This is a genomic window from Streptomyces sp. NPDC051217 (assembly GCF_044455465.1).
Taxonomy (GTDB): domain Bacteria; phylum Actinomycetota; class Actinomycetes; order Streptomycetales; family Streptomycetaceae; genus Streptomyces.
Genome location: NZ_JBITEV010000011.1, coordinates 54,976 through 277,372, shown reverse-complemented (window position 1 = coordinate 277,372; position 222,397 = coordinate 54,976). Strand labels below are relative to the sequence as shown.

General features: G+C 71.0%; 217 protein-coding genes, 1 tRNA gene, 3 pseudogenes and 1 riboswitch (2 of these 222 running past the window's edge). Of the genes and pseudogenes, 104 read left to right on the top strand and 117 right to left on the bottom strand.

What is annotated here, in order from left to right:
- A protein-coding gene (locus tag ACIBBB_RS24905; RefSeq protein ID WP_398985529.1) for an MFS transporter crosses the window boundary here: on the bottom strand, positions 1–126 show its beginning. The gene continues 1,203 nt to the left of window position 1, outside the view; 126 of the gene's 1,329 nt are visible here — the first part of the coding sequence; the start codon lies at positions 124–126; the stop codon falls past the left edge of the window.
- 320 nt (positions 127–446) lie between these two features.
- A complete protein-coding gene (locus ACIBBB_RS24900; RefSeq protein ID WP_398985527.1) occupies positions 447–1,898 on the bottom strand; it encodes an MFS transporter in 1,452 nt (483 codons plus the stop codon).
- 42 nt (positions 1,899–1,940) lie between these two features.
- On the opposite strand from ACIBBB_RS24900, the gene ACIBBB_RS24895 reads away from it, so the two are divergent.
- Positions 1,941–3,074: a GlxA family transcriptional regulator gene (locus ACIBBB_RS24895; RefSeq protein ID WP_398985604.1), complete on the top strand. Its 1,134-nt coding sequence runs from the start codon at positions 1,941–1,943 to the stop codon at positions 3,072–3,074.
- On the opposite strand, the gene ACIBBB_RS24890 is transcribed toward ACIBBB_RS24895, so the two are convergent.
- From ACIBBB_RS24890 to ACIBBB_RS24880, 3 genes are all read right to left on the bottom strand, one after another.
- Positions 3,061–3,618, bottom strand: a complete 558-nt coding sequence (locus ACIBBB_RS24890; protein ID WP_398985525.1) for an ATP-binding protein — start codon at positions 3,616–3,618, stop codon at positions 3,061–3,063. The genes ACIBBB_RS24895 and ACIBBB_RS24890 overlap by 14 nt on opposite strands.
- A 482-nt stretch (positions 3,619–4,100) precedes the next feature.
- Entirely contained in the window at positions 4,101–4,613 is a 513-nt protein-coding gene (locus ACIBBB_RS24885; protein ID WP_398985523.1) for an EF-hand domain-containing protein, read from the bottom strand.
- 123 nt (positions 4,614–4,736) lie between these two features.
- On the bottom strand, positions 4,737–5,111 hold the full coding sequence (locus tag ACIBBB_RS24880) for an STAS domain-containing protein (protein ID WP_398985521.1): 375 nt from the start codon (positions 5,109–5,111) through the stop codon (positions 4,737–4,739).
- Between the two features lie 277 nt (positions 5,112–5,388).
- Here ACIBBB_RS24880 and ACIBBB_RS24875 point away from each other — a divergent pair, with 277 nt between their 5' ends.
- Positions 5,389–5,970, top strand: coding sequence for a sigma-70 family RNA polymerase sigma factor (locus ACIBBB_RS24875; protein ID WP_398985518.1), 582 nt, complete (start codon positions 5,389–5,391; stop codon positions 5,968–5,970).
- Positions 5,967–7,472 carry a maleylpyruvate isomerase N-terminal domain-containing protein gene (locus tag ACIBBB_RS24870; protein ID WP_398985516.1) on the top strand — a complete coding sequence of 502 codons (1,506 nt, stop codon included), beginning with the start codon at positions 5,967–5,969 and terminating at the stop codon, positions 7,470–7,472. Before ACIBBB_RS24875 ends, ACIBBB_RS24870 begins: the two co-directional genes overlap by 4 nt.
- A gap of 110 nt (positions 7,473–7,582) precedes the next feature.
- On the opposite strand, the gene purU is transcribed toward ACIBBB_RS24870, so the two are convergent.
- Positions 7,583–8,482: a formyltetrahydrofolate deformylase gene (gene purU, locus ACIBBB_RS24865; RefSeq protein ID WP_398985513.1), complete on the bottom strand. Its 900-nt coding sequence runs from the start codon at positions 8,480–8,482 to the stop codon at positions 7,583–7,585.
- Between the two features lie 91 nt (positions 8,483–8,573).
- The gene (locus ACIBBB_RS24860) at positions 8,574–9,020 is read right to left on the bottom strand and encodes a hypothetical protein (protein WP_398985511.1); all 447 of its coding nucleotides are present in this window, start codon (positions 9,018–9,020) and stop codon (positions 8,574–8,576) included.
- A 175-nt stretch (positions 9,021–9,195) separates the two neighbouring features.
- Here ACIBBB_RS24860 and ACIBBB_RS24855 point away from each other — a divergent pair, with 175 nt between their 5' ends.
- The gene (locus tag ACIBBB_RS24855; RefSeq protein ID WP_398985509.1) at positions 9,196–10,497 is read left to right on the top strand and encodes an ABC transporter substrate-binding protein; all 1,302 of its coding nucleotides are present in this window, start codon (positions 9,196–9,198) and stop codon (positions 10,495–10,497) included.
- 219 nt (positions 10,498–10,716) lie between these two features.
- Here the strand turns inward: ACIBBB_RS24855 and ACIBBB_RS24850 are convergent, their stop codons facing one another.
- Together ACIBBB_RS24850 and ACIBBB_RS24845 are read right to left on the bottom strand one after the other, a co-directional pair.
- On the bottom strand, positions 10,717–12,471 hold the full coding sequence (locus tag ACIBBB_RS24850) for a hypothetical protein (RefSeq protein ID WP_398985507.1): 1,755 nt from the start codon (positions 12,469–12,471) through the stop codon (positions 10,717–10,719).
- Positions 12,472–12,781: 310 nt separating this feature from the next.
- Entirely contained in the window at positions 12,782–14,164 is a 1,383-nt protein-coding gene (locus tag ACIBBB_RS24845; RefSeq protein ID WP_398985505.1) for a transcriptional regulator, read from the bottom strand.
- A gap of 311 nt (positions 14,165–14,475) precedes the next feature.
- Here ACIBBB_RS24845 and ACIBBB_RS24840 point away from each other — a divergent pair, with 311 nt between their 5' ends.
- The 4 genes from ACIBBB_RS24840 (at position 14,476) to ACIBBB_RS24825 (ending at position 18,349) form a co-directional block, all read left to right on the top strand.
- Positions 14,476–15,171 carry a bifunctional DNA primase/polymerase gene (locus ACIBBB_RS24840; protein WP_398985602.1) on the top strand — a complete coding sequence of 232 codons (696 nt, stop codon included), beginning with the start codon at positions 14,476–14,478 and terminating at the stop codon, positions 15,169–15,171.
- Between the two features lie 72 nt (positions 15,172–15,243).
- A complete protein-coding gene (locus tag ACIBBB_RS24835) occupies positions 15,244–16,158 on the top strand; it encodes an ABC transporter ATP-binding protein (protein ID WP_398985503.1) in 915 nt (304 codons plus the stop codon).
- The gene (locus tag ACIBBB_RS24830; RefSeq protein ID WP_398985501.1) at positions 16,155–17,831 is read left to right on the top strand and encodes a transporter; all 1,677 of its coding nucleotides are present in this window, start codon (positions 16,155–16,157) and stop codon (positions 17,829–17,831) included. The genes ACIBBB_RS24835 and ACIBBB_RS24830 overlap by 4 nt, the downstream gene beginning before the upstream one ends.
- A gap of 107 nt (positions 17,832–17,938) precedes the next feature.
- Positions 17,939–18,349, top strand: a complete 411-nt coding sequence (locus tag ACIBBB_RS24825; RefSeq protein ID WP_398985499.1) for a PPOX class F420-dependent oxidoreductase — start codon at positions 17,939–17,941, stop codon at positions 18,347–18,349.
- Positions 18,350–18,385: 36 nt separating this feature from the next.
- Here ACIBBB_RS24825 and ACIBBB_RS24820 read toward each other — a convergent pair whose 3' ends face one another.
- Both ACIBBB_RS24820 and ACIBBB_RS24815 read right to left on the bottom strand, forming a co-directional pair.
- Positions 18,386–19,249: an alpha/beta fold hydrolase gene (locus ACIBBB_RS24820; protein ID WP_398985497.1), complete on the bottom strand. Its 864-nt coding sequence runs from the start codon at positions 19,247–19,249 to the stop codon at positions 18,386–18,388.
- Positions 19,250–19,917: 668 nt separating this feature from the next.
- Positions 19,918–20,613, bottom strand: a complete 696-nt coding sequence (locus ACIBBB_RS24815; RefSeq protein ID WP_398985495.1) for a metal-dependent transcriptional regulator — start codon at positions 20,611–20,613, stop codon at positions 19,918–19,920.
- 223 nt (positions 20,614–20,836) lie between these two features.
- Between ACIBBB_RS24815 and ACIBBB_RS24810 the strand changes: the two genes are divergently transcribed.
- Complete coding sequence (locus ACIBBB_RS24810) at positions 20,837–21,592, top strand: SIS domain-containing protein (RefSeq protein ID WP_398985493.1); 756 nt, start codon at positions 20,837–20,839, stop codon at positions 21,590–21,592.
- Positions 21,593–21,821: 229 nt separating this feature from the next.
- Here the strand turns inward: ACIBBB_RS24810 and ACIBBB_RS24805 are convergent, their stop codons facing one another.
- Both ACIBBB_RS24805 and pdxH read right to left on the bottom strand, forming a co-directional pair.
- Positions 21,822–23,276 (bottom strand): PAS domain S-box protein, encoded by a 1,455-nt coding sequence (locus ACIBBB_RS24805; protein WP_398985492.1) that lies wholly within the window; start codon positions 23,274–23,276, stop codon positions 21,822–21,824.
- A gap of 366 nt (positions 23,277–23,642) precedes the next feature.
- Positions 23,643–24,317 carry a pyridoxamine 5'-phosphate oxidase gene (gene pdxH, locus ACIBBB_RS24800; protein WP_398985490.1) on the bottom strand — a complete coding sequence of 225 codons (675 nt, stop codon included), beginning with the start codon at positions 24,315–24,317 and terminating at the stop codon, positions 23,643–23,645.
- 221 nt (positions 24,318–24,538) lie between these two features.
- Here pdxH and ACIBBB_RS24795 point away from each other — a divergent pair, with 221 nt between their 5' ends.
- Positions 24,539–25,639: a citrate synthase 2 gene (locus ACIBBB_RS24795; protein ID WP_398985488.1), complete on the top strand. Its 1,101-nt coding sequence runs from the start codon at positions 24,539–24,541 to the stop codon at positions 25,637–25,639.
- Positions 25,640–25,751: 112 nt separating this feature from the next.
- On the opposite strand, the gene ACIBBB_RS24790 is transcribed toward ACIBBB_RS24795, so the two are convergent.
- On the bottom strand, positions 25,752–26,339 hold the full coding sequence (locus tag ACIBBB_RS24790) for a TetR/AcrR family transcriptional regulator (protein WP_398985486.1): 588 nt from the start codon (positions 26,337–26,339) through the stop codon (positions 25,752–25,754).
- Positions 26,327–27,061, bottom strand: a complete 735-nt coding sequence (locus ACIBBB_RS24785; RefSeq protein ID WP_398985484.1) for an enoyl-CoA hydratase family protein — start codon at positions 27,059–27,061, stop codon at positions 26,327–26,329. Before ACIBBB_RS24785 ends, ACIBBB_RS24790 begins: the two co-directional genes overlap by 13 nt.
- 310 nt (positions 27,062–27,371) lie before the next feature.
- Between ACIBBB_RS24785 and ACIBBB_RS24780 the strand changes: the two genes are divergently transcribed.
- Positions 27,372–27,722, top strand: coding sequence for a hypothetical protein (locus ACIBBB_RS24780; RefSeq protein WP_398985482.1), 351 nt, complete (start codon positions 27,372–27,374; stop codon positions 27,720–27,722).
- Positions 27,719–28,120, top strand: coding sequence for a hypothetical protein (locus ACIBBB_RS24775; protein WP_398985480.1), 402 nt, complete (start codon positions 27,719–27,721; stop codon positions 28,118–28,120). Before ACIBBB_RS24780 ends, ACIBBB_RS24775 begins: the two co-directional genes overlap by 4 nt.
- A 4-nt stretch (positions 28,121–28,124) precedes the next feature.
- Here ACIBBB_RS24775 and ACIBBB_RS24770 read toward each other — a convergent pair whose 3' ends face one another.
- A complete protein-coding gene (locus ACIBBB_RS24770) occupies positions 28,125–28,334 on the bottom strand; it encodes a DUF397 domain-containing protein (RefSeq protein ID WP_398985478.1) in 210 nt (69 codons plus the stop codon).
- Positions 28,316–29,158 (bottom strand): helix-turn-helix domain-containing protein, encoded by an 843-nt coding sequence (locus ACIBBB_RS24765; protein WP_398985476.1) that lies wholly within the window; start codon positions 29,156–29,158, stop codon positions 28,316–28,318. The genes ACIBBB_RS24770 and ACIBBB_RS24765 overlap by 19 nt, the downstream gene beginning before the upstream one ends.
- Positions 29,159–29,460: 302 nt before the next feature.
- Here ACIBBB_RS24765 and ACIBBB_RS24760 point away from each other — a divergent pair, with 302 nt between their 5' ends.
- The 11 genes from ACIBBB_RS24760 to ACIBBB_RS24710 all read left to right on the top strand — a co-directional run bounded on the left by ACIBBB_RS24760 (position 29,461) and on the right by ACIBBB_RS24710 (position 37,399).
- The gene (locus ACIBBB_RS24760; RefSeq protein WP_398985474.1) at positions 29,461–30,981 is read left to right on the top strand and encodes a radical SAM protein; all 1,521 of its coding nucleotides are present in this window, start codon (positions 29,461–29,463) and stop codon (positions 30,979–30,981) included.
- A complete protein-coding gene (locus ACIBBB_RS24755; protein ID WP_398985472.1) occupies positions 30,965–31,675 on the top strand; it encodes a hypothetical protein in 711 nt (236 codons plus the stop codon). The genes ACIBBB_RS24760 and ACIBBB_RS24755 overlap by 17 nt, the downstream gene beginning before the upstream one ends.
- Positions 31,672–32,496 (top strand): hypothetical protein, encoded by an 825-nt coding sequence (locus ACIBBB_RS24750; RefSeq protein WP_398985470.1) that lies wholly within the window; start codon positions 31,672–31,674, stop codon positions 32,494–32,496. Before ACIBBB_RS24755 ends, ACIBBB_RS24750 begins: the two co-directional genes overlap by 4 nt.
- Positions 32,497–32,512: 16 nt before the next feature.
- Positions 32,513–33,331: a PfkB family carbohydrate kinase gene (locus ACIBBB_RS24745; protein WP_398985468.1), complete on the top strand. Its 819-nt coding sequence runs from the start codon at positions 32,513–32,515 to the stop codon at positions 33,329–33,331.
- 24 nt (positions 33,332–33,355) lie between these two features.
- Positions 33,356–34,330 carry a nucleoside 2-deoxyribosyltransferase gene (locus ACIBBB_RS24740; protein ID WP_398985466.1) on the top strand — a complete coding sequence of 325 codons (975 nt, stop codon included), beginning with the start codon at positions 33,356–33,358 and terminating at the stop codon, positions 34,328–34,330.
- Complete coding sequence (locus ACIBBB_RS24735) at positions 34,327–34,827, top strand: hypothetical protein (protein WP_398985464.1); 501 nt, start codon at positions 34,327–34,329, stop codon at positions 34,825–34,827. The genes ACIBBB_RS24740 and ACIBBB_RS24735 overlap by 4 nt, the downstream gene beginning before the upstream one ends.
- An 80-nt stretch (positions 34,828–34,907) precedes the next feature.
- Complete coding sequence (locus ACIBBB_RS24730) at positions 34,908–35,213, top strand: MazG nucleotide pyrophosphohydrolase domain-containing protein (RefSeq protein WP_398985462.1); 306 nt, start codon at positions 34,908–34,910, stop codon at positions 35,211–35,213.
- A gap of 262 nt (positions 35,214–35,475) precedes the next feature.
- Positions 35,476–35,748, top strand: coding sequence for a hypothetical protein (locus tag ACIBBB_RS24725; RefSeq protein ID WP_398985600.1), 273 nt, complete (start codon positions 35,476–35,478; stop codon positions 35,746–35,748).
- A gap of 62 nt (positions 35,749–35,810) precedes the next feature.
- Positions 35,811–36,020 carry a hypothetical protein gene (locus ACIBBB_RS24720; RefSeq protein WP_398985460.1) on the top strand — a complete coding sequence of 70 codons (210 nt, stop codon included), beginning with the start codon at positions 35,811–35,813 and terminating at the stop codon, positions 36,018–36,020.
- Between the two features lie 9 nt (positions 36,021–36,029).
- Positions 36,030–36,866, top strand: coding sequence for an AAA family ATPase (locus ACIBBB_RS24715; RefSeq protein ID WP_398985459.1), 837 nt, complete (start codon positions 36,030–36,032; stop codon positions 36,864–36,866).
- Between the two features lie 29 nt (positions 36,867–36,895).
- Positions 36,896–37,399 (top strand): hypothetical protein, encoded by a 504-nt coding sequence (locus ACIBBB_RS24710; protein WP_398985457.1) that lies wholly within the window; start codon positions 36,896–36,898, stop codon positions 37,397–37,399.
- A 32-nt stretch (positions 37,400–37,431) separates the two neighbouring features.
- On the opposite strand, the gene ACIBBB_RS24705 is transcribed toward ACIBBB_RS24710, so the two are convergent.
- The 8 genes from ACIBBB_RS24705 to ACIBBB_RS24670 all read right to left on the bottom strand — a co-directional run bounded on the left by ACIBBB_RS24705 (position 37,432) and on the right by ACIBBB_RS24670 (position 50,677).
- A complete protein-coding gene (locus ACIBBB_RS24705; RefSeq protein WP_398985455.1) occupies positions 37,432–39,030 on the bottom strand; it encodes a 4-coumarate--CoA ligase family protein in 1,599 nt (532 codons plus the stop codon).
- Positions 39,031–39,073: 43 nt separating this feature from the next.
- Complete coding sequence (locus ACIBBB_RS24700; protein WP_398985453.1) at positions 39,074–40,222, bottom strand: acyl-CoA dehydrogenase family protein; 1,149 nt, start codon at positions 40,220–40,222, stop codon at positions 39,074–39,076.
- Positions 40,219–42,309: an acetyl/propionyl/methylcrotonyl-CoA carboxylase subunit alpha gene (locus ACIBBB_RS24695; protein WP_398985451.1), complete on the bottom strand. Its 2,091-nt coding sequence runs from the start codon at positions 42,307–42,309 to the stop codon at positions 40,219–40,221. Before ACIBBB_RS24695 ends, ACIBBB_RS24700 begins: the two co-directional genes overlap by 4 nt.
- A gap of 34 nt (positions 42,310–42,343) precedes the next feature.
- Positions 42,344–43,948, bottom strand: a complete 1,605-nt coding sequence (locus ACIBBB_RS24690; RefSeq protein ID WP_398985449.1) for an acyl-CoA carboxylase subunit beta — start codon at positions 43,946–43,948, stop codon at positions 42,344–42,346.
- Positions 43,945–45,732 (bottom strand): acyclic terpene utilization AtuA family protein, encoded by a 1,788-nt coding sequence (locus tag ACIBBB_RS24685; protein WP_398985447.1) that lies wholly within the window; start codon positions 45,730–45,732, stop codon positions 43,945–43,947. Before ACIBBB_RS24685 ends, ACIBBB_RS24690 begins: the two co-directional genes overlap by 4 nt.
- Positions 45,733–45,734: 2 nt before the next feature.
- On the bottom strand, positions 45,735–46,526 hold the full coding sequence (locus tag ACIBBB_RS24680; RefSeq protein WP_398985445.1) for a TIGR03084 family metal-binding protein: 792 nt from the start codon (positions 46,524–46,526) through the stop codon (positions 45,735–45,737).
- Between the two features lie 90 nt (positions 46,527–46,616).
- Complete coding sequence (locus ACIBBB_RS24675) at positions 46,617–47,657, bottom strand: EamA family transporter (protein ID WP_398985443.1); 1,041 nt, start codon at positions 47,655–47,657, stop codon at positions 46,617–46,619.
- 128 nt (positions 47,658–47,785) lie between these two features.
- Entirely contained in the window at positions 47,786–50,677 is a 2,892-nt protein-coding gene (locus ACIBBB_RS24670) for an FAD-binding and (Fe-S)-binding domain-containing protein (RefSeq protein WP_398985441.1), read from the bottom strand.
- Positions 50,678–50,760: 83 nt separating this feature from the next.
- Between ACIBBB_RS24670 and serC the strand changes: the two genes are divergently transcribed.
- Both serC and ACIBBB_RS24660 read left to right on the top strand, forming a co-directional pair.
- Complete coding sequence (serC, locus tag ACIBBB_RS24665) at positions 50,761–51,879, top strand: phosphoserine transaminase (protein WP_398985439.1); 1,119 nt, start codon at positions 50,761–50,763, stop codon at positions 51,877–51,879.
- Between the two features lie 143 nt (positions 51,880–52,022).
- Positions 52,023–52,640: a Uma2 family endonuclease gene (locus ACIBBB_RS24660; protein ID WP_398985437.1), complete on the top strand. Its 618-nt coding sequence runs from the start codon at positions 52,023–52,025 to the stop codon at positions 52,638–52,640.
- A gap of 12 nt (positions 52,641–52,652) precedes the next feature.
- On the opposite strand, the gene ACIBBB_RS24655 is transcribed toward ACIBBB_RS24660, so the two are convergent.
- Entirely contained in the window at positions 52,653–53,480 is an 828-nt protein-coding gene (locus ACIBBB_RS24655; protein WP_398985435.1) for an ABC transporter permease, read from the bottom strand.
- A complete protein-coding gene (locus ACIBBB_RS24650; RefSeq protein ID WP_398985434.1) occupies positions 53,477–54,457 on the bottom strand; it encodes an ATP-binding cassette domain-containing protein in 981 nt (326 codons plus the stop codon). The genes ACIBBB_RS24655 and ACIBBB_RS24650 overlap by 4 nt, the downstream gene beginning before the upstream one ends.
- An 82-nt stretch (positions 54,458–54,539) precedes the next feature.
- On the opposite strand from ACIBBB_RS24650, the gene ACIBBB_RS24645 reads away from it, so the two are divergent.
- Entirely contained in the window at positions 54,540–55,301 is a 762-nt protein-coding gene (locus ACIBBB_RS24645; RefSeq protein ID WP_398985432.1) for a TetR/AcrR family transcriptional regulator, read from the top strand.
- Between the two features lie 34 nt (positions 55,302–55,335).
- Here the strand turns inward: ACIBBB_RS24645 and ACIBBB_RS24640 are convergent, their stop codons facing one another.
- Positions 55,336–56,361 (bottom strand): WD40 repeat domain-containing protein, encoded by a 1,026-nt coding sequence (locus ACIBBB_RS24640; protein WP_398985430.1) that lies wholly within the window; start codon positions 56,359–56,361, stop codon positions 55,336–55,338.
- Between the two features lie 78 nt (positions 56,362–56,439).
- Between ACIBBB_RS24640 and ACIBBB_RS24635 the strand changes: the two genes are divergently transcribed.
- Both ACIBBB_RS24635 and ACIBBB_RS24630 read left to right on the top strand, forming a co-directional pair.
- Positions 56,440–57,156 (top strand): GDSL-type esterase/lipase family protein, encoded by a 717-nt coding sequence (locus ACIBBB_RS24635; RefSeq protein ID WP_398985428.1) that lies wholly within the window; start codon positions 56,440–56,442, stop codon positions 57,154–57,156.
- 278 nt (positions 57,157–57,434) lie between these two features.
- Positions 57,435–58,418: an aldo/keto reductase gene (locus ACIBBB_RS24630; RefSeq protein ID WP_398985426.1), complete on the top strand. Its 984-nt coding sequence runs from the start codon at positions 57,435–57,437 to the stop codon at positions 58,416–58,418.
- Positions 58,419–58,633: 215 nt separating this feature from the next.
- Here the strand turns inward: ACIBBB_RS24630 and thpR are convergent, their stop codons facing one another.
- The 3 genes from thpR to ACIBBB_RS24615 form a co-directional block, all read right to left on the bottom strand.
- Positions 58,634–59,254, bottom strand: coding sequence for an RNA 2',3'-cyclic phosphodiesterase (thpR, locus tag ACIBBB_RS24625; protein WP_398985424.1), 621 nt, complete (start codon positions 59,252–59,254; stop codon positions 58,634–58,636).
- 67 nt (positions 59,255–59,321) lie between these two features.
- Complete coding sequence (locus ACIBBB_RS24620) at positions 59,322–60,680, bottom strand: MFS transporter (RefSeq protein ID WP_398985422.1); 1,359 nt, start codon at positions 60,678–60,680, stop codon at positions 59,322–59,324.
- A gap of 119 nt (positions 60,681–60,799) precedes the next feature.
- Positions 60,800–61,237, bottom strand: coding sequence for a MarR family winged helix-turn-helix transcriptional regulator (locus ACIBBB_RS24615; protein WP_398985420.1), 438 nt, complete (start codon positions 61,235–61,237; stop codon positions 60,800–60,802).
- Between the two features lie 173 nt (positions 61,238–61,410).
- Here ACIBBB_RS24615 and ACIBBB_RS24610 point away from each other — a divergent pair, with 173 nt between their 5' ends.
- Positions 61,411–61,593, top strand: coding sequence for a ribbon-helix-helix protein, CopG family (locus tag ACIBBB_RS24610; protein ID WP_189110003.1), 183 nt, complete (start codon positions 61,411–61,413; stop codon positions 61,591–61,593).
- Positions 61,594–61,636: 43 nt separating this feature from the next.
- Here ACIBBB_RS24610 and ACIBBB_RS24605 read toward each other — a convergent pair whose 3' ends face one another.
- Positions 61,637–63,055, bottom strand: coding sequence for an NCS2 family permease (locus ACIBBB_RS24605; protein WP_398985418.1), 1,419 nt, complete (start codon positions 63,053–63,055; stop codon positions 61,637–61,639).
- A gap of 166 nt (positions 63,056–63,221) precedes the next feature.
- On the opposite strand from ACIBBB_RS24605, the gene ACIBBB_RS24600 reads away from it, so the two are divergent.
- Together ACIBBB_RS24600 and ACIBBB_RS24595 are read left to right on the top strand one after the other, a co-directional pair.
- A complete protein-coding gene (locus ACIBBB_RS24600) occupies positions 63,222–63,485 on the top strand; it encodes a DUF2530 domain-containing protein (protein ID WP_398985416.1) in 264 nt (87 codons plus the stop codon).
- Positions 63,486–63,583: 98 nt separating this feature from the next.
- On the top strand, positions 63,584–66,034 hold the full coding sequence (locus ACIBBB_RS24595) for an HAD-IC family P-type ATPase (protein ID WP_398985414.1): 2,451 nt from the start codon (positions 63,584–63,586) through the stop codon (positions 66,032–66,034).
- 60 nt (positions 66,035–66,094) lie between these two features.
- On the opposite strand, the gene ACIBBB_RS24590 is transcribed toward ACIBBB_RS24595, so the two are convergent.
- The 3 genes from ACIBBB_RS24590 to ACIBBB_RS24580 all read right to left on the bottom strand — a co-directional run bounded on the left by ACIBBB_RS24590 (position 66,095) and on the right by ACIBBB_RS24580 (position 71,104).
- Positions 66,095–66,955 (bottom strand): calcium-binding protein, encoded by an 861-nt coding sequence (locus tag ACIBBB_RS24590; protein ID WP_398985412.1) that lies wholly within the window; start codon positions 66,953–66,955, stop codon positions 66,095–66,097.
- A gap of 128 nt (positions 66,956–67,083) precedes the next feature.
- The gene (locus ACIBBB_RS24585) at positions 67,084–70,188 is read right to left on the bottom strand and encodes a sacsin N-terminal ATP-binding-like domain-containing protein (protein WP_398985409.1); all 3,105 of its coding nucleotides are present in this window, start codon (positions 70,186–70,188) and stop codon (positions 67,084–67,086) included.
- A gap of 136 nt (positions 70,189–70,324) precedes the next feature.
- Positions 70,325–71,104 carry a GntR family transcriptional regulator gene (locus ACIBBB_RS24580; RefSeq protein ID WP_398985407.1) on the bottom strand — a complete coding sequence of 260 codons (780 nt, stop codon included), beginning with the start codon at positions 71,102–71,104 and terminating at the stop codon, positions 70,325–70,327.
- A 117-nt stretch (positions 71,105–71,221) separates the two neighbouring features.
- Here ACIBBB_RS24580 and ACIBBB_RS24575 point away from each other — a divergent pair, with 117 nt between their 5' ends.
- The gene (locus ACIBBB_RS24575; protein WP_398985405.1) at positions 71,222–71,575 is read left to right on the top strand and encodes a hypothetical protein; all 354 of its coding nucleotides are present in this window, start codon (positions 71,222–71,224) and stop codon (positions 71,573–71,575) included.
- Entirely contained in the window at positions 71,575–72,033 is a 459-nt protein-coding gene (locus ACIBBB_RS24570) for a hypothetical protein (protein WP_398985403.1), read from the top strand. Before ACIBBB_RS24575 ends, ACIBBB_RS24570 begins: the two co-directional genes overlap by 1 nt.
- 79 nt (positions 72,034–72,112) lie before the next feature.
- Here ACIBBB_RS24570 and ACIBBB_RS24565 read toward each other — a convergent pair whose 3' ends face one another.
- On the bottom strand, positions 72,113–73,051 hold the full coding sequence (locus ACIBBB_RS24565; RefSeq protein ID WP_398985401.1) for a DUF3027 domain-containing protein: 939 nt from the start codon (positions 73,049–73,051) through the stop codon (positions 72,113–72,115).
- Between the two features lie 419 nt (positions 73,052–73,470).
- Between ACIBBB_RS24565 and ACIBBB_RS24560 the strand changes: the two genes are divergently transcribed.
- From ACIBBB_RS24560 to ACIBBB_RS24545, 4 genes are read left to right on the top strand one after another with little or no spacing between them, the layout of a single operon-like run.
- The gene (locus ACIBBB_RS24560; protein WP_398985399.1) at positions 73,471–74,820 is read left to right on the top strand and encodes an MFS transporter; all 1,350 of its coding nucleotides are present in this window, start codon (positions 73,471–73,473) and stop codon (positions 74,818–74,820) included.
- 27 nt (positions 74,821–74,847) lie between these two features.
- Positions 74,848–75,339, top strand: a complete 492-nt coding sequence (locus tag ACIBBB_RS24555) for a DUF2771 domain-containing protein (protein ID WP_398985397.1) — start codon at positions 74,848–74,850, stop codon at positions 75,337–75,339.
- A 44-nt stretch (positions 75,340–75,383) separates the two neighbouring features.
- Positions 75,384–76,088, top strand: a complete 705-nt coding sequence (locus ACIBBB_RS24550; protein WP_398985395.1) for a futalosine hydrolase — start codon at positions 75,384–75,386, stop codon at positions 76,086–76,088.
- Positions 76,085–76,942, top strand: a complete 858-nt coding sequence (locus tag ACIBBB_RS24545; RefSeq protein WP_398985393.1) for a 1,4-dihydroxy-6-naphthoate synthase — start codon at positions 76,085–76,087, stop codon at positions 76,940–76,942. The genes ACIBBB_RS24550 and ACIBBB_RS24545 overlap by 4 nt, the downstream gene beginning before the upstream one ends.
- A gap of 77 nt (positions 76,943–77,019) precedes the next feature.
- Here the strand turns inward: ACIBBB_RS24545 and ACIBBB_RS24540 are convergent, their stop codons facing one another.
- Positions 77,020–77,403: a cold-shock protein gene (locus tag ACIBBB_RS24540; protein ID WP_023540819.1), complete on the bottom strand. Its 384-nt coding sequence runs from the start codon at positions 77,401–77,403 to the stop codon at positions 77,020–77,022.
- Between the two features lie 227 nt (positions 77,404–77,630).
- Here ACIBBB_RS24540 and ACIBBB_RS24535 point away from each other — a divergent pair, with 227 nt between their 5' ends.
- Positions 77,631–77,924: a hypothetical protein gene (locus tag ACIBBB_RS24535; protein ID WP_398985390.1), complete on the top strand. Its 294-nt coding sequence runs from the start codon at positions 77,631–77,633 to the stop codon at positions 77,922–77,924.
- On the opposite strand, the gene ACIBBB_RS24530 is transcribed toward ACIBBB_RS24535, so the two are convergent.
- Complete coding sequence (locus ACIBBB_RS24530; protein WP_398985388.1) at positions 77,855–78,550, bottom strand: HAD family hydrolase; 696 nt, start codon at positions 78,548–78,550, stop codon at positions 77,855–77,857. The genes ACIBBB_RS24535 and ACIBBB_RS24530 overlap by 70 nt on opposite strands.
- A 156-nt stretch (positions 78,551–78,706) precedes the next feature.
- Between ACIBBB_RS24530 and ACIBBB_RS24525 the strand changes: the two genes are divergently transcribed.
- From ACIBBB_RS24525 to ACIBBB_RS24515, 3 genes are all read left to right on the top strand, one after another.
- Positions 78,707–79,741, top strand: coding sequence for a FecCD family ABC transporter permease (locus tag ACIBBB_RS24525; protein ID WP_398985386.1), 1,035 nt, complete (start codon positions 78,707–78,709; stop codon positions 79,739–79,741).
- Between the two features lie 62 nt (positions 79,742–79,803).
- Positions 79,804–80,856 (top strand): FecCD family ABC transporter permease, encoded by a 1,053-nt coding sequence (locus tag ACIBBB_RS24520; protein ID WP_398985598.1) that lies wholly within the window; start codon positions 79,804–79,806, stop codon positions 80,854–80,856.
- Positions 80,857–80,864: 8 nt separating this feature from the next.
- Entirely contained in the window at positions 80,865–81,701 is an 837-nt protein-coding gene (locus ACIBBB_RS24515; RefSeq protein ID WP_398985384.1) for an ABC transporter ATP-binding protein, read from the top strand.
- A 463-nt stretch (positions 81,702–82,164) separates the two neighbouring features.
- On the opposite strand, the gene ACIBBB_RS24510 is transcribed toward ACIBBB_RS24515, so the two are convergent.
- Entirely contained in the window at positions 82,165–83,220 is a 1,056-nt protein-coding gene (locus ACIBBB_RS24510) for a hypothetical protein (RefSeq protein ID WP_398985382.1), read from the bottom strand.
- Between the two features lie 79 nt (positions 83,221–83,299).
- Positions 83,300–84,205 (bottom strand): nitroreductase/quinone reductase family protein, encoded by a 906-nt coding sequence (locus ACIBBB_RS24505; protein WP_398985380.1) that lies wholly within the window; start codon positions 84,203–84,205, stop codon positions 83,300–83,302.
- 426 nt (positions 84,206–84,631) lie between these two features.
- Between ACIBBB_RS24505 and ACIBBB_RS24500 the strand changes: the two genes are divergently transcribed.
- Positions 84,632–87,169, top strand: coding sequence for a helicase-associated domain-containing protein (locus ACIBBB_RS24500; RefSeq protein ID WP_398985378.1), 2,538 nt, complete (start codon positions 84,632–84,634; stop codon positions 87,167–87,169).
- Positions 87,170–87,172: 3 nt separating this feature from the next.
- On the opposite strand, the gene ACIBBB_RS24495 is transcribed toward ACIBBB_RS24500, so the two are convergent.
- Positions 87,173–87,895: a VanZ family protein gene (locus tag ACIBBB_RS24495; protein ID WP_398985377.1), complete on the bottom strand. Its 723-nt coding sequence runs from the start codon at positions 87,893–87,895 to the stop codon at positions 87,173–87,175.
- Between the two features lie 267 nt (positions 87,896–88,162).
- Between ACIBBB_RS24495 and ACIBBB_RS24490 the strand changes: the two genes are divergently transcribed.
- On the top strand, positions 88,163–89,806 hold the full coding sequence (locus ACIBBB_RS24490; protein ID WP_398985375.1) for a DNA repair helicase XPB: 1,644 nt from the start codon (positions 88,163–88,165) through the stop codon (positions 89,804–89,806).
- Here the strand turns inward: ACIBBB_RS24490 and ACIBBB_RS24485 are convergent.
- The gene (locus tag ACIBBB_RS24485) at positions 89,764–91,050 is read right to left on the bottom strand and encodes a glycosyltransferase 87 family protein (RefSeq protein WP_398985373.1); all 1,287 of its coding nucleotides are present in this window, start codon (positions 91,048–91,050) and stop codon (positions 89,764–89,766) included. The genes ACIBBB_RS24490 and ACIBBB_RS24485 overlap by 43 nt on opposite strands.
- 66 nt (positions 91,051–91,116) lie before the next feature.
- Positions 91,117–91,326: a hypothetical protein gene (locus tag ACIBBB_RS24480; RefSeq protein ID WP_398985371.1), complete on the bottom strand. Its 210-nt coding sequence runs from the start codon at positions 91,324–91,326 to the stop codon at positions 91,117–91,119.
- A gap of 549 nt (positions 91,327–91,875) precedes the next feature.
- Between ACIBBB_RS24480 and ACIBBB_RS24475 the strand changes: the two genes are divergently transcribed.
- Positions 91,876–93,900: a HelD family protein gene (locus ACIBBB_RS24475; RefSeq protein ID WP_398985596.1), complete on the top strand. Its 2,025-nt coding sequence runs from the start codon at positions 91,876–91,878 to the stop codon at positions 93,898–93,900.
- Positions 93,901–93,914: 14 nt separating this feature from the next.
- Positions 93,915–94,571 (top strand): signal peptidase II, encoded by a 657-nt coding sequence (locus ACIBBB_RS24470; RefSeq protein WP_398985369.1) that lies wholly within the window; start codon positions 93,915–93,917, stop codon positions 94,569–94,571.
- A 226-nt stretch (positions 94,572–94,797) separates the two neighbouring features.
- On the opposite strand, the gene ACIBBB_RS24465 is transcribed toward ACIBBB_RS24470, so the two are convergent.
- Together ACIBBB_RS24465 and ACIBBB_RS24460 are read right to left on the bottom strand one after the other, a co-directional pair.
- Positions 94,798–95,502, bottom strand: a complete 705-nt coding sequence (locus tag ACIBBB_RS24465; protein ID WP_398985367.1) for a copper homeostasis protein CutC — start codon at positions 95,500–95,502, stop codon at positions 94,798–94,800.
- 166 nt (positions 95,503–95,668) lie between these two features.
- A complete protein-coding gene (locus ACIBBB_RS24460) occupies positions 95,669–96,706 on the bottom strand; it encodes a hypothetical protein (RefSeq protein WP_398985365.1) in 1,038 nt (345 codons plus the stop codon).
- 160 nt (positions 96,707–96,866) lie between these two features.
- Here ACIBBB_RS24460 and ACIBBB_RS24455 point away from each other — a divergent pair, with 160 nt between their 5' ends.
- The 5 genes and pseudogenes from ACIBBB_RS24455 (at position 96,867) to ACIBBB_RS24435 (ending at position 103,512) form a co-directional block, all read left to right on the top strand.
- Complete coding sequence (locus tag ACIBBB_RS24455; RefSeq protein ID WP_398985363.1) at positions 96,867–99,188, top strand: heavy metal translocating P-type ATPase; 2,322 nt, start codon at positions 96,867–96,869, stop codon at positions 99,186–99,188.
- A 180-nt stretch (positions 99,189–99,368) separates the two neighbouring features.
- Positions 99,369–100,244 (top strand): annotated as a pseudogene (locus ACIBBB_RS24450) (ThuA domain-containing protein); the annotation flags it as partial.
- Between the two features lie 375 nt (positions 100,245–100,619).
- Positions 100,620–101,333, top strand: a pseudogene (locus ACIBBB_RS24445) (YihY/virulence factor BrkB family protein); the annotation flags it as partial.
- A 177-nt stretch (positions 101,334–101,510) separates the two neighbouring features.
- Positions 101,511–102,182 (top strand): hypothetical protein, encoded by a 672-nt coding sequence (locus ACIBBB_RS24440; RefSeq protein ID WP_398985594.1) that lies wholly within the window; start codon positions 101,511–101,513, stop codon positions 102,180–102,182.
- Between the two features lie 97 nt (positions 102,183–102,279).
- On the top strand, positions 102,280–103,512 hold the full coding sequence (locus ACIBBB_RS24435) for a Cmx/CmrA family chloramphenicol efflux MFS transporter (protein WP_398985592.1): 1,233 nt from the start codon (positions 102,280–102,282) through the stop codon (positions 103,510–103,512).
- 29 nt (positions 103,513–103,541) lie between these two features.
- Here ACIBBB_RS24435 and ACIBBB_RS24430 read toward each other — a convergent pair whose 3' ends face one another.
- Both ACIBBB_RS24430 and ACIBBB_RS24425 read right to left on the bottom strand, forming a co-directional pair.
- Positions 103,542–103,811, bottom strand: a complete 270-nt coding sequence (locus ACIBBB_RS24430) for a DUF4031 domain-containing protein (RefSeq protein WP_398985361.1) — start codon at positions 103,809–103,811, stop codon at positions 103,542–103,544.
- A gap of 1 nt (position 103,812) precedes the next feature.
- The gene (locus tag ACIBBB_RS24425) at positions 103,813–104,211 is read right to left on the bottom strand and encodes a hypothetical protein (protein WP_398985359.1); all 399 of its coding nucleotides are present in this window, start codon (positions 104,209–104,211) and stop codon (positions 103,813–103,815) included.
- Between the two features lie 89 nt (positions 104,212–104,300).
- Between ACIBBB_RS24425 and ACIBBB_RS24420 the strand changes: the two genes are divergently transcribed.
- Together ACIBBB_RS24420 and murQ are read left to right on the top strand one after the other, a co-directional pair.
- Entirely contained in the window at positions 104,301–105,218 is a 918-nt protein-coding gene (locus ACIBBB_RS24420) for a MurR/RpiR family transcriptional regulator (protein ID WP_398985357.1), read from the top strand.
- A gap of 74 nt (positions 105,219–105,292) precedes the next feature.
- On the top strand, positions 105,293–106,288 hold the full coding sequence (gene murQ / locus ACIBBB_RS24415; protein WP_398985590.1) for an N-acetylmuramic acid 6-phosphate etherase: 996 nt from the start codon (positions 105,293–105,295) through the stop codon (positions 106,286–106,288).
- A gap of 325 nt (positions 106,289–106,613) precedes the next feature.
- Here the strand turns inward: murQ and ACIBBB_RS24410 are convergent, their stop codons facing one another.
- Positions 106,614–107,102: a hypothetical protein gene (locus ACIBBB_RS24410; protein ID WP_398985355.1), complete on the bottom strand. Its 489-nt coding sequence runs from the start codon at positions 107,100–107,102 to the stop codon at positions 106,614–106,616.
- Between the two features lie 132 nt (positions 107,103–107,234).
- On the bottom strand, positions 107,235–108,428 hold the full coding sequence (locus tag ACIBBB_RS24405) for an epoxide hydrolase family protein (RefSeq protein WP_398985353.1): 1,194 nt from the start codon (positions 108,426–108,428) through the stop codon (positions 107,235–107,237).
- A gap of 301 nt (positions 108,429–108,729) precedes the next feature.
- Here ACIBBB_RS24405 and ACIBBB_RS24400 point away from each other — a divergent pair, with 301 nt between their 5' ends.
- From ACIBBB_RS24400 to ACIBBB_RS24385, 4 genes are all read left to right on the top strand, one after another.
- A complete protein-coding gene (locus tag ACIBBB_RS24400) occupies positions 108,730–111,015 on the top strand; it encodes a SpoIIE family protein phosphatase (RefSeq protein WP_398985350.1) in 2,286 nt (761 codons plus the stop codon).
- Between the two features lie 174 nt (positions 111,016–111,189).
- Complete coding sequence (locus ACIBBB_RS24395; protein WP_398985348.1) at positions 111,190–111,363, top strand: hypothetical protein; 174 nt, start codon at positions 111,190–111,192, stop codon at positions 111,361–111,363.
- A gap of 14 nt (positions 111,364–111,377) precedes the next feature.
- Complete coding sequence (locus ACIBBB_RS24390) at positions 111,378–111,593, top strand: transposase (protein WP_398985345.1); 216 nt, start codon at positions 111,378–111,380, stop codon at positions 111,591–111,593.
- Between the two features lie 10 nt (positions 111,594–111,603).
- Complete coding sequence (locus ACIBBB_RS24385) at positions 111,604–111,765, top strand: transposase (protein ID WP_398985343.1); 162 nt, start codon at positions 111,604–111,606, stop codon at positions 111,763–111,765.
- Between the two features lie 40 nt (positions 111,766–111,805).
- On the opposite strand, the gene ACIBBB_RS24380 is transcribed toward ACIBBB_RS24385, so the two are convergent.
- A complete protein-coding gene (locus ACIBBB_RS24380) occupies positions 111,806–112,051 on the bottom strand; it encodes a hypothetical protein (protein WP_398985341.1) in 246 nt (81 codons plus the stop codon).
- A gap of 43 nt (positions 112,052–112,094) precedes the next feature.
- Between ACIBBB_RS24380 and ACIBBB_RS24375 the strand changes: the two genes are divergently transcribed.
- Positions 112,095–112,511, top strand: coding sequence for a hypothetical protein (locus tag ACIBBB_RS24375; protein ID WP_398985339.1), 417 nt, complete (start codon positions 112,095–112,097; stop codon positions 112,509–112,511).
- Here ACIBBB_RS24375 and ACIBBB_RS24370 read toward each other — a convergent pair.
- Genes ACIBBB_RS24370 through ACIBBB_RS24360 form a run of 3 tightly spaced genes read right to left on the bottom strand, consistent with a single transcriptional unit; the run spans position 112,508 to position 113,485 of the window.
- Positions 112,508–112,984 carry a hypothetical protein gene (locus ACIBBB_RS24370; protein WP_398985337.1) on the bottom strand — a complete coding sequence of 159 codons (477 nt, stop codon included), beginning with the start codon at positions 112,982–112,984 and terminating at the stop codon, positions 112,508–112,510. The genes ACIBBB_RS24375 and ACIBBB_RS24370 overlap by 4 nt on opposite strands.
- A gap of 58 nt (positions 112,985–113,042) precedes the next feature.
- Complete coding sequence (locus ACIBBB_RS24365) at positions 113,043–113,276, bottom strand: hypothetical protein (RefSeq protein ID WP_229701124.1); 234 nt, start codon at positions 113,274–113,276, stop codon at positions 113,043–113,045.
- Complete coding sequence (locus ACIBBB_RS24360) at positions 113,276–113,485, bottom strand: hypothetical protein (RefSeq protein WP_398985334.1); 210 nt, start codon at positions 113,483–113,485, stop codon at positions 113,276–113,278. Before ACIBBB_RS24360 ends, ACIBBB_RS24365 begins: the two co-directional genes overlap by 1 nt.
- 150 nt (positions 113,486–113,635) lie before the next feature.
- On the opposite strand from ACIBBB_RS24360, the gene ACIBBB_RS24355 reads away from it, so the two are divergent.
- From ACIBBB_RS24355 to ACIBBB_RS24345, 3 genes are read left to right on the top strand one after another with little or no spacing between them, the layout of a single operon-like run.
- A complete protein-coding gene (locus tag ACIBBB_RS24355; RefSeq protein ID WP_398985332.1) occupies positions 113,636–114,478 on the top strand; it encodes a Scr1 family TA system antitoxin-like transcriptional regulator in 843 nt (280 codons plus the stop codon).
- Positions 114,459–114,680: a DUF397 domain-containing protein gene (locus ACIBBB_RS24350; RefSeq protein WP_398985330.1), complete on the top strand. Its 222-nt coding sequence runs from the start codon at positions 114,459–114,461 to the stop codon at positions 114,678–114,680. Before ACIBBB_RS24355 ends, ACIBBB_RS24350 begins: the two co-directional genes overlap by 20 nt.
- Before the next feature lie 20 nt (positions 114,681–114,700).
- Entirely contained in the window at positions 114,701–115,552 is an 852-nt protein-coding gene (locus ACIBBB_RS24345) for a hypothetical protein (protein ID WP_398985328.1), read from the top strand.
- 1 nt (position 115,553) lies between these two features.
- On the opposite strand, the gene ACIBBB_RS24340 is transcribed toward ACIBBB_RS24345, so the two are convergent.
- From ACIBBB_RS24340 to ACIBBB_RS24330, 3 genes are all read right to left on the bottom strand, one after another.
- Positions 115,554–115,775, bottom strand: a complete 222-nt coding sequence (locus ACIBBB_RS24340) for a hypothetical protein (protein ID WP_398985326.1) — start codon at positions 115,773–115,775, stop codon at positions 115,554–115,556.
- Positions 115,759–116,010, bottom strand: a complete 252-nt coding sequence (locus ACIBBB_RS24335; protein ID WP_398985324.1) for a DUF6400 family protein — start codon at positions 116,008–116,010, stop codon at positions 115,759–115,761. The genes ACIBBB_RS24340 and ACIBBB_RS24335 overlap by 17 nt, the downstream gene beginning before the upstream one ends.
- 257 nt (positions 116,011–116,267) lie before the next feature.
- Positions 116,268–116,549 (bottom strand): hypothetical protein, encoded by a 282-nt coding sequence (locus ACIBBB_RS24330; RefSeq protein ID WP_398985322.1) that lies wholly within the window; start codon positions 116,547–116,549, stop codon positions 116,268–116,270.
- A 171-nt stretch (positions 116,550–116,720) separates the two neighbouring features.
- On the opposite strand from ACIBBB_RS24330, the gene ACIBBB_RS24325 reads away from it, so the two are divergent.
- On the top strand, positions 116,721–118,853 hold the full coding sequence (locus ACIBBB_RS24325; protein WP_398985320.1) for a transporter substrate-binding domain-containing protein: 2,133 nt from the start codon (positions 116,721–116,723) through the stop codon (positions 118,851–118,853).
- Between the two features lie 54 nt (positions 118,854–118,907).
- Positions 118,908–120,263, top strand: a complete 1,356-nt coding sequence (locus tag ACIBBB_RS24320) for a tetratricopeptide repeat protein (RefSeq protein ID WP_398985317.1) — start codon at positions 118,908–118,910, stop codon at positions 120,261–120,263.
- Positions 120,264–120,356: 93 nt separating this feature from the next.
- Here the strand turns inward: ACIBBB_RS24320 and ACIBBB_RS24315 are convergent, their stop codons facing one another.
- Entirely contained in the window at positions 120,357–121,361 is a 1,005-nt protein-coding gene (locus tag ACIBBB_RS24315) for a superoxide dismutase (protein WP_398985315.1), read from the bottom strand.
- Between the two features lie 138 nt (positions 121,362–121,499).
- Between ACIBBB_RS24315 and ACIBBB_RS24310 the strand changes: the two genes are divergently transcribed.
- The 4 genes from ACIBBB_RS24310 to ACIBBB_RS24295 all read left to right on the top strand — a co-directional run bounded on the left by ACIBBB_RS24310 (position 121,500) and on the right by ACIBBB_RS24295 (position 125,495).
- Positions 121,500–122,810: an erythromycin esterase family protein gene (locus ACIBBB_RS24310; RefSeq protein ID WP_398985313.1), complete on the top strand. Its 1,311-nt coding sequence runs from the start codon at positions 121,500–121,502 to the stop codon at positions 122,808–122,810.
- Between the two features lie 55 nt (positions 122,811–122,865).
- Positions 122,866–123,429, top strand: coding sequence for a DUF4097 family beta strand repeat-containing protein (locus ACIBBB_RS24305; protein WP_398985311.1), 564 nt, complete (start codon positions 122,866–122,868; stop codon positions 123,427–123,429).
- A 246-nt stretch (positions 123,430–123,675) separates the two neighbouring features.
- The gene (locus ACIBBB_RS24300) at positions 123,676–124,674 is read left to right on the top strand and encodes an ATP-binding cassette domain-containing protein (protein WP_398985309.1); all 999 of its coding nucleotides are present in this window, start codon (positions 123,676–123,678) and stop codon (positions 124,672–124,674) included.
- Complete coding sequence (locus ACIBBB_RS24295; RefSeq protein ID WP_398985307.1) at positions 124,671–125,495, top strand: ABC transporter permease; 825 nt, start codon at positions 124,671–124,673, stop codon at positions 125,493–125,495. The genes ACIBBB_RS24300 and ACIBBB_RS24295 overlap by 4 nt, the downstream gene beginning before the upstream one ends.
- A 110-nt stretch (positions 125,496–125,605) precedes the next feature.
- Here the strand turns inward: ACIBBB_RS24295 and groL are convergent, their stop codons facing one another.
- From groL to thrC, 4 genes are all read right to left on the bottom strand, one after another.
- Positions 125,606–127,231, bottom strand: coding sequence for a chaperonin GroEL (groL, locus tag ACIBBB_RS24290; protein ID WP_189110057.1), 1,626 nt, complete (start codon positions 127,229–127,231; stop codon positions 125,606–125,608).
- Between the two features lie 341 nt (positions 127,232–127,572).
- On the bottom strand, positions 127,573–127,776 hold the full coding sequence (locus ACIBBB_RS24285) for a cold-shock protein (protein WP_005315736.1): 204 nt from the start codon (positions 127,774–127,776) through the stop codon (positions 127,573–127,575).
- Positions 127,777–128,155: 379 nt separating this feature from the next.
- A complete protein-coding gene (locus tag ACIBBB_RS24280) occupies positions 128,156–128,431 on the bottom strand; it encodes a ubiquitin-like small modifier protein 1 (protein WP_398985305.1) in 276 nt (91 codons plus the stop codon).
- A gap of 40 nt (positions 128,432–128,471) precedes the next feature.
- A complete protein-coding gene (thrC, locus tag ACIBBB_RS24275) occupies positions 128,472–129,785 on the bottom strand; it encodes a threonine synthase (protein ID WP_398985303.1) in 1,314 nt (437 codons plus the stop codon).
- Between the two features lie 15 nt (positions 129,786–129,800).
- A riboswitch (SAM riboswitch) is annotated at positions 129,801–129,928 on the bottom strand.
- Between the two features lie 117 nt (positions 129,929–130,045).
- Between thrC and ACIBBB_RS24270 the strand changes: the two genes are divergently transcribed.
- From ACIBBB_RS24270 to ACIBBB_RS24260, 3 genes are read left to right on the top strand one after another with little or no spacing between them, the layout of a single operon-like run.
- The gene (locus ACIBBB_RS24270) at positions 130,046–130,987 is read left to right on the top strand and encodes a glucosyl-3-phosphoglycerate synthase (protein WP_398985301.1); all 942 of its coding nucleotides are present in this window, start codon (positions 130,046–130,048) and stop codon (positions 130,985–130,987) included.
- 48 nt (positions 130,988–131,035) lie between these two features.
- Entirely contained in the window at positions 131,036–131,167 is a 132-nt protein-coding gene (locus tag ACIBBB_RS24265) for a hypothetical protein (protein WP_398985299.1), read from the top strand.
- A 59-nt stretch (positions 131,168–131,226) separates the two neighbouring features.
- Positions 131,227–132,678: a trehalose-6-phosphate synthase gene (locus ACIBBB_RS24260; RefSeq protein WP_398985297.1), complete on the top strand. Its 1,452-nt coding sequence runs from the start codon at positions 131,227–131,229 to the stop codon at positions 132,676–132,678.
- Here the strand turns inward: ACIBBB_RS24260 and ACIBBB_RS24255 are convergent.
- The 4 genes from ACIBBB_RS24255 to ACIBBB_RS24240 all read right to left on the bottom strand — a co-directional run bounded on the left by ACIBBB_RS24255 (position 132,657) and on the right by ACIBBB_RS24240 (position 136,629).
- Entirely contained in the window at positions 132,657–134,060 is a 1,404-nt protein-coding gene (locus ACIBBB_RS24255) for an SDR family NAD(P)-dependent oxidoreductase (protein ID WP_398985588.1), read from the bottom strand. The genes ACIBBB_RS24260 and ACIBBB_RS24255 overlap by 22 nt on opposite strands.
- 120 nt (positions 134,061–134,180) lie before the next feature.
- Positions 134,181–135,023, bottom strand: coding sequence for a trehalose-phosphatase (gene otsB, locus ACIBBB_RS24250; RefSeq protein WP_398985295.1), 843 nt, complete (start codon positions 135,021–135,023; stop codon positions 134,181–134,183).
- Positions 135,024–135,072: 49 nt separating this feature from the next.
- Positions 135,073–135,396 (bottom strand): DUF3263 domain-containing protein, encoded by a 324-nt coding sequence (locus ACIBBB_RS24245; protein WP_398985293.1) that lies wholly within the window; start codon positions 135,394–135,396, stop codon positions 135,073–135,075.
- A gap of 12 nt (positions 135,397–135,408) precedes the next feature.
- On the bottom strand, positions 135,409–136,629 hold the full coding sequence (locus tag ACIBBB_RS24240; RefSeq protein ID WP_398985586.1) for an extracellular solute-binding protein: 1,221 nt from the start codon (positions 136,627–136,629) through the stop codon (positions 135,409–135,411).
- A 333-nt stretch (positions 136,630–136,962) separates the two neighbouring features.
- On the opposite strand from ACIBBB_RS24240, the gene ACIBBB_RS24235 reads away from it, so the two are divergent.
- The 4 genes from ACIBBB_RS24235 to ACIBBB_RS24220 all read left to right on the top strand — a co-directional run bounded on the left by ACIBBB_RS24235 (position 136,963) and on the right by ACIBBB_RS24220 (position 141,039).
- On the top strand, positions 136,963–137,856 hold the full coding sequence (locus tag ACIBBB_RS24235; protein WP_398985584.1) for an ROK family protein: 894 nt from the start codon (positions 136,963–136,965) through the stop codon (positions 137,854–137,856).
- On the top strand, positions 137,856–139,055 hold the full coding sequence (nagA, locus tag ACIBBB_RS24230) for an N-acetylglucosamine-6-phosphate deacetylase (protein ID WP_398985291.1): 1,200 nt from the start codon (positions 137,856–137,858) through the stop codon (positions 139,053–139,055). Before ACIBBB_RS24235 ends, nagA begins: the two co-directional genes overlap by 1 nt.
- Before the next feature lie 159 nt (positions 139,056–139,214).
- Positions 139,215–140,174, top strand: coding sequence for a 1-phosphofructokinase family hexose kinase (locus ACIBBB_RS24225; protein WP_398985289.1), 960 nt, complete (start codon positions 139,215–139,217; stop codon positions 140,172–140,174).
- Complete coding sequence (locus tag ACIBBB_RS24220; RefSeq protein WP_398985287.1) at positions 140,152–141,039, top strand: ketose-bisphosphate aldolase; 888 nt, start codon at positions 140,152–140,154, stop codon at positions 141,037–141,039. The genes ACIBBB_RS24225 and ACIBBB_RS24220 overlap by 23 nt, the downstream gene beginning before the upstream one ends.
- Before the next feature lie 31 nt (positions 141,040–141,070).
- Here the strand turns inward: ACIBBB_RS24220 and ACIBBB_RS24215 are convergent, their stop codons facing one another.
- Positions 141,071–142,090, bottom strand: a complete 1,020-nt coding sequence (locus tag ACIBBB_RS24215) for a carbohydrate-binding protein (protein WP_398985285.1) — start codon at positions 142,088–142,090, stop codon at positions 141,071–141,073.
- 196 nt (positions 142,091–142,286) lie between these two features.
- Positions 142,287–144,203, bottom strand: coding sequence for a diguanylate cyclase CdgB (cdgB, locus tag ACIBBB_RS24210; protein ID WP_398985283.1), 1,917 nt, complete (start codon positions 144,201–144,203; stop codon positions 142,287–142,289).
- A 441-nt stretch (positions 144,204–144,644) separates the two neighbouring features.
- Here cdgB and ACIBBB_RS24205 point away from each other — a divergent pair, with 441 nt between their 5' ends.
- Positions 144,645–145,223, top strand: coding sequence for a flavin reductase family protein (locus tag ACIBBB_RS24205; protein WP_398985582.1), 579 nt, complete (start codon positions 144,645–144,647; stop codon positions 145,221–145,223).
- Between the two features lie 379 nt (positions 145,224–145,602).
- Positions 145,603–147,126 (top strand): flavin monoamine oxidase family protein, encoded by a 1,524-nt coding sequence (locus ACIBBB_RS24200; RefSeq protein ID WP_398985580.1) that lies wholly within the window; start codon positions 145,603–145,605, stop codon positions 147,124–147,126.
- A 19-nt stretch (positions 147,127–147,145) separates the two neighbouring features.
- On the opposite strand, the gene arfB is transcribed toward ACIBBB_RS24200, so the two are convergent.
- On the bottom strand, positions 147,146–147,577 hold the full coding sequence (arfB, locus tag ACIBBB_RS24195; RefSeq protein WP_398985281.1) for an alternative ribosome rescue aminoacyl-tRNA hydrolase ArfB: 432 nt from the start codon (positions 147,575–147,577) through the stop codon (positions 147,146–147,148).
- A gap of 146 nt (positions 147,578–147,723) precedes the next feature.
- Here arfB and ACIBBB_RS24190 point away from each other — a divergent pair, with 146 nt between their 5' ends.
- Positions 147,724–148,299, top strand: coding sequence for a TerD family protein (locus ACIBBB_RS24190; RefSeq protein WP_398985279.1), 576 nt, complete (start codon positions 147,724–147,726; stop codon positions 148,297–148,299).
- A gap of 173 nt (positions 148,300–148,472) precedes the next feature.
- Here the strand turns inward: ACIBBB_RS24190 and ACIBBB_RS24185 are convergent, their stop codons facing one another.
- The gene (locus ACIBBB_RS24185; RefSeq protein ID WP_398985277.1) at positions 148,473–149,951 is read right to left on the bottom strand and encodes a M1 family metallopeptidase; all 1,479 of its coding nucleotides are present in this window, start codon (positions 149,949–149,951) and stop codon (positions 148,473–148,475) included.
- 80 nt (positions 149,952–150,031) lie between these two features.
- On the opposite strand from ACIBBB_RS24185, the gene ACIBBB_RS24180 reads away from it, so the two are divergent.
- Positions 150,032–150,529, top strand: coding sequence for a hypothetical protein (locus ACIBBB_RS24180; protein WP_398985275.1), 498 nt, complete (start codon positions 150,032–150,034; stop codon positions 150,527–150,529).
- Between the two features lie 263 nt (positions 150,530–150,792).
- On the opposite strand, the gene ACIBBB_RS24175 is transcribed toward ACIBBB_RS24180, so the two are convergent.
- Together ACIBBB_RS24175 and ACIBBB_RS24170 are read right to left on the bottom strand one after the other, a co-directional pair.
- Entirely contained in the window at positions 150,793–151,440 is a 648-nt protein-coding gene (locus tag ACIBBB_RS24175; RefSeq protein WP_398985273.1) for a GPP34 family phosphoprotein, read from the bottom strand.
- 177 nt (positions 151,441–151,617) lie between these two features.
- Entirely contained in the window at positions 151,618–152,352 is a 735-nt protein-coding gene (locus tag ACIBBB_RS24170) for a pentapeptide repeat-containing protein (RefSeq protein ID WP_398985271.1), read from the bottom strand.
- 135 nt (positions 152,353–152,487) lie between these two features.
- Between ACIBBB_RS24170 and ACIBBB_RS24165 the strand changes: the two genes are divergently transcribed.
- On the top strand, positions 152,488–153,654 hold the full coding sequence (locus ACIBBB_RS24165; RefSeq protein ID WP_398985578.1) for an NAD(P)-binding protein: 1,167 nt from the start codon (positions 152,488–152,490) through the stop codon (positions 153,652–153,654).
- 147 nt (positions 153,655–153,801) lie between these two features.
- Positions 153,802–154,821: a zinc-binding dehydrogenase gene (locus tag ACIBBB_RS24160; protein ID WP_398985269.1), complete on the top strand. Its 1,020-nt coding sequence runs from the start codon at positions 153,802–153,804 to the stop codon at positions 154,819–154,821.
- Positions 154,822–154,918: 97 nt separating this feature from the next.
- Here the strand turns inward: ACIBBB_RS24160 and ACIBBB_RS24155 are convergent, their stop codons facing one another.
- The 3 genes from ACIBBB_RS24155 to ACIBBB_RS24145 form a co-directional block, all read right to left on the bottom strand.
- The gene (locus tag ACIBBB_RS24155) at positions 154,919–155,413 is read right to left on the bottom strand and encodes a hypothetical protein (protein WP_398985268.1); all 495 of its coding nucleotides are present in this window, start codon (positions 155,411–155,413) and stop codon (positions 154,919–154,921) included.
- 85 nt (positions 155,414–155,498) lie between these two features.
- The gene (locus ACIBBB_RS24150) at positions 155,499–155,987 is read right to left on the bottom strand and encodes a GNAT family N-acetyltransferase (RefSeq protein WP_398985266.1); all 489 of its coding nucleotides are present in this window, start codon (positions 155,985–155,987) and stop codon (positions 155,499–155,501) included.
- 24 nt (positions 155,988–156,011) lie between these two features.
- Positions 156,012–156,905 (bottom strand): aminoglycoside phosphotransferase family protein, encoded by an 894-nt coding sequence (locus tag ACIBBB_RS24145; protein WP_398985576.1) that lies wholly within the window; start codon positions 156,903–156,905, stop codon positions 156,012–156,014.
- A 115-nt stretch (positions 156,906–157,020) separates the two neighbouring features.
- Between ACIBBB_RS24145 and ACIBBB_RS24140 the strand changes: the two genes are divergently transcribed.
- Positions 157,021–158,415, top strand: coding sequence for an NAD(P)/FAD-dependent oxidoreductase (locus tag ACIBBB_RS24140; protein ID WP_398985264.1), 1,395 nt, complete (start codon positions 157,021–157,023; stop codon positions 158,413–158,415).
- A gap of 53 nt (positions 158,416–158,468) precedes the next feature.
- Here ACIBBB_RS24140 and ACIBBB_RS24135 read toward each other — a convergent pair.
- Positions 158,469–158,542: transfer RNA gene (locus ACIBBB_RS24135), tRNA-Thr, on the bottom strand.
- Positions 158,543–158,747: 205 nt separating this feature from the next.
- Between ACIBBB_RS24135 and ACIBBB_RS24130 the strand changes: the two genes are divergently transcribed.
- The 3 genes from ACIBBB_RS24130 (at position 158,748) to ACIBBB_RS24120 (ending at position 161,289) form a co-directional block, all read left to right on the top strand.
- On the top strand, positions 158,748–159,887 hold the full coding sequence (locus ACIBBB_RS24130) for an ABC transporter ATP-binding protein (RefSeq protein ID WP_398985262.1): 1,140 nt from the start codon (positions 158,748–158,750) through the stop codon (positions 159,885–159,887).
- Between the two features lie 224 nt (positions 159,888–160,111).
- Positions 160,112–160,534, top strand: a complete 423-nt coding sequence (locus ACIBBB_RS24125) for a hypothetical protein (protein ID WP_398985260.1) — start codon at positions 160,112–160,114, stop codon at positions 160,532–160,534.
- A 38-nt stretch (positions 160,535–160,572) separates the two neighbouring features.
- Entirely contained in the window at positions 160,573–161,289 is a 717-nt protein-coding gene (locus ACIBBB_RS24120; protein ID WP_398985258.1) for an NDP-sugar synthase, read from the top strand.
- A 218-nt stretch (positions 161,290–161,507) separates the two neighbouring features.
- On the opposite strand, the gene ACIBBB_RS24115 is transcribed toward ACIBBB_RS24120, so the two are convergent.
- The 7 genes from ACIBBB_RS24115 to ACIBBB_RS24085 all read right to left on the bottom strand — a co-directional run bounded on the left by ACIBBB_RS24115 (position 161,508) and on the right by ACIBBB_RS24085 (position 169,012).
- The gene (locus ACIBBB_RS24115; protein WP_398985256.1) at positions 161,508–163,295 is read right to left on the bottom strand and encodes a DoxX family membrane protein; all 1,788 of its coding nucleotides are present in this window, start codon (positions 163,293–163,295) and stop codon (positions 161,508–161,510) included.
- Between the two features lie 220 nt (positions 163,296–163,515).
- Positions 163,516–164,466 carry a 23S rRNA (guanosine(2251)-2'-O)-methyltransferase RlmB gene (gene rlmB, locus ACIBBB_RS24110; protein WP_398985254.1) on the bottom strand — a complete coding sequence of 317 codons (951 nt, stop codon included), beginning with the start codon at positions 164,464–164,466 and terminating at the stop codon, positions 163,516–163,518.
- A gap of 157 nt (positions 164,467–164,623) precedes the next feature.
- Entirely contained in the window at positions 164,624–166,045 is a 1,422-nt protein-coding gene (gene cysS / locus ACIBBB_RS24105) for a cysteine--tRNA ligase (RefSeq protein ID WP_398985252.1), read from the bottom strand.
- 188 nt (positions 166,046–166,233) lie between these two features.
- On the bottom strand, positions 166,234–166,641 hold the full coding sequence (locus ACIBBB_RS24100; RefSeq protein WP_398985251.1) for a PPOX class F420-dependent oxidoreductase: 408 nt from the start codon (positions 166,639–166,641) through the stop codon (positions 166,234–166,236).
- A gap of 141 nt (positions 166,642–166,782) precedes the next feature.
- Positions 166,783–167,316, bottom strand: coding sequence for a 2-C-methyl-D-erythritol 2,4-cyclodiphosphate synthase (gene ispF, locus ACIBBB_RS24095; protein ID WP_398985249.1), 534 nt, complete (start codon positions 167,314–167,316; stop codon positions 166,783–166,785).
- Positions 167,306–168,052, bottom strand: coding sequence for a 2-C-methyl-D-erythritol 4-phosphate cytidylyltransferase (ispD, locus tag ACIBBB_RS24090; RefSeq protein ID WP_398985246.1), 747 nt, complete (start codon positions 168,050–168,052; stop codon positions 167,306–167,308). The genes ispF and ispD overlap by 11 nt, the downstream gene beginning before the upstream one ends.
- 477 nt (positions 168,053–168,529) lie before the next feature.
- Positions 168,530–169,012 carry a CarD family transcriptional regulator gene (locus ACIBBB_RS24085; protein ID WP_003953493.1) on the bottom strand — a complete coding sequence of 161 codons (483 nt, stop codon included), beginning with the start codon at positions 169,010–169,012 and terminating at the stop codon, positions 168,530–168,532.
- A gap of 657 nt (positions 169,013–169,669) precedes the next feature.
- Between ACIBBB_RS24085 and ACIBBB_RS24080 the strand changes: the two genes are divergently transcribed.
- The gene (locus tag ACIBBB_RS24080; protein ID WP_398985244.1) at positions 169,670–170,443 is read left to right on the top strand and encodes a DUF461 domain-containing protein; all 774 of its coding nucleotides are present in this window, start codon (positions 169,670–169,672) and stop codon (positions 170,441–170,443) included.
- A 192-nt stretch (positions 170,444–170,635) separates the two neighbouring features.
- On the opposite strand, the gene ACIBBB_RS24075 is transcribed toward ACIBBB_RS24080, so the two are convergent.
- Positions 170,636–171,316 (bottom strand): response regulator transcription factor, encoded by a 681-nt coding sequence (locus ACIBBB_RS24075; protein ID WP_189110519.1) that lies wholly within the window; start codon positions 171,314–171,316, stop codon positions 170,636–170,638.
- Positions 171,313–172,572, bottom strand: coding sequence for a cell wall metabolism sensor histidine kinase WalK (locus ACIBBB_RS24070; protein WP_189110520.1), 1,260 nt, complete (start codon positions 172,570–172,572; stop codon positions 171,313–171,315). The genes ACIBBB_RS24075 and ACIBBB_RS24070 overlap by 4 nt, the downstream gene beginning before the upstream one ends.
- Positions 172,573–172,853: 281 nt before the next feature.
- On the opposite strand from ACIBBB_RS24070, the gene phoU reads away from it, so the two are divergent.
- Both phoU and ACIBBB_RS24060 read left to right on the top strand, forming a co-directional pair.
- Positions 172,854–173,534: a phosphate signaling complex protein PhoU gene (phoU, locus tag ACIBBB_RS24065; protein ID WP_398985242.1), complete on the top strand. Its 681-nt coding sequence runs from the start codon at positions 172,854–172,856 to the stop codon at positions 173,532–173,534.
- 219 nt (positions 173,535–173,753) lie between these two features.
- Entirely contained in the window at positions 173,754–173,903 is a 150-nt protein-coding gene (locus ACIBBB_RS24060) for a hypothetical protein (protein WP_398985240.1), read from the top strand.
- A gap of 75 nt (positions 173,904–173,978) precedes the next feature.
- On the opposite strand, the gene ACIBBB_RS24055 is transcribed toward ACIBBB_RS24060, so the two are convergent.
- From ACIBBB_RS24055 to ACIBBB_RS24045, 3 genes are all read right to left on the bottom strand, one after another.
- Positions 173,979–174,302 (bottom strand): hypothetical protein, encoded by a 324-nt coding sequence (locus ACIBBB_RS24055; RefSeq protein WP_398985238.1) that lies wholly within the window; start codon positions 174,300–174,302, stop codon positions 173,979–173,981.
- Positions 174,299–174,814: a DUF6232 family protein gene (locus ACIBBB_RS24050; protein WP_398985235.1), complete on the bottom strand. Its 516-nt coding sequence runs from the start codon at positions 174,812–174,814 to the stop codon at positions 174,299–174,301. Before ACIBBB_RS24050 ends, ACIBBB_RS24055 begins: the two co-directional genes overlap by 4 nt.
- A 208-nt stretch (positions 174,815–175,022) precedes the next feature.
- Positions 175,023–175,784: a phosphoglyceromutase gene (locus ACIBBB_RS24045; RefSeq protein ID WP_398985233.1), complete on the bottom strand. Its 762-nt coding sequence runs from the start codon at positions 175,782–175,784 to the stop codon at positions 175,023–175,025.
- 158 nt (positions 175,785–175,942) lie between these two features.
- Here ACIBBB_RS24045 and ACIBBB_RS24040 point away from each other — a divergent pair, with 158 nt between their 5' ends.
- Positions 175,943–177,343: an MDR family MFS transporter gene (locus ACIBBB_RS24040; protein ID WP_398985231.1), complete on the top strand. Its 1,401-nt coding sequence runs from the start codon at positions 175,943–175,945 to the stop codon at positions 177,341–177,343.
- A gap of 4 nt (positions 177,344–177,347) precedes the next feature.
- Here ACIBBB_RS24040 and ACIBBB_RS24035 read toward each other — a convergent pair whose 3' ends face one another.
- The 3 genes from ACIBBB_RS24035 to mshA all read right to left on the bottom strand — a co-directional run bounded on the left by ACIBBB_RS24035 (position 177,348) and on the right by mshA (position 181,091).
- The gene (locus ACIBBB_RS24035; protein WP_398985229.1) at positions 177,348–179,054 is read right to left on the bottom strand and encodes a glycosyl hydrolase family 28-related protein; all 1,707 of its coding nucleotides are present in this window, start codon (positions 179,052–179,054) and stop codon (positions 177,348–177,350) included.
- Positions 179,055–179,155: 101 nt separating this feature from the next.
- Entirely contained in the window at positions 179,156–179,755 is a 600-nt protein-coding gene (locus ACIBBB_RS24030) for a YbjN domain-containing protein (protein ID WP_398985227.1), read from the bottom strand.
- Positions 179,748–181,091: a D-inositol-3-phosphate glycosyltransferase gene (mshA, locus tag ACIBBB_RS24025; protein ID WP_398985225.1), complete on the bottom strand. Its 1,344-nt coding sequence runs from the start codon at positions 181,089–181,091 to the stop codon at positions 179,748–179,750. Before mshA ends, ACIBBB_RS24030 begins: the two co-directional genes overlap by 8 nt.
- Before the next feature lie 192 nt (positions 181,092–181,283).
- On the opposite strand from mshA, the gene ACIBBB_RS24020 reads away from it, so the two are divergent.
- From ACIBBB_RS24020 to ACIBBB_RS24010, 3 genes are all read left to right on the top strand, one after another.
- A complete protein-coding gene (locus tag ACIBBB_RS24020; protein ID WP_398985223.1) occupies positions 181,284–182,201 on the top strand; it encodes a class I SAM-dependent methyltransferase in 918 nt (305 codons plus the stop codon).
- 203 nt (positions 182,202–182,404) lie between these two features.
- The gene (locus ACIBBB_RS24015; RefSeq protein ID WP_398985221.1) at positions 182,405–183,562 is read left to right on the top strand and encodes a C40 family peptidase; all 1,158 of its coding nucleotides are present in this window, start codon (positions 182,405–182,407) and stop codon (positions 183,560–183,562) included.
- 235 nt (positions 183,563–183,797) lie between these two features.
- On the top strand, positions 183,798–185,090 hold the full coding sequence (locus tag ACIBBB_RS24010; protein WP_398985218.1) for a PP2C family protein-serine/threonine phosphatase: 1,293 nt from the start codon (positions 183,798–183,800) through the stop codon (positions 185,088–185,090).
- Between the two features lie 59 nt (positions 185,091–185,149).
- Here ACIBBB_RS24010 and ACIBBB_RS24005 read toward each other — a convergent pair whose 3' ends face one another.
- The 3 genes from ACIBBB_RS24005 to ACIBBB_RS23995 form a co-directional block, all read right to left on the bottom strand.
- On the bottom strand, positions 185,150–185,497 hold the full coding sequence (locus ACIBBB_RS24005) for a DUF2516 family protein (protein ID WP_398985574.1): 348 nt from the start codon (positions 185,495–185,497) through the stop codon (positions 185,150–185,152).
- 118 nt (positions 185,498–185,615) lie between these two features.
- A complete protein-coding gene (locus ACIBBB_RS24000) occupies positions 185,616–186,275 on the bottom strand; it encodes a hypothetical protein (RefSeq protein ID WP_398985216.1) in 660 nt (219 codons plus the stop codon).
- Between the two features lie 17 nt (positions 186,276–186,292).
- Positions 186,293–186,769 (bottom strand): helix-turn-helix domain-containing protein, encoded by a 477-nt coding sequence (locus ACIBBB_RS23995; RefSeq protein WP_398985213.1) that lies wholly within the window; start codon positions 186,767–186,769, stop codon positions 186,293–186,295.
- A 220-nt stretch (positions 186,770–186,989) separates the two neighbouring features.
- Here ACIBBB_RS23995 and ACIBBB_RS23990 point away from each other — a divergent pair, with 220 nt between their 5' ends.
- From ACIBBB_RS23990 to ACIBBB_RS23980, 3 genes are all read left to right on the top strand, one after another.
- On the top strand, positions 186,990–187,604 hold the full coding sequence (locus ACIBBB_RS23990; RefSeq protein WP_398985211.1) for a helix-turn-helix domain-containing protein: 615 nt from the start codon (positions 186,990–186,992) through the stop codon (positions 187,602–187,604).
- 111 nt (positions 187,605–187,715) lie between these two features.
- Entirely contained in the window at positions 187,716–188,576 is an 861-nt protein-coding gene (locus ACIBBB_RS23985; RefSeq protein WP_398985209.1) for a class I SAM-dependent methyltransferase, read from the top strand.
- Positions 188,577–188,636: 60 nt separating this feature from the next.
- A complete protein-coding gene (locus ACIBBB_RS23980) occupies positions 188,637–189,836 on the top strand; it encodes an AAA family ATPase (RefSeq protein ID WP_398985207.1) in 1,200 nt (399 codons plus the stop codon).
- Positions 189,837–190,076: 240 nt separating this feature from the next.
- On the opposite strand, the gene ACIBBB_RS23975 is transcribed toward ACIBBB_RS23980, so the two are convergent.
- Positions 190,077–190,958: a slipin family protein gene (locus tag ACIBBB_RS23975; RefSeq protein ID WP_398985205.1), complete on the bottom strand. Its 882-nt coding sequence runs from the start codon at positions 190,956–190,958 to the stop codon at positions 190,077–190,079.
- A 207-nt stretch (positions 190,959–191,165) separates the two neighbouring features.
- Here ACIBBB_RS23975 and ACIBBB_RS23970 point away from each other — a divergent pair, with 207 nt between their 5' ends.
- Entirely contained in the window at positions 191,166–192,299 is a 1,134-nt protein-coding gene (locus ACIBBB_RS23970; protein ID WP_398985203.1) for a DUF4037 domain-containing protein, read from the top strand.
- Positions 192,300–192,400: 101 nt separating this feature from the next.
- On the opposite strand, the gene ACIBBB_RS23965 is transcribed toward ACIBBB_RS23970, so the two are convergent.
- Both ACIBBB_RS23965 and ACIBBB_RS23960 read right to left on the bottom strand, forming a co-directional pair.
- Positions 192,401–193,144, bottom strand: coding sequence for a formylglycine-generating enzyme family protein (locus ACIBBB_RS23965; RefSeq protein ID WP_398985201.1), 744 nt, complete (start codon positions 193,142–193,144; stop codon positions 192,401–192,403).
- 112 nt (positions 193,145–193,256) lie between these two features.
- A complete protein-coding gene (locus ACIBBB_RS23960; protein WP_398985200.1) occupies positions 193,257–194,459 on the bottom strand; it encodes an epoxide hydrolase family protein in 1,203 nt (400 codons plus the stop codon).
- 290 nt (positions 194,460–194,749) lie between these two features.
- On the opposite strand from ACIBBB_RS23960, the gene ACIBBB_RS23955 reads away from it, so the two are divergent.
- Positions 194,750–195,484, top strand: coding sequence for a GNAT family N-acetyltransferase (locus ACIBBB_RS23955; protein WP_398985198.1), 735 nt, complete (start codon positions 194,750–194,752; stop codon positions 195,482–195,484).
- Here the strand turns inward: ACIBBB_RS23955 and ACIBBB_RS23950 are convergent.
- Complete coding sequence (locus tag ACIBBB_RS23950) at positions 195,463–195,954, bottom strand: GNAT family N-acetyltransferase (protein WP_398985196.1); 492 nt, start codon at positions 195,952–195,954, stop codon at positions 195,463–195,465. The two genes, ACIBBB_RS23955 and ACIBBB_RS23950, sit on opposite strands and share 22 nt — an antisense overlap.
- Before the next feature lie 263 nt (positions 195,955–196,217).
- On the opposite strand from ACIBBB_RS23950, the gene ACIBBB_RS23945 reads away from it, so the two are divergent.
- Positions 196,218–196,655, top strand: a complete 438-nt coding sequence (locus tag ACIBBB_RS23945) for a cytidine deaminase family protein (RefSeq protein ID WP_398985194.1) — start codon at positions 196,218–196,220, stop codon at positions 196,653–196,655.
- Entirely contained in the window at positions 196,655–197,554 is a 900-nt protein-coding gene (locus ACIBBB_RS23940) for an aminoglycoside phosphotransferase family protein (RefSeq protein ID WP_398985572.1), read from the top strand. The genes ACIBBB_RS23945 and ACIBBB_RS23940 overlap by 1 nt, the downstream gene beginning before the upstream one ends.
- A 50-nt stretch (positions 197,555–197,604) precedes the next feature.
- Here ACIBBB_RS23940 and ACIBBB_RS23935 read toward each other — a convergent pair whose 3' ends face one another.
- From ACIBBB_RS23935 to ACIBBB_RS23925, 3 genes are read right to left on the bottom strand one after another with little or no spacing between them, the layout of a single operon-like run.
- Complete coding sequence (locus tag ACIBBB_RS23935; RefSeq protein WP_398985192.1) at positions 197,605–199,737, bottom strand: HelD family protein; 2,133 nt, start codon at positions 199,735–199,737, stop codon at positions 197,605–197,607.
- 43 nt (positions 199,738–199,780) lie between these two features.
- The gene (locus tag ACIBBB_RS23930; RefSeq protein WP_398985190.1) at positions 199,781–200,434 is read right to left on the bottom strand and encodes a TetR/AcrR family transcriptional regulator; all 654 of its coding nucleotides are present in this window, start codon (positions 200,432–200,434) and stop codon (positions 199,781–199,783) included.
- 45 nt (positions 200,435–200,479) lie between these two features.
- Positions 200,480–200,968: a MarR family winged helix-turn-helix transcriptional regulator gene (locus ACIBBB_RS23925; protein WP_398985188.1), complete on the bottom strand. Its 489-nt coding sequence runs from the start codon at positions 200,966–200,968 to the stop codon at positions 200,480–200,482.
- 260 nt (positions 200,969–201,228) lie between these two features.
- Here ACIBBB_RS23925 and ACIBBB_RS23920 point away from each other — a divergent pair, with 260 nt between their 5' ends.
- Entirely contained in the window at positions 201,229–202,650 is a 1,422-nt protein-coding gene (locus ACIBBB_RS23920) for an MFS transporter (protein ID WP_398985570.1), read from the top strand.
- On the opposite strand, the gene ACIBBB_RS23915 is transcribed toward ACIBBB_RS23920, so the two are convergent.
- The 3 genes from ACIBBB_RS23915 to ACIBBB_RS23905 are packed head-to-tail and all read right to left on the bottom strand — an operon-like array spanning position 202,631 to position 205,596.
- Positions 202,631–203,164 carry a GNAT family N-acetyltransferase gene (locus ACIBBB_RS23915; RefSeq protein WP_398985185.1) on the bottom strand — a complete coding sequence of 178 codons (534 nt, stop codon included), beginning with the start codon at positions 203,162–203,164 and terminating at the stop codon, positions 202,631–202,633. The two genes, ACIBBB_RS23920 and ACIBBB_RS23915, sit on opposite strands and share 20 nt — an antisense overlap.
- A 25-nt stretch (positions 203,165–203,189) precedes the next feature.
- A complete protein-coding gene (locus tag ACIBBB_RS23910) occupies positions 203,190–204,761 on the bottom strand; it encodes a carboxylesterase/lipase family protein (RefSeq protein ID WP_398985183.1) in 1,572 nt (523 codons plus the stop codon).
- A gap of 16 nt (positions 204,762–204,777) precedes the next feature.
- Entirely contained in the window at positions 204,778–205,596 is an 819-nt protein-coding gene (locus tag ACIBBB_RS23905) for a TetR/AcrR family transcriptional regulator (protein ID WP_398985181.1), read from the bottom strand.
- 104 nt (positions 205,597–205,700) lie between these two features.
- Between ACIBBB_RS23905 and ACIBBB_RS23900 the strand changes: the two genes are divergently transcribed.
- Together ACIBBB_RS23900 and ACIBBB_RS23895 are read left to right on the top strand one after the other, a co-directional pair.
- A complete protein-coding gene (locus ACIBBB_RS23900) occupies positions 205,701–206,699 on the top strand; it encodes an ATP-binding cassette domain-containing protein (RefSeq protein ID WP_398985179.1) in 999 nt (332 codons plus the stop codon).
- Complete coding sequence (locus ACIBBB_RS23895) at positions 206,692–207,480, top strand: ABC transporter permease (protein WP_398985177.1); 789 nt, start codon at positions 206,692–206,694, stop codon at positions 207,478–207,480. Before ACIBBB_RS23900 ends, ACIBBB_RS23895 begins: the two co-directional genes overlap by 8 nt.
- Before the next feature lie 43 nt (positions 207,481–207,523).
- Here ACIBBB_RS23895 and ACIBBB_RS23890 read toward each other — a convergent pair whose 3' ends face one another.
- The 3 genes from ACIBBB_RS23890 to ACIBBB_RS23880 form a co-directional block, all read right to left on the bottom strand.
- Entirely contained in the window at positions 207,524–209,704 is a 2,181-nt protein-coding gene (locus ACIBBB_RS23890) for a phosphotransferase family protein (RefSeq protein WP_398985175.1), read from the bottom strand.
- Positions 209,705–209,985: 281 nt separating this feature from the next.
- Entirely contained in the window at positions 209,986–210,690 is a 705-nt protein-coding gene (locus ACIBBB_RS23885; RefSeq protein WP_398985173.1) for an HAD family hydrolase, read from the bottom strand.
- A gap of 404 nt (positions 210,691–211,094) precedes the next feature.
- A complete protein-coding gene (locus ACIBBB_RS23880; RefSeq protein ID WP_398985171.1) occupies positions 211,095–211,985 on the bottom strand; it encodes a winged helix-turn-helix domain-containing protein in 891 nt (296 codons plus the stop codon).
- A 245-nt stretch (positions 211,986–212,230) separates the two neighbouring features.
- Here ACIBBB_RS23880 and ACIBBB_RS23875 point away from each other — a divergent pair, with 245 nt between their 5' ends.
- Entirely contained in the window at positions 212,231–212,401 is a 171-nt protein-coding gene (locus ACIBBB_RS23875) for a hypothetical protein (protein ID WP_398985169.1), read from the top strand.
- Between the two features lie 102 nt (positions 212,402–212,503).
- Here ACIBBB_RS23875 and ACIBBB_RS23870 read toward each other — a convergent pair.
- The 3 genes and pseudogenes from ACIBBB_RS23870 to ACIBBB_RS23860 form a co-directional block, all read right to left on the bottom strand.
- Positions 212,504–213,391, bottom strand: a pseudogene (locus tag ACIBBB_RS23870) (GNAT family N-acetyltransferase); the annotation flags it as partial.
- Positions 213,392–213,471: 80 nt separating this feature from the next.
- On the bottom strand, positions 213,472–214,470 hold the full coding sequence (locus tag ACIBBB_RS23865; protein WP_398985167.1) for an asparaginase: 999 nt from the start codon (positions 214,468–214,470) through the stop codon (positions 213,472–213,474).
- Between the two features lie 45 nt (positions 214,471–214,515).
- The gene (locus tag ACIBBB_RS23860; protein ID WP_398985165.1) at positions 214,516–215,109 is read right to left on the bottom strand and encodes an ABC transporter substrate-binding protein; all 594 of its coding nucleotides are present in this window, start codon (positions 215,107–215,109) and stop codon (positions 214,516–214,518) included.
- A 124-nt stretch (positions 215,110–215,233) separates the two neighbouring features.
- On the opposite strand from ACIBBB_RS23860, the gene dtd reads away from it, so the two are divergent.
- Positions 215,234–215,671: a D-aminoacyl-tRNA deacylase gene (dtd, locus tag ACIBBB_RS23855; protein ID WP_398985163.1), complete on the top strand. Its 438-nt coding sequence runs from the start codon at positions 215,234–215,236 to the stop codon at positions 215,669–215,671.
- Positions 215,672–215,758: 87 nt separating this feature from the next.
- Here dtd and ACIBBB_RS23850 read toward each other — a convergent pair whose 3' ends face one another.
- The 3 genes from ACIBBB_RS23850 to ACIBBB_RS23840 all read right to left on the bottom strand — a co-directional run bounded on the left by ACIBBB_RS23850 (position 215,759) and on the right by ACIBBB_RS23840 (position 217,998).
- Positions 215,759–216,739: a YgfZ/GcvT domain-containing protein gene (locus ACIBBB_RS23850; protein WP_398985161.1), complete on the bottom strand. Its 981-nt coding sequence runs from the start codon at positions 216,737–216,739 to the stop codon at positions 215,759–215,761.
- A gap of 205 nt (positions 216,740–216,944) precedes the next feature.
- Positions 216,945–217,382, bottom strand: a complete 438-nt coding sequence (locus ACIBBB_RS23845) for a Fur family transcriptional regulator (protein ID WP_398985159.1) — start codon at positions 217,380–217,382, stop codon at positions 216,945–216,947.
- 43 nt (positions 217,383–217,425) lie between these two features.
- Entirely contained in the window at positions 217,426–217,998 is a 573-nt protein-coding gene (locus ACIBBB_RS23840; RefSeq protein WP_398985157.1) for an FABP family protein, read from the bottom strand.
- Between the two features lie 295 nt (positions 217,999–218,293).
- Here ACIBBB_RS23840 and ACIBBB_RS23835 point away from each other — a divergent pair, with 295 nt between their 5' ends.
- Positions 218,294–218,656: a DsrE family protein gene (locus ACIBBB_RS23835; protein ID WP_398985155.1), complete on the top strand. Its 363-nt coding sequence runs from the start codon at positions 218,294–218,296 to the stop codon at positions 218,654–218,656.
- 71 nt (positions 218,657–218,727) lie between these two features.
- Positions 218,728–219,576 (top strand): maleylpyruvate isomerase family mycothiol-dependent enzyme, encoded by an 849-nt coding sequence (locus ACIBBB_RS23830; protein ID WP_398985153.1) that lies wholly within the window; start codon positions 218,728–218,730, stop codon positions 219,574–219,576.
- A gap of 70 nt (positions 219,577–219,646) precedes the next feature.
- Here the strand turns inward: ACIBBB_RS23830 and ACIBBB_RS23825 are convergent, their stop codons facing one another.
- The 5 genes from ACIBBB_RS23825 to ACIBBB_RS23805 form a co-directional block, all read right to left on the bottom strand.
- Positions 219,647–219,916 (bottom strand): DUF3099 domain-containing protein, encoded by a 270-nt coding sequence (locus ACIBBB_RS23825; RefSeq protein ID WP_398985151.1) that lies wholly within the window; start codon positions 219,914–219,916, stop codon positions 219,647–219,649.
- A gap of 110 nt (positions 219,917–220,026) precedes the next feature.
- On the bottom strand, positions 220,027–220,314 hold the full coding sequence (locus ACIBBB_RS23820) for a DUF1416 domain-containing protein (protein ID WP_018101653.1): 288 nt from the start codon (positions 220,312–220,314) through the stop codon (positions 220,027–220,029).
- Between the two features lie 82 nt (positions 220,315–220,396).
- Entirely contained in the window at positions 220,397–221,236 is an 840-nt protein-coding gene (locus ACIBBB_RS23815; protein ID WP_398985148.1) for a sulfurtransferase, read from the bottom strand.
- A gap of 145 nt (positions 221,237–221,381) precedes the next feature.
- Positions 221,382–221,489, bottom strand: a complete 108-nt coding sequence (locus ACIBBB_RS23810; RefSeq protein ID WP_023540667.1) for a putative leader peptide — start codon at positions 221,487–221,489, stop codon at positions 221,382–221,384.
- Positions 221,490–221,732: 243 nt separating this feature from the next.
- Positions 221,733–222,397 carry the 3' portion of a DUF2993 domain-containing protein gene (locus ACIBBB_RS23805; protein WP_398985145.1) on the bottom strand. 82 nt of this gene lie beyond the right edge of the window, so 665 of the gene's 747 nt are visible here — the last part of the coding sequence; the start codon falls outside the window, past its right edge — the gene reads right to left on this strand; the stop codon is at positions 221,733–221,735.

The window sequence follows — 222,397 nt, the reverse complement described above, 5'->3', positions numbered from 1 at the left end:
GCCGATGATCGTCACGAAGGTGACGGCGGCGACGAACCAGGCCCGGTGGATACGGGGCCGGGGGTTCGGAGTTGGGGTGGGGACCTGGGCTGGGGTCTCGGCTGTCTGTGTCACGTCAAGAAGCATCCGTGGCGCGGGGGCCGCGCACGAGCGGCCCGAAGGACAGCGGTCACTAGGATCGGGCCACACAGAGAAGCGCGCCACCCACGGCACCCCCCGGCGGATCTTCGCGGGCCCGCGACGCCTGGCACGGCACCTCGCCGCGTTGTCTTCACTCGCCCAAGTACGCCCAGTCCATCCACCACGCCGATCCTCCGCCTCGCGATCGCGCGCACCAGCCGCCGTGAGCCCCGCCCCGCGGGCGGACAACGCTACTTTCACCACACGCCCCCAGGCCCTGTCCGGCGGATCTTCGCGGGCGGACGGCGCTACTTCGCGGAGACGCCCTAGCGTCTTTCCTCAAGCCGGTCCGCCGCCTTCGCCGGGGCCTTGCCCTCAGAACTTTCCTCCGCCGGAGGACCCAGGGGCTTGGCCCCCTCCGCCGCCCGCGGGCCGGCCGCCACCCCGCCCGCCCGCTCGACGCGGGTCAGTTCACGGATCGGACGAGCGGCGAACAGCGCCCCGCAGACCAGCGTGTTCACCACCGCGCCGCCCACCAGCACCTCGCGCATCCCGACCGCTTCCGCCACCGGCCCCGCCAGCGCGCGGCCGACGGCCAGCATGATCAAGGAGCCGGCGACGTCGTACGCGTGCAGCCGGTTCAGCGCCTCCGGCGGGATCATCGTCTGGACCGTCGTGGACCACATCACCAGCCAGAACGCCAGGGCGACCCCGCCCACGAAGAACCCGGCGGCGAGCAGCGGCAGCGGAACGTCGTACGCCAGCACCAGCAGGTTCGCGGCGACCGCGAGCAGCGCGGTCGTCCCCGCGAACAGCGGTCTGGCGGGCCGTAGCCGCAGTGCCAGCAGCCCGCCCGCCACGTTGCCCGCGCCGTGCACGGTCATCATCAGGCCGAACATGGTCGAGCTGTACCGCTCGGTGACCACGACCGCCTCCAGCGGGACCATCGGCCCGAGCACCGTGACGCCGTACACCGACCAGACCGCGATCACGCCCCACAGCCAGGACCGGGCCCTGAACTCGCGCCAGCCGCCGATCAGTTCGGTGAGCATCGAGTCGCCGCGCACCGGCTTCATGCTCTCCATCCGGACCAGGAAGAGACAGATGCCGCTGATGCCGAACGTGGCCGCGTTCACCGCGAAGATCGTGCCGGGCCCGCCGAAGCCGGCCAGCGCGCCCGCCGCCGCCGGACCCGCCATCGTCGCCAGGGACTCGGTGACCCGCAGCACCGCGTTGCCGCGCTGCACGTCGGGCGAGAGCACGGGCAGCATGCTGGCCACGCCCGGCTGGAAGAGCGCGGCACCGAGCCCGTTGACGGCGCTCAGCACGTACACGAGCCAGAGCGGCGGTGCTCCCCCGGCGAAGAGGACCGCGAGGGCCGCCGTCCCGAACAGCCGCATCACATCGGCGAGAACCATCATCCGACGCGGGGTGAACCGGTCGGCGAGCACCCCGCCGAAGAGCACGAATCCGGCGAAGCAGACCATCCACGCGCCGAGCGCGAAACTGACGGACGACGCGCCGTGTCCGGCGTCGAGCAGTCCGGCGGCCAGCGCGACGGGGACCATGCCGTCGCCGAACCGCGCCACGGTCCTGGCCAGGAAGAAGAGCCGGAAGTTACGGTTCCAAAGAGGCGTCCCGTCCGGCTCGCCGGTGTATCCGGCGGTGGTTCTCGCGGGTTTCCCGGCCGGGCCGGGAATGGCAGGGTCCGTCGGACGCTTGGCAGTCACAGGGTCGACAGATATCAAGTACTGGTCTGGACCACCAGGGGTTTCCATATGACGGACAGCACAGACCAACGGCACGGGAGGGGCGGGACGATGACGGAGAGCGGTTCGGGGAACAGTTCGGGGAGCGGCGGCGACCGGCCGCGCCACCGCGTCGCGGTCCTGGCGCTCGACGGGGTCCTCCCGTTCGAACTGGGCATCCCCCAGCGGATCTTCGGCCGTGCCAAGAGCCCCGAGGGCGCCCCGCTGTACGACGTGATCACCTGCTCGGTCCGCCCGCCGGGCCCGGTCCGTACGGACGCGGATTTCGACATCGTCGTGGAGAACGGCCCCGAGGCCATCGCCACCGCCGACACGGTGCTGATCCCCTCCTCGTACGAACTCGGCCAGGTCTACGAGTCGGGCAGGCTCACCGACGAACTCACCGCCGCCTTCGCGTACTTGCGCCCCGGCACCCGTCTGGTCGCCATCTGCACCGGCGGCTATGTGCTGGCCGCCGCCGGGTTCCTGGACGGCCGGCCGGCGTCGACCCACTGGTCGTCGGCCGCGCACTTCCAGCGGACCTTCCCCCGGATCAAGGTCGACGCGGATGTCCTCTTCATCGACGACGGCGACGTTCTGACCTCGGCCGGGGTCGCCGCCGGGATCGATCTCTGTCTGCACATCGTGCGCAGCGACCACGGCTCGGCGATCGCCAACGACGTGGCGCGGCATACGGTCGTCCCGCCGCACCGGGACGGCGGCCAGGCCCAGTACATCCAACGCCCCGTCCCGGAAGTCCAGTTGGCGACCACCACCAAGGCGAGGGCATGGGCACTCGCCCGCCTCCAGGAGCCGATCCAGCTGCGGGACATGGCGGAGCAGGAGTCGATGTCCGTGCGTACGTTCACCCGCCGCTTCCGCGAGGAGGCGGGGATCAGCCCCGGACAGTGGCTGGTTCTGCAGCGGGTCGAGAGGGCGCGGTATCTGCTGGAGGCGACGGATCTCTCCGTCGACCAGATCGCCAAGGACGCGGGGTTCGGTACGGCGCAGTCCATGCGCCAGCATCTCCAGGCGGCGCTCGGTGTCGCGCCGACCGTCTACCGCCGGACGTTCCGCGCGGTCCCCGGGCAGCGGACGCCGCCGATCGACGGCGCCCGGAACAGCGACGGCGCCCGGAAGGGCAACGGCGGCCTGACCAGCACGGCTCCCGGAAAGGCGACGGCGGCGGCGCTCAGGCCTGTGTGACGGCCTTCGACGAGCCGTCGGCCGGGCGGTCCACGTCCACGGATCGCCCGGTCGCCACGGGCAGGTCGACCGCGTAACGTCCGATCCCGCCGTTCAGCCCGTGCGCGGCCGTCGGCGGCTCGTACTCCGCGCTCGGGCCCGGTTCACAGCGGTCCACCTCGCACCAGATGCGTTTGCCCGAGCCCTCCGGCTGCCAGCCCCACCGGTCGGCGAGCCCGTCGACCAGTTCCAGGCCGCGCCCGTTGGTGTCCTCGCCCAGCGCGTGGCGCTGACAGGGCGGTCGCGCGCTGGTGTCGGCGACCTCGACCCGTACGGTCCCGGCCTCGGCGGCCCCCGATCCGAACAGCATCCGCAGCACGGCCGGACAGCCGGTGTGCACAACGGCGTTGGTGACGAGCTCGGAGATCAGCAGAATCAGCGTCTCCGCCAGTGGCTCGTCCTCGTTCATTCCGGAACCGATGAGGCGCGAACGCGCCCATCGGCGGGCCCGTCCGACCTCCGCCGGATCGGCCCCGACCTCCAACTGCATCTGAAGTACCTGCACCGCTCACACCATCCGAACCGGCGGGCACATCGCCTCGCGCCTCGACAAGGTCCACGACAAGGTCACAGAACGTGATTCCCTTGTGGGACAGCATGGTTGACGTACAGTCACCGCAACAAGCGCTTCGGGCATATTCCAACGCGAAGGAGTACGCGTGAGGCATACTGTGCGACGCGCTCTGCGGGGAGTCGAACAAGGACGCTCCGAGCGCCTTCGAACGGTGCGATCGGCAGGCATTCGCCGGTCCGGCGTCGCCGTACTGGCCACACCGGATCCGTCTCGTTCCACCGAAACTCGCACCCGAGCGAGCGTACCGGAGCCTGCCGCCGACTCCGGCCCGTGACGGGTCGCTGGAAGGACACAACCCGGTATCGACATGTGCGCGCGCCGTCTCGTCACGCATGGTGACGCTTTCCGGTAGGGCCGCCCCGCGGCTCCGCCCGGCTCGGATTCCGCGGCCCGGTGCCCCCGCCGGTCCCGGTCTAAGGCTCGGGCGTCACGTAGTACTCGGCGAACGCCGTCAGGATCTCCTCCTCGGAGATCCGGCCGTCACCGTCCCCGTCCAGGTCCCGCGCGACCTGCGCCGCCCTGGACTGCTCCGTGCCGAGCACGACCAGCACACGCTCGGCCGCCGCGGGCGTGACACCGCCGCCGTCCTCGTCCGCGATGGCGATCACCGCGTGCAGGAAGGGCCTGGCGATCTCGGCGAAGCGCTTGGGGCTGTCGCGCAGCCTCTTCGCGGCGCCGGTGATGAATTCCTGCCGGGTGACCCGCTGGTCACCGTCGACGTCGGCGATACCCGCCATGCCCTGCCAGAAGGCCTCGGCCCCGTTGTAGAGGGCCTGCCCCTTCTCGGATCGTGCGGTGACGCCGAACTCCGCGAGCAGTGCCGCTGCCGCTCCGCTGAAGTCCTCGCGGTCGATGTAGCCGTTGCCGTCCTGGTCGAAGGCGGCGAATCGGGAGGCGATCTTGCCCTCGTACTCTGCGCTGTCCATGAATGGGAGCGTACGACGCCGGGGGGCCACCGTGTGGTGGCTTCACATCTGTCCGGTGGACACGAGCTGTGGACATCACCGGTGGCCGGCCCGTGCCTGACCTGTGCCTGACCCGTCCCTGCCCTATGCCGACAGGGGCTGCGCCTCCTCGTCGACGGCCTCGGAGACGTCCGAGTAGACCTCGAAGAGACGGCGCACGCCGAGAGCCGCGAGGACGCGGTTGACGTGCGAGCCGTCCTCCGCGCCGTGGGCGGGCAGGATGAGATGGAGCCGACCCTGGCAGGAGCGCATCAACTTGCGGGAGGCGATGAGCACGCCGACGCCGCTGGAGTCGCAGAAGAACACCTCGGACAGGTCGAGCACCAGCTCACGGCGGCCGGCGGCGACCGCGTCGTGGACGTGCTGGCGGACCACGGGCGAGGTCACGAGATCGAGTTCTCCGGTGATGTGCAGCACGGTCCACAGACCGCGCTCGTCCTTGTCCACCTTGAGCGTCACGCCTGGACCTTCCCTCGCACCGTTCCGGGGATCCAATAGCGGACCCTCAGATTCCGGACCTTCACCGGAGATCGTCCTTCTTCTTCGCGGCTGCCCCCCTGACCTCTTATGAAACACAACGGACACCGGGCGGGGAAATTCCTTATCACCTCGGACGGCCTCCGGGGGCGCACTTGACGCAAAGGGGCGCACTTCGATGACACTGGCCAGTACATTCGAAAGGCGGGGTCAGCTCACGGAGTCGGGTAACGGAGCAGTCACAAGGGCTGGGGGTCTCATGGCAAAGGACACACCGCCCCGCTGGGACCGCAGGATGCAGCAGCGGCTCGCGCGGGGTGAGGCCGCCGCGCTCGGTGAGCTGTACGACCGCTTCGCCTCGCTCGTGCACAGCCTCGCCCACCGCGTGCTCGACGACGACGAGGCCGCCGACCGCATCACCCGCGAGGTCTTCGGTTACGTGTGGGAGAACCCGGAAGTCTTCGACCCCAAGCAGGGCTCGATGCGGTCCTGGATCGCCACGCTCACCCGCCACCAGGCCGTGCACCGGCTGCGCCAGCTGGAGACGGCCGCGCACCAGGCCACCGGCGAGGGCACCGCGGAGGAGCTGGAACAGAAGATCCGCGAGGCGTCCGCCGCCGCACGCGCCGACTACATCGTCACCTCCATGCCCGCGCCCCTGCGCGCCGCGCTCGACCTGGCGTACTTCCAGCGCCGCGACTACCGGCAGACCGCCGCCGACCTCGGGGTCACCGAGGACGAGGCGCGACGCCGGCTGCGGCTCGGTCTGCAACTGCTCTCGTCGGCGAACACCCGGCCCCTGGAGGGCTCCTCGCCGCCCGGCAACGGACGGTCGCTGTGACCGGGCCGCTCGACGACGGCCGGGGCAACCCGGACGACCCCGAGGGAGTGCGCGGCATCCCGCGCATACCCGGCCAGCGCGCCGCCGCGGACGACCTGGAGCCGCCCGCGGCGGACGTACTGCGCCGGGCCGTCGAGGGTGCCGCGCGCGCCGCACAGGCGGCGAAGGAGAGCCGCGATCGGGAAGAGCCGGATGAGGCGAACGAGGCAGACGCGAAGGACGACGGCGGCGCGGGCGACGGGCGCGACGCGGCGGCGGGGGCCGGCGGCGTTACGGGCGCGGCCCCCGACAGACCCGTCGAACCGGCCCATCCGCCGGATCCGGGCGGGGAGAGGGGCATGACCGGCGGCCGGTATCCGCAGAGTCCGCCGCCGCCCTGGCCCCCGACCGAGCCGACCGGGCCGCCGCCCTCGCACTCCGTACTCAAATCCCTGCTCGGCGCCTGGGCCCTGGCCGCCTGCTCGCCCGAGGAGACGATCCACGTCGAGAACCACCTCACCGAGTGCGCGCCGTGCGCCGACGAGGCCCTCAAACTCCGTGACGCCGTCGGCCTGTTGCAGACCGACCGCAATCTGGATCTCCCTCCGCTGCTCCGCTCCCGCGTGCTGGAGACCTGCCTCGACCGCCGGGCCGCCCGTATCCCCGTGCCGGTGTGGGCCACCCCGTACGACGCGGAGACCGCCCGGCTCGACGCGCTGCTGCGCGACTTCGGCGACGCCGAGTGGCACGCGCCGCTCCAGCTCAGATGGTTCGAGAAGGAGGAGCCCACCGCACGCCGGGCCACGGTCGCCGGGGTCATCGGGCATCTCATGACCGTGGACGGCCTGGTGGCGTCGGCAGTGGGTCTTGAGGATCCGCTGGGCTCGGCCGCGGCGCGGTCGCCGACCGACCGGACCGAGGCGTTCTGGCGTACGGCGCATCCGCCGCCCACCCGCACGATCCACGAGCCGTGGCGCGACCAGAGTCACGAGCTGATCAGGACGGTGTCCTTCGCGGGGCGCGGGGTGGCCGAACTCTCCGTCTCGTACGGCGAGTTCGCCCTGCCGTTGCGTGACGCGCTGATCGACCGGGCCTTCGAGTGCTGGATCCACGGCTGGGACATCGCCGAGGCGGTGGACTACCCGTATCCGGCGCCGAGCGGTCCGCATCTGCGCGTGATGATCGACCTCGCCGCGCAGCTGATCCCGTCCGCCCTCGCGGCCCGTCGCCGCGCGGGCCTGGCGTCACCGGCCCGGCAGCTGGTCGTGCCCGGTTCACCCGGGCGGTCGCTGCATCTGGAGGTCGAGGGCACGGGCGGCGGGGACTGGTACATCGCACTGGACTCACCGGCCGCGGTCGGCACGGCCGACCGCGCGGTGGCCCAAGTGGCGCTGGACGGCGTGGAGTTCTGCCAGCTGGTCGCGGGCCACATCTCGCCCGAGGAGGCGGCGGCCGGCCAGGACGGCGACCGCGAGGCGATCCGCGACGTCCTGTCCGCGGCGGCCTCGCTGAGCCGGCTGTAGGACCCCTGCCTCAAGCGCCGGACCGACGCTTGAGAGCGGCAACCGACGCTTGAGAGCCGCAACCGCGCTTGAGGGCGGGGACCGCCGGCCCGGCCGACCGACGTACAGAATTACGCGAAGATCACCGTGCGGGTGCCGTTGAGCAGGATGCGGTGTTCGGCGTGCCATTTGACCGCGCGGGCCAGCGCCTGGCACTCCACGTCGCGGCCGACCGCCACCAGCTGCTCCGGGGTGACCTCGTGGCCGACGCGCTCGACCTCCTGCTCGATGATCGGGCCCTCGTCGAGGTCGGCCGTCACATAGTGCGCGGTCGCGCCGATCAGCTTCACACCCCTGGCGTGCGCCTGGTGGTAAGGCTTCGCGCCCTTGAAGCTCGGCAGGAAGGAGTGGTGAATGTTGATGATCCGGCCGTTCAGCTGCTTGCACAGGTCCTCGGAGACGACCTGCATATAGCGGGCGAGGACGACCAGCTCGACGTCCTCGGCGCGTACGAGCTCCAGCAGCTGGGCCTCGGCCGCCGCCTTGGTGTCCTTCGTCACAGGGATGTGGTGGAAGGGGATGTCGTAGGAGGCGACCAGCTCCGCGAAATCGGTGTGGTTGGAGACGACGCCGGCGATGTCCACCGGCAGCGCGCCGGTCCTCGACCGGAAGAGCAGGTCGTTCAGGCAGTGGCCGAACTTGCTGACCATCAGGATGATCCGCATCCGGTCCCCGGCGTGGTGGAGCTCCCAGTCCATCCGGAAGGAGTCGCCCACGGCCGCGAAGCTCGCGCGCAGTTTCTCCACGGTCACGGGCGTATCGGCCGAGAAGTGGACCCGCATGAAGAAGAGACCACTGTCACGGTCGCCGAACTGCTGGCTGTCCTCGATGTTGCATCCGGTCATGAAGAGAAAGCTGGACACGGCATGCACAATGCCCTGTTTGTCCGGGCAGGAGAGCGTCAGAACGTACTGGTCGGACAGGGCGGCGGGCCGGTCGGACACGGCCTCGGGCTGCTGCGGGGCACTCATGAACCCTGAGGATTCCACACGGGGCGGGCACCCGCACGGGGCACTCGAAACCGCCGGGGACCTCATGCGCCCGCGGGCGGACGCGGGCGCCTCAGGCCGACCGCGTCATGATCCGCAGCACGTCCAGCGAGCGCGGCACCGTGTCCGGGTCCTCGCCGTCGTTCACGGCCAGCCTGACGTGCGCCTCACGCGCCGCCCGCACCGCCTCCGGCCAGCCGTGGTGCTCCAGATACACCGCGATCGGGGCGTCCGGCCCCACCTGGTGCATGATCCGCAGCACCCGCAGGACGGCGACGTCGACCAGCGCGGCCTCGCCGGAGTCACGGAAGATCGTCCCGACGTACTTCTCCGCCGACCAGTTGTCCAGCCAGGTGTCCTCGACCAGCCGGTACACGGCGTCGGTGACGTCGCCGTACCCCTCGCGGCCGGCCAGCCAGTACTCCTGGTGGAAGACGGGATCGGAAAGCATGTGCAGCGCCGAGCGCACGTTGCTGCGCCAGCGCCACCAAGGAATGTCATTGAGCGGCATGCCGCCCATGGTGGAGGAGCGACGGGGCCGACGGGAAGAGTTATCCGAACCTTGCTGCACAGCAGCAGATCGTACGGTCAGTCCGGACGTGATGACGTTGGCCCCCTGTAATTCACCTCGTGGTCATGTGCGGTTGAACAAGCCCCACCTGGCAGTTACCCACAGGCCGGAAGTGTGCGGATACATGACCGGTAGGCAGCAGCGCTCGTCCTTCCCTCGCAACTTCCGCCGGAATTCCGCGGTCCGCGCCTTGTGCACGGTGGCGGCCGGGGCGTCGGTGGTCACCGGATGTGGCGTGCTCCCTGGCGACCCGGGGGGCTCCAGGGAGCCCGTCACGGTCATGACATGGGCGCCCGAGGGCACCGGTGCGACGAACATGCCCGGCATGCCGGCCATGGCCAAGGCCTACGCCCGGTGGGTCAACGCGGCGGGCGGTATCGACGGCCACGAGCTGCGCGTGCTGACCTGCAACGAGCGCAACACCTCCGCGGGCGCGGCCGACTGCGCGCGCCTGGCCGCCGACAAGGACGTGACGGCCGTCGTCGGCTCGTACAGCCAGCACGGCAACGCCTTCATGGCGCCCCTGGAGGCGGCCGGCATCCCGTACCTCGGCGGCTACGGCATAGCCGAGCGCGAGTTCACCAGCTTCGTCTCCTACCCGGTCAACGGCGGCCAGGCGGCGCTCCTGGCCGGGAACGGCATGCAGCTGGGCGGGGAGTGCGGCCGGGTCTCCATCGTGCGGCCCGACACGATCACCGGTGACGCGATGCCGGAGCTGCTCAACTCGGGTCTCAGCAAGGAGAAGGGCAAGGGCGACGGGGAGGACGAGAAGGCGACGGACGTCCGCGCGGCGGAGGACGCCACCGACTACACCTCCTCGGCCGAGAAGGCCCGCGAGAACGCGGCGGACGGCTGCGTCACGGCGGTGCTCGGCGACCGTACGGAAACGTTCTTCGACTCCTACCGGCGGCTCCCCGAGGACGGTGGGAACGTCCGCATCTCCTCGGTGCTCGGCAGCGTCGGCCAGCCGCTGGTGGACCGGACGGGCGGCTCGAACGGCCTCTTCGAGGGCGCGTACGTCACGGGCTGGTACCCGCAGGCCTCCGACCCGGCCTGGCAGCCGATGCGCGACGTGCTCCGGAAGCACGCGTTCGGCGACGCCAGCATCGACCCGTCGGACCCGGGCGTCCAGACCACCTGGATCGCCTACACCGCGCTCAAGTCGGTCATCGAGTCGATCGACCGGGACACGATCTCCTCGGCGACGCTCGCGCACGCGCTGGACACGGGCGCGAAGGTCGACACCGGCGGCCTGACGCCCCCGCTGCGCTGGCGCTACGAGGACATGCTCGGCCTGCCCGGCTTCCCGCGCATCGTGAACAGCGAGGTCACGTTCCAGGTGGTGCGCGACGGCCAACTGGTGGCCCTGAAGGACGGCTTCGTGGACGTCCGCGGCACCCTGAGCGACGCGGGCACGAGCGCGTAGCCCCTCCCGGCGGGGCAGGGTGTCCCGACGCCCCGTCCGGCCCTCAGCGGCCGGTGCGCGCGGGCGCGAGACGGGGGATCACCCTCCCGTGCCCGAAGGGCTACGGGGAAGAACGCGCGTGCCGGACGCGGGCACGCCCCGGCCGGTCGGCGGGGGTGTGTCCGACGCCCCGTTCGCACGCAGGGCCCCGGGGCCGAGCGTGCGTCCGGCACGCCGCCGTCACAGCTCCGTCGGGGCGCGTTCCGTGAGGCCGTACTTGGACGCGATGCCGTTCCAGAGGCCCGATGCCTTCTGCTTGGCCGCCGTCGCCTCGCCGCTCGCGCGGTTGCCCTCGGCCGCCGCCTTCGTCGTCCGGGCCCTGCCGTCGCGGCAGCCCTTCTTCGTCTTCGCCTCGGACGCCCACGTCGCGTAGTGGTCGTCCGCCGACGCGGAGGCCTGCCACGCCTTGGTCAGCGAGTCCGAGAGCTGACCGTGCTGCGGCAGCTTGTCGATGGTCACTTCCTTGAGGCGGGAGACCAGGTCGCGGCGCTGGTCGGCCGCGTCCTGGAGATCGGTCACGGCCTGGTCCAAGTTCTTGCAGCTCTTGATGGAGTCGACCGCGCTGATCACCGCCGACCGGCTGTCGTTGCTCTCGGCGAGAAGCTTGTCGAGCTCCTCGGCCTGCGGCTTGGCCGGGTCCTCCTCGGCCGGGTCGCCGCCCGAGCCGGACGGTGATGACTCCGACGAGACCGTCTGGTTCTTGTCCTGCTTCTCGGAGTCGTCGCCGCTCATCAGCCAGCCGGCGCCGAGACCGAGGACGGCGCAGCCGACGACGACGGCGGCGATCAGCGGGACCGGTGAGGACTTGCGGCGCCCGGCGGCCCGGCCCTGCGGGCCCGACGGCTCCTGCTGCGCGTACGGGGGCGGGGTGCCGCCCTGGCCGTAGCCCTGTTGTCCGTAACCCTGTTGCCCGTGGCCCTGCTGGGCTCGGCCCTGCTGTCCGTGGCCCTGCGCGCCGCGCCTGCGGCCCGTACCCGCGACCGGGCCCGCGCCGGGATCGAAATGCGGCAGCTGCTGGGTCTCGTCCGGCACCGCACCGCCCCCGCCGGGGGCCTCCGTACGGAAGAGGCTGTCGAACTCGGCGGGCGGCTGGCGGTCGCCGGGGGCACCGGGCCTGATGCCGTACGGCGCGCCCGGGGGCACGGCCGGGATGTCGTTCGGGTCCGCCGCGGGGACGGGCGCGATGAACTGCGTGGCGTCCGCGTCCGAGGTGCCCTGCGCGGGCGGCCCCGGATGGGCTGCTGTGCCGAGGTACTGGGTCGACTCGGCGGGGCGCTCGGGCGGCAGCCCGCCCGGGGTCTGGCCCTGCGGGTACTGCGGCACCGGCGGTATGTACTGCGTGGCGTCGGCGGGCCCGGCCGCGGCGGGCACCGGCGGTATGAACTGCGTCGCGTCCGCGCTGCCGCCGGGAGGCGCCTCGGCCGGCAGCGGCTGTGCGCCGTACGCGCCGGCCCCCGGCGCCCCGTAGGACTGCTGCGGCTCCTGATGCGGCGGCAACGCCTGCGGCAGGGGCCCCGGGTGGGCGGGCGGCAGGGGCTGCTGGTGCGGTTGGTACGACTGCTGCTGAGGGGGCTGGTACTGCTGCGGAGGCTGGTACCGCTGCTCGGGTTGCTGAGGCTGCTGCGGGTAGCCGTAACCGCCACCCCCGCCTCCGTACGCATCCGCCCCCGGCGCCTCGTACGACCCGTAGGCGCCCGAGCCCCCCTGAGGCGGAAGCTGACCTTCCGGCTCCGGCCGCTGCTGTGGCGCATCCGGGCCCCAGGGCTGCCCCCACGGCTGCCCGCCCGCCGGGGCGGACTGGTCGGCCGGGGCGGACTGGTCGGCCGGGGCGCCTGGGATCAGGGGGGGGCCGCCGTCGGCGGGCAGCACGATGCCTTCGTGCGCGGGCCGAGCGGCAGACGACTGCGGCTCGTCCCTTTGTCCGCTTTGCGTCACCGGGACTCCTCGTGTGGACCTACGGAATCGTCAGTTCACGCTACCGGGTGTTTCAGCGGCCCTGCTACGCGCCTGGAACCAGTCACCAACCGCCTGTTCAAGACAGCCTCCGGCGATGCGCGTCAATCGGACATCCGCGTCCCGCCGGCCCCGCGACCCCTCCCGTCCCCCATCTGTCCCGGTCACGGAGCCGCACTCGGGTCACACCACGCCCCACCGGCCACCGCGCCAACTCCGTGCGGTGGCCGCACGACCACCGCACGGCAGCACTACCACCCCCGCCCCGCGCGGAAGTTGTAGCAAAGCCGTGTCACGCGGCCTGCATCTCCAGCCGGGCACTGAACTCCCGTACCGCGGGCTCCGAGCCGTACGGCTCCAACCGCTGCTGGAGATCGTCCAGATACTCCGCTCCCCTGCTGGAGCGCAGCGTGCCGAGCAGCTCCGCGGCGCGCGTGCCCGTACGGCACGCCTCCTCCACCTCGCGCTGCTGGACCTGCGCCGTGGCCAGCAGGACGAGCCCGATCGCCCGCCGTCTGGACCGGGTCTCGGGGTGTCCCGTCAGCGAGTCGGACGCGTGGCGGGCGGCCGCTTCGGGCTGTCCCAGATCGCGGTAGCAGTGGGCCAACTCGTCGGCCAGATAGGCGTGGTCGAAGTGCGCGATCCACACCGGGTCGTCGTCGTGCTCCGGATCCGCGTGCTCCAGCGCGGTGAGCGCCCGGCCCGCGACGGCGTGGCACTGGCTCGCGTCGCCCATCAGGGCGTGCCCCCGTGCCTCGGCGGCGAGGAACATGGCCTGTGCCCTCGGAGTGACATGTCCACGCGCGCCCTCCTGCGCGGCCCGCGCCAACTGGGCGATCTCGCGCGGGTTTCCGAGCTGGGCCGCGAGATGGCTCATGGACGCGGCCAGCACATAGCCGCCGTATCCCCGGTCCCCGGCGGCCTGCGCGAGCCGCAGCGCCTGGATGTAGTACCGCTGGGCGAGCCCCGGCTGGCCGGTGTCGACCGCCATGTACCCCGCGAGCTCGGTGAGCCGGGCGACATTGGCGAAGAGCCTGCGGCCGACCGCTTCCCGGTACGAACCCGAGAGCAGGCCCGACACCACGCTGTTCAGATAGTGCACGACGACCGGGCGGACATGGCCGCTGCCGAAGCGGTGGTCCAGGTCGACCAGCGCCTCGGTCATGGCGGCGACCGCCGCGACGTCCGAATCCCCCACCCGCGCACCGGTGTTGCGCGCCACCGACGCGTCGGCGCCCGTGATCAGCCAGTCCCTGCTCGGCTCGACGAGCGCCGACGAGGCCACCGCCGATCCGGAGAGGAAGTCACGCCGGCCCACGTCGCTGCGCCACAACTCGCAGACCTGCTCGATCGCGCCGACGACGGTCGGCGAGAACTGGAGGCCGATGCCGGAGGCGAGATTCTTGCCGTTGGCCATCCCCAGCTCGTCGATGGTGACCGTGCGCCCCAGCTTGCGGCCGAGCGCCTCGGCGATGATGCCCGGGGCCCGGCCGCGCGGCTGCTGCCCGCGCAGCCAGCGCGCCACGGAAGTCTTGTCGTAGCGGAGGTCGAGACCACGCTCGGTCCCGACCATGTTGACCCGCCGGGCGAGACCGGCGTTGGAACAGCCGGCTTCCTGGATGAGTGTTTGCAACCGTTCGTTCGGCTGACGGGCGACGAGAGGCCTGGCTGCCAATGGATACCCCCTGTGGCCGCAGTGATCGACAAAGTCATCACTGCCCGGCAGTAATGCCGTGAATGCGTGCGATGGTCGAAATCAGCAATCTTCGGTAACTTTCAGGAAACGCCGCCCACTTGGCGTCGAGGTGTGTGTGACTCGCCTCACGCCTCCCAAATGGCAACCCTCGGTCACCGGATGTGGTTACCCATCTACGCGCCGCAACCTCGTACGCGCCCCCGCCCATGCATCAGTGCGCCCCGCGTGCAGGATCGATGCTCTTCCGCAACGGTCCGGGGCGCCCGTAACCCTCCGTGCGGGCGGGAGTTGTGCTCTTCGTGGACAAGACCATCGGAGTGACGGGCGTCACGGACGCCGCGCAGATCCCCACGCAGCGGGGCGACCTGCTGCTGGACACCGCCGCACGGTACGCGGAGGAACGGCACTGGGACGTGTTCCCCGGCACCTGGCTGGAGGCGGTGGGCGGCACGGAGCGGTGCTCGTGCGACCGCTCCGACTGCCCGGCTCCCGGGGCGCATCCCACGCGGCCGGACTGGGCGGCACAGGCGACGGGAAGCGGCGTCGCCGCGCGCCGGCTGTGGTCGAAACAGCCCCGCGCGTCGATCCTGCTGCCGACGGGCCGCACCTTCGACGCCCTGGACGTGCCGGAATCGGCGGGTTTCCTGGCGCTCGCGCGGATGGAGCGGATGGAGATGACGCTCGGCCCGGTCACCCGCACCCCAAACCGGCGGATGGTCTTCTTCGTCCTGCCGGGCGGCTCGCTGAAGGTGGACGACCTCGTACGGAAGCTGGGCTGGTCGGCGCCGGCGATCGATCTGGTGGCCCTGGGCGAGGCACGCTACGTGGCGGCCCCGCCCACCCGGGTCGGCGGCTTCGGCGCGGTGCAGTGGGCTCGGCGGCCCACTCCGGCCAACCGCTGGCTGCCGGACGTGGAGGAAGTGATCAGCCCGCTGGCGTACGCGTGCGGGCGGGACGCGGCGGCAGCGCGAAGCCTTCGCCCCTGAGGACCGCAGGGGGGCGGTCTTATGGTGGGTCTTCTCGACACCTCGAAGAGGAACACCGAAGGGCAGTGCGGCATGCCGGAACACGTACCGGACCGAACCACGGAGCGGACAGCGCGGGCGGAGCATGCGGCGACGCCGGACGCGGCGGGCGCGGCTGACGCGCCGGGCGGGGCGAGCGCGACGAGCGCGGCTGACGCGCCGGGCGGGGCGCGAACAGCGGCGCCGCCCGCCGTACGCGTGGAGGGGCTGTGGAAGCGCTTCGGCGACCAGGTCGCCGTCGCCGGGATCGATCTCGACCTGCCCGCGGGCCAGTTCGTGGGTCTCGTCGGCCCGAACGGCGCGGGCAAGACGACCACACTCTCCATGGTGACCGGCCTGCTGCGGCCGGACATGGGCCGGGTCCAGGTCGCCGGGCACGACGTCTGGGGCGACCCGGCGGCGGTCAAGGCCAGGATCGGCGTACTGCCCGAGGGGCTGCGGCTCTTCGAGCGGCTCTCCGGGCGCGAACTCCTCGGATACACCGGGCGGCTGCGGGGGCTGCCCGGTGACGAGGTCGACAAGCGCGCCACCCAGCTCCTCGACGTACTGGACCTGGCGGGCTCGCAGCACAAGCTCGTCGTGGACTACTCGACCGGTATGCGGAAGAAGATCGGACTGGCGGCGGCGCTGCTGCACAACCCCGAAGTCCTCTTCCTGGACGAGCCGTTCGAGGGCGTCGACCCGGTGTCGGCGCAGACGATCCGCGGCGTGCTGGAGCGCTACACCGAGTCCGGCGCGACCGTCGTCTTCTCCAGCCATGTGATGGAGCTGGTCGAGTCGCTGTGCGACTGGATCGCGGTGATGGCAGCCGGCCGTATCCGCGCGCAGGGGACCCTCGCGGAGGTACGGGGCGACGCGCCGTCCCTCCAGAGCGCGTTCCTCGAACTGGTCGGCGCGCAGGGGCGGGACACCGGCGCGTCCCTGGACTGGCTGGGCGGCGCCCGATGAGCGCGGGCCTGTCGGGGGCGGTGGGCGCGGCCGATCCGGTCGGTGCGGTCGGTTCCGGTACGACGCCCGTCGTCACCCTGGGGACCCGCGCGCTCGCGCCCGTCTTCGTACGGCTGAAGCTGTCGCTGCTGCGCAACGGGCTGCGCCAGTCCTCGGGCCGTACCGCCGCGTACGTCATCTCCGTCGTCTTCGCTCTCCTCATCGCCGCCGGCCAGCTGCTCGGCCTGATCCTGCTGCGCGGGAACGACGGCGCGGCCACGCTCGTCGTCGTACTGACCGCGCTGGTGGCCCTGGGCTGGGCGATGCTGCCGCTCTTCTTCCCCAGCGGGGACGAGACGCTCGACCCGAGCCGGCTCGTGATGCTGCCGCTGCGGCCCCAGGCACTGATCGGCGCGCTGCTGGCCGCGTCCCTGGTGGGGATCGGGCCGTTGTTCACGCTCTGCCTGGTGCTCGGCTCCGCGATCGCCGTCGCGCACGGCGCCGCCGCGATGGTGGTGTCGGTGTTCGTCGTACCGCTGGCGCTGCTGGTGTGCGTGGCGCTGTCGCGCGCCGTGGCCGCGGCGAACATCCGGCTGCTGACCTCGCGCAAGGGCCGGGACCTGGCCGTGCTGAGCGGTCTGGTGATCGCCGTCGGTATCCAGTTCATCAACTTCGGTGTCCAGCGCCTCAACGAGGCGGGCGGGCTCTCGGCGCTCGACCCGGTGGCAGACGTGCTGCGATGGCTGCCGCCCGCGTCGGCGATCGGCGCGGTGGACTCGGTGAGCGAGGGCGCGTACGGGCGGGCGGTGCCGCAACTGCTGCTGTCGCTGGCCGCGTTGGCCGCGCTCCTGTACTGGTGGCGCCGGTCGCTGGTGAAGCTGATGACCGCTCCGGACGGCTCGACGATCGCCGCGGCAGCCGGGCCGGCCCGTAAGGAGTCGGCGTCCGGGCTCAGCAGGCTGCTGCCCGCGGGGCGTACGGGCACGGTGATGCAGCGCAGTCTGCGATACGTGTGGCGCGACCCGAAGACCAAGGCGGCGTGGGTCACTTCGCTGGCGGTCGGCCTGATCGTGCCGCTGGTGAACGCCCTTCAGGGCAACGGCTCGATCTATCTCGCCTGCTTCGCGGCGGGGATGCTGGGCATCCAGATGTACAACCAGTTCGGGCAGGACACCTCCGCGTTCTGGATGGTGGCCCTGACGATCTCCTCCACGAGTGACGCGTATCTGGAACTGCGGGCGCGGGCCTTCGCCCTGCTGGTGATCACGCTGCCGTACTCGGCGCTGGTGACGATCCTGACGGCCGGGCTGCTCGGCGACTGGCAGGCGCTGCCCGAGGCGCTCGGGCTCTCCTTCGCGCTGCTCGGCGCGATGATGGCGACGGGCGCGGTGGCCTCGGCGCGGTTCCCGTACTCGATCCCGCAGGACAGCGCGTACAAGAACGTCGCTCCGGGGCAGGCGGGGCTGGCGTGGATCTCCATCCTCGGCGGCATGCTCGGCGGCGCGCTGCTGTGCGCGCCGGTGATCGGACTGACGATCGCGCTGCATGTGTCGGGCGCGAACGGCTGGACGTGGCTGGTGCTTCCGGTGGGTACGGCGTACGGCGCGCTGATCGCGTGGGCGGGGGTCCGGCTGGCGGCGCCGCGAACGGCGTCGACGCTGCCGGAGATCCTGACGGCGGTGAGCAAGGGCTGACGGGCGCGGGGTCGGGGGCCGGGGCTGAGGAGGCAGGAGCTGAGGGGGCAGGAGCTGAGGGGGCAGGTGCCAGGAGCGCCGGGGGCCACGGGCTTAAGCTCGCCGGTATGACTGTCACCCTCAGCGCCGCCGCCCGGAAGCTTCTCGACGGCCGCAATCCCGCCGTCCTGTCCACGATCAACCCGGACGGCAGCCCGCAGTCCTCGGTGGTCTGGGTCGGTACCGACGGCGACGATCTGGTCATCTCCTCGCAGGCCGGGCGGCGCAAGGTGACGAACCTGGCCGGTGAACCGCGCGTCAGCCTCAGTGTGTTCGACCTGTCCGACCCGCAGAGTTACGTCGAGGTACGCGGCACGGCCACCGTCACCGAGGACACCGGCAGGCGGACGGCCGTCACGCTCGCCGAGAAGTACGAGGGCCCCGGCGCCGGGCAGGAGTATCTGGACCTGCCGCCCGAGCTCCTGCGCGTCACGATCCGGATCACCCCGCAGCGGCTCACCGGCAGCGCGGCGGTCTGATCCGAAACGATTCAGCCCAGTCGCCCAAGGGACGCGTCACGGGGTCAACGCACCGTCCAGGAACGGCTGTATCGCGGCGCGCCAGGCGTCCGGCTGGTCGTAGTGCACGAGATGCCCGGCGTCGTTCACCTCCGCGTACTGCCCGCGCGGCAGGACCCGCACCATCTCCTGCGCCTCCGCGCGGCCCAGCTCGCCGTCCAGGCCCCGCACGACCAGCGTGGGGCAGCGGACCTGCGCCAGCTCCTCCCAGTGCGCGTCGTACACCCACGTAGCGCGTGAGGTGAGCATCTGGCTGCGGGAGAAGACCGGCCACCAGCCGTCGTCGCGCTCGGTCATCACCTCGGCGAAGAACTCGCCGCGGCCCGGATTCGGCCGCTCCAGCCAGGGGTCGTCCTCGCCGAACCACTTCCGTACGTCGGCGAGCGTCTTGAACGGCAGGGGCCAGGAGCGGAACCAGTCGTCCCACTGGCGCTGCGACGCCGCCCCGAGCGCCGACGCCCGCATGTCGCTGATGACCAGCGCTCCGACCAGGTCGGGCCGCTTCGCCGCGAGTTGCCAGGCGGTGAGCGCGCCCATGGCGTGGCCGACGAGGGTGACGGGCGCGAGGCCGAGCTCTTCGATCACCGCCTCGGCGTCCGACACGTACGCCTCGCGGGTGTACGACGCCTCGGAAGGCTTGGCGCTGAGGCCGTGGCCCCGCTGGTCGAGCGCGACGGCCCGGTGGCGCCCGGACAGCCAGCGCGCGGTGGCCGCCCAGTGCGAGGCGCGGCCCATCAGGCCGTGGAGCAGCAGCACACCCGGGGTGCGCCCGGTCTCGTCCCGCTCCCTGGGCTGGTCGGTGAACTCCCAGGCTGCGAGTGGCAGCCCGTCGAATCCGCTCACATCGATGCGCTGCACCATGTGTCCTGGCACCCCCTTCGGTCCTGAGTGGTCGAGTCCGATGGCACCGGCCCGATTCCGTGCCGTTCGGCGTGCGGCTCCCCAGACTATCGAACTCCCATTCGAAAACTTGGCTGCCGCGCGCAACACCGCTCGTTCGAGTGACCGTGGTCAACGGTTGTCCTGGGCGGCGGTGGGGAGATCTTCAGCGGGAGGCGGACCACTCGGGGATGAGGGTCCGTGGGGACCGACCCTGGGAGCTCGGGGCTCCGGGTCGGAAATGGGGAGGACAGGCCCCGGCGCCGCAGGGCGCCGGGGCTCTTGCCGTACGAGGAGCACGAGGTCCGGGCAGGTCCGGGGCGCGCGGCACGCACGGCGCACGCGGGCGAGTGGTCCGGCGCCCCGGCCCCGGCGGGCACGACAGACACGGCGACAGACACGGCGAAAGGCACAGCGACAAGCGTCAGGCGCACAGCCCCGCTCCCTCCTCGGCCGCGTACCAAGGTCCGCGACCGCTGCCCTCAGGTCATATGCCCCCGAGCCAGCCTGGCACGCGAATCGCCCGCCCGCTGCCATTCCGCCGGGAATTCGTATTCTCCGCTGTCGAAGGAATACTCTCCGCAGCCGCGCCCGGGTGCCAAGACCCCCGTCCCGGGGCCCGGGACCGGAGTCCGGGCCCCCGGGGGGAGTCAGCGCTTGGCGACGAAGACGTGCGAGGCGACCTCGGAGTTCAGCTCGGCGGCCTCTCCGCTGCTGCCCACGAGCACCCCGCCGACCGGTGACTCGGTCACGCTCACCACGGAGCCGGGCTGCACGCCCGCCCGTCGCAGCGTGTACATGAGCTGGGCGTCGGTCTGGATCGGCTCGCCGATCCGCCGCACCACGACCGTCTTGCCCTCGGTGCCCGGGTCCAGATCGGCCAGGCTCACCATGCCCTCGTCGAGGAAGGGGTCGGCCTCGGCGTGCTCGCCCAGCTCCGCCAGGCCCGGGATCGGGTTCCCGTACGGCGACTCCGTGGGGTGCCTCAGCAGCTCGACCACCCGCCGCTCGACGGCCTCGCTCATCACGTGCTCCCAGCGGCAGGCCTCCGCGTGCACCTGCTCCCACTCCAGGCCGATCACGTCGACCAGCAGACACTCGGCGAGACGGTGCTTGCGCATCACGCGCGTCGCCAGCCGGCGCCCCTCCTCCGTCAGCTCCAGATGCCGGTCGCCCGCAACCTGCACCAGTCCGTCCCGCTCCATGCGCGCCACGGTCTGGCTGACCGTCGGCCCGCTCTGATCCAGCCGCTCCGCGATCCGGGCGCGCATGGGGACCACACCTTCCTCTTCCAGTTCGAGGATGGTGCGGAGATACATCTCCGTCGTGTCGATCAGTCCGGACATACGTGCCCCTCGATGCTGTGACATGAAAACAACCGTGCGCAGGCCCCGTGCTCAATTCTGACGCATCGCACCGACAACCGTGCCGTGCGGGAAGCCGCCGAAGGGGAAGCCGTATTGACACGGTAAAGGTCCAGACCGCAACGTGATCCGCGGCACAGGCATTCCCTCCCCTGTCCGTCTTCTTTTCCGCCCTTTTCTCCGCCCCCTACGGAAGGGTCTCTCGATGAGCGAGAGCACGCTGGCCGGTCAGTTCTTCGGCGCCGCGATCGGTCTGCTGGAGCGCGTACGCGACGAGGAGGCCGCGAACATCGAAGCGGCCGGGAAGGCGATCGCCGAGGCCGTGGCCTCCGGTGGCCGTGTCTTCGCCTTCGGCGCCGGGCACTCCTCGCTCGCCGCGCAGGACGTCGTCTACCGGGCGGGCGGTCTCGCCGTCATGAATCTCCTCAACGTGCCGGGCGTGATGGGCGTCGACGTGATGCCCGCGACGCTCGGCTCCGCGCTGGAGCGGGTCGACGGCCTGGCGAGCGCGGTGCTGGACTCCAGCCCGGCGACCTCCGGCGACGTCCTGGTGATCATCTCGCTGTCGGGGCGCAACGCGCTCCCCGTGGAGATGGCGCTGAACGCGCGGGCGCTGGGTCTGAAGGTGATCGGTGTGACGTCGGTGGCGTACGCGACGGAGACGAAGTCCCGTCATGTGTCCGGGACTTACCTCAAGGACCACTGCGACATCGTCCTCGACAGCAAGATCGCGGTGGGCGACGCGGAGCTGTCGGCGGACGGCATCGAGGCACCGTTCGCGCCCGCGTCGACGGTCGTGACGAGCGCGCTGATGCAGGCGATGGTGGCGACGGCGGCGGGCGGCCTGGTCGAACGCGGCGTCGAACCTCCACTGCTGCGCTCGGGGAACGTGGACGGCGGCCACGAGTGGAACGGCCGGGTGATGACGGAGTACGGGGACCGGATCTTCTACCGCCACTGAGCCTGGGGCGACCGCCGAAACAGCCGGTGAAGGCGCCTCGGGCGGTACGCCCGGCGGCCGAGCACCCCGCTCGCGGACGTCACGCGTGCCCGCCGGCCACACGCCCGGCTCGCGGCCAGCAGGCGCTCGCCTCGGGCCGGGCGGGCGTCGGGCGATCCGCACCGCCACCGGCGCGGTACGCCCCCGGGGTCCGCTGCCCGCAGAACGGGCGCGGCCCCGGCTCGCGACGTCAGGCGCCTGGTGGGTTCTCCGGATGGAGCTGGGCCAGGAGGTCCAGGGAGGCCGCCATCCGGGCCGTTACGTCCTCCGCGTACACCGCGTCCTGGCGTTCGAACGACGGACGGGTGGCGCCCCGCAGGAAAGTGACCACGCCCAGCGTCCTGCCCCGGCTCCGCAGCACCGTGCAGAGCGCGTGCACGGAGTCGGGGGGCCACTGGCGGGAGACCGACCAGGTCGGGGTCGTCGACGCACCCGTGGGCGCGCTCGCGCGCACCGAGCCCGTGCGGGCCACCGCCTGGAGGGCCGGGTGCCCCTCCCGGTACCGCACGGGTATCCCGCCGGCCGCGACCGGCAGACAGGGCCCCGCCGAACCGCCAGGCGTCGCCGCCACCCGTACGAGCCGGGTCGGCGGCACGTCGCCGGTCGAGGTGGCGCTGTACGGCGCGACCGGGGCCGGCCCGCCCAGGACCAGATCGATCAGCGCGTGGTCGGCGAAGCCCACGAGCGCGAAGTCCAGGCAGACCCTCGCCGCCTCCATCGGGTCCTCGCACTCGCCCGCGGCCCGCCCCGCGCGGTGCAGCTGGCTGGTGCGGAAGCGCAGCTTGTCCGCCTCCTGCGACGCGAGCCTCGCCTCCGTGACGTCCTGGAAGAGCCAGCCCACCCCCAGCGGCACCGGCTCCTCGGCGAGCGGGGAGGCCAGCCGGACGAAGCCACTGCGCCAGCACCGCCGCCGCTCGCTCCCGTCCTGCGCGCGCAGCGTCACCCACAGCTCCGCGAGCGAGCGCGGCGCGCCCTCCGCCAGTACGTGGTGGAGCGCGCCCTCCAGTTCCTCGACCCCCTGTACGACGGTCTCGCCCAGGGGCCGCCCGAGCAGCGCCGTACGGCCCGAGCCGAGCGCCCGCGCGGCATGCCCGTTCACGACGGTCGGGCGCAGATCCACGTCGACCAGGACCACGCCCCACAGCGCGTCGTCGAACAGCGCCTCGCTGAGCGCGATGGACCGCTCCAGATCGATCTGCGCGTGCACCTCGCTGAAGGCGCAGTACACCCCGGCGGGCCTGCCGTCCGCCCCGCGTACACCGGCCGACTGTGTCCGTACGAGCACCCGGCTGCCGTCCTTGCGCAGCAGCGCGAACTCGTGCACCACCCGTCCCGGCACGCCCATCGCCGACATCAGGCGCCCGTGCACCTCGTCCGCGTCGGCACTGCGCACGGCCCAGCCGGCGAATCCGCGCCGGCCGACGGCCTCGTCGGCGGACCAGCCGAGTATCCGCTCGGCCTCGCGGTTCCAGTGGGTGATGACGCCGTCGGCGTCGAACGCGCAGAGCGCCGCGTCCATCCCGTCGAGCAGCGCGGCGAGCAGATCCGCACCGGGCCCGCCGTCCGCGCCCTCCACCTCGGCCGCGCCGGATTCCGGTCCGTCGGAGCCGGGCGGGCGAGTGGTCTCACTCCGGGAAGCACTCATCCCTGGCACCCCCTGCCGCCTGCTCGGTCATACCTACGATCATTCAACTCCAGGGTGACCCAGCACACACCTTGTTCGCCGAAATCGTTGTGCGGTGGAAATCCAAATAATCACTTGTGGGGCGCGGGACGACTTCCTAGGGTGGTGAGCACACTAGAAGGGAGGTGGTTCGGAAGTGATTTCAATCCGGACAAGTGAGGTGGCTGCGGGCTGACGCCCGTCGTCGCACACGTGCGGTGCCGGTGAACCACCGGCCCAATCCAAGCAGTCACCCGACCCGCGTGCTCGCCGGTAAGTCCGGCCGGCTCCTCCCCGGAGGAACCTGAGCACGCGGGTCGTCTGCGTTCCCGCCCCCGACCGGGACCCTTACGGGCAGAGCCTCTCCACCCGCCAGCCGCCGTCCTCCGCCACGTACCGCAGTCGGTCGTGCAGCCGGTTCTCGTGCCCCTGCCAGAACTCGACCGTCTCCGGGACGACCCGTATGCCGCCCCAGTACGGCGGCACCGGGACCGCCTCGCCCGCCGGGTAGCGGGCGGCCAGGTCCTCGTACCGCTCCAGCAGCTCCGCGCGCGAGCCGACCGGCGAGGACTGTTCGCTCGCCCAGGCACCGAGCTGGGAGCCGTGCGGGCGGGTGCGGAAGTACGCCGCCGTCTCCGCGCGGCCGACACGGGACGCCGTACCGGTCACGACGACCTGGCGGCCCAGCGCGTGCCAGGGGAAGAGGATGCCGACGTGAGCGTTCGCGTCGATCTCCCGGCCCTTGCGGGACCCGTAGTTCGTGAAGAAGACGAAGCCGCGCCCGTCGTAGGCCTTGAGCAGCACGGTGCGGGACGAGGGGCGGCCGTCGGGGGTCGCGGTGGAGACGACCATCGCGTTGGGCTCGTGCAGACCGCAGGCCACCGCGTCCTTGAACCAGCTCGCGAACTGGTCCATCGGTTCGGCGGCGAGGTCGGTCTCCAGGAAGGCGGCCGCGCGGTACTGCTCGCGCATCACGGCGGGGTCGGGGGTCTCGGCGGACGGAGTGTGAGGCACGCGACCCATACTCCCGCAATGCCGGAGCCGTGGCATGGTTGATTCGATGTCCGTGCTGGGCAGGACGGTGATAACGGATGACCGTTCCGGACCGCGAGTCGTACGAGAACGACCGCGGATCCGTATCGGCGCCGACAACTTCTGACATCGGATCCGCGGGCCGTAGGCCGTCAGCCGTCGTCCGGTTCAGCCGACCGCTTCCGCGTCAGTCACACCAGAGGAGCCGCCTGATGTCCGATTTCGTACCCGGGCTTGAGGGAGTCGTCGCTTTCGAGACGGAGATCGCAGAACCGGACAAGGAGGGCGGTGCCCTCCGCTACCGGGGCGTCGACATCGAGGATCTCGTCGGCCGCGTCTCCTACGGGAACGTGTGGGGCCTGCTCGTCGACGGCGCCTTCAACCCCGGGCTGCCGCCCGCCGAGCCCTTCCCCATCCCCGTCCACTCCGGCGACATCCGCGTCGACGTGCAGTCGGCGCTCGCGATGCTCGCCCCCGTCTGGGGCCTCAAACCGCTCCTCGACACCGATGAGCGCACGGCCCGCGACGACCTGGCGCGGGCCGCGGTCATGGCCCTGTCGTACGTGGCGCAGTCGGCGCGCGGGCAGGGCGTGCCGATGGTGCCGCAGAGCGAGATCGACAAGGCGGAGTCCGTCGTCGAGCGCTTCATGATCCGCTGGCGCGGGGAGCCCGACCCCCGGCACGTGAAGGCGGTCGACGCGTACTGGACGTCGGCGGCCGAGCACGGCATGAACGCGTCGACGTTCACCGCCCGAGTCATCGCCTCGACCGGCGCGGACGTCGCCGCGGCCCTCTCGGGAGCCGTCGGCGCCATGTCCGGGCCGCTGCACGGCGGTGCCCCGTCGCGCGTCCTCGGCATGATCGAGGAGATCGAGCGGATGGGCGACGCGACGGCCTATGTGAAGAAGGCGCTCGACAAGGGCGAGCGGCTGATGGGCTTCGGCCACCGCGTGTACCGGGCGGAGGACCCGCGCGCCCGTGTGCTGCGGCGTACGGCGAAGGAGCTGGACGCACCGCGGTTCGAGGTCGCCGAGGCACTGGAGAAGGCGGCGCTGGAGGAGCTGCACACGCGCCGTCCGGACCGGGTGCTGGCGACGAACGTGGAGTTCTGGGCGGCGATCATGCTGGACTTCGCGGAGGTGCCCGCGAACATGTTCACGTCGATGTTCACGTGCGCGCGTACGGCGGGCTGGGCGGCGCACATCCTGGAGCAGAAGCGGACGGGGCGGCTGGTACGGCCGTCGGCGCGGTACGTGGGCCCGGGCCCGCGCGACCCGCGCGAGATCGAGGGCTACGACGACATCGCGTCCTGACGGACACGCTCTTCGGCCGCCGGACGGGTCCCGGACCCGTCCGGCGGCCGGGGACGCCGCACGGACCGGCACGGGCCCCCACGCCGCACGGACCGGCACGGGCCCCTGCCCGTCAGCTGAGCGCCGAGTCCACGATGCTCGCCCACTGCGCCACCACGCGCTTCCGCCGCCGCGTGTCGTCCGTCAGCAGCGTGGCGAGGCCCAGCCCCCGTGCCATGTCCAGCAGCCCCTGGATCGTCTCGCGCACACCCGGCACCGACTCGTCCGCGCCCAGCAGTTCGACGGTCATCCGGTGCGCCTCGCGCCCCACGCGCCCTTCGAGTTCGGTGACGCGGGCCCTCAGCTGCTCCTCGTTGGAAGCGGCGACCCACAGATGCAGCGCGGCCCGGAACAGCGGGCCGGTGTAGAGGGCCACGACCTCCTCGACCACCTCGCGGCGGCGGCCCGGCCCGGTCGGCGCGAGGCCGCGCAGGGCGCTGGTGCGTTCCTCGGCGACGTACTCGACAGCCGCCGTGAACAGGTCCTCGCGGGTGGGGAAGTGATGCTGCGCCGCGCCGCGCGACACCCCGGCGCGCTCGGCGACGACCGAGACGGTCGAGCCGGCCCAGCCGTGTTCGGCGAGGCAGGCCACGGCGGCCTCCAGCAGCCGCCGGCGGGTGACACGGCTGCGGTCCTGCTTGGGCGCGGCTACCGAACCCATGCCGCGTCCCGCTTCTCGATGAACGCCGCCATGCCCTCGCGGGCCTCGGCCGTGGCGAAGAGCGACGCGGAGCGCTGTACGAGATCCTCCGCGTACTGCTCGAAGGTCTCCAGCACCCGCGCGTTGAGCAGCTTCTTCGATTCGGCGAGGCCCTGCGGGGAGCCTCTTCGCAGGGCGTCGAGAAGCGGGACGAGCGCGGTGTCCACGTCGTCGGCGGTCTCGGTGATCAGCCCGTCGGTCAGGGCCTCGGCCGCGCCGAAGGTCTCGCCGGTGAGGTAGTGACGGGCGGCGGCGCGCGGCGCCATGCGGGGCAGCAGGGGCATCGAGATGACGGCGGGCGCGACGCCGATCCGTACCTCCGTGAAGGCGAAGTCCGAGTCGCTGGACGCGACGACGATGTCGCAGGCCCCGAGCAGCCCCAGGCCACCGGCCCGCACATGGCCGGTGACACGGGCGACGACGGGCTTCGGGTGCGCGACTATCTGCCGCATGAGCGCGACAAAGGTGTACGGGTTCGGCGGCTCCTTCAGATCGGCGCCCGCGCAGAAGGTGGTCCCGGTGTGGCTGAGCACCACGGCCCGTACGGACGGGTTCTTGGCGCACGCGTCGAGCCCGTCGGCCAACTCGTCGACGAGCCGCGCCGACAGGGCGTTGCGCTTCGCCGGCGCGTCCATGGTCAAGGTGGTGATACCGCGCTCGTGCGCGGTCGCGACCAGCGTCACGTGGTCTCCGTCTCCCTTTCTCGGTCCGGATGCGAAGGCTCAGAGAGTGACAGCGCGCGCCGTATCAATCAAGCGCGCCCTGGATACTCGCCGTGCTTCAGGACCGCGACGAACGCGCCCCAGGCGCTCTACAGGACCGGGCATCGTTCCCTCAGCTGGGACGGCACATTTACGGCACTTCGGAGGCACGAGTGGACCCAGTCCTGGCCGAACACCGTAACCCCATCGGCGACGACGGCCACCAGCCCAACCGGCCCGTCCCACCGCCACAACCGACACCGCCGCCTCCGGCGGACAAGAAGTAGGCGCGGTGAGCGCGGCAGCGGTGCCGGTTGCCCGCAACGACCAGCTCCTTGCCGAGGTCGCCCAACTTGTCGGGCCGTTGCCGCCCGCTCTCGACCGCGCTGTGCGCGCGGTCCCGCGGCATCTGTTTCTCCCGGCTCTCATCTGGCTGCGCGACGGGGAGGGCGGGTATCGGCCGTGCGACCGGGCCACCACCCCGGACGAATGGTTGAGCGCGGCCTACAGGGACGAGCCGCTGGTCACCCAGTTCACCGACGGACTGCCGACGTCGTCCGCGTCGATGCCCTCCGTGGTACTCCGCATGCTCGCTCTGGCCGAGCTGGACCGGGAATCGGCAGGGCGCCGCCCGGAGACATGACGTCCTCGGCCCTGTCCCCGCGGGCCGTCGCCGGAGGGGATCTGAACGCGGAGTTCCACGTCGGCCTCGCCGTTCCAGGGGCCTACTTCGGCTGGGACACCAGCGGCGATCACGCTCCCACGCGTCTTGACGTGGCCGACGACACCGGACCGTCCTGGGCCACGGTCGACTACGACGGCCACCATGCCGACCGCTTTACCGTCACCCAGGCAGGTCCCCGGCGCCTGTGGGACGAGATCACCGCCGCGCACGCCCGCTGGCAGAGCCTTGGCCGCCCGAGCGTCGACCGGTACGGGCTCACGGCGACTGCCGACGGAGGCCACACGGCGTGGGTGGAGGGGACGGACGGCACCCGCGAACCAGTCTCACCGGCCGGCGGGCCCGCCTCGTACATCTGACGCGTCAGGCGCCCAAGGTCCCGACCTTCACGGCCGAGACAAACGAAGCCCAGCGGGACACGCCGAACGCCAGCACCGGGCCGTGCGGATTCTTGCTGTCACGTACGGGGACGACGGGGGCGAGGTCGTCGGAGACCTCGACGCAGGCGCCGCCGTCCGGGTTGCTGTGACTGCTCTTGCGCCACGTGATAGCGCTCAGGTCCTCGTGCTGCACGACGCTTCCTCCAACATGCGCAGGATGAACTTCCGCGAGTCAGGCGGGGACTTAGCCCGGTCGCGCACCACATCGTAGGCACGCTGCAATCGCTCAACCCTAGGGTTTTCCTCGATGAGTTCGCCCCAGTAGGCGTTCTCCGTGTACGCAACGGCACGCCCCTCCGGCAAGCGCAAGAACCAGACATCGGTACTCACCAAACCGTGCGGTCCCGCACACTGCGGGAGCACTTGCACAGTCACATCCCCCTGCTCCCCCACCTCGCGCAAATGCTCCAACTGCCGCCGCCACTGCCCCACATCCCGCAACGGCGTCCGCAGCACCGCCTCCGACAGGATCGTGCGGAACGGCGGCGCCGTGTCACCCTCCAGCAACTCCCGCCGCCCCATCCGCGCTTCAACCTGCTGGTCCAGCTCCTCCCCCTTGAGGCCACCGGCCGCGAGCAGTTCCCGCGCGTACCCCGGAGTCTGCAAAAGCCCCGGCAGCACACTCACCGCGAAGTGCCACAGGCTCGTCGCCTCCGCCTCCAGCGCCATGTAGCGCCGATAGCCCTCGCGGAACTGCGACTTGTCGCTCACCGCCAGTTCCCACAGCGCGAGCAGCAACCCCGGTGTCCCGTAATACGTGTCGAGCGCCTGGACGACCTCCGGGCCGCCCAGCGTCTCGCCCTTCTCCATCTTGCCGAACAACGACCAGTCCCAGCCCAGCCGTTCACCGAGCTGACGCAGGCTCTCACCCCGCGCGGTGCGCAATGAGCGCAGTTCCTCGGCGAACCGCGCGCGGGGTTCCCTGCTGCGGCCGGTGACCACTCGTCTCGTCGGCATGGCGCTGCCCTCCGTGGAAGGTGTGGAATTTGCGCGGCCCGCACAGGAAGCACCGCACACCGGCGGTTGGACCAGGGGCTTTCGTGGGCTCTTGTTCGTAACAAGCCCTTCACGCACGGTAGTTCACCCCGTGCGGACCAAGTGGTGAAACCGCGCAACAACCGACCAAATGAAGTCCCGTCGCCCTCTCCTCCAGAGCTCCGCCCGGACTGAGACTGGAAGGGCTACGGGCCGACGGCCCTTTCAGGCGGGGAGGCCGCCGGAAACGTCACCAACGCCTTCAGCCCCGGAGGGATAACACCATGCAGCCATTAGTGATCTTGGACTGCTTCACCGTCGAGCCGAGCGGTCTCGGCGTTCCGCCATACCTGTCGACGTACGTCCGGAACGCCTGGTCGGCGCTCCGGCGTGCGCGCCCGGAGGCGGACGTGCGGTATCTGACCGTCGACGACGTCCGCTGGTGCCTGGCAGGCGGCAAGCCCGCCGTCGAGCCGCCCCAGAGCGATCCGTTGACCTACTCGACCACTGCCAATCGCGACAGTGCCATTCAGCTCCTGCGTGATGCCGAGATCGTGATTGTCGTAGCCGGAGACGCAGTCCCGTCCGTCCATCTGCACGCCGTCAACGGATCGTTGAAGGACATCGCTCGCGCGCTCGCCTGTACGCGAGGTCGTCGGTATCTCCTCGGCCCGCTGTCCACCTACGCCCTGGCCACTCCCGCGGAATACGCCGGTCTGTTCGACGCCGTCCACACCCACACAGTGACGTCCGGCGACCTGCTGGTCGGCAGTCGACGCCCGGCCGACTACGCACAGATGCGGCGCGACCGCGACTCGTTCACGGGGCTCGTCGAGCAGATGCCCTGGCGCCCGATCGCCGAGCTGGAGTTGTACCGCGGCTGCACCCGCCGCAAGTTCTGCGACTTCTGCAACGAACCGGCGAAGTCGCCCCTCGTCGCGTTCCGCGACGTCGACGACGTCGTCGCCGAGACCGTCCAGCTCTACGCGGCCGGTGTCCGGAACTTCCGTCTCGGCCAGCAGACCTGCTTCTTCTCGTACCGCGATCGGGACGAGGAAGCGATCCGTGCTCTGCTCGCCGGTATCCGTGAGCGCTGCCCCGAGTTGGAGGTGCTCCACATCGACAACGCAGACCCCCTCTCTGTCGCAGCGCCCGTGGGCTTTCGGATCGCGAAACTGGTCGCGGAGTACTGCACCGAGGGCAACTGCGCGCCGATGGGCATCGAGAGCTTTGATCCGGCGGTCATCAAGCGGAACACGCTCACCTGCACACCTGAGATCCTGATGCGTGCGGTCGAGAACGTGAACGAGGCGGGCACCGAGCGCGGGCCCGGCGGTCTGCCGAAGCTCCTTCCGGGCCTGAACCTGATCTACGGTCTGCCCGGCGAGACCCACGGCACCCACGTGGCGAATCTCCGGGGCCTGGCCGGGATTCTCGATGCCGGCCTGCTGTGCCACCGCACGAACGTACGCCTGGCGAGGGCCTTCCCGGGCACCCCGCTGGCCGCGCTCGGCGAGTTGGATCCGTTGCCATCGGCTGAGCACTTCCCATCGTGGAAGGCAGACATCGACTTCACCTGGGACCGGCCGATGAAAGAGCGGGTCTACCCGACCGGTCTGCGCGTGCCCGGTCTCCACTCCTACTTCATCGGCAGGGGCGGCACCTGGTGGCGGCGGCTTGGCTCGTACTCGATCCAGATCGTCGAACGCGATACGGCAATTCCACTCGGTACCACCGGTGACCTGGTGATCACTGACCATGCGCCGCGCATGATCTACGGAGAACGTGTTGCCGCCGCTGCCTGACGGTGCGCTCGCGAGGCTGGCGGCCCTGGACACGGCGGCGCACCGCACTGTCCGTGTAGGACTTCTGCTGCCCTGGGCAAACGTCGCCGTGGAGACCGAGTTGCCCCGTCTCGGCCTGCGCCACACTGTCTTCCACCATGCGCGGCTCGTACCCGCGTCCAGGACGACGGCGGTCGACCCCTCGTTCTGGCACGGGCTGCGTGGGGCTTCGGCGTCTGCCCTGGACTCGTTGTCGCATGTTTCGCTCGACGCGGTGGTTCTGGCGTGCACATCGGCGGGCTTCATCAACGGCCCGCCGCTGCCGAGCGGCGTGGTAACCGCCTTCGACGCTCTTCTGCGAGCTCTCACCGAGGCAGCCGTGAGGCGCGTCGTGCTGGCCACGCCCTACCCCGGTCCGGTGACCGAGGCGGAAGGCGTGGCACTCGCCGAGTCCGGGTTCGACGTTCTGGCTCATGTGAGCCTGGGTCTGTACGACGGATATCCCAAGGTCACGGCGGACCGGATCCTTGGTCTGGTGGAACAGCTACCGAAGGCGGCGGTCGGGTCCGCCGAGGCGGTAGTTCTGTCGTGCACCGGGTGGCACACCCTGCTGGTGATCACCGAGCTGGAGCAGAGACTCGGGAAGCCGGTGTTCTCGTCCAATGTCGCCATCGCACTTCTGGCTGCCCGCGCCTGTGCTGGAGTTGGCCCATGACGACCCAACGTACGAAGGCGACCGCGCTTGAGGTCCGTCGCGTTCACCGGCTGGTCGCTCACGCCGCCGGCCTGCCGGATGTGAGGGCGGAGGTCGAAGCCAACCACGACGAGAACCGGTGGTGGCCGACAGCGATCAGCGACCCGCGGGTGCGCATGCTCGCCGCCGGCTGGTCAACACGGGTCTCCTATCGGATGGTGGAGACGTATGCGCGAGTGATCGCCTCGGCGAACACCGAGGGCTTCGACAGTCTCGCCACCGCCTCGGACGCCGAACTCGCCGCCCTCGTCAGACCCATCGGCCTGCCCCAGGCACGGATCGACTACCTGCGGTCCCTCGCCGAGCTCCTCCAGAACTGGGACAAAGAGGGCACTGACCCGACCGCCGAGACGGCTGCCTGTGACAGCCTCGTGGCGGACTTCGCAGGACGCGTGCGGGGGGCGTCGTACAAGGTGGCGCAGTGTGCTCTGCTCACCGCGCGCGGGTATCACTGCGGAATCATCCCGGTGGACTCCGGCATGGTCAGCAAGCTGGCGCCGGCGCTGGGCATCGCCCTCCCGTCCGGCGCCGTCGCACACGAGCGCATGCGCCACATCCTTGAGGCCGCCGTGCACGCCCGCTCTGCCGAGTTCCACTCGCTGGCCGCTCAGCACCGGTACCGCGTCACCATTCCCGGCGGGGTGGAACCCACCTGGTGGGCGCACCTCGTCCTGATCTACTTCAAACGGCTCTATCTCAACGGGCCGGCCCCGCAGCTCTGTCGTCGGCGGCCGGTCTGCACCAAGGTCGTCGGCTGCCCGCACCCTTCTCATCGCGCTTGACCCATCGGGGGAAACCGTGAAACGGCTCGACGTGATCGGCAACATCAGCCGGGACGTGACCCACTACCCCGATCACCGGGGTGGGGCACGGCTCGGCGGTGCTGCACTGCTCCTGTCGATGGCGGTGACAAGAGCCGGCTCCCGGGCCGCACCTGTCTGCGTGCTCGGCGGCGATCTCGCCCATCTTCCACAGGCCCCGGGGTTCGACACGATCGACTGGTCCGCCCTCGCCCAGGCCGACGGGGCGTCGACCACCTTCGACCTGCGGTACGACCTGCAGGGCGATCTAGTGGCTGTTCACCCCGACTATGGCGTGGCCGAGGGGCTGACCGCGCACGCGCTCCGGCACACGGATCGGCACCCTCGCGGCCCCTACCACGTGTGCTGCCGCCGCCCGCTTGATGTGGGGGCGGTCCTGGGCCAACTTGTCCGGAACGGGGCCGCCTTCAGCTTGGACTTCTTTCTGCCGAGTGCGGAGGCGATGATCCGCGCCGCCGGGCGCTGGTTGCCGATGGCGAGCACGCTGTTCGTCAACGCGGCTGAGTACTGGCTCCTGGAGCAGATGGTCGACTCCCGCACTCTCCCAGAGGTGGTCGTCACCGACGGTCCGCGGGCCGCCGTGGTGCGGCACTTCGGACAGCGGGCCGCCTCCGTCGTTCCCCCGGCGCACCCACCGCGCGAGGTCTCCGGTGCTGGAGACACCTTGGCCGGGACCTTCCTGGCGCTCCGCTCGCAGGGTGCGACGACCTCCCGGGCGCTTGCAGAAGCGACAGCGGCCGCAACTCGATACGTCGCGGCCCCGGCTCTTCCGATTCCCGTGCCTCGCCGCGCCTGACAACCGATTTGGGGGCCCTGTCCGGTGTCTGTCTACATAGCCCACCGGCTCTTTGCCGCGCACGACCGCGCTCTCGCCGCCGACCTCGCCGAGCGAATCGCGGCGGAGATCGGTCCCGAGCGGGTCTTCCTGCCGTTCTGCGACACCGACGAGGAGGGCCTGATCGCCGAGGTCAAGGGGCGACGGCTGTTCGAGCTGGACCGCGAGCGCCTCGGTCACCTCGACGCCATGGTCGCCCTTCTGCACGGCCCAAGTCTCGACGACGGGGTCTGCATGGAGATCGGCTACGCCGCCGCCTCCGGAATCGCGGTAGTCGTCCTCACCACCGACTTCCAGACCTACTCCCTGACCGAGACCGGCCCCCGCCTCGAATTCCCCGACCCTCTCGTTCAGGCCCTGGCCACCCGCATCGTACGTGTCGCCCGGCTCGGAGCCCCGGTCCGGACGTCAGCTCCTGACCATTCCCGGTTCACGGCGTTCCACTTACGCAACACGGCCCAGACCAGCGCAGCCCTCGATGCCGCCGTCGAGGCGCTGCTCGACCTGCCGGATCGCGGCCCCCAGCTTGCGGGGACGCCTGCGGTCGCGGGGACGCCTGCGGTCATCGGGGCATCGGTCTACGTGGAGGCGTCACCGTACACGGCAAGGGGCGGGGATCACCTGGCCAGGGCCTGTGCTGATGCCGGCCACACAGTGGTGGTGCCGCAACGGTTCACGGCCACGGATGCGGTCGCCGGGGCCCTGGCCGACCTGACCGCTGTGTGCTCGGCCGCGCGGCTTCTGGCAGACGTCTCCGGCCCGGAGACGCCACCGGGAGCCGCTCTGCTGATCGGTGCGGCTGCAGCCAGCGGCATACGAATCGCGGCCTACCAACCGCGACCGTCGTTCTCGCACGCCCACGGCAGGGAGCCCAACTGGCGGAATCTCATGGTTCAGTACGCAGTCGAATCCCACCTCGACAACGGCGAGGCCGTCCTGGCCTGGCTGGCGGCGGCATGAACCTCGACGAGATCGCCGGCGACTACCGGACACTGGTCCTCGAAGGCTGCGACGGCGTCGGAAAGAGCACACTCGCCGAGCGCTTGTCGACGCACCACGATTTCGTTGTGGTGCACTCCCCCAGGACGCCGGACAACCTCGACCTGGCCCGTCGCTACAGATCCATCCTCGCCGGGGACGGACGCATTCTCTTCGACCGGTGCTTCATCAGCGAACTCGTCTACGGTCCGCTTCACCGGGGCCGGTCCCGGATCAACTGGAGCCAGGCCATCGATCTCGCCGAGAGCGTGATCGAGCGCTCCGGCGTACTCATCCATCTGACCGCGCCTCCAGCCGTCATCCGCCGACGTCTTCTTTCACGGGACGGCGAGGCTGTCGATCTGGAGGAGGTGTCCGCGCTGACAACCGGCTACGAGCGGGTTTTCTCCACCCTCGCGGACTACACCCGCGTGCTCACCCTCGACACCACGACCCTCGAACTCCCATCGGCAGGGTGACGACCCGACGAAGCCTGCCCACCGTCACACTGCTCCCGCTAGGCTTCGGTAGCACCTGCCGCACCGCCGCCGGAGGAGTCTTGGAGATCGGATCCGCCCAGAAGCTCGCCTGGGAAAACAAGAACGCCAAGGGGTTCAACACCACAGACGTGGCCTTGGAGTTCGGCCTCCTCACCGCCGAGGTCGGCGAAGCCTTCACCGCCTGGCGCAAGGGTCTGCCCGACCTCGGTGAGGAACTGGCCGACGTCTTCCTCTACCTGACGGCGCTGGCTGAGATGAATGGCGTCGACCTCGGATCCGAGGTCGCCCGGAAGATCGAGAAGAACACTCGACGCACCTACGAGCTCAACGAGCACGGGGCGCAGATCCGGACGAGCGAGGGGTAAGCCCTCTGGTTTGCGGCTCCCGATGTGAGTTGCGGTGTGGGGTGAGGTGGGCCGGGGAAACCGGCCCACAGTCGTTTCGCCCACTTCGTGGAAGGTGTGGAAGGTGCTTCGGCTGCCAGGGAAGCACCACCTGTCCTTGGGCTAGGCCGCTCCCTTGGAGGCGCATTCTCGTAAGGAGCCCCTCACGCATGGTGATTCGACCAAGCGCTCCGGGTGGAGAAATCGCGCGAGAACCAGCCGAAGGAAGCCCCCCATGACGTCCATGACTCCCAAGCCGCCCCTCCCCCGCCGCACCCCGCAGCACGTCGCCCCCGACAAGATTCAAGAGGCGGTCGACGCGCGGGACGCGCTGGCAGCGGCGTTGACGAGCGTCGGCATTCAACTGCCCGCGATGGATGTCCGTACCCCGTGGCCGGTCACCGATGACAGCGACGCCGGACGCGCCACCCGCTACGCCCTCATCCATCTCGGCGTCTGCTCCGCACCCGTCGCCCTCGCGCTCGCCGCCGTGATCGTGGACGGGGCCGTGCGGTGACAGACGGTGTCCGAGTCGGGGACACCGTTCACGACACGGTGGCGGACCGCGTCGGAGTCGTCATGGCCCACGAAGGACCGTACGTCCAGCTCCGCCCGCTCGGCGGCGGCCGGGAGTGGGACGCCGATCCCGCGCACGTACGGCCACCGACCCCGGCCGAACTGCTGAGCGCCCGCGTCGCGGACGCCAACGCGCGCAGCCGCACCTGCCTCGGTCTCAGCGCCCCACCAGGAACGTCGCAAACAGACCGGATCGCGGACAGATCAAAGTAGTCTCTGCGCATGCCCGCACGCCTGCTCCGGCTTGAGGCCGAGAACTTCCGCAGCCTACGAGACGTCAGCATTCCGCTCGGCGACCTCACCGTGCTCGTCGGCCCGAACGGTGTTGGCAAGTCGAACGTCCTCCAGGTCTTCAGCTTCCTCGCGGACATCATCCGCACCGATCTCCAGCCGGCACTCGAATCCCGAGGCGGTTTCAAAGAGGTGGCCTTCTGGGGTGGCGAGAAGCCCCCGAGCACGTTGCGCATCGGGCTGACCGCGACCTGGACCACCCACTCGACGGTCAACGCCCCCGACAACTACGAGCTGACCGTCCAAAGCCGAGCACTGCCCGGTGAGGGTCGGCGCGACGGCCGCCGTATCCTGATGCGGCGCGAGAAATTCGTGTTCAAACGCACTCACGGGCGGGGGCGGAGGATCACCGTCTCCGGCCAGAAGGCGACTGTCACGAACACGCAGGGCGACAAGAAGACCGGTCACAGCGACATCGGCATCAGCAAACTGAGCAGCGGCCTGTCGACCCTGCCCCGGCTCGCCAAGACGGAGGGGGGCGCAGAAGTCACAGCCGTGGCACGACGTCTCTCCTCACTGCGCGTATTCGACGTGGACGTGGCCGCCGCGCGGCGGCCGTCACGGCACCTGATGGGTGACAGCAACGTCCTCGCGTCCGACGCACACAATCTCGCGTACTTCCTGTTCGAACTCAGCGCGGACGAAGAGACGTGGGACCGCCTGCTGGCGGACGCGCGCTCGGTGTTGCCGCAACTGAGCACGATCGGTTTCAGGGTGACCGGAGGCTCCGCCGACGAGATCACGTCCGGGAACTGCGACCCGCTCTGAAGAGCAAGCTCGTCCGTATCTCCGACCCCGTGAGGCTGAAGACGGCCACCGGGGACAACCTCACCAAGCGCATAGCCACGATCGTCAACAAGGCGAAGGGCCGCGCCGTCCGGGACCGCGCCCGCCTGTCGGGAATCATCGTCCACGAAGACCTCGACGCGCCCACCGGACCGGGGTACGCGGCTGTCCGAAGCCGTCTTGCCGACGCGCTGGCGAAGCACAGCCCCTGCGGCACGGTGCTCGCCCTCGCCGCCGAGGAGACGGAAGCCTGGCTGCTCCTCTTTCCGGATGCCTTTCCCACCGTCCACTCCGGTTGGAGCGTCCCCTCACGATTACGGGGGAAGAACACCGGCACGATCAAGAATCCCAAGGAATTACTCCGGAGCAGGCTCGGAACTCCCCTCTACCGGGAGACCGAAGGCCCGGACATCATGGGTGAAGCGCAGCGAGCAGGACTCATCGCCAATCCGGTGGGGGGCAATCGGTCGTACACCGACTTCGTGACGGATCTGGGAAACCTCGCTGCCGACTGACTCTCCACGGCGCCCGACAACCCCGTGGGCCGTCACGCCGTCTCCGTCTGACTCTCGCGCTCCTCGCGTGCCCTCAGTTCCCGCCTGAGGATCTTGCCGGACGCCGCCCGCGGGACGCCCCCGATGAACTCGACGCGGCGGACCTTCTTGTGCGGGGCCACGTGTTCCGCGACGTACGACATGACGTCCGCCTCCGTCAGTCCCGCCGCCCCGGACTGGCGGACGATGTACGCCTTGGGGATCTCGTTCCCGTCCTCGTCCTGGACCCCGATGACCGCCGCGTCGGCTATGGATTCGTGGGCCAGCAGCAGTGCTTCGAGGTCGGCCGGGGCGACCTGGAAGCCCTTGTACTTGATGAGTTCCTTCACCCGGTCGACCACGAACAGCCAGCCGTCGGCGTCGACCCGGCCGATGTCGCCGGTGTGGACCCAGCCGTCGGTGTCGATCATGTGGGCGGTCTCCTCGGGCCGGCCGAGGTAGCCCTTCATGACCTGCGGGCCCCGGATGAGGACTTCGCCGTCGGTGCCGACGGGGGCGTCCTTGCCGGGGTCGTCGAGGGAGACGACGCGCATCTCCGTGCTGGGCAGGAGCTTGCCCACGGCGCCGGCGGGCGGGTTCTCGGCGTCGAGCGGGACCACGTGCGTGCCCGGTGACAGCTCGGTCATGCCGTACGCCTGGCGGACGGGCGGCAGCCGCAGCCGGGCCGAACAGGCCGCGGCGAGGCGGGCGTCGAGGGGCGCGGCGGCGCTGACGATGTAGTCGAGGGAGGAGAGGTCGTAGCGGCCGACGGCCGGGTGCTTGGCGAGCGCGAGGACGATCGGCGGTGCGACGTACAGGCCGTTGATCCGGTGCGTCTCGATCGCGCCGAGGAACTGTTCGAGTTCGAAGCGCGGCAGCACGACGACGGTCGCACCCTTCCGCAGCGGCGCGTTCATCAGGGCGGTGAGGCCGTAGATGTGGAAGAACGGGAGCACCGCGAGGATGCGGTCGCCGGGGCGCATGGGCATGACGGGGTCGAGCTGCGCGAGGTTCGTGGCGATCGAGCGGTGCGTCAGCATGACGCCCTTGGGGGAGGCGGTGGTGCCGGAGGAGTACGGGAGGGCGGCGATGTCCTCGGCGGGGTCGATGGCGACGTCGACCGCCGAGTCTGTCTCGGTGGCGATCATGTCCAGGATCGAACGGTGGCCCGGCGCCCGGTCGCAGACGAAGATCTCCTCGATGCCGCCCACCAACTCGGCCGATCTGCGGGCGACTTCGAGCAGCGGCGAGACCGTGACGATCCACCGGGCCGAGGAGTCCCGGAGCTGCTTCGCGAACTCCTCGGCGGTGGACAGCGGATGGACGGTGGTGACGGAGGCCCCGGCGCGGGTGGCTCCGTAGAACGCGACCGGATACGCGACGGTGTTGGGGCTGTGCAGGGCCAGTACGTCGCCCTCGCGCAGACCGGCCTCCCGCAGCCCGGCGGCGGTACGGCGGTGGAAGAGGTCCAGTTGGGCATAGGTGACAGTGGTGCCGTTCGTACCGTCCACGAGAGCGACGGCCTCACCGAACTCGGCGGCGCGGCCGAGCACCGCGTCGTGGATCGGCAGGTCGACCGTTGCGACATCCGCGTATTCGCTGTGAAAGATCATGACGACGACCCCTTCGACGCGTGGACGGACAGAATGGCCTGTCTCAGTACGACTTGGGGAGACCCAGGGACTGGTGGGATATGTAGTTCAGGATCATTTCGCGGCTGACGGGCGCGATACGGGCCACGCGTGAGGCCGTGATGAGGGACGCCAGACCGTACTCACGGGTCAGGCCGTTGCCGCCGAGGGTGTGTACGGCCTGGTCCACGGCGCGTACGCAGGCCTCCCCCGCCGCGTACTTGGCCATGTTGGCGGCCTCGCCCGCGCCGGCGTCGTCGCCCGCGTCGTAGAGGTGCGCGGCCTTGCGCGTCATCAGGCGGGCGAGTTCGATCTCGATGTGCGACTGGGCGAGCGGGTGCGCGATGGCCTGGTGGGCGCCGATGGGCTGTTTCCAGACCGTGCGGGTCTTGGCGTAGTCGACGGCCTTGTCGATCGCGTGGCGGGCCATGCCGAGGGCGAAGGCGGCGGTCATGACACGTTCGGGGTTGAGGCCGGCGAAGAGCTGGAGGAGCCCGGCATCCTCGTCGCCGACGAGGGCATCGGCGGGCAGGCGTACGTCGTCCAGTACGAGCTCGAACTGCTTCTCCACGGCCTGGAGTTCCATGTCGATCTGCGTGCGGTGGAAGCCGGGGGCGTCGCGCGGGACGATGAAGAGGCAGGGCTTGAGGGAGCCGGTTCGCGCGTCCTCGGTGCGGCCGACGATGAGGGTGGCGTCGGTGATGTCGACGCCGGAGACGAAGACTTTGCGGCCGGTGAGTATCCAGCCGCCGTCCGCCCCGTCCCCGTTGTCCGCCCTGCGCGCCGTGGTGGTGATGCGGTGCGAGTTGGATCCGGCGTCGGGTTCGGTGATGCCGAAGGCCATGGTGCGGGAGCCGTCGGCGAGCCCGGGGAGCCACTCGCGCTTCTGCTCCTCGGTGCCGAAGCGGGCGATGACGGTGCCGCAGATGGCGGGCGACACGACCATGAGGAGCAGGGGGCAGCCTGCTGCGCCCAACTCTTCGAGGACGATGGAGAGTTCGGCGAGGCCGCCGCCTCCGCCGCCGTACTCCTCGGGGAGGTTGACGCCGAGATAGCCGAGCTTGCCGGCCTCGCTCCACAGGGTGTCGCGGTCGAACCCGCGGCCGTGGCGGCGGCCGAGGGCCGCGACGGCGGCGCGGAGGTCCTGGTGTTCCTGCGTTTCGACGATGCTCATGCGGATGTGTCCTCCTGGGCGGTGTCCGGTGCGGTGTCCGGTGCGGAAGCGGGAGTGACCACGGCGAGGAGCGCGCCCACCTCGACCTGGCTGCCGGGGGTCGCGTGGAGCGCGGTGAGCGTGCCGGAGGCGGGAGAGGTGATGCGGTGTTCCATCTTCATCGCTTCCAGCCAGACGAGCGGCTGCCCGGCGGTCACGGCACTGCCCTCGCCGATCCCGTCCGCGATCCGTACGACGGTGCCGGGCATGGGCGCGAGCAGCGAACCGGGCGCGGGGGCGGTGCGGGGGTCGGTGAAGCGGGGGTGCGCGAGGAGGCGGTACGAGACGGTGGGGCCGTCGACATAGACGTGGTCGCCGCCGTGGTCGCCGCCGTACTCGGCGATGTCGAAGTGGCGCAGGACGCCGTCGACTTCGAGCGTGACGCGGTGAGGTGCGACGGCGACCGCGCGTACGGCGTCGTCCTCGACGCGGAACCCGTCGCGGGTGCGGTGGTAGCGGACCTCGTGGTCGCCGTACGACTTGGTCTGCGGCTGGGACGGGAGATTCCGCCAGCCCCCGAGGCGGTGGCCGCGCCGGGCGGCATCGGCGAGGGCGGCGGCGAGGGCGGCGTGCCGGGCATTCCGGTCCTCGGCCTCCGGTGCGGTGAGCGCGCCGAGGTGCCGCTCGTAGAACCCGGTGTCGACGCGCCCGGCGGCGAAGTCCGGGTGCCGCAGCGACCGTACGAGCAACTCCCGGTTGGTGACGGGCCCGTGCACCCGCGCCCGGCGGAGCGCATCGCCCAGCAGCCGGACGGCCTCGGCCCGGGTGGGCGCCCAGGCGACGACCTTGGCGAGCATGGAGTCGTAATGCACCCCGACGCGATCGCCCGGCCCGTACCCGGCGTCGACACGGATGCGGGGTCGGTCGCCGTGACCCGGGTGGTGGTCACCCCCAGCGGCGCCCCCGCCCGGCAGGCCGTCGCCGTCCCCGCCTGGGAACACGTCACCGCCCGCGTGGGCGGACCCCGCGCCGGCCCCGCCACCCGAACCCCCCACCCCCCGCACCATCAGCTCATGAATCCGCCCCGGCTGCGGCGCCCACCCCTGCGCCGGGTCCTCCGCGTAGAGGCGGGCCTCCACCGCGTGGCCCCGCGTCGGCGGGGGGCTCTCGGGGAGCTTCGCCCCCTCGGACAGGGCGAGTTGGAGCGCCACCAGGTCCACGCCGAACACCTCCTCCGTCACCGGGTGTTCGACCTGGAGGCGGGTGTTCATCTCCAGGAAGTACGCGCGGCCCGCCGGCGAGATCAGGAACTCGACCGTGCCCGCGCCCCGGTACTCCACCGCGCGCGCCGCCGCGACCGCCGCGTCCGTGAGGGTCGCGCGCAGCTCGGCGGGCAGGCCGGGGGCCGGAGACTCCTCGATCACCTTCTGGTGCCGCCGTTGCAGCGAGCAGTCGCGCGTGCCCAGCGCCCACACGGTGGCGTGGGCGTCGGCGAGGATCTGGACCTCGACGTGCCGACCCCTTTCCACGTACGGCTCCGCGAAGACCTCGCCGTCTCCGAAAGCCGACCGCGCCTCGGCCGAGGCCGCCGCCAACTCGTCGGCAAAATCCGGCAGTTGACGGACCACGCGCATCCCGCGTCCTCCACCTCCCGCCGCCGCCTTGACCAGCAGGGGCAGGTCCGCCTCCGTCACCGACTCCGCGTCCACCGGCGCGAGGAGGGGGACACCCGCCGCCGCCATCAGCTCCTTCGCCCTCGTCTTGGAGGCCATCGCCTCGATCGCCTCCGGCGGCGGCCCCACCCACACCAGCCCCGCGTCCAGCACGGCCCGCGCGAACTCGGCGTTCTCCGAGAGGAACCCGTAGCCGGGGTGCACCGCGTCCGCGCCCGCCGCGAGCGCCGCCTTCACGATCAGGTCGCCGCGCAGATACGTGTCGGCGGGGGCCGATCCCGGCAGCCGTACCGCTGTGTCCGCCTCCCGTACGTGCAGCGCGTCGGCGTCCGCGTCCGAGAAGACCGCGACCGTGCCGATACCCCGCTCACGGCAGGTCCGGAAGACGCGGCAGGCGATCTCGCCGCGGTTCGCGACCAGAAGATTCGAGATCATCACAGTCCTCATCACCCACATTCGGAGGAATCACTCACATTCGGAAGACGCCGAAGCCGCCCCGTACACCCTCGACCGGCGCCGTGTGGACCGCCGACAGGCACAGGCCGAGCACCGTACGGGTGTCACGCGGGTCGATGACCCCGTCGTCGTAGAGCCGCCCGGACAGGAACACCGGCAGCGACTCCGCCTCGATCTGCGCCTCCACCATCGCGCGGAGCGCCGCGTCGCCGTCCTCGTCGTACGGCCGGCCCTTGGCCGTCGCCGCCGCGCGGGACACGATCGACAGCACACCCGCGAGCTGCTGCGGGCCCATCACCGCCGACTTGGCGCTCGGCCAGGCGAAGAGGAACCGCGGGTCGTAGGCCCGGCCGCACATGCCGTAGTGCCCGGCGCCGTACGACGCGCCCATCAGGACCGACAGATGCGGGACCTTCGAGTTGGCGACCGCGTTGATCATCATCGCGCCGTGCTTGATGATGCCGCCCTGCTCGTACTCCTTGCCGACCATGTAGCCGGTGGTGTTGTGCAGGAAGACCAGCGGGATGTCGCGCTGGTTGGCGAGCTGGATGAACTGCGCGGCCTTCTGCGACTCGGCGCTGAACAGCACCCCCCGCGCGTTGGCCAGCACCCCCACCGGATAGCCGTGCAGCCGCGCCCAGCCGGTCACCAGGCTCGGCCCGTACAGCGGTTTGAACTCGTCGAAGTCCGAGCCGTCGACGATCCGCGCCACCACCTCGCGCGGGTCGAAGGGGATCTTCAGATCGCCGGGGACGATGCCGAGCAGCTCTTCCTCGTCGTACTTCGGCGGCTCTGCGCTCACCGGGTCCGGATCGGCGTACGCCTTGCGGTGGTTGAGGCGCGCGACGATCCGCCGCGCCTGCCGGATCGCGTCGGGCTCGTCCACCGCGAAGTGGTCGGCGAGCCCCGACGTGCGGGCGTGCATCTCCGCGCCGCCGAGCGATTCGTCGTCGCTCTCCTCGCCCGTCGCCATCTTCACGAGCGGCGGTCCGCCGAGGAAGACCTTCGACCGTTCGCTGATCATCACGGTGTGGTCGGACATGCCGGGCACATACGCCCCGCCCGCCGTCGAGTTGCCGAAGACGACCGCGACGGTGGGGATCCCGGCGGCGGACAGCCGCGTCAGGTCGCGGAAGAGCGCGCCGCCGGGGATGAAGATCTCCTTCTGGGAGGGGAGATCGGCGCCGCCGGACTCGACGAGGCTGATGAGCGGCAGCCGGTTCTCCCGCGCGATCTGGTTGGCGCGCAGGGCCTTCTTCAGCGTCCAGGGGTTGGACGCGCCGCCGCGCACGGTCGGGTCGTTGGCGGTGATGACGCACTCGACGCCCTCGACCACGCCGATCCCGGTGACCATGGACGCGCCGACGGGGTATTCGCTGCCCCAGGCGGCGAGCGGGGAGAGTTCCAGGAACGGGGTGTCGGGGTCGACCAGCAGCTCGATCCGCTCGCGGGCGAGGAGCTTTCCGCGTGTACGGTGCCGGGCGACGTACTTCTCGCCGCCGCCGGCCAGCGCCTTGGCGTGCTCGGTGCCGAGTTCGGCGAGCTTGGTGAGCATCTCGGCGCGCTGTGCGGCGTGTTCGGGGGACGCGGGGTCCAACGCCGAGTGGAGCACGGTCACAGCAGAACCTCCGGGATGTCGACGTGCCGGGAGCGCAGCCACTCGCCGAGTGCCTTGGCCTGCGGGTCGAAGCGGGCCTGCGCGGCGACGCCTTCGCCGAGGAGGCCCTGGACGGTGAAGTTGAGCGCGCGCAGGTTCGGCAGAACGTGCCGGGTGACGGGCGAGTCGGCGGTCTCGGGGAGCAGTTGACGGAGACGGTCGGCAGTCAGCTCGTGTGCGAGCCACCGCCAGGCCGCGTCGGTGGTGACCCAGACGCCGACGTTGGCGTCGCCGCCCTTGTCACCGCTGCGGGCGCCGGCCACCAGGCCGAGCGGCGCGCGGCGGGTGGGGCCGACGGGGAGCGGGGGGCCGGGGAGCGGGGGCTCGGGGACCGGCTCAAGTGACCTGGTGCGTACGGGAGTCGGGACCCGTACGCGCGTGCCGTCCGGCAGTACGGCGGTGTGCGGGACTTCGGCCGCCGCCACGTGGGCCGCCTCGAAGACACCGTACGGCGCGCCTTTGCCGGGCGGCGCCGTCACATGGAAGCCGGGGTAACTGCCCAGCGCCAGCTCGACGGCGGCGCCGCTGACCGCCCGGCCGACCGCGTCCGGGTCGCTGTCGCGGACGACGAGCCGCAGCAGCGCGCTCGCGGTCTCCTCGGTGTCGGCGTCCGCCCTGTCGGTGCGGGCCAGTTCCCAACGGACCTCGGCGGGCGGCTTGTTGACGCCCACCGCGCCAGCCGCACCCGGCACACCCGCCGCACCCGCCACGCCTGTCGCCGCGAGCGCGTCGGCGACCTGGTCCCGCACCAGCCGTGCCTTCGCGTCGACGTCGAGGCCGGTCAGGACGAACACGATCTCGTTGCGCCAGCCGCCGATCCGGTTGAGCCCGACCTTGAGCGTGGGGGGTGGCGCCTCGCCGCGTACGCCGGAGATCCTGACCCGGTCGGGGCCTTCCTGGGTGAGCCGTACGGTGTCGAGCCGGGCGGTCACGTCGGGGCCCGCGTACCGGGCTCCGCCGGTCTCGTACAGCAACTGCGCGGTGACGGTGCCGATGTCGACGATCCCGCCGGTGCCGGGGTGCTTGGTGATGACGGCGGAGCCGTCGGCGTGGAGTTCGGCGAGCGGGAAGCCGGGGCGGCGGACGCCGTTCCCGCCGTCGTGCGCGGCGAAGAAGGCGTAGTTGCCGCCGGTGGCCTGGGTGCCGCACTCCAGGACGTGTCCGACGGCGACCGCGCCCGCGAGCGCGTCGAGATCACCGGGCCTGTGGCTGTCCCAGCCGAAGTGGGCGGCGGCGGGGCCGGTGACGAGGGCCGCGTCCGTGACCCGGCCGGTCACCACGACGTCGGCGCCCGCGCGCAGGCACTCGGTGATCCCGGCGCCGCCGAGGTAGGCGTTGGCGGTGAGCACGCCCTCGCCCCAGTCGCGGGCGGTCAGCAGGTCGTCGCCCTCGACGTGCGCGACGCGCACCGGGACGCCGACGCGGTCGGCCAGTTCGCGTACGGCGGCGGCCAGTCCGGCCGGGTTCAGCCCGCCCGCGTTGGCGACGATCTTCACGCCGCGTTCGTGCGCGAGCCCGAGCCCTTCCTCCAACTGCCGCAGGAAGGTCTTGGCGTAGCCGGACGCCGGGTTCTTCAGCCGGTCGCGGCCGAGGATGAGCATGGTCAGCTCGGCGAGGTAGTCGCCGGTGACGACGTCGAGGGGCCCGCCGGTGAGCATCTCGCGCAGCGCGTCGAAGCGGTCGCCGTAGAAGCCGGAGGCGTTGGCGATCCGCAGGACGCCGGGGTCGGGGCGGGTGTCCGGCATCCTCACGCCCCCTTCGCCGGGCGGCCGGGGCCGGCCGGGCCCGCGAAGGCCTGCGCGATGTCCAGCCAGCGGTCGGCCTCCGCGCCCTCGGCCCGTACCGCGAGGTCCGCGCGGTGGGCGCGCTGCGTCACGAGCAGACAGAAGTCGAGGGCGGGCCCGGTGACGCGCCGGCTGGCGTCCTCGGGGCCGTACGTCCACAACTCCCCTCCGGGGCCGGTGAGTTCGACACGGAAGGGGGTGGCGGGCGGCTGCTCGCCGCGTACGAAGTAGGCGTAGTCGCGGGCCCGTACGCCGATCCACGCCACATGCCGCAGCCGCGCTGTCGGCTCGCGCCGTACACCGAGCGCGTCGGCGATGTCCTGGCCGTGCGCCCAGGTCTCCATCAGGCGCGCGGTGGCCATCGACGGCGCGCTCATCGGCGGCCCGTACCAGGGGAAACGCGCACCGGCGGGCAGGGAGCGCAGCGCCTCCTGGAGCCGTTCGCGGCCGTCGCGCCAGCGGGCGAGGAGCCGGCCGGGCGGCAGTACGGCGCCGGCCTCGGCACCCTCGTCCACGAAGGTCTTCGGAGCGCTGAGCGCCTTCGCGGCCTCGTCGGCGAAGGCCTTCTCGTCGGTGACGGCGAGGAGGGTCGCGGTGTCGGTCCAGGCGAGATGGGCGATCTGATGGGCGACGGTCCAGCCCGCCGCAGGGGTCGCGAGCGACCAGTTCGTGTCGTCCAACTCGACGACGAGCCGGTCGAGTTCCTCGCTCTCGCTGCGCAGATCGTCGAGGATGGGCGCGGCAGGGTCGGACACGGGATGCGCTCCGATCGGGCTCTCGGGACACGGCGTCGTACGTGTCCCGGAGCATGGCAGCGCCCGGATAAACAAGCAAGCGTGCTTGGTTTACTTCTTGCCGCTTTCCGGGCCCGTGGGCGCGGCCTCGGGCCGGGCCTTCCGGGCGCTCCTGACGGCGGCCAGTCTCGTCCGCGCCGCCTCGCGCTCGGCCTTCTGCGCCTCGCGCCGACCCGCCTGCGTCCGGACCGCGCCGATGCTCGCCGCGATGACCAGCGTGATCGCCAGCGCGTCGGTGAAGGTCAGGCTCTGGTGCAGGACGAGGAAGCCGGCCATCGCCGCGACGGCCGGTTCGATACTCATCAGGATCGCGAACGTCGGCGCGGGCAGCCGCCGCAGGGCGAGCAGTTCCAGGGTGTACGGCAGGACGGACGACATCAGCGCCACCACGAGCCCGAGCCCGATCGTGGACGGCACCAGCAGCTTCGAGCCGGCCTCCAGGATGCCCAGCGGCAGGGTCAGCACGGCACCGAAGGCCATGGCGAGCGCGAGCCCGTCGGCCTGCGGGAAGCGCTGCCCGACGCGGGCGCTGAAGATGATGTACGTCGCCCACATCACCCCCGCCGCGACGGCGAACGCGGCGCCCACGGGGTCGAGCCGGTCGAACCCGCCACCGCTCAGCAGCAGCACACCACCGAGCGCGAGCCCGGCCCACAGGAGGTTGCCGAGCCTGCGCGAGACGATCACGGAGAGAGCGAGCGGCCCGAGGACCTCCAGGGTCACGGCGGCGCCCAGCGGGATGCGGTCGGCGGCCTGGTAGAAGAGGAGGTTCATCGCCGCCAGCACGGCCCCGAAGACGAGCACGGTTCCCCAGTCGGCACGCGAGTGACCGCGGACCCTGGGCCGGCAGATCACGAGCAGGACGACGGCGGCGAGCACGAGCCGCAGGGTCACCACGCCGACGACCCCGGCCCGCGGCATCAACAGCACGGCGACGGCGGCGCCCCACTGCACGGAGAGCACCCCACTGACGACAAGCACCACGGGCCCGAGCGCCGGCCGCGCCCCCTCCCCGGGCACCCCACCGCCCAGGGCCCCCACGGCCTCCGGGGTCGCTCCGGCACCCGCGACCACGGCACGCGGCTCATCCACCGGGGACCTCCTCCACATCATTCAGGGCAACACAATGGACCATTCGATCTAACATACTGCACTCGGCGGTATGCCCGCCGAACTGGTCGGGCCGGGCTCGACCGGGCAGATCCGGTGGCGGCGCCCCCTCAGTCCAGCGCCTCCGCCAGGACCTCCGCCAGGTGCCTCGCGCCGCCGTCCGCCAGTTGGTCCAGTTGCGTACGGCACGAGTAGCCGTCCGCCAGCAGCTCCGTGCCTTCCGCCGCCGAGCGGACCGCGGGCAGCAACTGGTCCTCCGCGCAGGCCGCCGAGACCTCGTAGTGGCCCTTCTCGAAGCCGAAGTTGCCCGCCAGGCCGCAGCAGCCGCCACTCAACTCGCCTGTCAGGCCCGCCCGTTCGCGTAGGCGGCGTTCCGAGGCGTCGCCGAGGATCGCGTGCTGGTGGCAGTGGGTCTGGCCCGCGACCGGGCGGTTCACGCGGGGTGGCCGCCAGTCGGGGGCGCACTCCTCCAGGGTCTGGGCGAAGGTGCGTACCGACGCGGCGAGGCGGGCCGCGCGGGGGTCGTCCGCGAGGAGTTCCGGCAGGTCGGTCTTGAGCGCGGCGGCGCAGCTCGGTTCCAGGACGAGGACCGGCAGGCCCGTGTCGAGCAGCGGTTCGAGCCGGTCCAGGGTGGTGCGCATCACGGCACGGGCCTGGTCGAGCTGGCCCGTGGAGACGTACGTCAGGCCGCAGCACACCGTGCCCGGCGGCAGGGTGAAACCCACCCCGGCCGCGTCCAGGACCTGTACCGCCGCCCGCCCCACCGACGGCGACAGGTGCTCCGTGAAGGTGTCCGGCCACAGCACCACCGCCGGGTCGCCTCCCCGCTCCCGCCGCTGCCCCCGCAGCCAGCGGGTGAACGTACGCGGCGCCAGACGCGGGATCGAGCGCTCGGGGGCGATGCCGCCCAGGCGCTTGGCCAGCGCGGCGGCTCCCGGCACCCGTACCGCCGCGTTCAGCAGGCGCGCGAAGGGCGCGGCGGCGCGGAGCCAGCGCGGCAGCCGCCCCATCGCGTAGTGCGCGGCGGGCCGACGCCGGCCCGCGTAGTGGTGGTGCAGGAACTCCGCCTTGTACGTGGCCATGTCGACCCCCACCGGGCAGTCGCTGCGGCAGCCCTTGCAGGACAGGCAGAGGTCGAGCGCGTCCTTGACCTCGGTCGAGCGCCAGCCGTCCGTGACGATCTCGCCGGCGAGCATCTCGTGCAGCAGCCGGGCACGTCCGCGCGTGGAGTGCTGTTCGTCGCCGGTCGCGCGGAACGACGGGCACATCACCCCCGCCCCCGAACTCGGCCCCTCCACCCGGCACTTGGCGACTCCCACACAGCGCCGCACGGCCGCCGAGAAGTCACCGCCCACCACGCCGTCCGCCTCGCCGTCGTGCGGGTAGGCGAAGGCGACGTCGACACGCCCGCGCGGCAGGACCTCGAAGCGCAGGTTCTCGTCCAGCCTGGCGGGCCGCGCGATCGAACCGGGGTTCAGGCCCCCAGCCGGGTCCCACACGTCCTTGAACCGCCCGAAGAGACCGGTCAGTTCGACCCCGTACATGGTCGGCAGCAGCTCGGAGCGCGCCAGCCCGTCACCGTGTTCGCCGGAGAGCGAGCCGCCGTGCGCGACGACGAGCCGGGCCACGTCCTCGGAGAAGCGGCGGAAGCGCCGTACGCCGTCGGTGCTCAACAGGTCGAAGTCGATGCGGACATGGATGCAGCCGTCGCCGAAGTGCCCGTACGGTGTGCCCCGCAGCCCGTGCTCGGCGAGCAGCGCGCGGAACTCCCGGAGGTACGCGCCGAGTCGGGCGGGCGGTACGGCGCAGTCCTCCCAGCCCGGCCACGCCTCGCCGCCGTCGGCGCTGCGCGTCGCGGTGCCCGACGCGTCCTCCCGTACCCGCCACAGGGCCCGCACCCCGGTCGGGTCCGTCACGACCGTGCCGTCCAGGGCGTCCGCCGCGCGCATGATCCGCTCGGCGTGCGCGCGGGCCTCGGCGACGGTGGCCCCGCCGGTCTCCACGAAGAGCCAGGCTCCGCCGCGCGGCAGATCGTGCGGGCCGGGGACGAGGTCGTCGGCCATGCCCTCGACGGTCAGCGGGTGGTACGGCAGCAGCCCGGCCGCAGCCTCGGCCGCCGCGCTCTCGTCGGGGTAGCCGAGGACCGCGAGCACCCGCACGGGCGGCGATTCGACCAGCCGTACGACGGCTTCCGTGACGACGCCGAGCGTGCCCTCGCTGCCGCAGAAGGCGCGGGCGAGGTCGGTGCCGTTCTCGGGGAGCAGCGCGTCGATCGCGTAACCGGAGATACGGCGCGGCAGGCCCGTGGGGTAACCGGTGCGCAGGAGCGCGAGGTTGGACTCCACGAGGGGGCGCAGGCCGGTGGGGGCGCCGTCCCAGCCCCGGCCGAGCCGCAGGGCGTCGCCGCCGTACGTCGTGACCGACAGCTCGTGGACGTTGTCGGCGGTCGTCCCCCACGCGACGGAGTGCGACCCGCACGAGTTGTTGCCGATCATGCCCCCGATCGTGCAGCGGCTGTGCGTGGACGGGTCGGGCCCGAAGGTCAGCCCGTGCGGTGCGACGGTGTCGCGCAGCCGGTCGAGAACGACCCCGGGCTGCACGACGGCGGTACGCGCCCCGGCGTCGACCGACACGATCGAGCGAAGATGCCGGGTGAGATCGAGGACGACTCCGATGCCCGTCGCGTTCCCCGCGATCGAGGTCCCGCCGCCGCGTGGCACGACGGGCACGCCGTGCGTGCGGCACACGTCGAGGGCCGCCGCGACGTCCGCCGCGTCACGGGGGGAGACGACGCCGACGGGAACGCGGCGGTAGTTGGACGCGTCCATGGTGACCAGGGCGCGGGCGGCGGAACCGAAGTCCACGTCCCCGCGGACGGCGTCGGACAGGTCTCTGGCGAGGGCGGTCGTCGCCGCCGTGGTCGCCGCGGTGTCCGCCGCTTTCGCAGGTGCCGTACGCATCGCCGTTTCCCGCTTCCCGTGCCGCTCCCGGTGCTCAGCCATTCCCCCAGGATGCCCCGCCGGAGGCATCTCACGACGTGAACCACTCCCCTGACGGCCGGCGGAAAACGTCTAGGCTGCCGCCCGTGGCCGATATTCAGATTCCCGCTGACATCAAGCCCGCCGACGGTCGATTCGGCGCTGGCCCCTCCAAGGTGCGTACGGAGGCGGTCGACGCACTGGCCGCCACCGGTACCTCTCTCCTCGGCACCTCCCACCGCCAGGCCCCGGTGAAGAACCTGGTCGGCGCGGTACGCGACGGTGTACGCGAGCTCTTCCAGCTCCCCGAGGGCTACGAGGTGATCCTGGGCAACGGCGGCTCCACCGCCTTCTGGGACATCGCGACGCACGGTCTGATCGAGAACAAGTCGCAGCACCTGAGCTTCGGCGAGTTCTCTTCGAAGTTCGCGAAGGCGTCGAAGCTCGCGCCCTGGCTGGCCGAGCCGACCGTCATCTCCGCCGATCCGGGCAGCCACCCGGACCCGGCGGCCGAGGCGGGCGTGGACGTCTACGCGCTCACGCACAACGAGACCTCCACCGGTGTCGCCGCGCCCGTCAAGCGCGTCGCGGGCGCCGACGAGGGCGCGCTCGTGCTGGTCGACGCCACCTCGGGCGCGGGCGGCCTGCCGGTCGACATCGCCGAGACCGACGTCTACTACTTCGCCCCGCAGAAGTCCTTCGCCTCCGACGGCGGCCTGTGGATCGGCGTCTTCTCGCCGGCCGCGCTGGAGCGCGCCGCGCGCGTGCACGGCTCGGGCCGGCACGTGCCGGAGTTCTTCTCGCTGCCGACGGCGATCGACAACTCGCTGAAGAACCAGACGTACAACACCCCGGCGCTCGCCACGCTCTTCCTGCTGAACGAGCAGCTGACCTGGCTGAACACCCAGGGCGGCCTCGACTGGTCGACCGCCCGCACGGCCACCTCGGCGCGCACGCTGTACGGCTGGGCCGAGTCGTCCAAGTACGCGACCCCGTTCGTGGTCGACCCGGGGCAGCGCTCGCAGGTCATCGGCACGATCGACTTCGCGGACGAGATCGACGCGGCGGCGGTCGCCAAGGTCCTGCGCGCCAACGGCATCGTGGACACGGAGCCGTACCGCAAGCTGGGCCGGAACCAGCTGCGGGTGGCGATGTTCCCGGCGATCGACCCGGCGGACGTCGAGGCGCTGACGGCGTGCGTCGACTTCGTGATCGACAAGCTCTGATCGGTCCACCCCGACGCCGACCGGCCCCGCCCCCGTCACGGGAGCGGGGCCGTCACTCTTCCGCGTGAGGGATCGCGCTCACGACGTATCGGGCCCTCGCGGCCTACGATGATGGTCTCGACACCAGCCATCTGGAGGCCCGCATGTCTGCCGCAGCAGCTGAGCCCCCCTGGGACGGCCCGCCGGAGTCACTGCTTGAGACCGCCGACAGTCTCACGGAGCAGCACCCCGGCTACCGCGTCGAGATCATCGGAGGCGTCATCACCGTGGCCCCACCCCCGGACGGCGACCACGCATCGATCCTGACCGACCTGGTGATTCCCTTCGCGCTCGCCGGTCTACACGGCCCGGAGTCGAAGGTCCTCCAGAACATCGGACTGTGGCTACCCACCGGTCCGGATGACTTCGTCATCCCTGACCTGGCCGTCGTCGACGCCGACTACAAGGACCACGTCACCAAGTACAAGTGCTACGACCCGGTGATCTTCCGTCTCGTACTCGAAGTCACGTCCAGCAACTATCAGCAGGACTTGCGGAACAAGGTCGCCGCCTACGCCGATGCGCAGATTCCCGTTTACGTGATCGTCGACAGAAAGCACAAGCGTCTGCATGTGCTGACGGACCCATCCTCCGGCGACTACCAAAATCACCGGATCCATGCCCCGGGCGAGCGGGTCGTCCTCCCCGACTCCATCGGCGCCGAGGTGAAACTCGATGTGTCGGCGCTGCTGATGCTCGGGAAGTCGACAGACTCCCACTGAGCGCACCCGGTCTCACCTACTCAGCCGCTGGAATCTCCGTACCGCCAGCGGTGCGAACACCAGCGTGATCGCCGCCGGCCAGGCCACCGACAGCAGCAGCGCGTGTTCCTCCGGCCAACTGCCGCCGTTCGCCACCGGGTTGCCGAACAGTTCGCGGGTCGCCGTCACCGTCGCCGAGACCGGGTTCCAGGCCGCGACCACGCCCAGCCAGTCCGGCATCAGGGACGGGGCCACGAAGACGCTGGAGATCATCGTCAGGGGGAAGGCGACGACGAAGAGGTTGCCGGCCTGTTCCGGGCCCGGGACCAGCAGGCCGAGCCAGACTCCCACCCAGATCAGCGAGAAGCGCAGCAGCAGGAGCAGGCCGAAGGCCGACAGGGCGGCGAGCAGGCCCGCGTCCGCGCGCCAGCCGATCAGCAGGGCCGTGAGCGCGAGGATCGCCAGTTCCGCGCACGCGGTGATCATGTCGCCGACGCCGCGCCCCGTGACCACCGCCGACGGCGCCATCGGCATCGAACGGAAACGGTCGTTGACGCCCTTGCTGGAGTCGGTGACGAAGGCGACCGCCGTGTTGATGAAGCCGAAGGCCATCGTCATCGCGAACATGCCCGGCATCAGGAACTCGCGGTAGTCCCCACCGCCCGGGACCTTCATGGCGCTGCCGAAGACATAGCCGTAGAGCAGTACGGAGACGACCGGGAAGCCCAGCATCCAGAGGATGTAGACGGGTTGGCGCCGGTAGTGGGTCAGACTGCGGCGTACCAGATTCCAGCAGTCGGCCAGCGCCCAGTAGGCGCGGCCGTGGTCGCCCTCCGGGGTGAGACCGATCCGCGCGCTCATGCCGCGACCTCCGTCTTCCGGGGCGCCGTCGCCACTTCCGTACGGTGACCCGTCAGCCGCAGGAACACGTCGTCCAGGCTCGGCCTGCGCAGGCCGATGTCCTCCACCGCGATCCCCCGGTCCCGCAGCTCCCGCGCCACCTCCGTCAGCGCGGCCACCCGGTCGGTGACCGGCGCGTGCACCCGGCGCGCCTCGGGGTCCGTGCCGGGCGGCGCGCTCGCGACGCGGGCCACCACCTCGGCCGCCGCCGGGAGTTCGTGACTCTCGTGAACGACGACCTCGATCAGGTCGCCGCCCACGGTGTTCTTCAGCTCGGCCGGGGTGTCGTCGGCGATCGCCCGGCCCTGGTCGATGACCGTGATGTGTGAGGCGAGCTTGTCGGCCTCGTCCAGATACTGGGTCGTGAGCAGCACCGTCGTACCGTTCGCGACCAGCGCCCGCACCGCGTCCCAGACCTCGCCGCGCCCGCGCGGGTCGAGCCCGGTGGTCGGCTCATCGAGGAACAGGACCCGTGGCGCGAGGATCATCGACGCGGCGAGGTCGAGCCGGCGCCGCATGCCGCCGCTGTACCCGCCCACACCCTTGTCCGCCGCTTCGACCAGGTCGAACCGTTCCAGCAGTTCGCCGGCGCGCAGCGCGGCCCGCCGCCCGCCGAGGTGGAAGAGACGGCCGAACATCTCCAGGTTCTGCCGGCCGGTGAGGATCTCGTCCACCGCCGCGTACTGCCCGGTGAGCCCGATCAGGCTCCGGACCGTGCGCGGGTCGCGGCTCACGTCGACCCCGGCGACCGTGGCGCGCCCGCCGTCGAGCTTGAGCAGCGTGGCGAGTGCGCGGACGGCGGTGGTCTTGCCGGCGCCGTTCGGGCCGAGGAGCCCGTGCACGGTTCCGGTGCGTACGGCGAGGTCGAAGCCGTCGAGGGCGTACGTGTCCCCGTACCGCTTCCGGATCGCTTCGGCACGTACGGCGTATTCGGTCACTGCTCCTCCAAGGAACTGAGTACGGTGTACCCGCAGAGCGTACACAGTACCCAATTAATGGCGAGCCGATTAGGCTGAAGCCATGACGACGACGGACAGCAGCGGCAGCGGAGACGTCTCACGCAGCCTGGAACTCCTCTGGGGCACCGGGGAGCGCGCGACCCGCGGCCCGAAACCGGGGCTCACGCTCGACCGGATCGTCACGGCGGCCGTCGAACTCGCGGACGCCGAGGGGCTCGCGGCGGTCTCGATGCGCAGACTCTCCACGGAACTGGGCGCGGGAACGATGTCGCTCTACCGCCATGTCCCCGGCCGGGCCGAGCTGGTGGACCTGATGCTGGACCGCGTACAGGGCGAGACCGCCCAGCCGTCCGAGCCTGCCGCTTCAGCTCCCGGCTGGCGCAAGACCGTCGAAACGGCCGCCCGCGGGGAACTCGCCCTCTACCAGGCCCACCCCTGGCTCCTCTCCGTCAACCAGACCAGGCCCGTCCTCGGCCCCGGCGCGGTCGGCGGCATGGAGACGATGCTCGCCGGGATCAAGGACATGGGTCTGAGCGACCCGGAGCTGATCTCCGTGATGATCATGGTCAGCGGATACGTCTCGGGGGTCGCCCGTACCCAGGTGCACGCGGTCGAGGCGCGGCGGACGAGCGGCATCAGCGACGACGAGTTCTGGCAGGCGCAGGAGCCGGTCCTGACGGCGGTGATGACCAGCGGGCGCTACCCGCTGATGGCAGGGCTGTCGGCGGAGGCGTTCGGCCCCGACTTCGACCACTTCGAGTTCGGTCTCCAGCGCCTGCTCGACGGCCTGGAGGTGCTGGTCCAGCAGCGCACAAGGCCGTAGGTCATCTCCGCGGAGTCCCGCCCGAGGCGGTACGTCAGTCGCTGCCCCGCCGGCGTCTGAAGCCGAGGAACAGCACGGCGGCGCCGACGAGCACCACCGCGCCGATCGTCAGATTCCCGCCGTCGGCCCCGACGCCGTCCTCACCCGCGCTGCCGTTCCCCGCGCTCCCGCCGCCCCCGGACGAGCCGCCGCCCCCTTCGACGTCGACACGCTCGACCTCGCTGCCCGTGCCCTCCGTGCCGAACATCAGGGCCGAACCGTCCAGGGTGTACGACACCGACTCCGCCTGCCCCTGGACCGGGGCCCGGACGCGGTGGTCGGCGCCGAGGCGGCCGTTCTTCCAGGCGTAACCGCGTGCGCTGAAGTACGAGCGCAGCACCAGCTCCTTGCCGTCCGGCGAGAACGCGCCGTCGGTCACCCACGGCACCTCGCCGACGCGTGTGAAGGTGTTCGTGCCGCCGGGGGTCAGCTTCGCCGGCCCTTCGTAGAGGCCGCCTCCGTCCTCGTTCTTCGAGGCGATGTAGACGCGGCCGGTGGTGGGGTGGACCATCAGCGCCTCGGCGTCGCGCGGGCCGTCCGCGTACTTCACGGTGAACTGCGTCGCGTCGACCGTCGCGTCCGCGAGCCGCTCCGGCTCGGGGAAGCGGTAGATCCAGACGTGCTCCCAGCTGCCGTTGAGGTTGTCGCCGATGTCACCGACGTAGATGTTCCCGTCGGCGCCGACGGAGATCGCCTCCATGTCGCGGGGCTCGCCGACCCCGCGCATGGTGATCGTCGCGACGGTCTCGCCGGTCCGCGAGTCGACGCCGAAGACGCGGGGCTCGTCCTGGTCGTTGTGGGTCCAGTAGACGCCGGGGTGCGCGCGGCTGGCGGCCAGCCCGCTGGACTCGGTGATCCGCGGGTCGGTCGTCCGGAAGCTCCGGTCGGGGTCGGCGGCGGACCCGGCGGGGGCCCCCGGGACTGCCGCGCCCGCGGGCACCGCGGCCCCCGCGGGCACCAGGACGAGCACCGCCGCCACGAGGGCCGACCGGACGGGACCGAGACGCGGAGACGGACGCATGACCTTGACCATGGCCCAAGACTGCCACCTTCCCGGGCCCGGCTCGGTCGGTCCCGGGCGATCGTGGATGATGTCCCGATGCGTTTCATGTTCGTCGGCGACTCGATGACCATCGGCCGCGCAGGCGACTTCACCTGGCGCTACCGGATGTGGCAGCACCTGAACGCGTCGTACGACAGCCCGTATTCGATCGTCGGCCCGCGCACCGGCCTGTACGACACCCACGCCGACGCCCCGGTCTCGCACGCGTACGGCGCCCCCGACTTCCCCTCGCGGGCGTGGGGGCACCTCGCGGGCTGGGGCGAGGGGTGGCAGCACATGGCGCCGGTGATCCGCGAGGCGGTCGCCGCGCACCGCGCGGACGTCCTGCTCGTCTCGCTGGGTCTGATAGACCTCGGCTTCTACACGGACAGCGAGCGAACGGCCCTGTACGCACGGGAGTTCATCGCCGAGGCGCGGGCGGCGAACCCGCGCGTCCGGTTCGTCCTGCTGCCCGTCATACCCAACGTCCGTGCCGGGACGGACCCGGCGTTCGCCGCCGAGGTCGACCGTTTCAACGACCTGCTGGCCAAGGCGGTCGCCGATCTGGACGACCCGGCCTCGCCCCTGCTGCCGGCCACCCGCCCGGCGTCGTACGACGTCGGCCGGGACACCTACGACGGGACGCACCCCGGCCCTTCTGGTGAGCACCTGCTCGCCGGCGCGTTCGCCGACGCGATGCACCAGGCATGGGGGCTGGGCGCGCCATATGCCCTCACATCGGGGCGAGTTGGGGATCGAGCGGCGCTCGGCTGAGCCGCGTCACCCCCGCCCCGGCGGCCTCCCGCACCCACCGCAGACCGCCGGCCCCGGCTCGTCGTTCAGCCGCCCGCACTCCTCGCAGACCAGATCCAGCATGCAGGGCGGCTCACCGCCCTCGTCACGCTCGTCCCCGCCGCCGGCCATCGCCGCACCACCCCCACCACTCGCCGTCGCCCTCACGCTCACCCCAACGTAAGCCCCGTACCCCGCCCCGGGCGCCCCGGAATCGAGGTCTTGCTTCGAGCGCGCTCGAAGGCGTTGGCTGTTGAGCCATGAAGTACACGCAGCTCGGACGCACCGGACTCAAAGTCAGCCGACTCGTCCTCGGCACCATGAACTTCGGACCTCACACCAACGAGGCCGACAGCCACGCCCTCATGGATGACGCCCTCGGCGCCGGTATCAACTTCTTCGACACCGCCAACGTCTACGGCGGGGGCGAGAACAAGGGCCGTACGGAGGAGATCCTCGGCACCTGGTTCGCGCAGGGCGGCGGCCGTCGCGACAAGGTCGTGCTCGCCACCAAGGTGTACGGCAACATGGCGGCCGGGGGCGACGCGTGGCCCAACCACGACAAGCTGTCGGCCCTCAACATCCGCCGCGCGGTGGACGCCAGCCTCAAGCGGCTCCAGACCGACCACATCGATCTCTACCAGTTCCACCACATCGACCGTGCCACCCCGGTCGAGGAGATCTGGCAGGCCATAGACACCCTGATACAGCAGGGCAAGATCCTCTACGCCGGTTCGTCGAACTTCCCCGGCTGGAAGATCGCCCAGACCAACGAGACCGCCCGCCGCCTGGGCTCGTACGGCCTGGTCAGCGAGCAGTGCCTGTACAACCTCGCCGAGCGCCGCGCCGAGATGGAGGTCATCCCGGCCGCGCAGGAGTACGGCCTCGGGGTCATCCCCTGGTCGCCGCTCCACGGCGGGCTCCTCGGTGGCGCGATCCGCAAGGAGCGCGAGGGCGGCACCGGGAAGCGTTCGAGCGACCGGCTCGCCGACACGAAGATCCGTGAGCAGGTGCAGGCGTACGAGGACCTGCTCGCCAAGCACGGCATCGAGCCGGGAGAGGCGGCGCTGGCCTGGCTGCTCACCCGTCCCGGCGTGACGGGCCCGATCGTCGGCCCGCGCACCGCCGAGCAGCTGGAGTCCGCGCTGCGCGGGGTCGAGCTGGAGCTGTCGGACGAGGTGCTGGCGTCCCTGGAGGAGATCTTCCCGGGTACGGGGCCGTCGCCGGAGGCATTCGCCTGGTAGCGGGCGCAGGGCTCGCCGAGTCCTGATCGCCGGACGGGCAGCACCGAGGCCCGTCCGGCACGGGCTCCAGGGCCTGTCCGGCGGATCTTCGCCCCCACGAAGATCCGCCGGACAGGCCCTTAGCCGAACGCCGCCGTCACGGCGACGATCACGAACATCAGCACCAGCGCGGCGGCCATGATCCGGTTACGGGTTTTGGGGTCCACACGTCGAGGTTAACGGCCGTCGGTGCCCGGCTCGGCGGCGGGCTTCGTCCCCGGCCCCACGCCCGCCTTCGCCGTCGGGAAGCGCACCAGCGTCTCGTAGCGCGGCTGGGCGCCCCGTACCCCGTCCACGGGCAGCCTGCTCCGTACGAGCGCCAGCTCACCGACCTCCCAGGGCGTGCCCTCGAAGCCGTCGAGTGCGTTCGCGTACGGGACCAGATCGGTCTCCGTCCGCGTGCGCGCGACGGTCAGATGCGGCCGGTAGGCGCGGTGTTCCTCCATCGGTACGCCCGTGCGGCGCGCCGCGGCGTCCGCGCGCTCCGCCAGGCGCCGCAGCTCCGCGATACCCCCGGCGGCGCCGGCCCACAGGGCGCGCCCGCCGAAGTGCCCGCCGCCGTGGAGGCGCAGCGAGAACGCGTCCGTACGGTTCGCGGCCCGCTCCAGGCGCTCGGTCAGTTCGGGCACCAGCCCGTCGTCCACCTCGCCCATGAAGGCGAGTGTGAAGTGCCACCCCTCCTGGCCGGTCCACCGCAGCCCGTCGGCTCCGGGGAGCCCCCGGAGCCGTTCGTCGAGGGCCACGGCGAGTTCGTCGGCGGCCTGGGCGGGCGGCAGTACGGCGGCGAAGAGACGCATGCGGGAAGTCTGGCATCCCGCCGCGCCCCGGCACCATCGACTTACGTCGACGCACGCCGCCCGGCGCTCACGCCGCCGTCGCCAGCCGCTCCCGCTGGACGAACGTCACGCGCGGGCGCCCCCGCTCCATGTCGATCTTGACGCGCAGGCCGCCCGCCCGCGCGAGCATCACGCCCACGCCCACCGCCGCCAGCGCGGCGACCGCGCCGCCGGCCGCGAAGCCGACCCTGGGACCGTAGGTGTCGGTGACCCAGCCGACGACCGGGGCGCCCAGCGGCGTACCGCCCGTGAAGACCATCATGAACAGGGCCATCACCCGGCCGCGCATGGCCGGGTCGGTGGTCATCTGGATGCTGGAGTTGGCGGTGACGTTGACCGTCAGTCCGAACATGCCGACCGGTACGAGCAGCGCGGCGAAGATCCAGAACGTCGGTACGAAGGCGGTCACGATCTCCAGCACACCGAAGAGGATCGCCGCGGCCACCAGCAGCCGCATCCGGGAGCTGCCCCGGCGCGCGGCGAGCAGGGCGCCGATCAGGGAGCCGACCGCCATCAGGCTGTTGAGCAGCCCGTACGTACCGGCGCCCGCGTGGAAGACGTCGTCCGCGAAGGCGGAGAGCCAGATCGGGAAATTGAAGCCGAACGTGCCGATGAAGCCGACCAGCACGATCGGCCAGATCAGTTCGGGCCGCCCGGCGACGTAACGCAGCCCTTCCCGCAGCTGCCCCTTGCCGCGCGGGGTGCGCTCGACCCGGTGGAGCTCGGAGGTGCGCATCAGCAGCAGGACGGTGAGCGGCGCGATGAAGGAGAGTCCGTTGAGGAGGAAGGCGTAGCCGCTGCCGACGGCGGTGATCAGCACGCCGGCGACGGCCGGGCCCACGAGCCGGGCGGACTGGAAGTTGGCGGAGTTCAGACTGACGGCGTTACGCAGTTGGTCGGGGCCGACCATCTCGTGCACGAACGACTGCCGCGCCGGGTTGTCGACCACCGTGACCAGGCCGAGTACGAAGGCCGTGGCGTACACATGCCAGACCTGGACATGGCCGGTGAGAGTGAGGGCGGCGAGTGCGAGGCCGGTGATTCCCATGGCGGCCTGGGTGCCGAGCAGCAGGGTGCGCTTGTTGCACCGGTCGGCGATGACGCCGCCGTACAGACCGAAGAGCAGCATCGGCAGGAATTGCAGGGCCGTGGTGATACCGACGGCCGTGGAGGAGCCGGTGAGGGTGAGCACCAGCCAGTCCTGGGCGATGCGCTGCATCCAGGTGCCGGTGTTCGAGACGACCTGTCCGGTGGCGAAGAGCCGGTAGTTACGGATCCTCAGCGAGCTGAACATGCTCGTACCGGTCTGTGCGGGCTGTGCGGGCTGTTCAATGGGGTCGGGGGTGGGCGGTGCGGGGGCGGAGTCTGCTCCGGATCCCGTACTCAAAGTCGGTTCGCCTCCTCGGCGCGGACGGCGTTCTTCTGCGGATACGTACGCGTACTTCCTCAGGTGTACGTGCCGGTGGCGGACAGCGCGCCGCCGTTCACCGGCCCGGGTCGGGGCGGTTACAGATGTGCGAGCTTCTCCAGCACCGGCGCGGCGGCGCGGAGCTTGGCCCATTCGTCCTCGTCCAGCCCTTCCGCCATTGCGGTGAGCCAGGCGTTCCGCTTGCGGCGGCTCTCTTCGAGCATGGCCTCGGCCGTCTCGGTCGACGTGACAACTTTCTGTCTGCGGTCGTCGGGGTGCGGGTCGAGCCGGACGAGTCCCTTGGCTTCGAGCAGAGCCACGATGCGCGTCATCGACGGCGGCTGTACGTGCTCCTTGCGGGCCAGCTCGCCGGGTGTGGCGGACCCGCAGCGGGCGAGGGTGCCGAGCACCGACATCTCGGTCGGACTCAGGGTCTCGTCGACACGCTGGTGCTTGAGGCGCCGGCCCAGCCGCATGACGGCCGAGCGGAGTGCGTTCACGGCGTCCGCGTCGTCGCCGTGGGTGAGATCAGCCATGTTCCTTAGCGTAACTCATTACCTATGCTAAGGAAAACCCAGGGCACCCCCTCCCCCACTCCCCCACCAGGACGCACAGATCCCACACATCAGCTCAGGTGGCTCACTCGAACGAGTGAGGAAAGCACGGAAAGTCACTCAACGCCCGGCGCCCGCCCCCGACCCTGGTCTGCATGGGATCGACAGTGCTCAGCCTGCGGATAGACGGTGAGCTGCTGGACCGGCTTCGGCAGCACGCCGCCAGACGCGGAATGAGCGTCCAGGACTACGTGGTCGGGACGCTCACGCGCGACGATTTCGACGAGCGCTTCAGGGCGTCCGTCGACGAGACGGAGAGGTTCTACGGCGCCGCGTAGCACCCACCTCCCGACACGCGGTGCCGGTGCGCGGGCGCGGCCGTCAGGTCAGGCCCAGCGCCGGCATCGCGTAGTAGAAGACGAACACCGCCGACACGACGTACATCACCACCGGCACCTCGCGGCCCCGGCCCGCCACCAGCCGCAGCAGGCTGAAGGTGATGAAGCCGATACCGATGCCGTTGGTGATCGAGTACGTGAACGGCATCGTCACCATCGCCAGGAACGCGGGGACGGCGACGGTGTAGTCGTTCCAGTCGATGTCCCTGATCGACCCGGCGAGAATCAGGAAGCCGACCGCCACCAGCGCGGGCGTCGCCGCCTGGGACGGGACCATCGTCGCGATCGGTGTGAGGAACAGCGCGAGCCCGAAGAGCGCGCCCGTCACGACGGACGCCAGTCCGGTCCTCGCCCCCTCGCCGACACCGGCCGTGGACTCCACGAAGCAGGTGGTGGCGGAGGACGAGGTCGCGCCGCCGGACGCGACGGCGATGCCGTCCACGAACAGCACCCGGTTGATACCGGGCAGCCGCCCCTTCTCGTCCATCAGCTTCGCCTCGTCGCCGACGCCCAGGATCGTGCCCATCGCGTCGAAGAAGGTCGACAGCAGAACGGTGAAGACGAAGAGGATGCCGGTGATGACGCCGACCTTCCCGAAGCCGCCGAAGAGACTGAACTCGCCGACCAGTCCGAAGTCCGGTCCTGCCACGGGGTTGCCCGGCCACTTCGGGGTCGTCAGGCCCCAGCTCGGCACATCGGCGACCGCCTCCACGACGAGCGCGACGGCCGTCATCGTCACGATGGAGATCAGGATCGCACCGGACACCTTGCGGATGATCAGCGCGAGCGTGAGCAGCGTGCCGAGCGCGAAGACCAGCACGGGCCAGCCGCCCAGATGGCCGCCCGAGCCGAGCTGGAGCGGCACGGTGGTGTGGGCGGCGTCCGGGATACGGGTGACGAAGCCGGAGTCGACCAGGCCGATCAGCAGGATGAAGAGACCGATACCGATGGCGATGCCCTTGCGCAGGCTCGCCGGTACGGCGTTCATCACCCGTTCACGCAGCCCGGTCGCGACCAGCAGCATGACAAGGAAGCCGGCCAGGACGACCATGCCCATCGCGTCGGCCCAGCTCATCCTGGGGGCGAGCTGGAGGGCGACGACCGTGTTGATGCCGAGCCCGGCGGCGAGCGCGATCGGTACGTTGCCGACGACGCCCATCAGGAGGGTGGCGAAGGCGGCGGTCAGGACGGTGGCGGTGACCAGCTGGCCGCTGTCGAGCTGGTGGCCGTGGATGTCTTTCGCGCTGCCGAGGATGATCGGGTTCAGCACGATGATGTAGGCCATCGCGAAGAAGGTCGCGAAGCCTCCGCGCACCTCGCGGGCGACGGTGGAACCGCGCTCCGAGATCTTGAAGAAGCGGTCGATGGCGACCGGAGCCGCGGCCGTGTCCGGGGAGGGCATGCGCAACCTCAGTCGTCGTGATCATGGGATGTTCGAACGAACGGAACTGGCCATTCGCAAAACCGTTTCAGTATGAACAGAGTGGCCGATGATCGCTATCTCCGCGCGTAGAGTCCTGCGACGACACCCGATGAGCAGTGCACGGACCGCCGCATAGACTGACGTCATGGCGAAGTGGACCCCGACGCATGAGGCACCCGAGCCCCTGGAGGGGCCGGTCGTCCCGACCATCGTCGGCGGCACCGTCATCTGGTTCGTCCTCTTCCTTGTGCAACTCCCCTTCTACGGCTGGTTCGACGACCACGGCCACACCTGGTGGGTCTGGACCTGTCTCGCCGGTGGCGGGCTCGGCCTGATCGGTGTCTGGTACGTCCGCAGGCGTGACGCCGCCATCAAGCGCGCGGCGGCGGACGGAACCCACGGCGCGTAATGCCATGGGTGGACTTCCGGTCCCACCTCTCGTACCTCGGTCGGATCTTCGGGCCCTCCTGCGGGTGAACGCCCCCTTCCGGCCGTAACGTCGGTCTCATGACTCAGCGGGCGAAGATCGACACCGGCGACGGCGAGCCACGCGACCCCATCGACGCGGGTGCGCTGCTCGGCCGTTCGAAGGAGCCGGCGGGGCGCGCCACCGGTCTGACCGCCGCGGAGGTCGCCGAGCGGGTGGCGCGGGGCGAGGTCAACGACGTTCCCGTACGCAGCAGCCGCTCCACCGTCGAGATCGTCCGCGCCAACGTCTTCACCCGGTTCAACGCGCTCATCGGGGTGCTCTGGGCGATCGTGCTCGTCGTCGCGCCGATCCAGGACAGCCTCTTCGGCTTCGTGATCATCGCGAACACCGGTATCGGCATCATCCAGGAGCTGCGCGCCAAGAAGACGCTCGACGGTCTGGCCGTCATCGGCGAGGCCAAGCCGGTGGTACGGCGGGACGGCGTCGCCGCCGGGATCTCCACCTCCGAGATCGTCCTCGGCGACCTCGTCGAACTCGGCCCCGGCGACAAGGTCGTCGTGGACGGCGAGATCGTCGAGGCCGACAGCCTGGAGGTCGACGAGTCACTGCTCACCGGTGAGGCCGACCCGGTGCTCAAACACCCCGGCGACACGGTGATGTCGGGCAGCTTCGTGGTCTCGGGCGGCGGCGCGTTCCGGGCGACCAAGGTCGGACGGGAGGCGTACGCGGCGCAACTCGCCGAGGAGGCCTCGCGCTTCACTCTCGTCCAGTCCGAACTGCGCACCGGCATCAGCACGATTCTCAAGTACGTGACCTGGATGATGATCCCGACGGCGATCGGGCTGATCATCAGCCTGCTCGTCGCCGAGGACAGAGAATTCAAGGACTCCGTCGCCCGGACCATCGGCGGCATCGTCCCGATGATCCCGGAGGGCCTGGTCCTGCTGACCTCGGTCGCGTTCGCGATCGGTGTCATCCGGCTCGGCCGCAAGCAGTGCCTGGTCCAGGAGCTGCCCGCGATCGAGGGCCTGGCCCGCGTGGACGTCGTCTGCCTCGACAAGACGGGCACGCTCACCGAGGGCGGCATGGACGTCACCGAGCTCCGGCCGCTGAACGGCGGTGACGAGGCGTACGTACGCACGGTGCTCGGCGCCCTCGGCGCGTCCGACCCCCGGCCCAACGCCAGCCTCAAGGCGATCATCGACGCGTATCCGGACGAGTCCGGGTGGCACGCCACGGCGGCGCTGCCGTTCTCATCGGCCCGCAAGTACAGCGGCGCCACGTTCGAGGGCGATCCCGAGGGCGGCGGCGGGCCCGTCAGCTGGCTCCTGGGCGCGCCCGACATCCTGCTGCCCGCCGGCGACCCCACGCTCACCGAGATCGACTCCCTCAACGAGCAGGGCCTGCGCGTACTCCTGCTGGCCCGCCCGGAGGGCGCCGTCGCGCTCGACGCGCCCGACGTGACGGACGGCGCGCGGGCGACGGCGCTCGTGGTGCTGGAGCAGCGGCTGCGCCCCGACGCCGCCGAGACCCTCACCTACTTCGCCGACCAGGACGTCCAGGCGAAGGTGATCTCCGGCGACAACGCGGTCTCGGTCGGCGCCGTCGCCGCGAAGCTCGGGCTGCCGGGCGCGGACCGTACGGTGGACGCGCGCCTGCTGCCCAGCGACCGGGACGAGATGGCGGACGCGCTCGAATCGGCGTCGGTCTTCGGCCGGGTCAGCCCGCAGCAGAAGCGCGAGATGGTGGGCGCGCTCCAGTCGCACGGCCATACGGTCGCGATGACCGGTGACGGCGTGAACGACGTCCTCGCCCTGAAGGACGCCGACATCGGTGTCGCGATGGGCTCGGGGTCGGAGGCGACGCGGGCGGTCGCCCAGATCGTGCTCCTCAACAACAGCTTCGCCACGCTGCCCTCGGTGGTGGCCGAGGGCCGACGTGTGATCGGGAACATCACGCGCGTCGCGACACTGTTCCTGACGAAGACGGTCTACTCCGTGCTGCTGGCCATCCTGGTGGTGTGCACGCAGGTGGAGTATCCGTTCCTGCCCCGGCATCTGACGCTGATCTCCACGCTCACGATCGGCGTCCCCGCCTTCTTCCTGGCCCTCGCGCCCAACAAGGAGCGCGCCCAGCCGAACTTCGTACGCAGGGTGATGCGGTACTCGGTACCCAGCGGCATCATCGCCTCGGCCACCACGTTCGCGACGTATCTGCTGGCCCGCACTCATCACAGCGGGCCCGGCTCGCTGTCCGCCGAGACGAGCGCGGCGACGCTGACGCTGTTCCTGGTCACGATGTGGGTACTGGTGATCATCGCCCGCCCCTACACCTGGTGGCGGATGGGGCTGGTGCTGGCGATGGGGTTCCTCTTCCTGCTCGTGCTGGCGGTGCCGTGGCTCCAGAACTTCTTCGCGCTGAAGCTGGTAGGGACGACGCTGCCGTGGACGGCGGTGGCGATCGCGGGCGTGGGCGCGGTGCTGCTGGAAGTGGCGTGGCGGCTGGTGGACCGGAAGTATCCGGCGTAACGGGCGGGGGACGGCGAAGGGCCCCGCGCACCTCGCGCGGGGCCCGGTCCGGCTGATGCGTCAGCGCACGTCGACGAAGTCGCCGGCCGGGATGATCGCCGGGGTGGTGGACGTACCGGCGAAGTTCCAGCGCCAGTAGCCGTCCACGGTCGCCTTGGACGTGGTCTTCAGCGTGCCCGTGGTGGAGGTCTTGACGCCCTTGACCGAGGTGTAGGCGGTGCTGGTGCTCTTACGGAACTCCAGCTTCACGGACTGGGTGGCGTAGCCCTTGTAGGTGCCCGTCTCCCAGTTGGCACGGGTCAGCTTGCCCGTGATCGTGACCGTGCCGCCCTTCACCACCGGCTCGGGGGCGGCGTTGACGTCCAGCTTCGCCAGCCGCTGGAGGCTCGTCCTGCCGAACTTGTCGCTCTGCGCGCTGAAGGTGTCCTTCGAATTCACCCAGACTCCAACGTTCCAGCCCTTGGAGTCGCTGTTGAGGAGCCACGTGGGATCGATTTCGATGGTCTGCGTGCAGATGGATGTGGTCGTGCTGGTGCCCACAGGCACGCAGGAGGTGGGACCGGTGGACCCGAAGCCGAAGGACTCCGGGACGTCCACACTGACCCCGGTCCAGATGATCGCGTCGGCGTCCGTGATGCCGGACGGGTGCGACGCGGTGATCGAGACCGTGACCTTCTTGACGGCCTTGGCGCCGACGATGATGGGCTTGCCACCGTTCACCACGGCCTTGCTGATCACCGGGGCCTCGCCGGCCTCCCTGGCCCTGCCCTTCGCCGCGGCGGCCGACCCCTGGTGCGTGGCGGAGCCGTAGGACGGCACGCCGGGACGGTCGTCCGCGGGCGCGGCCTGGGTGGCCGGCACGGCGAGAGCCGACAGAGCCAGGGCACCGGTCGCGACGGCAACAGTGGCACGGATTCGCATGCGTTTCCCCATTTGTCAGTGAGCCTGATTGGCTCGCCTGGTCAGACGAGAAGCATGCGCCGATGGTTGTGCGTCACGTGACTTTTTCGTGAAGGTCACACATCTGGGGCCGTGCGTCCGGACCGCCGTCAGTCGAACCAGCGGTCCCGCGCCAACTCCTCGGTACGCGACGCGTCTTCCAGCAGCGCGGCCACCTCGAAGCGGCGCGGCCACTGTCCCGCCGACCACGCCAGACCGGCGGCGACACCCTCCACGGTGGACGCGTGGACCGTGCCGTCCGGCGTCCGCCGCCAGTCCAGCTCGGTGCCGCCCGCGAGCAGCCGCTCGTGCTCGATGTACGTGTCGGGGGTGCCCGCGCCGAGCAGTACGTGGACGGACTCCGGGACCTCGTACTCCTCGCCCCGCGTCGTCACCTCCGCCGTGACGCTCTCGCCGAGCCGCCCGACCTGGAGCAGCTCCGCGAGTTCGGCGGCCCGCGCCGGGGCCACCGGCAGCAGCGGCATCCCCTCGGTCAGCGGCAGCAGATCGGGTACGTCCGCGATCACGGCGTCCGCCGCGTCCACGATCCGCACCTCGCCGTCCACCACGGCCCGCAACTCGTCCGGGAGTGTGACCTGTTCGGGGTCGAGATCGGCGATCGCCGTGTAGAGGGCGTGCAGTTGAGGTGCCGTCACCTCCCGGTCCGGGTCGGCAAGGCGCGAGAGCAGCTCGGCGGCGCCGCCGGGCTCGTCGAGCAGGGCGGCGACCGAGGTCCGTACACCCAGCGCGCGCAGCACCTGGACGTCCTCGAACCCGGAGGCGTCCACAGCGTCGTACAGTCCGGCCAGCAGCGGATCGCCGCCCGCCGCGCGCAGACCCGCCGGGCGCCGTCCGTCGAGCACGGGGTGGTCGCGCAGCCACCAGGCGGTGTAAGAGCGCACGCTCTCGGTCGTGCCGTCGGGCAGCAGCACCCGTACGGGCGCGGTCAGCGCGTCCCGCAGCGGCGGCCGTGCCAGCAGGGCGAGCGCCTGCGGCCAGGCGTCGTCGTCCACCAGGTCCAGGTCGCGTACGGCCACGATCTCGGTGGCGACCGGCGGCACGGGCGTCTCGGGCAGCCGGTCCAGCACGTCCTCGCACCAGACGTCGACGGCGTCGAGCAGCCCGGCGTCGTCGGGCTCGGCGAAGTCGCCGTCGCGCGGCTCCAGTTCGTCCGGGTCCAGGACGACGTCCGTGGCGCGTACGAGGGTGAAGTTGGCCAGCACCCCGCAGGCGGCCAGCGCCTGTTCGCCCCAGCGTTCGGCCAGTTCGGCGTCGCACAGGGCGAGTTCGTCCTCGCGCATGACGGCGGCGAACGGGCTGCCGGGCAGCACGAGTTCACCGGCGGGGGCGAGTTCGCCCTCCTCGTCGGGCAGGGCGAGCGCGGCCAGCCATGGCTCGTCGCCGACGTCCAGATCCGCGTCCCGCACCAGCGCGAGGACCGTCTCGGCCAGCTCGTCGGCGTCGAGCGACTTCTCTTCGTCCCAGACCTCGCCGGCGTCCAGCGAGGCGGCGACCGCCGCCCGTACCTCCGGGGTCGTCAGCACGGCGCGCGGGGTCGCGGGCAGCGCGCCGAGCTTCTCCAGCAGCGGGTGGGCGGCATCCGGGTGCGCCACCTTCAGTCCGAGCCTGGCCAGGTCGGCCGGTGTCTCGGCGAGGGGCAGCAGGACCCGGCGGGGGCCGACCGCCGTGCGGCCGCCGACGAGCGGGACCGGCAGTCCGGACAGCCGGTCCGGGTCGACTCCGGCCAGGGACTCGTAGAGCCGCCGCCACCACTCGGGGGCGCGCTCGGTGCCGCCGATGCGCTCGATGGCCTCGCCGAGGGGCAGTCGGCCCACCGTCAGGGACCGCAGCTCCGTGCGCCGTTCGAGCCCGGCGGGCAGCAACGTGGGCAGTACTTCGGCCAGTACGCGTACGGTGTCGGCGCCCGCGCCCTCCACGACCTCCGCCTCGAAGGGCCGCAGCGCGGTCAACTCCTCGCTGGGGGCGGCCGGTTCGAGGAAGGCGACGCGCGGCAGCCGCTGAAGGATCGCGGCGCGCAGCACGCCGTCCAGCTCGCCCTTGCCGAGCGGCCCCGGCACCAGGTCGATGGTGCCGGTCGACACCGGCAGCCAGTCGCCGAGGAGTTCGGCGTACGCGTCGGCCGCCCGCTCCACCAGGAAGTCGGTGAGCGGTCCGGGCGCGGGGTGCCGCCGGGTGGTGTCCAGCGGCAGCGAGGCGATCAACAGGGCGGGCACGCCCAGGGGTTCGTCGGTCGGCGTCGGGGCGTGCACCACGGGCGCCGTACGGGGCGGGACGGGGGAGCCCTCGGCGTCCACGGGAACGGCCCAGGTGACCGCCCAGTGGGGGCGCAGACGCTCCTCCACGGGCCGGCCTTCGAGAAGTTCCGGCGCGGTGGCGCCGTGGTGGCTGACGACCCGCCAGCGGCTCACCGCCTCGGCGGCGCTGTCCTCGACGTGCACGTACGGGCCGTGCTCGCCGCGCCTCAACACCCGCTCGCCGTCCGGGGTTTCGACCACGATCTCTTCCAGGCCCGGCAGGGTCAGCAGCAGCGCGTCGTCGATCGCGGCGAGCAGCCGCTCCACCAGATCGAGCGCGGTCCCGTCCCGCAGGGGAAGTATGACCACGGTGTCGTAACCGTCGGGGGCGCTGCCCTCGGCGGGCAGCGGCAGCCGCAGCAGCGGCACATGACCGTCCCGGCGCCGCAGCTCGTCGCCGAGCCCCGGGCTCGTCCGCGCGGTCTCCCGGGCCAGCTCGCGCGCCTCGGCGAGCGACCACCGGACACCGCCGTGCCGGCCGACGACGGCGGGTTCGTCGCTGACGGCGATGACGGCGGCGAAGCCGACACCGAAGCGCCCGACGGCGGACTCGTGCCCCTCGCGCTTGGCGGAGGCGCGCAGGGTGCTGAGGGATTCGACGCCCACCGCGTCGAGGGGCGCGCCGGTGTTGGCGGCCACGAGCACGGCGGGGCCTTCGGCGGTGGCCGCCCGCAGGGTGAGCCGGAGCCGGCCGGGAGCTCCGGCGCGGGCGGCGGCGTCGGCGGCGTTCTGCGCCAGCTCGACGATCAGGCGGTCACGGTAGCCGCCGAGCGCGAGGTCCTCCTCGGCGTTGGCGTCCTCCCGGAAGCGGGCGGGGCCCGCGCCCCACGAGGCCAGTACCGCACGCCGCAGCCGAGCCGTTCCGAACGGGTCGGCCCCCTCGGTCGTCGTGACGCTCACCTGTGACTCCGCTCTCTCCGCCTGCCGGTCCCGTATCGGTAAGTGTGCGGCCCGAAGGTACCGCGCGGCGCGCCTCCGGCGGGGTGCGGGTCCATATCAGCGGCGCTAGGCAGGAACGCTTTCGTGCGTCCGGGGTTCAGTCGTCCAGGTCGATGACAAAGTCAACGACTGTGGTGTCCGCTCTACGCACGATCGGATGTGCGACCTCCACGATGCGTCCGGTGTCCGCGATGTGCCGTCGGGTGTACCGCAGCACCGGGACCCCGGCACCGACGCGCAGAGTCGCGGCCTCGACCTCGGTCGGCATCGCCGCCGTGAAACTCTCGGTGATGCGGTTGACGTGGATGCCCAGGCTGCCGAGCTGCGTGCGGGTGCCGCCCGGCCACGGCTCGTTGATCGGATCCGCCACGGGTGTGCCGGCAACATCGGACCAGCGCACGTAGCTGGTGGACATTTGCGTCGGCTGATCGTTGTCGTGGAAGACGAAATGCCGGGCGAGGAGCCGTTCGCCGGGCTCGCATTCGAACAGCGCGGCCAACTCGGCGCTGGCCTGGACCCGTTCGAACCGCTTGTCGAGCCGGTACTCTGACCAGCCGATGCCCTGGTCGCGGGTGTACGGCGTGGCCCTGGCTCCAGGCGCGCCGCGGTACCGGTCGGCGGCCATGCGGTGGACGGGCGGCTGCGGCCTCACTCGCGTCCCGGCCCTTGCCTTGGACTCGATCAGCCCCTCGTTGCGGAGCAGGCTGAGCGCGTTGCGGATCGTCGTCTCCGATACGCGGTACGCCTCGCACAGCTCGGGAAGCGTGGGCAGCCGATCGCCGGGCCCGTACTCGCCGGACGAGATGCGGCGCCGCAGGTCAGCGGCGATCCGCAGGTACTCGGGCTGTGCCACCGCCACACCACCGTCCTCAATCATCGCGTCAATCTGTACACACATACTCTCCCCTCCCACTTGACCAGCACCAACTCCCGCAATCTGAGTACAGAAAGACACTATCCGTACACAGATAGCCACGGAAGCCGAGGGACAGCCATGTCCGAATCGGGACACACCTGGCGCCTGGTCTTCAAGGGCCACCCTGCCGAGGCCGCCCGCGTCCGGCAGTGGACCAGGGGCCGCCTTACACACAGGGACGCCCCCGCCATCGCGAACGAACTGTTCGTCGCGATCCTCGGCAGCTCGCCCGCCCGACGCCCCAATGCCGTCGAGATCACCATCTCGACCGCCGGCCGACGGGCACGCATCAGCGCCAGTGGCGCCCATCCCCTGCCCATGCTCCAGGTCCACGGACCGGGCGTTCTGATCATCGACCGGCTGTCGCAGTCGTACGGCGCCACCGCCGACGGATACGGCGTGTGGGCCCGACTTGTCCAGGAGTTGACCTGATGCCCGACGAGACGCGGACCCGACCGGCGGGACTGGATCCGGCCTACCGGACAGGGGAGCACGCTTGCTGCCGACGCCCCGAGGAGGCCCCTGTCCGAGGCCCGCTGGCGCCCGTCGAGACGCCACCGGAAGTGGGAGCCTCGGTTCTCGACATCGCCGTGGGCAGGTTGGCGGAGTACCGGGGGACGGGCGACGGGCGGTGGCGGCTGCGGTCGTTTCTCGGTACGGACGAGTGGGAGGCGCGCCCCGAGGACGTGCGGCGGACAGAAGAAGTCCACGCGCCAGGCGGCGGCACCGCGACCCCCGAAGCGCACGCGGAGTGCGAGGAGTGCGACGCGTGGTGGTGGGCCGAGCAACTTGCCTTCGATGAAGGCGGGTTGAGCGAGGCCGTCGACTGCCGCCTATACCTCGGACGGCACCAGAACGCGGCGCACGCCACCGCGTCACGCACGACGTGACCTGCGGGCAGCGCCCCGCCGCCGAGCGGGTCAGCAGTCGCCCACGTCCTCCATGGGGCCGTCCGGCCCAGCAGGCACCTCAGGGCTGGTCCGAGGCCCCCCGCGTACCGGCACCGTCGCCGCTCCCCGAGGACCCCAGCGGGAACGCGTCCGCGCCCAGCTCGTCCAGGACGTGCGGCGCCGGACGCGGCGGCGTCGGCATGACCGCGGCCTCGGAGTGGCCGCCGCAGCCGTACGCCAGCGACACCACCCGCCCGTCCGCCGGCGAGAACTCGTTGGCGCAGACGCCGAACGCCTGCCGCAGCGAGCCGGCCAGCGGCAGGAGGAAGCCGCAGGAGACACAGGGCGCGGGTGCCGCCTGTGCCATCGGGGTCTTGGCGCCGAAGGCCTCGTCCCACCGGTCGGCCGCGATGTGGAGCCCGTACCGGGACAGCACTCTGGCCCGGCGCATGCCGAGTTCCTCGGCGACCGCCGCGATCGTGCCGCGCACGCTGAGCGGTGTGCCCTCGTCGGCGGCCGGTACGACGCCGCGGTCCGTCTCCTCCGCGTCCTCCGCCTCGACCAGCTCGGCCAGGGCCTGCGGGGTGACGGCGTCCGGCACCGCCGAGTTCGGCGGGGGTGTGTCCTCGCCGCTGTAGCCGGGCTCCAGGCGCAGATCCTCCGCCTCGGTCGGCAGCAGATCGCCGGGGCCCATGTCGCCGGGGCGCAGCCGGTCGCTCCACGGCACCCATTCGGGGGCCTGGAGGGAGTCGGGGCCGGGCAGCAGCACCGTTTCGTCAAGGGTGACGAGCTTGGAGCGGGACGCGCGGGCGACGGTCACCGCCCAGCGCCAGCCGCGGTAGCCCATCTCCTTGCATTCGAAGAGATGCGTCACCACACGGTCACCCTCGGACACCACCGCCACATGCTCACCTACGACACCGGGCGCGGCAGCCTCCTCGGCCGCCGACCTCGCGAGGTCCACCGCCTCGGCGCACAGGCGGTCGGGGGTTCGGCTTCGAGTCGTCGCAGCACTCACAGGTCTCGCTTCTCTCCTACGCCGTTTCACGGGTGCGCCGGCCGATTCACGATGTACGGGCCGAGGGCGGAGCGGACCAGAGGGCCGCATCGACGTCCACGCCCGACTTCTCCCGGGCACACCTACCGTCAACCATTCTGCGGGATGACGAAGAGGCGCGCGGCCGAGAACAACCGCCGGTGGCGCGCTACGCACGCTACCCCCTCCACCGCCCGCCGCCCACCTGCACGCCCCCTTTCCCCGAGTTCGGGCAGCCCGCAGGCGGTGCGCCGACCCGGGAAAGACTCCGGAACCATCGGTGGACAGGGGCCCCCGAGACGCCGTGAAATCTCGGCAAAGTAATGAGAAGAACAGCTGAAGTCCGCGCGTCAGGGACGTCGCGGGCGTTCCGCCACGCGAAGTGGGGGCACTATGACGGGGTGGCAGCCGTCAGGTCGTCCGAGCGCTCCGGTCCGCTCCGCAGAGCGGGGCGGACGGTCGGGCGTGCCCTGCACCTGCCGTTCACGGGCACCGCGAAGGGCATCCGCAAGGCCACGCACGCCCACGGCGCGGGCGAGTCCGGGCTCGGCAGACTGATCGAGCTGCACGCCGTGAACGGCGCGGGTGACGTCATGATCACCGTCGCCCTGGCGTCGACGGTCTTCTTCTCCGTACCGACCGACGAGGCCCGTGGCCGCGTCGCGCTCTACCTCGCCGTCACCATGGCCCCCTTCGCGCTCCTGGCCCCGGTGATCGGCCCCCTTCTGGACCGCGTCCCGCACGGCCGCCGGGCCGCGATGGCCGGTGCCATGCTGACCAGGGCGCTGCTCGCGCTGACCATGTCGGGCGCGGTCGCGACGGGCGGTCTTGAGCTCTATCCGGCCGCGCTGGGCGTGCTCGTCGCGTCGAAGGCGTACGGAGTCGTACGCAGCGCCGTCGTGCCACGGCTGCTCCCACCGAAGTTCCCCCTGGTCCGGGCCAACTCCCGGGTGACCCTCGCGGGACTTCTCGCGACGGGTGCGGCGGCCCCGATCGGGGTCGGCCTCCAGCAGATCGGGCCCCAGTGGCCGCTGTACGGCGCGTTCGTCATCTTCGCCGCGGGCACCTTCCTGGCGTTCACGATGCCGCCGAAGGTGGACTCCGCGAAGGGCGAGCGCAAGGCGCAGCTGCTGGCGCGCGCGGGCAAGAAGCGGCCGAGTCTGCGGACGGTCGGCCCGTCCGTCTTCAACGGCCTCCAGTCGAACGCGGCGCACCGCGCGCTCTCCGGCTTCCTGATCTTCTTCCTGGCGTTCCTGCTGCGCCAGCATCCGATGGCGGGGCTGAGCGCCGCCGTCTCGCTGACCATCGTGGGTGTCGCCGCCGGTACGGGCAACGCGGTCGGTACGGCGGTGGGCGCCTGGCTCAAGGCCCGCGCGCCCGAGCTGATCATCGTGTCCGTGCTGGGTCTCGCGCTCACGGCGGCGATCTTCGCCGCGGTGTTCTTCGGCGGCGTGATGATCGCGGTGCTCGCCGCCGTGGCCGGTTTCTCGCAGGCGCTGTCGAAGCTGTCGCTGGACGCGTGCATCCAGCGGGACGTGCCGGAGGAGGTCCGTACGTCCGCCTTCGCGCGCGTCGAGACGCTGCTCCAGATGTCCTGGGTGGTGGGCGGCGTGATCGGTATCGCCCTGCCGCTCAACGGTGTGCTCGGCATGTCGGTGGCCGCCGGTCTGCTGGCGACCGGAGCGGCCTTCTCCGTACGGGGACTGCTCGGCGCGGCCCGGCACGGCGCGCCGCACCCGCGCGCTGCCTGAGCCCGGCCGGGCGATAGCCTTCGGCTCATGACCGCCCCGTTTATCTCTGCCAGGGTCCGCCGGACCGGTGTCGCGTTCGGCGCCATGTCCGCGGGCCTGCTCGCTCTTTCGGCCTGCGACAAGCCGACGCCGCTCGCGACGCTGACGGTCGGCACGGACTCCGTGCACTCCGAGGCGGCCTGCTACAACCACGGCGAGTCGGTGGGCACGGAGGCCGCGCTCGACAAGTGCCTCAACGACACCTCCGGCCGCAAGACGGTCGACGTCGCCCCCGACGACGACATCCACTTCGGCGTCGACCCGGAGATCGCGGACAACGGCTGGACCTTCTACCTGGAGGGCCAGCGGGTCGAGCCCGAGCCGAACAAGAACACCTACCGCACCTTCCCCGCCGAGGTGTTCTTCTCCTCGCAGACCGGCGAGCCGATCACCGCCGTGAGTCTGAGCATCGTCGAGACGAGCGAGAAGGAGCGGGCCGTGACCGGGGTCTGGAACTTCCAGCTGAAGAAGAAGTCCTGATTCCTGCCGGTGTCGCCGGACTTCCAGGCGAGGGAGGGGCGTTCGTGCGCGTGCTGGTGGTGACGGCCGTGCGGGCCGAGGCCGACGCGGTCTCCGGCGGGCTCGGTGCCGCCGCGGACGCGGCCACGGAGCGCCGCCTGCCCGGCGGTTACGTCCTGACCTCCCACCCGGGCGCCGATGTGCTCGTGGCCGGGGTCGGCTCCGCGGCGGCCGCTTCCGGTACGGCGACGGCGCTCGCCTGCGCGGAGGTCTCCTCGGCCCCGTACGGCCTGGTGGTCTCCGCCGGTATCGGCGGCGGGTTCCAGCCACTCGCCCCCGTGGGCTCGCTGGTGGTGGCGGACGCCATCGTCGCCGCCGACCTGGGCGCCGAGACGCCCGAGGGTTTCCTCCCGGTGGACGAGCTGGGCTTCGGCCGCACCGTCCACCACCCGCCCCCGGACCTCACCGCCCGCATCGCGGGCCTCCTGGGCGCCGTCCACGCGCCGGTGCTCACCGTCTCCACCGTGACCGGATCGGCGGCCCGTACCGCCGAGCTGGCCGCACGTCACCCGCGCGCCGCCGCCGAGGCCATGGAGGGTTTCGGCGTCGCGGAGGCCGCGGCGGCGTACGGCGTGCCGGTGGCCGAGATCCGCGCGGTCTCCAACGCCGTAGGCCCGCGTGACCGTCCGGCCTGGCGCATCGGCCAGGCGCTGGAGGCGCTGCGGGGGGCCTGCCGGCAACTCAGCCCCGTCTTCGAGGAGTCGCCATGAGGCACGCCGCCGTACCGCCCCTGCGGATCGCGTACTCGCCCTGTCCCAACGACACGTTCGTCTTCGACGCCTGGGCGCACGGGCGGGTGCCCGGCGCGCCCGAGCTGGACGTGACGTTCGCGGACATCGACATCACCAACGGCATGGCCGAGCGCGGCGAGTTGGACGTACTGAAGGTGTCGTACGCCGTGCTGCCGTGGGTCCTCGACGAGTACACGCTGCTGCCGTGCGGCGGCGCGCTCGGCCGGGGCAACGGCCCGCTGGTCCTGACCCGCGGACCGGACACCGACCTGACCGGCGGGACCGTCGCCGTACCGTCCGAACGCTCGACCGCGTACCTGCTGTTCAGGCTCTGGGCGGCCGATGTGCTGCCGGGCGGGGTGGGCCGGATCGTGGTCATGCCCTTCCACGAGATCATGCCGGCGGTGCGCGACGGCAAGGTCGACGCGGGGCTCGTCATCCACGAGGCGCGCTTCACCTACCAGGACTACGGGCTGCACAGCCTCGCCGACATGGGTGAGCACTGGGAGTCCACGACGGGCCTGCCGATCCCGCTGGGCGCGATCATCGCGAAGCGGAATCTGGGCGCGGACACGCTTCAGGCGCTGGCCGAGTCGGCGCGTACGTCGGTCCGGATGGCATGGGACGACCCGGAGACCTCACGCCCGTACGTACGCGCGCACGCGCAGGAGATGGACCCGGCGGTCGCGGAACAGCACATCGCGCTGTACGTCAACGAGTTCACCGCCGATCTGGGCCCGGACGGCTACGCGGCGGTACGCGGCCTCCTCACCCGGGCGGCGGACGAGGGCCTGGTCCCGCCGCTCTCCCCGGACGCGCTGACCTTCGGCTGACGCCTTGAGCGGCCGGGCGCCCCGGTCCCGGGACCGGGGCGCGCGCGCCGCTTCCAGGGCCTGTCGGACGACAGGCCCTAGACGTCGAGTTGGTCCGCCACGGCGCGCAGCAGGCCCGCGATGTTCGCTCCCTGGGCCTTGTCCGGATACCGGCCCCGTTCCAGCGTGGGGGTGATGCTCTCCAGAAGCGTCGTCAGGTCCTGGACGATCGAGGCCAGTTCGTCGGGCTTGCGGCGCTGGGCCGCCGCCACCGAGGGGGCCGGGTCGAGGACGGTGACCGAGAGGGCCTGGTCACCGCGCTGGCCTGCGACGACGCCGAACTCGACACGCTGGCCCGGCTTCAGTGCGTCGACTCCGGCAGGGAGGACCGATGAGTGGACGAAGACGTCGCCGCCGTCGTCACGGGAGAGAAAGCCGAAGCCCTTCTCACGGTTGAACCACTTGACCTGGCCGGTAGGCACGTCTGTCCTCGTCCTCATATGTGTTGGGGGCGCTGGCGCGCACAAAAACGGCTCTGGATAGCACTACAGCGGGTCGGACGACCCGCCGTCCCCAAGGCTAATGGTCCAGGGGCTGGTGACAAGACGTCGCCGGTTGGTTCCTGTCCGCAGGGAACTACCCTGGTGGAGTGACTGCTACTCCTTCATCACCCGCGGCTGAACCAACGGCTGAACCCACAGCTCAGCCCGTGCCGGAGCGACCGGCCCAGCAGGCCGGTCCCGGCGACCGGCTCGTGCGGATCGGCGCGATCGTCTTCATCGCCGGCGCGGTCGCCACTCTGGTCACCGTGGCCCCGCTGTTCCTCGGGACGGACCCGTTCCCCACCGTCGCGTACGCGCTCTGCATGCTGATGGGCGTCGGCTTCGTGATCGCGGGCGCCGGGCTGCTCCGGTCGATCGCCGCGCAGCGCCGTCAGGCCAGGTCCGCCTCGACCGCTGGCCCGGTGGCGGGACCGTCGGCCGGCACGCCGCCTGCCACGTAGGACCGCAGCCACCGCGGGAACGCCAGCAGATCCGGCAGCACCACGTCCGCGCCCGCCGCCCGCAGTTCCTCCTCGTCGCAGGGGCCCGTCGGCACCGCGACCGAGAGCGCCCCCGCCGTGCGGGCGCCCCGTACATCGCCGGTGTGGTCACCGACGTACACGCTCGCACCGTGCTCGCGCAGCGCCTCGCCCTTCGCCTCCGCCCACAGCCAGCCGATCACCTCGTCCGGCTCCACGCCGAGATGCGCGAGATGCAGCTTCGCGTTCGGCTCGTGCTTCGCCGTCACCACGATCGCCCGCCCGCCGAGCGCCTGAACCGCGGCGACGGCCTCGCGGGCACCGAGCATGAGGGGCGTCGGCTTGATCGCGTGTGTGGGATAGATCTCCCTGTACCGGTCACCCATCTCCGCGATGCGCTCGGCGGGGAACCAGTGCGCCAACTCCTCGTCGAGCGGCGGCCCGAGCCTGGTCACGGCGAGGTCGGCGTCGATCGGGACACCGGTCTCGGCGGAAAGTGCCAGGTAGGCGGCGTGGATGCCCGGCCGGGAGTCGATGAGCGTCATGTCGAGGTCGAAACCGACCGTCAGCGGAGGCGGGGTAGGGAGCGAGGCCGGAGGCGAAGTCATACAAGCATTGTGCATGGACCCCTCGGCCGGTCCGTGGCTTGATCCGGTGCATAGACTTAGCCAAGCCTTACCAAGCCTCGCCGCCATGCCCCGTCCCGGATCTCAGCCCGATCAGCCAGATCAGCCCGATCAGCGCCCCGTACCCGATTGGTCCCGATGCCAGCCGCCGCCCCGTCGACCCACCGCACCAGACGCGTTCTGGTCGCCCGCCGCATCGGCTGGACGGCCGCCGCGGCCGCGGCCCTGCTGCTCGCGATCCTGCTCAGCCTCGCGGTCGGGGCGCGCGCCGTCGCGCCGAGCGCCGTCCTCGACGCACTGCTCAACGGGGGTCACAGCGACGACGCCGAGGTCGTGCGGCAGTTGCGGGTCCCCCGTACCGTCATCGGCCTGATGGTCGGCGCCGCGCTCGCGCTGGCCGGTACGGTCCTCCAGGGCATCACCCGTAATCCCATCGCCGACCCCGGCATCCTCGGCATCAGCCAGGGCGCGGCGGTCGGTGTCGTCATGGCCATCGCGTTCGCCGGGGTGCACACGCTCACCGGTTACGTGTGGTTCGCGTTCGCGGGCGCCGCCATCGCCTCGGTGGCGGTGTACGCGATCGCCACGCGGGGCAGAGGGGGCGCGACCCCGGTCAAACTCGCCCTCGGTGGCGCTGCGATCAACGCGCTCCTGGTCTCGGTCACGATGGGCATCCTGACGACACGGGCCGCGGCCCTCGACGAGTTCCGCTTCTGGCAGGTGGGCTCGGTCGCGGGCCGGGACGCCGAACTGGTCGGCCAGGTCTGGCCGTTCCTCGTCGTCGGCACGGTGCTGGTGGTGTCCGTCGCACGCGGACTCGACGCGCTCGCCCTCGGCGAGGACGTCGCGAAGGGGCTCGGCCAGAACGTCGGAGCCGTACGCCTCGTGGGCGGCGTCGGCGCGACCGTACTCGTCGGGGTCGGTGTCGCCGCGGCCGGCCCGATCGCGTTCATCGGCCTCGCCGTCCCGCACATCGCGCGCGCGATCGTCGGCAACGACCACCGCTGGCTGATGCCGATGGCCGCGCTCGTCGGGCCGGTGATGCTGCTCGTCGCGGACGTGGTCGGCCGGATCCTGTTCCCGCCGGGCGAGGTACCCGCGGGCGTGATGACGGCGCTGCTGGGTGTGCCGTTCCTGGTCGCTCTCGTACGCAGGAAGGCGGTACCGGCGTGAGTACGACGAGTACGCCGAGTACGACGGCTGCCGACCGGAAGGCCGTCGGGGCGCACGCCGGGGTGCGGCCCGCCGGATACTCCCTCGTACGCACCCGGCTCGGCGCCCGGCGCGTGTCGTTCCTCCTGCACCGGCGCGCGGCGGCCGTCGCCGTCGTCCTGGTGCTGCTGCTCTGCCTCAGCTGTGTCGCCTACCTCAGCGCCGGGGAGAGCTTCGTCGCCCCCGCCGAGGTCCTGAAGGTGATCCTCGGACAGCCGTCGCCGGACGAACTGGTCGTCGGCACACTTCGGCTGCCGCGCATGGTGGTCGGTCTCCTCGTCGGGGCGGCCTTCGGAGTCTCGGGCGCGCTGATCCAGACCGTCGCCCGCAACCCGCTCGCCAGCCCGGACATCATCGGTGTCACGCAGGGCGCGAGCGTGCTGACGGTCTTCGCGATGACGTACGGCGTCACATCGTTCACCGTGCTGCCGTACCTCTCGGTCATGGGCGGGATGCTGGCCGCCGTGCTCGTGTACGTCTTCGCCTGGCGCGGCGGGCTGCACGCCACTCGCTTCGTCCTCATCGGCATCGGCATCGCGATCGCGCTGCGCTCGCTCACCACCCTGTTCATGACGAAGGGCGATTATCTCGTCGCCCAGCAGGCCCAGGTGTGGATGACCGGTTCGCTCAACGGCCGGGGCTGGGACGAGGCGGCGCCTCTCGGCTGGGTGCTGCTGATCCTGCTGCCCGCGGTGGCATGGGCGGCGTACGCCCAGCGCACGGTCTCGATGGACGACTCCACCGCGACGGCTCTCGGCGTACGCCTCGGGCACGTACGCCTCGGACTCGTCCTGCTCGGCGTGGTGCTGGCCTCCGTGGCGACCGGCACCGCCGGGCCGGTGGACTTCGTGGCGCTGCTCGCGCCGCAGATCGCACGGCGGATGACGCGTACGGCGCAGATTCCGCTGCTCTGTTCCGCGCTGCTCGGCGCGGTGATCGTCGTACTCGCCGACCTCTTCGCGCGCAAGCTGTTCGCGCCCACCGAGCTGCCCGTGGGGGTGCTCACGGCGGCGGTCGGCGCGCCGTATCTGATCTGGCTGATCATCAGCAGCCGTAGCGCGGGAGCGGGGAAATGAGCATGGGCATGAGCGGCATGAGCGGCATTGGCGGTTCGAGCAGGCTCTCGGCGCACGAGCTGACGCTCGCCTACGACGACCGCACGGTCGTCCACGAGCTCGAACTGGCCGTCCCCGACGGGCGGGTGACCGTGATCGTCGGCCCCAACGCCTGCGGCAAGTCGACCACGCTGCGCGCGCTCGGGCGGCTGCTGAAGCCGAAGAGCGGGTCGGTGCTGCTGGACGGCGCGGAGCTGGCGAGCATCCCGACCCGGAAGATCGCGCGGTCGATCGGCCTGCTGCCGCAGTCGCCGTCCGCACCGGAGGCGATCACGGTCGCCGACCTGGTCTCGCGCGGACGCCAGCCGCACCAGCGCTGGTGGCAGCAGTGGTCGGAGGAGGACGAGCGGGCCGTCACGGACGCGATGGCGCGCACGGACGTGACGGACCTGGCCGAGAGGCCGGTCGACGAGCTGTCGGGCGGTCAGCGGCAGCGCGTGTGGATCGCGATGGCGCTGGCACAGGAGACGGACCTGCTCCTGCTGGACGAACCGACGACGTTCCTGGACATAGCCCACCAGGTGGAGGTCCTGGACCTGGTCCGTCGCCTCAACCACGACCAGGGCCGCACGGTGGTGATAGTGCTCCACGACCTCAACCAGGCGGCCCGGTACGCGGACCACCTGGTGGCCATGAAGGAGGGCCGCATCGTCGCGGAGGGCCCACCGTCCGAGGTGGTCACGGCGGACCTGGTCCGCGAGGTCTTCGGCCTCGAATCGGTGGTGGTCCCGGACCCGGTGACGGGCTCCCCCCTGGTGGTCCCGGGCGCCCCGTACCGCCCGCGGGACGGGGCGGACGCGGCGTAGGGCCTGGCGGGCGGCGTCGCCGAGGGCGGGCCGACCGACCTCACGATCCGCGGGACGGGCCGGGTCGGGGAGCGCCCGCCGGGGCGGCGACGGCGACAACGCGGCAAGCAGGCGGGACCGTCGGTCGGCAGCGACGGACGGCACGTTGGTGCGCGCGATCGCGGGGACACCCCGGTGCCCGAAGGGCCCCGGGGAAGTTCGCCACTGCGGATCACGCGGCAAGCGTGCCCACCGGGGCGCACCCGCCCGGCAAGACCCACGAGGCACGCCCCCCGAGCCGCGTCGACGGCTACCGGCGAGTCGCCGAAGGCGGCATGACGCCGGTCATCGCAAGGACACCCGACCCCGGGCCCGAAGAGCCCCGAGTCAGTCGGCCACCGCCGGACCACGCGACAAGCGTGCCCACCGAGCCCGCGCGTGGGCCCGTCCCCTACCGCATCAGCGCGCACCGCGCCCCCTGCCGTCAGACCCGGCGGGAGCGCCACACCAGGAAGAGGGCCGAGCTGATCGCGGCCGCCTGGACCACCGTGGGCCAGGTCGCCGAGATCGCGTCTCCCGTCGCGCCCTCCGGGACCGACTCGCCCCAGCGTTCCGTCATACGGCCCCAGATCCAGACCCCGCCCGCGACCGCCGACGCGATCGGCAGCCCGAAGACCGCCAGTTTCGCCTCCGTGGGGGACAGGCGGCGGGAGGTGTACGCCAGGGCCCAGCCGAGCGCGAGCACCAGCCAGGAGGGGACGACCGCTCCCACGACGAGCAGCGCGGCGGCCAGCAGCAGGAACGGGTTGGTGAGCCGGAATCCGGCGCGGGTCTCGGCGTCGGTCTCGGCGGGGGGCGGCGGCTTCGCGGCGCGGCGCCGGAGCCGTGGCAGCAGGCCGCGGCGTTCGGGCGGCTCCGCCACCTCCTCCGCGTCGGCCTCGGCCGCCGCCTCCTTCTTCTCGGCGAGTTCCTCGGGCGTCGGCGGTGGCTTCAGTATCTCGGGGATCTCGACGCCGCCGACGAACCCGGAGACACCGGTCGCCCCCATCGGGCCCGGGTCGACACGCCACCAGTCCGGTTCGCTGCCGGACGGGCCGAGTTCGTGCGTGGGGGCCAAGTGCGGCGGGGACGCGACCGGTTCGGGGACCTCGGGTACGGACCGCCGCCTCTGCTTCGGCAGCGACGGCCCGTCCCCCCGCTCCTTCCGGGAGCCGCCGAGCCCGAGCCCCAGCCCGCGCCTGCCGCGCTGCTTCGGCAGGCTCGGCGGCTCGGGCCGTGCCTCGGGCGCCGGCGGCCGGGGGCCGAGGTCCGGCTCCCCCGCCGCCGCCCCGACCACCTGGTCCGGCGTGCCGAGCCGCCCCAGGATGCGGCGGACGGCGGCGGGGCTGTCACCGCCGAACCTCCCGCGCTGCTTCTCGATCTCGCCGCGCAGCTCGGAGACCAGTCTCATCCGTTCGCCGGAGGGCAACTGCCGTTGCTGGGCCACGTCTCCGACCCGGCTCAGATAGTCGTAGACGAGCTGGTCGCTCTCGATCCCCACACTGCCCTCCGCACATGCACGCGTACCTGCGGCCGATGGTGTCGCGCTCGTACCCGTACGTCCAGTACGACAAGGGCGGTCAGGGCCGGGCCGGCGGCCACGGCACCTCCGCCACGAGGGGCAGGATCACCTCCTCCTCGTAATCCAGGTGCGCGTTCAGCTCCGTTGTCATCTCCGCCAACTCCGCTCGGAACAGCGGAGGTTCGGCCGACCCGAGATCCGCCAGCAGCGCCACCAGCGCGTCCTGGATCCGCGCGACCGTACGGTGCTCGGCGCTCAGCCGGTCGAAGACGTCCGTCAAGTGCGGGTGGTACTGGGCGATCCCGGGAAACAGGTGCCCGTCCTCGCTGGTGTGGTGGAACTCCAGGGCCTGGCAGAACGCCAGGCAGCGCTGCCTGATCTGGAGCCCGAGACTCGGCGCCGGCGGCTCGCCGGGCCCCTCGTGCGCGGCGAGCGCCACGAAGTGCGCCTGGACGTCCGCCGTCACCAGCCTCAGCTGGGCGCGCAGATGGTCGTGTACCTCCAGGATCTTGTCCGCGAGGGTCCTGACCTCGCGAGGCACCTCCCCGGCCGCCGGCACCGCCGGCTCCAGCACCACGACCGGCAGGGTCCGGTCGGTCGCGGCCTGGTAGTCGCCGTACCCGGGAGCCTCCCGTACGACGTGCGCGAACAGCTCGTCGCGCCTGGCCCCTTCGGCCGGGACGGCGAGTGCCTCGAACGCGCGGGTGCCGATCTCCACGCGCACCGCGGGGTGGGCGAGCAGGTTGCGGTACCAGTCGGGGTGCGCGGGCGCGCCGAGGTTGGACGCGACGACCAGGAGCGAGTCGCCGTGGCGGACATAGCCGAGCGGGGTGGTCCTGTGGGCCCCCGACTTCGCGCCGGTGGTGGTCAGCAGGAGCAGGTCCGCGCCCTCGAAGGGGCCGCCGACCTTCCCCTCGTTGGTACGGAATTCCTCGGTGACGGAATCGTTGAACGACGTGGGCATACGTTTCTGGGTCTCCAGAAGATGAGGGCGGCCCTCGGACACGGGCCACGGCACGCACGAGGGTGCCGCGCACGCCGGAACCGGCTGCGAAGGATGAGAAAGCGTGAGAGTGATGCGGCGGCGTGCGGCGGCGCGAGTGCTTTCGCTCGCTCGCTACGTCACGTCGGTCGGATCAGGTACGGGTCGCGGAGTACGTACTCATGGCGGATCCCTTGAAAGAAGGGTGCTCGCCCGGTCACCGGCCCGCCCACTGCTCTTCGGCCGGCGCCACGCGGCACCGCGTCCATTACAGGCAACCTCCCGGCACCTGTCAACAAACCGGAGCCGCCACCACCGGCCCGCCCGGCGCCCGGCACTCCGGCCATCCGCCCCTCAGGGGCTAACGTGGGGCGGATGAGAATCAGCTAGCCGCCCCTGGAGGCGCACGTGTCCGAACGATCCGGCGGAACGCCCCCGCGTACGCTCGCGGAGGCCCTGCGCACCCGCGACGACGACGCGCTGGCCGCCCTCCTGCGCGCGCGTCCCGACCTGCTGAGCCCCGTACCCAACGACCTCGGCCAGCTCGCCACCCGCGCCGGCACCCGCGCCTCCGTCATGCGGGCGCTGGAGCGGCTCGACCGCTTCACGCTCCAGACCGCCGAGGCGCTGGCGGCCTCGACCGACCCCGCGCCGTACGAGGCAGTCCGCGCGCTCATGACCGGCGACGAGGGCGACCCGCGCGTCGAGGCCGCCCTGCCGCACGCCGTCGCTTCGCTGCGCGAGCAGGCACTGATCTGGGGCGCCGACGACCGGCTGCGGCTGGTCCGCACGGCCCGCGAGATCCTGGCGCCGTCCCCCAACCACCCCTCCCCGACCGGCCTCGGCCCGACCGTCGCCGAAGCCACGGCGGGGATGTCGCCGGGCCGGATCCAGGAGATCATCACCACCGCCGGGCTGCCCTCCACGCACGACCCGGTCTCGGCGGTCACCGCGCTGGCCGCGCTCTTCACCGACCGCACGCGTATGGCGGCGCTGCTCGACACCGCCCCGCCCGACGCGCTGAGCGTCCTCGACCGGCTGGTGTGGGGGCCTCCGTACGGCGAGATCACCTCGAAGCCCGCGCCGCCCGTGCAGTGGCTGCGCGACCACGGGCTGCTGCTCCCGACCTCCACGCGGACCGTCGTGCTGCCGCGCGAGGCCGCGCTGCATCTGCGCGGCGGGCGCGCGCACCGGCACACCGAGCCGGAGCCGCCGGAGATCCTGCCGCACCCCTCGACGTCGACGGCGGCCCCGTCGGCGGTCAGCCGTCCACAGGTTGTGGACAGCGCGGCGGCGGCGCAGGCGTACACCGCGCTCGCGACGGTCGAGGAGCTGGCCAAGGAGTGGAACGAGGGCGGCCCGAACGTCCTGCGCGCGGGCGGCCTCTCCGTACGCGACCTCAAACGCACCGCCGCGGCCCTGGACGTCACCGAGCCCGTGGCCGCCTTCTGGGTCGAACTCGCCTACGCGGCAGGGCTGTTGGCGGCGGACGGCGAGGCGGACGAGCGGTACGCGCCGACGCCCGCGTACGACCAGTGGCCCGACCTGCCCCCGGCCGAACGCTGGGCGCGGCTGGCCACCGCCTGGCTGGGCGCCACCCGAACATCCGGCTTCGTCGGCGGGCAGGACAGCAAGGGCCGTACGCTCGCCGCGCTCGGTCCCGACCTGGACCGGGGCGCCGCGCCGGAGGTACGGCGCCATGTACTGGACCTGCTCGCGAGCCTCCCGGAGGGCATCGCGCCCGACCCGGAGAGCGTGCTCGCCCGGCTGCGCTGGGAGCGCCCGCTGCGCGGCGCGGTGGCGGGCCGGCCGGAGGACCTGCGGGCGCGCATCGCCGCGTGGACGCTGAACGAGGCGGAGCTGCTCGGCGTGACCGGGCGCGGCGCGCTGTCCTCGCACGGGCGGGCGCTGATCGCACCGGACGGTGGGGCGATGGGGTCGTTCCCGAAGCCCGCCTCCCGTACGAGCGCCACCCCCGGGGAGTTGTCGGCCACCGGCCTGCACGCCGCCCGCGTGCTGGCGCCGCACCTCCCCGAACCTCTCGACCACGTACTCCTCCAGGCCGACCTCACGGCCGTCGCCCCCGGGCCGCTGCTGCGTCCGCTCGCCGAGACGCTGTCCGTGCTCGCCGACGTCGAGTCGCGGGGCGGAGCGACCGTCTACCGCTTCACACCCGCGTCCGTACGGCGCGCGCTCGACGCCGGGCAGTCCGCGTCCGACCTGCACGCGTTCCTCGCCGCCCACAGCCGTACGCCGGTGCCGCAGCCGCTCAGCTATCTCATCGACGACATGGCGCGTCGGCACGGGCATCTGCGGATCGGCGCCGCGTCGGCGTACGTGCGCTGCGACGACGAGGCCGTCCTGGACGAGATCCTGGCCGACCGGCGCTCCCACGGCCTGCGGCTGCGACGCCTCGCACCCACCGTCCTCGCGGCCCAGGCCGACCCCACGACGCTGCTGGACGGGCTGCGCACGATGGGCCTGGCTCCGGCGGCCGAGTCCGCCGAGGGCGACGTCCTGATCACCCGCGCCCACGCGCACCGCACGCCGCCGCGTACGCCCCCGGCCCCCGTCCCCGACGGCCCGCCGGTGCCCGCGCCGACACTGCTCGGCGCGGCGGTACGGGCGATCCGGGCCGGCGACCAGGCGTCGACAGCCGTACGCAAGACGCTCCCCGAACCGGCGGCGACGGCCCCGGCCGTCGGCGACCTGCCCCGCACGACCTCGGCCGAGACCCTGGCGACGGTCCAGGCCGCGGCGCTGACGGGCTCGGCGCTCTGGATCGGCTACGTCAACGCGGAGGGCACGGCGAGCCAGCGCGTGATCGCACCGGTACGGGTCGAGGGCGGCTTCGTCACGGCGTACGACCACACGGCGGACGAGGTCCGTACGTACCCGCTGCACCGCATCACGGGAGTCGCGGAACTGGCGGACGACCCGGCGTGACGCCTACTTCCGGGGCCGCCGCCCCGGGAGCGTCGCCTTCGGCCCGACGGCCTTCTTCTTCGGACGGGCCGCCTGCTTGGCGGCGGACTTCTTCGCGGCGGTTTTCCTGGAGGCCGGCTTCTTGGCGGGCGGGTTCTTGGCGGGCGGGTTCTTGGCGACCGCCTTCTTGTCGGGCTTCACCAGGGCCCGCACGCGCTCGGTCCACGGCACGCGCCCCGGGGCCGGGGCGGCCACACCCGCACGCCGGGCCTTCTTCTCCGCCGTCCGCTCGGCCCGCGCCTCCACGGAACGGAACCCAAGGGTGTGGAAGCGGTGACTCAACCGGCGCCCCAGCAGCAGGTACGCGAGGAACGCACCGGTCGTATTCATGATCACGTCGTCCACGTCGAAGGCCCGCCCCTCGACGATCGCGCCCTGCGCCAGCTCGACCACGGTCATCACGACCAGGGTCAGCGCCACGACCCGCAACATCCGGAACCTACGAGGCACCAGCACCGGCAACAACAGCCCGAACGGCGCGCCCATGAGCACGTTCCCGCCGACCTGCTTGCACGCGGCGAGGAACGTGTAGTCCTCGGCGTACTGCCGCAGCGAATGCCCCGGCCGCAGATTGGCCCCGGCGATCTCCGACGAGGCGGGCGACGGTGTGAGCGTCAACTCCGCGAGTACGGCGGCGAACCCGACGAGCAGCACGAGCGCGACGACAAGCACCACCACCCGCAACACGGCCCCACCCCACGACGTACGCCAGGTCGATCCATCCCCCGGGCGGGCACTCGCCCGCTGCCCGGTCCGTTCACTCTCAGCGGCCATAGCCCCCACTTGCCCCCACCGTGCGCACCTACGCACCGAGGTCCGCCCGGTGATCCGGCGGGCCTCGGCGGGGCGAGCAGGGGCCGGCCCGTCCGGGTGCGTGCCGAAAGCCGCGGCGATGCGCGACACTGGACGTTTGGTCGCGTGTCGTGGCCGTACGAAGGACGAAAGGGCGCAGTTGTGAATGGACCTCTCATCGTCCAGAGCGACAAGACGTTGCTGCTGGAGGTGGACCACGACCAGGCCGATGCCTGCCGTCGTGCCATCGCGCCCTTCGCCGAGCTGGAGCGTGCGCCCGAGCACATCCATACGTACCGGCTGACCCCGCTCGGGCTGTGGAACGCCCGTGCCGCCGGGCACGACGCCGAGCAGGTCATCGACGCGCTGGTGGCGTACTCGCGCTACCCCGTGCCGCACGCGCTGCTCGTGGACGTCGCCGAGACCATGGCCAGGTACGGGCGGCTCACGCTCTCCAAGCACCCCACCCACGGGCTCGTGCTGACCAGCACCGACCGTCCGGTGCTGGAGGAGATCCTGCGGTCGAAGAAGGTCCAGCCGCTGGTCGGGACGCGGATCGATCCGGACACCGTCGTCGTGCACCCCTCCGAGCGCGGGCAGATCAAGCAGACGCTGCTGAAGCTGGGCTGGCCGGCCGAGGACCTGGCCGGATACGTGGACGGCGAGGCCCACGCCATCGAGCTGGACGAGCGGGAGTGGTCGCTGCGCCCGTATCAGAAGCAGGCCGTCGAGGGCTTCTGGCACGGCGGGTCCGGGGTCGTCGTGCTGCCGTGCGGCGCGGGCAAGACGCTCGTCGGCGCGGGTGCGATGGCGCAGGCGCAGGCGACGACGCTGATCCTCGTCACGAACACCGTCTCCGCCCGGCAGTGGAAGCACGAGCTGATCAGGCGGACGTCGCTGACCGAGGAGGAGATCGGCGAGTACAGCGGTACGCGCAAGGAGATCCGCCCGGTCACGATCGCGACGTACCAGGTGCTCACGGTCCGCCGTAAGGGCGTCTACCCGCACCTGGAGCTGTTCGACTCGCGCGACTGGGGCCTGATCATCTACGACGAGGTGCATCTGCTGCCCGCGCCGGTCTTCAAGTTCACGGCCGACCTCCAGGCGCGGCGCCGGCTGGGGCTGACGGCGACGCTCGTACGGGAGGACGGCCGCGAGTCGGACGTCTTCTCGCTCATCGGGCCGAAGCGCTTCGACGCGCCGTGGAAGGAGATCGAGGCGCAGGGCTACATCGCGCCCGCCGACTGCGTCGAGGTACGCGTCAACCTCACCGACAGCGAGCGCCTGGCGTACGCGACGGCCGAGCAGGAGGAGAAGTACCGCTTCTGCGCGACGACGGCGACGAAGCGCAAGGTGACCGAGGCGCTGGTCCGCAAGCACAAGGGCGAGCAGACGCTGGTCATCGGCCAGTACATCGACCAGCTGGACGAGCTGGGCGAGCATCTGGATGCCCCGGTGATCAAGGGCGAGACGAGCAACTCGCAGCGGGAGAAGCTGTTCGAGGCGTTCCGGCAGGGCGAGCTCTCGGTGCTCGTCGTGTCGAAGGTCGCGAACTTCTCCATCGATCTGCCGGAGGCGACGGTCGCGATCCAGGTGTCGGGCACGTTCGGCTCACGTCAGGAGGAGGCCCAGCGGCTGGGCCGGGTGCTCCGTCCGAAGGCGGACGGCCACGAGGCGCGGTTCTACTCGGTGGTCGCCCGCGACACGATCGACCAGGACTTCGCGGCGCACCGCCAGCGCTTCCTCGCGGAGCAGGGGTACGCCTACCGCATCGTGGACGCCGACGAGTTGCTGGCCGGCAGCTGAGTCGCCGCGGGCCGGAGGGAGCCGGCGGGCCGGAGCCGCGGCACGCTCCCGGGCGGCGGCCCCTGGCCGGCCGCACGGCGGCAGCGCCACCCCGCGTACGCGAGGAGCGCGAGCGCCAGCAGCGCGTACGGCGACGCCAACACCTGCTGCCACCAGGCCAGTTGAAGCTCCGCCCCGCCCTCGTGCGGTACGAGCCGGAAGGTCCGCGCCGCGAAGACCAGCGCGACCGCCGACGCCGTACGCAGGCGGCCTTCCGCGAGCAGGACCGCCAGCAGCGGGACGCACCACACCCAGTGGTGGGACCAGCTGACGGGCGAGACGAGCAGCGCCGTCAGCGCGGTGACGAGCACGCCCCACGTGTCGAGCCCCGCCCGTCCGACGGCTCTGCGCGCCAGCCACAGACCGGCGAACGTGGTGACGACGCAGGCGACCGCCCAGCCGACGCCCGGCTCGGTGGTGTGCAGGGCGCGGGCGAACAGCCCTTGCAGCGACTGGTTGTCCGCCGCCCATCCCTCGCCCAGGCGGCCGGTCTCGAACACCCGCAGCGTCCAGAAGTCGAGGCTGGCCCCTGGGAGTACGAGCGCGCCGAGCAGCATCGTGCCGATGAGCGACGCGAGGGCGGTCAGCCCCGCGCGTACGGACTCGGCCCGGCCCGTGAGCAGCAGATAGGCGATGAAGAGAGCCGGGGTCAGCTCGACGCCCGCCGCGATCCCGAGGACGAAGCCCTTGCCGAGGGCATGATCGGGCCTGGTCAGGTCCCAGAGGACGAGGCAGGTCAGCGCGAGGCTGATCTCTCCGAAGAGGAGGGTCCGCAGGACGGGTTCGAGCCACAGCCCGAGGGCGACGAGCACGGGGATGCCCAGCAGGACGGGAGCCAGTGCGACCGCGGGAACGGGCGAGGGGACGGGGGTGACAGGGGCCGAGGCGTGGTGGAGCCGCCCGGCGAACCGCCAGGACAGCCGGACGAGGAAAGCGAGAAGCAGCACGTTGGCCACGACGACAACGGCGTTGAGCGTGGCGGCAGGCAGCCAGGTGACCGGGACGAACAGGATGGAGGCGAACGGCGGAGAGGTGGCGGGCGGGCGCCACTCGGTGACCACGAAGCGGTCGACGACAGGGATGGGCTCGGCGAACCGGTCGAACTGGGCCGGGCAGAACACGGCAAGTGAAGCAAGCGCGGTCAGCGACACGGCGAGTGCGCCAACTGCGAGAAGTGACCGGACAGTCACGGTCGGGTACGTCACGGCCGCGACACTAGCCGATCAGCCCCCGGAAAGACGTTGACGGCGGTATCGAAGAACAGGGGCCCGTCAGCGCAATATGCCCGCCTCCTCCCCGTACTCACCGAGCACGGCCACGCTGAACGCGGCTGTCACGAACACCTTGACCGCACGCAGCGCGTTGCCGACCGGGTGCGGGGCGTGCGAGCCGGAGTGAGGGGCGGAACCGAGCGCCGTCGCCCCGCTGTGCGGGGGGCCGACGTGCACGGGCTGGATGTGGTTGAAGGTCGCTGTACTCATACGTCAATGGTGCTTCTCCGCCGACCGAAACACATCGCTCTGCGGAGGGAAACGAAAACGCCCCTCCGTACGCCTCCAGAGATACGGCATCCCCTACGGGGACTACACCCCCCACCCCCTGACGTCCACCAGGGAAGTACGGCGACGGCCGCCGGGCCGACGGCCGCGCGTCAAAACCCGTTCGCCCCGCCGTCGCCCGATGACTAGACTCTCCCTCTTCTCCCGCCTCCCTCCGAGGAGCGCCGCTGTCCGGTCGGAAACCGGACGGCTGCCCTGACGTGATCCACCGCCGACGCTCACCGCCACCCCGCCCCACCGGGTCGCGGCCCGTCGGCCTGCGTACATTCCGGAGGCACCACCGTGTCCGCGCACGACCCCGCACCGACCCAGTCAATCCCCGGCACAGACATCGCCACAGACTCCGGCACCGGCACCGGCACCGCCACCGGCACAGACCGCAGCACCGAAACCGGCACGGACACCACGGCCGATCCCCTCCTCGCCCGCGAACGCGCCCACCTCGGCGCCTCCCGCGCCGCCCTCCGCTCCATGCGCGAGGACGTCCAGGCCCTCGACATCCGCGACGTGACGGCGAACTGGGTCAACGCCGCCGTCCTCGAATCGCAGATCGAGGACCGCATCAAGGCGCTCGCCGACCTCTCCCACACCCCGCTCTTCTTCGGCCGCCTCGACTATCTGCAGGCGGTCGGCGCCGACGAGGCCGAGGGCGCCGAGGGCGAGCGCTTCTACATCGGCCGGCGGCACGTCCACGACGCCGACGGCGACCCGATGGTCATCGACTGGCGGGCGCCCGTCTCGCAGCCCTTCTACCAGGCCTCCAAGAAGAACCCGCTGGACGTCGGCCTGCGCCGCCGCTTCGGTTACACGGCCGGCGAGCTGACCGCGTACGAGGACGAACACCTCTCCGACCCGACCGAGACGGCCCGGTCCAGCAAACTGCTCCAGGCCGAGATCGAGCGCCCGCGCGTCGGCCCCATGCGGGACATCGTCGCGACGATCCAGCCCGAGCAGGACGAGATCGTCCGGTCCGGGCTCGGCGGCTCCGTCTGTGTGCAGGGTGGCCCCGGCACTGGAAAGACGGCCGTCGGCCTGCACCGCGTGGCGTATCTGCTGTACGCGCACCGCGACCGGCTGGCCCGTACGGGCACGCTCGTCATCGGACCGAACGCCTCCTTCCTCCACTACATCGAGCAAGTACTGCCCGCGCTGGGCGAGTTGGAGGTCAAGCAGGCGACCGTCGACGAGCTGGTCGCGTCGGCGCCCGGCCAGGTGCGGGTACGGGGCGTCGACAGCGCGGCCACGGCCGTCGTCAAGGGCGACGCCCGCATGGCGCAGGTGCTGCGCCGGGCGGTCCGCTCGCACGTCACGCTGCCGACCGAGCCGGTCATGGTGGTGCGCGGCTCCCGGCGCTGGCGGGTTCCGGCGTACGAACTCGAAGAGCTGGTACGGGAGTTGCTGGACCGCGACATCCGATACGGCGCCGCGCACGACGCCCTCCCCCAGCGCATCGCGCACGCCGTGCTCGTCCAGATGGAGAGATCCGGCGAGGCGCCCGACGACCGCGTGCAGGACGCGGTCGCCCGTAACCCCGCCGTGAAGGCCGCCGTCAAGGCGGTGTGGCCCGCCGTCGACCCGGCGAAGCTGGTGCTGCGGCTGCTCTCGGACGCGGGCTTCCTCGCCGAGCACGCGGAGGGGCTGTTGACCGCCGAGGAGCAGAAGGCGCTGTTGTGGGAGAAGCCGCCGCGCAGCCTGAAGACGGCGAAGTGGTCGTCGGCGGACGCGGTGCTGATCGACGAGACGAACGACCTGGTGTCCCGTACGCACTCGCTCGGCCATGTCGTACTGGACGAGGCGCAGGACCTGTCACCGATGCAGTACCGGGCGGTGGGCCGGCGCTGCTCGACCGGTTCGGCGACGGTGCTCGGGGACCTCGCGCAGGGCACCACGCCCTGGGCGACGGCGAGTTGGGCGGAGGCGCTGACGCATCTGGGCAAGCCGGACGCGGTGGTCGAGGAGCTGACGGCCGGTTTCCGCGTACCGCGCGAGGTGATCGCCTACGCGTCACGCCTGCTGCCCGCGATCTCGCCGGGGCTGACGGAGGTGGCGTCGGTCCGTGAGTCGCCGGGCTCGCTGGAGGTACGAGCGGTGGAGGCAAGCGCCCTGAACACGGACGCGTTGAACGCGGCGGTCGTCGCGGCCTGCGTGGAGTCGTTGCGCCACGAGGGCTCGATCGGGCTGATCGCGGCGGACGCCCGTATCCCGGCGCTGGCCGCCGCGCTGTCGGCGGCGGACCTGCCGTATCTGGCCCCGGGCGAGGAGACGACGGCGGCCTCCCGCCTCACTCTGGTCCCGGCGTCGCTGGCGAAGGGGCTTGAGTACGACTACGTGGTCCTGGACGAGCCATCGGCGGTGGTCGCGGGCGAGCCCGACGACCGCACGGGCCTGCGCCGTCTGTACGTGGCGCTGACACGAGCGGTGTCGGGCCTGATCGTGGTCCACGGCTCCCCGTTGCCGGACGAGTTGGACACACCCTGGGCGGGGTCGGCCGGGTAAGCGACACTGTGCGGGTGAACTCGAACGATGAGCCCGAGGCGGAGACGGTGGCTGCGACGGATACGCCGGGAGCGGCGGGTACGGGGGACACCCCCGTACCGGCTGCCGACACGGACGATACGGACGGCGGCACGGGCGACACGGCACCGCCCACCCGGCGGCTGTTCTGGTCGGCCCTCGCCGTCGCCCTCGCGCTCCTGCTCGTCGACCAGGGCACCAAGTGGTGGGCGGTCAGCGCGTTGGGGGACTCGGAGACGATCCCCGTCATCGGCGACGCCCTCCGCTTCCTTCTCGTCTACAACCCGGGCGCCGCCTTCTCCATGGGCACCGGCGTGACCTGGATCTTCACGGTGTTCGCCGGTGTCGCCATGGTGGCCATCGGCTGGTACGCGTGGCGCGTGCGCTCCACCCCGTGGACATACGCGCTCGGGCTGCTCCTCGGCGGCGCCACGTCCCACTTCGGCGACCGCCTCCTCCGCGACCCCGGCTTCGGGCGGGGGCACGTGGTGGACTTCATCGACTATTCGGGCTTCTTCGTCGGCAACGTCGCCGACATCGGGATCTTCGCGGGCGCGGTGACGATCGTGGTGCTCTCGTTCAAGGGGATAGAGGCGGTCGATCCCGCGCGGCCGGCCGAACCGGCCACCGCCACCGCCGAACCGGCGGAATGACCGACCGAGGGACCGGACCACACCCACCGGGCACCACGAGGCGACGCCGCCCGGCACCGCCACGCCGCCACCGGCGGCCAGCGCTTCGCGACGCGCTGGGAAGGGCCACGCCGCCGGGCCTCGTCCGGCGATCGACGCACCGGTTCGCCCCGGCGGTCGAGGCCCAGCCGCCACGGGCCCGATACCCTCGCCCCGCCGCCCCGGGCCCGGCGCCCCGCGCACGCGACTACGCGTCGATCGCCTCGCGCCACTCCCGTACCGTCGCCTCGTTCACCGGCGCGCCCCAGCCGTTCGGCCGCGCGGCGCCCCCGATGTGGAACGCGTTCAGGCCGCCCGCGCGGAGCTCCGGCAGGTGGTCGAGCCGGAGGCCGCCGCCGACGAGGAGTTCGGGGCCGTAGCCCGGTTCGCCTTCGACAGCCGACGCCGCCTCCGCCAGCAGGACCGCGATGCCGGCGTCGACCCCGGTGGGCGAACCGGCCGTCAGATACGTGTCCAGGCCGGGCAGGTCCGCGAGCTGCTTGCGCAGCGCGTCGCGGTCGGACGCGCGGTCGATCGCGCGGTGGAAGGTCCAGCGGCAGGGGTCCAGCTCCGCGACCAGCCGCTCCACGGTCACGAGGTCCGCGTTGCCCGCGATGTCGAGGAAGCCGAGTACGAACTCGTCCGCGCCCTCGATCCGCAGCGCGCCCACCGCGTCCACCAGCGCGTCCACCTCTTCCGGCGAGCCCGCCGAGAACCCGTCCTGGAGTCTGAGCATCACGCGCAGCGGGATGTCGACGGAGGCACGGATCTTGGCAAAGGTCTCCACCGCCGGGGTGAGGCCGTCCGCCGCCATGTCGGTGACCAGCTCAAGGCGGTCCGCCCCGCCGGCTTGGGCCGCGACTGCGTCCTCGGCGTCGAGAGCGATCACCTCCAGGACTGCGCGCTTGCTCATGGGAACCCATTCCGTTCGGGAGGCTGGTCGTGGGGGTGGCAAGCCGGACCGGACGTGGGGCGACCGGTCGGCACTCGACCCGCTACAGGTGCTACAGGTCTAGTCCAATAGCCAGCCTACGGTGCCGCACACCGCGTGCGCATCACCAAACCCCCAGCACACCACATCAGTGACTCCCGGTCCGTACCGTGAACGCCGCGGTCCGGACTTTCCCCTCGTGCCGGAAGTCGAAGAACAGCCGGTACGCGCCGTCGCTCGGCGCGGTCGCCCCGAAGGACACCTTCGCGCCCGACCGGCCGTCCGGATGGACGTGCAGATAGGCGAGGTCTCCGGCGCGCAGGGCGACGAGATGGCCGTACGCGCCCAGGTAGGGCTGGAGGTTGGTGACGGGCTCGCCGTTCTTGCTGACCGTCAGCTCGACGTCGCTCGCCTTGCCGGGGGTCAGCGCGCCGTCGAGCGCGACCTGATAGCCGTCGACCTCGGCGGTGGCGCGGACCGGCGGGAGATCCGACGGCTTGTACGGCCCCGATACGGCGAGGTCCGCGCCGAGTGTGAGGTTCGTCGCGGCAGCCGCGTGCCCACCGTCGCCGTGAGCCTCGCCCTTCCCTTCAGCCCCACCAGCACCGCCCGCCCCGCCGGGCGTGAAGTCGGCGAAGACCCGGTAGTCGCCCGCCTTGGGCAGCTCGACGGGGATGGACCAGACGCCGTCGGCCGCGCGTGCCGGGTGCAGATGACGGAAGACGGTCAGATCGCGCGAGGCGACGATGAAGTGCAGCTCCTTCTCGTGCTCGCGCTTGTACGAGGTGAGATTGCGGTCGTGCCCGTCCTTGATCGAGAACGTCAGTTCCGTACGGGCCCCGGCCGCGATCGCGGTTTTTCCGAGGGCGAGGCGGTAACCGCCGTCCGAGATCTGGAGCCCGCCGGCGGCGGGCTTCGCCGCGCCCCCGCCCTCCGTACCGGTCTCCTCGCTACCGGTCTCCCCGTGAGCGTCCCCATGACCCTCACCCCCACCCTTGGCGTCAGCCTCCTTGCCCGTCTCCGAGCCCGCCCCCGCCGCGTGTTCCCTCTCGTGCTTCGCGGGCGGCGGCTTCTCGGCGACAACGGGGTCGGTCCCCGTCCCCACCGCGTACGCGACGCCGAACGTCGCGGCGAGCGCGGTGGCGTACGCGGTGATCCTGACTCCGGTGTTCGCGTTGATGTTCATGGTTCGAAGATACCCCTAGGGGGTATAAAGTCAAGCGAGGAACTACCCTTGCTTCCGATAGGGGCGAGGGGTATACCCGGATCAGGGAACAGGTACCCCCTAGGGGTATAAGTCCGGGTATCCGGACGCGATACGCCCGACACAGAGGAGAAGGCGAGTCATGAGCACCACACCGGCAACCGACACACCCGCCGGCGCCCCCGGCGCCCCGGCCCCCGCCAAGGTCGACGTCGAGCTCGCCATCGGTGGCATGACCTGCGCCTCGTGCGCAGCCCGTATCGAGAAGAAGCTGAACCGCATGGACGGCGTCGAGGCGACCGTCAACTACGCGACGGAGAAGGCGAAGGTCAGCTACGCGGAGGGCGATCTCTCCGTACGCGACCTGATCGCCACCGTCGAGGCGACCGGGTACACCGCGGCGGAGCCACCCCCGCCCCAACCGCCGCGGGGCGCCCCGGACTCCCAGGGCGCCCAGGAGCGGGACCGCGCGCGGCAGGACGACGAACTGCGGCCCCTGCGCGAGCGGTTGATCACGGCCGTCGTCCTCTCCGTCCCCGTCGTCGCGATGGCGATGGTCCCGGCCTTCCAGTTCGAGTTCTGGCAGTGGCTGTCGCTGACACTGGCCGCCCCGGTCGTGACCTACGCGGCCTGGCCGTTCCACCGGGCCGCGTGGACCAATGCCAAGCACGGCGCGGCGACGATGGACACGCTGATCTCGGTCGGCACGTCCGCCGCCTTCCTCTGGTCGCTGTGGGCGCTGTTCTTCGGTACGGCGGGCACGCCCGGAATGACTCACCCCTTCGAGCTGACGATCGAGCGCGGTGACGGCGCGGGGAACATCTATCTCGAAGCGGCGGCGGGCGTCACCGCGTTCATCCTGGCCGGCCGGTACTTCGAGGCCCGCGCCAAGCGCAAGGCGGGCGCCGCGCTCAAGGCCCTGATGGAGCTGGGCGCGAAGGAGGTCACCGTCCTGCGCGACGGCCGTGAGGTGACCGTGCCCACCGGGGAGCTGGCGGTCGGGGACCGGTTCGTCGTACGGCCCGGGGAGAAGATCGCCACCGACGGCACCGTCACCGAGGGCACCTCCGCCGTCGACGCGTCCATGCTCACCGGCGAATCCGTTCCGGTCGAGGTCGGTCCCGGCGACGCCGTCACCGGCGCCACCCTCAACGCCGGGGGCCGTCTCGTCGTGACCGCCACCCGTATCGGCGCCGACACCCAACTCGCCCGTATGGCACGGATGGTCGAGGACGCGCAGAACGGCAAAGCCGCCGCCCAGCGCCTCGCGGACCGTATCTCCGCCGTCTTCGTCCCGGTGGTCATCGCGCTCGCGCTCGGCACGCTCGGCTTCTGGCTGGGCAACGGAGCGGGACTGACGGCCGCGTTCACGGCCGCCGTCGCCGTACTGATCATCGCCTGCCCCTGCGCCCTCGGGCTCGCGACCCCGACAGCCCTCATGGTGGGTACGGGACGTGGCGCCCAGCTCGGCATCCTCATCAAAGGCCCCGAAGTCCTCGAATCCACCCGTACGGTCGACACGATCGTCCTCGACAAGACCGGCACCGTCACCACCGGCCGGATGACCCTCCTCGCCGGCCACCCCGCCCCCGGCACGGACGAGACCGAACTCCTGCGCCTGGCGGGCGCCCTGGAGCACGCCTCCGAGCACCCCATCGCCCGCGCGATCGCGACCGGAGCCACCGACCGGACCGGTCCCCTCCCCACCCCCGAGGACTTCGCCAACGTCCCCGGTCTGGGAGTCCAGGGCATCGTGGAGGGCCACGCCGTTCTCGTCGGCCGGGAAAAACTCCTCGCCGAGTGGGAGATCCACCTCCCCGAAGAGCTGACGGCCAGGAAGCGGGCCGCCGAGGCCGCGGGCCGTACCGTCGTCGCGGTCGCCTGGGACGGGGAGGCACGCGGCATCCTCGAAGTCGCGGACGCCGTCAAGGAAACCAGCGCCGAAGCGATCCGCCGACTGCGCGCCCTCGGCCTGACCCCCGTCCTGCTCACCGGCGACAACACCACCGTCGCCGAGGCGGTGGCCAAGGAGGTCGGGATCGACGCGGACCAGGTCATCGCGGAGGTCATGCCCGAGGACAAGGTCGACGTCGTCAAGCGCCTCCAGGCGGAGGGCAAATCGGTCGCGATGGTCGGTGACGGCGTCAACGACGCCGCCGCACTCGCCCAGGCCGACCTCGGTCTCGCCATGGGCACCGGCACCGACGCCGCCATCGAAGCCGGCGACCTCACGCTCGTCACCGGCGATCTGCGTGCCGCCGCCGACGCCATCCGTCTCTCCCGCCGGACCCTCGGCACCATCAAGGGCAACCTCTTCTGGGCCTTCGGCTACAACGTCGCCGCGATCCCCCTCGCGGCGGCCGGGCTCCTCAATCCGATGATCGCTGGCGCGGCCATGGCGTTCTCGTCGGTGTTCGTCGTCGGCAACTCGCTGCGGCTGCGGGGCTTCAAGGCAACCGTCTGAGCGGTACGAACGGCACGAACGGCCGGCACGTCTGGTCCAGACCAAAGTCTTGACAGGGTGGCGCTTCACTTCTTAGATCGAAGAGGTGAAGCGCTTTCTGTCGTCTCCGGCTCAGCTCTTCTCCTGCTTCTCCCCCGCTCCTCCCGCCTCCCCGCTCCTCCCGATCCACCTGTCTGTCATATGCATGACAGCCCCCACTCAGGAAGGGATCGTCACGTGCCCACCAAGACACGTCTCGCCCAAGGCCCGCTCCGCCTGTTCCTGCTGCTCGCCGTCCTCCTCGGCCTCGCCGCCGTACCCGCCACCGGCCCCGCGGCCTCAGCGGCTCCGGCAGCCAAGAAGGCCGCGGACTTCAAGGTCCTCGGCTTCTACAGCGGCACCTGGGACGCCGCGCACATCAACTTCGTTCAAGAGGCGAACAGGTGGTTCCCGCAGACCGCCGCGGCGAACAACTTCACGTACGAGTCGACCAACAACTGGAACCGGTTGACCGGCACCGGCCTCCAGGGCGTGGACGTCGTCCTGTTCCTCGACGACCTGCCGAAGAGCCCGGCCCAGCGGTCGGGCTTCGAGCAGTACATGCGTAACGGCGGGGGCTGGATGGGCTTCCACGTCGCGGCCTTCACCACGGGCGCCCAGTCGTGGCCCTGGTACCACAACACCTTCCTCGGCAGCGGCAACTTCAAGTCCAACACCTGGGGCCCGACCACCGCCAAGCTGAAGACCGAGAACGCCTCGCACCCGGCGCTCGCGGGCATCCCGTCGACCTTCACCTCGTCGGTCAGCGAGTGGTACAGCTGGTCCAACAACCTCCGGTCGAACCCGAACATCAAGGTGCTCGCCTCGGTCGACCAGTCGAGCTTCCCGCTCGGTACGGACCCCAACCAGTCCTGGTACAGCGGTGACTACCCGATCCTCTGGACCAACAACAACTACAAGATGCTGTACGCGAACTTCGGCCACAACGCCATGGACTACAACACCAACACGGGCCTGTCGTCCACGTTCGACAGCGCGACGCAGAACCGCTTCGTGATCAACGGTCTGAAGTGGCTGGCCGCGCAGTAGCGACCCGCTGACCGGTTCCGTCCGGTCCGCCCGATCGGCCGAGGCCGGTGACACGACGCGACACGCGTCGAGTCACCGACCTCCGCCGCGTCTCCTCCTCCCCCCGCCGCCCCTCCCCCCGCGCGACACCACACGTGCGCCGCGCCGCTGAGCCGCGTCGGAAGCCGGTCTCAGGGCACCCTGAAGGGCAGGCAGCACGACAGGACGGCTGCTCGGCCGGACCGCCGACCACCCAACGGGGAGACCAGAGTGCCCAAGTCCCATCAGGCACAACACTGGTGGCCCCCGCATCCCCGGCGCGCCCACCGCTCCCGCCGCCCCCGCGACGGCCACCGCTACGGGGGCGCGCTCAAACGCATCCCGATGTCCCTGTGGCGTGAGGACGCCACCGACTGGGCCGCCGCCCTCACGTACTACACCGTCCTCGCGATCATCCCGGCCCTCCTGGTGACCGTGGCCGCCATCGGCCTCGCCGGCCCGCAGGCGACCAACGAACTCTCCGAGCAGATCACCGCGCTCGTCCCGGCCCAGTCCCGGCACCTGGTCCGCGAGGCGCTGGGCGAGATGGCGCACCAGCGCACGGCGGCCCGGCTGCTGCTGATCTTCGGGGCGATCGGCGCGCTCTGGTCCTCCTCCAGTTATCTCGGCGTCTTCCGCCGCGCGCTGCACCGGATCAACGGCGCCACCGACCACCGCCCGCCGTGGCGCAAGGCCCCGCGCATCGTGATCACGGCGATCGTGCTGCTCGCGCTGCTCGTCACGAGCGCGTTCACGCTGGTGCTGACGGGCGACGTGGTCCGCGAGATCGGTCCGGTGCTGGGCATCGGAAGTACGGCAACCGTGCTGTGGACGGTGGTGAAGTGGCCGCTGCTGCTGGCGCTCGCGGCGGTACTGGTCCTCATCGTCTTCCGTACGGGGCCGCCCGAGACCCGCCATCTGCGGCACGCGCTGCCCGGCGGGGTGCTCGCCGTACTGCTGTGGCTGGGGGTGTCGGCGCTGTTCGCGCTGTACGCGTCCCACTCGGGGACGTACAGCCGGGTCTACGGCTCGCTCGCGGGCAGCGTCGTCTTTCTCATCTGGGTGTGGCTGTCGAACCTGTCGCTGGTGGCGGGCGCCCAGTTCAACGCGGAGCTGGCAGCGGGGCCGGCCGGCACGGCGAGCCGATCGGCGGCCCGATCGGCGGCCGGGTCGGGGTCCGGGCTGGGGTCCGGGGCCGCCGGGGCGGACGCCGAGCAGGACCTAGGCTCTCCCTCTATGGCAGCAGTCCACGACGTCCCCGACGACGACCGCACCCGCAGCCTGCGCGACCGCTGGCTGCACACCCTCACCGCGGTGCGGGGCGAGGTCACCACCCCCGACGCCCTCCCCTACGCCGACAACCTCCTCGCCCGTTGGGCCGAGCCCCAGCGCCGGTACCACACCACCGATCACCTCATCGCGGTCCTGGACCACATCGACACCCTCGCGGCCCACGCCGAGAACCCGGAGGCCGTACGCCTCGCCGCCTGGTTCCACGACGCCGTCTACCACCCCGAGCGCTCCGAGAACGAGGAGCGCAGCGCCGCCGTCGCCGTGCGCGCGCTGACCGAGGCGGGCGTACCGGCCGACGTCACGGACGAGGTCGCCCGCCTCGTCCGACTCACCGTCACCCACGACCCGGCGCCCGGCGACGCCAACGGCGAGGTGCTGTGTGACGCGGATCTCGCGATCCTGGCGAGCGAACCGGAGGCGTACGAGGCGTACACACGCGCCGTGCGGGAGGAGTACGGCTTCGTCCCGGACGACGCCTTCCGGGTGGGCCGGGCGACCGTACTGCGCCAACTCCTCGACCTGGAAAGGCTGTTCCGCACGCCGCACGGTGTGGCCCGCTGGGAGGAGCGGGCCCGCGCGAACCTCAACGGCGAGCTGATAGATCTCAGCCACTGACCGGCGTCGACCCGCACCGACCGGAATGGCGGAGCCGGGCGCGGTGGTTGTACCTGCCATGCCCGACTCCGCTCCCGTCGCCCTCACCCGTGCCCGTATGCCGCTCGCCGTCTACATCCTCGGGCTGTCCGTCTTCGCCCTGGGGACCAGCGAGTTCATGCTGTCCGGGCTGCTGCCACCGATCGCCGACGACATGGATGTCACCATCCCGCAGGCCGGTCTGCTGATATCCGCCTTCGCGGTCGGCATGGTGGTCGGCGCCCCGCTGCTCGCGGTGGCGACGCTGCGGCTCCCGCGCCGTACGACGCTCATCGCGCTGATCTCCGTCTTCGGCCTCGGCCAGGTCGCGGGCGCGCTCGCGCCCACCTACGAGGTGCTGTTCGTGTCGCGCGTCGTCAGCGCGTTCGCGTGCGCGGGATTCTGGGCGGTCGGCGCGGCCGTCGCCATCGCGATGGTGCCGCGGACGGCCCGCGCCCGCGCGATGGCCGTGATGATCGGCGGACTGTCGATCGCGAACGTGCTCGGCGTACCGGCGGGGGCGTTCCTCGGTACGCATCTGGGCTGGCGTTCCGCGTTCTGGGCGGTCGGCGCGGCCTCCGCGGTGGCGCTGGTCGGTGTCGCGACGCTCATCCCGCGCATCCCGGTGCCGGAGCGGAAGCCGGAGCTGCGGCGCGAGCTGCTGATCTACCGCGACCGCCAGGTCTGGCTCGCGATCGCGATCACGGCGCTCGCGGCGGGCGGCGTCTTCTGCGCGTTCTCCTACCTCGCCCCGCTGCTCACGGACGTGGCCGGTCTCGACGAGGGCTGGGTCCCGACGGTGCTCGCGCTGTTCGGCGTGGGCGCGCTGACCGGCACGGTGATCGGCGGCCGGGTCGCGGACGCGCACCTCTTCGAGGTGCTGCTGAGCGGCGTGGTGGCGTCGACGGTGTTCCTGGCCGCGCTGGCGCTGCTCGCGTCGAGCGCGGTGGCGGTGGTGGTGCTCTCCCTGCTACTGGGCTTCTCGGCGTTCTTCACGGCACCGGCGCTGAACGCCCGGATGTTCAACGTGGCGGCGGCGGCCCCGATCCTGGCGGGCGCGACGGCGACATCGGCGTTCAACCTGGGCAACACGGGCGGCCCCTGGCTCGGCGGCACGGTGATCGACGCGGGCCTCGGCTTCGCTTCGACGGCCTGGGCGGGGGCGGCGATGACGGTCCTCGCGGTGGGCCTGGTGATGCTGGCGATGCGGCACCAGCGCACGGGCCGTACGCGGCTGGTCGCGAAGGGCTCGACGGCGTCGGTGGTTTCGGCGGTGTCGGCGGTTCCCGGGGAACCCGCTCGGCGCGCCTGAGGGCAGCCGGCCGGAAGGCCGACCGGCAGCTACCCGCCGCCCCACCGCTTCCGCTGCCGCAGCCCCGCTCCCGTCAGCCTCCGCACCAGCTCCCGCGACCCCACCTCCACCGCGCCCGCCCGCACCGCGTCCCCGTACCGGTGCGCCGGTACGTCGTAGTGGTCCCGTTCGAACGCGCGCGCCGGGCAGCCGATGCCCGCCGCGAAGGTGTGCAGTTCCTCGTACGACTCGTCGCTCACCAGGTGCGACCACATCCGCCCATGCCCCGGCCAGGTCGGCGGATCGATGTAGACGGTCACGTCACCCGGCCCCCAGTACCGCGCCGAGCGACCCCACCGGAGCCACCACGACCGCCGCCTTCCCGCACACCCAGTGCGGATCCGGGCCCAGCTCCGGCTCGATCTCCAGCGCGTGCGGCCCGCCCTCCGCCGCCAGCTCGGTCCGGGACTCGCCGCAGACGGGGCAGAGCGGCCACCGCCCGTGTGTCTCCAGGAGGGCGTCCTGTACGTCCTGGGCGACCAGCCCGGCGACGTACTCGATCCCCTCCGGCCACTGCTCCACCCACCAGCGTCGATGCGACACGGCGTCCTCCACCAGTGAGACGATCTCGGCCCGCGCGACGTCACCCGCCGCGAGGTCGGCGAGGACCAGGGCGCGTGCGGTGTGCAGCGCCTGTTCCAGGGGGTTCATGTCTTCCATGCCCCCATTGTCGTACGCCGCCACCGCGCCCCACGGCAGCGACCGCGACAACCCTTGACGCCCCCGCGTCCTGAAATTATCTTTCACTTGTGACCAGTGACGTGAAGGAAATTTACAGCGGCGGCGCCCCGCCGGCCCCCGCCGCCCTCGCGGCGAAGGTGCGCACCCTCGCGCCCTCCATGACCCGCTCCATGCAGCGCGTCGCCGAAGCCGTGGCCGCCGACCCCGCGGGCACGGCCGCCCTCACCGTCACCGGTCTCGCCGAACTCACCGGCACGAGTGAGGCCACCGTCGTCAGGACCGCCCGCCTCCTCGGCTACCCCGGCTACCGCGATCTGCGTCTCGCCCTCGCCGGCCTCGCCGCCCACCAGGAGTCCGGCGCCGCCCCGGCTGTCACCGCCGACATCGCGGTCGACGACCCGATCGCCGACGTCGTCGCCAAGCTGGCCTACGACGAGCAGCAGACCCTCGCCGACACGGCGGCCGGGCTCGACACCGTCCAGCTCGGCGCCGTCATCACCGCGGCGGCCTCCGCGCGCCGTATCGACATCTACGGCATAGGCGCGAGCGGTCTCGTCGGCATGGACCTCGCCCAGAAGCTCCTGCGCATCGGCCTGATAGCCCACGCGCACAGCGATCCGCACCTCGCCGTCACCAACGCCGTGCAGCTCAGGGCGGGCGACGTGGCCATCGCGATCACGCACTCCGGCTCGACGGGGGACGTCATAGAGCCGCTGCGCGTGGCCTTCGACCGGGGGGCGACGACGGTCGCGATCACCGGCCGCCCGGACGGCGCGGTGTCGCAGTACGCGGACCACGTCCTCACCACGTCCACGGCCCGCGAGAGCGAGCTGCGGCCGGCGGCGATGTCCAGCCGTACGAGCCAACTCCTCGTCGTGGACTGCCTGTTCGTGGGCGTCGCACAGCGGACGTACGAGACGGCCGCACCCGCGCTCGCCGCGTCCTACGAGGCGCTGGCGCACCGCCACTCGCCGCGCACGCGCTGAACCGCGCGACACATAACGGGGCTTCCTCAGGTTTCTGCCAGCTCGCCAGAAAGAGCCGCTTCTCCATGACCTCCATGCCCATCGACGCCTCTTCGACGTCCGGCGCCGGTAGTTCCGCCTCCTCCTCCCCCTCGTACGGCGAACTCCGCGCCGAACTCGCGACCCTCACCACCGAGGCGTTCCGCCCCGAACTCGCCGAGATCGACCGCCGGTCCACCGAGGACATCGCCCGCGTCATGAACGGCGAGGACCAGACCGTCCCCGCCGCCGTCGCCGCGCAGCTCCCCCGTATCGCCGACGCCATCGACGCCACCGCGGAGCGGATGGCCCGTGGCGGCAGGCTGATCTACGCGGGAGCGGGCACGGCCGGCCGCCTCGGCATCCTGGACGCGAGCGAGTGCCCTCCCACCTTCAACACCGACCCGTCGGAGGTCGTCGGCCTGATCGCGGGCGGTCCGGGCGCGATGGTCAAGTCCGTCGAGGGCGCCGAGGACTCCAAGGAGCTGGCGGCCTCGGACCTGGACGAGCTGAAGGTGGACGTGAACGACACGGTCGTCGGCATCTCGGCCTCCGGCCGCACGCCGTACGCGATCGGCGCGGTCGAGCACGCCCGCGCACTGGGCGCGCTCACCATCGGCCTCTCCTGCAACGCGGACAGCGCGCTCGCGACCGCCGCCGAGCACGGCCTGGAAATCGTCGTGGGCCCCGAACTGCTCACGGGATCAACGCGGTTGAAGGCCGGTACGGCGCAGAAGCTCGTCCTCAACATGATCTCGACGATCACCATGATCCGCCTCGGCAAGACGTACGGAAACCTGATGGTCGATGTCCGCGCCTCCAACGAGAAGCTGCGGGCCCGCTCCCGCCGTATCGTCGCGCTCGCGACGGGCGCGTCGGACGAGGAGATCGAGGCGGCGCTGGCGGCGACCGACGGCGAGGTGAAGAACGCGATCCTGACGATTCTCGGCGCGGTCGACGGCCCCACGGCGGCCGAGCTGCTGGCAGAATCACACGGCCATCTGCGGGTGGCGCTCCAGGCGTCGAAGAACAGCGACACCACGTCGAAGTAAGAGGAACACGGCCCATGACCACCGCTCCCGCCGCAGGCCCCCGCCCGGCCATATCCCGCGCCGAGTTGCGCGGCCGGGCGACCGTGTCGGTCAGTTGCGGTACGCAGGCCAGTGCGAGTGCGCTGCGGAGCTCGGGGAGATGAAAGCCGGTGAGCCGGGCCGCTCCCGAGCGCTCAACGCTCCCGTCCTGGGCGCTGCCTGACGGGCAGTGGACCGAACGAGCTGTCGGGCCGACCACGATGTGCGCGAGGTGCTGTGTGCCAGGATGCTTCTTCGGTCGGTTGCGACAGCCCCAGATCGGCCGGTTTCAACGGTCCGAGACCCTCTACTCGCCGACGGGGCTCGTCGCGTACATCCGCTCGAGTACCGCGGTCGTCACCAGGGCGTAGGCCAGGTGGGGGACGATGTCGGAGACCCAGTCTGCCGCTGACCAGGTCCGCGGATCGCTCACGCCCAGGACTGTTAGCGGCCCATTCGTGCAGATCAGCGCGCCGACCGTGGCCGCGGCGTATTCGGGGCCCTTGGACGGGTGCCAGCCGGCGGCCCGGGTCAGGGACAGCACCGTTCCCATTGCGAGACCGACGGCGAATCCGGTCAGCGACGCCAGGCCGACGACCCGGTTGTCCAGGGCCGGTCCCTCGCCGGGGATTCTCAGATGCAGCTTCTCCGCGAGTCTGCGCACGGTGATCTCGGGTGTCGTGCTCGCGGGCCTGCCGCGCAGCGTTATGTCGGCGTAGCCGACGACGTTGAGCGCGGTGGTACCGGCGGCCCCGGATGCGGCTCCGTAGAGAAGCGGACGTGTCACACGGTTCATGACCTTTCCTCCAGCCCAGAGGATCATCGAGTGACGGCGGCGGCCGACCGGGCGGCTGAGGACCTCCGAGCTGAGACACTCAGCCGCCTCGGCGATCAGGTCAGGGGCGGACGCCGCGTCCGGTGTGATGATCTAACGGAGGGAGCGGAATCCTGTGCGCAGCTCGTCCACGAGCAGTTCGGGCTGCTCCCAGGCGGCGAAGTGGCCGCCCTTGGGCAGTTGGTTGTAGTGGATGAGGTTGGGGTAGGCATCCTCGGCCCAGCTGCGGGGGGCCTGGTGCAGTTCGTCGGGGAACACGCTGACCGCGACGGGTATCGTGATGCCCTTGGCTGAGAAGAACGGTGAGGTGTTCTCACCGTACAGGCGCGCGGCGGACACCGCGGTGTTGGTCAGCCAGAACAGGGTGACGTTGTCCAGGACGTCGTCTCGGCTCAGGCCCTCGTCCACGCCGTTGAAGACACGCGAGATCAATTCCAGGCTCTTCGCGTCGTGGTCGAGCATGAACGCCGCGAGGCCCACGGGCGAGTCCGCCAGGCTTGTGAGGCTCTGCGGCCGGGTTGCCATCTCCAGCGCGTAGTACACGTGTGCGTAGAAGAACTGCAGTTGCTCGATCGCCCGTTGCTCCTCCTCGGAGTAGTCGGCTTCCGGGAGGGGGTTGCCCATGATGATCGCCGCTTCAATCTCCGGCGGGACCTCTGCGGGCATGTTGACGTGGATGCCGGCCAGTCCCGGGGGCTGCTGAAGCGCCATCGTCTCGGTGATGAGTGCACCCCAGTCGCCGCCCTGCGCCACGAACCGCGTGTATCCCAGGCGCTTCATCAGCTCCGTCCACGCCCGCGCGATCCGGTCAGGACCCCAACCCTTCTCCGTGGGCTTGCCCGAGAACCCGTAGCCGGGGATCGACGGGACCACCACGTCGAAGGCATCCGATGCGCTACCACCGTGGGCGGTGGGGTTGGTGAGCGGGTCGATGATCTTCAGCTGCTCGACTATCGAGCCGGGCCATCCGTGCGTGACGATCAGCGGCAGGGCGTTCTCGTGCTGAGAGCGGACGTGGACGAAGTGAATGTCCAGTCCATCTATCTCTGTGATGAAGTGCGGCAGCGCCTTCAGCTTCGCCTCGACCTTGCGCCAGTCGTATTCCGACGCCCAGTAGTGCGCCAAGGCCTGAACTGTTGCGAGTTGCACGCCCTGTGACTGGTCGGTGACAGTCTCCTTTTCGGGCCAACGCGTCGCCTCGATGCGCTGTTTGAGGTCCTGGAGATCAGCTTCCGGAAACTCGAAGGAGAACGGTCGGATCGCTGTGGCTTCTGATGTGACAGTCATGCGGTCTCCCTGGTCGCTTGGCCGAATCAAGCCGCGACACAGTTCCCACCATCTACGTACGGCGGGGCGCTACTTCCTTTCCCGCGACAACCATCGCGACCAAGATCATCACCGAAAGCAGCCTGCGCATGTCTTTTATGGTAGTAGGCCATGCGGACGGCGCATCTCAGAGCAGCTGGCTGAAGCCGGGTCTGCTGCCGATAGACGGCCGGCGCTCCCGAGCTCGCTGCCGCAGGTGTCGGAGAAGCGGACCTGCTGTCTGCCGGATGAGCAGGGATGATGAAGAGGGAGGTGCATTGGCATGCCCAATGGTGACGTGCTCGTCCTCGTCGACGGGGACGGCCGGGTGGTCGAGTGGACACATCCGGCGGAGGAGTTGTTCGGCTGGTCGGCGCAAGAGGCAATCGGCCAGTCCATTACCGCTCTCTTGTCTGGGATTGCCACTGACGGCAAACGGTGGCAGGAACGGTTCTCCGATACGGCCGCCGTACTGGTCAAGCCGACATTGACAGGAAATTCCGTTCTGTGGCAGGTCACTTCGACAGGAGAGGCCATTCCGGGGCGTGACATTGCGATCTTGCACGCGCTCTTCTCTCAGCGACCCGTGGGACTGCGCGTCTTTGATGACAACCTGCGCCTACTCCGCCCGGACGCCGCCCCCCGCGGGCGGCACGACCTGCCGGCGCGACGCCTCACCGAGGTGTTCGGCTGCGAGGACCCCGAGGAAGAGACCGCCATGGCGCGCGGGGTTCTGGAGAGCGGGGAGCCGGTGGTGGACCGGCTGGTCCGGTGCCACGGGGCATTGGAACACGGGCGCCGTACCCATTCGGTCTCCTACGTCCGGTTGGAGGACTCGAACGGCGGCGTGCTCGGACTGGTGGCGTTCGACGTCGACGTCACCGAGCGCGAGAACGCACAGAACCGCCTGGCGCTCCTGGATACCGTCCACACACGAGTTGGGCACCGGACGAACGTGGGCGCTGTCTGCCGCCAACTGGTGGAGGCGGTAGTACCCGCCTTCGCGGGCATCGCCGTCGTCGAGGTGGTTGACGACGTCATCCGCGGAGAGGAGCCTCCGCCGGTGCCCGCCCAACCGGACGTCCTCCTGCGCCAGGCGGCCTTTCAGGGCCCGATCTCGGTAGACCCGGCCGGAGAAGTGCGCCCGCTACCGGCCGGAACGCCCTTCTCGCGCGTCCTGTCCGAGCTTCGGCCGTGTCTTGTCTCCGTCGGGAGGGACTGCTCCTGGCTGGCCGCCGACCCGGCACGGGCCGACATCATCAGCCGATCCGGCGCCCACTCCCTGATCGTGGCACCGGTGGTACTCAACGGCCGGGCGCTGGGCGTGGTCACCTTCTACCGCCGGGGACGAGAAGACTCCTTTGAAGAGGAGGACATCGCGGTGGCGTCCGCGGTGGGGGCACACGCCGCGCTCTGCATCGACAATGCCAGCCGGTACATGCGCGAGTGGATAACCGCGTTGACCATCCAGCGCAGGCTCCTCCCTCACCGACCGGTGACCGACACCACCATCGAGACCTCCGCGATGCACCTGCCGCGCCCGGAGGGCGGCGGAGCGTGGTTCGACGCCATCGCGCTGCCCGGCGCGCGGACCGCGCTGATCGTGGGCGAGGTCGCAGGTCATGGCATCACCGCAGCCATCACCACGGGACTGCTGCGAACGGCCATCCACACACTCGCCGCCCTGAACCTGCAGCCCGACGAGCTGCTCGCCCGCCTCAACGACACCGCAGCCCGGCTCGCAGAAACGTACGCCGAAATGCCCGACGGAATACTGGGCCGAGAACCCCTCGCTGCCAGTTGCGCTATCGCGGTCTACGACCCAGTCGAACTCATCTGCACTATTGCCCGCGCCGGCCTCGCAGACCCGGTCATTGTCTCTCCCCAAGGTGCATCGCCCAGCCTGGCCGTCCCCCCCGGCCCCCCGCTGGCCGGAACCGACGACGCCCCGTTCCCCGCGGTAACCGTGGATCTCCCCGAAGGGAGCATCCTGGCGATGGGCACAGCCAGTGCCGTGGACCAGGTGCTGGCGCCGGCCGGGCCCCTGCGTCCGCTCCTGGACTGCGCAGGAGCACAGCCCCTGGCAGACGTGAGCGACACCATCAGGTCCGCGCTCGCTGGCAGGGACCCGACCGGCGAACCCCTGATGCTGCTCGCCCGCACGAGGGCACTGCCGCGCGATCGGGTATTGACCTCCGCTCTACCCGAAGGCCCCGAGGCCGCACCGATCGCCCGCGTGGCGGCCCGCAACCAGCTGAGCATTTGGGGAGTGGACGAGGAGACGGCGTTCACCACCGAGCTGATCGTCAGCGAGCTCGTCGGCAACGCAGTCCGCTACGGCGCTCCACCCCTGCGGCTGCGCCTGATTCTCGGTCGGATGCTCACCTGCGAAGTCAGTGACGCCGCCACCAGCGCTCCGCATGTCCAGCATGCCCGCACCATCGACGAGACCGGCCGGGGACTGTTCATCCTCGCGAACCTCGCGGAACAGTGGGGCACCCGCTACCAGAGGCGCGGAAAGATTGTCTGGGCAGAGCAGCCGGCAGGAACGCCGGCAACTCCTCCGTGACTCTGACCGCTGAGCTTGTCCTACCTTCCAAGCGTGGGTCTGAGACGCTCACTCGTAAGATCGTCGGACCCGGGGGTTCCGGGTATGGCTGTGAGCTAGTCGCCGTTGGACGGCTCAAATGACTTGGCCGCCCGGAGCCCCGCGACGACTCGACCGCTCATTGGGATACGCGATGTGATCGCTGTGCAGGACAACGCCGGCGAGGTCGTCTGCTGGGCTGCTTTTGGACGACGAGCCGGCGGAGGTGACGTGCCCGAGATCTGGGCCGGAGTGGACATCGGCAAGGAACATCACCACTGCGTGGTGATCGACGCGCAGGGCGAACGCCTGTTGTCGCGGCGGTCCTGAACAACGAGTCCGCGTTGCTGGAGCTGATCGGCGACGTACTACCCGCTCTTTCCGAGGACGCGTTGTGGGCGGTGGATGTCAACCACGGCGGGGCCGCCCTACTCATCGGCCTGCTGCTTGGTCACGACCAGCCGATGGTCTATCTCACCGGCCTCGCTGTTCACCGGGCATCGGCGGCCCACCGGGGCCAGGGCAAGACGGATACCAAGGACGCCTTCGTCCATCGCTGACCAGGCCCGCATGCGCGAGGACCTCGGCGTGCTCCGGCCGGGCGATGAAATAGCTGTCGACCTCAAGATCCTGCTCAGGCGCCGCACCGACCTGGTCAACGACCGCACCCGTCAGATCAACCGGCTCCGGAGCAACTCCCGGAGATCTGCCCGGCGTTGGAGCGCTCGCTGAACCTGACGAACAAGGGCCCGGTCCTGCTGCTGACCGGGTATCAAACGCCAGCAGCGATCCGCCGCAGCGGCGTCAGGCGCATCGAGACCTGGCTGAAGAACCGCAACGCAAGGTCAAAGGTGCCGTCACACTCGCTCAGGCTGTCGTCGAGGCGGCCCGGGCCCAGCACACCGCGCTGCCCGGCGAGAAGCCGGCCGCCTCGATGGTGGCTCGCCTGGCGAAGGGGGTGATCGGCCTCGAAGAGGAGATCGCCGAGTTCGACACCCTCGTCGAGTCCCGGTTTCACGAGCACCCGTCTGCCGAGGTGATCCGCAGCCTGCCCGGTATGGGTGCCATGCTCGGGGCCACGTTCATCGCTGCCACCGGCGGTGACATGGATGCCTTCGGCACTGCCGACCGGCTGGCCGCGTCGCCGGCCTGTCCCCCGGTGCCATGCGACTCCGGCCGCGTCAGCGGCAACATGCGCCGGCCCCGCCGCTACCACCGCGGGCTCCTCGATCAGAGGCGAACAACCGTCCAGGAGAGGAAACAAGCAGCTCAAACGGGCTTTCTTCCTCTCCTCGTTCGCCGCCCTCGGCGACCCCGCATCGCGGGCCTACTACGACAAGAAGATCGCGCAGGGCAAGCACCACACCCAGGCCCTGCTCTGCCCCGCCCGGCGCAGAGCCGACGTCCTCTTCGCGATGCTCCGCGACGGAACCTTCTACGAACCACAGCCTGTTCCGGCGGTCGCTCCGCAGACCTAGACCATGGTCAGGAGGTGATCCGTGGGGCTGTAGTCGATCTTCCAGTCGGCATAGACCCCCACGGCACCGTCCTTCTGGCACCGCAGCCCAACGGTCACCCAGCGGACCGACCCGTCGCCGGCGAGCGAGAACGCGACTGCCGTCTCGAACTCCTCGCTCCCGCACGGACAGCCGGCCTCGCCAGGATCCGCGTCCTCCCAGAACTCCTCGCTATCCGCGATGAACGCGCGGTCGCCGCAACCAGCGCACACCCGCTCGGCTCCGCCCTCGACATCGTCAACGAGCACGAAGAACACGCGCTCGCCACACCCGCCGCACACCGAAGGAACGACCTTCACCGGACGGCCGTCGTCAACGTTCCGCAGAAACACCGCGAGCTCCACAGAAACACCCCCACCAACCTGATCATCAGCATGCACAGACACATCGATCCGGACACCCGAACCAGCACCCCCCACCTTGACCAAAGACATAGGGGCACCCCCCCGGGCGGCCGACCCGCCCGGGGAGGCGCGGCCCCCTATCCGGTCCTCACGGCAGGCGGCGGGCGCGGTTCATTTCCGTCACCTTCGCGCGCAGCGTCTCGTTCGGCGGGGCCGGGTGGATCCAGCCCGGTGGGCAGTCCCACTCCACACCACCGCCCGGCGGCCGTAGCTGTACGCAGTCGTGCTCCAGGCCCATCACCTGACCCACGCGCCCGTCCCGTGAATCGACCGCGTACGTCCCGACCTCGGGCACGAACCCGCCGTCGGCGCAGCCGCTCATTACGGCGTTCCTTCCAGTACGGCGACGAGGCGCCGGGCGGTCACCAGGTTGCAACGCCCCAGCTCCACCAGCGGATTGGCCGGCTCGTCGCCCGAGCACGAGACGGGGTCGATCCGCAGCGACGGCAGCGTGATCCCGGCCGCCGCGAGCCCGGACCGCAACCTCTCGACGGCCTCCTCGGCCGCCCTTACCTGATCGGCAGCCGCCATGCGCCGCTCTTTCGCAGTCTTGTCCACTGAACGCCAACTCCACTCTGAGTGCTCGCTTTCACCACACAGAGTGGTCGTCACTGGTTAGCCTGAACAGAGACATCCGGCCAACAAGGCCACGTGATTAACGTGCCGCCGATGGGAGTTGCCATGCCCGGCCCCAAGAAGCTCGACCCGTCGTCCTCACCGCGCGCGCTGCTGGGAGCAGAGCTGCGGTACGCCCGCGAGAGGGCGGGGACGACCCAGGAGGCACTGGGCGCGCCCCTGTTCGTGAGTGGGGCGTTCATCGGCCAACTTGAGGCGGGTACGCGGCGGATGCAACGGGAGTACGCGGTGAAGCTGGACGAGATCCTGGGCACGGCGGGTTTCTTCGAGCGGAACTGCGACGCGGCGACGAAGTCGAAGTACCCGGACCACTTCGCGGCGGCTGCGGAGGCGGAAGCCATCGCGACGGCGATCAAGGAGTACGCGCCGCTGCTGATTCCGGGGCTGTTGCAGACGGAGGCGTACGCGCGAGCCGTGTTCCGTGCATACCAACCCACCGCGCCGGAGGCAGTGATCGACGAACTGGTCGAGGCGAGGCTGGAGCGGGCCAAGCTGCTGTCCGATCCAACGACTCCGCTGTTTTGGGGAATCCTGGACGAGGCGACGCTGCGGCGGCAGGTAGACGGCCCCGCCGCAATGGCGGAGGCACTGCATCACGTGGCAAATCTGGCACGCCGCCACCGAATCATCGTGCAGGTGCTGCCATTCAGCGCGGGCGCGCACATGGCTCTCGAAGGCGCTCTGAAGCTGATGTCCTTCTCCGACGCCCCTCCGCTCACCTATCTCCAGAGCATGGGCTCAGGCCAACTGCTGGACGATCCGGCCTCGGTGGCGCGATACGAGCTGACTTACGATTTGGTCGGGGCCAGCGCGCTGTCACCGCGCGAATCCCTGGCCCTCATCGAACAGTTGGCGGAGGATTACGACCATGAAGCGCAACAGCCTTGAGTACGACCTGAGTGCAGCGATCTGGCACAAGTCCACGTACAGCGGCGGCAGCGGCGGAGACTGCCTCGAAGTCGCCGACGGGCTCGCCGACATCGTCCCCGTCCGCGACTCCAAGTCCCCCGAGCTCCCCGGCGTCGTGTTCCCGGCCCCGGCCTGGTCCGCGTTCGTCGCGAGCCTCAAGAGCGGATCGCCGCTCTGCTAGAGGGACGTCTCATACGCCGCATGATGGTCGGGTTCATCGCCTTCGGCACGGTGCTGATGGCCGCCGGGGTATGGGTGGGGACCCAGTTCGAGTGGGCCGGCGGGGCGGCGCTGATCGCCGGGGGTGCGGCCATGGCCGCCCTCGGCCGTAGGGGCTACAGACAGCGCCTTGCCCTCGAAGCGCAGGCGCGGGCCTACCGGCCCCTGGACAACCCTCTCGGCGGGCCGCCGCCCGCGCCCGTCTACGAGGACGCCGACGAGCCCGAGACCGACGCCGAACAGCCCCCCAGCTTGGCGGAGTTGTACGGCGGCGACCGGCCGGACCCGGGCCCGCTGGAGCGCTCGTTCCCGCCGCGCTCGCGGCCGTACCTGGTGCACACGGACGGACTCGTACTCGTCACCCACGAGGGGAGGCTCGTGATCCCCTGGGACGCGGTACGCGTCATATGGCACCGCAAGGAGCTCACCCACCCCGGGCCTGCCCTCTGCGAGCTGGCCCTGGACGGTACACGTGAGCATGTGCCACTCCTCGGGTCGCGGCGGCAGGAGGAACTGTCGGCCGTGATCGTGGACCGCACCCGGGAGGGGATCATCCGGCGGATCCGCGAGGTCTACGACCGCGAGGGCAAGGTACGGCTGGGTGAGCTGACGCTGACGCGCGAGGGGATCTACGACGCGGACGGCGGGCACCTGCCCTGGAGCGGCGACTGGCGCATCGATGGCGTGCCTTTCCCGAGAGCCGAGGCCGAGGGCCCCTGGTACAACACGGTGTACGTCCACAGCACCGACGGACGGACGCTGGCCGCGATGGTGCCGGAGCTGAGCACGGCGACGGGTCTGCTCAGGGAACTCTCCGGTACCGCCTCCTCTTAGCTCAGCGCGCCGTACCCGGCCGGGTGTTGAGGGACCAGGCGTGGGTGCAGCGGGGGCACTGGAGGTGGAGTACCGGGCCGCTGTTGGAGATCAGGTAGCGCCAGTGCTCGCCGCAGTTGCGGCGGGACGCGCACGTCTCGCAGTGGCGGGCGTCGTCACAGACCGGGCAGGGGAGCCAGGCGCGGCGGGAGGGGTCCGCCTGGGGGTCAATGGGTAGCCGCACGGCCCGGCTCGTCCCCTGGCAGGACACCGGCCGCCACCAGCCGGTCGTAGATGCGCTGCTGCTCGGCGTCCAGGCCCGAGTAGAGGAGGGCGTACGCCTCGTCCTCGCCCCGGAGGGCTTCCACCGGGTCCCAGTCGGGGCCCAGCGCGGCGAGGACCTCGGCCCGTCGCCGGGCCTCCTCCAGGGTCAGGTCGATCGTGAAGGGGGTGAGGTCGTCGGTGTTTTCCTGGTTCATGGCAAGACTTCCGATGTGCCGATGGAACACTTCCATCTTTACCAGGCGCCCCCGCCAGAGGGAAGGGGACCCTAAGCAGCCCCCTGTGACCTGGGGTGACGAGCCGTACCCGGATCGGACGACAGGGGTGGGCCGTTGCTGCCGACCCCTGTGCCGAACGGCTCACCCCACGGTGACGGACTTCACACCGCCCCGTCCGCGACAGCCGCCCCGCCGGGCGGCGCGGCTTCGCGGATCGCTCTCCCGGTGCACCGGCATCAGCCGGGCCGGCCGGGGTCGCGAGGTGATCGCCGGTTCGCGAAGGGGTTCTTCCTGCGGAGCCGGCGGAGGGGACGCCGGCCCGGCCGCGGAGTGCGGCCGGACCGGTCGGTGCCGACCGGCCTCAACGACGCGGCGGCGAGGGCGAGGGCGGCCAGGTCGATCCAGTCGGAGGAGAGCCCCAGGGTGATGAGCACCGCTCCGACGGCCAGAACACCGACTGCCGTGGCACGCCTGTGGCTGCTGAGGAACCTGCCACGGCCCTTCGTTCGCTTTCCCATTGCGGTTGCCTTCCAGATTCGCGGAACGGGTGGATGACCAGAGTGCGATGGTGATCTGATGTCCATTCATGTCCGCTCCCGTCCGCGCATGTCCGCGCACGTCACGGCGCTGAGTCCGGCCAAATCCCGAGGACACCCCGGACGGATACGAACCGAGAGGGGACGGAAATCATGCGCGACGAGGAACGCCCCACCCATCCGCTGAGGGCCCCGCGGCACGGCCCGGTGGAAGCGGAGACGCCTGAGGGCGCCGAACTCGCCACGTGGTTACGCGCCCGGGTGGGCGGCCGGACCCTGCGACAACTGGAAGGGATCTTCCCTCACCCCCGGCGTACGCAGTGGAGCGAATTCCTCAAGGGCCGCAAGCTGATTCCCTTATGGCTGCTGAATGACGTCGTCACCAAATTGGTCGCCCCGCAGGACCAGCAACTGCACCGCGGGCTCGGGCAGCAACTGCTGGCGGCCGCCGAAGAGGCCGGGAGGACGCGACGGGAGGCGGAATCCCCGACGACCGCCTCGCGGGGGACGACCGCGCACGAGCACCAGGTCCGTCTGAACGACGCCCTTGAAGGCCAGATCAAGGCGCAGGAGACCGTACAGAGCCTCACCCACCTCATCTACGCCTTCATCACCGCGATGGCCGACCTGAACCAGCGCTGCCGGAACCTGGAGATCCAACGGGACGAAGCGCGCCTGCGGCTGAGCCGCCAGGAGATGGAGACAACGACCAACCAGCAGCGCGCGGAGGAGAACAAGAGACGTGCCGCCGACGACGCACGGCGCGTGGCCGAGGCGGAACAGCGGCTGGCGGAGACCGAGCGGCGGCTGATCGAGTTCGAGGAGAGGCTGGCCCGCGCCCGCTGGGAGAAGCACAACGCCGAGGACCTGCGTATCGAGGCGTTCCAACAAGCCGAACAGCGCCGCCGTGCCATAGAGCCGTCCCCCGGGGAAGGCACTCCCCCCGGCTCGTTCGAGGAGGGCAGCCGCTCGGTACCTGTTCCGCGGCCCTGGGAGTACGACCATTTCCTCGAAACCGCCGACGCGCAACTCGACTACCACGAAGCCGGCATGGTGGCCATCCGCGAGCAGATCGGCAGCGCCGCCCCGGCCCCCGCCCCGGACTTCGACCCCGCCTCGCCCGACCGGGCGCGCACCATCCCCGGCCAGGTTGTCCCGGGCCCCTCCACGGACAGCCCGGACGGGCCCGACACCGGTACGAACACTGTCCGCGGCGTGTCCACGGACGGCGCGGACAGCCCGGACAACCCCCAACCCCGGCCGGAGCGGGGGCCGGGGCGGGGGCCGGAGCCGGAGCCGGGGCCGGTCCGCAACGGCCCGAAACGCCGTGCGGTGCTGGCGGGCGGGATCTGTCTGGCCGTCCTCGCCGGCGGCGGCTGGCTCGCCTGGAACCAGTACCACCCGACCCGGGAGTACGCGCTCACGGACTCCCCCGCGATCAAGGACGCGCAGACCGACGGCGGGGTGCTCAGAATCGGAGTCAAGGCCAACCAGCCGGGACTGAGCGAGGAGATCGGAGGGGAATGGGTCGGATTCGACATCGAATTCGCCAAGAACATCGCGAAGGAACTCGGGTTCGAAGGCGAGAGCATGATCGACTTCATCCCCGTGACCACCAAAACCAGAGACGACCAGCTGAACAACGGCCAGATCCATCTCATGGTCGGCAGCTACAGCGTCACCGACGAACGCAAGAAGGAAGTGGATTTCGCCGGCCCCTACTTCATCACCGATCAAGGAATGATGGTGTACACGGGCAATTCGGGCGACGAAGCCTGGGTGGAGCAGAACGGGAAGCAGGCACGGAAAAAGATCAACGAGCCCGACGACTTCCCCGACGGCACGGTTGTGTGCACGGTGGGCAAATCAATCTCGAAAACGATTCTTGACAAACTGCCGGCCTCCAAATTCAAGATAAAAGAGGAATCCGACTACCAGACCTGCGTCGACAATCTCAACAGTTCCACCGACGGCACCACCGGCTCCACGGAGCCCCCCGTCCGAGCCGTGGTCACCGACCGGCCCATCCTCGCCGGCTTTCTGGCCGCCAACCCGAATCTGTCCATGGTCCCCAACCCGCTGGAGGCCAGCACGACGGGATGGGGCGTCGGCATAGCGAAGGGAGACGCCGCCCTGCGCCACTTCGTGTGCGAATCCATCGCGGATCAGATCGACGACGGCACCTGGCGTGAGGTCTACCGAGAGGAACTGGAAGATCACCTCCAGGAGCAGAACATAAAGGCCACACCTCCGAGAGAGGAACTCCGGACCGAGTGCCCCGGCTGAGATGAGCGGGTCCGGGGCACCGGCTCCTCGGAGCGGCGGTTAGGGTGCGCTGCCATGGACGCCGCTGATCTTGACTACCGGGTCCGGACTCAGTCCGGCTGCATTCCTCCGCCCCTCGTTACCCTGCTTCTGGATCTCGGCCATGCGGAAGAGGTGGAGTTCCAGGCAGGCCGTGGGGAATGGTTCTGCGCCCGTGAGTGGGCGCGGCTCCTCGGTGACAGGAAACAGCAGACGGAGGCGTTGGACGTGCTCGCTCCATACGTCGCCACCGGCTGGTGGCCCGCCGCCCGCGCCAAGGCGGAATTGCTGGAGTCCTGGGGGCGTGCGGACGAGGCGATCGCGCTGGCCCGGCCGTACGCGGCGGCCGGCGGGACGGCGCTGGACTTCTTCGCGCGTCTGCTGGCCCGGCACGGACAGGAGGACGAGGCGGTCACGTTGCTGAGCGCCGGAATCGAGGACTGGTTCCTTGCCACCGCCCTGGTCGACATCGCCGAGGGAACGGGCCATGACGAGGACGTCGCCGCACTGCTGGCCGCCCGGATCCCGGCCGGGCACCGGTGCGACGGCCCGTGGTGCTGCCGTGGCCTCGGACCCCACATGGCGATCGGGCTGCTTGCCGCGATCCATGAGCGCCAGGGCCGCGTAGACGAGGCGATAGCCCTGCTGCACACGCGGCAGGAGATCACCTCCATCAACAACCACGACCAGCTGGCGGATCTGCTCGCGAGGCAGGACCGGATCGGGGAACTGCGGGCGTACGCGGCGACCGAGCCCCTCGGGCAGGCCGCGCGGCGGCTCGCCGAGGTGCTGGAGGAGCGCGGCGATGTGGAGGGCGCGATCGCCGTGTACCGGGAGGAGTACGACTCGCCGATCGGCCGGCATCACCGGGCGGTGGAACTGGCCCAGCTCCTGGCCCGGCACGGCCGGGGCGACGAGGCGACAGAGGTGATGGGCGAGCTCGTGGACTCACCCGGCGGCGCGGAGGACTGGCTCGTCGACACGCTGTGCACCCTGTACTCCGACCATGGCCGGGCCCGGGACGGCCTGGCCCACCTCGACGCTCTCAAAGCACGCCGTGACGGCAAGGAGGAATGGGAGCTTTTCAGGCCCCGGCTGAGGCTCATGGCCGACTGCGGCCTGCTCGACGAGGCGGTCGAGCTGGCGCGGGGGCACTCCGAGGGCGACGCCTCGTACGCGGCGGAGACCATCTCCGACCTGCTCGCCGAGGCCGGCCGGACCGAGGAGGCTGTCGCCGTTCTGGAACCGTACGCACCCACCCACTCACGTCCTCTGGCCGACCATCTCATCAGCCTCGGCCGGGTCAAGGACGCGGTGGTGCTCCTTCAGCACCGCGAACCAGAGCCGTTCATACCCGTCTGGTCGGGCATTTTCACCGAGCCCCCTTTCTGACGCCGGACTTCGAAGCCGGACCGCCGGGGCGGAAGGGTGCACCGGGCTCGGGGCGGAGCCCGGCGCACGTCTCCTCGGAGCGGCCAAGTTCGCCTAACGGAGCGGGACGGCGATCGCGTTGTACGTCGTCTCCGGCGTCGGCGGTGTCGAGAAGCGGGCGTTGACCAGGTAGAGGCGGTTGCCGAAGCGCGCCGCCGTCGTCGGGACGTCGAAGCGCGGGTCGGTGATCGAGCGGCGCAGCGTCGCCGTACGGGCGCGGGCGTCCAGCTCGAACACCGTCACCAGGTTGAGGCGGTTCTGCACCACGTACAGCAGGTCGCCGACCCGGACCAGACCGTCGCCGTTGATGACGTCGGTCGCGCCCTTGAGGACGATGTTCGTGGCGTGACCGGTCTTCGGGTCCACCCGGAACAGCTTGCCGAGCGGGCTGTTGACGACGATCAGCGCGCGGCCGTCGGGCGTCGTCTCGATGCCGTTGGCGCTGATGCCCGTGGGCGCCTGCTCCCACTCGCCCCCGAGCGGGACACTCCGCAGGTCGTCCTTGCCCCGGCGCTTGCCGCCGCGCGGGACGGAGTAGAGGACGGGCGCGTGCGAGTTGGTGAACCAGGCCCGGTCGCCGTACAGGACCACGTCGTTGACGAAGCCGGCCGTCGTCGGCTGGTACGTGGCGGTGAGCCGGTTCGTACGGGTGTCGAGCACCCGGATCGAAGCGCTCACGCCGCCCGAGATGTAGAGGAGCCCGTCGCGGTCGAGCTTCAGACCGGTGGCGGCGGCGCCGGTCGCGCCCGCCAGGATTGTCCGGCCCTCGCCGGTGCGCAGGTCGGCGCGGCGGACCGAGCCGTCCGCGAGGGAACCCATATAGGCGTACGGGCCGCCGCCGATCGCGATGCCCTCGGGGCGGAAGCCGTTGGGCAGCGGGAAGTCGGTGGGCCAGGAGGGGCGGCCTGGGCGGCCCGGCCGGTCGTGGCGGGACCGCGCTGTGGCCGTACCCGCACCGGACGCCGTGGCGGCGAGCGCGAACGTGGCGGCCGCGCCGCCGAGCAGGGCCCGGCGCGAGGGGCTGGAGGGGCGGGAAGAATCGGGTGGTGTCTGAGACATGGCGTCGAGCCTCCGGGGGCTTCGGGGTGCCTGGGGACAGGGACAACTCCGGTGCGCTATGCGCACACCTAACGCCCCGCACCCGCCGCCGAGTTCCCCGTGCGGATCCGGCCCCCGCCCGGCTGTAGCCTCGGCGGTATGTCAGCGAATGATCGGGAGACCATGTCCGGCGAGGTGACGGGCTGGCTCTCGGAGAACGCCCTGCCCCTGAGCGGTGGTCTGACCGCCGGCGCGCCCACCACCGACCTCCGGCCGCTGAAGGAGGTGCTCGACGGCGTACGGATCGTGGGTCTGGGCGAATCCACCCACGGCACGCGCGAGTTCTTCCAGCTCAAACACCGGCTGCTGGAGTATCTGGTGACCGAGCTGGGCTTCACCACGCTGGCCATGGAGGCGAGCGCCTCCGCCGGTCCGGCCGTCGACGCCTATGTACGAGGCGGTGTCGGCGACGCCGCGCAGGTGCTGACCGGGCTGGGCTTCTGGACGTGGCGGACCGAAGAGGTCCTGGACACGATCGAGTGGATGCGGACGTACAACGACGGCCGCCCGGACGGCGAGAAGGTCCGCTTCGCCGGCATCGACCCGCAGCGGGCGGGGGATTCGCTGGCGGTGCTGGAGGCGTTCCTGACCAGCGTGGCGCCGGACCGGCTGCCCGCCCTGCACTCCGCGCTCGGCGTGCTCGCCACCGCGTATCCGGGATCGCGCCCGGACCCGGAGCAGAAGCTGATGCGCGAGGCGGTGAACCTGCTGGAGTACGTGCGCGACCACGAGTCCACTCCGGCCGGGGCGGTGGCGGTGCGGCACGCCCGGATCCTGGTCCGCGCCGCCGATCTGGTGACGCGCAACGGACAGCACCCGGACCCGGAGCGCACGGTTTCCGCCGCGCGCGACCAGTACATGGCCGAGGCGGTCGGGGAGATCCTGGACGACCCGGCGGCCAGGGTGGTGCTCTGGGGCCACAACAGCCATGTGGCGAAGGGCCGTACGGCCGACGACGCGGCGTCACCGCCGCTCGGTCGGCACCTGCGCGAGCGGTACGGCGACGCGTACTACGCCTTCGGGCTCCTCTTCGGCGAGGGCTCCTTTCGTGCCCACCGCCTCTGGCCGGGGCCCTGGAGCGGCGTCGGCGGCCTGACGGGCCGCATCGCCGAGGGCAATCCGATCGGCCCCGCCCCGAAGACCTCGGTGGAGGCCCAACTCGCCGCCGCCACACCGGCGGACCATCTGCTGGACCTGCGCCCCGCCGAGGCGGGCGACGCGCCTCGGGCCGTACGGGAGTGGGTCGACGCCACACACGAGACGCGGACGTTCGGCGCGCTGGTGACGCGCTGGTTCTACCGGCGCGAGGTCACTCCGGTGCGTCTGTCGAACGAGTACGACGGCCTGGCGTACGTCGCGGTCTCGACGGACTCGCGCCCGATCCCGCCGTACCGCCCCGTGAGGCCCTGAGGCCCTGAGGCCGTAGCACCACAGGAAGGACTCCTGGCGCCACCCCGACGCCTTAATGGCGCATGGTGGTCGGCGACCTCATCGGCGAGGGCCGGTTCGGCAACTGCCGTCTGGCATCGGGCCACCGGGGGCATCCACCTGGAAGGCCACGACCGTACGGCTGAAGACCGGGCACGGTGACATCACGGTGGACCACGCGACGGGCCGGACCGAGATCCACGGGTCGGGCCGGGGGCGGGTCGGCCGGGTCGACGCGGACGCGACCGTCAAGAACCACAACGGCGAGACCACGATCGGCGAGGTCACCGGCGAGCTGGACGTGAACTCGGCCAACGGGCCCATCGGCGTCGTACGCGCGGAGTCCTCCGTCACCGCCAAGACGTCGAGCGGTCCCATCCGTATCGACCAGGTGATACGCGGGCGGATCACGGTGGAGTCCGCCGCGGGCGGTCTGGAGATCGGCATCGCCGAGGGCTCCGCGGCCTGGCTCGACCTGGAGTCCAAGGCAGGCCGTGTCCGCAACGAGCTGGCGATGGCGAAGGCCCCGGAGCGGTCCGAGGAGAAGGTCGAGGTCCGCGGCCGCACGGGGGTCGGCGACATCGTGATCCGCCGCGCCTGATCCCCCCGCGCCTCCGCTCCGGGCCGGCTGACCGGCCGGCCCGGAGCGGGCCCGGCGCGGCGCCACCCAGAAACCTCGATGGCGCCACAATGACTCGCTGTGGCGCCATTTTTATGCCATGATGGTGACGCAAGCGCAGCGCGGCGCCAAAGTCTGGCGCCATATGCACCACCGCGCACCACCCCGCGCCACGACCCGTCGGCAGTCCCGGAACCCGAAACCCCTCAAAGAGAAGGGCCCGCTCCCATGAACACCGCGACCACAGCGGCCACCTCCACCCGCGCAGCCGCGATCTCCGCGCTCGGCCTGCGCAAGTCGTACGGCGACAAGGTGGTGCTCGACGGCATCGACCTGCGGATCCCCGAGGGCACGGTCTTCGCCCTCCTCGGCCCCAACGGGGCGGGCAAGACCACCACCGTGGAGATCCTCTCCACGCTGATCAACGCCGACTCGGGCGAGGCGCGGGTCGGGGGCCATGACGTGGCCGCCGACGCCGACTCCGTACGCGGCCAGATCGGCGTCACCGGACAGTTCGCCGCCGTCGACGGCCTGCTGACCGCCGAGGAGAATCTGCTCCTCATGGCCGACCTGCACCACCTGAGCCGTAGCGAGGGCCGCCGTCGCGCCGCCGAACTCCTGGAGCGGTTCGAGCTGACCGAGGCGGCCCGCAGGAACGTCGCGACCTTCTCCGGCGGTATGCGCCGCAAGCTGGACCTCGCGATGACCCTGGTCGGCCGGCCGCGGATCATCTTCCTCGACGAGCCGACCACCGGCCTCGACCCGCGCAGCCGCCGCGTCATGTGGGAGCTCATCCGGAACCTGGTCGCGGACCAGGGCGTGACCATCTTCCTCACCACGCAGTATCTGGAGGAGGCCGATCAACTCGCCGACCGCATCGCGGTGCTGGACCACGGCAAGCTCGTCGCCGAGGGCACCGCGGAGGAACTGAAGCGGCTGATCCCCGGCGGCCACATCCGCCTCCAGTTCGCCGACGAGGCCGGCCTCGCCACCGCCGCCTCGGTCTTCGGCGTCGCCACCCGCGACGACGAGTCGCTCTCCCTCCAGGTCCCGAGCAACGGCTCCATCGCCAATCTCCGTGCCCTCCTCGACATCCTCGACAGCACCGGGGTACGGGCCGAGTCACTCAGCATGCACACCCCCGACCTCGACGACGTCTTCCTCACCCTGACCGGCCGGCAGAACGCCGGCACCGTCCCCGCCGCCCGCAAGGAGTCGAACCGATGAGCACCGCCACCCTCACCCCGGCCAAGTCCGCCAAGTCCGCCCGCTCGTACGTGCTGCGCGACTCCATGACGATGCTGCGCCGCAACATAAAGCACATGCGGCGCTACCCCTCGATGACCATCTCGATCCTCGTGATGCCGCTGCTGATGCTGCTGCTGTTCGTGTACGTCTTCGGCGGCGCGCTCGGCGCCGGCATCGGCGGGGGCGGCGACCGCGGCGACTACATCAACTACCTGGTGCCCGGCATCATCCTGATGTCCGCGACCTCCGGGGCCGTCGCCACGGCCGTGTCCGTCTGCACCGACATGACCGAAGGCATCGTCAAACGCTTCCGTACGATGTCGATCTCCCGGGGCGCCATCCTCACCGGCCATGTCTTCGGCAGCGTCCTCCAGGTCGCCGCGGTCCTCTTCCTGATCACCGGCGTCTCCCTCGCGATCGGCTTCCGGCCCGACGCCTCGCCGGTCGAGTGGGTGGCCGCCATGGGCCTGCTCCTCTTCCTGGCCTTCGGCATGGCCTGGCTGTCCGCCGCGATGGGCATGGGCGCCAAGACCGTCGAGTCCGCGAGCAACGCCCCGCTGCCGCTGACCTTCCTGCCCTTCCTCGGCAGCGCGGTCGTCCCCCCGGACTCCATGCCGACCGCCCTGCGCTGGTTCGCCGAGTACCAGCCCTTCACCCCGATCAACGAGACCCTGCGCGGCCTCTTCCTCGGAACCGAGATCGGCAACGACGGCTGGATCGCGCTCGCCTGGTGCACGGGCCTCGCCCTGCTCGGCTACTTCTGGTCCCGCGCGGTCTTCAACCGCGAGCTCCAGCGCTGAGCCCGCGAAGCCCGCTGAACGCCCCGAGGGCGGCACCCCCTGCTGGGGAGTGCCGCCCTCGGTCGTACAAGCGCGTACGTGCTACGCCATGAACCGCCGATCCGTCAGGATCAGAAGTCCATGTCACCGCCCGGCATGCCGCCCGGCGCGCCGCCGGCGGCGGCCTTCTCCGGCTTGTCGGCGATGACGGCCTCGGTGGTGAGGAACAGCGCCGCGATGGACGCCGCGTTCTGCAGGGCGGAACGCGTGACCTTCGCGGGGTCGATGATGCCTTCGGCGATCATGTCGACGTACTCGCCGGTCGCGGCGTTCAGGCCGTGACCGATCTTGAGGTTGCGGACCTTCTCGACGATGACGCCACCCTCAAGACCCGCGTTGACCGCGATCTGCTTGAGCGGGGCCTCCAGCGCGAGCTTGACGGCAGCGGCGCCCGTCGCCTCGTCGCCTTCGAGCTCCAGCTTCTCGAACACCGAGGAAGCCTGGAGCAGAGCCACGCCACCACCGGCGACGATGCCCTCCTCGACGGCGGCCTTGGCGTTGCGCACCGCGTCCTCGATGCGGTGCTTGCGCTCCTTGAGCTCGACCTCGGTCGCGGCGCCGGCCTTGATGACGGCCACGCCGCCGGCCAGCTTCGCGAGGCGCTCCTGGAGCTTCTCACGGTCGTAGTCCGAGTCCGAGTTCTCGATCTCGGCACGGATCTGGTTCACGCGACCGGCGACCTGCTCGCTGTCACCGGCACCGTCGACGATGGTGGTCTCGTCCTTGGTGATGACGACCTTGCGGGCGCGGCCCAGCAGGTCGAGACCGGCGTTCTCCAGCTTGAGGCCGACCTCCTCGGAGATGACCGTGCCGCCCGTGAGGATGGCGATGTCGTTCAGCATCGCCTTGCGGCGGTCACCGAAGCCCGGGGCCTTGACGGCGACGGACTTGAAGGTGCCCTTGATCTTGTTGACGACGAGCGTGGACAGCGCCTCGCCCTCGACGTCCTCGGCGATGATCAGCAGCGGCTTGCCCGACTGGATGACCTTCTCCAGGAGCGGCAGGACGTCCTTGACGTTGCCGATCTTGGAGTTGACGATCAGGATGTACGGGTCGTCGAGCGACGCCTCCATACGCTCCATGTCGGTGGCGAAGTACGCCGAGATGTAGCCCTTGTCGAAGCGCATGCCCTCGGTGAGCTCAAGCTCCAGACCGAAGGTCTGCGACTCCTCGACGGTGATGACGCCTTCCTTGCCGACCTTGTCCATCGCCTCGGCGATGAGCTCGCCGATCTGGGTGTCGGCGGCGGAGATGGAGGCCGTCGAAGCGATCTGCTCCTTGGTCTCCACGTCCTTGGCCTGCTCCAGCAGCGCACCGGAGACGGCCTCGATGGCCTTCTCGATGCCGCGCTTGAGGGCCATCGGGTTGGCGCCGGCGGCCACGTTGCGCAGGCCCTCGCGGACCAGGGCCTGGGCCAGGACGGTCGCGGTGGTCGTACCGTCACCGGCGACGTCGTCCGTCTTCTTGGCGACTTCCTTGACCAGCTCGGCGCCGATCTTCTCGTACGGGTCCTCGAGCTCGATCTCCTTGGCGATGGAAACACCATCGTTGGTGATCGTGGGGGCGCCCCACTTCTTCTCGAGGACGACGTTTCGGCCCTTGGGGCCAAGGGTTACCTTGACGGCGTCGGCGAGCTGGTTCATCCCGCGCTCGAGACCGCGCCGTGCCTCCTCGTCGAACGCGATGATCTTGGCCATGTGAAGTGGTCCTCCCGGACTGGGGTGGATTGCTCCGGACCGTGTCCGCGCCCGCGACGGACGGCCGGAGAGCCGTGCGGTTCCTTGCCCCACAGGCTCTCGGGCCTCGCTGACCCGGTCCATAAGTTGTCACTCTCACCTGCAGAGTGCTAACGCCAATGATTAGCACTCGACCCCCGAGAGTGCAAGCGACTCCCGAGCAACCCCGGCAACGGAGGAGCGCGCGCACGCGGGACGCGGACACGCGGGCACGCGGCGCGCGCACGCACGAGGGGCCCGCATCCCCTGCCGGGATGCGAGCCCCTCGTGTGTGAGTGCGTCGTTGGCCGATCGCGCCGGAATCAGACGGCGAGCTTGACCATGTCCGCCTGCGGACCCTTCTGGCCCTGCGAGATCTCGAACTCAACTCGCTGACCTTCTTCAAGGGTGCGGTAGCCGTCCATCTGGATCGCGCTGTAGTGGACGAAAACATCCGCACCACCGTCGACCGCGATGAAGCCGTAGCCCTTCTCCGCGTTGAACCACTTGACGGTGCCCTGAGCCATGCCTAACTCCCCTATTACTGGCCCCTGCGCGGGACCGCACTTCGCGCCGGAACGCGTCGACCGCGGCTGAATGTATCTGCCCAACTGCCCTCTGCAACAGGTCAATCGGACGAGAATTATGGGCACGACGGAACACGCAAAGAGGTGAATTGCCGGGCTACCAGGGCAAGTCGGGCCGGGCAAAGCGCAAGGAACCGCGCAAACAGCGTCCACACTTCGACCGCATCTTGTCGCGAACTCATACGCTCGGGGCACGGGCGCGACGGGGGCGGCGGCGGGGCTACCCCAACTGTACCGCGTTCAACCTCATGGAATTGCCCCCTCCGCTTCTCTCGCGGAGGGGGCAACCCCGTTCACTGTGCGTGCTGTTCGGCCGTGTTCAGCCTCCGGCGACCGCCGGGATGATCGAGACGCCGGCGCCCTCGGGGGTGGCGGTCTCCAGGCCCTGCTCGAAGCGGACGTCGTCGTCGTTCACGTACACGTTGACGAAGCGCCGGAGCTTGCCCTGGTCGTCCAGGACGCGGGCGGCGATGCCCGGGTGGTTCGACTCCAGGGACGCGATGACCTGGGAAAGGGTCGTGCCCTCGGCCGGAACCTCGGCCTTTCCGCCGGTGTACGTACGGAGGATCGTGGGGATGCGGACGTTCACGCTCATCGGTTTCTGCCTTCCGGGGAGTAGCGGGTTCTTGAGGGGCTCAACGCGCCAGACCGGCGGCGCGGAACGCGTCGAGGCTCGGCGGAATCGTCGCGGTCGGCCCCGTCGTCGGCGCGACGGCGTCCAGCGTCTTGAGCCCGTCGCCCGTGTTCAGCACGACCGTCGTGAGTGCCGGGTCGAGCAGACCCGCCTCGATGAGCTTGCGCGTCACCCCCACGGTCACCCCGCCCGCCGTCTCGGCGAAGATCCCCTCGGTCCGCGCGAGCAGCTTGATCGCGTCGACGACCTGCTCGTCGTTCACGTCCTCGACGGCGCCGCCCGTGCGGCGGGCGATGTCCAGGACGTACGGGCCGTCGGCCGGGTTGCCGATCGCCAGTGACTTGGCGATCGTGTTCGGCTTCTGCGGCCGTACGACATCGTGTCCGGCCTTGAAGGCGACCGACACCGGCGAGCAGCCCTCGGCCTGCGCGCCGAAGATCTTGTACGGCTTCTCCTCGACCAGGCCGAGCGCGATCAGCTCCTTCAGCCCCTTGTCGATCTTCGTCAGCTGCGAGCCCGACGCGACCGGGATGACGAGCTGGTCGGGCAGCTCCCAGCCGAGCTGCTCGCAGATCTCGTACGCGAGGGTCTTGGAGCCCTCGCCGTAGTACGGGCGGAGGTTGACGTTGACGAAGCCCCAGCCCTCGCCGAGCGGGTCCCCGATGAGCTCGGAGCAGAAGCGGTTGACGTCGTCGTAGTTGCCCTCGATACCGACGAGTTCGCCGCCGTAGATCGCGGCCATGACGACCTTCCCCTGCTCCAGGTCGTGCGGGATGAAGACGCAGGAGCGGAAGCCGGCGCGGGCGGCGGCGGCGCCGACGGCGCCCGCGAGGTTGCCGGTGGAGGAGCAGGAGAGCGTGGTGAAGCCGAAGGCGCGGGCCGCCTCGACGGCGATGGCGACGACACGGTCCTTGAAGGAGTGCGTCGGGTTGCCGGAGTCGTCCTTCACGTACAGGCCGCCGGTGACGCCCAGCTCACGGGCGAGGTTGTCGGCCTTGACGAGCTTGGTGAAGCCGGGGTTGATGTTCGGCTTCGACGCGACGTCGGCGGGGACGGGGAGCAGCGGCGCGTAGCGCCAGATGTTGTCGGGACCCGCGGCGATTCGCTTCTTCAGGCCCTCGGGGTCGCCCGTCGGCAGGTCGTAGGCCACTTCGAGCGGGCCGAAACAGCTCTGACAGGCGAAGATCGGGCCGAGTTCGAAGCGCTCCCCGCATTCGCGGCACGAGAGGGCGGCGGCGGGTCCGAGATCCACGGTGCCGGCATGAGATGCGGCGGCGTCGGCGTTGGAACTGGTGTGAACGGTCTGCACAGCCATGAAGGCGAGGCCCTTTCCTCATCTTCCTCGCGACGCATCTCGCCGCGAGACGGAATTGGCACCTTCCCCACCGTGACCTCGCGGTCGGCGGGAGGGTTGCCGGGGCTTCAACGGGCCGTTCCCTCTGCCCCTCTGGATGAGCGGTATTCGATTGTCAGCGTCATGACCCCCGACATGCGACGGTCATTCGCGTTGTTCAAGACTGTAACCGAACCCCTGGACGGTTGAGGCCTTCGTCCGATCCGCGAGATGGAGATCACGTGCTGCGAGAAGTGGAGCGCTGGCTGGCCCGGCGGTCCTGGCCGGCGGCGGACCGGCCGGTCGACCGGCTGGTCGCCGCCAAGCAGGGTGCGCAGGTCAGCGTCGTGCTCCCGGCCCTGAACGAGGAGGCGACGGTCGGTCCGATCGTGTCGGTGATCCGGCGCGAACTGATGGCGGGCCCGGCGCCGCTCGTCGACGAGCTGGTCGTGATCGACTCGGGCTCGACCGACCGTACGGGGGAGTTCGCGGCGGCGGCCGGGGCGCGCGTGGTGCACCGGGACGACATTCTGCCGAGGCTGCCGACCGTGCCCGGCAAGGGCGAGGTGCTGTGGCGCTCGCTGCTGGTGACGAGCGGCGACATCGTCTGTTTCGTGGACGCGGATCTCAGGGACTTCTCGGCGCAATTCGTGTCGGGGACGGTGGGGCCGCTGCTGACCGAACCGGACGTGCAGTTCGTGAAGGCGATGTACGACCGCCCGCTCGGCGACGAGCCGGGGCAGGGCGGCCGGGTGACGGAGCTGGTGGCGCGTCCGCTGCTGAATCTGCACTGGCCGCTGCTGGCGGGCTTCGTGCAGCCCCTGGGCGGTGAGTACGCGGTGCGGCGCTCGCTGCTGGAGCGGCTGCCGTTCCCCGTCGGGTACGGGGTGGAGCTGGGGCTGCTGGTGGACGCGCTGCACACGGTGGGGCTGGACGCGCTGGGCCAGGTCGACGTCGGGGTGCGCAGGCACCGGCACCAGGACGGGCAGGCTCTGGGGCGGATGGCGGCGGCGATCTACCGGACGGCGCAGCTGCGGCTGTCGCGGGGGCATCTGGTGCGGCCGGAGCTGACGCAGTTCGATCGGGGCGAGAGGGGCTTCGAGCCGCGTACGTACGCGGTGGACACCGAGGAGCGGCCACCGATGCGGGAGATCTCGGAGTACGCGGCGCGGCGCGCGGCCTAGCCATTGAGTTCGTATGATTTAAGTATCGATTTGCCTATATTGCCTGGTATGTCGATGACTGCGATGGCCGTGGCGGCCTTGACCTCGGAACAGTTCTGGTTGTTGGGCGGCATGGCTCTCGCCCTCGTCGGCGCGGGGGTGGTGGCGCTGGCGGCGGCCCGCGGAAGGGGCCGTGGCTGATCCACGCCGACCTGAAACCGTACGTTTGAGCGTTTCCGCGAAGGGCTAGGTTTCGCCACATGGTCTCCGAGATGGTCCCCGAGCAAGCCGCCCAGGTCCTTGTCGCTTCCAATCGCGGCCCCGTCTCGTACAAACTCGGCGAGGACGGCGCCCTGACCGCCGGGCGCGGCGGCGGAGGTCTCGTCTCCGGCCTCTCGGCCATCGGGCCCGACACGAACGCCGTGTGGGTCTGCGCGGCCCTCGGTGACGGCGACCGCGAGGCGGTGCGGCGCACCGGCGGGCGGCTGGACACCGGCGACACGGGCGGGCAGCGGGTCAGGATGCTGGGCATCCCGCCGGAGGTCTACGCGGACGCGTACAACGGCGTCGCGAACTCCACGCTCTGGTTCGTCCACCACCTGCTCTACCAGACACCGCTGGAGCCGGCCTTCGGCACCGAGTTCCGTGCGCAGTGGGCGTCGTACGAGGCGTACAACCGCGCGTTCGCGGAGGCCCTGGCCGACGAGGCGGGCGACGGCGCGGCCGTACTGATCCAGGACTACCACCTGGCCCTGGTGCCCGGCATGCTCCGGGCGCTCCGCCCCGATCTGCGGATCGGGCACTTCTCGCACACACCGTGGGCCCCGGTCGACTACTTCCGGCTGCTGCCCGACGACATCGCGCGCCAGCTGCTGCGCGGCATCCTCGGCGCGGACCGCGCCGCGTTCCTCACCCGCCGCTGGGCCGACGCGTTCACCGCGTGCTGTACGGAGCTGCTGGGCGGCACCGGGAAGACACAGCTCGGCGTGCACGGTCTGGGCGCCGACGCGGACTTCCTGCGCGAACGCGCGAACCGGCCCGACGTGGACGAGCGCCTCACCGAACTGCGCGAGCAGATCGGCGGCACCGCCGAGGCGCCCCGCAGGACGATCGTGCGGGTGGACCGCACGGAGCTGTCGAAGAACATCGTGCGCGGCCTGTACGCGTACCGGCAGCTTCTGACGGAGCGGCCCGAGTGGCGCGAGCGGGTCACGCACGTGGCGTTCGCCTATCCGTCCCGGCAGGACCTGGCGGTCTACCGCGACTACACGGCGCGGGTCCAGGAGGTGGCCGACGAGATCAACTCCGCGTTCGGCACGCCCGGTTGGACACCCGTGGTGCTGCACGTCAAGGACGACTTCGCGCGCTCGCTCGCCGCGTACCGCCTGGCGGACGTGGCGCTGGTCAACCCGATCCGCGACGGCATGAACCTGGTCGCGAAGGAGATCCCGATCGTCTCCGAGAACGGCTGCGCGCTGGTGCTGTCGCGGGAGGCGGGTGCGTACGAGGAGCTGGGCGAGGACGCGCTGGTGGTGAACCCGTACGACGTGACGGCCACGGCCGCGGCGCTGCACGAGGCCCTGACGATGGACGACGACGACCGCACGGCCCGCACGAAGCGCCTGGCCGCCGCGGCGACGGCGCTGCCGCCGCAACGGTGGTTCCTGGACCAGCTGGACGCGCTGCGCGGCTACCAGGCGACGGGGCGGTAGTCCTTGAGCAGTACGCCGTGGACCGGGCTGCCCGCCTGGCCCTGGACGATCGGGTGGTAGACGCGCGCCGCGCCGTCCACGATGTCCAGCGGCGGGCGCCAGCCGATGGCGGCGTGCCGCTCCCTGGCGGGCAGGGGCTTCTCGTCGGTGACCCAGCCGGTGTCGACGCTGCACACGTGGATGCCGCGCTTCGCCAGGTCGGCGGCGCTGGTGCGGGTGAGCATGTTCAGGGCGGCCTTGGCCATGTTGGTGTGCGGGTGGTCGCCGGTCTTCTTGCGGACGGTGAACCGGCCCTCCACGGCGGACACGTTGAGCAGATACCGCCGTGGGTGCGGTGACGCCGCGAGCAGGGGCAGGAGCCGGTCGGCCAGCAGGAACGGGGCCACCGCGTTGACGAGTTGGACCTCCAGCATCTCGGCCGGGTCGATGCCGCCGAGCTGGGCGGTCCAGGAGTTCTCGGCGGCCGTCTCGACGAGCAGCCCGGCCTCGTCGACGCTCGTCAGTACGGCGGTGTCTGCCGCGCGCGGTACGAGCCCGGCGGCCCACGACGGGATCGCCAACTCACCCTTCCCGGTGCCGGGGACGGTGAAGTCGGGAGCCGTCCAGACGGCGGGCGTGTCGGCGGCCGGCAGCGCCTTGCGCGCGGGTGCGGCCTCGGCGGCGGCCAGGGCCGAGTAGGCGCGCGGCGAACGGCGCAGCGTCTGGGCGGCGTTGTTGATCAGGATGTCCAACGGCCGCGCCTCGGAAAGCAGATGGTCGGTGAAGGCCAGCACCTGCCGGGGGTCGCGCAGATCGAGCGCGGCGACACGCAGCCGGTCCCACCAGTCGGCGGAGTCGGGGGCCGCCGCGAAGCGCCGTACGGCGTCCTGGGGGAAGCGGGTGGTCACCGTGAGGTCGGCGCCGTCACGCAGCAGCATCAGCGCCAGCTGGTACCCGATCTTGACGCGCCCGCCGGTCAGCAGCGCGCGACGCCCGGTCAGGTCGGTGCGGGCACCGCGCCGGGTGAGGTTGTCGCGGGCGCAGTCGGGGCAGAGCCGGTGGTAGAAGTAGTGGATCCGCCGGTAGGGCTCCTTGCACACGTAGCACCGCTGGGGACGGCCCAACTCGCCTGCCGTCCCGTCGCCTTGAGCGTTCGGCAGTGGAGATTCGACAGATAGTGGGGCGTCCATCGTGCGGTCGGTGGCTCCCATGACCGTGCCGGCCTGGATCCTGGCGTCCACCGCGGCGCGGGCCCCGCGGGTGGCGGCGCGGCGTTTGCGCCGCCCGTCCCGGAAGAGCCCGCTCGCCGCCCGCTCCAGCCGCTCGCGGCGGGGATCCTCGATCGACAGGTCCCGTGCCTCGTTCAGCGACTCCAGCGTCGCCTGTATCCGCTCGTCGTCCATCCGGTCGTCGTCCATCGACCCCTCGCCCCCGCTCACACCGAACGACCATGATGCGCGAGGCGTCCGCCCGGTGTCTTCCGCGTTTCGGGCCGTCGACGCGTCCCGGTCCCACGTGGTCCTTCAGAGGCGGGCGGCCACCGACGCGAGAAAGCCGATCAGCGCAGCCGGGCCCGGCAGCACCAGGTCGGCCTTTTCGGCGAGTTCGGGGACCTCCCCCGTACCGCTGCACAGCAGCAGGCCCGGATGGCCCTTCGTACGGAGGCTGTCGACCGCCGCGAAGGCCGGGAGGTCGCCCAGGTCGTCGCCGCCGTACACCACCGTCTCGGCGCCGACCTCGCGGACGTACTCCTTCAGGGCCACGCCCTTGTCCATCCCCGGCGGGCGCAACTCCAGGACCATGCGGCCCGGTTCGAGCACCAGGCCGTGCCGGGCCGCCAGGTCGGCGAGGGGTCCGCACAGGGCGTCGAAGGCCCCCTGGGGGTCGGCGGCGCGGCGGGTGTGGACGGCGACCGCCCGGCCCTTCTCCTCGATCCACGTACCGCTGAAGGACTCGAACTGTGCGAGCAGTCGCGGGAGTTCGTCACGGGCGGCGGCGACCCCGGGGTGCGGGGGCGGGCTGGTCACGGTGCCGCTGACCGCGTCCCAGCGCTCGGCGCCGTAGTGGCCGAGCACCACGAGGTGTTCCAGGCCGGGTACGCCGGCGAAGCCGCCGTACCGCACCGCGACATCGGCCGGGCGGCCGGTGATCACCGCGACGGAGGCGACGTGCGGAGCGAGCGCGACGAGCGCGGGGACCGCGCCGGGGTGGGCGCGGGCTCTTTCGGGGTCGGGGACGATCTCGGCGAGCGTGCCGTCGAAATCGAGCGCGACGACGGCTTTCCCGGGCCGGGCGAGAAGCGCGGCCAGGCCTTCGGCGCCGGCGGAGGTGACGGGGGTCGGCAGGGGGTGCGAGTGGCTGCCCATGCTCCGACCCTATCCGCGTGAGGCCGCCGGGGGCGGCGAAAGACGCCGCTCAGCGGCGGGCGCGGCGGGCGTCCCTGATCCGGCGCAGACGGTTGACGGTCACCGGGTCGTGGGCCAGGGCCAGCGGATCGTCGATGAGCACGCCGAGCAGCTGGTAGTAGCGGGTCGGCGAGATGCCCAGCCGCTCCCGGATGACGCGCTCCTTGGCACCGGGGCCCGGCCAGGAGCGCGTCTCCAGGGCGAGGACGGCGCGGTCCCGCTCGGTCAGTTCCGACCGTCCGGCGGGACCGCGCCCCTCGTGCGACACGGGCTCGGGCTCGGGTCCCGACGTGGACCCGGGCTCGGGCCGGGACTCAGGGGTGGGTGCGGTCATAGGGCTGACACGCTACTCGGCGTTCTCCGCCGTGGTCGCGTCCCGGCCGATCCTCGCCAGGATCTCGGAGGGCACCGCGCCGGGCTGCACCGCCTTGCCGATGTTCTTCTTGACGTCCTCGCTGACACCCGCCCACGACGTCTTGCCGAACGGATACAGCTCCGCGGTGGGCAGCGCCTCCAGGAACTTCCGGAGGTCCTTGTGCTCGTCGTCCGCCACCATCGTCTCGGACGCGCTGTAGGTGACCGGCAGGAGGTCGTACTGCCCGACGAAGTCCATCACGTTCTTGTCCTCGAAGGTGAAGTCGAGGAATTTACCGCTCTCTTCGCGGTGCCCGGCCTGCTTGAAAGCCATGATCCAGTCGGCGACACCCATCGTCGCCTTGGACTTGCCCGTGGCGCCCGGCAGCGGCACCATCCCGACCTCGACGCCGGCCTTCTCGGCCTCCTGCATCATCGTCGGGTGCCCGTTGAGCATGCCCACCTTGCCGCTGGTGAACGCCTTGAAGGCGTCGGCACGGTCCAGTTCGCCGGGCGGTACGGGACCGGTGAGGCCCTTGCCGACCAGCTCCGTCTGGAGCCATTCGAAGGTGCTGATGTTCGCCTCGGAGTCGACCGCGTACGAGTCGTCGACCGTGTCCGTGTAGCCGCCGCCACCGCTGAGCATCCACATCATGGTCTCGGCCTGCGCCTCCTCGGCGCCGAGCGGGAGGGCGAACGGGGTCGGCACGCCCTTCTCCTTGAGCGCCTCGGCGTCCGACTTGATGTCGTCCCAGTTCTGCGGCGCCGAGAGACCGGCCTGCTCGAAGAGGCCCTTGTTGTAGAAGAGCAGCCGGGTGCTGGCCACGAACGGCAGGCCGTACTGGGTCTGTTCGACCTTTCCGGCGTCGGCGAAGCGGGAGAGGAAGTTCGCCTGGGTGGGGATGGAGAGCAGCTGGTCCGCGCTGTACAGCTCCTCCTTCTTCACGTAGTCGGCGTAGGCGCCGATCTGCGCGATGTCGGGGGCGTTGCCCTCCCTGACCATCTTCGCCACGTCGGCGTCGACGGTCTTCCAGGACCGGACGTCGACGTCGACCTTGATGCCCGGGTTCTTGGACTCGAACTCCTTGGCCAGGCTGTTCCAGTACTTCTCCGAGCTGTTGGCGGCACTGTTGCCGTAGTCCGCCGCGACGACTTTCAGGGTGACGTCACCCGACCCGCTGGAGCTGCCGCAGCCGCTCAGCGCCATCGTCATGCCCAGTGCGGCTATCGCCGCGGAAGCCCTAAGGAAGCGCTGCTGCACAGCTCTTTTCCCACCCTTGTTTTCGCTCGGCCGTCTATACGGCGTTTCCGTCCCAGTCGGTCCCCCGTGACGTCCTGCGTTGACGAGCTGCGATTTTCCACGATGCGCTGTCGGAGGTCTACACCAGCCTCATATCGCTTCGGCAACTTCTTTGCCGGGGGGGTTTGGCGAAGGCTTTGTATGGGCGGGCAACAATCCCGCACAGTGGACTAGACCTTTCTTGGGTTTTCGCGCGAGAATGCGCTTGTGAGACACGTCATCGCCCTGGATGTGGGCGGCACCGGTATGAAGGCCGCCCTGGTCGGGACGGACGGCGCGCTGCTGTACGAGGCGCGCCGGGCCACCGGCAGGGAGCGCGGCCCCGACGCGATCGTCGAGACCATCCTCGGCTTCGCGGCGGATCTGCGCACCCACGGCATCGAGCACTTCGGCGAGAGCGCGGTCGCCGCCGGGGTCGCGGTACCGGGCATCGTCGACGCCGAGCGCGGGATCGCGCTGTACGCGGCGAACCTCGGCTGGCGTGACGTACCACTGCGGGATCTGCTCGGCGCGCGCCTCGGCGGCGTACCGGTCGCCCTCGGACACGACGTACGCACCGGCGGGCTCGCCGAGGGGCGGATCGGCGCGGGCAGGGGCTCGGACCGGTTCTTCTTCGTACCGCTCGGCACCGGCATCGCGGGCGCCATCGGCATCGACGGCACCATCGAGGCCGGCGCGCACGGCTACGCGGGTGAGATCGGGCATGTCGTGGTCCGGCCCGACGGGCCCGTGTGCGGCTGCGGGCAGACCGGCTGCATGGAGACGCTCGCGTCGGCCGCGGCCGTGACCCGCGCGTGGGCCGCGGCCAGCGGCGATCCCGAGGCGGACGCGGCCGACTGCGCCAAGGCCGTGGCCTCCGGCGACCCGAGGGCCGTGGCTGTCTGGGCGGACGCGGTCGACGCGCTCGCCGCCGGACTGGTCACCGCGCTCACCCTGCTCGACCCCCGAAGGCTGATCATCGGTGGCGGTCTCGCCGAGGCCGGGGAAACGTTGTTCACACCCCTGAGGGCCGCGGTCGAGGAGCGGGTCACGTTCCAGAAGCTGCCCGAGATCGTCCCGGCGGCCCTCGGGGACACCGCCGGATGCCTGGGCGCGGGCCTGCTCGCCTGGGATCTTCTCTCCACGGAGGTATCCGCCTGATGGCCGCACGCGCCGAAAGCACTGTTCTCGCCGGCGCCCGGGTGGTGCTGCCCACCGGGGTCGTGGAGAACGGACGGGTGAGAGTCGAAGGCGGACGGATCACCGAGGCGGGGCCGACGGCCTCTGCGACCGGGGCGGCCTCTGTGGAAGGAGACGCCGGTGCGCTCGATCTGACCGGCCACTGGGTGGTGCCCGGCTTCGTCGACATGCACAACCACGGCGGCGGCGGCGCGTCCTTCACCTCGGGCGACGCGGACGCCGTGCTCAAGGGCGTCCGTACGCACCAGGAGCACGGCACCACCACGCTCGTCGCCTCCACCGTCACCGGCGAGATGGACTTCCTCGCCCAGCGCGCCGGGTTCCTCTCCGAACTGGTCGAGCAGGGCGACCTGGCCGGTATCCACTTCGAGGGCCCCTTCATCTCGCCGTGCCGCAAGGGCGCGCACAGCGAGGCGCTGCTGCGCGACCCGGACCCGGCCGAGGTGCGCAAGCTCCTCGACGCGGCCCGTGGCACGGCCAGGATGGTGACCCTCGCCACCGAACTGCCGGGCGGCATCGACTCCGTACGGCTGCTGGCCGAGCACGGCGTGATCGCCGCGATCGGGCACACGGACGCGACGTACGACCAGACCGTCGAGGCCATCGAGGCGGGCGCGACCGTCGCGACGCACCTGTTCAACGCGATGCCGCCGCTCGGCCACCGCGCGCCCGGACCGATCGCCGCGCTGATGGAGGACGAGCGGATCACCGTCGAACTGATCAACGACGGCACGCACCTGCATCCGGCGGCGCTGGAGCTGGCGTTCCACCGCGCGGGCGCGGACCGGGTCGCCTTCATCACGGACGCGATGGACGCGGCCGGTTTCGGCGACGGGGTCTACCAACTCGGACCGCTGGAGGTCGAGGTCAAGGACGGTGTCGCGCGGCTCGCCGTGGGCGGGTCGATCGCGGGCTCCACGCTCACCCTGGACACGGCGTTCAGACGCGCCGTCACGATCGACCGGCTGCCGGTCGCCGCCATCGTGCGGGCGATCTCCGCCAACCCGGCGAAGCTGCTGGGCGTGTACGACCGGGTGGGCTCGCTGGAACCGGGCAAGGACGCCGACCTGGTGATCCTGAACGCGGACTTCGCGGTCGCCGGGGTGCTGCGCCGGGGCGAATGGGTGGTCAAGCCCCAACTGGGCCAGGGTGTGTTGTGAAAGTCCCTTCCGGGCTCACGACGCCTGGCGCGCGGGCTCGCGGCGGGCGTTCGTGGACGGCCCCTCCACCGGACGCTTCGCGTTTGGCATGATCAGGTCCGGAACGGAGCGGGCAGGCGGGCCCGCTCCCCGACGTATCCCGGAGGGAGGGCACCGCACATGATCCTCACCGTCACCCTCAACACCGCCCTCGACATCACCTACCGGACCGCCGCACTGACCCCGCACACCACCAATCGCGTCGCCGAGGTCTCCGAGCGGCCCGGCGGCAAGGGCGTCAACGTCGCTCGCGTGCTGTCGGCGCTCGGCCACGAGGCCGTCGTGACCGGCTTCGCCGGCGGCCGGACGGGGGACGCGCTGCGCGAACTGCTCGCCGCCGAGGGCCCGTCCGACGCGCTCGTGGCCATCGGGGGCACCACGCGCCGCACCATCGCCGTCGTGGACGAGGCGACCGGCGACACGACGCAGCTGAACGAGCCCGGCCCGACCGTCACGCCCGCCGAATGGGCTACGTTCCTCACCTCCTACGAAGGGCTCGTCGCCCGCGCGGACGCCGTAGCGCTGTGCGGCAGCCTGCCGCCCGGCATCCACGTCGGCGCGTACGCCGAACTGGTACGCGCCGCGCGAGCGGTCGGCCTGCCCGTCCTGCTGGACACCAGTGGCGAACCGCTGCGCCGGGGCATCGCCGCCCGCCCCGACCTCGTGAAGCCCAACGCCGACGAACTCGCCCAGCTCACCGGTTCGCGCGAGCCGGTCCGCGCGACCCGTGACGCGCGCAGGCGCGGCGGCCGGGCCGTGATCGCCTCGCTCGGCGCCGCCGGGATGTTCGCCGCGACGCCGGACGGCGCGTGGCGGGCGACACCGCCGAGGACCGTGCGCGGCAATCCGACGGGCGCGGGCGACTCGGCTGTGGCCGGGCTGCTGTCGGGGCTGGTGGAGCGGCTGCCGTGGCCGGAGAGGCTCGCGAGGGCGGTCGCGCTGTCCACGGCGACGGTCCTGGCGCCGGCGGCGGGCGAGTTCGACCGGGAGGCGTACGCGGACCTGCTGCGACAGGTCGACGTAACAGAACAGTCGGAGCAGTCGGAACAGGGGCCACATGCCACTCGTCAGCACCGGTGAACTCGTCTCGGCCGCTGCGGCCGGTGCGGCTTCCGCGGCCCGGACGGACCAACGCCCGTACGGCATCGCCGCGTTCAACGTCATCACGCTGGAGCACGCCGAGGCGATCGCCGCCGGCGCCGAACGCGCGGGCCGCCCCGCGATCCTCCAGATCTCCGAGAACGCGGTGAAGTTCCACGGCGGCCGGCTGACGGCCGTCGCCGCCGCCACCGCCGCCGTCGCGCGCGCCTCGGACGCCCCGCTCTCGCTCCACCTCGACCACGTCGAATCGCCCGACCTGCTGCGCGCCGCCGACGGCGAGGGCTTCAGCTCGGTGATGTTCGACGCGTCGAGACTGACTTACGAGGCGAACGTCGCCGCCACGGCCGAGGCGGTCGCCTGGGCCCACGCGCGCGGCATCTGGATCGAGGCGGAGCTGGGCAAGGTCGGCGGCAAGGACGGCGAACCCCCGCTGGGCGCCCACGCGCCCGGCGTCCGTACCGACCCGGCCGAGGCCGTCGCGTACGTACGCGCCACGGGCGTCGACGCGCTCGCGGTGGCGGTCGGCTCCTCGCACGCGATGACCGACCGCACGGCGGCCCTGGACCACGACCTGATCGGCGCCCTGCGCCGGGCCGTCCCCGTACCGCTGGTGCTGCACGGCTCGTCGGGCGTCCCCGACACGGAGATCCGGCAGGCGGTCGCGGCGGGCATGGTCAAGATCAACGTCGGTACGGCGCTGAACACGGCCTTCACCGGCGCGGTCCGCGGCTGCCTGGAGGCCGACCCGGGGGTGGTCGACCCCCGCAAATACCTCGTCCCGGCTCGCGAGGCGATGACCGGGACGGTGGCGGCGTTCCTGAAGGTGATAGCCGGGGAGCCCTGAGGTACCGGGCCCACGGCCGTCGAGCGCGGGCTCAGCCCTTGGTCTGGCCCTGCTCCAGCGAGACCTGGTCGAGGATGGCCTCGCACTGGTCGCCCGCCTCGCACGAGAGCTTCAGCGTGTTGCTGCCCTTGTCGAGGTTGACGTAGGCGTAGGTGGTGGTCCAGCCCTTCTCCCAGTCACCCTCTTTCGCCTTGGCGAAATTGGACATGTTCACCGAGCGCGGCTTCTCGTCGTTGATCGTGAGCGAGGTCTTGGCGTCCTTGCCCGGCACGCCGTAGGTGATGAAGAGCGTGTACGGACCGGCCTCGGGCAGGTCGACCGTCCAACTCGCCGACCCGCCGGGCCCGTTGAACGTCACATACGCGCCGTCCGCGCCCTTCGCACCGGGGATGTCCCTCGCCAGCACCGCCGGCGCCCCGAGCTTGAGCGTCGCCGCGTCCTGCTTCGGAAGCTCGACCGGCTTGTCGCCCGGCTCCTGCTTGCCGGGATCCTCGCTCGGAGCCGCCGACTCACCCGTGGTCGGGGCCTCCGTCGGGCCGCCGTCGGCGTTCTTGCTGTCGTCACCGTTGCTGAGCAGCGCGGCCGTGATCCCGATCACGACGACCGCCACCACGGCGACCGCGCCGATGAGCAGGCCCTTCGTGTTGGGCCCGCCGCCGCTGCCGCGACCGCGCTGGGCCGGAACCGTACGGGTCTGGGCACCGCCGGTCTCGGGCGCCGCGTAGTGCGCGTCGGGGGACTGGCCGTAGGGCGACTGACCGTACGGGGCCTGGCCGTTCGGCGCCTGCTGGCCGTACTGCTGCTGGCCTCCGTACTGAGGCTGCTGCCCGTAGGGGCCCTGCTGCGGGACCTGGCCGTACTGGCGCTCGCCCACGGTCCTGACCTGGTTGTACGACGTTCTCGGCACACCGGGCTGGGAGGCGGGACCGGGGTAGCCGTAGCCGCCGCGCCGGGCCTGCGCACCGTTCGCAGCCGTCTGTCCGTCCTCGTACAGATAGCCGAACGGATCGTCGTCCTCGGGCGTACTCGCGCCGTTGTTCCCGGCCGTCATCCCTGGGTCACTCCTTACCATCTCGCCAGCGTCGCCGACCGGCCGAGCCTACCTCGATTGGGCAAGCATACGGACGGGCCTTGACGGGAGTGGGCGGTTGCCCGTTCCCACGATGAACTTCCGGGGACATCGGTGGACAGCGGTGAACCGCCGTACAGAGAGATAGGACACGGCGGACCCCGGCACACCGCCGACGTTATCCCGCCCGGCGCTGGACCTTGCTCCGCGAGCGCTTCTCGATGTACATCCGCTGGTCCGCGGATTTGAGCACTTCCTCGACCGTCATGCCGCAACTCGCCCAGCCGATACCGAAACTGGCGCCCACGCGGACCGCCCTGCCGTCCACCCTGATCGGCGGGATGATCGCGTTCCGCAGCCGAACCGCCAGGTCAGCGGCGTCGGTCGCACCGAGGCCGTCGGCGAGAACGACGAATTCGTCACCGCCGAGACGCGCGACGGTGTCGCCGTCCCGCACGCCCGTGTTCAGCCTGCGGGCGACTTCGATGAGGACCGCGTCGCCGGTGTTATGGCCGAAACGGTCATTGATCGACTTGAAACCGTCCAGGTCGCAGAAGAGGACGGCGAGGCCCTTGCTGCCGTCGTCGGGGTCGGCGCCCGGCGCGACGGTGTGCACATGGTGGTCGAGCGGCGCGACTCCGGTGGACGGGTCGTAGCCGTCTCCGTGGAAGGGGCGCTCGCCGGAGGGCTCTGTTCCGTACGGCTCGTACGGCTCGTACGGTTCGTAGGGCTCGTACGGCTCATGGCCTTCGTAACCCTCGACCGCGCCCCCGTAGCCCGCGCCGCCGGGAGGCTGGCCGTAGCCGGCGGCGGGCACGGGCGCGTAGGAGGCGCCGCTGGTCCCGTTGTAGGCCCCGTGTCCGGAGCCGTACGGGACGACGCCTCCGTAGGAGCCCTCGTCGTAGCCGCCGGTGCCGGTGCCGGCTCGGGCGTTGGGGTCGTACTCGGCCTCGTACCCGCCGAACGCCTTGTCCACGGCCTGCACCGCCGTCTCCCGTACCGCGACCGCGTTGGGCCGCTCGCAGAGACGGGCGCTGAGGCGGGCGCGCAGCTCGGCGCTGTTGGGCAGGCCGGTCAGGGAGTCGTGCGAGGCGCGGTGCGCGAGCTGGAGCTCGTTGCGCTTGCGCTCCTCTATGTCCTCGACGTGGGTGAGGAGGAAGCGGGGGCCGTCGGTGGTGTCGGCCACGACGGAGTTGCGCAGCGACACCCACACATAGCTGTTGTCCCGCCGCGCCAGCCGCAGTTCGGCGCGGCCGCCCTCGGCGGAGGTACGGAGCAGGGTGCCGATGTCCTCGGGATGGACGAGGTCGGAGAAGGAGTAGCGGCGGATCGCGGAGGCGGAGCGGCCGAGCAGCCGGCACAGCGCGTCGTTCGTCCGCAGCAGCCTGCCGTGCTGGTCCCCGCCCATCTCGGCGATGGCCATACCGCTGGGCGCGTACTCGAACGCCTGCCGGAAGGACTCCTCGCTGGCACGCAGCGCCTGCTGCTCACGCTCCAGCCGGACCAGCGCGCGCTGCATGTTTGCTCTGAGGCGGGCGTTGCTTATCGCAATGGCGGCCTGGGAGGCGTACATCTGGAGCGCTTCGCGGCCCCAGGGGCCCGGACGGCGCCCACCGCGCGGCCGGTCGACGGATATGACCCCGAGGAGCTCGCGTCCGCCCCCAGAGGCGTACATGGGGGCGTAGAGGCGGTCCTGGGGGTGCCACTCGTCCTCGAAGCGCGGATCGGGGCCCTCGGTGTACCACTGGGGGACGTCGTCCTCCAGCAGGATCCAGCCCTCGGTGTGGGGTATGTACCGCAGCTCGCCCCAGCTCTCGCCCATGCTGAGCCTGCGTTCCCAGGAGGCGCGCGCGCCGACGCGGCCGGTTATCAGCGCTTCGGCGGAGGCGTTGCCGGAGAAGGCCGCGACGACCAGGTCACCGTCGGGCTGTACGAGATTGACGCAGGCCAGCTCGTAGCCCAGACCCTTGACTATGCCGTCGGCAACCGTCTGCAAAGTGTCGGCCAGGCTGCGCGCGGTGTTGAGCTCGCCGACAACGTCGTGCAGCTGCCGCAGGGTCGCAAGGCGGACGTACGGCTCCGACTCGGTCTCCATCGTTCGCTCTCCCCGAGACCTCGACAGCAACTCCAGAATTCTCATCGGCTCGCTTGATGCGGTATCCCGGCCACTGAATCACAGCGAGCTGTGCACTCGGTACACAGGGTCAACAATTCCTGGGCCCTGTGAGCCAAGTCACATGAGGGGAGGGAGGGTCGGGTGGGGGCGTGGGAGCGCTCCAGAGCTTTCATGAACGCAAATATCGAGGTGGGAGTCATGGTCGGAGTCGTACGGCGGGGTCCCGGACGGGGGCGCGCGAGGGAGCGGGCCGGGGGCGCGCTGGGGGGCGCATCGAGGGCGCACACGACGGCTCACGGGGCCGCGACGCCCGCCGACGCACTGCCGACGCACGGGTGGACCGAGGACACGACCTAGGTCTCGGCTGGTCCTGTGGGCCGATGCGGGTATGCCACCGCCGGGGCTAGCGTGGACGACGTGCTGCAGAAGACAACCGCCCCCCATACCGAGGCCGTCCCCCCCGAGGCCGTCCCGCATCCTGAGGGAGTGAGTAACGACGAGTTCCGTGCCGCGCTCTCCCGGCTGGCCGCCGGGGTGGTGCTGGTCACCGCCTACGACCCGGACGACGGCCCGAACGGCGCGGACGCGGGGATGACGGCCACGGCCTTCATGTCCGTGTCCCTGGACCCACCTCTGGTGGTGGTGAGCCTGCGCACCGGCTCCCGGATGGACGACCTGCTGGACGAGCAGCCGATGTGGGCGGCGTCGATGCTCTCCGAGAAGCAGGTGCAGATCGCCGGCCGCTTCTCCATGAAGGGCCGGATCAGCGACCGGCTGCTCTTCGAGGACGTCTCCTACCGGCGTGGCGAGGTGAGCGGGGCGCCGCTGATCGACGGGGCGCTGACGGTGCTGGAGTGCCGTACGGAACAGCGGATCGTGACCGGCGACCACACGCTGGTCGTGGGCCGGGTGCTGACGGCGTCGGTGCCGGGCGGCACCGGGGACGCCGGCCCCCTGACGTACTTCCGGGGAAAATACCGGCAGTTGGGGAAGAGCTGAGCCGGGCCCACGGCTGCGGACACCCCATCGCCTGCCTGCCGCTCCTCCCGCTATAGGTCCAATGCCGGTGATTTCAGGTCTTCACGCGGGGACAGGTCCGGTGGCGGCGTGGGGGAGCGGGGCTTCCGCATGTCCGGGGGTGGCCGGCTCAGGGGGTGGGCCCAGAGCCCGGAGGACGGTGGTGAGGGGAGAGCAACGTGCGGGATACAAGAACATCCGGCGGGCCGTAACAAGCCGTTGCCAAGATCCCGGCACACCTGACCGGAAGGGGTACCGGGCCATGCGTCCTTCGCCGAACACCACCACGGGCACCAGCACTTCGGGCACCAGCCGCCGTAATTTCCTGCGCCAGGTCGGCGTCACCGGAGGTGCGGGGGCCATGCTCGCCACCATGGGAGCGCTGGGTCTCGCCCCCACAGCCGAGGCCGCGAGCCGCGAACCGGCCTTCCGCGCGCCCAGAACGGGCGACTTCACCCTCAAAGGCAGGGCGGCGGCCAAGGTTGTCATCGTCGGCGGCGGTATCGCCGGTCTCACCACGGCGTACGAACTGGGCAAGGCGGGCTACGACTGTACGGTCCTGGAGGCCAGGGACCGTACCGGCGGCCGCAACTTCACCGTACGCGGCGGGGATTCGACCACCGACCTCCTCGGCAACCGCCAGACGGCGCGGTTCACGGACGGCCAGTACATGAACGCCGGTCCCGCCAGGATCCCGCAGTGGATGATCACCATGGACTACTGCCGTGAACTGGGCGTCCCCGTCGAGGTCTTCACCAACAGCAACGCCAGCGCCTACATCTACAACGAGAAGGCCGGCATGACGTCCCCGGTGCGCTACCGCACCGCCAAGGCCGATACGTACGGCTACGTCTCCGAGTTGCTCGCCAAGGCCACCGGCAGGGGCGCCCTGGACGCGGAGCTGACCGCCGACGACCAGCAGCGGCTGCTCGAATTCCTCCAGAGCTTCGGGGACATCGGCAGCAAGCTCACCTACACCGGCACCGAACACCGCGGCTACAGCGTGGACCCGGCCGCCGCGGGCACCCCGGGGGTGGAGCTCGGCGACGTGCCCACCGTGTCCGAGGTGCTCTCCAGCGGGGTGGGCCGCTACTTCTCCTTCGAGTTCGGCTACGACCAGGCGATGCTGATGTTCCAGCCGGTCGGCGGCATGGACCGGATACCTCAGGCGCTCACCCGGGCCGTCGGCCAGGGAAGGATCCGTACCGGCGCCGTCGTCCGGAAGATCACCGACAAGGCGCACGGCGTGAGTGTCACCTATGAGCAGCACGGCCGTACGCGCGTGATCGACGCGGACTACTGCGTCGCCGCCCTACCGCCCCACATCCTCGCCAAGACCGCCCACAACCTGGGCGGCGCGGTGCAGACCGCGCTGGAGGCGGTGAAGCCGTCGTCGGCGGGCAAGATAGCCCTGGAGTACCGCAGCCGCTGGTGGGAGAGTGATCACCGGATCTACGGCGGCATCACCGAGACGGACATGGATCTCAGCCATATCTGGTACCCGTCGTACGGCTTCCACGGCCGGCGCGGCACGCTCATCGGCTACTACAACACCGGCACCAACGCGGACACCTACGGGAACATGACCCCCGCCGACCGTGAGAAGCGGGCCGTCGCCCAGGGCGAGAAGATCCACGGCGCGAAGTACCGCACCGAACTGGCCTCCTCCTTCTCCCACCACTGGCGGCAGACCCCGCACCTGGAAGGTGCCTGGCACAGCATGGCCGGCGGTCCCGACGCGCCGGTCTTCGCGCCGCTCAACCGGGCGGCGGGACGGGTCTACTTCGCCGGCGACCATCTTTCGTACGCCGACGCCTGGCAGCACGGCGCCTTCACCTCCGCCCGGAAAGTGGTGACCGCCCTTCACGAGCGCGTTCTCGCCTAGGGCCTGTCCGCCGGACGTCCTAGGACCAATCCCGGCCGGTGCGCCCCCGCTTCGTCTCCGCGCGCTGCTTCTTCTGGCGCAGCCTGCGCTCGTTGATGCCACGCGGGATCTTCGTGGCCCGGCGAGGACGGGGCGGCGGGGCCGTCGCCTCCGCCAGGAGCGCGGTCATCCGGACCAGAGCCGTCTCGCGGTTGCGCCATTGGGAACGGTGTTCGGACGCGCGTACGGTCACGACGCCGCCCACCAGCCGGCTCCCGAGCCGCTCCAGCGCCCGCTCCTTCCACACCGGGGGCAGCGCCTCCGTCTTGCCGAGGTCGAAGCGCAGCTCCACCTGCGAGTCGCTGGTGTTGACGTGCTGCCCGCCCGGTCCCGACGAGCGCGAGAAACGCCACATGAGCTCGGCCTCCGGAAGGGAGACGGAGCCGCGGATGACGTGCGGGGAACCGGACATGTGTCCATGGTCCCGTGTCCGCACAGACAAATCAAAGGCGTTAAGGAACCTCTGAGTCCTCTGCCTGCGTTATGCGGGGTGACGGTAGCTTCGGAGCCGATAGAAGCCCGCACCAGAGCTCGTATACAACGAAAGGGACCATCCCCATGGCTGTAAGCCTGTCCAAGGGCGGCAACGTCTCGCTCACCAAGGAGGCACCGGGCCTGACAGCCGTCACGGTCGGCCTCGGCTGGGACGTCCGCTCCACCACCGGTACGGACTTCGACCTCGACGCCTCGGCGATCGCGGTCAACCCCACCGGAAAGGTCGTATCCGACGGTCACTTCGTCTTCTTCAACAACAAGTCGACGCCGGACCAGACCATCGTCCACACCGGTGACAACCGCACCGGCGAGGGCGCGGGCGACGACGAGGCGATCAACGTCAACCTGGCGGGTCTGCCCGCCGACGTCGACAAGATCGTCTTCCCCGTCTCGATCTACGACGCGGAGACCCGCAGCCAGAACTTCGGCCAGGTCCGCAACGCGTACATCCGCATCGTCAACCAGGCCGGTGGCGCCGAGATCGCGCGCTACGACCTGAGCGAGGACGCCGCCACCGAGACCGCGATGGTCTTCGGTGAGCTGTACCGCAACGGCGCCGAGTGGAAGTTCCGCGCGGTCGGCCAGGGTTACGCCTCCGGCCTCACGGGCATCGCCACGGACTTCGGCGTCAACCTCTGAGTCACCGACGTCCCGGTCGCCGGCTTCCCGGTCCCTGACCGGGCGAGTGCGCCGACCGAGTGAGTGCGAAGGGCCTCCGGCCGCGGCCGGGGGCCTTTGGCGTGCGCGGCCCTGCGGCGCCGTGCGCGACCGTGCGCGACCCTGCACGACCGTGCGCGGCGACCTGCGGTGCCTCAGCCGGTCGGCCGCGGCGGTTTCCCGGAGCCGTACAGCCAGGTGTCCCAGAGAGCCGTCAGATCGCGGTCCGTCCGCTTCTGCGCGAAGGCGGTGAAGTCGGCGGTGGACGCGTTGCCGTGCCGGTACGCCCGCGCCCAGCCGCGTACGAGCGCGAAGAACTCCTCGTCGCCGACCGCACGCCGGAGCTGATGCAGCACCATGGCGCCGCGCCCGTAGACCGGCCGCCCCAGGAGCTGGGCGGCGTTCGGCGGCCTGGCGGGCGGGAAGCCCCAGTTCGCCGGGTCGTCGTACGCCCTGTCGAAGCTACTCTTCGCCGGGACGCCGTTCATGTCCTCGGCCCAGAGCCACTCCGCGTACTCGGCGAAGCCCTCGTTGAGCCACATGTCCCGCCAGGACTTGGGGGTCACCGAGTTGCCGAACCACTGGTGGGCCAGCTCGTGGACGAGGATCTCGACGCCGCCCGGTCCGGGCAGGAAGGGCCTGTTCTGGGTCTCCAGGTTGTAGTCGGCGTCGCCGGGCCGTCCGATGATCACGCCGGTGGAGGAGAACGGATACGGGCCGAAGGTCTTCTCGCCCCACTTCATGACCGCCGGGATCCGCTTGAGCAGAACGTCGCCGGCGGCGGCCACGTCCGGATCGACGGCGGTGTGGACCTGGATCCCGGCCGGGCTCGACGTCCGCGACCGGGAGGTCTTGGTCCGGTACGGGCCGACCGCGACCGTCGCGAGATAGCTCGCCATCGGTTCGGCGCAGTGCCAGCTGAAGGTGGTACGGCCGCCGGCCGTCCGCTCCCTGGTCAACTCACCGTTGGAGATGGCCTGTTGGCCCTTCGGCACGGTGACCTTGATGTCGTAGGCCGCCTTGTCGCTCGGATGGTGGTTGCCGGGGAACCAAGCCATCGAACCCCTCGGCTCGCCCAGCGCGACGGAACGCTTCCCCGCCCGGAGCCAGCCCTCCCGTACCCGATCGCTGTCGAGCATGGTCCGGGGGGCACCGGAGTAGCGGACGACCGTACGGAAGGTGGCACCGCGCCCGATGGCCGCGTGCGGCACCAGCGTCAGCTCGGCGTCGGCGCGCCGGACCCGGGCCGGCTCGCCGTCGACGGTCACCCGGCCGACGGTCAGACCGGCGAGGTCGAGGTTGAACGAGCTGAGCCGCTGCTCGGCACGGGCGGTGATCCGGGCCGTGGCGTCGAGGCGGCCGGTGGCGGGGGCGTAGTCGAGAGTCAGGCCGTAGTGCGTGACGTCGTACCCGCCGTTGCCGAGCTCGGGGAAGTACGGGTCACCGAGTCCGGCGGCGCCCGCGGCGGCGGGAGCGGGCGGGGCGGCCGGTTCGCTCTGTCCCTCGCAGGCCGTGAGGCCGCCGAGGACCGGGACGAGAACCAGAAGGGCGGCGGCGAGGGGCGCGGAAGCGGTACGGCACGGGCGACGCCCGGGTGGGCGCTGCTGCCGGCGCGGGCTCTGGTCCTGGTGCACGCGGTGATCGTAGGCCGCGCCCGCCCCGCTCCCCGGCGGGCGGAAACTCGTCCGCGCGGCGCCGTGACACCATCGGGCGCGTGCTTGACATCGGCTACTCCCTCTCCCGTCGCTTTCCCGATCCTCCGCAGACCGACTACCGCGGCGCCGACGTCCGGTCCCTGCGGCACGATCTCTTCTGCGGGGACGTGTACCTGGCCGACACCAAGGCCGACCGCGAGGTGTCCACCGGCTGGGGATGGGTGCCGGTGCTCGACTTCGCGTGGGCGCTGTGCGACATCGTGGAGCAGCTGGACCGCGACCCGCGCGGCAACCGCTCGGCCCACCGGCAGTACGCCGAGCTGGACTTCACCGAGTCGACGGACCGTCTGCTCTTCGAGCGGCGGTTCGGCTGGGTGGACGTGACCGCCGACTGGATGCCTGCCGACGAGGCCCCGCTCACCTTCGGCCACCGGCTGCTGCGCCGCGAGGCGCGCGACTTCCTGAACGATCTGCTGGCCGACCTCGGCGACATGCACGAGGGACTGATGGACAACCCGATGATCTGGGACGTCCAGGCCCGCTTCCCCCGCGTCTGACCGCCCCTTCACATTCCGACCTGCTACGACGTGGTCCGACATCGCCTTATGTGGGGGGAGATGGGCGGATCCTCGCGCCCCTGTCGGACGTTTTCGGATTGGCAGGAGTACAACCGACGAAGCCGGGCAGACGCACTTCTGCCGGGACGCCACCAGGAACCGACGCCAGGTTCACCCCCCACACGGCTGAGCCCCCGGAGCACATTGAAGACCCCGGCCCACCCCCACGGTCGGGGTCTTCCGCCCGCTGCGCCGAGGTGGCGTCATTCGCCTCGCCAGATGTTGTCGAAGGCCGCCTGCTCGATGGAGCGCCGCTGCCGTTCGGCCTCCAAGTCCCTCAGCGCGTTGTGGACGCCGACCAGGACCGCCGCCGCCGGCTCGTCGGCCGCGACGAGGGGGTCGGGAAGATCTTCGAGCTGCCTGCCGCCGATCCCGACGGCCGTGGCGAGCGAGGCGAGGACCGGCTCGTCCGATGTCCGGCGGTCGAGTGCCGCTCGGCGGGCGGGGTTGTCGGTCACCACAAGGCGGCTGGTCCCGAAGGGGATCCAACGTGAGCGGCGTTGCTGGGTGATCTGCCCCTCCGACCTGAGTGCGGTGAGATAGACGGCCGCCAGGCCGCGGCCTCTGCGCCACAGCCAGTCCTCGACCGTCTCGTACGGTTCCTGCCGGGTGAACGAGGACGATGCCTCGTTCAACAGACGCTCGCTTGCCGCCCCGTCCCAGCCCGGGAGAGTCTCGCCCGGCACATTCCCGCCCGGCACGATGCGATCGTCCTCCAGCGTCGCGGCCCGCGCGTTCAGGAGGTCGATCAGCTCCGCTCCCGCGAGCGCGAGCGACAGATCGCCTTCCCCCGGAGGGCGACTGGACGACAGCTCCAGGGTGGTGATCAACAGGTCCCGTGGTGTGGTCATCAACGGCTCCACGTCGGGTGCGCGGTCGCTGTCTGTGACCAGGCGACCGGGTGGCTGGTCAGCGCCCCGTCGGCACGCACGCGCACCACCACCTTCCACCGTACGGATCAAGGGCGACACGTGCATCCCGCGTCGACGCCCGGCACGGTCCTCCGGCCCCCGCTCCCGTCGGCGCGCTCAGCCGCCCGGCGCGTCCTCGACCCGCACGCCGACCTGCGCCGCGAACGCCGGTGCCAGATCGAGCAGCTGCGACGTACTGATCACGGCGCCCGCCAGCCGGTCGATCCCGCGCGCGATGCCCAGCTCGGCGACGGTCCGCAGGTCGACGTTCTTCATCCGTACGCCGCTGAGGTCCGCGTCCTTCAGGACACAGTCACGGAACTCGACGCGCTCCAACTCCGCTCCCCCGAAGTCCGGTTCGGCGAGGACACAGCCCTCGAACACCACGTCCTTCAGCCTCGCCTTCCGCAGATTCAGATAGTCGATCTTGCCGCCCCTGATCAGCACCCGCTCGAACACCGAGCCGTGCAGCTGCACCCCGCCCAGCCGCGCGTCCACCACCTCGACATCGCGCAGCGACGCTCCCCCGAGATCCGTCCCCACCCCCCGGACGCCCTCCAGGACGCAGTCGATGAACCGGGCCCGGCCCAGATCCGTCCGGTCGAGCCCGCATTCGCGCAGCGCGCAGTCGATGAACCGCGCCCCCGGGCCCTCCTGGTCGGCCAGATCCAGTCCGCCGAACTCCTGCCCGTCGTACTCCCCGTCGGGCTCCAGCTCTCCTTCGTACGGCACCAGTGGCGGCAGCCGGACCTCCGGCCGCCGCGCCGGCAACACACCCCCGCCGGCCGATCCCGTCTTCCCCCTCACTGTCTTGCCTGCCGCCGTCTTTCCCGCCGCTGTCCTCCGAGCCATGTCCCCATCGTGACGCACGCCACTGACAACGCCCCCGGATACGGCCTCCGCGGTGTCACAAACGCGCCCGCTGTTCCGTCAATGACACGGAGACCTCCGCACATGGAGACCGTGAACGAGCGAAGGGCAACAGCCATGGACCACATCACCGTCGTCGGCGGCGGCTTCGCCGGACTGACCGCGGCCATCTCGGCGGCCGAGTCGGGGGCCAGAGTGACCGTCTTCGAGGCGCACCACACCTTCGGCGGGCGGGCCCGCACCTCGGAGGGGCCCTACCGCGCCAACGAAGGCCCACACGTCTTCTACCATCGCGGCCCCCACTGGTCCTGGTTCCGGCAGCGCGATCTCCTCGGCCCGATGGCGCGCGTACCGGCCCTCGAAGGCGCCCGTTTCCGCTTCCACCGCGACGGCGCCCTCCGCAAGGCACCGCCCTTCGGGCTGCTCAAGGCGAGCCGCAGCAGGGCCGAACGGGCGCCCGTGGACCTCGACTTCCACACCTGGGCCACCGAGCGGCACGGCCACGACGCGGCCGTGGCCGCCGCCCGTTACGCCGCCGTCGCGCTCTTCCACCACGACCCGGGCTCGCTCTCCGCCGCCTTCGTCCAGGAGCGGCTCCGGCGCGCCGCCACGGTCCCGCCGGAGGCGCACGTCGCGGTCGGCGGCTGGAGCCAGGTCATCGACCGGATGCTCGCGCGGGCCTGGAATCTGGGCGTACGCATCGAGACCGTCGCCCGCGTCGACACCCTCCCCGAGGACGGACCGGTGATCGTCGCGACGTCGCTCGACTCCGCCCGGCGGCTGCTCGACGACGAGAGCCTGCGGTGGGAGAGCGGGCGCACCGCCCTGCTGGACCTCGCGCTGACCACGCGCAAGGGCGACCCGTTCGTCATCTGCGATCTCGACGCGCCGGGCTGGCTGGAGCGGTTCACCGCCGCGGACCCCTCACTCGCACCGGCCGGTGAGCAACTGCTCCAGGGACAGTTCCCGGTCGGTCCCGGCGAGTCCTCCGCCGTGGGCATCGCGCGCGCCGAGGGCCTGCTCGACCTCGGCTTCCCCGACTGGCGCGAACGGGCCGTGTGGCGGCGCCAGTCGCTCGCCGGGGGCCGTACGGGAGCGGTCGACCGGCCCGGCACCACCTGGCGCGACCGGCCGCGCATCGACCGGGGCGACAGTGTGTTTCTCGTCGGCGACCAGGTCGCCGCACCGGGCGTGCTGTCCGAGGTGTCGTTCACCAGCGCGATCGAGGCCGCCTCGCTCGCGATGCGCAGGATCGGCTCCGTACGGCTCCGGCACTCCGCTTGACCTCAAGTCCTCTTGAGGTCGGAGGCTGGCTCCCGTACACAGCACCGGGACACGCGCACCGGACACGCGGCGTAACGCGACGTAGACGACCTACGCGAGACGCCAACGCCGGAGCGCGCGCACCCGGACACCACGAGGGAGCCAGCCATGCACGCCATCCGCCTCCACGCCTTCGGGCCCGCCGAGAACCTTCTCCACGAGCGGACGGACGACCCCGTCCCCGGCCCCGGCCAGGTGCGGATCGCCGTCGCCGCGGCCGGGGTCCATCTCCTCGACACCGCGCTGCGCGAGGGCATGCGGGGGCCGTACCCCACGCCCCTCGAACTGCCCACCATCCCCGGCCGCGAGGTGGCGGGCACGGTCGACGGGCTCGGGGAGGGCACCGACCCGGGCTGGCTCGGCAAGCGGGTCGTCACCCATCTGGGCATGGTCCCCGGCGGTTACGCGGAACTCGCCGTCGCCGACGCCGCCAAGCTCCACGAGATCCCCGGCACCCTCGACGCCGCCGAGGCCGTCGCCATGATCGGCACCGGCCGCACCACCATGGGCATCCTCCAGTTCACCGCCCTCGGCCCCGAGGACGTCGCGATCGTCCCCGCCGCCGCGGGAGGCATCGGCACGCTCCTCGTCCAGTACGCGAAGAACGCGGGCGCCACCGTCATCGGCCTCGCCGGCGGTCCCGCCAAGGTCGCGCGCGTCAGCGAGAACGGCGCGGACCTCGCCGCCGACTACACGCTGCCCGACTGGCCCGAGACGGTCCGCACCCACCTCGCCGGGCGCCACGCCACCGTCGTTTTCGACTCCGTCGGCGGCGACACCGCACGCGCCGCCGTCGACCTCCTCGGCAAGGGCGGGAAGCACATCGTCTTCGGCTGGTCCGGCGAGGGCCTGCACGACGGTGAGCCGCTGAGCTACTCGGAGGAGGAGCAGGCGGCGCGCGGCATCACCTCCGAGGGCGTCCTCGGCCCGGTGATGATCCAGAGGGCGGGCGGCGATGTACGCGCACTGGAGATCCGCGCACTGGCCGAGGCCGCGGCGGGCCGCCTCCGCCCCGCCGTACAGCGCTTCCCGCTCGCGGACGCGGCCGCGGCTCACCGCGCGCTGGAGACGCGCGGCACGATGGGCAAGGTGGTCCTGGAGCCGCCGCGCGACCGGTCCGGCGCCTGAGGCCGAACGGGCCGACGACGGGCGGGAACCGGGAGCGATCAGGGCGCGGGCACGATCAGGCCGCAGGCACGCGGTCGGGCCGCACCCGGTCCGGACCTCAGCCCGACGCCGGGCCGGGCGCCGCCAGCCGCTCGGCCAGCCGGTCGAGACCCCCCTTGATCAGCTGCCCGTATCCGTCGTCGCCCAGCGTCCCCACCGCGTCCAGCCCCCGCGCCAGATGCTCCCGGGCGAGATCCGGCTCACCCAGCCGCCGGTACACATCGCCCAGGTTCAGATGCAGCGACGGGTAGAACGCGGCCACCGGGCTCGCCACCCCCGCACGCCGCGCCCGCTCGTCCGAGACCAGGTCCGCCGCCTCCAACGCCCGTAGATCCCAGACCAGTTCCTCCCGCGGATCGTCCTGGACATCGGCCATGGAATGGGCGAGCGCACATATGTGGAACGGGTCGCCGTCCGCCCCCAACCGGTCCCACACCCCGGCGAACACCCCCCGGGCGGCGTCCCGTTCCCCCCGCTGCCCCAACTCCATACCGCGCCCGATCTCGGCCATCACGGGATCGGGCTGCTGAACGGTCTCGATCGACTCGGACACGGGTCCCCCAGGAATATCGGCGCCATCCGCACTCGTCACCGAGAGTAAAGGCACCCACTGACAATCCCGTTCGACGATCCCCGCCTCACGCGTCGGGCGCGACCGCCCCGCCCAGCTTCGCCAACTCCCCGTCCGTCAGCCGGAACACCGTCCACCCGTCCTGCGGCCGAGCCCCCAGCGCCCGGTAGAAGGCGATCGACGGCTCGTTCCAGTCCAGCACCGACCACTCCAGCCGCTCGTACCCGCGCTCCACGCAGATCCGCGCCAGCTCGGTCAGCAGCGCCTTCCCGTGCCCGCCGCCGCGCAGCTCCGGACGGACGTACAGGTCCTCCAGATAGATGCCGTGCACCCCGCGCCACGTCGAGAAGTTCAGGAACCACAGCGCGAACCCCGCCACCGCGCCCTCGTCCGTCTCCGCGATGTGCGCGTACGCGGCGGGCCGCTCCCCGAACAGCGCCTCACGCAACTGCGCCTCGGTCGCCCGCGCCTCGTCCGGGGCCTTCTCGTATGCCGCCAGTTCACGGATCATCGTGTGGATCACCGGAACGTCAGCGGCCTTCGCCGTACGAATCATGACCGCAGCCTGCCCTTTCTGCGGCTACCGCGCCAGCAGGTTCCGGCCCAGGGCCGCCCACATCGGCACCAGCGCCCGCTCTCCCCGGCGGATGTCCCACAGACAGTTCTGGAGCACCCGCCCCAGCGACCACGCCCGTGCGCGCTCCCGGTCCAGCCCCATGACCTCCGTCATCAGGTCGAACCTCCAAAGGATGTCGCCCTCGTCGAAACGGTTGGCGATCGCCGGCAGCAGCTCGAACCCCGGATCCCCGCGCAGCGGCTTCGGATCGATCGCCAGCCACGGCTCCCGGACCCCACCCCCGGGCCCCGGCGACGGCGCCAGCACGTTCTCGAAGTGCAGATCCCAGTGCAGCAGCCGGTCCCCCGGCTCGCCCGCCACCTCACGTACGGCCGCCGCGCAGTCCTGGAGCAGCCGCCGCTCCCCGCCGTCGGCGAGCAGGCGCACGGTCGCCGGCGCCTCGTCGAGCATCGCCCCCGCGATCTCCCCCAGCCCGCGCAGCCCCGCCGGCGCGGGCCGCGCGGTCAACCGGGCCAGCAGCTCCGCGATCACCCGAACCCCCTCCCGTACGCCGACGGCGCTCAAGTCCCGTGCCGCGTCCAGCCGCTCCAGCAGCAGCGTGCCCGACTCCTCGTCGTACTCCAGCAGCCGCACCGCGCCGTCGCCGTCCCACGCCCGCAGCGCGAGCGGCTCACCGGCCGTCTCCTCGTCGAGGCTCTGGAGCTTCAGCACCGCCGGCGTGCCATCCGCCCGCTGCACCGGCAGCACGAGCGCGCACATGCCGTGCATCGCCGGGCCCGTACGCCGAAGCTCCCACCTCTTAAGGAAGTCCTCCGCACGCGCCGGGAGGGCGGCGATGAACGCACGCCCCCGCGCACCGAGAAGCCTCGACTGCGTCCGCACCAATTCCGCCGGGATCTCCACCGCACCGAGCCTACGAGCGCACCCCCCGAAACCTCGACCACGTTTCCGCGCCGCTCCCCCAGGCACCCGACCTGGACACAGGCACGGAGCGAGGTGTACGAACACCCCCATGAGCAGCACCACCAACGGCGGTATCTCCTTCTGGTACGCCCAGGACGGCATACCGGCGCCCCGCGAACCCCTCCCCGGCGACGCCACGGCCGACGTGTGCGTCGTCGGTGGCGGCTTCACCGGCCTGTGGACGGCCTACTACCTGAAGAAGGCCGTGCCCTTCCTCAACATCACCGTCCTTGAAGGCAGGTTCTGCGGATACGGCGCCTCCGGCCGCAACGGAGGCTGGCTCTACAACGGCATCGCCGGCCGCGACACCTACGCCCGCACCCACGGCCACGACGCCGCCGTCCGCCTCCAGCAGGCCATGAACGCCACCGTGGACGAAGTCGTACGCGTCGCCGCCGAAGAGACCATCGACGCCGACCTCCACCAGGGCGGCGTCCTCGAAGTCGCGAACACCCCGGCCCAGCTCGCCCGGCTCAAGGACTTCCACACCGCCGAGATCGCCTTCGGCGAGACCGACCGCGTCCTGCGCGGCGCACGCGAGACCGCGGAGCGCGTACGGGTCACCGGAGCCGTCGGCTCCACCTGGACCCCGCACGGCGCCCGGCTCCACCCCGTCAAACTCCTCAAGGGCCTCGCCGACGCCGTCGAAGCGCTCGGCGTCACCATCCACGAGTCGACGCCGGTCACCGGGATCAAGCCCAAGCACGCGATCACCCCGTACGGCACGGTCCGCGCGCCCTACATCCTGCGCTGCACGGAGGGCTTCACCGCCAACCTCAAGGGCCAGCGCCGCTCCTGGCTCCCCATGAACTCCTCGATGATCGCCACCGAACCGCTGTCCCCCGAGATCTGGGACACCATCGGCTGGGCAGGCCGCGAAACGCTCGGCGACATGGCGCACGCCTATATGTACGCCCAGCGCACCGCCGACGACCGCATCGCCATCGGCGGCCGGGGCGTCCCCTACCGCTACGGCTCCCGCACCGACAACGACGGCCGCACCCAGCCCGCCACCATCACGGCCCTGCGCGACATCCTGGTCCGCTTCTTCCCCACCACCGCGGGCGTCCGCATCGACCACGCGTGGTCCGGCGTCCTCGGCGTCCCCCGCGACTGGTGCGCCACGGTCACCCTCGACCGCGCCACGGGCCTGGGCTGGGCGGGCGGCTACGTCGGCTCGGGCGTCGCCACGACCAACCTCGCGGCCCGCACCCTGCGCGACCTGATCCAGCAGGACTCCGGCCAGGGCGGCCCCACGGACCTCACGACCCTGCCCTGGGTCAACCACAAGGTCCGCAAATGGGAACCGGAACCCCTGCGCTGGCTAGGCGTCCACACCCTCTACGCGGCCTACCGCACGGCGGACCGCCAGGAGTCCACATCCCACACCCCCACGACCCCCCGCCTGGCCCGCGCGGCCAACCGCGTCTCGGGCCGCCACTGACACCCAAGAACAGCGAGAAGCCCAGGTCACGACAGATGACCTGGGCTTCGTTGAGCCCCCTGTCGGATTCGAACCGACGACCTACGCATTACAAGTGCGTTGCTCTGGCCAACTGAGCTAAGGAGGCGCGCGTGAAAACTATAACCGGCATCGATCACAGGTCGGACGGGAATTTCATGGGCGCCCAGCTACTGACAGATCTTGAAACGGGGGGTACCGTCACCTCAAGTTCATCCAGGTGGACTAGACCCATCCTCCGTCCCACGGCGGGGGAGCCATTCCTTTACTCGGATCGTCCGGCACGTTCCTGCCGGTGAAGGGACCACATCACCATGGCCACTGTCTCGTTCGACAAGGCGACCCGTGTGTACCCGGGTTCCACCAAGCCCGCCGTCGACCAGCTTGAGCTCGACGTCGCGGACGGCGAGTTCCTCGTACTGGTCGGGCCTTCCGGCTGCGGCAAGTCGACCTCCCTGCGCATGCTCGCGGGTCTTGAGGACGTCAACGGCGGATCCATCCGCATCGGTGACCGCGACGTCACACACCTGCCGCCGAAGGACCGGGACATCGCGATGGTGTTCCAGAACTACGCGCTCTACCCGCACATGTCGGTCGCCGACAACATGGGCTTCGCGCTGAAGATCGCCGGCGTCAACAAGGCCGACATCCGTAAGAAGGTCGAAGAGGCCGCGAAGATCCTCGACCTCTCCGAGTACCTGGACCGCAAGCCGAAGGCGCTCTCCGGTGGTCAGCGCCAGCGTGTGGCGATGGGTCGCGCGATCGTGCGTGAGCCGCAGGTGTTCCTCATGGACGAGCCGCTGTCGAACCTCGACGCCAAGCTCCGTGTCTCGACCCGTACGCAGATCGCCTCGCTCCAGAGGCGCCTGGGCATCACGACGGTGTACGTCACGCACGACCAGGTCGAGGCCATGACCATGGGCGACCGGGTCGCCGTCCTCAAGGACGGTCTGCTCCAGCAGGTGGACTCGCCGCGCAACATGTACGACCGCCCCGCCAACCTCTTCGTCGCCGGCTTCATCGGCTCCCCGGCCATGAACCTGGTCGAGGTCCCGATCACCGACGGCGGTGTGAAGTTCGGCAACAGCGTCGTCCCGATCTCCCGCGAGGCGCTCTCCGCCGCGGCCGACCGCGGTGACAGCACCGTCACCGTCGGTGTCCGCCCGGAGCACTTCGACATCGTGGAGCAGGGCGGTGGCGACGCCGCGACGTCGCTGTCGAAGGAAGCCGACGACGCGCCGGCCGGTCTGGCCGTCACCGTCAACGTCGTGGAGGAGCTGGGCGCCGACGGTTACGTCTACGGCGACGCGCAGGTCGGCGGCGAGCACAAGGACCTGGTGGTCCGTGTCGACGGCCGTGCCGTTCCCGAGAAGGGCGCCAAACTGCACGTCGTGCCGCGTCCGGGCGAGACGCACGTGTTCGCGTCGTCCACGGGCGAGCGCCTCAGCGACTGACCGCGCACCGCGGCTCACCGCGACCGACCTGAAGAACGTACTAACGGCCCCGCACTTCGGTGCGGGGCCGTTTGCCTTTGGTCGCTCCGGCGTTCAAATACCCCGGCACACCGGCCATTTCGAATCGTGTGCGTCAACACCCGATTCGAAAAGACCAGTCGAACCATCCCTCGGCCGAGTGACTAAATGTCGCCAAATCATCACTGACCGCTACGCTCGCCTGCGTGACCCACACAGCCCGCCGAATCGGCCGAACTCTCGCCCTCGTACTGCCCGTCGTCCTCGTACTCTCCGGAACCCTGGCGGTCGCGACCGTCCCGTGGGCGGCGAAGACCTCCGAGGCACAGATTCTCACCGCTTCCTCGGACAAGGCATCCGTACGCGCCAAGTCCCGTGCCCCGCAGGACGTTCTCCGCGACAAGCTGCTCGTGGAGCTTCAGGAGAAGGACCCGGGCATCGCCCTGACCCACCTCCAGCGCCAGATCGAGGAGCGCCCCTCGCTCGCCAAGCACTGCATGTCCCTGGCCCGCGCGCTCGGCCGGGCCGCTGTCGCGCACTACGGACCCACCCGCGCGCAGTCGTTCTCCCGCCCCGTCTGCGACACCTCGTTCGCCTACGGGGTCTCCCAGCAGACCGCGGGGCACTGAGCGCCGGCTCCCCGACCGCCCCGCCTATCGTTCACGGCATGATGACGTTTCCGACGCAGGCCGTGGTCCTCGCGGGCGGCCAGGGGTCGCGCCTGCGCCCGTACACCGACGACCGTCCCAAGCCGATGGTCGAGATCCCCGGGACGGGGACCCCGATCATCGGCCACCAGCTCGCCTGGCTGGCCGCCGAGGGCGTCACGGACGCCGTGATCTCGTGCGGCCATCTCGCCGAGGTGCTCCAGGAGTGGCTGGACTCGTCGGAACTCCCGCTGCGTGTCACGACCGTGGTGGAGAACGAGCCTCTGGGGCGCGGCGGTGGCCTCAAATACGCCGCCGCCCGGCTGCCCGACCCCGCTCTTCCCTGGTACGCCACCAACGGCGACATCTGGACACGTTTCTCGCTGCGCGAGATGGCCGCGTTCCACGCCGAGCGCGATGCCATCGCGACGCTGGCCCTCGCCCGGCCGCGGATCCCCTGGGGGGCCGTGGAGACCGACGAGTTCGGCCATGTGCTGGACTTCATCGAGTCGCCGCCGTCGCCGTATCTGATCAACGCCGGTGTGTACGTGTTCTCTTCGGCGTTCGCGAGTCTGCTGCCCGAGCGCGGCGACCACGAGCGGACGACCTTTCCCCGGCTGGCACGCGAGCGGAGGCTGGCGGGCTTTCCGCTGCCGCAGGGCGCGTACTGGCGTGCCATCGACACCGCCAAGGACCTCACCGAGGCCGCCAAGGAGCTGGCCGGCGCCGCGCGTTGACACCGCCGCGCTGACACCGCCGCGCGTCGACACCGGCATCGGCGTGGCGTCCGCGTCGGCGTGACGTCGGCTCTGAGCGCTTGTGACGGGACTCGCGCGCTTCGCGCCGTACCGGACCGCCCCAACCCCGCAGACGGGCGCACAGCACGCGTACGAGGGCGGCCACCCGGTCCCGCCGGGTGGCCGCCCTCGTACATGCTCCGGTTTTCTCCGCCGCGTCAGCCGAGCAGACCGCCGATCGGGTTCCTGGCGCCACCACCACCGCCGCCGGTGGACGAGCCGCCCCCGCCGCCCGTGGTGCCGCCCCCGTCGCCGCCGCCGGTCGTGCCGCCGCCCGAGCCACCGCCGCCCGTCGAGCCGCCACCGCTCGTGGCGGGACCCTGGCTGCTGGACGGCGGGGGTGCCTGCTGCGATGTCTGCGGGGGCGCCTGGCCGGTGCCCTGCGACTGGCTGGGCTGCCCGCCCGTGCTGGTCCGGCCTGGCTGTCCGGCCGGTTCCTCGCCGGGCGCCGACCGCTCGGCCGCGGGGCCGCTGGTCTGGCCGGCCGTCGGGGTGGCGCCGCCGCCCTTCTCCCGGGCCTCGCCGGTGGGCGTGCCGGACGCGCTGCTCCGGCCGGACTTCTGCGGCAGCGGCGATCCGGGCAGCTGGTTGACCGGGTTGTTCGGTCCGGGCACGGTCACCATGTCCGTGGACCGTACGGCTCCGCCGAGGATGGAACCGATGAGCAGCGTCAGGCCGATCACGACGGTCGCGACGACCGCGCCGCGGCGCAGGACGCGGCGCCGCAGGTCCCTGAGGTGGGAGCGCGGGCCGAGCTTGCGCCAGGCCTCGCCCGCGAGGCGTCCGTCCATCGAGTAGACGGGGGCGCCCGCGATGATCAGCGGGGACCAGGCGGCCAGGTAGATGATGTCGGGCGCGTCGTACGCGGGGACGGTGCGCCAGCTGACGGTGAGGATCAGCGCGGCCGAGAGCAGCGCCCCGAAGCAGGCGGCGAGCCGCTGCCAGAGGCCGAGGACAGTGAGGACACCGGCGACGACCTGGAGGAACGCGACGCTGAGTCCGGCGCCGACGGGGTGCGAGAGGGCGAAGTCGCGCAGCGGTTCGGCGAGGGCCCAGGGCTGGAGCGAGGTGAGCCACGTGACCATGGAGCCGCGCTTGCCGCCGTCGAAGTAGACGGGGTCGCAAAGCTTGCCCATGCCCGCGTAGATGGAGATGAGGCCGAGGAAGACGCGGAGCGGCAGGAGCACCACTCCGAGGTTCATGCGCCGGCCCGGGTAGTAGGCGTGCCGAACGGCGGCGTCGGCGGCCTGTGCGCCGGAGATGTCGTGGCGCTGTCCGCGCGGGTCGTCGTAGTCGTCGTAGCCACGCCCGTCGCGCCCGTCGCGGCCGTCGCGGCCGAAGTCGCGCTCGTACTCGCGGTCGTCACGGTCGTCGTGCTCGCCGCGGTGGCGTGCGCCGCCCGCGCCGTACAGATCGACCGTGTCGCCGTAGCTGTCGTGCTCCGGGGTGTCGTACGCGCCCACGGCCCGCCGCATGGGAGGCAGCAGGGGCGTGCCGGACCCCTGGCCGCCACCGTGGTGCGGTACGCGGGGGGTCGGCATGGTGTCGTCGCCCAGGTCGATCCGTGGGATGACCTGGGTGGAGCCGGTGACCCCCTGGTCGTAGGAGCCGCCCGCCGTCTCGGCGAGGCTCCCGCCGGCCGCCGGGACCGAGGAGTTCCGTACGGCCTGGAGGAGCCCGGTGGCTCCGAGGTCGCCCGGTTCCGACCTGCCGCTCCAGACGACGGGGGCCCGGCGGCGTGCCGCGCCGCCGCGGCCGCTCATCGCGGGGATCCGCGCGGTGTCCGCCGTGGCGCGTGCGGGGCTGGGGCGCTGGCTCGGCGGGAGCTTCACCCGAAAGCTGGCGTGGTTCACGATGACCTGCGCGGGATCGCAGTCCACCTTGATCATGCTCAGCGGGGGCTGTTCGTCGAACCCGGGCCGGGGCTTTCTGGTGTCCACACTCATCTAACCGAGTGACTTGTGTTTAGGACACTGCTTTGACGGCCGGTAAATGTCCGAGACCCGTCAAGAGTGGCGGGATGAGGACATTCGTACGAAGACCGGGCCATCCGGCCCACACCCGGCCGCCCGGCCCGACCGCCCCGCGCCGGGCGCACGCCCGGCCCGATCCCGGCGCCCGACCAGCACCCCGACCACCACCCAGACCACCGGGACTGCCGCCGACTCAGGCGCGGCGGCGAGCCGCCTCGTACAGCACCACTCCGGTCGCGACGCCCGCGTTCAGCGATTCGGCGCCGCCCGGCATCGGGATCCGCACCCGGAAGTCGCAGGTCTCGCCGACCAGCCGGGACAGACCCTTGCCCTCGCTGCCTACCACGATCACGACCGGTCCGCCGAGCGCCGGGAGGTCGCCGACCTCGGTCTCGCCGTCGGCGGCGAGACCGACGATCGTCAGGCCCGCCTTCCGGTAACTCTCCAGCGCGCGGGTCAAGTTGGTGGCGCGGGCGACCGGCGTACGGGCCGCGGTGCCGGCCGAGGTCTTCCACGCGCCGGCGGTCATCCCGGCGGCGCGCCGCTCGGGCACGACGACGCCGTGACCGCCGAAGGCGGCGACGGAGCGGACGACGGCGCCGAGGTTGCGCGGGTCGGTGATGCCGTCGAGCGCGACGATCAGCGGGTCCTCGCCCTCGTCGAAGGCGGCGGCGGCCAGGTCGTCCGGGTGCGCGTACTCGTACGGCGGGACCTGGAGCACCATGCCCTGGTGGTTGAGGCCGTTGGTCATACGGTCGAGCTCGGGCCTGGGGGCTTCCATCAGGTGGATGCCACCGCGGTCGGCGGCGAGCTGAAGGGCCTCGCGCACGCGCTCGTCGTTCTCGATGTACTGCTGTACGTAGAGCATCGTCGCCGGTACGCCGTCGCGCAGCGCCTCGAAGACCGGGTTGCGGCCGACGACCATCTCGCTGGTGCCCTTGCCGCCGCGGCGGGCGACCTGGCGGCGGGCGGTCAGCTTGGCCTTGGAGTTGGCGACACGGTTCTGCACGTGGCCCTTGCGGGCGGACGCGGGCGGTGTGGGGCCCTTGCCCTCCAGGCTGCGGCGTCGCTTGCCACCGCTGCCGACCTGCGCGCCCTTCTTGTTGGACGTGCGGCGGTTCCTGCGTTGGCTGTTCCCGGCCATGACCTACCTGTTTCGTTGCTTTCGTCGGTTCGTGGACACGTCACTTCGTTCACGCGAGTGTGCCGTCCGGCGGCCGGACAGCACAATCGGGGCCCCGTCAGGGCCCGTGGGCTCACCGCGGCTCCGCCTCTTCAGGAGGTCGCGGCGTCGGCCCCGCTCAGCGCGGGCCCAGTGTCCACCGCGGGCCCGTCGGGCTGTCCTCGATGACGAGTCCGGACTGCTGGAGCTGGTCGCGGATGGCGTCGGCGGTGGCCCAGTCCTTGCGGCCACGCGCGGCCTCGCGCTGGTCGAGCACCAGCCGTACGAGGTTGTCGACGACCCCGTTCAGGGTGGTGACCTGCCCGTCGAGGCCGTCCTCGCCCGCGCCCGCTCCCGTCCAGTGTGCGTCCAGCGGGTCCAGACCGAGAACACCGAGCATCGCGCGGACCTCGGCGAGGCGGGCGACCGCGGCTTCCTTGTCGTCGGCGCCGAGCGCCGAATTCCCCTGCCGGACCGTGGTGTGGATGATCGCGAGGGCCCCCGGGACACCCAGGTCGTCGTCCATCGCCTCGGCGAAGGCGGGCGGCACCTCGTCGGCCGGCTCGACGGTGTGGCCGGCCAGCTCGGTGGCGCGATGGACGAAGCCCTCGATCCGCCCGAAGGCGGACTCGGCCTCGCGCAGCGCTTCCTCGCTGTACTCGATCATCGACCGGTAGTGCGGGGTGCCGAGGTAGTAGCGCAGGACGATGGGCCGCCAGTGCTTGACCATCTCGCTCACGAGCACCGAGTTGCCGAGCGACTTGGACATCTTCTCGCCGCTCATGGTGACCCAGGCGTTGTGCACCCAGTACTGGGCGAAGTCGTCGCCGTACGCCTTGGCCTGCGCGATCTCGTTCTCGTGGTGCGGGAAGACCAGGTCGAGGCCGCCGCCGTGGATGTCGAAGGCGCTGCCGAGGTACTTGTGCGCCATCGCGGAGCACTCCAGGTGCCAGCCGGGCCTGCCGGGGCCCCAGGGGGTCTCCCAGTAGGGCTCGCCGGGCCTGGCGGCCTTCCACATGGCGAAGTCGCGCAGGTCGCGCTTGCCGGTCTCGCCCTCGGCGGAGGGCTGGCGCAGATCGTCGATGTCCTGGTTGGAGAGCTGGAGGTACTCGGGGAAGGACCGCACGTCGAAGTAGACGTTGCCCTCGCTCGCGTAGGCGTGGCCGCGCTCGATGAGGCCGCGCATCATCTCGATCATCTCGGGGATGTGGCCGGTGGCGCGCGGCTCGTAGGTGGGCGGGAGGCAGCCGAGGACGTCGTAACCGCTGTTGAAGGCGCGCTCGTTCTCGTACCCGATCGCCCACCAGGGGCGGCCCTGCGCGGCCGACTTGGCGATGATCTTGTCGTCGATGTCCGTGACGTTCCGTACGAAGGTCACGTCGTAGCCGCGGTAGGCGAACCAGCGCCGCAGGATGTCGAAGTTGAGCCCCGACCTGATGTGCCCGATGTGCGGGGCGGCCTGCACGGTGGCGCCACAGAGGTAGATCGAGACACAGCCCGCGACGAGCGGGGAGAAGTCACGGATCTGCCGGGCGCCGGTGTCGTACAGCCGAATGGTCACGCAACAAGGGTAGTGCTCCGGAGACAGTGCCCCGGGCCCCTTGGGGCCACGGGACACCGAAGCGTGACGTTGGGCGCGCCGGGCGGCCCTCGTCAGAGGTGGTCGGAGCGCCGGCGGGCGTTCTGCCGGGCGCTGTCCGTCATCGGACAGCGGCGTGGCGCCGGACGCAGGGCCGGAGCGCGGTGGCGTCAGATGCGGCCGACGACCTTGCGGGGTGTGATCCGGACGATGACGCGCCGGCCCTCTCCCGCCCCTTCGGGGTTGAACTCGGCGTAGACCTTGCCGGTGTACTTCAACGACAGCTCGTCGATGAGCTCCTGTCCGCCCTCTGTACTGAGGGTGGCCGAGCCGCGGATCTCCGCGTACGCGTACGGGGCGTCGAAGGGCTGGAGCATGACGGTCACCCTCGGGTCGCGGCGCAGGTTCTCCGCCTTGCGGCGGCCGGCGGCGGTCGAGACGAGGATGTCCTCGCCGTCCCGCTTCACCCATACCGGGGAGACCTGGGGGCTGCCGTCGGGCTGGATGGTGGCGATGGCGACGAAGACGGGGCCGTCGAGAAGCTTCTTCAGCTCGTCGGAGAGAAGGGAGGGTGCCATGGGTGATGCCTTCCTACGGAGGGGGCCACTGAGGTACGCGGACCCGACGATGATTCGTCAACCGGCTCCGGACCCAAGGTATTTCGGACCGCGCGGTCCTGTCGGCCCGCGGGCGGGTCGGCGCGTCTGTCCGCGCGGGCGTCAGTCCGCGCGCACCAGCAGTGCCGTGGCGATCGCCGCCAGGCCCTCGCCGCGCCCGGTCAGCCCGAGCCCGTCGGTGGTCGTGCCCGACACGGAGACGGGCGCGCCGACGGCCAACGACAGTGCCTTCATCGCTTCGGCGCGCCGCTTGCCGATCTTCGGCCGTACGCCGATGACCTGGACGGCGACGTTGCCGATGACGAAGCCCTCCGCGCGGACGATCCTGGCCGCCTCCTTGAGGAGGGTGACGCCGGAGGCGCCGGACCACTCGGGCCGTGAGGTCCCGAAGTGGGCGCCGAGGTCGCCCGCACCGGCCGCGGAGAACAGCGCGTCGCAGGCGGCGTGGGCGGCGACGTCGCCGTCGGAGTGTCCGGCGAGGCCGTAGCCGTCGTTCTCGGGGCCGTCCCACAGCAGGCCGGCGCACCACAGCTCACGCCCGGCCTCGAAGGCGTGCACGTCCGTACCGATGCCGATCAGCGGCAGACCGGCGAGTGGCGTGGTGCCTCCGGGCACGGCGGCGGACTCAGAATCCATCGTTGGCCCTCCTGCGGGCGAGTACGGCCTCGGCGAGCAGCAGGTCCAGCGGCCGGGTCACCTTGAAGGCCTCCTCGTGGCCGGGCACGACCACGACGGGCTCACCGAGCTGCTCGACGAGCCCCGCGTCGTCCGTCGCGCCCTGGCCGGCCAGGGGCACGGTCAGATGCGCGCGTACGAGCGTCTCCCGGTCGAAGCCCTGCGGAGTCTGTACGGCGCGCAGCCGAGCGCGCTCAGGGGTGGCCACGACAGGCTCGGGCTGGTCCCTCTCGCCGGGCTCCACCTCTTTGACGGTGTCCGTGAGCGGCAGGGCGGGTACGACGGCGGGCGCGCCGGCCCGTACGGCGTCGACCACCGCGTCCACGGTGTCGACCGGCACGAGCGGCCTGGCGGCGTCGTGGACGAGAACGGTCGTGATGTCGTCCGGCAGGGCCTCCACGCCGAGCCGTACGGATTCCTGGCGGGTCCCGCCGCCGGGCACGACGAGGTAATCCGTGCGTGTGGGCAGCGAGTGCTCGTCGAGGAGCAGCCTCACCGCCGCGGTGTCCTCGGGCGGGGCCACCAGGACCACGAGGGAGACGGCGCGGGAGGCCGCCATGGCCCGTACCGCGTGGACCAGCATCGGGGTGCCCCCGAGGCCGCGCAGCGCCTTGGGGGCGCCGGGGCCCAGCCGTATGCCACGGCCCGCCGCGGGGATCACGGCGGCGGTGCGGTGTCGGCTCGATTCGTCTGACATCGGTTGCACTCCGGCAGGTTTGTTTCCTCGGCCGACATGGGTATGGCCTCAAACGTGCCGGGCGCGGCACCTTGACCGGACCCTTCCGTGACACTGGTTGAGACCAGCTGCGCCAGCTGCCCCGGGCCCGGCACACCAGGAACCGGCACAGGCGTGTGTGCCGGATGCAGTGCGGACACGGGGACTGCGGGAAATTCGGTTGGTGTGACGGGGTGTCACAGCCGAGAGTAGATCTTAGGGCCAGACGAGACCGTTGAATGTGGGCCCTGAAGAGATTCCACCCGTGAGATTTCCCAGGCGCGGAGCAATGGGCATGCCGCAGTGCCCGGCGACGCAACATGGAAATCACTGCTGGTCAGCGGGCACCGCGGCATTCATGCGTGGTCCTGTTCACGCCCGGCTGCTGATCGGGGCAGGTCTGCGCTGACGCACACACCGTCCGTGTGGAGCAGCCGGGACATCCGGGTCAGGCCCCGGTCAGGACGCGAGAACCTCGTCGAGCAGGGCCTCGGCCTTGTCCTCGTTCGTGTTCTCCGCGAGAGCCAGCTCGCTCACCAGGATCTGGCGCGCCTTGGCGAGCATGCGCTTCTCACCTGCGGAGAGTCCACGCTCTCGTTCCCGACGCCAGAGGTCACGGACCACTTCGGCGACCTTGATGACATCGCCGGAGGCGAGCTTCTCAAGATTTGCCTTGTAGCGCCGGGACCAGTTCGTCGGCTCTTCTGCGTACGGCGCCCTCAGCACCTCGAAGACCCGGTCCAGCCCATCCTGACCGACTACATCGCGTACTCCGACGAACTCCGCATTGTCCGCGGGGACACGAACCGTCAGGTCGCCCTGGGCGACCTTGAGCACCAAGTAGGTCTTGTCCACGCCTTTGATCTGACGAGTTTCGATAGCCTCGATCAGCGCGGCCCCGTGATGGGGATAGACCACGGTGTCGCCAACCTTGAACGTCATGTGACAGGTACCCCTTCCGTGGCTATCCAGGGTAACACGGGAACGGCTTCTTCTGAATGGCGTTTTCGCAGGTCAGGACGGTTCTCGGGGCTTGACAACAGCAATAGGAACGTGCTGCGAGCGGCTTCCGGAAGCGGGTATTCGCAGGTGGGAGCGGCTACGAAGCCGCACGGAAACACACGTGTTCCACCACCCGGAACCCTGTCCCGAGGGGGTGAACGTCCCCATTTGTCTGGTTCCAAGGGCGGAACTTCCCCTACTCCGTTCGGATGTCGGTCGCACGTACGGGCGGAAGTGTGAACCCAATCGGAATTTGATCACCGGGGCCCTCGCCGGAGACGTATCGGGCCGGGTATGAAGTGGCGTAACGCACCGCGTATGGCATGGGTTTCAGAAGCGGTCGGGCGCTATTCGTAAGGAATGTGTGTCGGGTCGGGGAATTGATCACCGGACTTATGTGAACGGCGTACTAAACGTGTCCTCGCCACTCACTTGCGTTCTCCGCAGAGAAGGACGGGCGGCGGGGACCGCCGTGTGCCGGGCGCCGTTGAGGGCGGGTCGGGTGCGAAGGCGCGAGGGGGGCTCGGTAACCTGGGCCCGCTGAACCATCGTTGACCGTCATTAGCCTGTCCGTACGTCCAAGGAGTTGCCGCCGCCGTGAGCCGCAGCCTTCGACGCGGCACCCTCGCCGCGTCTGCCATCGCGTTCTCGATCGCCTCGCTCGCCGCGTGCGGTGCCGGCATCGATGCGCAGACACTCGGCGTCCGACCTGACAACGCCGCGACCTCGATCGGCGACATCACCGTCCAGAACGCCACGGTCGTCACCCAGCCGAAGGCCACCGACGACGGCCCCGCCATCGTCACGGCGAAGGTCTTCAACAACGGCCGCACCCAGCAGACGCTCGACGCGATCACGCTGCCGGACAGCGGTGCCACGGTGAAGATCACCCCGGCGAAGGGCAAGGGCCCGCTCACCGTGCCCGCCAACGGCTCGGTCCTGATCGGCGGCGAGGGCAACGCCTCGGCCGTGATCGAGAGCGGCGACGAGGGGGCGCGCAACGGCGACGTCCAGCGGGTCGTCTTCCAGTTCAGCGACACCGGCGATGTCGCGCTCGATGCCTTCGTGGTGCCGGCGACCGGCCCCTTCACCGACTTCGGGCCGAGCGCGCTGCCCACGCCGCAGGGCGAGGAGTCGGCGCAGCCCGGATCCCCCTCGGAGACGCCGTCCGGTGGCGCCGGCGACGGCGCGTCCGGCTCGCCCTCGGACGGGGAGACGGACGGGCCCGCGGACGGCGAGACGGACGAGGAGACCGGTGCTCCCGGCGGCAACGCCGAGGAGGGCACCGTCGAGGGCGCGGACGAGGGCACCGACCAGGAAGACACCCCGGCGACGGACGCCGCGTCCGCGTCGACGAACACCGAGCACTGACGCGGGACCGGCGGTCGCGGACCCGCAGCCGTACGCGTAAGGGCGCCGCACCGGGCATCCCGGTGCGGCGCCCTCATACGCGTAACGCCGTACATGTGCCGCTTCACGCGCGCGCGACACGTAGACCCGCGCTCACGCCCGCGACGGACGCGGATCGAAGCAGGGGCCCGGGACTGGAGGGTTGGGGGCGGTTTACGGCTCGAACTTGTAGCCGAGACCGCGCACCGTCACCAGATACCGGGGCGCCCCCGGGTCCGGCTCGATCTTGGCGCGCAGCCGCTTGACGTGGACGTCGAGGGTCTTGGTGTCCCCCACGTAGTCCGCGCCCCACACCCGGTCGATGAGCTGCATACGGGTCAACACCCGGCCCGCGTTGCGCAGCAGCATCTCCAGGAGGTCGAACTCCTTCAGCGGCAGGTCGACCTTGCCGCCGGAGACCGTCACGACGTGACGGTCCACGTCCATCCGGACCGGCCCCGCCTCCAGTGCGGCCGGCGCGACCTCCTCCGGCTCGCCCCTGCGGCGCAGGACGGCGCGGATGCGCGCCACCAGCTCCCGCGAGGAGAAAGGCTTGGTCACATAGTCGTCGGCTCCTATTTCCAGGCCGACGACCTTGTCGATCTCGCTGTCCTTGGCGGTCACCATGATCACCGGGACATTGGACTTGCCGCGCAGCTGGCGGCACACCTCGGTGCCGGGCAGACCCGGCAGCATCAGGTCGAGGAGGACGAGATCGGCGCCGTTGCGTTCGAACTCGTCGAGCCCCGCGGGCCCGGTGGTCGCGATGGCGACCTCGAAGCCTTCCTTGCGGAGCATGTAGGAAAGGGCGTCGCTGAAGGATTCCTCATCCTCGACGACGAGCACTCGGGTCACGGAAGGACCTCCGGGGCAGGGATCTCAGTCGATTGGTCAAGATCGTTGACGTCGTGAAAGCGGCGCTGGGCGACTTCGTCCGGGCCGGTGGGTGTGCGGTCCCGTCCGGCGCCCGCCTCGGGGAGCCTCAGGGTGAAGGTGGAGCCCTGGCCTTCGGAGCTCCACATCGTGACCTCCCCGCCGTGCGAGGCGGCCACGTGTTTGACGATGGCCAGGCCGAGGCCCGTACCACCGGTGGCTCGGGAGCGGGCCGGATCGACGCGGTAGAACCGCTCGAAGACCCGCTCACGGTCTTTCTCGGAGATGCCGATCCCCTGGTCGGTGACGGCTATCTCGATCAGATCCCCGCCGGGCGCGGCCACATGCCGGGCCGCGACGCCCACACGTGTGCGGGCCGGGGAGTAGTTGACGGCGTTCTCGACGAGATTGCCGAGGGCGGCGGCCAGCTGGCCGCGGTTACCCCAGACTCGCAGATCGGCGGCGCCGCCGGCAGCCATCGTGATCTGCTTCGTGGACGCGGCGTGCCGGGACCTGTCGATGGCCTCGGCGACCAGTTCGTCCACACGTACCGGTTCGGCGTCCTCCAGCGGGTCGTCGTTCTGCACCCGCGAGAGGTCGATGAGTTCCTGTACGAGATTGGTGAGCCGGGTCGCCTCGATCTGCATACGGCCGGCGAAGCGGGTGACCGCCTCGGGGTCGTCCGAAGCGTCCATGACAGCTTCGGAGAGCAGGGAGAGCGCCCCGGTGGGGGTCTTGAGCTCATGGCTGACATTCGCCACGAAGTCACGCCGGACCGCTTCGATCCTGCGCGCCTCCGTGAGGTCCTCGACCAGGAGCAGGACGAGACGGGAGCCGAGCGGTGCCACCCGGGCCGAGACGGCCAGGGCCTCGCCGCGGCCGGTGCCACGCCTGGGCAGATCCAGCTCCACCTGACGTATCTCACCGTCGCGACGGGTGTCACGCGCCATGTGCAGCATCGGGTCGACGGCCAGTTTGCCGCCCCTGACCAGGCCCAGCGCGTACGCGGCGGAGCTGGCCTTGACCACCGAGTCGCTTTCGTCGAGCACGACGGCGGAGGAACGGAGAACGGAGAGGACGGTGTCGACGCCGGGCGGAAGACCAGCCTCCGTATGCAGTGAGCTACGGGTGGGCCTGGCCTGGTCGCGCTCGCTCCAGCGGAACGCCAGCATGGCGATCACGCCGGTACATGCCCCGGCGATCGCTGCCAATGCGGCGACTGCCGCGTTCACGTCCATGCATCCAGGTTATGCGGGGTGGGCAACACTCTCCCAGCCGTACCGGTGTCTCCTGGAACACTCGTCGCCCAGAGTTCACTGTGGGGAAAGTGCCGGTTCACTTGGGAGGGAGCATCCGGACTCCTGGCGGGCCGAACGTGGCACCGTAGGGGGCTCGGAAGCTTCCTGCCCCCTGGCGGTCCGTCGGCGGTCCGTGTGACAAGGACGACGTCGTTCGGGGGCCATGACACCTACTCGGACACCCCGGACCACCAGCACGAAAATCCAGAGAGGGACATCCCATGCGGGACGCGTACCACGAGGAACTTGACTCGATCGGCGAGGACCTGGTCGAGATGGCCCGTCTGGTCGGGTCGGCGATCGGGCGCGCCACCACGTCCATGCTGGACGCGGATCTGAAGCTCGCCGAGAGCGTGATCGCCGCCGACCAGAAGGTCGACGACCTCCAGCACGACCTGGAGGCCAGGGCCATCGCACTGCTGGCACGGCAGCAGCCGGTCGCCACCGATCTGCGGATCGTGGTCACGTCGCTGCGGATGAGCGCGGACCTGGAGCGCTCGGGCGACCTGGCACAGCACGTCGCCAAGCTGGCGCGGCTCCGCTTCCCGGCCCACGCCGTGCCGCACGACCTGCACGCGACCATCCTGGAGATGGGGCAGCTCGCGCAGCGGCTGATGGCGAAGGCGGCCGAGGTCATCATCACCAAGGACGTCGACCTGGCGCTCCAGCTGGAGCAGGACGACGACGAGATGGACCTGCTGCACCGCACGCTGTTCCAGCATCTGATGGACGACCGGTGGAAGCACGGCATCGAGACGGCGGTGGACGTGACGCTGCTCGGCCGGTACTACGAGCGGTTCGCCGACCACGCGGTGTCGGTGGCCAAGCGCGTGGTGTACCTGGTGACGGGTGAGCACGCGGACGAGATCCAGCAGGCGGAGGCGCCGGTCGAAGGGGCCTGACGGCCGGGTTCGAACCTCCCGGGCGTCAAGGGTTTCGGGCGGTTTCGGGGCTCCGGGGCTTCGGGGCTTCGAGGGCCGTGGCCGGGGGCGCAGGGGGCGTATCGGGGTGGTACTGGAGAGCGCCTGCGCGCATGCGCCGTTGATGCGCCCGCCACCGGGGGGATGCAATGGGCGAAGACCCCACCCCGTACTCCCATGCACGCCTTCGAGGAGGAACCCATGGCCGAGTCCCCCATGACCGAAACCCAGCAGGAAGCGCCTCTCGAACGGGCGCGGCTGCCGATCCTCGGCGCCTGCGGCTGTGGCTCGGGCTGCGGCTGCGGCTGCCAGTCGGGCGGGCCGTGCGCCTGCGGGGGCGGCTGCGGCTGACCAGGACAAGGGCCCGGTCCGGTGGTGGACCTCCACCCGGACCGGGCCCTGCAACGTACGAACGGCTCCCGCGTCCTACTGCGTGAGGGACGCCGCGACCCGCTGGACCGCCTCGACCACCGGGACACCCACCCCGCCGACCACCGTCGCCACTCCGGCGATCGCGGCCAGCGCGCGGCGGAATCGGCTCTCGTCCCCCGCGCCCGCGGTGAGTTCGTTCAGGGAATCGTCAATGACCGTGCGGTCCGCGGGACTTACCTGGCCCCGGAGAACCTGCACCGCCGCGATCATTTCGCGGAAAGCCACTTGAGGGTCGGCGTGCGCCGAATTCTTGATCATGCCGATGTTGCCGTCGCCGTGCTGCTCGACCGAGTCGCCGTAGTAGTTACTCGTGTTCACGTCGTTGCCTTCTTCCCCACGTTGTTGTTCCCGATCTGCTTGATCACATCACCGTGGTAGTGCTTCACGTTGTAGGTGAATGCCGCCTCGGCATTGTCGATGGCGTCCATGATGTCGTGGACGATTCGGATGACCAGATCCCTGTCGTCACTGGTCAGCGCGTGATTGGGTGATCCGGCCGTCTCGATCACCAACGAGTAGAGCGTGGGCGTCGACAGGACGCGGATGAGAAGGAACGCCTTGTAGGCGAGGATCGCCAGGACGATGGCGACGACCCAGGTCACGTACCCCGAGGTCTCGTCACCGCCGGCGCTGAGCGCAGCCGAAACGACGACACCCAGAATTCCCCATGTCAGAAAGGCTTTGACGAAGCTCCATATCGCTGCCCCGCGATTGATGACCGTCTCCAGGGTCGACGCGCGTGCGATGTTCTGCAACGGATAGGCCTGGCTGCCCACCCACAACACACGTCGGCTGACCTGAACTTGGATGAGCTCGCTCTTGTACGACATCGTGCGTACCCCCCTGCGGTGGAGGTTCAGGATCCCCCTCCGAGGCCCCCCGCCGCCAGGAAATAGGCTTACTCGACGGAGCGTATTTTCACTGGTCGCGGCCGTGCGCGGCCTTTGGGGCAGGAGTTCTCACAAGTGACTGCCGGGAAATGAAAAAGGCCCTCCGCCCGAGCGAAAACAGCTCGAACGAAGGGCCTTTATTCGAAAACTACTTCTTCTTGCCCTGATTCTTCACGGCCTCGATCGCCGCCGCAGCGGCGTCCGGGTCCAGGTAGGTGCCGCCCGTCTTCAGGGGGCGGAACTCCGCGTCCAGGTCGTAGGCGAGCGGGATGCCCGTGGGGATGTTGAGACCGGCGATGTCCCCGTCCGAGATGCCGTCCAGGTGCTTCACCAGCGCGCGCAGGCTGTTGCCGTGCGCGGCGACCAGGACCGTACGGCCCGTCAGCAGGTCCGGGACGATGCCGTCGTACCAGTACGGCAGCATGCGGACCACGACGTCCTTCAGGCACTCGGTGCGCGGGCGCAGCTCCGGCGGGATCGTCGCGTAACGCGGGTCGTCGCTCTGCGAGTACTCGGCGCCGTCCTCCAGCTCCGGCGGCGGGGTGTCGTACGAGCGGCGCCAGAGCATGAACTGCTCCTCGCCGAACTCCGCGAGCGTCTGCGCCTTGTCCTTGCCCTGGAGCGCGCCGTAGTGCCGCTCGTTCAGGCGCCAGGAGCGGCGGACGGGGATCCAGGAGCGGTCGGCGGACTCCAGCGCCAGCGTGGCGGTGCGGATCGCGCGCTTCTGCAGCGAGGTGTGCAGGACGTCGGGCAGCAGACCGGCGTCCTTCAGCAGCTCACCGCCGCGCACGGCCTCCTTCTCGCCCTTTTCCGTGAGGTTCACGTCCACCCAGCCGGTGAACAGGTTTTTCGCGTTCCATTCGCTCTCGCCGTGGCGGAGGAGGATCAACTTGTACGGTGCGTCGGCCATGGGTCCGAGCCTAATCGAACGTTCCCGACTGACGCCTGCCGTCAATTGACTGGCGGCTCGGCGACGCGCGTACGTAAGTTGCATTTGGCTACTCGGCCACTTACACCGCCAGTGCCGGTCCCCACGGGCCGGCCCGCCGGCCCTCGGGGGGAACGACGATGTCCATCGCCGGACTGGGACGCGCCACGGGCGAGAGCGTCAGAAGGAGCGTCTCGGGGCTGCCCCGTGAGTTCTGGTGGCTGTGGACGAGCACCCTGGTCAACCGGCTCGGCGCCTTCGTCGCCACCTTCATGGTGCTGTACCTCACCATGGAGCGCGGCTACTCGGCGTCGTACGCCGGTCTCGTCGCCTCGCTCCACGGCCTCGGCGGGGTCATCTCCTCCGTCGGCGCGGGCGTGCTGACCGACCGGCTCGGGCGGCGGCCCACGCTGCTGATCGCGCAGTCGTCGACGGCCGCTTCGGTGGCGCTGCTCGGTTTCATGCAGGATCCCGCGGCCATCGCCGCCGTCGCGTTCCTCGTCGGCATGACCTCCAACGCCTCGCGCCCCGCCGTCCAGGCGATGATGGCGGACATCGTGAAGCCCGAGGACCGGGTGCGCGCCTTCTCGCTCAACTACTGGGCGATCAACATGGGGTTCGCGATCTCGTCGGTCGCGGCGGGCTTCATCGCCGAGTTCAGCTATCTCGCCGGATTCCTGGGTGAGGCGGCGATGACGCTGGCCTGCGCCGTGGTGATCTTCCTCAAGCTGCCCGAGTCCCGGCCCGAACGCGTCCTCGTGGACGGCAGGAGCCAGCCGGAGACCGGGATGCGGACGGTGCTGCGGGACGGCCGCTTCATGAGTGTGGTGGTGCTGTCGTTCATCGTGGCGCTGATCTTCCAGCAGGGGTTCGTGGGGCTGCCGGTAGCGATGGGCACGGACGGGTTCAGCAGCTCCGACTTCGGGATGATCATCGCGTTCAACGGTGTGCTGATCGTGGCGCTCCAGATCCCGGTCACCCGGTACATCGAGCACCGGGACACCCGCGGGCTGCTGATCCTCTCCTCGGCGCTCGCGGGGTACGGCTTCGGGCTGACGGCCTTCGCGGGGTCGCTGGCGGTCTACGCGCTGGCGGTGTGCGTGTGGAGCATGGCGGAGATCATCAACGCGCCCACGCAGACCAGCCTCGTGGTGCGGCTGTCGCCGGTCCACGGGCGGGGCCGCTACCAGGGCATGTACACGATGTCGTGGGCGGTGGCCGGGCTCGTCGCGCCGCTGATGTCCGGCTTCGTGATCGACCACTACGGCGCGGACTGGCTGTGGGCCGCGTGTGCGGTGCTGGGGACAGTGGCGGCGGGTGGTTACTGGCTGCTGATGAGGGGGTTGGGGGAGGGCGAGCCTGTCGGCTCTGTCGCATCCGTCGACGTGGGCGACGTGGGCGGTTCGGGTGTGGCGGGTGTGGCGGGCGCCGACCGCGCGCCGTCGGCGCGGCCGGAACCCGTACTGCCCGTACCGCCCGTTGAGCCCGTACTGCCTGTGGAAATGGCGAAGTCCGTCAAGCCGGTGGAGCCCGCTCCGTAGGCGCTCAGCGAACGTCGAGCTCGCGCTGCGCCTCGTACAGATTGCCCGGCCGCATGTCCTGGGGCCTGCCGTACGACTCCAGCCGCGTGTTCAACTCGCCCTGGAAGTCCGGCACATCGATCTGCCCGAACTCGCGCACCTCGCTGATGCCGGCCGTCGCGCTGTACGGCGCGATCCCGTCGATCTTGACCAGCCCGGCGCGCTCGTTGAGCACCGTGATGTTCCAGTGGGTGAACCGGGCCCCGTAGAGCGGTCCGGCGGAGGCGTCGCCGCCATGCGTCCCGTTGTTGTCGACGGTGATCTCCGTACGGAGGTTGGCGAACGGCAGCCCCCGGTGGGTGTCGAAGGTGCCCATCTCCATCACGCCGCGCGACCAGACGTTGTAGCTGGAGAGCCCCTCGACGTTGATGCCGTGCAGTTGGGTGCCCGCGGGGGCCGGGACGGTCCGCGCGCCGATGAAGAAGTCCTCGATGAGGTTGTCGTGCGAGGCCTCGCGGCAGAAGTACGGATGGTGCGAGCCGCGCCCCTCCACACGCGTACGGCGCAGCGTGCAGGCGGAGGCGGCGACGAGACCGAAGCTGTTGTCGGCGTGCCGGACGGTGACATCGTCCGCCCAGCAGTCGTACGCGCACTGGAAGGTGACGCCGTTGTGGCCCTTGTCCAGGAGATGCGCCGACTGCGGCGTCTCGACCGCTTCGAGCGTCAGCCCTTCCACACCGGACCCGGTGAGCGGCGTGACGAGTGTGGTGATCATGGTGTTCCACTCGGGGCGGATGTCCACCGGGAGCGGGCGTTCCAGGGTGAGTTCGCGTCCTCTTACAGAGGTGACGCGTACGGGCCACTCGTACGGCACGTAACTCAGCAGCTTCGACTTGTCCGACCAGTCGTACGCCTCCGTCGCCGGACCGCCGCCCGACATGTGCTCCAGGAGCGTGTGGTCGGGGTCGTCCGCGACGCGGAAGAGGACGATCTCGCCGCTCTCGATCCGCGCCGCGTCCTCGACAGTCACCGTGCGGTCGCCGCGGCGGGCGGGTGCGACGGCGGTGAGGGGCTCGAACTCGGTGCGTTGGTTGCCTGTCCAGCCCTCCAAGGGCCAGTGCTTGGCCCTGATGGCCTCGATGAGGGAGTTGAGCCGTGCTTCCGGCGCGAGCCAGATGAGGCCGCCCGCCCAGGACCAGCTCGACTTGTCGCCGCCGAATCGGCTGCCGTACGGGCCGATCAGCTCGGTGAGGTTCTTCGTGGCGTACAGCTTGGTGCGCTTGCTGCCGGCGCCGCGCAGCACCACGTTGCTGTGCGAGATACGGATGATGTCGTCGATGCGGTAGGTACCCGCGGGTACGAGGACCGTGCCACCGCCGCGCCTGCCCGCTTCGGCGATGGCACGGTTGATGGCCGGGGCGGCGTCGGCGGAGCCGTCGTTCCTGGCGCCGTACGCGCGGACGTCGGCGACCACGCGGGGGCGCGGGAAGCGGTCGGAGCCGGCGCGCTGGCCGGCCCGGCCGACGTAGGGGATCTGAGGGTGGGTGAAGGGCGACTTGGCGAACTCACGCCAGAGCGCGGAGGTGCGTGGAGCGCCCGCCGGGCGCGGGGTCGCCGCGGACGCCGAGCCGACACCGAAACCCGTTCCGGTGGCCGCGACCCCGGCCGCCGCGACGGCGATGGCACCGGCGAGCAGACCTCGTCTGCTGATGGTCCGTCGAACGTTCCCCACGATCTCAACCTCCACATATGTGAACCAAGTTCAGGTCTGCGGTCATCGTGAGCATGCCACGGTGCGACTGAGGTAGGGAAGAGTCGTGCAGGGGGTCGCGGTCAGCTCGATGAGGGCTGGGTCAGACGCGTGAACGCGTCGAGGTTCCTCGTGGACTCACCACGGGAGACCCGCCACGCGTACTCCTTGCGGATCGCGCTCGCGAACCCCAGCTCCAGAAGGGTGTTGAAGGAGCCGTCGGCCTCTTCGAGCACGGACCCGAGCAGCCGGTCCACCTCGTCCTCGGTGACGGCGGGCAGCGGCAGCCTGCCGGAGAGGTAGATGTCGCCGAGCCGGTCGACCGCGTACGCGACCCCGTACAGCTTGAGGTTGCGCTCCAGCAGCCAGCGGTGGACGCCCTGCTCGTTCTCGTCCGGGTGCCGGACGACGAAGGCGTTGACGGAGAGGGCGTGCCGGCCGACGCGCAGGGAGCAGATCGTGGAGAGCTTGCGGGTGCCGGGGAGCGTGACGACGAAGGAGCCGGGCCCGGGGCTCTCCCACTCCAGGCCGGAATCGAGCGCGGCGGACTTCAGGGCGCGCTCGACGAGGTGGGTGGCGCGGGCGGTCTCGTCGGCGGGGGGCGCGGCGTCGGTGCTCGCGTCGGTACTCCCGCTGCTCGCGTCGATGCTGCCGCTCGCTTCGGCTCGCGCTTCGTCAGCCATGGTCCGAGCGTACGCGACCGTGGTGATCATGCACGGCGGCCGTGTAGACGTCCGCCGTCGCCGACGCCGCCGTGTCCCAGCCGAAGGACTGGGCGTGCCGCGAGGCCGCCTCCCCCATCCGCTCCAGGAGCTCGGGCCGGTCGATGTAGCGGGCGAGCGCCTGGGCGTAGGCCTCCGGCTCGTGCCCGGGGATCAGGAAGCCGGTCTTCCCGTTGCGTACCGCGACCGGAAGGCCGCCCACAGCGGCGGCGACCACCGGGGTCCCCGTCGCCTGCGCCTCGATGGCGACGAGGCCGAAGGACTCGCTGTACGACGGCATGACCAGCACGGACGCCGCGCGGAACCAGTCGGCGAGCGCCTCCTGGCCGACCGGCGGACAGAACCGTACGACATCGGCGATACCGAGCCTGGCCGCGAGCTTGTGCAGCCCCTCCGGCCGTGCCAGACCGCTGCCGCTCGGGCCGCCCACGACCGGAACGACCAGCCTCTTACGGAGGGTGGGATCGCGGTCCAGAAGGACGGACACGGCGCGCAGCAGGACATCGGGAGCCTTGAGCGGCTGGATACGGCCGGCGAAGAGCGGGACGAACGCGTCCTGCGGCAGCCCGAGGCGGGCGCGCGCCGCCGCGCGGCCGTCGGACGGGCGGAAGAGATCCAGGTTCACGCCGGGGTGGACGACCGCGACCTTGCCGGGCTCGGCGTCGTAGAAGCGGACGAGTTCGTCGGCCTCCTCGGAGGTGTTCGCGATCAGCCGGTCGGCGGCGCGCACGATCTGCGTCTCGCCGATGACGCGGGCCGCGGGCTCGGGTGTGTCGCCTTCGGCGAGCGCGGCGTTCTTGACCTTGGCCATGGTGTGCATGGCGTGGACGAGCGGCGTGCGCCAGCGCTCGGCGGCGAGCCAGCCGACATGGCCGGAGAGCCAGTAGTGGGAGTGGACCAGGTCGTAGTAGCCGGGGCGCTGGCCCGCCCAGGCCTGCATCACGCCGTGCGTGAAGGCGCACAGCTGGGCCGGCAGCTCCTCCTTGGCCAGCCCTTCGTACGGACCGGCGTCCACGTGCCGTACGAGCACGCCCGGCGCCAGCTCGACGCTCGGGGGAAGCCCGCCGATGGTCGAGCGCGTGAAGATCTCGACCTCGATGTTGATGGCCGCCAGGCGCTTGGCCAGCTCGACGATGTAGACGTTCATGCCGCCCGCGTCGCCCGTCCCCGGCTGGTGCAGCGGGGAGGTGTGGACACTGAGCATGGCGACGCGCCGCGGTTTGCGGGGATGGCCGGTAATCCGGAGCCGGGGTGGTGACACCAGGGTGCCGGCAAGCCTGGACACGTACTGGCTCACGTCGACGGCCTCTCGCTCGGAGCATGACTAGGAGAGGGTGTGGGGGACCCTCTATGGCCGCGTAACACCGGAGTGGGCCCAGTTCATTTCCGGCTTTGCCGAATCGTTAAGGTCGGTCGCTCAACCATCGGCGGAGGTCGCGCGTACCGCGTGTGGAGTCGGGCGTCTCGTCAGGTGGCTAGGCTCACGCGCATGCCCGCGCGCCAGCCCCCCTCTCCCCGCCGACCCGTGGGCACGGTCACGCGCGGCACGACCAATCCGAACCGGCTGCGCCGCATGGACCGCTGGATCGCCGCCGTGCACGGGCCCGTGCTGCGCCGCTCGGCCGACCCCGTAGCCGTCGACCTCGGATACGGCGCCGCGCCGTGGACCGCCGTCGAGCTGCTGCGGCGGCTGCGGGCGACCGAGCCGCGTACCGAGGTGGTGGGCGTCGAGATCGATCCCGCGCGGGTCGCGGCGGCGCTTCCTTATGAGGAGGACGGGCTCAGCTTCGTGCACGGCGGCTTCGAGATCCCGCTGCCGGACGTCGCACAGGCGGGTGGCGCACAGCCGGGTGCGGCACAGCCGGGCGCCGCACAGCCCGGTGGCGCTGTCCGCGGTCCGCTGCTGATCCGGGCGGCGAACGTCCTTCGGCAGTACGAGGAGAGCGAGGTCGCGGAGGTCTGGACCCGGCTCCGCGCGCGGCTCGCGCCCGGCGGACTGCTGGTGGAGGGAACGTGCGACGAGATCGGGCGGCGCCATGTCTGGGTCGCCCTCGGTAAGGAGGGTCCGCGCACGGTCACCTTCGCGACCCGGCTCGGCTCGCTGGACCGTCCTTCGGACCTGGCGGAGCGACTGCCGAAGGCGCTGATCCACCGCAATGTGCCGGGGGAACCGGTGCACGCGTTCCTGCGGGACTTCGACCGGGCGTGGGCGGCGGCGGCCCCGTACGCCTCGCTCGGCGCGCGGCAGAGATGGATCAGGGCCGTGGAGGATCTGTCGGCGGACTGGCCGCTGGCCGGCCCGGCGGCGGGGGGCGGGCGGAGCAGATGGCGGCAGGGTGAAGTAACGGTGGAATGGGCGGCGCTGAAGCCGAACTCTGGCGAAACGGATGCGTTCAAGGGAACGTGAGCGGCGGGTTGTTCGTCCCTGACGGGTAGATGCGACCGTCGACCGGCAGTGCCCTCTGTCGTTCCGGGGATCGGCATGGCACGATCACGTCGGCGGAGAACAGCTACTGACAGTAAGTCAGATGTAAGTATCAGACGTATGAGTCAGCTGTACCCGGCCGTACAGGTTCCAGGAGTTGTCGACAGTTGTCCGGAGGGGAGCTCGTGAACCGACGCCGCTGTGTCACAGCCGCGATCACCGTCGTCTGCGCTCTGTCGGTGCTCACGTCACCGGCGTTGCTGAACCAGGCGTACGCGGCACCGGCGTCCCCGGCATCACCCGCTGTCCCCGCTGTCCCCGTCTCGCCGAGTGATCCGCCGGTCGCACCCCGGCCGTTCGACCGGTCCCTGCCGCCGGGAGCGGACGACGAGGTGACCGGCGCGGACGACTCGAAGCTCGAGGAGACGCGCAGGAAGATCGAGGGGCTGTACGGCAAGGCAGCCTCGGCCACCGACGCGTACAACCTCGCCGAGGCGCGCGCCGACAACCAGTCGGCCGAACTGGTCAGGCTGGCCTCCCAGATGGTCAACGGCCAGGTCCGGATCGACAAGCTCAAGCGCCAGGCGGGCGCGGCGGCCCGCGCCCAGTACCGCGCGGGCGGACTGCCGCCCGAGGCCCAGCTGTTGCTCACCGACGACCCGCAGCTCTTCCTGGACGGGGCCGGCCGGGTCCAGCGGGGCCAGAAGGCGACGAAGGACCTCCTCGGTCAAATGACCAAGGCGCAGGACGACTTGACGGCGTATACGAAAAGGGCCGGCGTCGAGTGGACCAAGCTCGAAGCGAACCGGGTCAGGCAGGCGAAGGCGAAGAAGGAGATCAGCCGGCAGATAAAGGCCGCCAAGAAGATCGAGGCGGGGCTGGAGAAGGAGGAGCGCGACCGTCTGCTGATGCTGGAGCAGCAGGAAGCTGCCAAGGCTCAGACGGCCTGGCTGGGTTCGGGCGAGCTCAAGGACATCAACGGCAAGGCGAGCGCCCAGGGCAAGGCGGCGATCGCGTACGCGACGGCGCAGATCGGCAAGCCGTACGTGTGGGGCGCCGAGGGCCCGTCGTCGTTCGACTGCTCGGGGCTGACCTCCGAGGCGTGGAAGGCGGCCGGCAAGATCATCCCGCGCACCTCGCAGGAGCAGTGGCGGCTGCTCCCCCGCGTCCCGATCGCGGACATGCGGCCGGGCGATCTGATCATCTACCACGGGGACGCGAGCCATGTGGGCATGTACGTGGGCGACGGCTCGATCGTCCACGCGCCGCGGCCGGGCCGGCAGGTGACGCTGACGGGAGCGGGCTCGATGCTGATTCTCGGGGTCGTGAGGCCGGACAAGTAGGAAGCTCCTCCCGCCTCGCCTCCCACGTGATGTTTGTCATGGACGTTTCGGGCCCTCCGAGCGGGCCGATCGTGCCGGATGCGTGGTGGGAAGCGGCTTATGGCGCGGGATCTTCTCCGTACGGCGTTCCGTACGCCATTCCTTTCGGACGCCGGCTACCGCTAGGGTCCCGGTCGGTGGGGCGTCGATCGTCGCTCCAGCGTGCCCTCGGGGGGAGGGAAGGACTCACAGACCGATGGCCGTACCTGTACCGGTGCCGCGACAGCGCACCGGCTCGACAGTCGAGAGTGCGCCCGCCCCGGAGACCTCCGGCGGAGGGGGCGACCTCACGCTCCTCGTGATCGAGGACGATCCCGCGGGCACCTTCAGCGCACCGGAACTTCCCGACGCGGCCGGCACCCGGGTCCGTATCCGCACCGCGCGCAACCTCACCGAGGCCGAGCGGCTGCTCACCGACGACATCCAGTGCATCCTCGTCGATCTCGCCCTGCCGGGCCGGGGCGACGACGACCTGGACGACCTCGCGCCGCTCAAGCATGTGCTGCGGCTCGCGCCCCGCCACGCCGTTCTCGCGCTGGCCGCGGAGGGTGACAGCGAGCGCGCCGCGGCGGCGGTGCGTGTGGGCGCGCAGGACTATCTCTTCCGGGACGAGCTCGACAGTCGGCTGCTCAGCCGCGCCATCCGCTACGCCGTCGAACGCAAGCGCGCGGACGTCGCTCAGCGCCAGCTCACCGAGTCCCGGCTGCGGGCACAGGAGAACGCCCGGCTGGAGCGCGGTCTGCTGCCCACGCCGCTCCTCCAGGGCTCGAATCTGCGGTTCGCCTCCAGATACCGCCCCGGCCGCTCCCGTGCGCTGCTCGGCGGCGACTTCTACGACACGGTCCGTACACCCGACGGCACGGTCCACGTGATGATCGGCGACGTCTGCGGCCACGGCCCGGACGAGGCCGCGCTGGGCGTGGAGCTCCGGATCGCCTGGCGGGCGCTGACCTTCGCGGGGCTCAGCGGGGACGTACTGCTCACCACGCTCCAGAAGGTCCTGGAGCACGAGCGGGAGAGCGAGGAGATCTTCGCGACGCTCTGCACAGTCGACATCGCGCCGGACGGACGGCGGGCGGGGCTCTGCCTGGCGGGCCATCCGTCACCGCTGGTGGTCCGCGACGGGCGGGCGCCGGAGCTGCTGCCGTACGACGAGGGCGGCCCCGCGCTCGGCCTGCTCCCGCGCGCCCACTGGCAGCGCCGCGAGGTCGAACTGGGCGAGGCGTGGAGCCTGATGATGTACACCGACGGGCTGATAGAGGGCCGTGTCGGGGCGGGTACGAAGCAGCGGCTCGGGCAGGACGGCATGGTCGAGATGATCACCGCCCAGCTGGCGCGGGGCCTGAGCGGCGAAGAACTGCTGGAGGCCGCGGTGGCTCAGGTGCGGGAGCTGAACGGCGGCGAGCTGACCGATGACGTGGCCGTACTGCTGCTGGACCGCGAGCGTGCGGCCGAGCAGGTGCCGGGCACGGCGGCGGTCACGGTCTGAGCGGGACGGTCGCGCCGTCCCGTCGGACGGGCTGCCCGCCGGCTGCCCGGCCCCCTGACTCAGCGACCGCCGTTGTACGGCCCGTACGGCCCGTCGCTGCTGGAGCCGCCACGCCGGCCGCCGCCCCCGCCGCCGCCGCCAACCTGCTTGATCGCGGGGCGCACATCGACGAAGTACACGATGACCGCGATCAGCCCGATGATCGGCAGGAAGCTGAGGATCGGGAAGATCAGGCTCACCACGAGGGCGATCGAGAGAATGATCAGCCAGAACGGCTTTGTCTGCTTGTCCGCGGCGCGGAAGGCGTCCTCACGCCGGATGAACGCGTCGACCAGCGCGAAGCAGCCGAACACGGTCAGCGGGATACTCAACAGCGCCACGAGCCCGTCGAAGCCGGCCATCAACACGTCGCCCACCGCCCCTTTCTGTTCCCCATCATGTGCCGCCAAGGTACCCGTACAACGGACCGGACACCCCTGTGGTGCCCGGTCCGTCCATATCGCTGTCCGCTTGGCGAGTGTTCGCCTACTTGCCCGCGGGAGGTGTGGCCTTCTTCGCGGGGGCGGCCGGCTTGCGGGCGGCGCCGGTGGTCTTCCGCGCGGCGGGCTTCGTACCGGTGGCCTTGGCCTCCGGCTTGGCCTTGGTCTCGCTCTTGACCGCGGGCTTGGCGGGCGCGGGCTTCGCCGGAGCGGGCTTGGCGGGCGCGGGCCGGGTCCCCTGCTTCGACGCGGACTGGGGCTCGACGGCGACGGCGATCTCCGCCACACCGTCCGCGGCCTCGCCGCGCCAGGTCCGTACGGACTGCTCGCCACGCTCGGCGACCTTCTCGTACGTCTCACGGGCCTTGACCGCGTACTCCGCGGCCACCCCGACGCTCCGCAGCGCCAGGTCCTGAGCGGTCTCGCCGAGCTTCTTCAGGTCGGTGTCCAGTGACCCGAGCACCTCGGTGACCTTGGACTGGACGGTCGTCTGCGCTTCCTTCGCCTGCGACGCGACCTTGTCCTGGACGCGCTTGGGGTCGGCGTTGCGCACCGCGTCGATACGGCCCGGGGCCTCGGCTCGCAGCTGATCGATCAGCCCGGGAACCTTCTTGGCCTGCTCGACGGCGAGATCCGCCGTACCGGCCGCGAAGTAGAGGGGGGTCGGGTCGCTGAACGTCTTGCGCAGGTCATCGGCGATCGCCATGACTGTGGTCCTCCGGATCAGTGTGAGGGTGGGGTTCCAGCACCGCCGCCGGCGGTACCGGGCGTGTCCCCGTCGGCGTCCCCGATGCCGGTACCGGCGCCCTTACCGGCCGGTCCCGCGGTCGCCTTCGCTTCCGTGTTCTCGGTACCGAGCCCGTTCTCCTTACGGAAGGACTCGTAGATCTGCAGGAGCACCTGCTTCTGCCGCTCGTCTATGGACGGATCGGCGAGGATGACGGCACGCGTCTCCAACTCCTCGCGCTCCCGCTCATCGAGCATCCCGGCCTGCACGTACAGCGTCTCGGCGGAGATCCGCAGCGCCTTGGCGAGCTGCTGCAGGATGTCCGCGCTGGGCTTGCGCAGACCGCGTTCGATCTGACTGAGATACGGATTGGACACCCCGGCGGCCTCGGAGAGCTGCCGCAACGACAGCTGCGCGTTGCGCCGCTGCTCGCGGAGGTACTCACCGAGATTTCCGACGTTGAGTGATGCCATGAGTTCAGGATGCCACACTTGCTAACTTTTGCAAGCACTCGCTTGCAAAAGTGTTCCACGCAACACGGGGGGATGGCTGCGACTGAGCAAGACAGTTGTTGTTCGGCCTCCCTGATGTCCAGGCAGTCGTTCGAGGCATCGATCATGCCGTGGAGACTGGCAGACGTCTTGGGAGAACGGCCCCGCCGACGACCGGCGCATGAGGCATAGAGTGTTGCCTATGACGCAAGACGATGGCGGTCTCGACAGCCTGGTACGCAAACGGATCCGCGCTCTGCGCGTGGCGCAGGGCTGGTCCCTCGACGAGTTGGCCGGGCGCGCCCGGCTCAGCCCCTCCACGCTGAGCCGGATCGAGAACGGTCAGCGCCGCCTCGCCCTCGATCAGCTCGTCACCCTCGCCCGCGCTCTGGACACCACGCTCGACCAACTCGTCGAGACGGCCGCGGACGACGTCATCTCCAGCCCGACGATCGACGCGGCGCATCAGCAGATGCGCTGGCCGGTCCGGGCGGACCCGGGCATGACCGTCGTACGGCAGCGCCTGACGAACCCGCCGCCCGAGGGCCCCTCCCGCATGCGCGCCCACCCGGGCCGCGAATGGTTCGTCGTCCTCTCCGGCACGGCCGTCCTGCTCCTGGGCAACCGGCGCTTCCGCGTGGAGACGAACCAGGCCGCCGAGTTCCCCACGATGCTCCCGCACGCCCTCGGCGCCGAGGGCGGACCGTGCGACATCCTCGGCATCTTCGACCGCGACGCGCGCCGTGGCCATCAACGCGGCGACGACGGCAACGGGACCGGCGGCGGGACCGGCGGCGAAAAGAGCCCGTCGCGTTGAGCCCAGGCCCGTACACCGGTTTCTTGCGCGGCGAGCAGGCCAGGCACCACCCTCTTGCTCTTCCGGAGAGCGACCGGGCCGCACGCTCATGATCCCCATAGCGTGGGCGCCATGACAGACACCTCCTCACACGCGGCCCACGAGCCGGCCCACGGAGCGGACCACAACCCCGACGACCAGTCGGAGATCCTCGACCTGGACGCCGAGGTACTCGCCGAACACATCGCCTCCATCACCGCCTGGCTCCCCGTCGAGGCGAACCCCCGGCACATCGTGGATCTGGGCTGCGGAACCGGCGCCGGCACCCTCGCACTGCTCCGGCGCTTCCCGAAGGCCGACGTCACCGCCGTCGACTCCTCGGCCGGCCACCTCCAGCGCCTGCGGCACAAGGCCGACGCGGCCGGTCTCGCCGATCGGGTACGCACCGTTCAGGCCGACCTCGACGGTGCCTGGCCCGAGCTGCGCACACCCGAACTGGTCTGGGCGTCGGCCTCCATGCACCACATGGCCGACCCCGACCGCACCCTGCGCCAGGTCCACGACACGCTCGCGCCCGACGGGCTGTTCGCCGTCGTCGAGCTGGCCGGCTTCCCGCGCTTCCTGCCCGAGGACGCCCCGGCGGACCGTCCCGGTCTCGAAGAACGCTGTCACGCCGCGGTCGACCGCCACCACGCCGAGCACCTGCCCCACCGCGGCGCCGACTGGGGGTCCAAGCTGACCGCCGCCGACTTCACCGTCGAGGGCGAACGCACCGTCACCGTCAACCTGGGCCCGCCCCACACCGAGGCCGTCGGCCGTTACGCGCTCACCAGCCTGACCCGTATGCGCGGCGGCGTCGGTGAGGAGCTGGCAGCGGAAGACCTCGCCGCGCTCGACCTGCTGCTCGACACCGGCAGCCCCCACAGCATCCTGCGCCGCGAGGACCTGACGGTCCGCACCGAGCGCACGGTGTGGGCCGCACGCCGCACCTGAAAAGCGACCTTCAGCTACTTTGTCACTTCGTCGTCGGCGTCATGGGCAAGGGAGTCGAGGGTGGCCGGAGAGGACGCACAGGACACCGCCAAGAGACTGCGGGTGATCTGCGACGAGCTGTCGGACCGTTTCCACGAGCGGACCGACGTGGTACGGACGCTGGTGACGACGCTGCTGGCCGGGCAGCACTCGTTGGTGCTGGGCCCGCCCGGAACGGCGAAGTCCGAGATGGCCCGGGACCTCACGGGCCGGATCGAGGGGGCGGCCTACTGGGAGATCCTCCTGTCGAAGTTCACCGCACCGACAAGGATGTTCGGGCCGATCGACGTCGCCGCGCTGGCCCGGGGCGAGTACCGCCAGGTGTACGAGGGCCGCGCCACGACCGCTCATGTCGCGTTCATCGACGAGATATTCAAGTGCTCGACGGCGGCGCTGAACGAGACGCTGGGCTACCTCAACGAGCGGATCTACCACCCCGAGAGCGGCGGCGAGCCGATCCGCTGCCCGCTCATCGGGGCGATCACGGCGAGCAACGAACTGCCCGACGGAGACGGTACGGCCGCGATCTACGACCGCCTGCTCGTACGGATCGAGGTCGGGTACCTCGCGGACCCCTCGAACTTCGCCGCGCTCGTCCGTTCCGCCGTCGGCCGGGCGGAGGCACCGACCCGGACCACGGTCGAACTGGGCGCGTTGCGGCAGGCCGTGGCCGAAGCCGTCCCGGCCGTGGACGTCCCCGACGTGATCGTGGACGCGGTGTGTACGTTGCGGGCCGCCCTGCGCCGCAAGGAACTCGTCGCCTCCGACCGCCGCTGGCGGCAGGCGGTGGGCCTGCTCCAGGCGTCCGCGTATCTCGACGGCCGCCCGGCGGTCGCCGAGAGCGACCTCTCCGTCCTGACCCATGTGCTGTGGAACTCTCCCGCCGAACGCCCCACTGTCGAACGCGAAGTGCTCCAACTGGTCAACCCCGACGCCAAAGAAGCGCTCGATCTGGCCGACGCCATCGAGGAGTTGGAGGCCCAACTCGACGCCATGGCCGGGCAGTCGCGCGAGGCGCTGAGCGACTGGGTCATCAAGAAGGCCCACAACCAACTCGCCACGGCGGGGAAGCGGCTGGAGAAACTGCGCGAGGAGGCGGCGGGCGCCGGGCGCTCCACCGCCGCCATCGACCGGGTCACCGGCCGTCAGCGTGCCGTCCGCGCCCGCGTTCTCACCGAGGCGCTGGACCTGGACGCGAGCATGGTTCAGGCCCAGCTCTGAACGCCGGTACGGCCGGGGGCCGGTGGCGAGCGCGCCCGCAAGGTGGAGAACGCCACCGGTGAACTCGTCGGCGTCACACTCGGCGACGACCTCTTCCGGGTGATCTGACCCGTCATCCCACCGCGGACGCCCCGCCTCCGGCGCGGCTCACGGCTGCCGCAGACGCGTGTCCGTTCCAGATGACCGCCACGGCCGCTCCTGCGTCCGCCGTTCCTGCTTCTCGTCCTCCGTGCGCTCCTCCTACTTCGTGCGCTCCTCGTCCTCCGTGCTCTCCTCGCCCTCCCTCTTGTCTTCCTTCGCTCCGGGAGTCGGCGCCCTCTCCACGGCGCCCGACACCGCCCGTACAGCCTGCTCCTTCTCGGCGGGTGTGGCGCGCTCCAGGAAGCGGAGCAGTTCGACCGGGAAGGGCAGAACGAGCGTGGAGTTCTTCTCGGCGGCGACAGCCACCACCGTCTGCAGCAGCCGCAGTTGAAGGGCGGCAGGCTGCCCGGCCATCTCCTGGGCCGCCTCCGAGAGCTTCTTCGACGCCTGGAGCTCCGCGTCCGCGTTGATCACCCGGGCGCGGCGCTCACGGTCCGCCTCGGCCTGGCGTGCCATCGACCGCTTCATGGTCTCCGGCAACGACACGTCCTTGATCTCGACCCGGTCGATCTGCACGCCCCAGCCCACCGACGGGCTGTCGATCATCAGCTCCAGGCCCTGGTTGAGCTTCTCGCGGTTCGAGAGCAGATCGTCCAGGTCGCTCTTGCCGATGATCGACCGCAGCGACGTCTGCGCCATCTGTGAGACCGCGAACCGGTAGTCCTCGACCCGGATCAGCGCGTCCGCCGCGTCGACCACCTTGAAGTAGATGACCGCGTCCACACGCACGGTCACGTTGTCGCGTGTGATGCCGTCCTGCGCGGGGACGGGCATCGTCACGATCTGCATGTTGATCTTGTGCAGCCTGTCCACGAACGGAACGATCAGCGTGAATCCGGGCTTTCGGATGCCCTCTCGCAGTCGGCCGAGGCGGAAGACCACGCCGCGCTCGTACTGCTTGACGACCCGGGCCGCCGCCATCACGCAGATCCCGCACACGCAAATGATCGCTATGACCGCTATGACCAGTCCCTCGACCATGGTGACCTCCCGACGGCGGAACCGAGGTCTCACTCACTACGATATGCCCGTAATGACCCCCCGGTCACCCTCTCCGGCCCCCCGGCGCCATCACCAGCCCCGGCGAGCCGTTCACCAGGGCGGGCGGACGGGGGCGGGCCCGGGGACAGCCTTCGGCCGCGGCATATATACGTGGCCACGTCCTCCCTCCTCCGGCACATTGAGCCCGTGAACAGCCACCGCCCCCACCCCGTCCCCGGCTTCATCCCCGGTCTCGACCTGTCCCGGATCCTGTACGAGGAAGCGGTCCGGCCCGTCCTCGACCGCGCGTACCCGGGGCTGCCGTACGCCGCCGCGCGGGTCGGCTCCGGGTCCGAGGTGCTCGGGTTCGACACCCCCCGGTCCGCCGACCACGAGTGGGGGCCGCGGCTGAACCTCTTCCTCGCGCCGGACGAGGCCGCCGAGCACGGGGCGGAGCTGCGCCGGCTGCTCGCGGAACGGCTGCCGAAGCACGTACGCGGCTGGCCCACGCACTTCAGGCACCACGACCCCGAAGCCCCCGTCGGGCAGATGGAGTTGACGGACGGTGCGGTCGACCACCGGGTCTCGGTCGACGACGTCGGCGGCTGGTTGCGGACGCAGCTCGGCGTGGCCACGGAGCCCACGGTCCGCGACTGGCTCGCGATGCCCCAGCAGCGGCTGGCGGAGGTCACCGGCGGCGCGGTGTTCCACGACGGACTCGGCACGCTCGACGCGGCGCGGGCCCGGCTGGTGTGGTACCCCGACCAGGTGTGGCGCTACCTGCTGGCCTGCCAGTGGCAGCGGATCTCCCAGGAGGAGGCGTTCGTCGGACGTTGCGCGGAGGTGGGGGACACGCTCGGGTCGGCGGTCGTGGCGGGGCGGCTGGTGCGCGATCTGATGCGGCTGTGCCTGCTGCTGGGGCGGACGTACGCCCCGTACGGCAAGTGGCTCGGCACCGCCTTCGGGCGGCTCGCGATCGCCGACGAGCTGACGCCGTCGCTGGCGGGCGCGCCGGCCGCGACGGAGTACGCGGAGCGGGAGCGGCATCTCTGTGACGCGTACGAGTGCGTGGCCGCGCTCCAGAACGCGTCGGGGCTCGCGGAGCCGGTGGACCCGACGTGCCGGCCGTACCACGACAGGCCCTTCCAGGTGCTGTACGCCGAACGCTTCGCCAAGGCCCTCGCGGCGACCGTCACCGATCGCGAGCTGCGGGGGCTGCCCCTGACGGGCGGGGTGGATCAGTGGGCCGACAGCACGGACTTCCTCGGGCTGAACGGGCCGAGGCGCGCCACGGTCGACGCGCTCGCACGCGCCACCGAGCCGGCCGACCCGGCGACGTAGCCGGGCCCGACCTCACGCGATCTCCTTGACGACGGCGTTCCCGGCTCCGGGCGCGCCGGCGTAGAAGCCGCGCACGACCCGGCTCCCCGGCGGGGTCGGCGTCAGTCGGCCGTCGCCGGGGCCGCCAGGCGGAAGCCGACGCCGATCGCCGCCAGGTCCTTTTCGTAGGCGCCGTGCCGGCGGGCGCAGCGGGCCAGGTCCCGGTCGTGCCGGAACGCGCCGCCCCGGGTGATGTGCGGGTCGAAGGCCCAGTCCTCGGTACGGGGCACGTCGTCGGGTGCGCCCGGGTAGGGGGCGTAGAGGGTGGACGTCCACTCGTCGGCGTTCCCGGCCATGTCCCACAGGCCGAAGGGGCTCGCGCCTTCCGGGAACGAGCCGACCGGCGTCGTGGTGCCGACACCGAGGTCCACCAGATTGGCCAGACCGGTGCGGTACTTCTCACCCCACGGGAACTCCCGCCCGTCGTCACCGCGCGCCGCACGCTCCCATTCGTCCTCGGTGGGCAGCCGCACCTCAACCCTCCCGAGCCGCTCACCGAGCCACCGGCAGTAGGCCACCGCCTCGTCCCAGGTGACACCGATGACCGGATGGTTCACCGGCGCCCGCGGTGAAGTCCTGCCGGTGGCCCGCGCGAAGAGCGACCACTGTCCGACGGTGACGTGGGTGCGGGCGATCCGGAAGGCCGGGACGTGGATCTCCGTACGCGGGGCTTCCTTCGCGTACCACTCCACCGGCACCCCGGTGTCGGCGTAGCGGCGCGCCACCTCCGCCACCTCGTCGACGGGTGTCCCCCGCAGCAGCACCCCGGCCGGGATCTCGACCCAGTCCACCTGTTCCACCGGCATCGCCGCCTCCACCACCCGCTCGACGTGCTCCCATGATCACCCCAATGCCCGCACCACTCATCGGGCGTTGGACCTACGACGACAAGGACCTTGGGACCAGACGGCGGGCAGCTCAGTCCCGGAGCGTGCCGAAGAAGGCCCGTACGTCGGCCACCAGCAGGTCCGGGACCTCCAGGGCCGGGAAGTGGCCGCCCCTGTCGTACGAGGTCCAGCGCGTGATGTTGTTCGTGCGGTCCGCGATGTGGCGCAGGGGGATGAAGTTGTCGTGCGGGAAGTCGGCCAGCGCGGTTGGGACCGGGGACGGCTCGGGCGGTGAAGTCCAGTAGTCCGCGTGGGCCCGCTCGTAGTAGATGCGGGCGGACGAGCCGGCCGTGCCGGTCAGCCAGTACAGCATCACGTTCGTGAGCAGCCGGTCGCGGTCGACGGCGCCGTAGGGGCGGCCGTCCGTCGTATCGGTCCACTCGTGGAACTTCTCGGCGATCCAGGCCAGTTGGCCGACGGGCGAGTCGTTCAGACCGTACGCCAGCGTCTGCGGGCGCGTCGCCTGGATGTCGGCGTACCCCTGGCGATCGCGGGCGAACTCCCGCCCCCGCTCCCAGGATTCCCGCGTACGCCGGCGCTCCTGCGGGCTCAGCGCCGCCAGTTCGGTCTCGGTCGGCTCATGCGTCGCGCCGCCGCCCGGCAGCAGATTGAGGTGTACGCCGACGACCCGGCCGGGCCGGATACGGCCCAGCTCGCGGGAGATGGCCGCTCCCCAGTCACCGCCCTGGGTGCCGTACCGCTCGTAGCCCAGCCGCTCCATCAGTACGGCGAACGCGGCGGCCACCCGCCGGTACTCCCAGCCCTTCTCCCGCGTGGGGCCCGAGAGACCGAAGCCGGGGATGCCCGGCAGTACCAGGTGGAAGGCGTCGGCCGGGTCGCCGCCGTGCGCGCGGGGGTCGGTGAGCGGGCCGGCCACGTCGGTGAACTCGACGATCGAGCCCGGCCAGCCATGCGTCATGATCAGCGGCGTCGCGTCCGGCTCCGGGGACCGGATGTGCGCGAAGTGGATGCGCGCGCCGTCGACGGTGGTGGTGAACTGCGGCCACCGGTTCAGCTCGGCCTCGGCCGCCCGCCAGTCGTACGTGTGCCGCCAGTGGTGCGCCAGCGCGCGGAGATGGTCGCCCGGGATGCCGTAATCCCAGCCCGCGCCCGGCAGTTCGTCGGGCCAGCGGGTGCGGTCGAGCCGGTCGTGAAGATCGTCCAGGTCGCCCTGAGGGATGTCGACGCGGTACGGGTGGACAGGGGACGGGCCGGCGGGTTGGTCGGTGCTCATAGCCGCGCATGCTAGGGCCGTTCCGGTGGATCTTCGTGGATCAGCCCGGGGCGGCTGGTGCGGTGCATCGCAAGGCGGAGGATCGTCCTTGTGGATGGACCGGCCGTACTTGAACGACTGAAGACAACGAAGCGAGGTGCCGTGCCAGCGTCCCGGGCCCACGAAGATCCGCCGGACAGGCCCTGGTTCCGGCGCCGCTGAGCGCGTCGCGAATATTCAGCACGACGTGCGGCGGTGAACCTGGGCAAAGTCGGTCGCGGCACGCGCGCGTTCCGTCCTACCGTCGCCGCATGGACCACCACGAGCCCGCCCCCGCCACATCGACCGTGACCCGCGCACGCGCGCTCTGGACCGAACTCGCCGGTTTCCAAGTCGAGTTCGCCTCCCCCGCCGGTGTCGTGGTCGCGCCCGGCTCGCTCCTCTGTCCGCCGGGGTGGGCCGGGGTCGTACGGATCGGCGACACCGCCGTCGTCACCGCGCCCGACGCGCGGGGCGCCGAGGCGATGCGCGACGCGGCGGGGAAGCTGTCGTGCGAGGAACTGGTCGACCCGGCCCGGCTCCGCGAGACGCTGAGCGGTACGGCCCCGGTGGTCGACGTGCTGGGGCCCGCCGCGCTCTGCTACCTGGAGCGGGGCCGGGACGCGTTCGTGCCCGCGCCTCATGAGCGGGTGGCGAACGACGACTCGGCACCGGCCGCGCTGCTGGCCACCGTCGGGGCGGCCGACGCGGACGAGAGCGGGCTGGCGGAGATCACCTCACCCGCGTTCCTGCTGCGCGACGGCGGGGACGTGGTGGCGGCGGCCGGTTATGTGGCCTGGCCGCGGTCGGTCGCCCATATGTGCGTCCTCGTAGCCCCGCACCGGCGCCGCCGGGGGCTGGCCCGGCTCGTGGCGTCGGCCGCGGTGTCGCACGCGCTCGACGCCGGTCTGCTGCCGCAGTGGCGGGCCCGGCCGTACGCCTCGCGGCGGGTGGCGGCGGGCCTCGGCTTCCGGGAGCTGGGCGCTCAGCTCAGTGTGCGGATGTAGCTCGTTCCCGGGCTGCCGCTGATGTCGATGTCGCCGGTGGGCACGAATCCCGTACGTGTCAGTACGGCGCGCGAGGCGGGGTTGTCGAGGGTCGTCCTGGCGCGCAGCGCGGTCAGCCCGTACGTCTCGGCCGCCAGCACGCAGATCCGCCGCACCGCGTCCGTCGCCAGTCCCTTGCCCGCCGCCTTCTCCGCGATCCGGTATCCGAGCTCGGCGGAGCCGTCCTTCACGTCGACGAGGTTGACGCGCCCGACTATCTCCTTCTTCGGGCCGGCGTCGCTCACCAGCACATGGAAGAAGAGCAGGCCGGCGGCCTGCTCGGTGAGCAGATCGCCGTGCCGCTCGGCGAAGGCGGAGAAGTACGAGTCACCCCGGTCGGGAATCGACGCGGCGAAGTAGGCCCGGTTCTCCTGCTCGAACGCGAGCAGTGCGGGAGCGTGGTCGAGACGGAGCAGCTGCATGTCGGCCATGTTCGGCACGCTACCCGGACAGGACCCGGTCATGGCCAGGAATTTCTCCCGGTATATGCCACGTCAAGGGGGGTGTGCCGGTCGGCCGGCGCCAGCGTACCGCCGGTGTACACCGTTCGTACGACGTGAGTTCGTCCCACGTACGACACGGGTTCGGCGCGGGGTCGGGGCGGGGTCGGGGCGGGATCGACGCGGGATCGACGCGGATTCGGACGCCGTATTTCGGAGGGCCGCCCGGTCGGCCACGAGTACCGTTCCGTCGCGTGACAGCAGACCTCGATCATGACCTGGTCGACCAAGAACTCGTCGACGCGGCGACCCGGCTCGTCGTGGCCCGTGCCAAGGGCGACGACCACACCGTGGCCTGCGCCGCCCGTGACCGTGACGGCCGGATCGTCACCGGTCTGAACGTGTACCACTTCACCGGTGGCCCCTGCGCCGAGCTGGTCACCATCGGCGCGGCGGCGGCCGTCGGCGCGTACGACCTGGTCACCGTCGTGGCCGTCGGGAGCGACGGGCGGGGCGTGCTGCCGCCCTGCGGGCGCTGCCGACAGGTGCTGCTGGACTACTTTCCGCGGGTCGAGGTGGTCGTGCCGACGGAGGACGGTCCCCGGACCGTGCCGGTACGGGAACTGCTGCCGTACGCGTACGAGGTCGCCGAGAACAACTCTCCGAGCTCCGAGACAGAGGATCCCGCATGATGCACGCCGACGAGGTGCCGACCGACGTGGACCTCGTGCGCCGGCTGCTCGCCGCACAGTTCCCGCACTGGGCAGGGCTCTCCGTCGAGCACTTCCCCTCCGGCGGCACCGTCAACGCCGTGTACCGGCTCGGCGACGAGATGGCCGTACGGCTCCCCCGTATCGAGGGCGGCGTGGCCGACATCGCGAAGGAGCACCAGTGGCTGCCGTGGCTCGCCCCGCACTTGCCGGTGCCCATCCCCACCGTCCTCGGCCTGGGCACCCCCGCCGAGGGCTACCCCTGGCCCTGGTCGGTCAACCGCTGGCTCGACGGGCCGCACCCGGAGACCGGCCGGCTCGCCGCACCCGGGCCGCTGGCGACGGACCTGGCCGGCTTCGTCACCGCACTGCGCCGGCTCGACATCACGGACGCGCCGCGCGCCTATCGGAGCGGGCCGCTGTCCGAGGACGACGACCCGACCCGCGCCGCCCTCTCCGAGCTGCGCGAACTGGGCGGGATCGTCGACACCGACACGGCGACGGCGGCGTGGGACGCCGACCTGCGCGCACCCGACTGGGACGGCCCGCCCGTCTGGGTCCACTCCGACCTGATGCCGGGCAATCTGCTGGTCGACGCCGGACGGCTCAGCGGCGTCATCGACTTCGGCACGACGGGGGTGGGCGACCCCGCCTCCGACCTGATCCCCGCCTGGAACCTTCTCCCGGCCGGTGTACGGGACGGCTTCCGCACCGCCCTGGACGCCGACGACGCGACGTGGGCGCGGGGTCGCGGCCGGGCCCTGTCGATGGCGCTGATCCAGCTCCCGTACTACCTGCACACGAACCCGTCGATGGCGGCCAACGCACGCCATGTGATCCGTGAGGTGCTGGCCGACCACCGCGACCGCCGCCGGGAGTAGGGCGGTCGGGGCCGGGGAGGGAGGCCCGCCGGGGCCCTGGGGGGAGGCGCTCAGAACGGCAGTTCGGCGCTGTGCAGGACATGCAGCCGGGACACGGCCCTCGTCAGCACCACGTACAGCCGGTGCGCGCCGCGTCGTTCCGATGCCGCGATCGTGGCCGGTTCGACGGCCACGACGTGGTCGTATTCGAGGCCCTTGGCGAGCGATGCGGGCAACAGCGTGACGCGGGCGCCCAGTTCGCCGGGGAGCCCGGGTGCCAGCCCCGCCCCGGTCAGCGCCTCGCGCAGGCGCGCCGTGTCGGTGTCGGCGGCGATGACGGCGACCGACCCCTCGTACGGCAGCGCCGCACGGACCGCGCCGACCACGGCCGCGCCCATCCCCGCCGGATCCCGCACCTTCTCGATCCGCAGGTCGCCGTCCGCGCGCAGGGACGTGGCGGGCTGGACGTCGACCCCCAGGGTGCCGAGCAGCCGGTTCGTCAGCGCCACGATCGCGCCCGGGACGCGGAATCCGACGGTCAGTTGAGCCACCGGGGCATCGGGCGCGCCCAGCTGCGCGAGGTGCTCCCGCCAGCCGCGGGCGGCCCACGGGGTGGTGCCCTGCGCCAGATCGCCGAGTACGGTCAGCGAGCCGAATCCGGCACGGCGGGCGATGGCGCGGCACTGCATCGGGGAGAGGTCCTGGGCCTCGTCCACCACGATGTGGCCGTAGCTCTCCCGGCGTTCGAGAAGCCCGGCCACCTCGTCCAGGAGGAGCAGATCGGCCGCCGACCACGGGGCCGTACGCGCGGAACGGCGCCGGGCCCACGCCAGCGCGCGCCGCTCGTCCGCGTCGAGGATGCCGTCGGCCGGACCGGCCGGATCGGACAGAAGCTCCGCGACGACCTCCTCCGGGCTCACCTTCGGCCAGACCTCGTCCACGAAGGCGGACACCGGCCGGGCGCGGGAGATCTTCTGGAACCAGGCGTTGTTCGTCACCCCCGAGCGCCGTTCGGCCTGCCGCTGGATCAGCTGTACGGCGCGGGTGCGGACGCGCTCACGGCCGATCGCGTACGGCGGAGCCTCCTCCCGTACGTCCGCGACGATCCGCGCCAGCTCCGCCGCCGGCACCCGCCATCGGTACGAACCGTCGGGCACCTCAAGGGAGTTGACGGGAGTACGCACCCGCCCGTACAGCGCGCGGCGCAGCACGGCCGCCATCCGCACGTCGTGTTTGACGAGGGCGGTGGCGGCGTCGTCCTCGGCCCGGACCGGGTGGCGGGCGACCTCGTCCTCGATCGTGGACTGGCGGACACCCGTCTCGCCGAGGGAGGGCAGCACCTCGGCGATGTAGGAGAGGAAGGTGCGGTTCGGCCCGAGGATGAGCAGTCCGCCGCGCTTGATCCGGTCGGGGTGGGTGTAGAGGAGGTACGCGGCGCGGTGGAGGCCGACAGCGGTCTTGCCGGTGCCGGGGGCGCCCTGGACGCAGACGGACACGGCGACCTCGTCGCGTACGAGATCGTCCTGCTCGGGCTGGATGGTGGCGACGATGTCGCGCATCGGGCCGACGCGGGGGCGCTCGATCTCACCGGCGAGGATCGCGCCGGGGGCCGCGTTTCCGCGTACGGTGCCGGGCCCCGCCTGCCGGAGGACTTCGTCCTCCAGGCCCGTCAGGTCCTCCGACAGCCCTTTGCTCCACGGCGCCCAGCCGAACCGGCGCCGGACGGCGACGCCCTGCGGGTCGGCGGCGCGGGCCTGGTAGAACGCCCGCGAGACGGGGGCGCGCCAGTCGATCACGAGGGGCGGGGACGCGGGGTGTTCGCTGACGCGGATACGGCCGATGTGGTAGCTCTGCCCGGCGTGATCGCCGGCGCCGTGGCCCCCGCCGCCACCGTGAGCGCCGCCATGACCGCCACCGTGAGCGCCACCGTGAGCGCCGCCATGAGCGCCGCCGCCATCCTCCGTCCCGAAGTCCAGCCGCCCGAAGAACAGCGGGCCTTCCGGTAGTTCGGCCAACTCCTTGGCGTGGCTGCGGAACTGGTGGCCGAGAACTTCCGCGTCCGCCCCTGAGGCGGAGACGTCCGCGCCGGTGGCGACCCGTTCGCCGGCTCCGTCGATCATGCTCTTCAGGGCCGTACGGCAGATGTCGTGGTAGGTCCGCTCTTCGCCGAGCGCATGGCTCAGCCCATGGTCGAGTGACGTCATTCCATCGAGAATAACGCAACCGAGTAAAGTTTGATACCGAGAATCAGTTGCTGGGCACGAGTCCGTCCCGCAGCTGACCGAACCCCAGCTCCGCCGCCACCACCGCGTCCGCGTACACCTGGCCGGCGCTCTCGCCGGCCGCGATCCGCCGCCAGTTCTGCTCGGCGAGCACCCGCTGCACGGCGACGATCTGCCCGGCCGCGAGCCGCGCGGCCACCCCCGCCAACGCGCCATCCAGCGCACCGGCCAACGCACCGGCCAGCGCGGCCTCCGACCGGCCCTGGTACGCGTACGCCCGCGCGACCAGCGACGGAGTCCCGTACAGCAGACCATGGAAGGCCAGCACACTCGGATCGTCGTTGAGCCCGGTCACCGGGTCCCGGCGGGCCAGCCCGTCGGCGAAGTGCGCGTGCAGCGCGTCCAGCGCGGAGCCCGCCCCGCGTACACCGGTCACCACGCGCGCCGCCTCGTCCTCGTGGTCGGCGAAGCGGTGCAGGACCAGGTCCTCCTTGGTGGGGAAGTAGCGGAAGAGCGTCGGCTTCGAGACCTCGGCGGCGGCGGCGACCTCGGCCACCGACACCTTCTCGAAACCCCTCGCCATGAAGAGCCCGATCGCCGTTTCGGACAGGCGCTCGTACGTCTGCCGCTTCTTGCGCTCGCGCAGACCGTCCGCGCCGCCCTCCGTCGTCTCGCTCATGGGGATGAAGAGTACGCAGCGGGCCGGAGCGCCGGCTCCCGTCGGCTACTTCTCGCGCTGGCGCGCCCGCCGCGCCGCCGCCGGGGTCTCGGCCGGGACCGCCAGCTCTCCTTCGGCCAGGCCGTTCATGAACCGCAGGAAGGTCTCGCGGTCGGCGTCGGAGAACCCCTCCAGCGCCTGCCGGTGCACGTCGTCGACGATCTCCTGGCTCCGTACGGCGAGCCGGGCGCCCCCGTCCGTGACCGCGATGATCCGCGCGCGCCGGTCCGTGCTCGACGGCTTGCGCTCGGCGAGCCCGGCCTTCTCCAGGGCGTCCACCGTGACGACCATCGTGGTCTTGTCCATGTCGCCGATCTCGGCGAGCTGGATCTGGGTGCGCTCCTCCTCCAGGGCGTGCACGAGGACGCAGTGCATACGCGCGGTGAGCCCGATCTCGGCGAGCGCGGCCGACATGCGGGTGCGCAGGACGTGGCTGGTGTGGTCGAGGAGGTAGGAGAGGTCCGGTTCCGTGCGGGTGGGCGTCATGGCGGTCATGCTCACCAGCGTAACAATTCGGTCTGTGACGGATTATCCGGAAGACTCCAATCAGAATCCGAGAGAGATAGTCTGCAACGGGACTATCCGCTAAGGTCTTTCCTGTCGCCATCGAGGCGATCCATCGACAGGAGAGACCCATGTCCGAGTCAGCCACCGCCGCGGAAACAGGCACAGGCATCCGCATCGGCACGCCGCCCCCTCCCCCGCCCCTCTCCTCCCGCGCCCGCGCGCTCGCCCTCGGCGTCCTCGCGTCCGGCATGCTGATGATCGTTCTCGACGGCTCCATCGTCACCGTCGCGATGCCCGCCATCCAGGACGACCTCGGCTTCACCCCCGCCGGACTGAGCTGGGTCGTGAACGCGTACTTGATCGCGTTCGGCAGCCTGCTGCTCCTCGCCGGGCGGCTCGGCGACCTGCTGGGGCGCAAGCGCGTGTTCCTCGCGGGTACGGGTGTGTTCACCGCCGCCTCGCTCCTGGCGGGTCTCGCGACCTCCCCCGCCGTACTGATCGGGGCGCGCTTCCTGCAAGGCGTCGGCAGCGCGATGGCGGCGGCGGTCAGCCTCGGCATCCTCATCACGCTCTTCACCGAGCCGGTGGAACGGGCCAAGGCCATCGCCGTCTTCAGTTTCACCGGCGCGGCCGGGGCGTCCATCGGCCAAGTGGCGGGCGGGCTTCTCACCGACGCGATGAGCTGGCACTGGATCTTCTTCATCAACCTGCCGATCGGGCTCGCCGCCCTCGCGCTCGCCGCCCGCGTCCTGCCCGGCGACAGACGCACCGACGTCGGCACCGGCATCGGCACGAGCACCGGCAAGCGCACCGGAACGGGCAAGGGCACGAGCACGGTCACACGCGGCCTCGCCGCCGGCGCCGACGTCATCGGCGCGCTGCTCATCACGGCCGGTCTGATGCTGGGCATCTACACCGTCGTCAAGGTCGAGCAGTACGGCTGGGTTTCGGCGCACACCCTGGGTCTCGGAGCCCTCGCGGTCGCCCTGACCGGCGCGTTCGTCGCCCGCCAGGCGACCGCCGCGAGCCCGCTCATGCCCCTGCGGATCTTCCGTTCGCGCGCAGTCGTCGGAGCCAACGCCGTCCAGATGCTGATGGTCGCCGCGCTGTTCTCGTTCCAGATCATCCTGGCGCTGCACCTCCAGCGGGTGCTCGGCTACAGCGCAGGCGAGACGGGCCTCGCGATGCTGCCCGCCGCGATCGTCATCGGCGCCGTGTCACTGGGCGTCTCCGCCCGGCTGAACGCCCGCTTCGGCGAGCGCAACGTCCTGCTGACCGGCCTCCTGCCGCTGATCACGCTTCTCGTACTGCTCACCCGGATACCCGCCGACGCGGACTACGCGACCGACGTACTGCCCCTGATGCTTCTCGCCGCCGGGTTCGGGCTGGCCCTTCCGGCGCTGACGTCGCTCGGTATGTCCGACGCGGGGGAAGAGGACGCGGGGCTCGCCTCCGGGCTCTTCAACACGACGCAGCAGATCGGGATGGCGGTGGGCGTCGCCGTCCTGTCGACGCTGGCCGCCTCGCGGAGCGAGCGCCTGCTGACGGACGGCGCGAGCGAGGCCGAGGCGCTGACCGCCGGCTACCACCTGGCCTTCGGCGTCGGGGCCGGACTGCTCGTGACCGCGTTCGTGGTGGCGTACGCGGTGGTCAGGCCTCGTACTCGGTGAGGTCGATGCTGTGGATGTTCAGCGCGAAGCCGTACCGCGGGTGCTTCGTCTCCCGGTCGAGGACCATGTCCAGCTTGCGGAGCACGTTCTCGGACTCGTCGTTGCCCATCCGGTTCACGGCGACGACCCGCTCCAGGCCCCGGTCCTGGAGGGCGAACTCCAGCACCGCCTGGGCGGCCTCGGAGGCGTAACCCTGGCCCCAGAACTGCGCGCCGAGCCGCCAGCCGATCTCCACGTCGGGCAGCACCTCCGGCAGATACCCGGGTACGGAGAGGCCCACGACGCCGATCAGTTCGCCCGAGGCGAGCAGTTCGACGGCGAAGAGCCCGAAGCCCTCCTCGTCCCACTCCTCCTCCCAGCGCTCGATGTCCTCGGCCGTCTCGTCCAGGTCTCGGACCGAGCCGTCGCCGATCCAGCGCATGACCTGCGGGTCCGAGTTGATCTCCGCCATGGCGGCGAGGTCGTCGTCGGTCCAGCGGCGGAGGAGGAGGCGGGGCGTGCGGATCTCGGTCATGCGCCCATCCTCTCAGGGGTGGTGGTCAGGGGTGCACGACGGCGTAGTCGACGGCACGCCAGGCGGCGCGGTAGGCGTCGTGCGTACCGCCGTCGTGCGTACCGCCGTCGTGCGTACCGCCGTCACGGGGGCCTCCGCCGCGGGGGCCTCCGCCGCCCGTGGCTCCCGTCGTCCAGATCCGTACGGTCTCGGCCCGCGCGGTCTCCGCCTCGCCGGCCGAGTCCAGCGGCTGCCAGCCCGGATCCCCCGTCGCGGCGAAGTCCGCCCACGCCCGGATCATGCGACGCGACAGTTCGTGGTCCTCGGCCGACGGCGGGCCGCCGATGAGGAAGGCGAGTTCGGGGACGTCGAGGGTGCCGAAGACGAAGGGGACGTCGGCGCAGTGCCAGGCGTGTACGACTCCGCTCTCGGTGACGCGCCGCCTGGCGAAGCGGGAGAGATACGTCCCGCGGCCCGCGCGGGCGTGCCGCTCGGCGAGGCGGCTGCTGTACTCGGCGAAGGACATGTCGCCGTGGATCGCGAGAAACACGTCGAGCACCGGGGCGTCGGGCATCAGCGCCCGATAGGCCGGTACGAGATCGTCGGGCAGCCCGAAGTCCCTTGCGAACGCGTCGAGTTGATCGTCCGTCGTGATCTTCTTGCTGCTGCCGACCGCGTCCATCAGCCAGTACTCCTCCGTCGTGTGGCAGACGAGGAGGCAGACGTCGGCGCGGGCCGCCGCGTCGACGGCGAGGGGGTCGGCGGGCAGCACGTCGCCGTCGGCGACCGGGCCGTACAGCACCGGGTCGTAGTGGCGGGCCCCCGCCACCGGGTCCTCGCGCAGCCGGGCGACGACCTGGTCGGAGGCGTGGACCAGGTCGTACGGGGAGGCCGCCGTCAACCCCCGCGCCGTGGCCGGGACTCCGGCGGCGTCCGCCACCAGGCGCGTGGTGTCGGCGGCGAGTCGAGGGGAGAAGACCGGGCCGACCACGCTGTGGGCGATGGCGCGGTGGAACAGTCCGCGCGCCCGCTCCATCACCGTGAGGCACGCGGCGGACGCGGCTCCCGCCGACTGCCCGGCGACGGTGACGTTGGCGGGGTCGCCCCCGAAGGCCGCGATGTTGTCGCGCACCCACTCCAGGGCGGCGATCTGGTCGAGCAGACCACGGTTGTCGGGGCAGGCGGGATCCGGGACATGGCCGAACCCCTCGAAGCCGATCCGGTAGTTGAGGGTCACGACGAGCAGCCCGGCGCGGACCAGCGCCGTACCGTCGAAGTCGGGCTGGGCCGACGAGCCGAAGGTGTACGCGCCGCCGTGGATCCAGACGAGCACGGGCCGCCGTCCCGCCGCGTTCCCGTCCGTCCAGACGTTGAGGTTGAGTACGTCCTCGTCGCCGGGTGACCACGTGGGCGCACCCGGAAGCTCCGCCGACTGCGGGGAGATCGGTCCGAAGGCGACGCACTCCCGCACGCCCTGCCACGCGGGCGCGGGCCGGGGGGCCTTGAAGCGGTTGGCCCCGAACGGCGGTGCGGCGTACGGGATACCGAGCACCGCGACGACATCGGAGGCGCTCCGACGCCCCCGTACCTGCCCGTTCACCGTCAGAAAGAGATCCACGCCCGCACTGTAGGCCCTAGGCCGTGTCCGCCCCGCCCACGCCACTGTCCCCGCCGCGCTCCCGTACCAGCACCTCGATGCCGTCCAGGACGCGTTCGAGTCCGAAGGTGAACTCGTGGTCCGGGCTCTCCGGTTCGTCCGGGATCTCCATCACCCCGGAGGCCAGCATCTCCGCGACGGACGGGTAGCGCGCGGGGTCGGCCAGCTTCTGGATCGTGCGCCCGTACCCGGCGAGCACGACGTCCGCCGGTCTGCCGCTCGCCGTCACGGCTGCCGCCAGGTCGGCCATGAGCGTCGCCTCGTGCCGTACATAGCCGTTGACCATCAGGATCACGGACAGCTTCTCGCCCCAGTCGAGCCGCGTCCCCTCCAGCGCCACCAGCCCCGACTCCCACCAGGCCACCATCCGGGGCGTGGCGGGCGGGCTGGAGACGGGGATACGGAGCGCCCACAGGTTCTCGTAGAAGATCCGGCGCATCGCCCACGCCCATTCCGCCATCGCCGTACGCCAGTCGGTGCCGGGCGCGGGAGGCGCCGGCGGGTCGCCGATGATCGCCTCCTGCATCAGCACGTACAGCTCGTCCTTGGCCGCCACGTACCGGTAGAGCGACATCGGCGAGACGCCGAGCTTCTTGGCGATCCGGCCCATCGAGACGGCGGGCAGTCCCTCGGTCGTGGCGACGGTGACGGCCGTGTCGACGATCCGCTTCAGGGTGAGGCCGGGCTTGCGGCCCTTGGTGGGGCGTTCGCGCAGGCCCCAGGCGGCCTCGATGCTGGCCGGCAGACCGGTGTCTCCCACGCTGTCGCCGTCACCGTCGCCGTTCTCGTCCGTCACGTCTCCGCCTCCGCCTCCGCCTGTCCACGCTTGACGCCATCCTAGTTATGCGTAACCCTTACACATCAAACGTAGGGCATACGCATAACGGAGGAGCGGCGGCGATGAGCCCCCAGAGACCCGAGGAACCCCCGAAGCCCCCGGAGCGCGGCACCCGCGCGATCAGCGCCATCGGCCTGGAGAAGTCCTACGGGCGTGGAGACGGGCGGGTGAAGGTGCTCGACGGCATCGATCTCACCGTCGAGCGCGGCACGGTCTTCTCCCTGCTCGGCCCCAACGGCGCGGGCAAGACGACCGCCGTACGGATCCTCGCCACCCTCGCCGACGCCGACGGCGGCACGGCCAGGGTCGCGGGCTACGACGTACGCACCCAGCGGCGCCAGGTGCGCCGGGCGATCAGCCTGACCGGCCAGTTCGCCTCGGTCGACGAGAAGCAGACAGGCGAGGAGAACCTGCGCATGATGGCGCGCCTCGGCGGTCTCTCACGCCCGGCGGCCCGCCGCCGCGCCGCCGAACTGCTGGAGCGGTTCGACCTGACGGCCGCGGGGCGGCGGCTCACCGGCATGTACTCGGGCGGTATGCGGCGGCGGCTGGACCTGGCCGCCGGGCTCGTCGGCGAGCCGGAGGTCATCTTCCTGGACGAGCCGACGACCGGGCTCGACCTGCGCAGCCGGCAGGAGTTGTGGCGGGTGGTGCGCGATCTCTCGGCGGGCGGCTCCACGGTCTTCCTCACCACCCAGTATCTGGAGGAGGCCGACCAGTTGTCGGACCGTATCGCGGTGCTCGACGGCGGCCGGCTGGTGGCCGAGGGCACCGCGGCCGAGCTGAAGAACCGCGTTTCCGGGCACCGGCTGGACGTGGTGGTCGCCGACGCGGCGGCGTACGAACGCCTCGCGCCGCTCGCCGTCCAGCGGTCGGCCGGCACGCTCACTCTCGGCCTGCCGACCGACGGCACGGCGACGCGGGTACGGGCGCTGCTGGACGAGATCGACCCGGAACGCCGGGACGTCGTGAGCTTCACCGTGCACAGCGCGTCGCTCGACGACGTGTTCATGGCCCTGACCGGCCGGGCGAAAACCCCCAAGGAGCCGACCCATGTCTGACACGGCGACGATGTCCCCGGCCGACCGCGCGCTGAACAACTCCCTTGTCATGACGGCCCGTTCGATCCGGCTCAGCAGCCGTAACGCCGACGCCGTCTTCACCTCGCTCATGCTGCCGATCATGCTGATGCTGATCTTCGTCTATCTCTTCGGCGGTGCGATCAGCACCGGTACGGGCGAGCCGTACGTCGCCTACGTCGTCCCCGGCGTCCTGCTGCTCTGCGCCGGTTTCGGCTCGTCCGGCACGGCCGTGAGCGTGAACGAGGACATGAAGGGCGGCATCATCGACCGCCTGCGCTCGCTCGACGTCGGGGGCACGTCGATCCTCGCCGGCCATGTCGCTTCGAGCGCGGTCCGCAACATCGTCTCGACGGTCCTGGTCCTCGGCGTCGCGCTCCTGATCGGCTTCCGCCCGGCCCCGACCCTCCCGGCCGCCCTGGCGGCGGCGGGCCTGCTGCTCGCCTTCATCGTGGCGATCTCCTGGCTGGCGGCGGCGGTCGGCCTGCTCACCGGATCGCCGGAGGCGGCGGGGGCGTTCTCGTTCTTCATGATGTTCCTGACGTACCCGAGCAGTACGTTCGCCCCGATCGCCACGATGCCGTCCTGGATCCACGGCTTCGCCTACAACCAGCCGGTCACCCCGGTGATCGAATCCCTCCGCGGCCTCCTCCTGAACCAGCCGGTGGGCACGGACCCGTGGGTGGCACTGGCCTGGTGCGGGGGGATTCTGCTGGTGGCGGTGGGGCTGTCGGGGCGGCTGTTCAGGAACCGTACGGCCTGACGGCGAGTCGGCGTGATGGCGAGTCGGCCTGACGGCCCGAGACTCAGCCGTCCGCCCCGATCAGGTCACCACCCGGCAGATCCAGCGCGAAGTACGGATGGTCGAGGTGTCTGGTCCGCAGCCCCAGCGAGGCGGTGGCGCCGGAGAGCGTCAGGGAGTACGAGTCGACCGCCCTGCGGACGTTGGGCGTGTCGAGGCTCTCGCCCGTGAGCAGCCGGTCCAGGTCGATGTAGGCGGAGCGGACGATCTCCATCCAGCGGTAGAACCGCCAGTCCTCCTCCCAGCCCTTGGTGTACTGCGAGTCCAGCTTCCCGTACCACCGGCGGAACATCCGCTCCCTGGTCTGCGGGCCGTGCGGGGTCAGATGGAGATGCCGTACGAGGTCGTAGAGAGGGTCACCGACCATGGCCATCTCCCAGTCGATGATCGTCAGGCTGTCGCGCGTCTCGTTCCTGATGAGATTCCACGGGTTGAGGTCACCGTGCAGCAGAACTCTCTTGCGGGGCGCGACGAAGGTATGGGTGAGGAGTTCCCTGAGCCGGTTCGCGTTGGGCAGTCCGAGCACCGCGGCGCGGCGCAGCGACTCCCTGGGCAGGTCGGCGACCATGTCGATGAGCCGGCCGCTCAGCCACTGGTAGAAGTCGCCGTGCGCCACGTCGGGACCGAGTCCCTCGGTCGGAACGTCCGTCAGCGCGCACAACTGGTCGACCAGATCGTCCGCCTCGCGCAGGCTGAGCCCGTCGACGGGATGCTCGGGCGGATGCGTGCCGCCGACGGGCCCGACGTAGGAGTGGATGACGAACCGGTCGTCGCCGCCGCTGGTGCCACGAGCCAGGACCTCCGGAGCGCGCACCCTGGGCCGTACGGATTCGAGTGCCTGGAGTACGCGGTGTTCGTCGAGGAAGCCGCGCTCGCGGCGGTTGCCGCCGTCGAGCCTGCGCCGTACCACCACGGTCTCACCGTCACGCCCGGCCCGGACGACGGTGTTGAGGTGTCCGGTGCCCTTGAAGACCTGCTCGGCGCCTGCCGCGCCCTCCGCGGAAAGCGCCAGTGAGACAGCTTCCAGCGGATATCCGCTCCACCGATGGACGTCGTCGTCGGGCTTCCAGGGGACCGCGCCGACGGAGTACGGCGCCCGGCCCTCCCGGCCCGGCTGCGACGCTTCCCAGCGGCGGAGGGCCTTGCTGATCTCCGCGGCCCGCGCGACGCGGCCGAGCCGCAGCGGGCGGCGGGCCAGTTCGAGCGCGGCCTGTACGGCTTCGGTGGCCTTCTTGAGGCCCCCGGGCTCGGAGTCGGGACCCAGCGACTGGGCCGCCCGGATCACATCCGGATAGACGGACTGCGCGCGCTCGAAATCCAGGTAGTGGAGAAGGTCCGTCTCCAGACCGTTCGCGGCCTGCGGGCGGGTGTCCGCCACGGCCCGCGCCCAGGCTTCCTTGACGTCGTCCCACTGCTGAGCCGGATAGCGCATCCGTACGAGATGGGTGGCGAGGTCGTGCAGCGGATCCCCGTAGGAGGCGAGCTCCCAGTCGACGCAGATCAACGGAGTCGTGGACGGGGAGTCGCGGAGAATCAGGTTGTCGCGGTGCAGGTCCGTGTGCAGGAGACCGAACGGCCGCGCGGCCATCACGGGGACTCGCTCGGCGAAGCCGCTCAGGGCTTGCTCGGGCACCCCGAGGGTGGCGAACAGACCGCCGAACGCGGGCCAGTTGGGGCGACGCACCTGCTGGTCCGTCAGCACCGCGAGGGTCCGCAAAAAGGAGCGGCTCGCGCCGTCCCGCGGCCAGGACGCGGGCAGCTCCGGCAGATCCCGGCGGCGAACGGCCGTCATCTCCGCCAGCAGGCCGGCGACCGCCCGGAGCAGACCGTCGTCCAGAAGCCGGCCGTCGGAGGAGACCGCCGAGAGCGGGACGCCCTCCACATAGGTGTGCACCGCGAACTCGCCCAGCGTGGCGAGGCATTCGGGGACGTACGCCAGACGGCCTCTGAGGGACCGGAGAATCTCCGGCTCGTCCGGCCAGGTGCGCGGCACCACGGGCAGCGCGGCCGGATTTCTGCGCCGCAGCATGACCTTCGTTCCGGGTTCCAGACCCAGGGAGGCCGCCACTTCCTCGGTCGGCGCCACCAGATAGTTGTCGTTGTGATGGCCCCGCTGCCGAACGCCCTTGTTTTGGGCGTACTCCGCGAAGCTCCTGTGCGGTTCCAACGACTCGTTTTCGGACACCTGAACTCTGCACCTCACGGGGGACTGCCCACAGAGGTGGTTCTTGGTGGACGACCGACACACGGTGGGGTGCACATCCTAACCGCCAACCCAGGACGCTCACGGGCCACTTGGATCAGAAACTCCGCCAAGTGAGTGGCCGGTTACTCCGGACGGGGCGACGGTTGACCCAACCGGCGAATTTCCGCCAAGCATCGTCAGGTGCGAGGGGGATCGCGCGAGGGGAACGTGGGGGGAATCGGCGTGGTGCGCGATCGATCCGGCGCGGCGACGGCCGGCTCTCATAGGGCCTCCGGCTCCCGGCCGGCCATGTCCAGTATCGGCTCCAGCGAGGAGACGACGGTGGCCGCGCCCGCGCCCAGGAGCAGGTTCCGCTTGCGCTGGTTACGCGCGTAGCCGACGAAGGCGACGCCCGCTTTTCGGGCCGCCACACAGTCCGCGGGGGTGTCGCCGATCATCAGCGCCCGCCCCGCGGCGACGCCGGTGGAGTCCAGGGCCCGCAGCAGGCAGTCCGGGTCGGGCTTGAGCCGGTGCAGGTCGCGCGTACGGCCGTGGATGTGGTGCCCGAAGCAGTCGAGGAGCCCGCGAGCGGTCAGGTAACGCACCACGACGGGGGCCGAGTTGTTGGTCGTGATGGCCAGCCCCCGCCCGCCCGACCGGAGGGCCCGGATCAGCTCGTCCGCGTACCGGGTGGGCTCCGCCGTATCCGTGGCACGCAGCTCGTGCTCGGTGAGTTCGGCCTCCAGCTCCGCGAGGAACCCGCTGTCCGGAGCGGTGAGAGCGACCGCCCGCAGCACCGCGTGCGGGTCGCCGGAGCGGGCCTCGTCGCGGGTCAGGAGGCTCTCCCGGCCCTGTCGGCGGAGCCAGCTCACCAGATCGGCGGCCACGCCGTCCGCGGGGTATCCGGCGAACAACCCGCAGACGGGGCCATCGAAGTCGAAGAGCACACACGTCGTCGAGTCGAAGAGTTCGCGCAGGTCAGCCACATCGTTCCGTCCGTCGGCAAACAGTCGGTGGTGAGAGTCATGAGTGCGGATACGTTCCGGCACCTTCCCCCTCCCGTACGGGATGTCTTCCACGTGGGCGTCGAGCGAGGTCAGAGCCTCTTCGAGGACCCGTTGCCGGAGCGCGTCCGCGGTCCGCGGACCATGAGGCGGGAGCTTCGGTCGGCTCGGGCGTCGGCGGAACCACACAAGAACGCTACCTCGTGACGCCTGAATACGGCCCCCAACAGCCCCCCATGCCCCGTGACTTGCCGAAGACGACACCCCAACTCATCGTCGCTCGGCGGCGGTTGGCCGTCCGTCGGGCACGCTCACGTCAGCGCTTACGCGGGGCCGGCGCGCGCGGCCGGGAAGGGGGCGTCGTCGGACCCGGAACCGGCAGGCTTTCAGACCAGGTTGAGGTCGGTGGCGATGGTTGTCCACAGGGCGTCGAACCAGGCCCCCGACTGCACGACGAACGCGTGGTCCCGGTTGGCCTGCCCGGCGCCCGCCCCGAACGAGAAGAGCGGCGACTCGTCCCCCAGCGCGTCGTACATCGCGACCGGCTTACGGTTGATCTGCTCCTCGCGCTCCGTGACCCGGTAGTACGCGAACAGCGCCTCCGTGCCGTTGAGGAGATACAGCTTCACCGGAGGGGTGAAGGGCAGCGCCTTGAACTGCACGTCCACGTCGATGCCGTGTGCCGCGCCCAGTCCCCGCAGATGGTCGCTGAGGACCGTGCCGTGCGCGTTGCGCATCTGGAGCCAGCGGTGGTGGACCGGGTCGGCCTCCTCGGGGCCGCTGATCATCCGGGGGAAGGCCAGATCGATGTCCCGGTTGGGCATCAGCACGCGCACCTTGACCGTGGCAGGCGTGGAGTCCCGGGTGTGGATGAGCCTGCGCTGCTCGCCGAAGGCGGCGCTCAGCGACTCCGCGGTGAGGCAGAGGGCGTCTATCCGGACGTCTTCGGCGTCGAAGGCCGCGTCGATCCGGGGGCCGAGCGCGACCGTCGTCTCCCGGGGAGTGCCGTCCGCGGCCTCCGTACGGGAGGAGCGGTCGGCGACGCGGGCCGGCGCTCCTCGGGTGGGCTCGGTGAGCAGCCCCTCCTGCTGGAGCAGCTTCAAGGCCTGCCGCACGACGGTGCGCTGCACCTCGAACTCCTCGACCAGGGCGGCCTGCGTCGGCAAGGCGTCCCCGACGGCGAGTTCGCCGGACTCCATCCGGTCACGGAGAACCTCCGCCACATCCTCCGACGTCGGCTTGTCCGTGCCGTTCAGTGCACTGCGTTCAGAGTTCACACAAGAACGTTACAACTTATGACCATCTCGCGTCAGGCACATGGAGTTGGTTACTTTTTCCGATAACTGGGAACAACTCCATTAGTTGGCAACCAAGTTGAAGAATTTGGCGGAACTACTCGCTCCACTCGTCGCCCGTCCACTGTCGTACGGGCCCGCGCCACGCGCTTCCAGTCGCGTCCCTCACGCCACGTGCCACGCATCCGCACAGCTCTGAGTTCTCCACTCTGCCTGGAGGGGCCGTCATGCCAGTGTTCACCCTTGTACTTGAGCAAGCCGTCCAGCTGAAATACGGCGTCTTAGGGGCGGGAGCGTTCCTCATGCTCACCGGCGGTATCAGGTTCAGAAGCTCCACCTGCGCCGGAATCGGCGCCGTCGTCCTGGCCCTGCTCTTCATGCAGCCGGGCATGAGCTGACCGCGGGTCGGCCCCCACCGGGCCGGCCCGCCGGAAGCCGCATCAGAAAATGTCCGGGCACCACGGCCGGAGGGAGGTGCGGAACAGCGCGTCCGTCCGGGACGCCGCGCGGGGGTCGGGGAGGAAGAAGGGCAGCAGGTCGTCGGGGGCGCGGTAGCCGGTGCGGACCGTGCTGATCCAGTCGATCGAGCAGACGTACCGCCACAGCGCGCGCTCCGCCGCCGGTGTCACGGCGATCGCGTCGACCACCGTCGCCGTGTTGAGCGGCTGCTTGGCATCACCCCACACCTCGTCCGCCCGGTACGTCAGCAGGCCCTGGACCTCGCCCGACGCCTCCCGGTACACCGCGTGGAACGGCTCGACCCACGGCGTGCCGTGCGAGGTCGCCGTTCCCGTGCAGACCTGCCACCAGCGCTCGTTGCGGCTGATCAGGCCGTGCCTGACCGAGCGCAGCCGGTCGTACAGTTCGGGACCCATCTTCCGTACCTCCGCGCCGTCGACCAGGTCGACCCGCCCGCCGTCGTCGGGCTGTCCGGTCCGGCGCGGGTCCAGGCCGGTGCGCGGTACGTCGATCGACCACTCGGTGATCCAGGCGGCCGGGCCGAAGCCGTACCGCCCGTAGATCGGGTACTCCGCCGCGATCAGCGTGGACACGACGTCGCCGCGCTCCTTGGCCTCCGCCAGATCGTCGTTGATCATCCGGCTGAGCAGCCCGCGGCGGCGGTGCGTGGCGGAGACCGTCACGCCGGTGACCGCGTTGGCCGGCAGCCTGGCGCCGCCGACGGCGGTCAGTTCCTGCGGGAAGGTGCGGTACGTCGCCACGCACCGGCCGTCGTCGAACGCGCCCCGCATACGGCTCGGGTCCAGATACGTCCGTCGGTCGTCGAGATCCTTCTCGCTCACTCCGGGCGGCCTGAGGAAGCCGGTGTTCACGGCGCGGAGCCAGTCGGGGAGTTCGGATTCGCTGATCACTCGGACGTCGATGGCCATGCTCCGTACGCTAAACACAGGGGAGGCCAAAAGTCGTGCGGATTTTCCGTCGGCCGCCGACGGGCCGGTGGGACGGGCGCTCAGAACACCGCCCGGACCTCGCCCACCTCCGCGTCGCCCCCCATCAGCGGCGCCCGACCGATCCGGGCCACCACCGGTCCCTCGACCCCCAGCAGCCCCAGCGCCCGCGCCAGCACCGGGCCCAGCGCACGCAGGCCGCCGTCGTCCACCTTGAACGCCAGCGCGCGGCCGTCCGCCAGCGCCACCGCCTGCACGGCCTCCGCGCCCATCTTCGACAGCGCGCCCGGCACCTCGCGCATCAGCCAGGTGTCGGCCCTGCGCGTACCGGCCACGAATTCCGGATGGGCGCGCATCGCGTCCGCGACCCGGCGCTCGGCCGTGCCGGGCCCCGCGAGGACGAAGTGGCGGAAGGCGCGGGCGAGTCCGGTGAGGCCGATGGCCATCAGCGGGGCGCCGCAGCCGTCCGTACCGACCGCCGCGATCCGCTCCCCCGACGCCTCCTCCACGACCTCGGCGACGAGCCGCTGCAACGGATGGGACGGCTCCAGATACGTACCGAGCTGCCAGTCGTTGCGGACGCAGGCCGCCAGCATCGCCGCGTGCTTGCCTGAGCAGTTCATGGTGACCCGGTCCCTGACCCGCCCCGCCGCCAGATACGCCTCGGCCTCGACCCGGTCCAGCGGCAGATCGGCCGGATTCAGCAGATCGTCCGCCGTCAGTCCCGACTCGGAGAGCATCTTCTGTACGAGATCGAGGTGGAAGGCCTCACCGGAATGGCTCGCCGCCGCCAGCGCCAGCCGCTCACCGGACAGTTCGACCCCGGCGCGCAGCACGGCGGCCGCCTGGAGGGGTTTGTTGCTGGAGCGCGGGAAGACCGGCACGTCCACGTCGCCGAGCGCGAACTCCACACTGCCGTCCGCCGCGAGCAGCACCAGCGAGCCGCGGTGCCTGCCCTCCACGAACCCGGACCGCACGACCTCCGCCAGGACCGGCGGCGCGGAACCGGGAACAGCGGGGGGCGCGACGGCGTCGTCGGTCAGGGTCCTGCGAGTCGTCATCATCGGCCTTCCGGGCGGGGACCGCTCCGGAAGGCAGTCATGGCATTACGTGAGCAGGTCGTCTACTTGTGCTTCGCCTTCACGGTACCTGCGCGCGATCTCCGCGCTGCACTCGTCCGCCGTCCGTTGGAGAAGATGCCGCCGCTGCGAAACCTGCTGCTCATGCCTGATCAGCCGGCCCATCGCGGCGTGCAGTTCCTCGTCCGTACGGGCCCCCAGGTCGGAGAGCTCCACCTCGGCGAGCGCTTCGGCGGCCAGCAGCCGGAACTCCTCGTTCCGTGGTGTGGAAAGAGTCACATGCCGGGCCGACGACCGGTGGAGGGACGGAGTGTCCGCCAGGATCTCGGAGAGCCGGTCGACGACCGGAGTCTCGGGCGCGGCCCGCCGCGCCAGTTCAGCCCGCAGGATGTCGATACGGCCCTGGAGAAGTCTGCGCAGATAGCTGAGGTCGGCCTCATCACGCGTCGCGTCCCGGCGCAGTGCCCGCAACTCCGGCAGCCGCAGGGCGTTCTCACCGCCCGGTGCCCGCTGTGCCGGGGGCCGGACCGTCGCCGCACCGGCACCGGCACCCCTGCCGGATGTCGTACTGCCGATGATCGGTACAGGACCGGGCGACTGCCCGGCACCAGATGTGCTCATGCGCGCTTACTTCCCCTCGCTCCGCCTGCGTGCATGGTGCCACTCCTGCACGTGCACCTGCAGGCGATCTGCACCCGTTCGGCCCTGGACGGGCGCACGACGGGCCCTGGATAGGTTGGTCCATATGCGAGCAGTGGTGCAGAGAGTCGACGGCGCGAGCGTCGCCGTGGTGACGGAGTCCGGGACCGAGACGGTCGGCGAGATCGTCGGCGAGGGGCTGTGTGTGCTGGTGGGAGTCACCCACGAGGACACGAAGGAGAAGGCGGCCCAACTGGCCCGCAAACTCTGGACGCTACGGATTCTCGCGGGCGAGAAGTCCTGTTCGGAGGTGAACGCACCCCTCCTGGTGATTTCTCAGTTCACTCTCTACGGGGACGCCCGCAAGGGCCGCCGCCCCACCTGGAACGCGGCGGCGCCGGGAACGCTGGCCGAACCGCTGGTCGACGAGGTCGTGGCGCGGCTGCGCGAACTGGGGGCGACCGTGCAGACGGGCCGGTTCGGAGCGGACATGCGGGTCTCGCTCACGAACCACGGCCCGTTCACGGTGCAGTTGGAGATGTGAGCGCGTACGGAGAGGTGAGCGCGCGCGGAAAGGTGAGCGCGTGCGGAAAGGTGAGCGCGTGCCGTTGCACGCGCGGGGGACGCCGGCTCAGACCTCCACGACCGCTTCCTGCGCCGCCGGCGTGTTCCCCGCCATCAGCGGCGCGTCCAGCGGCACATTGCGCTTGACCAGGGCCAGCGCGATCGGGCCCAGCTCGTGGTGGCGGGCCGATGTCGTGATGAAGCCGAGCTGCCGGCCCTCCTCGCCGTCGGCCGCGAGCCGTACGGGCGTGCCGTGCCCCGGCAGCACCACCTCGCTCCCGTCCAGATGCAGGAAGACCAGCCGACGCGGCGGCTTCCCCAGGTTCTGGACGCGCGCGACCGTCTCCTGGCCCCGGTAGCAGCCCTTCTCCAGATGGACGGCGGTGCCGATCAGGCCCAGCTCGTGCGGGATGGTGCGGTGGTCGGTCTCGAAGTTCAGCCGCGGCCGGTGGCCCTCGACGCGCAGAGCCTCGTACGCGAGGATCCCGGCCGGCGGGCCGCATCGCCGCGCGTACGACTCCAGGTCGGCGCGCGGCAGGAAGATGTCGCGGCCGTACGGGGTCTCCCGTACGGCGGCGCCGTCCGGCGCCTCCGCGATGGACCCGGCCGGAACGTGGACCACGGCGATGTCGTCCGTGCGGTCGGCGACGTCCACGCGGTAGAAGAACTTCATCGACTCCAGATACGCGATCAGCTCCTCCCGCGTGCCCGGCTCGACATGGATCCACACCGTCCCGCCGTCGTCCACGAGATACAGGGCGTGCTCGATGTGGCCGTTCGCGGAGAGGATCAGCGCGTCCGTGGCCTGCCCGGCGGGCAGCTCGCTGACGTGCTGGGTGAGCAGCAGATGGAGCCAGCTCAGCCGGTCATCGCCGGTGACGGTGACCACGCCGTGGTGCGAGAGGTCCACCAGGCCCTTGCCGTTGGCGAGGGCGCGTTGTTCGCGGAACAGATCGCCGTAGTGCGCGGCGACACCTTCGTCCTGTCCTTCGGCGGCCACGGCACCGGGCATGGTGAGGAGCGGGCTGGTCGTTGACTGTCGCTGCATACCGACAAGCGTACGACCCGGCAGGGTCTGTCGTTCGGATCAGGCCGGATCAGTGAGCACCCGCCGCGGCAGCGGCTGATGTCCCGTTGGTGCGTGCGATCGCAAGGCGGAGGAGGGAGGCACGGCGGAGCCATGCCGACCGACGACAACGCGGCGAGCGTGCGTGCCAGGGACCGCGAACCCGGCAAGATCCGAACGACAGACCCTACGAATCGCCGCTCGCCGCGCGGGCGGTGCAGTTCCGGCAGCTGCCGAAGATCGCGAAGTGCTTCATGTCCGTCGTGAAGCCGAACGTGTCGCGCAGCTTGTCCGTGAAGTCGGCGGCGACCGAGACATCCGCCTCGATGACGTTCGTACAGTCGCGGCAGACCAGATGGATGTGGTGGTGCCGGTCCGCGAGGTGATACGTCGGCGCGCCGTGACCCAGGTGCGCGTGGGAGACCAGGCCCAGCTCCTCCAGCAGCTCCAGCGTCCGGTAGACGGTGGAGATGTTGACGCCGGACGCCGTCCTGCGTACTTCGACCAGAATGTCGTCCGGCGTCGCGTGTTCCAGGGTGTCGACGGCTTCGAGGACAAGCTGGCGCTGCGGGGTCAGGCGGTAGCCGCGCTGCCTCAGGTCGCTCTTCCAGTCGGTGCTCACCACGCACCCAGTGTAGGCAGCGCGGGCCGCGATGGGGCCGGTCCGGCTATTTGAAGAACGCGATGCCGTCGTCAGGGAGATCGCCGAGGTCCTTCGCCCAGGCCGCGACCTGCTCCGGCGAGACGACCTTCTTCAGGTGCGCCGACATGTACGGGCGCAGCGGGACCTCGGGGGTGGACTTCTCGCCCACCCACATCAGGTCGCTGTTGACATAGCCGTAGAGCCGCTTGCCGCCGTTGTACGGGCCGGCGGACGCCGTACGCGCCACCGCGTCCGTGACAAGGTCGATCTGCGGCTTCTGGTCGGCCAGCTCCCCGTACCAGATCTCCACGACGCCCTGGTCGCGGACCATGACGACCTCGACCTTGCGGTCCTTGTCGATGCGCCAGTAGCCGGACTCGGACTCGATGGGCCGGAGCTTCTCGCCGTCGGCGTCCAGCGCCCAGGTGTGCGAGGTGTACTCGACGAAGTCACGGCCGTCGTGGCTGAAGGAGACTTCCTGGCCGAAGTTGGCTTTCTCCTCGCCGGGGAAGTCGAAGACACCCACGCCCTCCCAGTCACCGAGGAGGAAGGCGAGCGGGACAAGGTCCGGGTTGAGGTCGGACGGGATCTCGATCATGAGCAGCTCAGGCGATCTGTAGGGATTCGAGTGGGCGAGGAGCGGGGCGTGGTCAGTTCTGCCCCTGGTACAGCTTCTTCACGACCAGCCCGGCGAAGGCCAGGACGCCCACCACGATCAGGGCCAGCAGGGCGGAGAAGAAGTCCTCAAGCACGGGGTGCTCCTCGAAGAGCGTCGGGGCGTAATGGGCCGGTCCCCAGCCTAATGGGTGGGGACCGGCCGCATCTCTGCGAGGTACGGCCGGTGGGATCGGGCCCGGCGGCCGGCCGTACGGGCGCGCATTACAGTTCGGGACATGGCGAAGAAGCTCGTGATCAAGGTAACCGCAGGCGCCGACGCCCCGGAGCGCTGCTCACAGGCCTTCACGGTGGCGGCGGTCGCCGTGGCCAGCGGCGTGGAGGTGTCCCTCTGGCTGACCGGCGAGTCGGCGTGGTTCGCCCTGCCGGGCCGGGCCGCCACGTTCGAGCTGCCGCACGCCGCGCCGCTGCCGGACCTGATCGAGTCGATCCAGTCGGCGGGCCGGATCACCCTCTGCACGCAGTGCGCGGCGCGGCGGGACATCGCGGAGAAGGACGTGCTGGAGGGTGTGCGGATCGCGGGTGCCCAGGTCTTCGTCAGCGAGGCGATGGCGGACGACGTACAGGCGCTCGTGTACTGACCTGCGTGCCGGCCCTCTGCGCCCGCGGATATCCGGTCGCCGCACGGCCGCCCCGCCCCTACCGTCATCGCATGACGGCACTCGGGCCCTCCCCTTTCGGGCCGCTCCTCGACACCCGCTCCCTGTTCCCGCGCGAGCGGCACGCCCTTCTCGAACTGCTCCGGTCGCTGGACCCCGACGACTGGACGGCGCCCACGGTCTGCCCCGGGTGGGACGTGCACGACATCGCCGGGCACATCCTCAACGACTATCTGCGCCGCATCTCCGGCGGCCGTGACGGACACCGCGGCGCGGTGTTCGAGAACGACGAGACACTGCCGAGCTATCTGACCCGGGTCAACGGCGTCTTCGTGGAGGCGACCCGCCAGCTCAGCCCGCGCGTGCTGACCGACCTGCTGGCCCATCTCGGCCCACAGCTCGACGCGCTGTGGGCGACGCTCCCGCTGGACGGGCCCGCCGGGCTCGACGTCTCGTGGGCGGGCACCGACGAGCCGAGCCCGGCCTGGCTGGACATCGCCCGCGAGTACACCGAGTTCTGGGTGCACCAGCAGCAGATCCGCGACGCGGTGGGACACCCCGGCGCCGACGGGCCCGAACTGCTGGCCCCCGTGATCGACACGTTCATGCGCGCGCTGCCCCACACCCTGCGCGGCCACGAACGTCCGGCCGGCACGTCCGTACGCTTCGACGTCACCGGTCCGGCGGGCGGTACCTGGTCGGCGGTACGCCACTTCGGCCGCTGGCTCCCGGCACCCACCCCGCGGTCGCCCCCCGCCGCCCGCGTCACGACGGACCAGGACACCCTCTGGCGCCTCGCAGGCAGGGGCATCACGGTCGAGGAGGCACGTACCCGTTGCGTCCTCGACGGCGACGAGGCACTCACCGCCACGGCGACGACGCTGCTCGCGGTGGTCGCGTAGTGCGTATTTCAGAAGACCCGCCCGGCTCACGACGCCTGGCACGCACGCTCGCCGCGTATCCCGCCCGGCGTCATCTCGGTGGTGGTGGCTTCTTCCCGCCGTCGATTTCGTCCCACCACTCGTCCGACTTCGGGTCGCCCGACGGGTCGTCCCACCAGCGGTCGTCCGGGCCGCGTCTGTTCGCGACGATCGCCGCGACCGGCGGGATGACCATGGCGACCACGCACATACCGACCGCCGCCGGCACCGACCACAGGCGCACGAACGCCCACGCCGAGACGAACAGGGCGATACACCCGCCCATCATCACGAAGTAGCGGCGACGGCGTCGCGTATACATGCGCCGAGCTTACGACGGCACGAAGGACCGCGCCCCGTCTCTGGAAGCGTCCAACTCCCGTGGGGCGCGGCCCTCCGGCCGCTCATGTCGCGCTCGGACCGTGATCCGGCTCAGACGGCGATGGCCACCTCGGCCAGACCGCCGGTCTGCGCGACGACCGTACGGTCCGCCGTACCACCGGGCACGAGCGCGCGTACGGTCCACGTGCCCTCGGCCGCGTAGAAGCGGAACTGTCCGGTCGCCGAGGTCGGGACCTCCGCGGTGAATTCTCCGGTCGAGTCCAGCAGGCGTACGTAGCCGGTGACGGGCTCGCCGTCACGGGTCACGGAACCCTGGATGGTGGTCTCACCGGGCTTGATCGTCGAGGCGTCCGGGCCGCCGGCCTTCGCTCCGCACATAGGGATCTGTCCTCCGAGTCAGGCAGCTGGTCTCGCGGGATGATTCGGGCGCCCGCTCGGGCGTCCGACGGGCAGGGCAGGCCTACTTCGCCGCGCCGAGCTCGATCGGCACGCCGACGAGGGAGCCGTACTCGGTCCACGAACCGTCGTAGTTCTTGACGTTCTCCTGGCCGAGCAGCTCGTGCAGCACGAACCAGGTGAGCGCGGAGCGCTCACCGATGCGGCAATAGGCGATGGTGTCCTTCGCCAGGTCGACCTGCTCCTCCTCGTAGAGGGCCTTGAGCTCGTCGTCCGACTTGAAGGTGCCGTCGTCGTTGGCGTTCTTCGACCACGGGATGTTGCGGGCGCTCGGCACGTGGCCGGGGCGCTGCGACTGCTCCTGCGGGAGGTGCGCGGGGGCGAGCAGCTTGCCGCTGAACTCGTCGGGCGAGCGCACGTCGACCAGGTTCAGGCTGCCGATCGCGGCGACGACGTCGTCACGGAAGGCGCGGATGGACGTGTCCTGGGCCTTGGCCTTGTACTGCGTGGCCGCGCGCTCGGGCACCGCCTCGACCAGGTCGCGCGAGTCCAGCTCCCACTTCTTGCGGCCGCCGTCGAGGAGCTTGACGCCCTCGTGGCCGTAGAGCTTGAAGTACCAGTAGGCGTAGGACGCGAACCAGTTGTTGTTGCCGCCGTAGAGGATCACGAGGTCGTCGTTGCCGATGCCCTTCGCGGACAGGAGCTTCTCGAAGCCCTCCTGGTCGACGAAGTCGCGGCGCACCGGGTCCTGGAGGTCTTTCTTCCAGTCGATGCGCACCGCGTTACGGATGTGGTTCTTCTCGTACGCCGAGGTGTCCTCGTCGACCTCGACGATGACGACCTTCGGGTCGTCGATGTGGGCCTCGACCCAGTCGGCGTCTACCAGGACGTCGCTGCGGCTCATGTGTTCTCCTCCGGGGCAGTGTGCGGCGGGTGGTGCGGGCGGCGGCGCCTTCCGGGCACGGGGGCGCGGCGGGCTGCGTACGGCACGGGGTGGCCCTGACGTGGTCGAAGGGCCGGGGAGAGGTGGCGGGGTGGACGTGTCCCGCTCAGGCGGTGCGACAGAGCATGGCGGCGACGCGGCACAGGTCTACTGCCCGCCGCTTCGTGAGGTTCGCCTGTCCCCGCTGCTGGAGACCGCTGATGAAGCACTGCATGCGTCCGATCGTAGGGACGGATACGGTGCGGTGTCACCGATGTGTCGGATGATGAGACGCGATCGTCCGAGATGTGGGACGGCTGGGCGTTCCGGGTGGCCGGGGCGCGATCCGGGCGCCTCTCGTACCCCTGTCGCATCTACGGGATGGACATCCGCGTCTCACGATACGAGTGCGGGGCGGTGCGGAGCGGGTGCGGACCCCGTGCCCCGGCGGGGTGAGCGGGGGCGGCCGGTGAGCGCGTCAGCTCGTGAGGTCGACGTCCTTGCCCGTACCGGAGAACCGAAGGCCGTCCTCCGCCGCCGCGACCTTGTCGAGCGTGATGGTCGACGGCAGCCCGTCGATCGTCAGGTCGTAGTCCACGGCCTCTTTCAGCTTCTCGTCCACGCCCGGCACCGGGAGCTTGGGAAGATCCTCGGCGCGCAGCCGGACCTTGTCGCCCTCCTCCAGCGAGACGGTGCTGTAGGTCGTGAAGTTCTCCTTCAACAGCCCCTTGAAGGTGTCCGGCACATCGATGCCCGCGCCCTCAACCAGTTCGTCCAGCGGCCCCGAGACCTTGACCTGGCCCTTCGCCGCCCGCTCGGGCCCGGCGTAGCCGACCGTCGCGCCCTTCGGCGCGGACTTGGTGAGGTCCTCGTACGAGATCAGTGCCGAGCCCTCCGCGCTGCCCGCGATCGCGGAGGAGAAGCTGCTGTTCACGCGTACGTCCCGGAGTTCGGCCTTCACCTCCGTCACCTCGACCTCGCGGCCCTCGGTGGTGGCGGTTATCCCGCCGATGCTTATCTCGATCTCGTCCAGCGACGAGCCCAGAACCTGGGTGAGGAACGGGAAGCCCTTGATGGAGACGTCGGGTTCGCCGCTGAGACCCTGACTGCTCTTGATCTTGCTCGCCGCCTCGCTCTCGGCGA

Excerpts from the sequence above, each read along its gene's own strand:
- ACIBBB_RS24815 (WP_398985495.1), bottom strand. The coding sequence starts at position 20,613 with ATGTCCGGACTGATCGACACGACGGAGATGTATCTCCGCACCATCCTC.
- ACIBBB_RS24140 (WP_398985264.1), top strand. The coding sequence starts at position 157,021 with ATGAGCAGCACCACCAACGGCGGTATCTCCTTCTGGTACGCCCAGGAC.
- ACIBBB_RS24235 (WP_398985584.1), top strand. The coding sequence starts at position 136,963 with ATGAAGGCCGCCCTGGTCGGGACGGACGGCGCGCTGCTGTACGAGGCG.
- ACIBBB_RS24575 (WP_398985405.1), top strand. The coding sequence starts at position 71,222 with ATGTCCGAATCGGGACACACCTGGCGCCTGGTCTTCAAGGGCCACCCT.
- ACIBBB_RS24895 (WP_398985604.1), top strand. The coding sequence starts at position 1,941 with ATGACGGAGAGCGGTTCGGGGAACAGTTCGGGGAGCGGCGGCGACCGG.
- ACIBBB_RS23950 (WP_398985196.1), bottom strand. The coding sequence starts at position 195,954 with ATGGCCGACATGCAGCTGCTCCGTCTCGACCACGCTCCCGCACTGCTC.
- ACIBBB_RS24045 (WP_398985233.1), bottom strand. The coding sequence starts at position 175,784 with ATGGCCGACGCACCGTACAAGTTGATCCTCCTCCGCCACGGCGAGAGC.
- ACIBBB_RS24200 (WP_398985580.1), top strand. The coding sequence starts at position 145,603 with ATGCTCGCCACCATGGGAGCGCTGGGTCTCGCCCCCACAGCCGAGGCC.
- ACIBBB_RS24280 (WP_398985305.1), bottom strand. The coding sequence starts at position 128,431 with ATGAGCGTGAACGTCCGCATCCCCACGATCCTCCGTACGTACACCGGC.
- murQ (WP_398985590.1), top strand. The coding sequence starts at position 105,293 with ATGCCCATCGACGCCTCTTCGACGTCCGGCGCCGGTAGTTCCGCCTCC.
- ACIBBB_RS24350 (WP_398985330.1), top strand. The coding sequence starts at position 114,459 with ATGAAGCGCAACAGCCTTGAGTACGACCTGAGTGCAGCGATCTGGCAC.
- ACIBBB_RS24810 (WP_398985493.1), top strand. The coding sequence starts at position 20,837 with ATGAGCGAGAGCACGCTGGCCGGTCAGTTCTTCGGCGCCGCGATCGGT.
- ACIBBB_RS24100 (WP_398985251.1), bottom strand. The coding sequence starts at position 166,641 with ATGGCACCCTCCCTTCTCTCCGACGAGCTGAAGAAGCTTCTCGACGGC.
- thrC (WP_398985303.1), bottom strand. The coding sequence starts at position 129,785 with ATGGCTGTGCAGACCGTTCACACCAGTTCCAACGCCGACGCCGCCGCA.
- ACIBBB_RS24455 (WP_398985363.1), top strand. The coding sequence starts at position 96,867 with ATGAGCACCACACCGGCAACCGACACACCCGCCGGCGCCCCCGGCGCC.
- ACIBBB_RS24315 (WP_398985315.1), bottom strand. The coding sequence starts at position 121,361 with ATGTCTCAGACACCACCCGATTCTTCCCGCCCCTCCAGCCCCTCGCGC.
- ACIBBB_RS24225 (WP_398985289.1), top strand. The coding sequence starts at position 139,215 with ATGATCCTCACCGTCACCCTCAACACCGCCCTCGACATCACCTACCGG.
- ACIBBB_RS23930 (WP_398985190.1), bottom strand. The coding sequence starts at position 200,434 with ATGAGCGAGACGACGGAGGGCGGCGCGGACGGTCTGCGCGAGCGCAAG.
- ACIBBB_RS24285 (WP_005315736.1), bottom strand. The coding sequence starts at position 127,776 with ATGGCTCAGGGCACCGTCAAGTGGTTCAACGCGGAGAAGGGCTACGGC.
- thpR (WP_398985424.1), bottom strand. The coding sequence starts at position 59,254 with ATGCGTCTCTTCGCCGCCGTACTGCCGCCCGCCCAGGCCGCCGACGAA.
- ACIBBB_RS24630 (WP_398985426.1), top strand. The coding sequence starts at position 57,435 with ATGAAGTACACGCAGCTCGGACGCACCGGACTCAAAGTCAGCCGACTC.
- ACIBBB_RS24645 (WP_398985432.1), top strand. The coding sequence starts at position 54,540 with ATGACGACGACGGACAGCAGCGGCAGCGGAGACGTCTCACGCAGCCTG.
- ACIBBB_RS23985 (WP_398985209.1), top strand. The coding sequence starts at position 187,716 with ATGACAGACACCTCCTCACACGCGGCCCACGAGCCGGCCCACGGAGCG.
- ACIBBB_RS24265 (WP_398985299.1), top strand. The coding sequence starts at position 131,036 with ATGTCGATGACTGCGATGGCCGTGGCGGCCTTGACCTCGGAACAGTTC.
- phoU (WP_398985242.1), top strand. The coding sequence starts at position 172,854 with ATGCGGGACGCGTACCACGAGGAACTTGACTCGATCGGCGAGGACCTG.
- ACIBBB_RS24615 (WP_398985420.1), bottom strand. The coding sequence starts at position 61,237 with ATGGCTGATCTCACCCACGGCGACGACGCGGACGCCGTGAACGCACTC.
- ACIBBB_RS24335 (WP_398985324.1), bottom strand. The coding sequence starts at position 116,010 with ATGAACCAGGAAAACACCGACGACCTCACCCCCTTCACGATCGACCTG.
- ACIBBB_RS23895 (WP_398985177.1), top strand. The coding sequence starts at position 206,692 with ATGTCTGACACGGCGACGATGTCCCCGGCCGACCGCGCGCTGAACAAC.
- ACIBBB_RS24685 (WP_398985447.1), bottom strand. The coding sequence starts at position 45,732 with ATGCCGGACACCCGCCCCGACCCCGGCGTCCTGCGGATCGCCAACGCC.
- ACIBBB_RS24805 (WP_398985492.1), bottom strand. The coding sequence starts at position 23,276 with ATGAGTGCTTCCCGGAGTGAGACCACTCGCCCGCCCGGCTCCGACGGA.
- ACIBBB_RS24330 (WP_398985322.1), bottom strand. The coding sequence starts at position 116,549 with ATGGGAAAGCGAACGAAGGGCCGTGGCAGGTTCCTCAGCAGCCACAGG.
- ACIBBB_RS24170 (WP_398985271.1), bottom strand. The coding sequence starts at position 152,352 with ATGGCTCGGAGGACAGCGGCGGGAAAGACGGCGGCAGGCAAGACAGTG.
- ACIBBB_RS24215 (WP_398985285.1), bottom strand. The coding sequence starts at position 142,090 with ATGACGGCCGGGAACAACGGCGCGAGTACGCCCGAGGACGACGATCCG.
- rlmB (WP_398985254.1), bottom strand. The coding sequence starts at position 164,466 with ATGGCCGGGAACAGCCAACGCAGGAACCGCCGCACGTCCAACAAGAAG.
- ACIBBB_RS24400 (WP_398985350.1), top strand. The coding sequence starts at position 108,730 with ATGCCCAATGGTGACGTGCTCGTCCTCGTCGACGGGGACGGCCGGGTG.
- ACIBBB_RS23995 (WP_398985213.1), bottom strand. The coding sequence starts at position 186,769 with ATGGCATCACTCAACGTCGGAAATCTCGGTGAGTACCTCCGCGAGCAG.
- ACIBBB_RS24885 (WP_398985523.1), bottom strand. The coding sequence starts at position 4,613 with ATGGACAGCGCAGAGTACGAGGGCAAGATCGCCTCCCGATTCGCCGCC.
- ACIBBB_RS24000 (WP_398985216.1), bottom strand. The coding sequence starts at position 186,275 with ATGGCGATCGCCGATGACCTGCGCAAGACGTTCAGCGACCCGACCCCC.
- ACIBBB_RS24825 (WP_398985499.1), top strand. The coding sequence starts at position 17,939 with ATGACTGTCACCCTCAGCGCCGCCGCCCGGAAGCTTCTCGACGGCCGC.
- ACIBBB_RS24385 (WP_398985343.1), top strand. The coding sequence starts at position 111,604 with ATGCGCGAGGACCTCGGCGTGCTCCGGCCGGGCGATGAAATAGCTGTC.
- ACIBBB_RS24760 (WP_398985474.1), top strand. The coding sequence starts at position 29,461 with ATGCAGCCATTAGTGATCTTGGACTGCTTCACCGTCGAGCCGAGCGGT.
- ACIBBB_RS23865 (WP_398985167.1), bottom strand. The coding sequence starts at position 214,470 with ATGACGACTCGCAGGACCCTGACCGACGACGCCGTCGCGCCCCCCGCT.
- ACIBBB_RS24555 (WP_398985397.1), top strand. The coding sequence starts at position 74,848 with ATGACCGCCCCGTTTATCTCTGCCAGGGTCCGCCGGACCGGTGTCGCG.
- ACIBBB_RS23925 (WP_398985188.1), bottom strand. The coding sequence starts at position 200,968 with ATGACCGCCATGACGCCCACCCGCACGGAACCGGACCTCTCCTACCTC.
- ACIBBB_RS24505 (WP_398985380.1), bottom strand. The coding sequence starts at position 84,205 with ATGCCCACGTCGTTCAACGATTCCGTCACCGAGGAATTCCGTACCAAC.
- ACIBBB_RS24070 (WP_189110520.1), bottom strand. The coding sequence starts at position 172,572 with ATGGACGTGAACGCGGCAGTCGCCGCATTGGCAGCGATCGCCGGGGCA.
- ACIBBB_RS24860 (WP_398985511.1), bottom strand. The coding sequence starts at position 9,020 with ATGGGCGGCATGCCGCTCAATGACATTCCTTGGTGGCGCTGGCGCAGC.
- ACIBBB_RS24020 (WP_398985223.1), top strand. The coding sequence starts at position 181,284 with ATGCCCGCGCGCCAGCCCCCCTCTCCCCGCCGACCCGTGGGCACGGTC.
- ACIBBB_RS24240 (WP_398985586.1), bottom strand. The coding sequence starts at position 136,629 with ATGACGATGGCGCTGAGCGGCTGCGGCAGCTCCAGCGGGTCGGGTGAC.
- ACIBBB_RS24720 (WP_398985460.1), top strand. The coding sequence starts at position 35,811 with ATGGCCCACGAAGGACCGTACGTCCAGCTCCGCCCGCTCGGCGGCGGC.
- ACIBBB_RS24310 (WP_398985313.1), top strand. The coding sequence starts at position 121,500 with ATGTCAGCGAATGATCGGGAGACCATGTCCGGCGAGGTGACGGGCTGG.
- ACIBBB_RS23840 (WP_398985157.1), bottom strand. The coding sequence starts at position 217,998 with ATGATCGAGATCCCGTCCGACCTCAACCCGGACCTTGTCCCGCTCGCC.
- ACIBBB_RS23835 (WP_398985155.1), top strand. The coding sequence starts at position 218,294 with ATGGCGAAGAAGCTCGTGATCAAGGTAACCGCAGGCGCCGACGCCCCG.
- ACIBBB_RS24320 (WP_398985317.1), top strand. The coding sequence starts at position 118,908 with ATGGACGCCGCTGATCTTGACTACCGGGTCCGGACTCAGTCCGGCTGC.
- ACIBBB_RS23810 (WP_023540667.1), bottom strand. The coding sequence starts at position 221,489 with ATGCAGTGCTTCATCAGCGGTCTCCAGCAGCGGGGACAGGCGAACCTC.
- ACIBBB_RS24855 (WP_398985509.1), top strand. The coding sequence starts at position 9,196 with ATGACCGGTAGGCAGCAGCGCTCGTCCTTCCCTCGCAACTTCCGCCGG.
- ACIBBB_RS24160 (WP_398985269.1), top strand. The coding sequence starts at position 153,802 with ATGCACGCCATCCGCCTCCACGCCTTCGGGCCCGCCGAGAACCTTCTC.
- ACIBBB_RS24480 (WP_398985371.1), bottom strand. The coding sequence starts at position 91,326 with ATGAGTACAGCGACCTTCAACCACATCCAGCCCGTGCACGTCGGCCCC.
- ACIBBB_RS23900 (WP_398985179.1), top strand. The coding sequence starts at position 205,701 with ATGAGCCCCCAGAGACCCGAGGAACCCCCGAAGCCCCCGGAGCGCGGC.
- ACIBBB_RS24595 (WP_398985414.1), top strand. The coding sequence starts at position 63,584 with ATGACTCAGCGGGCGAAGATCGACACCGGCGACGGCGAGCCACGCGAC.
- ACIBBB_RS24660 (WP_398985437.1), top strand. The coding sequence starts at position 52,023 with ATGTCTGCCGCAGCAGCTGAGCCCCCCTGGGACGGCCCGCCGGAGTCA.
- ACIBBB_RS24435 (WP_398985592.1), top strand. The coding sequence starts at position 102,280 with ATGCCGCTCGCCGTCTACATCCTCGGGCTGTCCGTCTTCGCCCTGGGG.
- ACIBBB_RS24405 (WP_398985353.1), bottom strand. The coding sequence starts at position 108,428 with ATGACTGTCACATCAGAAGCCACAGCGATCCGACCGTTCTCCTTCGAG.
- ACIBBB_RS24790 (WP_398985486.1), bottom strand. The coding sequence starts at position 26,339 with ATGGGTTCGGTAGCCGCGCCCAAGCAGGACCGCAGCCGTGTCACCCGC.
- ACIBBB_RS24130 (WP_398985262.1), top strand. The coding sequence starts at position 158,748 with ATGGCCACTGTCTCGTTCGACAAGGCGACCCGTGTGTACCCGGGTTCC.
- ACIBBB_RS23820 (WP_018101653.1), bottom strand. The coding sequence starts at position 220,314 with ATGTGCGGAGCGAAGGCCGGCGGCCCGGACGCCTCGACGATCAAGCCC.
- pdxH (WP_398985490.1), bottom strand. The coding sequence starts at position 24,317 with ATGGGTCGCGTGCCTCACACTCCGTCCGCCGAGACCCCCGACCCCGCC.
- ACIBBB_RS24835 (WP_398985503.1), top strand. The coding sequence starts at position 15,244 with ATGCCGGAACACGTACCGGACCGAACCACGGAGCGGACAGCGCGGGCG.
- ACIBBB_RS24440 (WP_398985594.1), top strand. The coding sequence starts at position 101,511 with ATGGCAGCAGTCCACGACGTCCCCGACGACGACCGCACCCGCAGCCTG.
- ACIBBB_RS23965 (WP_398985201.1), bottom strand. The coding sequence starts at position 193,144 with ATGCCGGTGGAACAGGTGGACTGGGTCGAGATCCCGGCCGGGGTGCTG.
- ACIBBB_RS24295 (WP_398985307.1), top strand. The coding sequence starts at position 124,671 with ATGAGCACCGCCACCCTCACCCCGGCCAAGTCCGCCAAGTCCGCCCGC.
- ACIBBB_RS24640 (WP_398985430.1), bottom strand. The coding sequence starts at position 56,361 with ATGCGTCCGTCTCCGCGTCTCGGTCCCGTCCGGTCGGCCCTCGTGGCG.
- ACIBBB_RS24900 (WP_398985527.1), bottom strand. The coding sequence starts at position 1,898 with ATGGAAACCCCTGGTGGTCCAGACCAGTACTTGATATCTGTCGACCCT.
- ACIBBB_RS23940 (WP_398985572.1), top strand. The coding sequence starts at position 196,655 with ATGCACGCCGACGAGGTGCCGACCGACGTGGACCTCGTGCGCCGGCTG.
- ACIBBB_RS24530 (WP_398985388.1), bottom strand. The coding sequence starts at position 78,550 with ATGACTTCGCCTCCGGCCTCGCTCCCTACCCCGCCTCCGCTGACGGTC.
- ACIBBB_RS23860 (WP_398985165.1), bottom strand. The coding sequence starts at position 215,109 with ATGAGCACATCTGGTGCCGGGCAGTCGCCCGGTCCTGTACCGATCATC.
- arfB (WP_398985281.1), bottom strand. The coding sequence starts at position 147,577 with ATGTCCGGTTCCCCGCACGTCATCCGCGGCTCCGTCTCCCTTCCGGAG.
- ACIBBB_RS24465 (WP_398985367.1), bottom strand. The coding sequence starts at position 95,502 with ATGAGCAAGCGCGCAGTCCTGGAGGTGATCGCTCTCGACGCCGAGGAC.
- ACIBBB_RS24085 (WP_003953493.1), bottom strand. The coding sequence starts at position 169,012 with ATGACGTTCAAGGTTGGCGACACCGTGGTCTATCCCCATCACGGGGCC.
- ACIBBB_RS24725 (WP_398985600.1), top strand. The coding sequence starts at position 35,476 with ATGACTCCCAAGCCGCCCCTCCCCCGCCGCACCCCGCAGCACGTCGCC.
- ACIBBB_RS24030 (WP_398985227.1), bottom strand. The coding sequence starts at position 179,755 with ATGGCTGACGAAGCGCGAGCCGAAGCGAGCGGCAGCATCGACGCGAGC.
- ACIBBB_RS24715 (WP_398985459.1), top strand. The coding sequence starts at position 36,030 with ATGCCCGCACGCCTGCTCCGGCTTGAGGCCGAGAACTTCCGCAGCCTA.
- ACIBBB_RS24570 (WP_398985403.1), top strand. The coding sequence starts at position 71,575 with ATGCCCGACGAGACGCGGACCCGACCGGCGGGACTGGATCCGGCCTAC.
- ACIBBB_RS24515 (WP_398985384.1), top strand. The coding sequence starts at position 80,865 with ATGAGCGGCATGAGCGGCATTGGCGGTTCGAGCAGGCTCTCGGCGCAC.
- ACIBBB_RS24670 (WP_398985441.1), bottom strand. The coding sequence starts at position 50,677 with ATGGCTGAGCACCGGGAGCGGCACGGGAAGCGGGAAACGGCGATGCGT.
- ACIBBB_RS24345 (WP_398985328.1), top strand. The coding sequence starts at position 114,701 with ATGATGGTCGGGTTCATCGCCTTCGGCACGGTGCTGATGGCCGCCGGG.
- ACIBBB_RS24590 (WP_398985412.1), bottom strand. The coding sequence starts at position 66,955 with ATGCGAATCCGTGCCACTGTTGCCGTCGCGACCGGTGCCCTGGCTCTG.
- otsB (WP_398985295.1), bottom strand. The coding sequence starts at position 135,023 with ATGGGCAGCCACTCGCACCCCCTGCCGACCCCCGTCACCTCCGCCGGC.
- ACIBBB_RS24545 (WP_398985393.1), top strand. The coding sequence starts at position 76,085 with ATGAGGCACGCCGCCGTACCGCCCCTGCGGATCGCGTACTCGCCCTGT.
- ACIBBB_RS24525 (WP_398985386.1), top strand. The coding sequence starts at position 78,707 with ATGCCAGCCGCCGCCCCGTCGACCCACCGCACCAGACGCGTTCTGGTC.
- cdgB (WP_398985283.1), bottom strand. The coding sequence starts at position 144,203 with ATGGAGACCGAGTCGGAGCCGTACGTCCGCCTTGCGACCCTGCGGCAG.
- ACIBBB_RS24300 (WP_398985309.1), top strand. The coding sequence starts at position 123,676 with ATGAACACCGCGACCACAGCGGCCACCTCCACCCGCGCAGCCGCGATC.
- ACIBBB_RS24150 (WP_398985266.1), bottom strand. The coding sequence starts at position 155,987 with ATGATTCGTACGGCGAAGGCCGCTGACGTTCCGGTGATCCACACGATG.
- ACIBBB_RS24820 (WP_398985497.1), bottom strand. The coding sequence starts at position 19,249 with ATGGTGCAGCGCATCGATGTGAGCGGATTCGACGGGCTGCCACTCGCA.
- ACIBBB_RS24245 (WP_398985293.1), bottom strand. The coding sequence starts at position 135,396 with ATGACCGCACCCACCCCTGAGTCCCGGCCCGAGCCCGGGTCCACGTCG.
- ACIBBB_RS24115 (WP_398985256.1), bottom strand. The coding sequence starts at position 163,295 with ATGAGTGTGGACACCAGAAAGCCCCGGCCCGGGTTCGACGAACAGCCC.
- ACIBBB_RS23875 (WP_398985169.1), top strand. The coding sequence starts at position 212,231 with ATGCCAGTGTTCACCCTTGTACTTGAGCAAGCCGTCCAGCTGAAATAC.
- ACIBBB_RS24795 (WP_398985488.1), top strand. The coding sequence starts at position 24,539 with ATGTCCGATTTCGTACCCGGGCTTGAGGGAGTCGTCGCTTTCGAGACG.
- ACIBBB_RS24425 (WP_398985359.1), bottom strand. The coding sequence starts at position 104,211 with ATGGAAGACATGAACCCCCTGGAACAGGCGCTGCACACCGCACGCGCC.
- ACIBBB_RS24410 (WP_398985355.1), bottom strand. The coding sequence starts at position 107,102 with ATGAACCGTGTGACACGTCCGCTTCTCTACGGAGCCGCATCCGGGGCC.
- ACIBBB_RS24605 (WP_398985418.1), bottom strand. The coding sequence starts at position 63,055 with ATGCCCTCCCCGGACACGGCCGCGGCTCCGGTCGCCATCGACCGCTTC.
- ACIBBB_RS24365 (WP_229701124.1), bottom strand. The coding sequence starts at position 113,276 with ATGAGCGGCTGCGCCGACGGCGGGTTCGTGCCCGAGGTCGGGACGTAC.
- ACIBBB_RS23935 (WP_398985192.1), bottom strand. The coding sequence starts at position 199,737 with ATGACGTCACTCGACCATGGGCTGAGCCATGCGCTCGGCGAAGAGCGG.
- ACIBBB_RS24750 (WP_398985470.1), top strand. The coding sequence starts at position 31,672 with ATGACGACCCAACGTACGAAGGCGACCGCGCTTGAGGTCCGTCGCGTT.
- ACIBBB_RS24360 (WP_398985334.1), bottom strand. The coding sequence starts at position 113,485 with ATGGCGGCTGCCGATCAGGTAAGGGCGGCCGAGGAGGCCGTCGAGAGG.
- ACIBBB_RS24580 (WP_398985407.1), bottom strand. The coding sequence starts at position 71,104 with ATGATTGAGGACGGTGGTGTGGCGGTGGCACAGCCCGAGTACCTGCGG.
- ACIBBB_RS24120 (WP_398985258.1), top strand. The coding sequence starts at position 160,573 with ATGATGACGTTTCCGACGCAGGCCGTGGTCCTCGCGGGCGGCCAGGGG.
- ACIBBB_RS24255 (WP_398985588.1), bottom strand. The coding sequence starts at position 134,060 with ATGGACGACGAGCGGATACAGGCGACGCTGGAGTCGCTGAACGAGGCA.
- ACIBBB_RS23850 (WP_398985161.1), bottom strand. The coding sequence starts at position 216,739 with ATGCAGCGACAGTCAACGACCAGCCCGCTCCTCACCATGCCCGGTGCC.
- ACIBBB_RS23915 (WP_398985185.1), bottom strand. The coding sequence starts at position 203,164 with ATGACCGAGATCCGCACGCCCCGCCTCCTCCTCCGCCGCTGGACCGAC.
- ACIBBB_RS24775 (WP_398985480.1), top strand. The coding sequence starts at position 27,719 with ATGACGTCCTCGGCCCTGTCCCCGCGGGCCGTCGCCGGAGGGGATCTG.
- ACIBBB_RS23990 (WP_398985211.1), top strand. The coding sequence starts at position 186,990 with ATGACGCAAGACGATGGCGGTCTCGACAGCCTGGTACGCAAACGGATC.
- ACIBBB_RS24635 (WP_398985428.1), top strand. The coding sequence starts at position 56,440 with ATGCGTTTCATGTTCGTCGGCGACTCGATGACCATCGGCCGCGCAGGC.
- ACIBBB_RS24305 (WP_398985311.1), top strand. The coding sequence starts at position 122,866 with ATGGCGCATGGTGGTCGGCGACCTCATCGGCGAGGGCCGGTTCGGCAA.
- ACIBBB_RS24220 (WP_398985287.1), top strand. The coding sequence starts at position 140,152 with ATGCCACTCGTCAGCACCGGTGAACTCGTCTCGGCCGCTGCGGCCGGT.
- ACIBBB_RS24190 (WP_398985279.1), top strand. The coding sequence starts at position 147,724 with ATGGCTGTAAGCCTGTCCAAGGGCGGCAACGTCTCGCTCACCAAGGAG.
- ACIBBB_RS24010 (WP_398985218.1), top strand. The coding sequence starts at position 183,798 with ATGGCCGTACCTGTACCGGTGCCGCGACAGCGCACCGGCTCGACAGTC.
- ACIBBB_RS23975 (WP_398985205.1), bottom strand. The coding sequence starts at position 190,958 with ATGGTCGAGGGACTGGTCATAGCGGTCATAGCGATCATTTGCGTGTGC.
- ACIBBB_RS24830 (WP_398985501.1), top strand. The coding sequence starts at position 16,155 with ATGAGCGCGGGCCTGTCGGGGGCGGTGGGCGCGGCCGATCCGGTCGGT.
- ACIBBB_RS24695 (WP_398985451.1), bottom strand. The coding sequence starts at position 42,309 with ATGATCTCGAATCTTCTGGTCGCGAACCGCGGCGAGATCGCCTGCCGC.
- ACIBBB_RS23825 (WP_398985151.1), bottom strand. The coding sequence starts at position 219,916 with ATGTATACGCGACGCCGTCGCCGCTACTTCGTGATGATGGGCGGGTGT.
- ispF (WP_398985249.1), bottom strand. The coding sequence starts at position 167,316 with ATGGATTCTGAGTCCGCCGCCGTGCCCGGAGGCACCACGCCACTCGCC.
- ACIBBB_RS24165 (WP_398985578.1), top strand. The coding sequence starts at position 152,488 with ATGGACCACATCACCGTCGTCGGCGGCGGCTTCGCCGGACTGACCGCG.
- ACIBBB_RS23955 (WP_398985198.1), top strand. The coding sequence starts at position 194,750 with ATGGACCACCACGAGCCCGCCCCCGCCACATCGACCGTGACCCGCGCA.
- ACIBBB_RS24060 (WP_398985240.1), top strand. The coding sequence starts at position 173,754 with ATGGCCGAGTCCCCCATGACCGAAACCCAGCAGGAAGCGCCTCTCGAA.
- ACIBBB_RS24460 (WP_398985365.1), bottom strand. The coding sequence starts at position 96,706 with ATGAACATCAACGCGAACACCGGAGTCAGGATCACCGCGTACGCCACC.
- groL (WP_189110057.1), bottom strand. The coding sequence starts at position 127,231 with ATGGCCAAGATCATCGCGTTCGACGAGGAGGCACGGCGCGGTCTCGAG.
- ACIBBB_RS24325 (WP_398985320.1), top strand. The coding sequence starts at position 116,721 with ATGCGCGACGAGGAACGCCCCACCCATCCGCTGAGGGCCCCGCGGCAC.
- ACIBBB_RS24655 (WP_398985435.1), bottom strand. The coding sequence starts at position 53,480 with ATGAGCGCGCGGATCGGTCTCACCCCGGAGGGCGACCACGGCCGCGCC.
- ACIBBB_RS24475 (WP_398985596.1), top strand. The coding sequence starts at position 91,876 with ATGCGCGAGGACGTCCAGGCCCTCGACATCCGCGACGTGACGGCGAAC.
- ACIBBB_RS24610 (WP_189110003.1), top strand. The coding sequence starts at position 61,411 with ATGGGATCGACAGTGCTCAGCCTGCGGATAGACGGTGAGCTGCTGGAC.
- ACIBBB_RS24705 (WP_398985455.1), bottom strand. The coding sequence starts at position 39,030 with ATGATCTTTCACAGCGAATACGCGGATGTCGCAACGGTCGACCTGCCG.
- ACIBBB_RS24175 (WP_398985273.1), bottom strand. The coding sequence starts at position 151,440 with ATGACCACACCACGGGACCTGTTGATCACCACCCTGGAGCTGTCGTCC.
- ACIBBB_RS24355 (WP_398985332.1), top strand. The coding sequence starts at position 113,636 with ATGCCCGGCCCCAAGAAGCTCGACCCGTCGTCCTCACCGCGCGCGCTG.
- dtd (WP_398985163.1), top strand. The coding sequence starts at position 215,234 with ATGCGAGCAGTGGTGCAGAGAGTCGACGGCGCGAGCGTCGCCGTGGTG.
- ACIBBB_RS24735 (WP_398985464.1), top strand. The coding sequence starts at position 34,327 with ATGAACCTCGACGAGATCGCCGGCGACTACCGGACACTGGTCCTCGAA.
- ACIBBB_RS23920 (WP_398985570.1), top strand. The coding sequence starts at position 201,229 with ATGCTGATGATCGTTCTCGACGGCTCCATCGTCACCGTCGCGATGCCC.
- nagA (WP_398985291.1), top strand. The coding sequence starts at position 137,856 with ATGGCCGCACGCGCCGAAAGCACTGTTCTCGCCGGCGCCCGGGTGGTG.
- ACIBBB_RS24050 (WP_398985235.1), bottom strand. The coding sequence starts at position 174,814 with ATGTCGTACAAGAGCGAGCTCATCCAAGTTCAGGTCAGCCGACGTGTG.
- ACIBBB_RS24765 (WP_398985476.1), bottom strand. The coding sequence starts at position 29,158 with ATGCCGACGAGACGAGTGGTCACCGGCCGCAGCAGGGAACCCCGCGCG.
- ACIBBB_RS23815 (WP_398985148.1), bottom strand. The coding sequence starts at position 221,236 with ATGAGCCGCAGCGACGTCCTGGTAGACGCCGACTGGGTCGAGGCCCAC.
- ACIBBB_RS24600 (WP_398985416.1), top strand. The coding sequence starts at position 63,222 with ATGGCGAAGTGGACCCCGACGCATGAGGCACCCGAGCCCCTGGAGGGG.
- purU (WP_398985513.1), bottom strand. The coding sequence starts at position 8,482 with ATGAGTGCCCCGCAGCAGCCCGAGGCCGTGTCCGACCGGCCCGCCGCC.
- ACIBBB_RS23960 (WP_398985200.1), bottom strand. The coding sequence starts at position 194,459 with ATGAGCACCGACCAACCCGCCGGCCCGTCCCCTGTCCACCCGTACCGC.
- ACIBBB_RS24370 (WP_398985337.1), bottom strand. The coding sequence starts at position 112,984 with ATGTCTTTGGTCAAGGTGGGGGGTGCTGGTTCGGGTGTCCGGATCGAT.
- ispD (WP_398985246.1), bottom strand. The coding sequence starts at position 168,052 with ATGTCAGACGAATCGAGCCGACACCGCACCGCCGCCGTGATCCCCGCG.
- ACIBBB_RS24700 (WP_398985453.1), bottom strand. The coding sequence starts at position 40,222 with ATGAGCATCGTCGAAACGCAGGAACACCAGGACCTCCGCGCCGCCGTC.
- ACIBBB_RS23830 (WP_398985153.1), top strand. The coding sequence starts at position 218,728 with ATGACGGCACTCGGGCCCTCCCCTTTCGGGCCGCTCCTCGACACCCGC.
- ACIBBB_RS24875 (WP_398985518.1), top strand. The coding sequence starts at position 5,389 with ATGGCAAAGGACACACCGCCCCGCTGGGACCGCAGGATGCAGCAGCGG.
- ACIBBB_RS24040 (WP_398985231.1), top strand. The coding sequence starts at position 175,943 with ATGTCCATCGCCGGACTGGGACGCGCCACGGGCGAGAGCGTCAGAAGG.
- ACIBBB_RS24260 (WP_398985297.1), top strand. The coding sequence starts at position 131,227 with ATGGTCTCCGAGATGGTCCCCGAGCAAGCCGCCCAGGTCCTTGTCGCT.